This is a genomic window from Alteromonas sp. 5NS40-0096, from assembly GCF_057544385.1.
The window spans coordinates 634388-865073 of the sequence record NZ_BAAJLQ010000002.1 but is presented as its reverse complement, the minus strand read 5'-3'; the positions used below and the strand labels follow the sequence as shown (position 1 = coordinate 865073).

At 45.5% G+C, this 230686-nt stretch carries 197 protein-coding genes (2 of these 197 cut by a window edge); 89 read left to right on the top strand and 108 right to left on the bottom strand.

All coding sequences use genetic code 11. The features are described from left to right. The 11 genes from asnB (AC27G9_RS09690) to AC27G9_RS09640 form a co-directional block, all read right to left on the bottom strand. On the bottom strand, positions 1-1640 hold the 5' portion of the coding sequence (gene asnB / locus AC27G9_RS09690; protein ID WP_487073515.1) for an asparagine synthase (glutamine-hydrolyzing). 244 nt of this gene lie to the left of the window's left edge; the window shows 1640 of its 1884 coding nt (coding positions 1-1640); it begins with the start codon at positions 1638-1640; its stop codon lies beyond the left edge, outside the window. A 185-nt stretch (positions 1641-1825) separates the two neighbouring features. Beyond that, positions 1826-2140, bottom strand: coding sequence for a hypothetical protein (locus AC27G9_RS09685; RefSeq protein WP_487073513.1), 315 nt, complete (start codon positions 2138-2140; stop codon positions 1826-1828). 2 nt (positions 2141-2142) lie between these two features. Then, positions 2143-3720, bottom strand: coding sequence for a GMC oxidoreductase (locus AC27G9_RS09680; protein ID WP_487073511.1), 1578 nt, complete (start codon positions 3718-3720; stop codon positions 2143-2145). Then, positions 3710-5011 (bottom strand): O-antigen ligase family protein, encoded by a 1302-nt coding sequence (locus AC27G9_RS09675; protein ID WP_487073509.1) that lies wholly within the window; start codon positions 5009-5011, stop codon positions 3710-3712. Before AC27G9_RS09675 ends, AC27G9_RS09680 begins: the two co-directional genes overlap by 11 nt. Before the next feature lie 10 nt (positions 5012-5021). Beyond that, a complete protein-coding gene (locus AC27G9_RS09670) occupies positions 5022-5417 on the bottom strand; it encodes a hypothetical protein (protein WP_487073507.1) in 396 nt (131 codons plus the stop codon). Next, positions 5401-6546, bottom strand: a complete 1146-nt coding sequence (locus AC27G9_RS09665; RefSeq protein WP_487073505.1) for a glycosyltransferase — start codon at positions 6544-6546, stop codon at positions 5401-5403. Before AC27G9_RS09665 ends, AC27G9_RS09670 begins: the two co-directional genes overlap by 17 nt. Beyond that, positions 6543-8450, bottom strand: a complete 1908-nt coding sequence (gene asnB / locus AC27G9_RS09660; RefSeq protein ID WP_487073503.1) for an asparagine synthase (glutamine-hydrolyzing) — start codon at positions 8448-8450, stop codon at positions 6543-6545. The genes AC27G9_RS09665 and asnB (AC27G9_RS09660) overlap by 4 nt, the downstream gene beginning before the upstream one ends. Positions 8451-8454: 4 nt before the next feature. Continuing rightward, a complete protein-coding gene (locus AC27G9_RS09655; RefSeq protein ID WP_487073501.1) occupies positions 8455-9264 on the bottom strand; it encodes a glycosyltransferase family 2 protein in 810 nt (269 codons plus the stop codon). A 4-nt stretch (positions 9265-9268) separates the two neighbouring features. Further along, positions 9269-10759 carry an exosortase A gene (gene xrtA / locus AC27G9_RS09650; protein ID WP_487073499.1) on the bottom strand — a complete coding sequence of 497 codons (1491 nt, stop codon included), beginning with the start codon at positions 10757-10759 and terminating at the stop codon, positions 9269-9271. Beyond that, entirely contained in the window at positions 10740-11576 is an 837-nt protein-coding gene (locus tag AC27G9_RS09645) for an XrtA system polysaccharide deacetylase (protein ID WP_487073497.1), read from the bottom strand. The genes xrtA and AC27G9_RS09645 overlap by 20 nt, the downstream gene beginning before the upstream one ends. Positions 11577-11578: 2 nt before the next feature. Then, a complete protein-coding gene (locus tag AC27G9_RS09640; protein ID WP_487073495.1) occupies positions 11579-12991 on the bottom strand; it encodes a TIGR03013 family XrtA/PEP-CTERM system glycosyltransferase in 1413 nt (470 codons plus the stop codon). 175 nt (positions 12992-13166) lie between these two features. On the opposite strand from AC27G9_RS09640, the gene AC27G9_RS09635 reads away from it, so the two are divergent. From AC27G9_RS09635 to AC27G9_RS09620, 4 genes are read left to right on the top strand one after another with little or no spacing between them, the layout of a single operon-like run. Further along, complete coding sequence (locus AC27G9_RS09635; protein WP_487073493.1) at positions 13167-13793, top strand: XrtA/PEP-CTERM system exopolysaccharide export protein; 627 nt, start codon at positions 13167-13169, stop codon at positions 13791-13793. 29 nt (positions 13794-13822) lie between these two features. Next, positions 13823-15394, top strand: coding sequence for an XrtA system polysaccharide chain length determinant (locus AC27G9_RS09630; RefSeq protein WP_487073491.1), 1572 nt, complete (start codon positions 13823-13825; stop codon positions 15392-15394). Beyond that, positions 15395-16321 carry an XrtA-associated tyrosine autokinase gene (locus tag AC27G9_RS09625; protein WP_487073489.1) on the top strand — a complete coding sequence of 309 codons (927 nt, stop codon included), beginning with the start codon at positions 15395-15397 and terminating at the stop codon, positions 16319-16321. It abuts the gene before it with no gap. Continuing rightward, positions 16290-17969: a porin family protein gene (locus AC27G9_RS09620; RefSeq protein ID WP_487073487.1), complete on the top strand. Its 1680-nt coding sequence runs from the start codon at positions 16290-16292 to the stop codon at positions 17967-17969. Before AC27G9_RS09625 ends, AC27G9_RS09620 begins: the two co-directional genes overlap by 32 nt. A 49-nt stretch (positions 17970-18018) precedes the next feature. On the opposite strand, the gene AC27G9_RS09615 is transcribed toward AC27G9_RS09620, so the two are convergent. Then, positions 18019-19086 carry an XrtA/PEP-CTERM system-associated ATPase gene (locus AC27G9_RS09615; RefSeq protein WP_487073485.1) on the bottom strand — a complete coding sequence of 356 codons (1068 nt, stop codon included), beginning with the start codon at positions 19084-19086 and terminating at the stop codon, positions 18019-18021. Positions 19087-19150: 64 nt separating this feature from the next. Further along, the gene (gene hldE, locus AC27G9_RS09610; RefSeq protein WP_487073483.1) at positions 19151-20581 is read right to left on the bottom strand and encodes a bifunctional D-glycero-beta-D-manno-heptose-7-phosphate kinase/D-glycero-beta-D-manno-heptose 1-phosphate adenylyltransferase HldE; all 1431 of its coding nucleotides are present in this window, start codon (positions 20579-20581) and stop codon (positions 19151-19153) included. A 23-nt stretch (positions 20582-20604) separates the two neighbouring features. On the opposite strand from hldE, the gene AC27G9_RS09605 reads away from it, so the two are divergent. Further along, complete coding sequence (locus AC27G9_RS09605; RefSeq protein ID WP_487073481.1) at positions 20605-20958, top strand: GIY-YIG nuclease family protein; 354 nt, start codon at positions 20605-20607, stop codon at positions 20956-20958. On the opposite strand, the gene AC27G9_RS09600 is transcribed toward AC27G9_RS09605, so the two are convergent. Further along, positions 20955-21860, bottom strand: a complete 906-nt coding sequence (locus AC27G9_RS09600) for a DUF350 domain-containing protein (RefSeq protein WP_487073479.1) — start codon at positions 21858-21860, stop codon at positions 20955-20957. The genes AC27G9_RS09605 and AC27G9_RS09600 overlap by 4 nt on opposite strands. A gap of 101 nt (positions 21861-21961) precedes the next feature. On the opposite strand from AC27G9_RS09600, the gene glnE reads away from it, so the two are divergent. Then, a complete protein-coding gene (gene glnE / locus AC27G9_RS09595; RefSeq protein ID WP_487073477.1) occupies positions 21962-24835 on the top strand; it encodes a bifunctional [glutamate--ammonia ligase]-adenylyl-L-tyrosine phosphorylase/[glutamate--ammonia-ligase] adenylyltransferase in 2874 nt (957 codons plus the stop codon). A 45-nt stretch (positions 24836-24880) separates the two neighbouring features. On the opposite strand, the gene AC27G9_RS09590 is transcribed toward glnE, so the two are convergent. From AC27G9_RS09590 to AC27G9_RS09560, 7 genes are all read right to left on the bottom strand, one after another. Next, the gene (locus AC27G9_RS09590) at positions 24881-25501 is read right to left on the bottom strand and encodes a toxin co-regulated pilus biosynthesis Q family protein (protein ID WP_487073475.1); all 621 of its coding nucleotides are present in this window, start codon (positions 25499-25501) and stop codon (positions 24881-24883) included. A 116-nt stretch (positions 25502-25617) separates the two neighbouring features. Beyond that, positions 25618-26547, bottom strand: a complete 930-nt coding sequence (lpxL, locus tag AC27G9_RS09585) for an LpxL/LpxP family Kdo(2)-lipid IV(A) lauroyl/palmitoleoyl acyltransferase (RefSeq protein ID WP_487073473.1) — start codon at positions 26545-26547, stop codon at positions 25618-25620. Between the two features lie 94 nt (positions 26548-26641). Continuing rightward, on the bottom strand, positions 26642-26899 hold the full coding sequence (locus AC27G9_RS09580) for a DUF3081 domain-containing protein (RefSeq protein WP_487073471.1): 258 nt from the start codon (positions 26897-26899) through the stop codon (positions 26642-26644). Positions 26900-26930: 31 nt separating this feature from the next. Next, complete coding sequence (locus AC27G9_RS09575; protein WP_487073469.1) at positions 26931-27500, bottom strand: outer membrane beta-barrel protein; 570 nt, start codon at positions 27498-27500, stop codon at positions 26931-26933. Positions 27501-27509: 9 nt separating this feature from the next. Then, complete coding sequence (locus AC27G9_RS09570; RefSeq protein WP_487073467.1) at positions 27510-28712, bottom strand: hypothetical protein; 1203 nt, start codon at positions 28710-28712, stop codon at positions 27510-27512. After that, positions 28713-29504: an outer membrane lipoprotein-sorting protein gene (locus tag AC27G9_RS09565; protein WP_487073465.1), complete on the bottom strand. Its 792-nt coding sequence runs from the start codon at positions 29502-29504 to the stop codon at positions 28713-28715. It abuts the gene before it with no gap. Beyond that, positions 29488-31803: an efflux RND transporter permease subunit gene (locus AC27G9_RS09560; protein WP_487073463.1), complete on the bottom strand. Its 2316-nt coding sequence runs from the start codon at positions 31801-31803 to the stop codon at positions 29488-29490. Before AC27G9_RS09560 ends, AC27G9_RS09565 begins: the two co-directional genes overlap by 17 nt. A 317-nt stretch (positions 31804-32120) precedes the next feature. Here AC27G9_RS09560 and AC27G9_RS09555 point away from each other — a divergent pair, with 317 nt between their 5' ends. From AC27G9_RS09555 to AC27G9_RS09545, 3 genes are all read left to right on the top strand, one after another. After that, the gene (locus tag AC27G9_RS09555) at positions 32121-34379 is read left to right on the top strand and encodes an acyl-CoA dehydrogenase (protein ID WP_487073461.1); all 2259 of its coding nucleotides are present in this window, start codon (positions 32121-32123) and stop codon (positions 34377-34379) included. A gap of 274 nt (positions 34380-34653) precedes the next feature. Next, positions 34654-36678: a putative bifunctional diguanylate cyclase/phosphodiesterase gene (locus AC27G9_RS09550; RefSeq protein ID WP_487073459.1), complete on the top strand. Its 2025-nt coding sequence runs from the start codon at positions 34654-34656 to the stop codon at positions 36676-36678. A gap of 87 nt (positions 36679-36765) precedes the next feature. Then, positions 36766-37350 carry a thymidine kinase gene (locus tag AC27G9_RS09545; RefSeq protein WP_487073457.1) on the top strand — a complete coding sequence of 195 codons (585 nt, stop codon included), beginning with the start codon at positions 36766-36768 and terminating at the stop codon, positions 37348-37350. A gap of 2 nt (positions 37351-37352) precedes the next feature. Here AC27G9_RS09545 and AC27G9_RS09540 read toward each other — a convergent pair whose 3' ends face one another. Further along, complete coding sequence (locus AC27G9_RS09540) at positions 37353-38264, bottom strand: LysR family transcriptional regulator (protein WP_487073455.1); 912 nt, start codon at positions 38262-38264, stop codon at positions 37353-37355. Positions 38265-38368: 104 nt separating this feature from the next. On the opposite strand from AC27G9_RS09540, the gene AC27G9_RS09535 reads away from it, so the two are divergent. Together AC27G9_RS09535 and AC27G9_RS09530 are read left to right on the top strand one after the other, a co-directional pair. Further along, positions 38369-39589 carry an acyl-CoA dehydrogenase family protein gene (locus AC27G9_RS09535; protein WP_487073453.1) on the top strand — a complete coding sequence of 407 codons (1221 nt, stop codon included), beginning with the start codon at positions 38369-38371 and terminating at the stop codon, positions 39587-39589. Positions 39590-39591: 2 nt separating this feature from the next. Further along, positions 39592-40338, top strand: coding sequence for an SDR family oxidoreductase (locus tag AC27G9_RS09530; protein ID WP_487073451.1), 747 nt, complete (start codon positions 39592-39594; stop codon positions 40336-40338). A gap of 60 nt (positions 40339-40398) precedes the next feature. On the opposite strand, the gene AC27G9_RS09525 is transcribed toward AC27G9_RS09530, so the two are convergent. Then, positions 40399-42147, bottom strand: a complete 1749-nt coding sequence (locus AC27G9_RS09525) for a monovalent cation:proton antiporter-2 (CPA2) family protein (RefSeq protein ID WP_487073449.1) — start codon at positions 42145-42147, stop codon at positions 40399-40401. 397 nt (positions 42148-42544) lie between these two features. Here AC27G9_RS09525 and AC27G9_RS09520 point away from each other — a divergent pair, with 397 nt between their 5' ends. Continuing rightward, on the top strand, positions 42545-43039 hold the full coding sequence (locus AC27G9_RS09520; protein ID WP_487073447.1) for a GAF domain-containing protein: 495 nt from the start codon (positions 42545-42547) through the stop codon (positions 43037-43039). A 34-nt stretch (positions 43040-43073) separates the two neighbouring features. Here the strand turns inward: AC27G9_RS09520 and AC27G9_RS09515 are convergent, their stop codons facing one another. Further along, positions 43074-44102 carry a LacI family DNA-binding transcriptional regulator gene (locus AC27G9_RS09515; RefSeq protein ID WP_487073445.1) on the bottom strand — a complete coding sequence of 343 codons (1029 nt, stop codon included), beginning with the start codon at positions 44100-44102 and terminating at the stop codon, positions 43074-43076. A gap of 214 nt (positions 44103-44316) precedes the next feature. Here AC27G9_RS09515 and AC27G9_RS09510 point away from each other — a divergent pair, with 214 nt between their 5' ends. Further along, positions 44317-46137, top strand: coding sequence for a phosphatase PAP2 family protein (locus AC27G9_RS09510; RefSeq protein WP_487073443.1), 1821 nt, complete (start codon positions 44317-44319; stop codon positions 46135-46137). Between the two features lie 43 nt (positions 46138-46180). Here the strand turns inward: AC27G9_RS09510 and AC27G9_RS09505 are convergent, their stop codons facing one another. Beyond that, entirely contained in the window at positions 46181-48097 is a 1917-nt protein-coding gene (locus AC27G9_RS09505; RefSeq protein WP_487073441.1) for a methyl-accepting chemotaxis protein, read from the bottom strand. Between the two features lie 405 nt (positions 48098-48502). Here AC27G9_RS09505 and AC27G9_RS09500 point away from each other — a divergent pair, with 405 nt between their 5' ends. The 7 genes from AC27G9_RS09500 to AC27G9_RS09470 all read left to right on the top strand — a co-directional run bounded on the left by AC27G9_RS09500 (position 48503) and on the right by AC27G9_RS09470 (position 58084). After that, entirely contained in the window at positions 48503-49531 is a 1029-nt protein-coding gene (locus tag AC27G9_RS09500) for an ABC transporter substrate-binding protein (protein WP_487073439.1), read from the top strand. A 56-nt stretch (positions 49532-49587) separates the two neighbouring features. Then, entirely contained in the window at positions 49588-51444 is a 1857-nt protein-coding gene (locus AC27G9_RS09495) for an ATP-binding protein (RefSeq protein ID WP_487073437.1), read from the top strand. A gap of 122 nt (positions 51445-51566) precedes the next feature. Continuing rightward, entirely contained in the window at positions 51567-52364 is a 798-nt protein-coding gene (locus AC27G9_RS09490; protein ID WP_487073435.1) for an RNA polymerase sigma factor, read from the top strand. Beyond that, positions 52348-52995, top strand: coding sequence for an anti-sigma factor (locus AC27G9_RS09485; RefSeq protein WP_487073433.1), 648 nt, complete (start codon positions 52348-52350; stop codon positions 52993-52995). The genes AC27G9_RS09490 and AC27G9_RS09485 overlap by 17 nt, the downstream gene beginning before the upstream one ends. A 47-nt stretch (positions 52996-53042) precedes the next feature. Continuing rightward, the gene (locus tag AC27G9_RS09480; RefSeq protein ID WP_487073431.1) at positions 53043-54443 is read left to right on the top strand and encodes a peroxidase family protein; all 1401 of its coding nucleotides are present in this window, start codon (positions 53043-53045) and stop codon (positions 54441-54443) included. Position 54444: 1 nt separating this feature from the next. Next, positions 54445-54897: a hypothetical protein gene (locus AC27G9_RS09475; protein ID WP_487073429.1), complete on the top strand. Its 453-nt coding sequence runs from the start codon at positions 54445-54447 to the stop codon at positions 54895-54897. Beyond that, the gene (locus tag AC27G9_RS09470; protein WP_487073427.1) at positions 54872-58084 is read left to right on the top strand and encodes a CHAT domain-containing protein; all 3213 of its coding nucleotides are present in this window, start codon (positions 54872-54874) and stop codon (positions 58082-58084) included. The genes AC27G9_RS09475 and AC27G9_RS09470 overlap by 26 nt, the downstream gene beginning before the upstream one ends. On the opposite strand, the gene AC27G9_RS09465 is transcribed toward AC27G9_RS09470, so the two are convergent. From AC27G9_RS09465 to AC27G9_RS09440, 6 genes are all read right to left on the bottom strand, one after another. Next, a complete protein-coding gene (locus AC27G9_RS09465) occupies positions 58066-59265 on the bottom strand; it encodes a hypothetical protein (protein ID WP_487073425.1) in 1200 nt (399 codons plus the stop codon). The two genes, AC27G9_RS09470 and AC27G9_RS09465, sit on opposite strands and share 19 nt — an antisense overlap. Before the next feature lie 127 nt (positions 59266-59392). After that, positions 59393-60085: a pirin family protein gene (locus AC27G9_RS09460; protein WP_487073423.1), complete on the bottom strand. Its 693-nt coding sequence runs from the start codon at positions 60083-60085 to the stop codon at positions 59393-59395. 153 nt (positions 60086-60238) lie between these two features. Then, a complete protein-coding gene (locus tag AC27G9_RS09455; RefSeq protein ID WP_487073421.1) occupies positions 60239-61342 on the bottom strand; it encodes an NAD(P)-dependent oxidoreductase in 1104 nt (367 codons plus the stop codon). 251 nt (positions 61343-61593) lie between these two features. Then, complete coding sequence (locus tag AC27G9_RS09450; RefSeq protein ID WP_487073419.1) at positions 61594-63012, bottom strand: TolC family protein; 1419 nt, start codon at positions 63010-63012, stop codon at positions 61594-61596. Next, positions 63002-64024, bottom strand: coding sequence for an efflux RND transporter periplasmic adaptor subunit (locus AC27G9_RS09445; RefSeq protein WP_487073417.1), 1023 nt, complete (start codon positions 64022-64024; stop codon positions 63002-63004). The genes AC27G9_RS09450 and AC27G9_RS09445 overlap by 11 nt, the downstream gene beginning before the upstream one ends. Positions 64025-64027: 3 nt before the next feature. Further along, positions 64028-65707 (bottom strand): ABC transporter transmembrane domain-containing protein, encoded by a 1680-nt coding sequence (locus tag AC27G9_RS09440; protein ID WP_487073415.1) that lies wholly within the window; start codon positions 65705-65707, stop codon positions 64028-64030. 134 nt (positions 65708-65841) lie between these two features. Here AC27G9_RS09440 and AC27G9_RS09435 point away from each other — a divergent pair, with 134 nt between their 5' ends. After that, positions 65842-66744: a LysR family transcriptional regulator gene (locus AC27G9_RS09435; RefSeq protein ID WP_487073413.1), complete on the top strand. Its 903-nt coding sequence runs from the start codon at positions 65842-65844 to the stop codon at positions 66742-66744. Between the two features lie 72 nt (positions 66745-66816). Then, positions 66817-67266 (top strand): GNAT family N-acetyltransferase, encoded by a 450-nt coding sequence (locus AC27G9_RS09430; RefSeq protein WP_487073411.1) that lies wholly within the window; start codon positions 66817-66819, stop codon positions 67264-67266. A gap of 39 nt (positions 67267-67305) precedes the next feature. Here AC27G9_RS09430 and AC27G9_RS09425 read toward each other — a convergent pair whose 3' ends face one another. Both AC27G9_RS09425 and AC27G9_RS09420 read right to left on the bottom strand, forming a co-directional pair. Beyond that, on the bottom strand, positions 67306-70464 hold the full coding sequence (locus AC27G9_RS09425) for an efflux RND transporter permease subunit (protein WP_487073409.1): 3159 nt from the start codon (positions 70462-70464) through the stop codon (positions 67306-67308). Beyond that, complete coding sequence (locus AC27G9_RS09420; RefSeq protein WP_487073407.1) at positions 70464-71552, bottom strand: efflux RND transporter periplasmic adaptor subunit; 1089 nt, start codon at positions 71550-71552, stop codon at positions 70464-70466. The genes AC27G9_RS09425 and AC27G9_RS09420 overlap by 1 nt, the downstream gene beginning before the upstream one ends. A 421-nt stretch (positions 71553-71973) precedes the next feature. On the opposite strand from AC27G9_RS09420, the gene AC27G9_RS09415 reads away from it, so the two are divergent. The 4 genes from AC27G9_RS09415 to AC27G9_RS09400 all read left to right on the top strand — a co-directional run bounded on the left by AC27G9_RS09415 (position 71974) and on the right by AC27G9_RS09400 (position 78213). Next, a complete protein-coding gene (locus AC27G9_RS09415) occupies positions 71974-74226 on the top strand; it encodes a putative bifunctional diguanylate cyclase/phosphodiesterase (protein WP_487073405.1) in 2253 nt (750 codons plus the stop codon). 169 nt (positions 74227-74395) lie between these two features. Further along, positions 74396-76420 carry a GAF domain-containing hybrid sensor histidine kinase/response regulator gene (locus tag AC27G9_RS09410; protein ID WP_487073403.1) on the top strand — a complete coding sequence of 675 codons (2025 nt, stop codon included), beginning with the start codon at positions 74396-74398 and terminating at the stop codon, positions 76418-76420. Between the two features lie 167 nt (positions 76421-76587). Next, positions 76588-77361: a hypothetical protein gene (locus AC27G9_RS09405; protein WP_487073401.1), complete on the top strand. Its 774-nt coding sequence runs from the start codon at positions 76588-76590 to the stop codon at positions 77359-77361. 120 nt (positions 77362-77481) lie between these two features. Then, the gene (locus AC27G9_RS09400; protein ID WP_487073399.1) at positions 77482-78213 is read left to right on the top strand and encodes a type 2 periplasmic-binding domain-containing protein; all 732 of its coding nucleotides are present in this window, start codon (positions 77482-77484) and stop codon (positions 78211-78213) included. A gap of 4 nt (positions 78214-78217) precedes the next feature. On the opposite strand, the gene AC27G9_RS09395 is transcribed toward AC27G9_RS09400, so the two are convergent. After that, entirely contained in the window at positions 78218-78700 is a 483-nt protein-coding gene (locus AC27G9_RS09395; protein ID WP_487073397.1) for a WbuC family cupin fold metalloprotein, read from the bottom strand. Between the two features lie 122 nt (positions 78701-78822). On the opposite strand from AC27G9_RS09395, the gene AC27G9_RS09390 reads away from it, so the two are divergent. Then, positions 78823-80001 carry a DUF418 domain-containing protein gene (locus tag AC27G9_RS09390; RefSeq protein ID WP_487073395.1) on the top strand — a complete coding sequence of 393 codons (1179 nt, stop codon included), beginning with the start codon at positions 78823-78825 and terminating at the stop codon, positions 79999-80001. A gap of 24 nt (positions 80002-80025) precedes the next feature. On the opposite strand, the gene AC27G9_RS09385 is transcribed toward AC27G9_RS09390, so the two are convergent. Continuing rightward, positions 80026-80232 (bottom strand): hypothetical protein, encoded by a 207-nt coding sequence (locus AC27G9_RS09385; protein WP_487073393.1) that lies wholly within the window; start codon positions 80230-80232, stop codon positions 80026-80028. A gap of 108 nt (positions 80233-80340) precedes the next feature. Continuing rightward, positions 80341-81198, bottom strand: a complete 858-nt coding sequence (locus tag AC27G9_RS09380; protein ID WP_487073391.1) for a substrate-binding periplasmic protein — start codon at positions 81196-81198, stop codon at positions 80341-80343. Between the two features lie 282 nt (positions 81199-81480). On the opposite strand from AC27G9_RS09380, the gene AC27G9_RS09375 reads away from it, so the two are divergent. Next, entirely contained in the window at positions 81481-84003 is a 2523-nt protein-coding gene (locus tag AC27G9_RS09375) for a bifunctional diguanylate cyclase/phosphodiesterase (RefSeq protein WP_487073389.1), read from the top strand. A 97-nt stretch (positions 84004-84100) separates the two neighbouring features. Here the strand turns inward: AC27G9_RS09375 and AC27G9_RS09370 are convergent, their stop codons facing one another. Further along, positions 84101-85480: an FAD-dependent oxidoreductase gene (locus tag AC27G9_RS09370; protein WP_487073387.1), complete on the bottom strand. Its 1380-nt coding sequence runs from the start codon at positions 85478-85480 to the stop codon at positions 84101-84103. 19 nt (positions 85481-85499) lie between these two features. Then, positions 85500-86657 (bottom strand): aromatic ring-hydroxylating oxygenase subunit alpha, encoded by a 1158-nt coding sequence (locus tag AC27G9_RS09365; protein ID WP_487073385.1) that lies wholly within the window; start codon positions 86655-86657, stop codon positions 85500-85502. Positions 86658-86726: 69 nt separating this feature from the next. Here AC27G9_RS09365 and AC27G9_RS09360 point away from each other — a divergent pair, with 69 nt between their 5' ends. The 4 genes from AC27G9_RS09360 (at position 86727) to AC27G9_RS09345 (ending at position 92455) form a co-directional block, all read left to right on the top strand. Beyond that, positions 86727-87335, top strand: a complete 609-nt coding sequence (locus tag AC27G9_RS09360; protein ID WP_487073383.1) for a TetR/AcrR family transcriptional regulator — start codon at positions 86727-86729, stop codon at positions 87333-87335. A 267-nt stretch (positions 87336-87602) separates the two neighbouring features. Then, complete coding sequence (locus AC27G9_RS09355; RefSeq protein ID WP_487073381.1) at positions 87603-88643, top strand: efflux RND transporter periplasmic adaptor subunit; 1041 nt, start codon at positions 87603-87605, stop codon at positions 88641-88643. Then, positions 88643-91750: an efflux RND transporter permease subunit gene (locus AC27G9_RS09350; RefSeq protein WP_487073379.1), complete on the top strand. Its 3108-nt coding sequence runs from the start codon at positions 88643-88645 to the stop codon at positions 91748-91750. Before AC27G9_RS09355 ends, AC27G9_RS09350 begins: the two co-directional genes overlap by 1 nt. A 60-nt stretch (positions 91751-91810) precedes the next feature. Beyond that, a complete protein-coding gene (locus AC27G9_RS09345) occupies positions 91811-92455 on the top strand; it encodes a hypothetical protein (RefSeq protein WP_487073377.1) in 645 nt (214 codons plus the stop codon). On the opposite strand, the gene AC27G9_RS09340 is transcribed toward AC27G9_RS09345, so the two are convergent. The 6 genes from AC27G9_RS09340 to AC27G9_RS09315 all read right to left on the bottom strand — a co-directional run bounded on the left by AC27G9_RS09340 (position 92452) and on the right by AC27G9_RS09315 (position 98528). Then, the gene (locus AC27G9_RS09340; RefSeq protein WP_487073375.1) at positions 92452-93099 is read right to left on the bottom strand and encodes a lysoplasmalogenase; all 648 of its coding nucleotides are present in this window, start codon (positions 93097-93099) and stop codon (positions 92452-92454) included. The genes AC27G9_RS09345 and AC27G9_RS09340 overlap by 4 nt on opposite strands. 86 nt (positions 93100-93185) lie before the next feature. After that, positions 93186-93548, bottom strand: a complete 363-nt coding sequence (locus tag AC27G9_RS09335) for a DUF6768 family protein (RefSeq protein ID WP_487073373.1) — start codon at positions 93546-93548, stop codon at positions 93186-93188. Between the two features lie 19 nt (positions 93549-93567). Next, positions 93568-94080: an RNA polymerase sigma factor gene (locus tag AC27G9_RS09330; protein ID WP_487073371.1), complete on the bottom strand. Its 513-nt coding sequence runs from the start codon at positions 94078-94080 to the stop codon at positions 93568-93570. A 243-nt stretch (positions 94081-94323) separates the two neighbouring features. Continuing rightward, the gene (locus tag AC27G9_RS09325) at positions 94324-95919 is read right to left on the bottom strand and encodes an ABC-F family ATPase (RefSeq protein WP_487073369.1); all 1596 of its coding nucleotides are present in this window, start codon (positions 95917-95919) and stop codon (positions 94324-94326) included. A gap of 163 nt (positions 95920-96082) precedes the next feature. Beyond that, complete coding sequence (locus tag AC27G9_RS09320; RefSeq protein WP_487073367.1) at positions 96083-96973, bottom strand: alpha/beta fold hydrolase; 891 nt, start codon at positions 96971-96973, stop codon at positions 96083-96085. A gap of 121 nt (positions 96974-97094) precedes the next feature. Then, positions 97095-98528, bottom strand: a complete 1434-nt coding sequence (locus AC27G9_RS09315; protein WP_487073365.1) for an alpha-amylase family protein — start codon at positions 98526-98528, stop codon at positions 97095-97097. A gap of 748 nt (positions 98529-99276) precedes the next feature. Here AC27G9_RS09315 and AC27G9_RS09310 point away from each other — a divergent pair. From AC27G9_RS09310 to AC27G9_RS09300, 3 genes are all read left to right on the top strand, one after another. Further along, a complete protein-coding gene (locus AC27G9_RS09310; protein WP_487073363.1) occupies positions 99277-101205 on the top strand; it encodes an alkaline phosphatase PhoX in 1929 nt (642 codons plus the stop codon). Between the two features lie 74 nt (positions 101206-101279). After that, the gene (locus AC27G9_RS09305) at positions 101280-102992 is read left to right on the top strand and encodes a hypothetical protein (RefSeq protein ID WP_487073361.1); all 1713 of its coding nucleotides are present in this window, start codon (positions 101280-101282) and stop codon (positions 102990-102992) included. After that, complete coding sequence (locus AC27G9_RS09300) at positions 102992-103696, top strand: hypothetical protein (RefSeq protein WP_487073359.1); 705 nt, start codon at positions 102992-102994, stop codon at positions 103694-103696. The genes AC27G9_RS09305 and AC27G9_RS09300 overlap by 1 nt, the downstream gene beginning before the upstream one ends. A gap of 11 nt (positions 103697-103707) precedes the next feature. Here the strand turns inward: AC27G9_RS09300 and AC27G9_RS09295 are convergent, their stop codons facing one another. The 3 genes from AC27G9_RS09295 to AC27G9_RS09285 all read right to left on the bottom strand — a co-directional run bounded on the left by AC27G9_RS09295 (position 103708) and on the right by AC27G9_RS09285 (position 107606). After that, a complete protein-coding gene (locus tag AC27G9_RS09295; protein WP_487073357.1) occupies positions 103708-104487 on the bottom strand; it encodes a transglutaminase-like domain-containing protein in 780 nt (259 codons plus the stop codon). Beyond that, complete coding sequence (locus AC27G9_RS09290; protein WP_487073355.1) at positions 104484-105719, bottom strand: hypothetical protein; 1236 nt, start codon at positions 105717-105719, stop codon at positions 104484-104486. The genes AC27G9_RS09295 and AC27G9_RS09290 overlap by 4 nt, the downstream gene beginning before the upstream one ends. Before the next feature lie 123 nt (positions 105720-105842). Then, a complete protein-coding gene (locus AC27G9_RS09285) occupies positions 105843-107606 on the bottom strand; it encodes a sensor domain-containing diguanylate cyclase (protein WP_487073353.1) in 1764 nt (587 codons plus the stop codon). 289 nt (positions 107607-107895) lie between these two features. On the opposite strand from AC27G9_RS09285, the gene AC27G9_RS09280 reads away from it, so the two are divergent. Together AC27G9_RS09280 and AC27G9_RS09275 are read left to right on the top strand one after the other, a co-directional pair. Then, on the top strand, positions 107896-108300 hold the full coding sequence (locus AC27G9_RS09280) for an ACT domain-containing protein (protein WP_487073351.1): 405 nt from the start codon (positions 107896-107898) through the stop codon (positions 108298-108300). Positions 108301-108316: 16 nt separating this feature from the next. Continuing rightward, a complete protein-coding gene (locus tag AC27G9_RS09275; RefSeq protein ID WP_487073349.1) occupies positions 108317-108835 on the top strand; it encodes a RidA family protein in 519 nt (172 codons plus the stop codon). 43 nt (positions 108836-108878) lie between these two features. Here the strand turns inward: AC27G9_RS09275 and AC27G9_RS09270 are convergent, their stop codons facing one another. Both AC27G9_RS09270 and AC27G9_RS09265 read right to left on the bottom strand, forming a co-directional pair. After that, positions 108879-109940, bottom strand: coding sequence for a M28 family metallopeptidase (locus AC27G9_RS09270; RefSeq protein WP_487073347.1), 1062 nt, complete (start codon positions 109938-109940; stop codon positions 108879-108881). 120 nt (positions 109941-110060) lie between these two features. Beyond that, complete coding sequence (locus AC27G9_RS09265; protein WP_487073345.1) at positions 110061-110762, bottom strand: substrate-binding periplasmic protein; 702 nt, start codon at positions 110760-110762, stop codon at positions 110061-110063. 207 nt (positions 110763-110969) lie between these two features. Between AC27G9_RS09265 and AC27G9_RS09260 the strand changes: the two genes are divergently transcribed. Beyond that, positions 110970-111776 (top strand): DUF4437 domain-containing protein, encoded by an 807-nt coding sequence (locus AC27G9_RS09260; RefSeq protein ID WP_487073343.1) that lies wholly within the window; start codon positions 110970-110972, stop codon positions 111774-111776. 43 nt (positions 111777-111819) lie between these two features. On the opposite strand, the gene AC27G9_RS09255 is transcribed toward AC27G9_RS09260, so the two are convergent. Then, the gene (locus AC27G9_RS09255) at positions 111820-112578 is read right to left on the bottom strand and encodes a class I SAM-dependent methyltransferase (RefSeq protein ID WP_487073341.1); all 759 of its coding nucleotides are present in this window, start codon (positions 112576-112578) and stop codon (positions 111820-111822) included. 352 nt (positions 112579-112930) lie between these two features. Here AC27G9_RS09255 and AC27G9_RS09250 point away from each other — a divergent pair, with 352 nt between their 5' ends. Next, positions 112931-113914 (top strand): hypothetical protein, encoded by a 984-nt coding sequence (locus AC27G9_RS09250; RefSeq protein WP_487073339.1) that lies wholly within the window; start codon positions 112931-112933, stop codon positions 113912-113914. A gap of 30 nt (positions 113915-113944) precedes the next feature. On the opposite strand, the gene AC27G9_RS09245 is transcribed toward AC27G9_RS09250, so the two are convergent. The 5 genes from AC27G9_RS09245 to AC27G9_RS09225 all read right to left on the bottom strand — a co-directional run bounded on the left by AC27G9_RS09245 (position 113945) and on the right by AC27G9_RS09225 (position 119974). Next, positions 113945-114832 (bottom strand): LysR substrate-binding domain-containing protein, encoded by an 888-nt coding sequence (locus AC27G9_RS09245; RefSeq protein ID WP_487073337.1) that lies wholly within the window; start codon positions 114830-114832, stop codon positions 113945-113947. 96 nt (positions 114833-114928) lie between these two features. After that, positions 114929-116230: a serine hydrolase domain-containing protein gene (locus tag AC27G9_RS09240; RefSeq protein ID WP_487073669.1), complete on the bottom strand. Its 1302-nt coding sequence runs from the start codon at positions 116228-116230 to the stop codon at positions 114929-114931. A 90-nt stretch (positions 116231-116320) separates the two neighbouring features. After that, positions 116321-117322, bottom strand: a complete 1002-nt coding sequence (locus AC27G9_RS09235) for a helix-turn-helix domain-containing protein (RefSeq protein WP_487073335.1) — start codon at positions 117320-117322, stop codon at positions 116321-116323. 241 nt (positions 117323-117563) lie between these two features. After that, positions 117564-119180, bottom strand: a complete 1617-nt coding sequence (locus AC27G9_RS09230; RefSeq protein ID WP_487073333.1) for an endonuclease — start codon at positions 119178-119180, stop codon at positions 117564-117566. Between the two features lie 254 nt (positions 119181-119434). Next, positions 119435-119974, bottom strand: a complete 540-nt coding sequence (locus tag AC27G9_RS09225) for a nuclear transport factor 2 family protein (protein ID WP_487073331.1) — start codon at positions 119972-119974, stop codon at positions 119435-119437. A 231-nt stretch (positions 119975-120205) separates the two neighbouring features. On the opposite strand from AC27G9_RS09225, the gene AC27G9_RS09220 reads away from it, so the two are divergent. Both AC27G9_RS09220 and AC27G9_RS09215 read left to right on the top strand, forming a co-directional pair. Then, positions 120206-120637 carry a hypothetical protein gene (locus AC27G9_RS09220; protein ID WP_487073329.1) on the top strand — a complete coding sequence of 144 codons (432 nt, stop codon included), beginning with the start codon at positions 120206-120208 and terminating at the stop codon, positions 120635-120637. A gap of 161 nt (positions 120638-120798) precedes the next feature. Further along, positions 120799-121692: a methyl-accepting chemotaxis protein gene (locus AC27G9_RS09215; RefSeq protein WP_487073327.1), complete on the top strand. Its 894-nt coding sequence runs from the start codon at positions 120799-120801 to the stop codon at positions 121690-121692. A 304-nt stretch (positions 121693-121996) separates the two neighbouring features. Here AC27G9_RS09215 and acuI read toward each other — a convergent pair whose 3' ends face one another. From acuI to AC27G9_RS09175, 8 genes are all read right to left on the bottom strand, one after another. Next, positions 121997-122974 (bottom strand): acrylyl-CoA reductase (NADPH), encoded by a 978-nt coding sequence (gene acuI / locus AC27G9_RS09210; RefSeq protein WP_487073325.1) that lies wholly within the window; start codon positions 122972-122974, stop codon positions 121997-121999. A gap of 45 nt (positions 122975-123019) precedes the next feature. Continuing rightward, positions 123020-123652 carry an acrylate utilization transcriptional regulator AcuR gene (gene acuR / locus AC27G9_RS09205; protein ID WP_487073323.1) on the bottom strand — a complete coding sequence of 211 codons (633 nt, stop codon included), beginning with the start codon at positions 123650-123652 and terminating at the stop codon, positions 123020-123022. A gap of 107 nt (positions 123653-123759) precedes the next feature. Beyond that, entirely contained in the window at positions 123760-124605 is an 846-nt protein-coding gene (locus AC27G9_RS09200) for an enoyl-CoA hydratase/isomerase family protein (protein ID WP_487073321.1), read from the bottom strand. Positions 124606-124721: 116 nt separating this feature from the next. After that, positions 124722-125513: a CmcJ/NvfI family oxidoreductase gene (locus AC27G9_RS09195; protein ID WP_487073319.1), complete on the bottom strand. Its 792-nt coding sequence runs from the start codon at positions 125511-125513 to the stop codon at positions 124722-124724. Between the two features lie 238 nt (positions 125514-125751). Next, a complete protein-coding gene (locus tag AC27G9_RS09190; protein WP_487073317.1) occupies positions 125752-127164 on the bottom strand; it encodes a coniferyl aldehyde dehydrogenase in 1413 nt (470 codons plus the stop codon). Between the two features lie 217 nt (positions 127165-127381). Then, complete coding sequence (locus tag AC27G9_RS09185; protein ID WP_487073315.1) at positions 127382-128335, bottom strand: LysR family transcriptional regulator; 954 nt, start codon at positions 128333-128335, stop codon at positions 127382-127384. 16 nt (positions 128336-128351) lie between these two features. Then, a complete protein-coding gene (locus AC27G9_RS09180) occupies positions 128352-128744 on the bottom strand; it encodes a hypothetical protein (protein WP_487073313.1) in 393 nt (130 codons plus the stop codon). Between the two features lie 8 nt (positions 128745-128752). Beyond that, positions 128753-129217 carry a hypothetical protein gene (locus AC27G9_RS09175; RefSeq protein ID WP_487073311.1) on the bottom strand — a complete coding sequence of 155 codons (465 nt, stop codon included), beginning with the start codon at positions 129215-129217 and terminating at the stop codon, positions 128753-128755. Positions 129218-129443: 226 nt separating this feature from the next. On the opposite strand from AC27G9_RS09175, the gene AC27G9_RS09170 reads away from it, so the two are divergent. Next, entirely contained in the window at positions 129444-129797 is a 354-nt protein-coding gene (locus AC27G9_RS09170) for an energy transducer TonB (protein WP_487073309.1), read from the top strand. On the opposite strand, the gene AC27G9_RS09165 is transcribed toward AC27G9_RS09170, so the two are convergent. Then, a complete protein-coding gene (locus tag AC27G9_RS09165) occupies positions 129758-130546 on the bottom strand; it encodes a helix-turn-helix domain-containing protein (protein WP_487073307.1) in 789 nt (262 codons plus the stop codon). The genes AC27G9_RS09170 and AC27G9_RS09165 overlap by 40 nt on opposite strands. A gap of 2 nt (positions 130547-130548) precedes the next feature. Beyond that, positions 130549-131016, bottom strand: coding sequence for a carboxymuconolactone decarboxylase family protein (locus AC27G9_RS09160; RefSeq protein WP_487073305.1), 468 nt, complete (start codon positions 131014-131016; stop codon positions 130549-130551). Between the two features lie 335 nt (positions 131017-131351). On the opposite strand from AC27G9_RS09160, the gene AC27G9_RS09155 reads away from it, so the two are divergent. Continuing rightward, complete coding sequence (locus AC27G9_RS09155) at positions 131352-131771, top strand: type IV pilin protein (protein WP_487073667.1); 420 nt, start codon at positions 131352-131354, stop codon at positions 131769-131771. Positions 131772-131801: 30 nt separating this feature from the next. On the opposite strand, the gene AC27G9_RS09150 is transcribed toward AC27G9_RS09155, so the two are convergent. From AC27G9_RS09150 to AC27G9_RS09130, 5 genes are all read right to left on the bottom strand, one after another. Beyond that, positions 131802-132707: an alpha/beta fold hydrolase gene (locus AC27G9_RS09150; RefSeq protein WP_487073303.1), complete on the bottom strand. Its 906-nt coding sequence runs from the start codon at positions 132705-132707 to the stop codon at positions 131802-131804. 141 nt (positions 132708-132848) lie between these two features. After that, positions 132849-133640 carry a PhzF family phenazine biosynthesis protein gene (locus AC27G9_RS09145; protein ID WP_487073301.1) on the bottom strand — a complete coding sequence of 264 codons (792 nt, stop codon included), beginning with the start codon at positions 133638-133640 and terminating at the stop codon, positions 132849-132851. 10 nt (positions 133641-133650) lie between these two features. Continuing rightward, positions 133651-134070 (bottom strand): GNAT family N-acetyltransferase, encoded by a 420-nt coding sequence (locus tag AC27G9_RS09140; RefSeq protein ID WP_487073299.1) that lies wholly within the window; start codon positions 134068-134070, stop codon positions 133651-133653. 37 nt (positions 134071-134107) lie between these two features. Continuing rightward, positions 134108-134404, bottom strand: a complete 297-nt coding sequence (locus AC27G9_RS09135; RefSeq protein WP_487073297.1) for a hypothetical protein — start codon at positions 134402-134404, stop codon at positions 134108-134110. 209 nt (positions 134405-134613) lie between these two features. Next, complete coding sequence (locus AC27G9_RS09130) at positions 134614-135741, bottom strand: aldo/keto reductase (RefSeq protein ID WP_487073295.1); 1128 nt, start codon at positions 135739-135741, stop codon at positions 134614-134616. 136 nt (positions 135742-135877) lie between these two features. Here AC27G9_RS09130 and AC27G9_RS09125 point away from each other — a divergent pair, with 136 nt between their 5' ends. After that, a complete protein-coding gene (locus tag AC27G9_RS09125; RefSeq protein WP_487073293.1) occupies positions 135878-136771 on the top strand; it encodes a LysR family transcriptional regulator in 894 nt (297 codons plus the stop codon). 42 nt (positions 136772-136813) lie between these two features. On the opposite strand, the gene AC27G9_RS09120 is transcribed toward AC27G9_RS09125, so the two are convergent. Further along, positions 136814-137938, bottom strand: coding sequence for a peptidase MA family metallohydrolase (locus tag AC27G9_RS09120; protein WP_487073291.1), 1125 nt, complete (start codon positions 137936-137938; stop codon positions 136814-136816). Between the two features lie 265 nt (positions 137939-138203). Between AC27G9_RS09120 and AC27G9_RS09115 the strand changes: the two genes are divergently transcribed. The 10 genes from AC27G9_RS09115 to AC27G9_RS09070 all read left to right on the top strand — a co-directional run bounded on the left by AC27G9_RS09115 (position 138204) and on the right by AC27G9_RS09070 (position 149044). Beyond that, positions 138204-138779: a YceI family protein gene (locus tag AC27G9_RS09115; RefSeq protein WP_487073289.1), complete on the top strand. Its 576-nt coding sequence runs from the start codon at positions 138204-138206 to the stop codon at positions 138777-138779. 197 nt (positions 138780-138976) lie between these two features. Beyond that, positions 138977-140011: a flavin reductase family protein gene (locus AC27G9_RS09110; protein WP_487073287.1), complete on the top strand. Its 1035-nt coding sequence runs from the start codon at positions 138977-138979 to the stop codon at positions 140009-140011. After that, the gene (locus tag AC27G9_RS09105) at positions 140008-141069 is read left to right on the top strand and encodes a fatty acid desaturase family protein (RefSeq protein ID WP_487073285.1); all 1062 of its coding nucleotides are present in this window, start codon (positions 140008-140010) and stop codon (positions 141067-141069) included. The genes AC27G9_RS09110 and AC27G9_RS09105 overlap by 4 nt, the downstream gene beginning before the upstream one ends. Positions 141070-141205: 136 nt before the next feature. Next, complete coding sequence (locus tag AC27G9_RS09100) at positions 141206-142180, top strand: GlxA family transcriptional regulator (protein ID WP_487073283.1); 975 nt, start codon at positions 141206-141208, stop codon at positions 142178-142180. Positions 142181-142320: 140 nt separating this feature from the next. Beyond that, a complete protein-coding gene (locus AC27G9_RS09095) occupies positions 142321-143334 on the top strand; it encodes a helix-turn-helix domain-containing protein (protein ID WP_487073281.1) in 1014 nt (337 codons plus the stop codon). 114 nt (positions 143335-143448) lie between these two features. After that, complete coding sequence (locus AC27G9_RS09090) at positions 143449-144564, top strand: nuclear transport factor 2 family protein (RefSeq protein ID WP_487073279.1); 1116 nt, start codon at positions 143449-143451, stop codon at positions 144562-144564. A 254-nt stretch (positions 144565-144818) separates the two neighbouring features. Next, on the top strand, positions 144819-145796 hold the full coding sequence (locus AC27G9_RS09085; RefSeq protein ID WP_487073277.1) for a DUF1852 domain-containing protein: 978 nt from the start codon (positions 144819-144821) through the stop codon (positions 145794-145796). 20 nt (positions 145797-145816) lie between these two features. Next, complete coding sequence (locus AC27G9_RS09080; RefSeq protein WP_487073275.1) at positions 145817-146851, top strand: methionine synthase; 1035 nt, start codon at positions 145817-145819, stop codon at positions 146849-146851. Between the two features lie 175 nt (positions 146852-147026). After that, positions 147027-148673: a S41 family peptidase gene (locus AC27G9_RS09075; RefSeq protein WP_487073273.1), complete on the top strand. Its 1647-nt coding sequence runs from the start codon at positions 147027-147029 to the stop codon at positions 148671-148673. Next, on the top strand, positions 148673-149044 hold the full coding sequence (locus AC27G9_RS09070; protein WP_487073271.1) for a hypothetical protein: 372 nt from the start codon (positions 148673-148675) through the stop codon (positions 149042-149044). Before AC27G9_RS09075 ends, AC27G9_RS09070 begins: the two co-directional genes overlap by 1 nt. A gap of 55 nt (positions 149045-149099) precedes the next feature. Here AC27G9_RS09070 and AC27G9_RS09065 read toward each other — a convergent pair whose 3' ends face one another. The 3 genes from AC27G9_RS09065 to glyA all read right to left on the bottom strand — a co-directional run bounded on the left by AC27G9_RS09065 (position 149100) and on the right by glyA (position 152183). Further along, positions 149100-150245 (bottom strand): helix-turn-helix transcriptional regulator, encoded by a 1146-nt coding sequence (locus tag AC27G9_RS09065; protein WP_487073269.1) that lies wholly within the window; start codon positions 150243-150245, stop codon positions 149100-149102. Positions 150246-150330: 85 nt separating this feature from the next. Further along, complete coding sequence (locus AC27G9_RS09060) at positions 150331-150741, bottom strand: DUF6326 family protein (RefSeq protein ID WP_487073267.1); 411 nt, start codon at positions 150739-150741, stop codon at positions 150331-150333. Between the two features lie 188 nt (positions 150742-150929). Next, positions 150930-152183, bottom strand: coding sequence for a serine hydroxymethyltransferase (gene glyA / locus AC27G9_RS09055; protein ID WP_487073265.1), 1254 nt, complete (start codon positions 152181-152183; stop codon positions 150930-150932). A gap of 112 nt (positions 152184-152295) precedes the next feature. Between glyA and AC27G9_RS09050 the strand changes: the two genes are divergently transcribed. Further along, entirely contained in the window at positions 152296-153153 is an 858-nt protein-coding gene (locus AC27G9_RS09050) for a LysR family transcriptional regulator (protein WP_487073263.1), read from the top strand. An 81-nt stretch (positions 153154-153234) separates the two neighbouring features. Here the strand turns inward: AC27G9_RS09050 and AC27G9_RS09045 are convergent, their stop codons facing one another. Continuing rightward, a complete protein-coding gene (locus tag AC27G9_RS09045; RefSeq protein ID WP_487073261.1) occupies positions 153235-155475 on the bottom strand; it encodes a xanthine dehydrogenase family protein molybdopterin-binding subunit in 2241 nt (746 codons plus the stop codon). Next, complete coding sequence (locus AC27G9_RS09040) at positions 155475-155945, bottom strand: (2Fe-2S)-binding protein (RefSeq protein ID WP_487073259.1); 471 nt, start codon at positions 155943-155945, stop codon at positions 155475-155477. Before AC27G9_RS09040 ends, AC27G9_RS09045 begins: the two co-directional genes overlap by 1 nt. A gap of 428 nt (positions 155946-156373) precedes the next feature. Here AC27G9_RS09040 and AC27G9_RS09035 point away from each other — a divergent pair, with 428 nt between their 5' ends. After that, entirely contained in the window at positions 156374-157096 is a 723-nt protein-coding gene (locus AC27G9_RS09035; RefSeq protein ID WP_487073257.1) for a hypothetical protein, read from the top strand. A 100-nt stretch (positions 157097-157196) separates the two neighbouring features. Here the strand turns inward: AC27G9_RS09035 and AC27G9_RS09030 are convergent, their stop codons facing one another. The 6 genes from AC27G9_RS09030 to AC27G9_RS09005 all read right to left on the bottom strand — a co-directional run bounded on the left by AC27G9_RS09030 (position 157197) and on the right by AC27G9_RS09005 (position 161614). Further along, the gene (locus tag AC27G9_RS09030) at positions 157197-157709 is read right to left on the bottom strand and encodes a DinB family protein (protein WP_487073255.1); all 513 of its coding nucleotides are present in this window, start codon (positions 157707-157709) and stop codon (positions 157197-157199) included. A gap of 40 nt (positions 157710-157749) precedes the next feature. Next, a complete protein-coding gene (locus AC27G9_RS09025; RefSeq protein WP_487073253.1) occupies positions 157750-158127 on the bottom strand; it encodes a hypothetical protein in 378 nt (125 codons plus the stop codon). Positions 158128-158231: 104 nt separating this feature from the next. Beyond that, on the bottom strand, positions 158232-159206 hold the full coding sequence (locus tag AC27G9_RS09020) for an AraC family transcriptional regulator (RefSeq protein WP_487073251.1): 975 nt from the start codon (positions 159204-159206) through the stop codon (positions 158232-158234). Positions 159207-159288: 82 nt separating this feature from the next. Continuing rightward, entirely contained in the window at positions 159289-159729 is a 441-nt protein-coding gene (locus AC27G9_RS09015; RefSeq protein WP_487073249.1) for an anthrone oxygenase family protein, read from the bottom strand. Then, positions 159722-160558, bottom strand: a complete 837-nt coding sequence (locus tag AC27G9_RS09010; RefSeq protein WP_487073247.1) for an NmrA family NAD(P)-binding protein — start codon at positions 160556-160558, stop codon at positions 159722-159724. Before AC27G9_RS09010 ends, AC27G9_RS09015 begins: the two co-directional genes overlap by 8 nt. A 150-nt stretch (positions 160559-160708) precedes the next feature. Next, positions 160709-161614, bottom strand: coding sequence for a LysR substrate-binding domain-containing protein (locus tag AC27G9_RS09005; RefSeq protein ID WP_487073245.1), 906 nt, complete (start codon positions 161612-161614; stop codon positions 160709-160711). Between the two features lie 143 nt (positions 161615-161757). On the opposite strand from AC27G9_RS09005, the gene AC27G9_RS09000 reads away from it, so the two are divergent. After that, positions 161758-162678, top strand: a complete 921-nt coding sequence (locus tag AC27G9_RS09000) for a pirin family protein (RefSeq protein WP_487073243.1) — start codon at positions 161758-161760, stop codon at positions 162676-162678. After that, positions 162675-162908: a DUF2798 domain-containing protein gene (locus tag AC27G9_RS08995; RefSeq protein ID WP_487073241.1), complete on the top strand. Its 234-nt coding sequence runs from the start codon at positions 162675-162677 to the stop codon at positions 162906-162908. The genes AC27G9_RS09000 and AC27G9_RS08995 overlap by 4 nt, the downstream gene beginning before the upstream one ends. Positions 162909-162926: 18 nt before the next feature. On the opposite strand, the gene AC27G9_RS08990 is transcribed toward AC27G9_RS08995, so the two are convergent. The 3 genes from AC27G9_RS08990 to AC27G9_RS08980 all read right to left on the bottom strand — a co-directional run bounded on the left by AC27G9_RS08990 (position 162927) and on the right by AC27G9_RS08980 (position 166220). After that, the gene (locus AC27G9_RS08990; RefSeq protein WP_487073239.1) at positions 162927-164360 is read right to left on the bottom strand and encodes an alpha/beta hydrolase-fold protein; all 1434 of its coding nucleotides are present in this window, start codon (positions 164358-164360) and stop codon (positions 162927-162929) included. A 120-nt stretch (positions 164361-164480) separates the two neighbouring features. Continuing rightward, positions 164481-165143 (bottom strand): hypothetical protein, encoded by a 663-nt coding sequence (locus AC27G9_RS08985; RefSeq protein WP_487073237.1) that lies wholly within the window; start codon positions 165141-165143, stop codon positions 164481-164483. A 183-nt stretch (positions 165144-165326) separates the two neighbouring features. Next, positions 165327-166220 (bottom strand): dienelactone hydrolase family protein, encoded by an 894-nt coding sequence (locus AC27G9_RS08980; protein ID WP_487073235.1) that lies wholly within the window; start codon positions 166218-166220, stop codon positions 165327-165329. Between the two features lie 259 nt (positions 166221-166479). Between AC27G9_RS08980 and AC27G9_RS08975 the strand changes: the two genes are divergently transcribed. Next, on the top strand, positions 166480-167409 hold the full coding sequence (locus AC27G9_RS08975) for a PaaI family thioesterase (RefSeq protein WP_487073233.1): 930 nt from the start codon (positions 166480-166482) through the stop codon (positions 167407-167409). A 105-nt stretch (positions 167410-167514) separates the two neighbouring features. Here AC27G9_RS08975 and AC27G9_RS08970 read toward each other — a convergent pair whose 3' ends face one another. The 3 genes from AC27G9_RS08970 to AC27G9_RS08960 all read right to left on the bottom strand — a co-directional run bounded on the left by AC27G9_RS08970 (position 167515) and on the right by AC27G9_RS08960 (position 172028). Next, positions 167515-169992, bottom strand: coding sequence for a TonB-dependent receptor (locus AC27G9_RS08970; RefSeq protein WP_487073231.1), 2478 nt, complete (start codon positions 169990-169992; stop codon positions 167515-167517). 263 nt (positions 169993-170255) lie between these two features. Beyond that, positions 170256-170900: a TetR/AcrR family transcriptional regulator gene (locus AC27G9_RS08965; RefSeq protein ID WP_487073229.1), complete on the bottom strand. Its 645-nt coding sequence runs from the start codon at positions 170898-170900 to the stop codon at positions 170256-170258. A 99-nt stretch (positions 170901-170999) separates the two neighbouring features. Next, complete coding sequence (locus AC27G9_RS08960; protein WP_487073227.1) at positions 171000-172028, bottom strand: alpha/beta fold hydrolase; 1029 nt, start codon at positions 172026-172028, stop codon at positions 171000-171002. Positions 172029-172421: 393 nt separating this feature from the next. Between AC27G9_RS08960 and AC27G9_RS08955 the strand changes: the two genes are divergently transcribed. The 3 genes from AC27G9_RS08955 to AC27G9_RS08945 are packed head-to-tail and all read left to right on the top strand — an operon-like array spanning position 172422 to position 176720. Continuing rightward, positions 172422-173189, top strand: a complete 768-nt coding sequence (locus AC27G9_RS08955; protein WP_487073225.1) for an SDR family NAD(P)-dependent oxidoreductase — start codon at positions 172422-172424, stop codon at positions 173187-173189. An 18-nt stretch (positions 173190-173207) separates the two neighbouring features. Continuing rightward, positions 173208-174275: a VOC family protein gene (locus tag AC27G9_RS08950; RefSeq protein WP_487073223.1), complete on the top strand. Its 1068-nt coding sequence runs from the start codon at positions 173208-173210 to the stop codon at positions 174273-174275. A 3-nt stretch (positions 174276-174278) separates the two neighbouring features. Beyond that, entirely contained in the window at positions 174279-176720 is a 2442-nt protein-coding gene (locus AC27G9_RS08945) for a membrane-bound PQQ-dependent dehydrogenase, glucose/quinate/shikimate family (protein ID WP_487073221.1), read from the top strand. Positions 176721-176885: 165 nt separating this feature from the next. Here AC27G9_RS08945 and AC27G9_RS08940 read toward each other — a convergent pair whose 3' ends face one another. Next, a complete protein-coding gene (locus AC27G9_RS08940; RefSeq protein ID WP_487073219.1) occupies positions 176886-177230 on the bottom strand; it encodes a hypothetical protein in 345 nt (114 codons plus the stop codon). Between the two features lie 112 nt (positions 177231-177342). On the opposite strand from AC27G9_RS08940, the gene AC27G9_RS08935 reads away from it, so the two are divergent. From AC27G9_RS08935 to AC27G9_RS08905, 7 genes are all read left to right on the top strand, one after another. Further along, a complete protein-coding gene (locus AC27G9_RS08935; protein ID WP_487073217.1) occupies positions 177343-180444 on the top strand; it encodes a protein kinase domain-containing protein in 3102 nt (1033 codons plus the stop codon). Between the two features lie 94 nt (positions 180445-180538). Further along, positions 180539-181492, top strand: a complete 954-nt coding sequence (locus tag AC27G9_RS08930; protein WP_487073215.1) for an FHA domain-containing protein — start codon at positions 180539-180541, stop codon at positions 181490-181492. Between the two features lie 128 nt (positions 181493-181620). After that, the gene (locus AC27G9_RS08925) at positions 181621-182448 is read left to right on the top strand and encodes a GH25 family lysozyme (RefSeq protein WP_487073213.1); all 828 of its coding nucleotides are present in this window, start codon (positions 181621-181623) and stop codon (positions 182446-182448) included. Between the two features lie 2 nt (positions 182449-182450). Continuing rightward, entirely contained in the window at positions 182451-184181 is a 1731-nt protein-coding gene (locus AC27G9_RS08920; protein ID WP_487073211.1) for an MICOS complex subunit MIC60, read from the top strand. Between the two features lie 308 nt (positions 184182-184489). Further along, positions 184490-185620: an alpha-xenorhabdolysin family binary toxin subunit A gene (locus AC27G9_RS08915; RefSeq protein ID WP_487073209.1), complete on the top strand. Its 1131-nt coding sequence runs from the start codon at positions 184490-184492 to the stop codon at positions 185618-185620. A 158-nt stretch (positions 185621-185778) separates the two neighbouring features. Further along, on the top strand, positions 185779-188190 hold the full coding sequence (locus AC27G9_RS08910) for a hypothetical protein (protein WP_487073207.1): 2412 nt from the start codon (positions 185779-185781) through the stop codon (positions 188188-188190). A 95-nt stretch (positions 188191-188285) separates the two neighbouring features. Next, positions 188286-189149 carry a hypothetical protein gene (locus AC27G9_RS08905; RefSeq protein ID WP_487073205.1) on the top strand — a complete coding sequence of 288 codons (864 nt, stop codon included), beginning with the start codon at positions 188286-188288 and terminating at the stop codon, positions 189147-189149. A gap of 143 nt (positions 189150-189292) precedes the next feature. Here AC27G9_RS08905 and AC27G9_RS08900 read toward each other — a convergent pair whose 3' ends face one another. Beyond that, entirely contained in the window at positions 189293-190162 is an 870-nt protein-coding gene (locus tag AC27G9_RS08900) for a LysR family transcriptional regulator (RefSeq protein WP_487073203.1), read from the bottom strand. A gap of 231 nt (positions 190163-190393) precedes the next feature. On the opposite strand from AC27G9_RS08900, the gene AC27G9_RS08895 reads away from it, so the two are divergent. Genes AC27G9_RS08895 through AC27G9_RS08880 form a run of 4 tightly spaced genes read left to right on the top strand, consistent with a single transcriptional unit; the run spans position 190394 to position 193002 of the window. After that, positions 190394-190864 (top strand): luciferase domain-containing protein, encoded by a 471-nt coding sequence (locus tag AC27G9_RS08895; RefSeq protein WP_487073201.1) that lies wholly within the window; start codon positions 190394-190396, stop codon positions 190862-190864. 13 nt (positions 190865-190877) lie between these two features. After that, on the top strand, positions 190878-191978 hold the full coding sequence (locus AC27G9_RS08890; RefSeq protein WP_487073199.1) for an ABC transporter substrate-binding protein: 1101 nt from the start codon (positions 190878-190880) through the stop codon (positions 191976-191978). A 57-nt stretch (positions 191979-192035) separates the two neighbouring features. Next, on the top strand, positions 192036-192563 hold the full coding sequence (locus tag AC27G9_RS08885; protein WP_487073197.1) for an NADPH-dependent FMN reductase: 528 nt from the start codon (positions 192036-192038) through the stop codon (positions 192561-192563). A gap of 37 nt (positions 192564-192600) precedes the next feature. Next, complete coding sequence (locus AC27G9_RS08880; RefSeq protein WP_487073195.1) at positions 192601-193002, top strand: hypothetical protein; 402 nt, start codon at positions 192601-192603, stop codon at positions 193000-193002. Between the two features lie 96 nt (positions 193003-193098). Here AC27G9_RS08880 and AC27G9_RS08875 read toward each other — a convergent pair whose 3' ends face one another. Continuing rightward, positions 193099-194301, bottom strand: a complete 1203-nt coding sequence (locus AC27G9_RS08875) for an aminotransferase class V-fold PLP-dependent enzyme (RefSeq protein WP_487073193.1) — start codon at positions 194299-194301, stop codon at positions 193099-193101. After that, complete coding sequence (locus tag AC27G9_RS08870; RefSeq protein WP_487073191.1) at positions 194294-195709, bottom strand: phenylacetate--CoA ligase family protein; 1416 nt, start codon at positions 195707-195709, stop codon at positions 194294-194296. Before AC27G9_RS08870 ends, AC27G9_RS08875 begins: the two co-directional genes overlap by 8 nt. Positions 195710-196271: 562 nt before the next feature. Between AC27G9_RS08870 and AC27G9_RS08865 the strand changes: the two genes are divergently transcribed. From AC27G9_RS08865 to AC27G9_RS08855, 3 genes are all read left to right on the top strand, one after another. Continuing rightward, positions 196272-197120: a TrmB family transcriptional regulator gene (locus AC27G9_RS08865; RefSeq protein ID WP_487073189.1), complete on the top strand. Its 849-nt coding sequence runs from the start codon at positions 196272-196274 to the stop codon at positions 197118-197120. Positions 197121-197129: 9 nt separating this feature from the next. Next, the gene (locus AC27G9_RS08860; RefSeq protein WP_487073187.1) at positions 197130-198608 is read left to right on the top strand and encodes a serine hydrolase domain-containing protein; all 1479 of its coding nucleotides are present in this window, start codon (positions 197130-197132) and stop codon (positions 198606-198608) included. Between the two features lie 692 nt (positions 198609-199300). Next, on the top strand, positions 199301-200332 hold the full coding sequence (locus tag AC27G9_RS08855; RefSeq protein WP_487073185.1) for a hypothetical protein: 1032 nt from the start codon (positions 199301-199303) through the stop codon (positions 200330-200332). An 88-nt stretch (positions 200333-200420) separates the two neighbouring features. On the opposite strand, the gene AC27G9_RS08850 is transcribed toward AC27G9_RS08855, so the two are convergent. From AC27G9_RS08850 to AC27G9_RS08835, 4 genes are all read right to left on the bottom strand, one after another. Continuing rightward, a complete protein-coding gene (locus AC27G9_RS08850) occupies positions 200421-201113 on the bottom strand; it encodes a hypothetical protein (protein ID WP_487073183.1) in 693 nt (230 codons plus the stop codon). Then, positions 201110-201994 carry a hypothetical protein gene (locus AC27G9_RS08845; protein ID WP_487073181.1) on the bottom strand — a complete coding sequence of 295 codons (885 nt, stop codon included), beginning with the start codon at positions 201992-201994 and terminating at the stop codon, positions 201110-201112. Before AC27G9_RS08845 ends, AC27G9_RS08850 begins: the two co-directional genes overlap by 4 nt. Before the next feature lie 42 nt (positions 201995-202036). After that, positions 202037-203503: an FAD-binding oxidoreductase gene (locus AC27G9_RS08840; RefSeq protein WP_487073179.1), complete on the bottom strand. Its 1467-nt coding sequence runs from the start codon at positions 203501-203503 to the stop codon at positions 202037-202039. Between the two features lie 148 nt (positions 203504-203651). Next, entirely contained in the window at positions 203652-204806 is a 1155-nt protein-coding gene (locus tag AC27G9_RS08835; RefSeq protein WP_487073177.1) for a hypothetical protein, read from the bottom strand. A gap of 187 nt (positions 204807-204993) precedes the next feature. Between AC27G9_RS08835 and AC27G9_RS08830 the strand changes: the two genes are divergently transcribed. Then, positions 204994-205425 (top strand): hypothetical protein, encoded by a 432-nt coding sequence (locus AC27G9_RS08830; RefSeq protein WP_487073175.1) that lies wholly within the window; start codon positions 204994-204996, stop codon positions 205423-205425. A 29-nt stretch (positions 205426-205454) separates the two neighbouring features. Here AC27G9_RS08830 and AC27G9_RS08825 read toward each other — a convergent pair whose 3' ends face one another. Beyond that, positions 205455-206765 (bottom strand): restriction endonuclease, encoded by a 1311-nt coding sequence (locus AC27G9_RS08825; protein WP_487073173.1) that lies wholly within the window; start codon positions 206763-206765, stop codon positions 205455-205457. Between the two features lie 280 nt (positions 206766-207045). After that, positions 207046-207573, bottom strand: coding sequence for an antirestriction protein ArdA (locus tag AC27G9_RS08820; RefSeq protein WP_487073171.1), 528 nt, complete (start codon positions 207571-207573; stop codon positions 207046-207048). Positions 207574-207840: 267 nt separating this feature from the next. Between AC27G9_RS08820 and AC27G9_RS08815 the strand changes: the two genes are divergently transcribed. From AC27G9_RS08815 to darG, 6 genes are read left to right on the top strand one after another with little or no spacing between them, the layout of a single operon-like run. Beyond that, positions 207841-208056, top strand: a complete 216-nt coding sequence (locus AC27G9_RS08815) for a helix-turn-helix domain-containing protein (RefSeq protein ID WP_487073169.1) — start codon at positions 207841-207843, stop codon at positions 208054-208056. 24 nt (positions 208057-208080) lie between these two features. After that, complete coding sequence (locus AC27G9_RS08810) at positions 208081-211188, top strand: type I restriction endonuclease subunit R (RefSeq protein ID WP_487073167.1); 3108 nt, start codon at positions 208081-208083, stop codon at positions 211186-211188. A gap of 52 nt (positions 211189-211240) precedes the next feature. Further along, positions 211241-212878 (top strand): HsdM family class I SAM-dependent methyltransferase, encoded by a 1638-nt coding sequence (locus tag AC27G9_RS08805; protein ID WP_487073165.1) that lies wholly within the window; start codon positions 211241-211243, stop codon positions 212876-212878. Further along, positions 212875-214119 (top strand): restriction endonuclease subunit S, encoded by a 1245-nt coding sequence (locus tag AC27G9_RS08800; protein ID WP_487073163.1) that lies wholly within the window; start codon positions 212875-212877, stop codon positions 214117-214119. The genes AC27G9_RS08805 and AC27G9_RS08800 overlap by 4 nt, the downstream gene beginning before the upstream one ends. After that, complete coding sequence (darT, locus tag AC27G9_RS08795; protein WP_487073161.1) at positions 214120-214761, top strand: type II toxin-antitoxin system toxin DNA ADP-ribosyl transferase DarT; 642 nt, start codon at positions 214120-214122, stop codon at positions 214759-214761. A gap of 47 nt (positions 214762-214808) precedes the next feature. After that, positions 214809-215858, top strand: coding sequence for a type II toxin-antitoxin system antitoxin DNA ADP-ribosyl glycohydrolase DarG (gene darG / locus AC27G9_RS08790; RefSeq protein WP_487073159.1), 1050 nt, complete (start codon positions 214809-214811; stop codon positions 215856-215858). Between the two features lie 48 nt (positions 215859-215906). Here the strand turns inward: darG and AC27G9_RS08785 are convergent, their stop codons facing one another. From AC27G9_RS08785 to gcvT, 4 genes are all read right to left on the bottom strand, one after another. Further along, positions 215907-216122, bottom strand: a complete 216-nt coding sequence (locus tag AC27G9_RS08785; protein ID WP_487073157.1) for a hypothetical protein — start codon at positions 216120-216122, stop codon at positions 215907-215909. Positions 216123-216420: 298 nt separating this feature from the next. Then, a complete protein-coding gene (gcvP, locus tag AC27G9_RS08780; protein WP_487073155.1) occupies positions 216421-219315 on the bottom strand; it encodes an aminomethyl-transferring glycine dehydrogenase in 2895 nt (964 codons plus the stop codon). A 94-nt stretch (positions 219316-219409) separates the two neighbouring features. After that, complete coding sequence (gene gcvH, locus AC27G9_RS08775) at positions 219410-219799, bottom strand: glycine cleavage system protein GcvH (RefSeq protein ID WP_487073153.1); 390 nt, start codon at positions 219797-219799, stop codon at positions 219410-219412. A gap of 30 nt (positions 219800-219829) precedes the next feature. After that, complete coding sequence (gene gcvT, locus AC27G9_RS08770; RefSeq protein ID WP_487073151.1) at positions 219830-220909, bottom strand: glycine cleavage system aminomethyltransferase GcvT; 1080 nt, start codon at positions 220907-220909, stop codon at positions 219830-219832. 129 nt (positions 220910-221038) lie between these two features. On the opposite strand from gcvT, the gene AC27G9_RS08765 reads away from it, so the two are divergent. Together AC27G9_RS08765 and AC27G9_RS08760 are read left to right on the top strand one after the other, a co-directional pair. Then, the gene (locus tag AC27G9_RS08765; protein WP_487073149.1) at positions 221039-221887 is read left to right on the top strand and encodes a LysR family transcriptional regulator; all 849 of its coding nucleotides are present in this window, start codon (positions 221039-221041) and stop codon (positions 221885-221887) included. Between the two features lie 11 nt (positions 221888-221898). Then, positions 221899-222792: a LysR family transcriptional regulator gene (locus AC27G9_RS08760; RefSeq protein ID WP_487073147.1), complete on the top strand. Its 894-nt coding sequence runs from the start codon at positions 221899-221901 to the stop codon at positions 222790-222792. A 59-nt stretch (positions 222793-222851) separates the two neighbouring features. On the opposite strand, the gene AC27G9_RS08755 is transcribed toward AC27G9_RS08760, so the two are convergent. From AC27G9_RS08755 to AC27G9_RS08735, 5 genes are all read right to left on the bottom strand, one after another. After that, positions 222852-223154 (bottom strand): DUF1330 domain-containing protein, encoded by a 303-nt coding sequence (locus AC27G9_RS08755; protein ID WP_487073145.1) that lies wholly within the window; start codon positions 223152-223154, stop codon positions 222852-222854. 29 nt (positions 223155-223183) lie between these two features. Continuing rightward, positions 223184-223534 carry a putative quinol monooxygenase gene (locus AC27G9_RS08750; protein ID WP_487073143.1) on the bottom strand — a complete coding sequence of 117 codons (351 nt, stop codon included), beginning with the start codon at positions 223532-223534 and terminating at the stop codon, positions 223184-223186. Positions 223535-223756: 222 nt separating this feature from the next. Beyond that, positions 223757-224902, bottom strand: a complete 1146-nt coding sequence (locus AC27G9_RS08745) for a nuclear transport factor 2 family protein (protein WP_487073141.1) — start codon at positions 224900-224902, stop codon at positions 223757-223759. 99 nt (positions 224903-225001) lie between these two features. Beyond that, positions 225002-225871 (bottom strand): AraC family transcriptional regulator, encoded by an 870-nt coding sequence (locus AC27G9_RS08740; RefSeq protein ID WP_487073139.1) that lies wholly within the window; start codon positions 225869-225871, stop codon positions 225002-225004. Positions 225872-225880: 9 nt separating this feature from the next. Further along, positions 225881-226780: a LysR family transcriptional regulator ArgP gene (locus AC27G9_RS08735; RefSeq protein ID WP_487073136.1), complete on the bottom strand. Its 900-nt coding sequence runs from the start codon at positions 226778-226780 to the stop codon at positions 225881-225883. A 95-nt stretch (positions 226781-226875) separates the two neighbouring features. Here AC27G9_RS08735 and AC27G9_RS08730 point away from each other — a divergent pair, with 95 nt between their 5' ends. Beyond that, a complete protein-coding gene (locus AC27G9_RS08730) occupies positions 226876-227472 on the top strand; it encodes a LysE/ArgO family amino acid transporter (protein ID WP_487073134.1) in 597 nt (198 codons plus the stop codon). Positions 227473-227478: 6 nt separating this feature from the next. On the opposite strand, the gene AC27G9_RS08725 is transcribed toward AC27G9_RS08730, so the two are convergent. Beyond that, positions 227479-228345 carry an SDR family oxidoreductase gene (locus AC27G9_RS08725; RefSeq protein ID WP_487073132.1) on the bottom strand — a complete coding sequence of 289 codons (867 nt, stop codon included), beginning with the start codon at positions 228343-228345 and terminating at the stop codon, positions 227479-227481. Between the two features lie 124 nt (positions 228346-228469). On the opposite strand from AC27G9_RS08725, the gene AC27G9_RS08720 reads away from it, so the two are divergent. The 3 genes from AC27G9_RS08720 to AC27G9_RS08710 form a co-directional block, all read left to right on the top strand. Next, positions 228470-229381 carry a LysR family transcriptional regulator gene (locus AC27G9_RS08720; RefSeq protein WP_487073130.1) on the top strand — a complete coding sequence of 304 codons (912 nt, stop codon included), beginning with the start codon at positions 228470-228472 and terminating at the stop codon, positions 229379-229381. A 175-nt stretch (positions 229382-229556) separates the two neighbouring features. Beyond that, positions 229557-230273 (top strand): hypothetical protein, encoded by a 717-nt coding sequence (locus AC27G9_RS08715; protein ID WP_487073128.1) that lies wholly within the window; start codon positions 229557-229559, stop codon positions 230271-230273. Between the two features lie 61 nt (positions 230274-230334). Then, positions 230335-230686 carry the 5' portion of a hypothetical protein gene (locus tag AC27G9_RS08710; RefSeq protein ID WP_487073126.1) on the top strand. Its footprint extends 80 nt past the window's final position, so only the first 352 of its 432 coding nucleotides appear in the window; its start codon is at positions 230335-230337; the stop codon falls past the right edge of the window.

Sequence of the window (230686 nt, the reverse complement as noted above, 5' to 3'; positions counted from 1 at the left end):
GGTAAAATACCTTCCATCATTTTCTTCAATGGGTATTTACCTTCACCTTTGCTAATTTTGTGTTTTGAGGGAATGCTTGCGGCAAACTCCACCAGTCTGTAGTCAAGAAAAGGAACTCTCAGTTCAACCGATGTTGCCATACTCATTCGATCGGCTTTAATTAGCAGGTCATCCACAAGCCAAGTCTTCGTGTCGAAATACAACATTTTACTGAGTTGGTCGTTGCTTTTTGTTTTATCGAACAGCTGCGCTGAAAACGCACCATGGCCACTGCCGGCTTTAGCCGACTCTAGCTCAACTTTAAAATCTTCTCGATAAAGCGCCTCTTTTTGTGCATCGGGATAGGTGGACATACCTTTGTAACGTTGCTCAATAGGCTGTGTTGCCATATTTAAGTATTTGGAAACTTTATGACTTTTACCCAACAACGTGTTTGAAGCACTGGCGAAGAGTTCTGTGCCCTTTTGTCCAACAATGCCGCGATATTTTTCCAACACGTTCATATATTGGTAAAGATCATAGCCAGCAAATATCTCGTCAGAGCCTTCTCCGGATAGAGCAACTGTCACTTTTTCTTTCGCCAACTTTGAAACGAAAAAGAGCGAAATAGCCGCAGCTTCGGTAACGGGTTCATCCATTAAATGAATATATTCGGGTATAAAGTCAGCAAACTGTTGGGGGGTTATTTTTAACTCATGATGATCAGTGCCAAACTTTTCAGCTACCATCCTAGCGTATTGAGTTTCGTCAAAATTCTTGCCAAAGTCATATGCTATCGAAAACGTTTTAAGCGGCTCTTTCACCTTATCGGCAAGCAATCCGACGACTGCGCTAGAATCGATGCCACCACTTAAGAAAATACCCAACGGCACATCACTTCTCAGGCGCAAATCGATAGCACTTTCTAGCAAACGTTTACTTTCTTGTAAGTAATAATCGAATCCTTTGTCTTCGGTGTTATTAAACTTCAAATCCCACCATTGTGTGATCGTCATTTGACGTCCTTTAACAATGGCAAAGTGCCCTGGCATTAGCCTGTTAATGCCCTTGTGTAAGGTTTTTTCACCAGGGATATAACCAAAACTCATGTAGTCATCTATTAATTCGACGTTGAGCTCAGGAAGCGAATTCAAGCCTTTCAATATCGCTTTGGTTTCCGAAGCGAATATAAACTCCTGCTCATCTTGATAATAGTAAACTGGTTTAATTCCTAAACGGTCTCGAGCCAAAAACAATGATTCAGTCTCATTGTCATAAATCGCAATGGCAAACATACCATTGAAACGATTCAAACAGTCTTTACCCCATTCGATGTAAGCACTGAGGATAACTTCGGTATCTGTGCCTGTCTCAAAGACATAGCCTTTCTCTTCTAATTCTGCACGAATTTCAATGTAATTATACACTTCACCGTTGTAGGAAATAACGAAACGCCCTTTAACCTCAACCCTAGGCTGATGTCCTGCTGGAGTCGGATCTAAAATACTTAAACGTAAATGGGCGAGACCACAATGAGTATTATCAGAAACCCAAATTCCGTTGCTGTCCGGACCACGATACGGCATGGTATCTCGCATAGCAGCAAGTCGTTGTTCATCAACCGTATTACTATAGTTTAGCGTTCCTAATATCCCGCACATTTTCAGAAGATCCTATTAACTATATTTGTACTCTATTCCATAAGCAGGCAGAGTCTATTGTTATTGCTAAGTTTTAAGGTAACAGAGGCTGCCCTTTGCCCTCTCAAGTCCTACTCTTTTTTTGCAATCGAGCTTACGAGTATTCCAGCCCATGAGAATTAAAAAAGCCCCTAATTTACAAGTTGCTAAAGCTTTAGAAGTGTAGAAATGCCGGCCGCCTCTGTTTTACTCATCACCACACCTTCAAATTCAAAAATGTCGTCGGTCAAAAAGTCATTTTTTATTTTGCTTTTATAGAAAGAAGGGTCATTGATCCCATTTCCCAAAGAGGCAATAAAGCTCTCTGGCGTTTGCTTAAAATGATTTGTCCAGCTCACGTACAAAGAAGTAAGCATGTCAAGATCATCACTAGTTGATAATGACTCCAGGGAAAAGCATTTTGTAACAGACAAAGAGCTCGCTGCCACTACAGTTTTAAGAAAGCTTCTTCTACTTGTCATCTTTATGCTCCACTCTTTAAAAACTCAGCTAACCGAACAGACAGCGCAGAGATTGTTAGCGTTGGAGGCACATGGCTTCCTGTCGGGAAAATACTAGAGCCAGCTACAAACAAATTGTCTACACCGTGAACCTTGCAGTTTTTATCTACTACTCCATCTTCTGGCGTATCAGACATACGTGTAGTCCCCATATGGTGGTGTCCGAACCCCGTTTGATCCCCAAAAAGTCTGGATGCTCGCTCTTTCAATATTCTCAATCGCCCAAGGGATGTGATTCCCATGTCCCTTGCAAAAATTTCAAGAGACTTCCACATTAACTCTTGATTTCGCTCTGAAACTCTCCAGTCGACTGAAAGTTTGTTTAAGCCCAATTCATCTTTTTTGGATGATAGGTATATCCGATTTTCTCTCTCAGGAATCTGTTCCACCATCATCGGTATTTGATAACCCAGTTTATTTTTTGCACTTTCGAAGATTTTTGTATCGAACTGTTTTCTTGCGATAGCTTCAATTACCATGTCGGCATCGAGAATCAGATTTCCGTAATGAGTAAATAATTCTTCTGGTAATTCACCTCTGGTCAAAGCGTTTTTCATTATGTGAAATGAAGATATGCCATCTGACATACCGAACTCAGTTCCACTAACAACTGGCATTCGGAGATTAATCAATTCTTCATCTTTCAGCGCTTTTTCCGTTAATTCAAAGAAAGCAACTAAGAAACGTTGTCCATCGAAACGACTCATTGAGTCCAGTTTTGAAACATCACTAATAAGATGAGCAGCATTCATAGTAGGATGATCCATAAAATATCGCCCTACGTTATCGTTGCTATTTCCTAATTTGTTATTGTATTTATTGTTGAAAAGCAAAAGCATACGCGCATTTTCCATCCCCCCCATTGAAAGAACAAATCGATCTGCTACCACCCTATGTCTTTTGCCGTTATACGTTGCAAAAGTAGCAGCAACGATACGTTTTTCAGTTTCATCAAACTCTACATCGACGACACTTGCATATTTGTACAAAAATACGTTTTCACTTTCTATAAGAGGTTTCCCATGAGAAGCGAAGAACCGGGTGGGAGGTAATGATGCCTTAGCAATACCAAGACGAGAGAACTTAGCTTCTGTCATCAAGTCGGTCAATCCCATAATTGGTAACCAAACTTCATTTGAATATCCGTCGTCTCCGGTCTGGCAATACTCTGCAGCCTTTAAGTAGTAGGGAGCAATATCATCATATTCGATTGGCCAGCCGCTATGCTCAATCCACGCGCGTTTTTCAAAGTCAATTGGTGAAAAGGGAGAAGTATTGTTAGCCCAATGGTTACTCGCTCCGCCTAAAAAACGAAGTCTTGAAATTTTCGGGTCGGGATAATGTCGAGGAAAACTATCTGCTTCATAGAAGGCTTGAACATTGGCGTCAAACTGCTCTCCTCCGGCATCAAGTAATACTACATCTGAACCTGTTCCATTTAGTTCATTTGCCAAGGTAATTCCCGCAGGCCCGCCCCCCAAAATGCAGATATCTGTTTGAATTACTTGATTTTCGGTAAGTGTGCGCCCATCAATTAGCATTTTGTTCCCTAGTCATCGATTGTTCTGTGAGTTTACTTACTATAGGTATTAAGGCTATCAGCCAAACTGCAATCTCAAAAATTTTATTGTTTGAAAACATACCAGCAATTAAATAGCAAACGAAGCCCAAACACAGCCCTGTCTGAATCAATAACAATTCATTGTCTACATTTGCTTTAGATTTAATCAATCTTCTTACTTGGAGCAAACTCTTGAGCAAAGAAAAACTAATCAAACAATAAAATGTTATTCCAATGATACCATGGTCAGTCAGCATCCCCATCAGAAAGTTATGGGAGGCTCTTCTTTGCAAAACTTGTTCTCCCGCTTTCACTTTTGATAGGTATTCTTGAGGAATATACAACGGACTTAGTATCAGTGTTGTTCGGTGCCCTTGGCCTACTAATGGCTTTTCTTTGAATATCTCATATTGCGCTTTGATTATAACTAATCTTGACGCAGCACTTTTATCTTGAATCTCCCCAAAACTATTTGTTTGCGTTGTTTTAAAACGTTCTATTATTTGCGGGCCCAAAAGTAACCCAAAAGCAACGGCTCCAAGTGTGGCTAATGAGAAAAAGACTTTTTTTACACTCGGTGGCACGAAAAAAATAGCCACTACGCCAGTAAGAACGAGCGACAAAAGTGCACCACGACTCTCCGTCAACATTATGGTATTTAAGATAATTAGTATTGCAAATAGCAGTAAATACTTAATTTTACCTAACTTTATTAAAAGCATATATGAGGAAGCAACGAGTAAAATAGATAGGTGTTGCCCAAGCCCATTTGCAGACTCAACTCCGGGGCCACCTACCCCTTCAAGCCTTCCTCCACCATATGAATATCCCAAGTACCCAAAATATAGTGCTCCCAAGGCATTACAAATAACAAAACCTACAATATCTTCTTTGGTTTTTATGCATTGCTGTATTAAAAGTATCAATATGAAGTATTTGACGACCAACAATACGAAAATTGTGTGATAGGCACTATTTAAAACCCAAAAATATTGAAGTAACAGATACAAAAAGAAAACCAAGTAATATTTTGATTCTTTCGAACTGAGCCAACCCTCTTTTTTCTTAGAGAAGAATACCGCGGCGAGCGTAGCGAGTGCCGCCAAAAAGGACCATCTCAAATCCGGTAATGATTGTCCCCACCACCTGCCAACTGGGTGCGCGTAGAATGCCAAAAGATAAGCGTACAATCCCCATTTTGGATCTTTGCTAAACGCTCGGAATAAACAACCAAAATAAGCGGCAAGAAATGCTATTGCAGTCAATGACAAAGCTAATCCCCTACTTTATCCAAATCCTATCAGCCAATAAATAACCGCTGTTTGTTTCTCTTGCATGAACTTCTATCGTAAGGCCGCGCTCGTGAGCCAACACGGCCAACTCAAACATAGCTTGTCCCTCATTATCCTTGATATCAAACGCAAATGCGTTTCCCGCAGAAATAACATATCCGAAATCACTTGCACTCTTGATATTTATATTACCGTTTATAAAAACTAACCCTAGCCCATCACTATTTAAATATACTTTGGTTGTTTCACCAACAAATTTGCAGTAAGGGGTTGATGTTTGACTTGGCTTACAAATCGAAATAGATGGGTCACCCTTCAAAAAAAATACGCCGCCAAGAGCTAAAAGTACTACCATCAGTGTAGTAAGACTAATCGTTAGTTTCATTTGCTAGTCTCCTTGCCAAATTAATAACTTTTCTGGCATTTTCCTGCCAGATGAACTGCTTGTCTAACACACTCTGCTTAACCGCATTGCGCTTGCAGTCTAAAGTCTTATAGGAAGTTATCGCTGTAGTAAGCGCATCTTTGAATCCCGTCTTATCACCCTTTTCAAAGAAAAGCGCAGTATCATCACTGAGGATTTCCTGAATGTTTGGGGTTTTTGGTGCGACGATCAACGCTCCTACTGCCATATACTCGAACATTTTTAGGGGAGATGCATATGCAGTTACATCTGGCTGTAGCGCAATATCGAAGTCTTTAACAAAATCCAGTACTTTGTCTCGCGTGACAAGTCCTTTAAATTCAACTTTTTCTGAAATACCCAATTCTTCTGCTTGTTTTCGCAAGTCAGGCAAAATATTACCATCGCCCACACAAACTAGTCGCAACGGCAACTCTTTGTGTTCAGCAATTGCCTCTATTGCTTTATCCATGCCATGCCAGGGATGAATGAAGCCGGTAAAACCAATGACAATTTCATTTTTATCCACATTGACGTCATGCTGCATCATTTCATCGATAAACAGCTGTCTGACTCCATTGTGAATGACCGTGATCTTCGACTCGGGAATAGATACTTCACGCATATAGTCTGCTAGTACATCAGTAACTGGCAAACAATGCGTCGCACCCCGCCATGTAATATTCTCAATCCATTTGGCAAACCCTTTTAACGCCAATCCGCTATATTTTCCGCGTTCCTCCACTAACGGAGCATTGATCTCTAACAACAGAGGGACGTTGAACAACTTGGCCGCTAATACACCCGCGGGTTGGTATAGGTTGTAGCGTTCATAAATCACATCTGGCTTAAACTTTAAAATTGCCACAACTAACTTAACGAACACCCAAGCGCTATATGCCAGCTCTAGAATTTCGTAAAGTGCTTTTGGCAACGCCTTTTTTAATTTACTTACAAAACCGCCATCTCCGCCGAAATCTGCATTTTCGTTAACTTGTGGCGCAACAAAGTAAAGTTCATGGCCCAGTTCATCAAAAGCGTTAGTCAACTCTTCAACGTGAACATATTGGCCGTCTTTCGAGGCTATTCTATGGTGATACAGTATTTTCACTTTTTTTGTATTCCAAAGTGTTTTTCTAAAAATGCATTGAAAATAAGAAGCGACCAAATCGTCATACCATGTTCGTGTCCACGCTCATGGTGCTCATCAAGTAGCGCGTGAATTCCTTCGATAGAAAACAAACCCGTATGCGCCAAAGAGCCTTCCGACAATTTAATTTTTAACGACTCTTTTGGGACCTGGCGTAGCCACTCATCAATAGGAGAAGAGAACCCCATTTTGTTGCGCTTTGTAACAAAGTTGGGCAATAGGTGCTTAAACCCGTTAACTAGCAATCTTTTTGTCTGAGTCCAAGAGATATTAAGTGCAGGTGATGCGGCTAGCGCCCGTTCCACCAAGTGATGATCTAAGAACGGGACTCGAACTTCTAGCGAGTTTTTCATACTTGCTCGGTCGACCTTTGTGAGAATACCGCCCGCAAGGTAAGTTTTAAAATCAATTAACTGTATCGCCTTAAGTTTATCTTTACTCTTGCATTGTTGGGCAATGTTGTTGAATAAAGACAAGCTACTGTAGCCATTGAGCTGCGCTTTTAAGCTTGTTGAATAAAGCTCCGCTAGTAAAGATTGCTGGGTAATCGATATCGCATTGTGATAACTGTTTATCGCACTACCCGCTAATGCATTTAACGTGGTTTTTCCTCGTAAAAATTTGGGTGCGGTTTTAAAGTTTGGATAAAATTTTGCTAACAACCCAAAAGCTCGACTTCGAATAAAGCTTGGTAAACAGTGTCGGATTTTCTCCTCAACCCAGAGCATCTTATGGTTGCGATAACCATACAGTAGCTCGTCCGCACCATCTCCTGACAAAGCCACTTTTACATGTTGTGCAGCTACGCCTGACAGAATAAATGTTGGAATAGCAGAGTTATCAGCGAAAGGCTCATCATAGATATCTATTAGTTGATCCATGAAGGTAAGATCATTGATGGACACATTCGTATTTAGATGCTTGAACCCCAACTCTGACGCGAGCTGCTTAGCGTAAAATGACTCATCATATTTTGATAAGTCAAATCCTATGGAAAATGTATTAATAGGACTAACGCTGTGTTTTTGCATTACCGCCGAGATAACAGAGGAATCTATCCCACCAGAAAGGAAGCTCCCCAAAGGTACGTCAGCCACCATTCGCATGGTGATTGCTTCTTCAGTCAGCTTTTCAAAATCTGCAGCGATATCTTCGGCATTAGTGATATCGTCTGAAACAAAATCTTCAATGTTCCAATAACATTCTGGTGATATCTCAAAATCGGTGGAATTAAGATTAATGCAGACGAAGTGTGCCGGAGGTAATTTATATACGTCTTTAAAAATGGTCTTTGGGTCAGCGACATAACCTAATGAAAAAAAGTCTTCAATAGCCTCTGGGTTGAGCTGTTTTTCAATTTCCGGGTGCTGTGTAATGGCTTTTAACTCTGACGCAAAGACAACATCGCCACTAGTCGTCTTCGTCCAATGCAGCGGCTTGACCCCAAGTCTATCTCGCGCGGCAAACAACATATTATTGGCTTTATCAAAAATGACAAAGGCAAACATACCTCGCAATTTTTTTACCGCTGACGAGCCCCATTCCTTCCAAGCGATTAACAATACTTCTGAATCGCAGTGCGTATTGAATTCATGCCCCAGCGACTCCAACTCTTGTTTCAACTGCTGAAAGTTGTATATCTCTCCGTTGTAACTTAACACAACACCATCGCGAACTATCGGTTGATGCCCTTTTTCCACGTCAATAATAGAGAGACGTTGGTGTCCCAGCCCCACATTCTCATCAATGTAGAACCCTTCTCCATCTGGCCCGCGGTGGCGAAGTGACGCGGTCATTGCTCGCAATGCCACCTCGTCAACATTTCCACTCGATATCGGTTTAATCCAAGCTACTACCCCACACACTGGGTTATCTCCTTTGAATTCGCTTGTATAGTCCGTTTAACCCCCAAAAATACTTGTGTTTTTTCATGAGGTAGAAGATACCCGCCAAATGCGAGAAATGAAATTTGTTGAGCTTAAAACCACGGGATAGCTCTTGTGCATCATGAATAACCGACACATCTGGAACATAATGAATTTGATAGCCAGCTTGCCAGACGCGAATACAATAATCGACATCTTCTGGCGAATAAAAGATGTTCTCGTCTAACATGCCTACTTTTTCAACAACGTTTTTGGGTAACATCCAACAGGCTGAGATCGCGTAATCCACCGATAGCGGCTCAGCCACCAAAGATAAATCACTAGGTTTTTGTTCCATTTTTTTCAGGAACAAAAAGCGCTTTGCTTTGCCCCACAATGTAGGAAACTTATCACAGGAAAGTTGGAAATTGCCTGATGCATAAGTGATCTTTGGTACCGCAAGGCCAACGTGCTCGTTCTCGTCGAGATAGTCCATTAGTCTATTTAGTGCTTCAGCGTTAACATAAGCATCCGAGTCCAGTACCAACACATACTTTCCCGATGCTTGTTTGAGCGCTTGATTTCGAGAATACGTAGTCCCGGTGTTTTTACCGAGATTAATTACGTTCAGCGAATCGCCGAACTGTTCGTGAAAGCCATTAATACATGTTAGAGAATCGTCTACTGAGCCGTTTTCAACAACAAAGACCTCCGCCTCTAGTGCCGCACTCTTAATGGTTTCATGAAGCGCACTTAAACATTTCCCAATGTGTTTTTCTGAATTGAAGGATAGAATTACTACCGAAATATCCACGTGTTCACTCACTTTTTTGTTGTTGTAATTGTACAAGTGCTTCGACTAAACGTTCTTTTGGAACGTCTCCAGTAGTAGCAGCATATAATGCTATACCACCAAAGTCATCAAGAGTTAGTTTACTAAATAACTGTAAGCTTTTTACGGCCAGCGGTTTTGACGTAAACTGTCCGCTCACTTTCCACATGTAAACCACATTCACTGATCTACCCATACCATCTTTGAGCTCCAAATATCGGTAGTACAGCTTTTTATCGTCAATTCGGTGCACTCCGGTTTCAGATTTGGCCACTGACCATTTTTCAGGATCGTATGGCCTATTGCTCCAGGTCAGCAGTTCCTTCTCATCTCCCTCAGTCAGATATACAATTTCGTGGAGTATTACGGGTTGACCTTCAATCACAATCTGTGAAGATTTATACAAATCATAGCCAGAGTAGACTGGCTCCCAGTCAAAGAATGGGGTAATTGAATTAGACTTTGTATCTTGAGTATTGGCACTTGACAATGCAGAGGCTTGATAGCTGCTAAACGCAGACATAAACACCGGCCCCAGCCCAATTATCACAACACCGATAAATAGGCGTTTTTTCGGTATTTGTAACTTGAACTCTTCGTCGCCTACCTTGGGTAGTTCTTTTTGATCGTAAAATAGCTTTGAAAACATAATAACTAGCGCAGTCACAAATAAGAAAAATACCCACCCGTAAACAAGATGGTCAAAGCCAACTGCCGCTTCCATATTACTTACATGGCCAATGTAGACCATGATAAAAGCTCTCATTCCATTCGCTACGATAGGAATAATCAAAACACAGACTAAAAATACGAATTGTTTCAGTCTTGAGCGGATTTCTAAATGCGCGATCAACAGGCCAATTGTTACTGTCGAAAACAAGAATCTGATCCCGCTACAGGCTTCAGCTACGTGAAATAGTCCCTCGGGAATCTGTAAATACCAGCCTTCTCTGTAAACAGGAACGCCTGATAAATTGAGCATTACGACTGTTAAATCAGCAGTCACCTCTTGCAATTGGGGAATTAAAAATTCACCGAAAGGCACTGAAAGAATAAAAAAGCACAGCGGGAAGAGTAAATGACGAAGCGTGACAAAGCCAAAAACGCCCCAAATTAAGAATAGAGGCATCGACATCAAGGCAAATTGTTGCAGCGCATTGATCAATGAAAGTTTACCAACAACATAAACCAACACAGTAAATAGCAGACCTGTTAAACCCAGGAAAGCGTCTTGTTTTTTGCGGCGCGCAAGGCTAAACGCGAAACGCTTTCTGTAACCAAGCCACAATGCAATAGGAGCAATAAGAACGGCGTGTTCAAAAGTGGTCGATTCAAACCAAGTGAACACAATACGTTCAAATGTACTGAAATAAGCTATTATCCATAGCGCAGCAAGTAACAAAGATAATATTTGCTGTTTTAGAGTAATAGTAACTTTTTGGAAGGTTTCAGGCGTGTCACTTGATGTAAGCGTCATACATTGTCACCCAGTTAAAATCCTTTAACAGCATTTTGATTTTAGCTTCCATTTTTGAAAGGTTGACGTAGTGCCTGAACTTAGAACGCCAGTTCGCATCTTTGATATAAGGCTGCTCAGGATCTATTTCCCAAGGGTGAAAATAAAAGCTGTAGGGTTCGCTCTCTGATTGCATAAAGTCCATAATGCGTTTCTTGGATAGCCAGTATGGGTAAAGCCTATAAAATCCGCCTCCGCCAATACCTACATTCTTTCCTTTTTTGTGGATAGTTGGAATTGGGATTTCAATAATCCCTTCTTCTCGCTGATATTTAAAGCGAGGCCACTGAGGTACGCCGTATAAATCATGCTCTATGGGGTATGTACTCGAAGAGTATACGAAGCCTTGTTCGGCAAGCACCTCATATACCCATAAGTTTGAGTCGTTGACTGAAAAGCTTGGCGCTCGATAACCTTTAAGCGCTATGCCTCCGACGTCTTCGAGAATTGCTTTACTGTCGTATACATCTTTTTCGAACTGGCTTCGCGACATAGTAGTTGCGCGTTGATGCTCAAGACCATGGCTTGCAAGCTCATGTCCTTCATCAACTATCCGCTTTATAACGTCCGGACAGCGCTTTGCTACCCAGCCTAGGGTAAAAAACGTGGATTTGACATTATGTTCAGCAAACAAGTCTAACAGATGATGCGTATTTTGACCGACGCGTAACTGTTGAGCATCCCAACTCGCTTTGTCGATCACCCCCTCGAAGGCAGAGACTTGAAAATAGTCTTCTACATCGACTGTCATTGCATTTAATCGGCTGTCCAACTTCATTGTTATCGCCCTTTGCCAAATAGCACTATTTCTACTGTTCTTATTAAAATAAGGATATCAAGCAGTAAACTTTGGTGTTTAACGTAATAAAGATCGAACTTTAGTTTCTCCATCGAATCTTCGACACTCGCACCGTACGGATAATTGAGTTGCGCCCAGCCAGCGAGTCCCGGCTTAACATTATGTCTTTGGTTGTAATAAGGCACTTCTTTAATGAGCTGTTCTACAAACTCCGGGCGCTCAGGGCGAGGACCAATGAAAGACATTTCCCCCCTAAATACGTTCAACAGCTGAGGTAATTCGTCAATTCTGTATTTGCGAATAAAATGGCCTATGCGAGTGACACGGTCATCATTTTTAGACGCCCATTTAGCTCCGTCTTTTTCTGCATCAGGTCTCATACTCCGAAACTTAATGATTTTGAAAAGCTTACCATTCAAGCCGACTCGTTCCTGTTTGTAAAAAACAGAAACGCCGGTACGCCTTCCATCATCTAGCCAAATCATAATTCCGGTGATGAGCATGAATGGCCAAACGAAAATGAGAACAAAAAACGCTAGGAATGCATTGATTGAGTAATCTAAAGCGTCTCGTAGATAGTTTTGAGAATGGAACCCGTTTGAATAGATTACCCAACTTGGATACATAAGATTGACGGCAATTTGACCCGTTTCTCGCTCCATAAAATCGAGCAAATCGGTAATTTCGATACCGCGCAATCGGCAATCAAACAAAACATCAATAGGCAATGTACCACGTCTCTGGTCGCAAGCGATAACGATCTCTTCTACTTCGTTCTCAGTGATGAAGTTCCTGAAATTCTCATCGACTTTAACGTGGATTACTTTTTCTTTGCGAATGCCCTCTTCTCGGTTGTCGCCGGGGATTGGAACAAAGCCTAGGAGTTCAAACCCGAGTCTATCAACGTCACGACGCATTCGTTTTTCGATAATCGAAGCTCGCTCACCAGCTCCAAGCACTACTAATCGCACTTTGCCCAAGCCCAAAAGCCCAAGTTTGTTTGTGAAGTAACGGAAGAAAACCAACGAGACAATATTGAGAGAGATAGCAACCGGCAAATAATACGTATGCATGCTCAACTCATTGAAAAGTGCAGACGTTACTACTTCAACGACAAAATAACTGATGCCTAAACTGACGAAGATCCGCCTGATGATTCCTCTGAACGTTTCCCTTAGTTTTGCCTCATAAAGACCAACGGACAAAGAGCAAACCAGTACTGCCAACGTCAGCAACAATATATTGATAGAGAGCTGTTCGAGGCTAGGTTGCGCAATAATTTGTAATTGTACGAGTATAAAACTAGTGATGTAGCCGACGTATGATACGAGTAAGGCTTCTGTCACAACTAGTGCATTTGAGCGCTTGTTTTGTCTATTTTTTGCTACTGCCATAGCTTAGTTATCTGTCCGTTTTTAATAAGATTAATCTCAGCGCAAATATCATATGATAAAAATATCAATTGAGATAGACTAATTGTCAGTTATGACGTTAAATAGCGATATACTTTGGATAATGTTATAACTTAGAAATCAAAGTTTTGGTTTGTAGATCACAGGACTGAGTCTCATGCAAAATGTGCGCACTAAGGTTTTAGCGGCAACGCTATTTGGTTTGATGGCGAGTGGTTGCAGCGTCAATACGCTGCCAGAAGCAACAACAAAATCGTCTTTAACGACAGACGTTAACAATTACCAGTATCTCATTGGCCCAGGTGATAGCCTAACTATTTTTGTTTGGCGTAACCCGGAAATTTCCGGCTCCTTTGTTGTCAGACCAGATGGCAAATTAACCACATCATTGGTTGAGGACATCGACGTTGCGGGTCGCACTCCCACAATGCTGGCGCGAGAGATCGAAGAAGCACTGTCCAAATACATCAATAATCCAAGAGTCACGGTTAGTGTCAACAATTTTGGTGGCCCGCTAAGTGAGCAGGTCCGTGTTATTGGTGAAGCGCTAAATCCCAGTGCCATCAATTATACAGAGCACATGACACTACTCGACCTAATGATAGCTGTGGGTGGATTAACTGAATTCGCTAGCGGCAACAACGCAAAACTCGTTCGAGTAGTTAACGGCCAAAAAGTATCATATGACTTGAGCATCGACGACTTGGTCAGAAAGGGAGATATTTCTAAAAATGTCGATATGCTACCAGGTGATATCGTAATCATCCCTGAAGCTTGGTTCTAAACTCCAAAAACAATTAAAAGAATTAAAACATGCAGGATTTACAGCAAACGCTGATTCAAGTACTCGACTATATTCGTGGTATCTGGATAAAAAAACGTTACGTTATTATCTGCTCTTGGCTGATCTGCCCTATCGGATTTATGTACGTTTCAACGCTGCCAGACGTTTATGAGTCTAAAGCGCAAGTTTTCGTCGATACTCGCTCGGTATTGCAACCGTTATTGAGAGGGCTTGCTATTCAAACTGACCCTCAACAAGAAATCCAGATGATGGCAAAGACGTTACTCAGCAGAAGTAACGTAGAGACTATCGCCAGGGAATCCGATCTCGACATTACGACAAATAGTGAAGACGAGTTTGACACTTTGGTAAGGGATCTTACAAAGTCAATAAGGCTTGGTTCAACTGGTAGAGACAATATATATACCATCAGCTACGAAAACAAAGAGGCGTCTATCGCTCAAACGGTTGTTCAAGAAACATTAGATTTATTCGTAGAAGGATCGTTGGGCAACAATAGGCGAGATACGGATACAGCTGAACGTTTTATAAGTGAACAGATCGGTGAATATGAAACTCGACTGACAGAAGCAGAACAAAGACTAGCTGATTTCAAACGTCAATACAGTGATATCTTGCCATTACAGGGGACGTTTTACGCGAATCTCCAAGCCCTAAACAACAATTTGGAAAAAACTCAGCTCCAAATTAAGCAAACTCAGCAGCAAGTCGAGTCGCTTCGTTCACAGATTTCAAAGCGCTCCAAACCCGCTTCCAACGGTGTTGTTGAGGGTGCTGATACACCTGTATTGAGAACCCGATACGATGAGAGGATAAAGTCTTTAGAGGAACAACTCGACCAACTTCAACTGCGGTTTACTGATTTTCACCCTGACGTAATTGAAACCAAGAGCGTCCTCGAAAATTTAGAGACCGCTCGTCAACGCGAAATAGACGCGTTTTTGACAGCGTCTCCTGATGAAGACTCTGCTCCAATGAGCTCGCTTAACCAGGAAATCTCTTTGGAGATTAGTCGGTTGGAAAGTGATATTGCCTCGTTGAAAGTACAAGAAGAAGACTTTGTAGACAAAATTGCAGAACTAGAAGCCAAAATTGATTTAGTACCACAAGTCGAAGCCGAATCTTCGTCGCTCAATAGAGACTATGACATTACAAAACGGAAGTATGAGGAATTGTTGGCAAGAAGAGAGTCGGCCGATTTAAGCCGCCGTGCAGATGTTACCTCTGAGGACCTACAATTTAGAATAATCGAGCCACCTTTATTGCCTTCAAAGCCTTCAGGGCCGGCACGGATAATCTTTTATACTGCAGTACTAGTCATTGGATTTGGAGCGGGTATCGCAATCGCATTTCTAGTGAGTCAGTTAACGCCAATATTAGTAAGGGCTAAGCAACTTTCTGTGATAACACCCTATCCTGTTTGGGGTGCCGTTAGTCACTTAAATCTCGATGACATTAAAAAGAAAAACAGAAACAGAGTATTGGTATTCGCTCTGTCATCAGGGTGTATCATTGCTATGTATGTTGTATTGATCGCAGCAGAATTGTTAAATGTCAACTTGCTGGAGAGGTTTGTATAAATGAGCAATACAATTGAAAAGGCACTTCAGCGCCAAAAAGAGGCGAAGAAGAAGCTTGAGCAACAGGCAGAAGAGCAAGCTGCGCAGAACGAAATCGAGCAACCGACAGACGACATAGTGGTAAAACCCGAAAGTACGGTTGAGCCACAAGAGCCCAAACCGAGAAAGTCTGCTGCGCCTAATGACAAACCACCCTATGAACTAGACCTGGACTCGTTAGAAGACAAAGGCCATGTTTCTATTCGCTCTAAACGTAGCCAAATTAATGAAGAATACCGTGAGATAAAGCGAAAACTATTGGCGAATGCGTTTGGTCCAATATCAAACACACTCAACAACAGCAATATCATCATGGTCACTAGCGGTCGTCCCTCAGAGGGCAAAACATTTACCGCAACTAACCTCGCTTTAAGTATCGCAGCAGAGCAGGATAAGACCGTACTACTGGTGGATGCAGATGTCCTGAAGCCTAACGTTTTAAATACCCTTCAGTTGGAGAAACGTCCCGGTCTAATGGAATATCTCGTCGGCGATGTGGAAGATGTGGCGGATGTCATCTACCCGACAAATATCGATAAATTAAAAATTATCCCGGCTGGGCGATCACATCATCTGTCTACGGAAATGTTGGCAAGTCAAAAAATGCATGAAACCGTTGATGAGTTTGCTAATCGCTACTCAGACAGAATTGTCATATTTGATACGCCACCACTCATTGGTATCAACGAATCGGCAATACTCGCCAATTTTGCAGGCCAAGCCGTGGTTGTGACAGAAGAGGGCAAGTCAAAATTGTCCGACATCAAACATGCGGTTGAACGATTAAATCCCGATATGGCAATTGGCTTTGTCGTAAATAAATCAGTCAATAACGATGCCGATGGAACTGGGTATTATGGTTACTACTACGCTGAAAGAAACGATTAAAATCAATAAATTAAAATACAAGCGTTCACTTTTATCTGTAGCAGTTTTGTTTGCAGTTGGCCATGTTAGTCATACAAATGCAAACGAGCTCAAAGTGACTGCGGGTGTCAGTACGGACGCAATTTTTCAAACCATAGACAGCAACGACGCAAGCCTTAATCAGTTTGAGGATGTGTCGACGTTTCAGGTTATTCCCACGGTCAATGCAGAATATCGAACGAAAACATTTCAAGGTCGGTGGTCGGGTAAATACAGTTATCTAGATAGAGATTTTGATGATATTGAGAGAAGCGATAGTTTTGGAGAATATCTATACTCCGCTTCATGGTCGCCCTTTGACAGTTTGCTTACGCTTTCGGCTAATGGCGCACTAAACTATCAAAATATTTCGACTAACGGCGCCTTCATCAATGACTTTTTACTCAATGCAGGAGAGCTATCAAAAACCCGCTCGAATCGTTTTTCTGCGACTATGCGCCTCCCGAATACGCCGTGGTTTCAAGCTCAAGGCACTATTTCCTATTCAGATACAGCGGCTGAGGAATCCGAGTTAATTCCAAATGTAAATCTAGATAATGACTCTGTCTCGACGCAGGGTTCTATAGAAAACGCTGCAGATGCAGAAATTTTCTTCTGGCGAATAGATGGGACTTATCAGTCAACCGACAGGAGTCAGGGTAACCTTGGTGATTTTGCATCTCGCTCGGGCGAAGGCAGTTTCAATTGGGTCTTTATTGAAAACTTCGCTTTTAATGTTTCTTTACGTCATGAAGCGAATCAAATTTCAGATAACTCAGACATTTTCTCTGAAGGCAGAGAGTTCAATAGCTACGGCGCTGGTTTGTCCTACCGTCAAAGCGAAAATCGTTTTATCACTTTGACCGTTAACACCAGCGATTCAGAATTTGAAGATTCTGATGCTGAAACCTTTGTTGGCGTGTCGGTGAATTGGGCGTTCTCTCCAAGGACATCTTTTTCTGGAGAATATGGCAAACGTTTTTATGGCGACTCTGGACGAGCTACCTTCAGGCACAATCGTAAAAAATTCAGAAGCCAGGTTTCGTACAATGAAGAAGTGACAAGTTTCTCTAGATTGATTGCGAATCCCGAAAACCTTGGCGTATTTGTTTGTGCTGACGGGAATGTAGCATTGAGTGCGTGTTTTCAACCAAATAGCTTGAATTATGAACTTCAGTCAGGTGAACAGTTTGTTCAATTCTCTACTATCAATACTGATATCAATGATGAAGTTATCATTCGAAAGTCTTTGAATGCACAAGTAGGATATCAAGGCAAACGGGTAAATGTATCCTTGTCTGGACAATATGGATTCAATGAGTCTGTCGAAATTGATCGTCAGCAACGTATCTATAATATTGGAATACAAGCCTCTTACTCTATAGGACGCTATACGACTATTGATGGCAGATTAGACTACGGTGAGACTGCTCAGCGTTCGGCAACGCTTGGCAATGGTGAAAATGACAGCATAGTTGGCAGCCTACAAATCTCTCGAGAATTGGGCCAATCACTTAGCGCTAACCTACAATTTCAATACACTGATAGGGACGGTGATTTAAATGTTGGAGGCGGGCAGCTACTGAGCGATCGCCGCGTTAGTATCGGGCTCACTTACCGCTACGAGTAATTCAGACAAAAAAGCAGGCTCTCGCCTGCTTTTTTCTCATTAACAATGCTTAATCGTTTTCATCTTTCAAGCGGACATACGCTCGATATTTTTTCTTCAATATTTTATCAATGTATTGGGTTAGTTTGATCTTATGGCTAATGGCATCATCTAGCGCATCGACCAGCTCTCCTAGCATAGCCTTGTAGTATTCGGCATCTTTTATTTCGTTACCGCTTGGGGTGTAAGCAGGCTTCACACCGTCCGGCGTATGCGCTCCCTCAACGCCTTCCTCTGAACTGTCAGCTACCGCTGGTGTATCAGGGACGAACATTTCTTCTTTCACTTCATCAATGACGGCAGTTACCGATGCTTCATCGAGTGATTCCAACTCCTCTAAGAAGCCGTAAAGCAACACTCTATCCATCAAGGTATTGATTTTACGGGGTACGCCGCGGGTAAACTTATAAATCGATGAGAAGGCTTCATCAGAGAACAAAGAGGTGCCATTCCATCCCGCTTGGTGCATGCGGTACTCGATGTAAGACTTCATCTCATCTTCTGTTAGCGGAGCCAGATGACACGATGCGACAATACGTTGCCTAAACTGCTCCATATTCGGAGCACGTAAAATCGGTTGTAGTTCTTCTTGCCCCAGTAAGAAACTTTGAAGTAAGGGCTTACCGGCTTGCTGATAATTCGAAAGCATGCGCAGCTCTTCTATCGTTTCTAATGGAAGGTTTTGTGCTTCATCCACTAGCAACAAAGCACGCTTGCCCTGCTTGCTTAAGTCAAACAGAAAGACTTCTAAGTCTTTGAGAATATCCGCTTTGGTTTTACCGGCAACATCCAACTCAAACTTGGCGGCAACCATTTTAACCAGTTCATCTGGGTTGAGTTTTGGTGTGACAATCTGCGCGGCAAAAATATCGTCTTCGATATCCGCCAGCAAACTATTTGCTATTGTCGTTTTGCCGGTACCGATATCTCCAGTGATAACGATAAACCCCTCAGCCTGTGACAGTCCATACTGCAAATAGGACATTGCTCGTTTGTGCCATTTACTTGCGAAGAAAAACGCGGGATCAGGCGTTAGCTGAAAAGGTTTCGAGTTAAGTCCGTAATAACTTTCGTACATGTTTACTGCGCCAATTTTATCTTAGGGTTTAGCTTACCTGAATCTAATGACAGGAGCTATTCAATTAGTCTGTTTGCTTTTCAACAATGCGTTGAATAATACCGGTCGTCGATACACCTTCTTCAAAGTGCAATACACTGACTTTTCCACCGTTGGCCATGACTTCTTTGCCACCCGCGATCTCATCGACTTTGTAATCGCCCCCCTTAACTAACACATCAGGAAGCAACTCGCTAATGAGGCGCTGGGGTGTATCTTCGGCAAATGGCACAACCCAGTCGACGGCGCTTAAGCCAGCGAGTACAGCCATTCTTCGACCTACGGCATTGACTGGACGACCTGGGCCTTTGAGTTTAGTCACAGACTGGTCTGTGTTGACCGCGACAATTAAGCGGTGGCCCAGTTTTTTCGCGGCATCTAAATAAGACACGTGACCTGCATGTAAGATATCAAAACAGCCGTTGGTCATCACGACTGTCTCACCTCTTTTCTTAGCCTGCTCTATTGCCATCTTTAACTGTGATTCACTCATTACGCCACCGTCTAAATGCGGTGTTTGCTCACCCAATGCGAGAGCGAGCTCTGTTGCAGAGACTGTTGATGTGCCCAATTTACCTACTACGACACTCGCTGCAAGGTTGGCGAGAACACAGGCATCGTTTAAAGACATGCCTGTGGCGATACATACCGCCAATGTTGAAACTACCGTATCCCCTGCCCCAGTGACATCGTAGACTTCTTTGGCTTTTGCAGGTAAATGGTAGGTCTCGGCATCGTTTTGGAACAAGGTCATTCCGTGCTCTGAACGCGTCAGCAACAAGGCGTCAAGCGACAATTCTTGGCGCAGGGCTTCAGTCTTAGCACGCAGCTCTTCCTCACCATTGGCTGAACCTTTTACCGCATAAAGCTCGGCAAGGTTTGGGGTGATTAATGTCGCGTTGCAATACTTACCAAAGTCGTTACCTTTGGGGTCAACGACCACGGGCTTACCCAGTTTGTTAGCAGCTTGAATGAGCGCTTGAGTGTCCGACAAACACCCTTTGTTGTAGTCAGACAATACAACCAGATCAGCGTTTGCCAAGTGATGTTCAAAGTGTTCAAGTAACGCAGATTTGTCGACCCCAGCGAAACTTTTCTCAAAATCCATTCTCAGCAGCTGCTGATTTCGACTCATTACACGTAGTTTAGTGATAGTATCAAACCCGTCGACTTTGACGAATTGACACTCCACGCCGAACGAAGACAGTCTTTGCTCGAGAATATTGGCATTGTCGTCGTCACCACATAATCCGATTAGGGTAACGTTTGCCCCGAGTGTCGCGGCATTGATGGCAACGTTCGCAGCGCCACCGGGCCTATCTTCAGTGTCGTTGACATTTACCACAGGTACAGGTGCTTCTGGAGAAATTCGGCCGGTTGCTCCGCTCCAATAGCGGTCGAGCATCAAATCGCCTACGATCAAAATGTTGGCTTGGCTAAAATCGGGTAAATTCATAACGTTAAGGAAGTGTATTCAAATTGACGGCAAGTATAACAGCCAACCACTCAACAACGCCAACCAAGGAAGGCGATTGGTTCGTTTATCTGGTCCAGAATCGATTGGACCAGTTTTATTGTGGCGTCACCAACAACCCAAGCCGGCGAATTCGTCAACACAGAGGGGAATTGGTTGGCGGTGCAAAAGCACTAAAAGGCAAGGCACCATTGCGTTTTGTATTCGTCTACCAAGTCAATTCTAAGTCCATTGCGATGCAAGCTGAATACTGGTTAAAGCAGCAACCACGACGCATTAAAGAACAAGTCAGAACGTCTCAACATACGCTTTTCGAAGAGACGTTCACGGGTAAAAATGTTACCGCTAATTACGCCTAGAAGCCCAACACACCGTTTATTAAAAACGCTAACCCCAGACTGAGTGTCAGCTCAACACAGGCGACACCGACGTTTTCTTGTTGGTCTATCTCTTTGTCTGAGTCCATCCCAAACAATACAATACGTTTGCTAACGCCGACCAATAGGCTCAGTGCTACTGACAGAATAACACTGACAATCAACCACCCCGTGACATTGCTTACATATCCATTGGGGCTGTACGCGAGTATATGGCCAGCGCTCGTCACAATGACTGCGGTGCCAATGAGATGACCCGCGTGTTTGATTGCCAGCGCTAGCTGCCCTTTAGTCAACGCGTCTTGGAAGGAAGAGTTTTGGTTATCTCTGGCATATCGCCATTCATGAATACGGGTCGCAATGATAAGCACTGTCTGTACGACTAAGAACCCAGTAACCACGCCAATGATGGCGTTGACATCGGTACCTTGTACCCACTTCACTGTGCTCGCGAGTATGATTGCACTAGCAATTAAATTTGCCGCATCAGCAATCGCCACACTGTGGTTTCTGGCCAGAACCTGCGCTTGCGTATCCAGTTTGTCTAACACTAACTTATCTTGTGCATATCGTCCGAATTTGACCAGTATTAGCCCTACAATACCAAAGACAGTCATTCCCACTGCGGCCTGCTCTATCCCATGTCCCACATGGCGGCCTGCGACGGCTGAAATGACAATCGTCAACGCCAAGATACTGCTTGCGACACTGATACCGAAAGCAAAATTGTCTTTTACGCCCAGCTCCTCCGTCACACTGTTTTTACTCAACACCCCATTTAACCATTTGATCAATGTAACAAAGGCCATTGCGATACCTACCTCTACCAATAAGTAAAGGTACAGCTGGCTAGGCAAACTATTGAGTTTTACCAACGCATCCATAAATTTGAAGTCCTCGAAGACGTGACTAAAGGCTGGAGCACAATAAAGTCTTGTGCCAGACTAGACGCCAAATAAGTGTAAAAGATTGAATTCCCTCTATTATGCCTGCAGATTCAGTAAAATCTACGATTCAAATACACGGTGAAGGACTTTGGCTTCAGTTACCCGAAACCATCACCCAACACGAACGCGCCCAGCAAGCGCAGTTGGAAATCAGTAATACCTTGGCCTGCAGCCACTATTTGTTCAGGCAATTTACCCAATTCCCAGAACGATTGAACGCGATAATAGAAAACCAATGGCATCTGACATCGCCAGACACGGCTGCGACAGACTGGTTGAGGGAACGCTTGTCTGGTGTGACAAACGAGCAAACGTTGTCATCACTATTGAGAGAGTGTCGGCATTTGTACATGTCGAGTATCGCGTGGCGAGATCTCAATAACCGTTTAGACATTGAGCAGTCTTTGTTAGAAGTCTCGGCATTGGCAGATGCGCTGATCAATGCAGCGTATCATTGGTTGTATGATTCATTGACTCAACGCTATGGCAAACCCATGGGACACATGGGGCCTTTACCTATGCTGATTTTGGGGATGGGTAAACTGGGAGGTAAAGAACTCAACTACTCGTCCGATATTGATTTGATTTTCGCTTACCCCGAAAAAGGAGAGACACAAGGCGGCAGGAAGTCGATTGAAAACCAACAATTTTTTACCAAGCTCGCACAAAAGCTAATCGGCGCGCTCAATACGATTACAATGGATGGTCAAGTTTATCGTGTCGACATGCGCTTGCGTCCATTCGGAGAGAGTGGCCCGCTAGTCGCCTCATTTGCCGCACTTGAAGACTACTATCAAGACCAAGGTCGCCATTGGGAGCGATTTGCAATGGTAAAAGCTCGTGTACTCAACCCCGAGCAGCAATACAGTGAGGAATTAGAAGCCATACTCAAACCCTTTACTTTTCGCCGGTATTTGGACTTCACAACAATCGATGCCCTACGCAATATGAAATCGATGATCGCCAGTGAAACGAGAAGGAAAAAGCTGACCAATAATATCAAGCTGGGTACTGGAGGAATTAGAGAAGTTGAGTTTTTCGCTCAGAGCTTCCAGCTTATCCACGGAGGAAGAGAAGCCAGTCTTCAACATAAGTCACTCAAAACCACACTTGACGCTTTAGCTGACCTGACGATTATTCCCAGCCAAGAGGCGAAAAATCTTTACGACAACTACCTATTTTTGAGGAAGGTAGAGCATACGCTGCAACAGTGGAATGATGAGCAAACACAAACACTCCCCTCTGATACCTACCAGCAAGCTGTCCTGAGCCAGGTTTGTGGATTCGACAGTTATTCCGAACTGTTCCACCATTGCCAACAAGTACATCAGAGTATCAATCGTCAGTTCAGCGCTTTGATCGAAGATACAGTGGATTCGCACGATGAGGATGATTCGCTTTACCAACAATGCGTCGATGCATGGCAACTGGCATTGGAGCACGACGAATTTGTGAATTTATTTGAAGCGCAAAACCACCTGTGTGATTTTGATTCGCTATTTAATCTAGTGAGTGACTTTAAAAAAGGATTGAGTAAGCACCGGATTGGGCAACGAGGAGAAGACACGCTCAACAAATTGATGCCAGAGGTACTTTACACTTTGCTTTGTGAATGCCCCACGCTGGCAAGTAACGTATTACCAAGAGTACTTGGCGTCATTCATGCGGTGACGGGTAGAACCACGTATCTCGACTTGATGTTTGAAAATCCCAATGTACTCAAACAACTCTTTAAGCTGTTGAGTCGAAGCCAATGGATTGGTGATCAAATTCAACGCTTTCCGCTTCTGCTCGACGAACTACTCAATCCAATCTATCTCAATGACCAAGTTGTCTCTGTCGATGAAATAAAATCAGAATATCGGCGCGATCTTCAGCAGAGCATGCTACGAGTTGACCCTGACGATGTCGAAGCCATCATGGATACTTGGCGACAGTTCAAATTGTCCCATCAGCTACGCATTGCGGCTGCCGATATATCCGGCTCTCTACCGATCGCAAAAGTCAGTGATAAATTAACCGTGCTCGCTGAGGTTTTAGTCGAAAACGTGTTGCATCACGCTTGGCAACACTGCGAAGCCAAGTATGGCGTACCCAACCATTTAGACGATAATGCGCTGGGCTTCGCCATTGTTGGCTATGGCAAAGTCGGTGGTTGGGAGCTGGGTTATGGTTCAGACCTTGACCTCGTTTGTATTCACGATGCCCCCAGGAATTCCGTCACGAATGGGAAGAAATCTATCAGTGCTCAGCAATTTTACATCAAACTTGTACAGCGCATGTTGCACCTAATCAGCACTAAAACCTTACTTGGTGAAATGTATGAAGTGGACCTCAGATTGAGGCCATCCGGTAATTCAGGACTGCTGAGCTGCCACATCGATGGGTTTACCAGTTACCAACAAAATGATGCATGGACATGGGAACATCAAGCACTAGTTAGGGCTCGAGTATTGGTTGCAGATGGTCAACTCGCTGATAAGTTCAATACGACCAGACGCCAGATTTTGGCGTTACCTCGAGAGGAGCAAGGGTTGCTCGCGGATGTCAGAGATATGCGCACAAAAATGCGGGAACACCTGCTAAAAGACAGCCAAGGTATCGATTTAAAACAAAGTGAGGGCGGTATTACCGACATCGAGTTCATGGTGCAGTATTGGGTACTGAGGCATGCACAACAATTTAGTGAAATCACAGATTATTCAGATAACTTGAGAATCCTCGAGTGTTTGGCACAGGCCAACATCATTGATTCACAGTCGATGGCGGGTTTGCAAGAGGCCTATTTATCTTTGCGGGAAGCGTATCACCAACTTACCTTAGCAGATGAAAAATATGCGATGGACTCAGACACGTTGAGCCAAATTCGTCATTCAGTTAGAGAGAATTGGCAAAGGTTATTTGCAAGTTAGCGAGACATTCAGCCGAGCACTGCTCGGCGCTACTAAAAAGACTATCTACGAGCGAACGAGATTGCAGTTGCGTTTTAGATAGTCGGTATTTTCATCGGTGACAACAAGTGAGCGCTGCTTAGGGCAAACATAGGTTACCACTTCGCCTTCGAAACTCGAATCAATGGCGCTTGCAATCTTTTTCAATGAACCAACGATGGTGTTGTCCATTTGAAACTGGTGCTTGATCACAAAATCTTGGTCTAAGTCCCAAATTACTTGCATACCTTCTTGTTGAGCATATGAAGAAATGGCTTCTCGCAACGTGTTGCCAGCTTTAAACGTACGGTATTTGTGTTCACCAACCCAACGTGAACTGATGGGTTTAATATCACTCGACATTTTCTCAAGTTGTGAATCAAGGGGTTGGTCTTGTCCAGAAAGCTCAAGGACAAAGTCCCCGACTTCGTCTTTGATAGGATCAGTTGAAGACATGCGAAACTCGCGGTAAAAGTCAGATAAGCCTCTAGACACCGACTTTTCCTCTTGTGCACCTTCAGGTTTCGGCTTAGATTCGTTCTCGATATTAAGATTAATGATAATCCCCGCCACTATGACTAGTGCGAGGGCCATACCTATGTGTTTTGCCCAAAATAACGAACTTGAAAACCCAGTTTGTTGTGCCATTTACTTTACCACGCGTCGTGCTGACGTCTTTTTATTATAGAACAAAATTCGTACAATATTGATGTTAGCACTTAGGTTACGCAGAATTTCTAGCCAATTCAAGCGATAGCACTGTGCTAGTCATAGAGTGACGGGTCCTGTTCATTCGGCCGTGTTTTGAAACGCTTATGCATCCACAAATAGCTCTCAGGCTGCTCTTTAAGCGCTTCGACAATATGAGTATTCAACGTGGTCAATGCCATCTCGTCATCCATGTCACGCAAAGATTCCATCGGCGGGTAGATTTTAATTTTGTAGCCTTTCGTCGTGTACTGAGACGTTATCAACAAAGGAATGGCCTTTGTTCGACGGATAAACATCATCGTTGCAGTTGTTGTCGCCGTTTGTGCTACACCACCGAAAGGTACAAAAATACTTTGTGCGCGCCCGTAGTCCTGATCAGGCAAATACAAACACAGTTCATTTTCGTCAATGGCCGCCAACAAAGCTTTCGCTGCGCGCTTGTGAATCATGTACTTGTTCGACCGTGCACGGCCGTGATACTGGAAATAATCCACAAGTTTATTGTTATGTTTGCGGTAAAACGCAATTGATGGATGGGTGTACCCAAGACCCCGGCAAGCCACCTCTAAATTCATATTGTGAAGCGCCATACCAAACACACCATGCCCTTTTTGCAAGGCGGCCTCTACGTGTTCGAATCCCTCAATTTCAAACATTCGCTTGATCCGCCACGACGGCCACCACCAACCGATAGCCGTCTCAAATAGCGCCATGCCAGTGCGCCTCGCGTTCTCAATCACTAACTGGGCCCGTGCTTCATCTGACAGTTCTGGGAAGGTTAAAGCGATATTGCGTTCGGCAACCTTTGCACGCTTGGGTGCCAATTTGATAATAAGTTTACCTACGCCTGCACCTAACATTCGAATTACAGGTAATGGCAACCAAGTGATAATGTAAAGCAGTCCGGCGCCAAACCAAACTGGCCAATATTTGGGATGAAGAAAAGCGAATGAAAATTTTGGCGGGGTAATACGACTAGACAACGTTGGTTTCCATCAATGACTCTTGCTCCTATTGTACTCTCGTTCACTACAGAAAACACCTTGGAGTCGTCTTACCTCTACAAAGGTGTCGGCGTTAGTAGTGCTTGCCAATGTATTCGAGTTTTTTCTCAAACGCTTCTAAGTGAGCGGCGGATTCATAATCATAGTGATACTGGTTATGGAAACCGAAGCTGAGCTTGACCTGCGCATCTTCAATGTAAACAGTGTAACCGTCAAAATCGGTGTAAGCGATGATCCCTTCAAGACGATATTGCTGCTCATGTTGTTCGCCGTGAGTTCTCACTTTATCGAACACACTCAGTAAAAACTTACTGTCTAATTCATTCTTCATTGAGTTTCATCGCCCTACTCTGTTTGCACCATTAATTGAAATTGTAGCGAAAACCGAGATACGCCGCATTGACACTTAACCCATCTTGGCCGCGTATGTGCTCAGCTTCGATACGAATCATGCTGTTAAGACCCACAAAAAAGTCAAAGCCAAAGCCAACAACGCCGGCAATGCCACCGTCGTCAAAACTGCAAATGGCGTTACCACTTGCGTCCGTTCCGCTAATGTCACCGACTGCACATTGTCCATCGATGGCGAATTCACTACCTTGGACATCAACGTTTAATACGCCCAATCGGTAAAAGAGTTCACCAGTTTGGTTACCAGCTTTACCCAATACCGCCAAAAAGAGTGCGTCGCCCTTTGCACCTTCAACATCGTCCAAATCATCAAACAATTGTTGGTAGCCTGCTTCTACGTACCACTGGCGACTGATTTCATGGCCAAAGGTGAGTTTATAACTCAGGCCATCAACGGAGACTTCACTGTAATCGGCGTCGGTATAACCACCCGTTATTACGCCGTACATTTTTTCTGTGGCTTGAACGCCAATACTTGCTGCGGACAGACAAAACACCGCAGCCAGTTGTTTAAAATTCATGTTGTTATCCTAAAAAAAGTATTCCAGAGAAAAGGTGACGTGATCATCTCTGCGAATGAAAAAGAGCGGCTCTTGTGGATCATCTGCAGTAAAAAAGTAAGCATTCACTGACCAGCGCCAACTATCTCCCATTCGACTTGAAGCCTCAACAAAACCACTTCGAGTATCTGTGTTTTCGAGGTCTTGTACGATACCTACCAGCCATTCAGTGCCATCAATATCATTGAGGACTACACGCGTGCCCACCATGAGGTCATTTTGACCCGTCACAAAAAAGTTATCTTCACGTTCATCGTATTGGTATTCAACTAACATACCGATATCGTAATTACTGCCTAGAACGCCAACGAAGGTGTATTCGGTTCCGGCAACGGCAGCGAAGAAATCTTGGCTTTGGCCTTCGCGATAAATGGTTTCAAGTTTCCAGAGCCAGGCTCCTTCAACCTTTAACACATCTAAACCCGCTTGATTGATCTGCGCATAAAACGGGCGAAGCCCGGTTAATTGGAGACCCGAATCGTCGAAAACTGGCGTGAGTTCTGGCTCTCGAGTGGTACCGCTGAAGTAAGATAAACCCACTTCCCAGTCTTCAATACTATGTTGCCAACGCAACGCAAAATCGATATTGCTATCTTCGTCGGATGATTCGTAGATTGGGTTGTCGACATCTATCGCAAACGGTGGCCGCAACCGACCATCAGCGCCAGCAAACGTGCGCTCACGAAAGAAAGGCAATACAAAACTGCTGAAGGTTCCCCATTCAGTTTCATAGGACATGCTGACCATAGGTTGGCCTAATTTATCTTCACCATCCAAGGCCTCAACGCTGTCAGTTTGGTTGATTATATCAACCAAATGTAAAGACTCAGTTTGGCCCCAGAATACTTTGCCTATGCCCGTTTTAAACTCAAGGTTATCGGTTACATGAACCCACATTAACTCGCGTATGTCGCCATGGGTACGCTCGCTATCTTCTTGATCGAGACGAACAAAAGGTTGAAAAGTCAGCGAATCATCACCGTCATTCCATTCCATATAAACCTGTGGTTGGAAAAATACGGAGCCTTGGCTTCTCACTTGGTTCGCGTAAGCGGGATCTTGGAGAAAGTAACGTTGCTCGATTCCGGCAGAGCCATCAATTTCATAATCGACAGCGTGCACACCATATGCACTTAATCCTGCCGCTGCCACCAAACATAATCGTGAAAACAACTATCGAGCCCTCTTTAAACTATTTTTATTGAAATCGGATGCATCAACGCCCACGTCAAACTCCAAGGTTTCCGTGACCAATTCTGTTGATTTACCCGTCTGCACATTTTCCATGTAACTGACCATTGGACGCCAGTATTTGTTTTTATAAAGTTGATGATCTTCTGTCGTCAGTGTTTTGAGTAATTCATCTTTACGGTCGAAATAGTCAACTCGGTGCACGCGATAGTGTTCCTTGTCGACATACACTTCCTGACGAGAATAGCCGGAAAACTCGTATACGGGTACTTGCTCGACAACATACACATCAACGCCTTCATGAACATCATCACGAAGGTAATTATAGGTAAACTTTTCGATCTCAAATGACGTCATATCTTCAAACGCAAATTCACTTCCAACAAATGGACCAGACTTGTTTTTCGTCGCAATGCGTTTCACACGTTTTAAAGCAGGCAAATAAATCCATTGCTCATCTGCCACTACGGGATGGGAAAAACTGAGGAAAGCTGTACCTTTGATATCGCCAGGAGAGTTAAACACCGTTAGTACTTTATCGCCGTCATCACTTACCTCTAAAGAGGTGATTTTCAGATCGCGATTGACTTCTTTTCCTCTGGCATTGCGCAAAATCATCGTTACCGTCGCTTCTGAGTTGTTCCAACCCAGATCTCGCGCTTTTCGCTCTTTGGCAATGCGCATCCCTTCGGCTTCATCTGCCATGACGATAGGCGACGATAAGCCAAGACCAAACGCTACCGCAAATAGCGATATTTTAGGCAGGTTCAACATGGTTTTGCTCTCCTTTTATCGAGTTATCATCCCTGTCTAACCACATTAAAAATGCAGGGAGAAATAAAAAATCAACGATTAGGGCACCAACAATGATAATCACAGTCAATAAACCCATATCGGAGTTCAAAGCGAAATCAGACAAGGTTAGCACACCAAACCCACACGCCAGAACTACTGTCGTCGTGGCCAATGGCTGGCCAACACCATTGAAGGTCTCCACTATCGCTTCTCGCACAGACCGACCTGGCAACTTGGTTCTTTGGTACTTAGATAGGAAGTGTACCGTGTCATCAACTATGATGCCCAGTGTCATGCTCAGCACAACTGATAACGCCATATTGATTTCGGCTGAAATTACTGCCCACAACCCAAAGCCCAAACCGGCTGGTACTAAATTCGTCAATAAACTCACCATACCAAGCCTTATCGACTTCAATGCAAATACAATGAGCAGTGAAATGAGTACCAGCGCCAACACGGTGCCCCACACCATGCTTTGCATATTGGCTTTTCCAATATGTGCAAACATGAGTGCTGGGCTGGCAGCCTCGAGCCGATAACTCTCCAACAAGGACTTGAACTTCGATTTTGCTCTTGTTTCAAATTCGGTAAATTCTTTACTGCCCAAATTATCCAGCACCGCGACTAAACGAATGGCTGATTTATCAATATCGATTTGATTATTCACATCCAATCCGTAAGGAAGAGACATTTCGTACAAGAGTAAATATTGAGCGGCCAGCGCTTTCGAGTCTGGAATTTTATAAAATGCTTCGTCGTCGTATTGCATGTTCATCCCGAGGCGCTTCATCGTATCGGAAAAGCTCAATACGTGATTAGTCTCTGGTTGTTGCCGTAACCAATCGGCGAATTCATCAATCCTGTTCAACACCTCAGGTTCATTCACACCATTCTCGGTATCGGTGTAAACGACGAAATCAATGTTAGACATCCCGCCAAAGTGCTGCTCGTGAATATTCACCGCTTGGCGAAATACACTTGCATTATCAAAATATTTTACCGCTACATCATTGAGTTGATTATTCATTGCTAAGGTGCAGCTCAGCGCTAGTATCACAACAGACAAAGGCAATATTTTTTTGAAGTTTGTCGCGACAAATTTACCTAACTTGCCGTAAACCGCTGGCGATTTTATACGTATTTTTGCAGCGGGGATGCGAATCAACAATATGGGCAGAACACAAAGCGAAATAAAACACGCTAACATGACACCAATGGCCGTGAGATTGCCCAAATCTGCCAAAATCGGCACCTCAGAAAAGTTGAGCATCAAAAAGCCGATTGCGGTTGTAATACTCGTGATGAGAATAGGCCTTTTGTTGATGGCGAGGCTTTCTTCAAGTGCGCCAGCTTTATCGTCGGTTTTTAATAGATTTTGAAAATAGCCAACGATGATGTGAATGCAATCTGCGACAGCGAGTGTCGTCACCATCACGGGAACATTTACCGTCGCCGTGCTCAAGAATATACCCAACCACCCAGCGATTCCCATCGTGATAATTATCGTCGTCGCAACAACAAACAAGGTTGCCAGCGCTGCCCAGATACTATTGGTCAGCAAACCAATTACCATGGTAATTACCACAAACATCAAGGGTACCAATGTGCTTCCATCTTTTTTGGCAGCGACGGTGAAGGCCTCATTCATTGGTGCCACACCAGTGAGGCGAATATCGTGGTTTGGGTACTTGGCTAAGACCTGTTGCTGTATTTCACGTGCATGCGCCATCACGGTAGCAACATCTTGAGTTTGGTCACCCTCTGGCAACTGCAAAGTAACATCCACAACGGTTGCTCTTCCATCAAACCCAACCAAACGCCCAGCCACTTCTGGCGTATTGGACGCCACCGACTCGATAGTTTGAATGACAGGACTAGAAAGCCCCTCTACTTCATATAGGTTCTCAACAATCAGTTCGTCTTCATCGGCATAGGTGTGCTGATAATTAGCCAGAGACTCAACTCTGAGCGAGAAAGGTATCTGCCAAGCTAAATCTGTCAACTCGGCAACGAGGTTCAAAGTGCTCGCCTGATAAACGTTGGCGTTGCTGGGAACGATAAGGAAAGACACGTTGTCGCTTTTATTAAACGTGTTTTGCATCTCTTCGTACGCCAGTTTTTGCGAGTTGGTGTCTTCAAAAAACACCTTGTAATCACCGCGAAAATATAGCGCTTGGGTGCCAAGTCCTGCAACAACACAAATCAACAAGAACACACTGAACGTCAGCCAGGGCGCCAACAACGGGCGGCGTATCCAGCCGGGCAATGAGTGCATATTAAAGTCCTTCTAACGAATTAACATCAAGAGCGTGTTGACCATTGCAAAACAATTGGATTCAACAAACTGGATACACAATAGCTTATAATAGTTTTGCCTAAAAAAACGTAAAAACATCGCGTAATCAATTTCTTATCCTAACAAAACGATCGCTGTTTACTTTTCACTCACAAATTATCGCGAACAGCGCCAGCCTGACACACAATGATATAAAAAAATCATCTTGTTAACAGTAACTTAACAGTTAGTTTGATCTTTTTGAAATTTAATGTAGTATTAACTCACACAACTGGTCAGATGAGCGGATGAGTATTATGAGTATCAGAACAAGCCTAAAGAAAGTACTACCTCCTATTTCAGTAACAGAGCAAGAAGCTCTTGATGCTGGTGATGTTTGGATTGAATCATCCATCTATCAGGGTAAACCTGACATGGATGCGCTTCGTGCGCTTCCAAAAGCACAACTCAGTGCAGACGAACAAGCCTTCATGGACGGCCCCGTACAACAGCTACTAGAAATGGTAGATGATTTTGAACTGGGTAACGGCAAACACATTCCTCAAGAGATTCTTAACTTCTTGGGTGAAAATCGTTTCTTTTCTATGATCATTCCAAAGAAATTTGGTGGTCTTGAGTTTAGCCCTTACGCCAACTCAACAATCGTATCTACTATTGCAGCGAAAAGCGGCGCGATCGCCGTTACCGTGATGGTACCTAACTCACTCGGTCCGGGTGAATTGCTAATGCACTACGGTACAAAAGAGCAACAAGACTATTGGTTGCCTCGTTTGTCAGTCGGTAAAGATATCCCATGTTTCGCATTGACCAGCCCTGAAGCAGGTTCTGATGCAGGCAGCATCCCTGATGCCGCTATCGTCACAAAGGGCGAGTGGGAAGGCAAAGAAGTTATTGGTCTTTCAGTATCTTGGGACAAGCGTTACATCACACTTGCGCCAATCGCAACGGTACTTGGTCTAGCATTCAAAGTATTCGACCCTGAAGGTCTATTAGGCGGTGAGACTGAGCTAGGTATTACCTGCGCTCTATTACCAAAATCGCACCCTGGCGTTGAACTTGGTAACCGTCACGATCCAATGGGAGTTCGCTTCTACAACGGAACAACCCGCGGTCAAGACGTGTTCATTCCTATGGACTTCATCATCGGTGGTCAAAAGAACATCGGTCGTGGCTGGCAAATGCTAGTGAGCTGCCTAGGTGCAGGTCGCGGTATTTCACTACCAGCTATGGGTACAGCATCAGCACAAAGCTCGCTAAAATCTACGGCTGAGTATTCATTTGTACGCGAGCAATTTGGTTTACCAATCGGTCGCTTCGAAGGTATCCAAGCACCGCTTGCTGACATCGCGGGTAAAACGTTCCTTGTTGAAGCCATGCGCGTATTAACAACAGAAGGACTGGGCCAAGGCCTTAAGCCATCAGTTGTTACTGCTATCGCGAAATATCACATGACCGAAATCGGTCGCGATACCTGTAATTCATCGATGGATGTCTTGGCGGGTAAAGCGATTCAACAAGGTCCGCAAAATACATCGTCAAACATGTACGCGTCACAGCCTATCGGTATTACGGTAGAAGGTGCAAACATCCTAACCCGCAATCTAATGATTTTCGGACAAGGTGCGATGCGTTGTCATCCGTACCTGAAAGAAATGGTAGATTTGATTCACAGCAACGAAAAGAGCGCTGACAAGCAGTTCAACAAGGTGCTGCGTAAAACTATCGGTTTCAGCGTGAAGAATGCGTTCCGTAGCCTAGGTAAGAGTTACTTACCTTTCCTACGCGGTGCTAAAACAACGCTTCCAGAAGTACGCAAGTACGAAAAACGTGTTAACGCCCTATCAGCTAAACTTGCTCCGCTCGCGGATCTATCTTTGGCAGTACTCGGCGGCGACCTGAAGAAAGCAGAATTGCTATCTGCCCGTCTGGGTGATGTGATGAGCTTCCTATACGGCGCGATGGCAGCAATTCGTTTCTATGAAACACGCATTGAAGATCGTCAACAAGCATTGCCATACTTCCAATACGCAATGGAGTATTCACTTGGCCAAGCGGAAAAAGCGATAGTCGCTTTCATTAATAACTTCCCGAACACGCCAACTCGTGGCTTGATGCGCCTTCTTACTAATACCTATGGTAACGGCACTAGCGAGATCAGCGATGATTTGGTTCGTGATTTGGCCATGGCTTCGATGCAAGACAACAGTGCAAAAGCACAGTTGACGCACCTTATCAAGCCAATCGCTGGTGACGGCCATGACATCAACGAACAGGCGTTTAAAGCGAAGCACGCGGTTGCTCATTTACTTGGTAAAGTACAAAAAGCATTGCGTAAAGAGCCTGTTGTTCCTTTCGTTTCACTTGAAAACGCATTGAACAAATTAGCTGAACGCGGCGTGATTACTGCTGACGAAGCAGCAGCGCTTCACGACTACAACGAAAAACGTAAGCTAGCAGTTCGCGTTGACGAGTACACATTCGACTTAGAATTGTGTGACGCAGACGGCAAACCGCTAAGCGCGCAAAAAGTAGAAGCAGCAAAATCAGCGGCTTAACTACAGTTTGTGGAAAGGGCGGTCATTGACCGCCTTTTTTTGTGTCTGTGAAAAGATGCAAACATCGAGAATTTGCTCTACGTTTTAAGAGATGTCGCTAAGCATGTGCCGATTTCATCACGCTTAACAACTGGCAAGCGCAAGGCATTGCGCCACCACAAAGGTACAGCGAATAGTGCCTGACAAAGTCATCCAGTACTATTGTATAACCGGATACATTGCGGTATTTTTTGATTATTGGTTTGAAGTTCAACCTGTGAGATAGCCTCTTTCAATGGAAGCCTCGGAAACACGTGAGAAGCGCGCCAGCGTTGACCACTTACACGAGAACATATACGTCAGCCTGGCGATGACCATCCTGTGCTTTAGCGCATTGGTTTTTAGTTTTGGCCATGAAAGAGGAGAAGATAACAAAGTCATACTGTGGAGTATCATGATGATCATCATGTTATTCCGGCTATTTGACACCTTCTATTGGCAAGCTCGCTTGCAAGGTCGCCAGTACGACCCAGACCCACCGTTGTTCCGATTTATTGTATCAACCACCTGTACCTCGTTGGTTTGGGTCGCCTACATACTGTTGTTCTTTGCTTCTATGTCGACAATTGAACTGGCGACAACACTGATTACCATGTCCTGCATTGCCGTTGGAGCGTCTACTAGCTTGTCTGGTAATCGTTATCTCGCCATGCTCTACATCACCTTGATGGTCATGCCAATTTCTTTGCTCATCGCTTTTGATAACGAAGATGCCTTTAGAGTGGTTGGCTACGTTGGTATTGCCTATTGGGCTATCGCTGCAATTCTTGTCAATCGCTCCTACCGCAATTTCATGCGCATGTTCAAAATGCAGACGAAGGCCGACCAGCTGATTGAAAACATAGATGTTGAAAAAAACCACAACCAATCATTAGCCCTTGCCCTTGACGAGGCAGAAATTGCACTAGAAAAAGCAAAGAGCAACCTCAAGCAGGAAGTCGCTCGACAAACGGATCAAATACATCGCTTATCCAATCGAGACCCGCTGACAGGGCTTATGAACCGAGGCGGCTTTCTTCGCTACTTCTCAAGTTTAATGGAAAATGCGACACATTCGTCGGCGACCTTCAGTGTGTTGTTTATCGATCTTGATGGCTTTAAACGAGTTAACGATACGCTCGGGCATCAGGTTGGCGACCAAGTACTCATTCAAGTCGCGCGCAGATTAGCTCGCTATTGCGAACCGGATCACATTGCCAGATGGGGGGGCGATGAATTTGTTATTGCCCTGCCCTACGCCAATAATGAGACAGCAACTGCGGTAGCCAACGCCTGCCGTAATGGCGTCACTGTGCCTTTGGAAATAGACGATAAACAAATCTCCCTTGATGCCACTATCGGTATTGCGATACGCCCCGATCACGGACAAACCGCCCAAGAGCTAGTTGAAAAAGCTGACCTTGCCATGTACGAACAAAAGCGCAATCAAAGAGGCGCGATTGGCTTGTTTAGCGAAACCATATCGCAACGAGTAAAACACGAACAAACCTTGATGGAAGGGCTTCACAAAGCGATAGCGAGAAATGAGTTGTCGTTGATGTATCAACCCATACTCAGTGCAGATGGCCACCAAATGGTGGCAGTGGAAGCGTTACTGCGGTGGAAGTTCAATGACCAGTTTATTCCGCCCGATGTTTTCATTCCGCTTGCGGAAAAATCGGGGTTAATTCACGATATTGGTACTTGGGTACTACACAGAGCATGCATTGATGCCTCTCAGTGGCAGTTTGACGAAAGCGTCGCGGTATCAGTCAATGTATCAGTTATTCAGCTAATGGATGACGATTTTGTTCGCACGCTTGACAGTGTACTCAATAGTTCAGGTCTTGATCCTAAACGCCTACACTTAGAAATTACCGAGTCTGTATTTGCTGACAACCAAGCCACCGTAATCCATCAAGTCAATGGTATCAAACAGCGAAATGTGCATATTTCAATTGATGACTTTGGCACGGGTTACTCGTCTCTAAGCCAGCTCAACTCGCTGAGTTTTGACACGATTAAAATCGATAGAGCCTTTGTTCAACAATTAGAAGAAGGCAGCGATACGATTATCCGTGCGACCTTGTTTATTGCTAAAGAATTTGGTTGCCTCACCATAGCTGAAGGCATCGAAACCAAAGCCCATTGTGAACGATTACGCGCTATGGGAGTGGATGCATTACAAGGCTATTTTTACGCGAAACCTTTACCCATAGCTGATTTAATGCAGTGGTACATTGAACACAAAAAATTGCCAGCGGCGAATGCTCACCCCTAATTTGGCGTATTAAGTCAGAGCATTCTGGCTTACAATCCCACAGCAATAATCAAAACAAAAAAGCATTAAGACAGGTAAACACTTTTTATGGCTCAGCTCTATTTTTATTACTCCGCCATGAACGCGGGTAAATCGACGTCACTTTTACAATCCGCCTATAACTATCGCGAAAGAGGTATGCATGTCGAAATTTTTACGGCCGCGTTTGACGATAGATATGGCACTGGAAAAGTGACATCGAGAATAGGCTTACAGGCCGACGCGCATCTGTATGCTTCAGGCGATGATTTATTCTCATCAATATCCAACCTAGCCGATGGCCAGAAAATCGATTGTGTATTTATCGACGAAGCACAGTTTTTGTCCAAAGCACAAGTGAAGCAATTAGTCGATGTTGTTGATGAACTCAACATTCCCGTCCTTGCTTATGGTCTGCGCACTGACTTTTTGGGCGAAACCTTTGAAGGTAGTCACTACCTACTCGCTTGGGCCGACAAACTCTCAGAGTTGAAGACGGTTTGCCATTGCGGACGCAAAGCGAGCTTTGTTGTTCGCCTCGATGAAAACGGCAATGCGGTTACCGATGGTGATCAAGTACAAATTGGCGGCAACGACCGCTACGAGTCAATGTGCCGCAAGCATTTTAAAGAACTCGTTTGGCCCCAAAATTGATATCACTGGCCAACTAAACTCAACACTTGTTGTTTAAACCACGCCAGCGCTGGGTCAGCGATAAACTCGGTGTTCCAATACAAGTGGTTGATTACCGCAGGGGCGTCAATAGGTAAATCAGAAATGCCAAGTGACGTTCCTGCGACTAGTTTTAGTGCCATCGTTTTGGGCATAGTCAACACCGACTGCTGAGACACTATCGCATTCATAGCCGCTTGATAAGACTGGCACCTCAGTCCAATCTGGCGTCTTTGCCCAGACGGAGCCAAGGCAATATCTTCAACAGTAGCGCCTTTGGGGCGACTGGAAACCGCAATGTGCCTTGCTGCGAAATAGTGCTTTGCTGTCAGCGCAATATCGGGATGCACCTGTTGCCACCCCACCACACAAAAGTCGTCGGTCATAAAGTGGCAATGTTCGGTATTGTCCGCAACAGGTCGGCTGACATCTAACGCAAAATCAATATCGCCTCGGGCTAACTGAGATACCATGTTTTCGCGATCTAAACTTACACTCGATAAACTGATATGGGGCGCAACAGCCGCTAGGTGGCGACATAATTCGGGCAATACTGAGAGCTCAAGTGACTCTCGCATTGCGATGGTAAAGTGAGCATCACTCACTTTTGAGTCAAAACTCTGCCACGCTTCCAACGCTTTGTGTAGTTGATTCAATGCCAACCTAATCTTGGGTGCTAAGCGCTCGCATGCTGGCGTTGGGACCATCTTTTGGCCTTGACGCACGAAGAGGGGATCGTCGAGGTGCTCACGTAATCGCTTTAGTGCATGGCTAATGGCACTCGGCGTGAGAAACAAACGATTTCCCGCTCGTGTAAGACTTTCCTCTTCGAACAGAACATCGAACACTCTCAATAAGTTGAGATCTAATTGATGAAACGTTGGCAATGCTTTCATTGTGAATCCCATTCAAAACCAAGTGTGAATTTATTTCATTTCATTCATAAGCAATAGCGTACTACACTCATAGTCACTAAGCTAACTATCAAATGAGAATCAATATGGATTTTTCACACTCAGCGTCAACGCAAGCTATGCTCGAAAAACTAAAAGCCTTTATGGACGAGCACGTTTACCCCATAGAGGACGAAGTTTACGCCTTCATGCATGAGCAGAACAATCACGGTAACTGGCGTGAGTGGAAGCTCCATCCAAAAGTGGAAGCACTAAAACCACTTGCTCGTGAAGCGGGTTTGTGGAACTTGTTTCTGCCCGACGACGAATTGGGTAAAGGTTTGAGCTGCCTCGATTATGCTCCTTTGGCAGAACAGACTGGCCGTTGCGCATTTGCACCAGAGGTATTTAATTGTAATGCACCTGACACTGGCAACATGGAAGTACTCTACCACTTTGGCGACGAGTACCAGAAAGCCAAGTGGCTTACACCGCTTTTAGCCGGAGAAATTCGTTCCGTATTTGGCATGACAGAACCTCAAGTCGCTTCCAGTGATGCAACGAATATGGAAGCCACGATCGATATTCAAGCAGATAAAATTGTCATCAATGGTAAAAAGTGGTGGTCTACTGGTTTGGGACATCCCAATGCCAAAATTACCGTTTTCATGGGGCTGTCGAACCCTGAAAATCCAAAGCACTCACAACACAGCATGGTATTGGTCCCGCTGGACACTCCAGGCATTACCATAGAACGTATGCTAACAGCATTCGGCGATTTCGATGCACCGTATGGACACGGCGAAATGCATTTTGACAACGTAGAGGTCCCGCTGGAAAACCTACTCGTAGGCCCGGGGCAAGGTTTTGCTATCGCTCAAGGCCGATTGGGCCCTGGTCGTATCCATCATTGCATGCGAGCAATTGGCATGGCGGAAAAAGCGCTAGAACTAGCGATAAAAAGAGGACTAACACGCCACGCTTTTGGCAAACCTATCATTGAACTAGGCGGCAACAAAGAGCGTTTAGCTGACGCCAGAATGGCCATTGAACAGGCCCGCCTGCTCACCCTACAAGCAGCATGGAAAATTGACAATCTAGGCGTTAAGAATGCCATGGTGGACATCTCAGCGATAAAAGTCGTCGTTCCCAACATGTTGCAATCTGTCGTTGATATGGCCATCCAGATACACGGCGGAGCAGGCATGAGTAATGACTTCCCATTGGCACGTTTTGCAGCAGGTGCACGAGCGTTGCGTTTGGCAGATGGCCCAGACGAAGTGCATCGTGGTATGGTATCTCGACTTGAATTGAAGAAGTATAAATAACAATGGCGAAAACAATAATAATCACTGGCGCTAGTTCAGGTTTGGGCTACGAAATGGCGCGCCAGTTTGCATCAAAGGGTTACAACTTAGCATTATGTGCAAGACGTGTAGAGCGCTTGGAGTCTCTCAAAAAAGACTGCGAGTCGATTAATGCCAATATCAAGGTGAGCATTAAAGCGCTGGACGTTAACGACCACCCACAAGTCTTTGAGGTATTCGAAGCGTTTGCGGAAGAGTTTGGCACCATTGATCGACTCGTTGTCAACGCGGGGATGGGGAAAGGCGCTTCTGTTGGTACTGGTTATTTTGAGGCCAATAAAGAAACGGCTATCACTAATTTCGTCTCAGCCTTGGCTCAGTGCGAAGCGGGTGTCGCCATATTCAGAAGACAAAATCACGGCCACCTCGTCACTATTTCATCGGTTAGTGCGGTGAGAGGCTTCAGACGCGCACTCACTGTGTATGCCGCCACCAAATCGGCGCTAACTACGTTAACCGAAGGGATTCGAATAGATCTCATGAAAACCCCCATCAAAGTGACAACGGTGCATCCGGGGTTTATTCGCAGTGAAATAAACGAAAAAGTCGAAAAAGTCCCCTTTATGGTAGACACTGAAACGGGCTGCCGCGCCATTGTAGACGCAATTGAAAAAGAGAAGGGTTCGGTCTTTGTGCCAAGCTGGCCATGGGCATTGCTGCGCTTTGTGCTCAAAATTGCGCCATTGTCGACGTTGGCAAAAATGAGTTAATTCCAGTGATCATAAAAAAGCGCGGTTGGGTTATTCAAACCACCGCGCTTATCAATCCAACTATGACTTTTGCACTTCCTCTGTAAAGATACGCTTAAGCTCTTCTCGCCTATCTTGGCTAGTCTCCACCATAGTCTCAAATGACATATCATCTTCAATGCTCTGGCGAAGGAAGGTGGTATCATTTTCGTAAAACAAACTCGCCATGCTATCGGTTTGCCCTTCGCTATACCCAACCCCCTTGAGCACTTCTTTCGCCGCTTCCAAAGCAGAGTCAAAGGTCTCTCGAATATAAAAATCAGCGCCCAAATTTGCGAGCTCTCTGGCGTGCACCCTGTCTTTAGCTCGAGCGATAACCGTAATATGACCGAAGTGCTCTTTGACTAACTTGACTAACTTGTTGATGGATTCTTGATCATCCATTGCCGCTAGCACGACCCTACAGTCTTCGATACCTGCTTTACGCAACAGATCTAATCGAGTCGCATCGCCAAAGAACACTTTATTGCCGAACTTGCGGACAAACTCGATATGAGACGCATCGACATCAATAGCCCCAAATCTCGCGTTGTTCGCCGCCAAAAGACGCGCTGATATTTGCCCAAACCTGCCAAATCCTGCAATTAGCACAGTGGGTTCACTGATATCGATATTGCTGTCATACACGGCAGGGCACTGTTTCGAATTAAACTTCATGCTATACAAAATGACTAATGGCGATGTCATTGCCATGGATATACCAACAATCAGGTTAATAAGGCCTGCAGTAGACTCATCAAGTAGCATGCTTGTCGACGCCATCGTCATCACTACAAAAGCGAACTCGCCGCCCTGAGATAACATCAAAGCAACGCGATTCGCGTCTGTCCAACTTTGCTTAGATAGCCGAATGATAGTGCCTATCACCAATGATTTCACAATCACCAAGAGCACGGCGGACGCAATCACTAATACGGGTTCATCAACGAGTAACTGCAAATCTAAATTCATGCCGATTGCAATGAAGAAAAGACCTAGCAATAAGCCTTTGAATGGCTCTATCTCAGTCTCTAATTGATGTTTAAAGGCACTATCGGCAAGTAAGATTCCGGCGATAAATGCCCCCATCCCCATTGAAAAACCAACGTGTTCCATCGTTACTGCGGTGAGCAACACTATCATTAATGATGTGGCTGTCATGACCTCTGTGCTGCCGTAGCGGGAGACAAATCGCAGTAATGGATTGATAAGATACCGACCTACTGCCAGAATCGCTAAAATAGACAAGATACCGACGCCCCAGTGAATTCCCTCTCCAGCCTCACCTGGAGCCAAAGCCGATATCAACACAAGAATAGGGATTACGGCGACATCTTGCATCAGGAGTATCGAAAAGCCTTGTTGCCCTGGCGCCGTTCTCAAAATATTTTGTTCTGTCATTAGCTGAATGGCAAATGCCGTTGAAGAGAGAGCTAACGCCAATCCAACGACAATCGTCTGTGACAAACTGAGGCTAGTTAAACTCAACAAAAACAGGGCAATAAGCGCAGATGTCACCAATAGCTGCCCGCCGCCAGACATCAGTATTTGCCCTCGCATTTGCCACAGCTTTCTGGGCTCGAGTTCCAGGCCGATGACAAACAGCATCAACACGACCCCCATCTCAGCGAAATGCAATATAGTTTCCGGCTCACCGACTAAGTTAGCGACTGAGGGACCAATGACGACCCCTGCCAACAAATATCCAAGAATGGCCCCGAGTTTTAGCTTTTTAAACAGCGGGACAGCAATAATAGTAGCGGCGAGAAAAATAAGAACCGACTCAATCATCAATAACAAAACCTGAGTTCGTGACAGTAGTGGATTAGGGTAGCAAGCAATCAAATCGAGCGCTAGTGGCGACACTGTCGACAAATAATCGACAACCAATCAATCTTAAAAACCTATTAGCGCGATTAATTTTAAACGATTAAACGAAACAAAACCTTGTGTCATATTAGATTCATCGGATGGAACAACAACGAGGAATCCAACCATGAATAAACTATTGAGTACTTTTACCTATAAAAAAGCTGATCGTTCAACACAAACAAAAACCTGTAACTACAGTAATAATTACTACGGAGACCAGGTTTGCAAGCCGACACAAAAAGGCTAATCGAAAAATCGTCAGAACTGTGAATTCTGAGCTACGCTTATCCAGTGGCTCAGAATTTTTCGAACAAATATGGTTGAACTTGATCCTCTCACAGCACTGACTATTACACTCAGTCAACCCAACTTGTCTTCGGCTGAAAAACGCCTCGCAATTTGTAAAACACTCAGTCAAACGGTTCATCGTGCGGACCGGGTTAACCTATGGCAATTCAGCCAAGATCAGCAAGCCATCCACTGTGTAATGCATTATGAAAAACACACACAAATGACGAGCCATGGACAAGTTCTATCACGTAAAGACTACCCCAACTATTTCGATGCCATCATTAAGAGCCAATGGGTTGTAGTCAATCATGCGAGAGAGCACGAGGATACTCGCTGCTTCAACGAGGGCTATTTTGAGCCTAATGATATTTATTCACTGCTGGATTTCGTTTTTCATGGTGAAGGCGAACCGTTGGGCATTATTTGCTGCGAGGCCATTGGTGAACCAACGATATGGTCGGATGCTGATTTGACCGTCATGAAACGTATCGCCAGCATCACGAGCATGTTTTATCACTGAGACACTGGCAGATGTTGAGGAGCGTATTGTCGGGCTAGCGCAATGTTTCGCCGCAGTGTATCTCGTAAGACAAAACCTGTGACTGTGTCTCATTTTGCAGCAGCATTCGCGCCGCCAGCACACCTTTTTGCTCACTACTTTGGCATACCGTCGCCATGTTGGGATGCGTTCGCTTGACTTCGTCGATCCCGTCAAAGCCCGTGATCTTTAACTGCTCAGGCACTTTGATGTTCATGCGCAATGCCAATTGCAACACCTCTAGGGCAATCAGGTCACTCATACAGATAATGGTATCTGGCAAGGGGTGGCTCGTCAGTACCTCTTTCGCCGCCTGAGAACTATACTGCCCGCCGCTTTGAGGGATGTGCCAAATCAAGTCGTTGCTGATAGCAATGCCTTTGTCCTTGATCGCACGCAAGTAGCCATCTAAACGACGGTGTGACACCGAGCGCTCAACGTCGAACAAGGCTTCATCATAAATACGGCATGTTGTGTGAGAATCAATAAGTCTCAAGCCTAAAATGGCGACTTTATCGTCGGACTCTAACGCCTTGTAGGCGATATCATACGCCGCTTGCTCGTTGTCAATGTTAACGGATGGCCTGCCCTCGATATTGAAATCGGCCGTGACTACCGGCTTGTTGACCCGTTTGAGCTCTCCACCCAGTTTTTCATTCTCTGGTGCGCCATAACAAATAAACCCGTCAACAAAATCGCTGATATCTCGGATACTTTTGGCATCACCGGCATAGAGCAAGAGGTGTTTGTTGTGTTGTTGTAGCGTCGAGGACACGCCTTTGATAAACGTACTGGCAACAGGATCACTGACGATGTATTCAATGCTGTCTGCCAATACCAAAGCAATAATATTGGTTTGGCCCTTTCGCAAGCTTTGCGCAGCTTTGTTTGGCCCTTCATATCCAATTTCGGTACATGCCGCTAAAATTTCCTCTCGTTTAGCTGCAGACAATTGATCAGGACGATTAAACGCGTTTGAAATTGTTGCAGTCGATACGCCGAGTTTTTCAGCTACATCTTTGAGTGTGAGTTTTTTGGTATTCATACATCGTTCGTTTTGCAAAGGCACAAATGAAATAGCTTAGCGCTTTGCTGAATTGTTTTTCTATCTCGACCATCATAACAAGCAATTAACACAGCGTCATGAGAGAAGATAAAGTTTTTCTTATTTAGGCCCCATTGACCAGACAAAAAAAACTGAGAGATTATTCACTTAAATATCACTTACATAACAATCCACAAACGCACAGAGAAAAAGTGTGAATCAAGTTCGACGAAACATTGCTAAATCGGTTCGTTACAGTGCAGCAGATTTAGCTTTTCAGCGAGTATACGCCAGCCACAAAAACAATGGCGATGAACACAAATATCGAGACAATGGTCATTTAGTCAGTTTTTCTAAAGGCTTGCCACATGATGTTAAAACGGGTTTGGTGTCAAGTGAACACGACTATCAAGCCTTTTCCCGAGGTATTTTAAGTGGTGACGCCAGAGATTTCATCAATACGCCACTCGGACCCGCTCATTATCTACCAACAACGGGCAACAACGAATGCTGGTATGATGTCAATAACCAGAAGCTCGCCAACTGCGATCCACAAGGCATTGGTTTACGCGCGTGGGAAAGTCAGTCGGCGGGGAAATCTTTTGGTTTACTAGGGCCCGACCCACAATCAATTCCCATGCCCCCAGCCCCCAAGCTAGGCAGTGCTGAGCTCACTGGCGAGTTGGCGGAGCTATATTGCTTTTCATTGCTTCGCGACGTTCCCTTTAGCGACTTATCGGCCATTGTTTCAAACCAACGGGAAATTAATACTCAGTCTCACACGCATTCAGGTATACCAGTGGACGTCATTATTGACGAGTTATGTCAATTAGACTGGTTTAGTAAACGGTGCCTCAAAGGGGTATACCTAGATTCTAATCAACAAGAGCAAGCGCTAAGTTCTGAAGAATTAGACAGGATGCGAAAGGGTCAGCCTCAAGACTATTTATTTAGAGGCCCCAATTACGGCGATGCCGTTGGGCCCGTTGTTTCCCAATTTTTATTGGCAGGCAGCCAAGGAAGTGCCCCCTTCTCCAGCACACTAATGCCGAGTGAAGGCATTATCTGTGACGGTGTAACGCGTCTCGATCAGCGGGTCCCCATTGCACGTGCCAATACCAATTATTTGCAAACATGGGAAGCATGGTTTGATGTTCAACAAGGAGCCGATGTTTCTGGCACAGCTGACTTTATGGGAACAGAATGCCGTTTTGTCACGACACCACGTGACTTGTGCACTCTCGTAAGATACGCGTCAGTTGTCCAAATTTTTGCCCGAGCAGAAAACCTGCTTAGCTGCCACAATGTGGCAAAAGATAGCGGCCTACCTTACCAACAGCAGAATCATATCGATCACCAAGTCGATGCTGTCGTGGGCAGTGCACTCACCCTTCGTTCGTTATTGTGTGACGTCGCAACGAGTGTATACAACGTATTGCAGTACCAGAAGTTTACTATTCATAAAAGGGCGCGACCAGAAGCTTTGGCCGCCAGAATGTTCAAGCAGCTAAACGGTACTTTCAGTGTTAAGCCGTTAAAAATAACATGCGACAAACTGGCCGCCATACTCAATTTAGTAGAAAAAGACAATCACCATAGTACCGGCCGAAAAGGCAGTATTTTGTTATCTCAAGCGTTCCCTGAAGGCTCGCCGATGTCGCCCTCATATGGTAGTTACCACGCCGCAATTGCAGGGGCCTGCGCCACCGTACTGAAAACCTATTTCGATCAATATGCCCCTATTCATTTTGCCGGTGAGCAACTCGCTTTTGTTCCGTCTTCTGATGGCAAGCAGTTAGACACTATAGGTTGCAAATCAATGTCACTAACTGTTGAAGGAGAGCTGAATAAACTGGCTTCTAATATTGCCATGTCTCGAGTTTGGGCGGGAGTCAATTACTACAGTGACGCTATTGAATCATTGAAGCTCGGAGAACAGGTTGCGATTGCCGTAATGCAAGAACGTAAATTGGCTCGACAGGAACGCTTCCATCTCAGTTGCCCACTATTTGATGGCACCACCATTGAGGTGTAATCAAAACCGCTACTTATAAAAAAAGAGGCTACCGCCTCTTTTTTTATTTTTGGAATTGGCGAAGTAGCTGGTCGAGCTGCTCTGCGAGGTCATTTAGCCCTTGAGTTTCTCGTGCCATGGCTTGCACGTTACTCATATTGGTTTGACTATTCGATTTAATCTCGCCCATGTTCTGGTTGATATCAACGATACTCACAGACTGCTGTTCTGTTGCTGTTGCCACCAGACGGTTAACATCAGCAATTTCCTCAAAGTGTTTAGCATTGCCTTGCAGTATGCTATCGGCTTCACCAATCGACTCGGCAGTTTGATTGGATTGGGTAATAATTTGACTGATTTCACCTGTCGCTGACGCAGAGGTTTGCTTCAGTTCTTCCATAATATCTTGCACTTCCTTGGTCGAATCAGCAGTGCGTTTAGCCAAGTTTCGTACTTCTTCTGCCACAACGGCAAAGCCTCTGCCTTGCTCACCCGCACGAGCAGCTTCAATTGCCGCATTAAGCGCCAGTAAATTAGTCTGGTCAGAAATCGCCTCAATATTCGAAAGCACAGTAGCGATAGTATCTGTGTTGTTTGCAAGAGAAGCGATGACGTTCGAGACATCATCAATTTTCGCCGCAAGATTCACGATATCTTGTTTAGACGTATTGATGACATTGCTGATTTCTAAGCGGTTAGAATCTACTTTCGCCGCGATACCCGCTGCCTCGTTAGCGTTCTGCGCCACATCGCTAATCGTTACGCTGACCTCGTGAAGCGTCGAGGAAATATGAGCCGTGTTTTCATCACTTAATCTCACGCTCTCTTGGGTTTTGTCAGCATACTGATTCATATTGGCTGCGACATCTCGCAATCGAGTACTTGACGATGCAACTTGATTGAACAATTCACTGAGTTTACCTATGAATTGATTGTAACCCCGAGCAACCCGATTAGTCTCAGGTAACCCCGATTCGTTCATCCTGAAATTCAAATCTGCATCGCCCTGACCTAACCTTGTGAACACGTCTCCCATAGCGATAATTGGCTTACTAATCGTACCCGCGATAAACCATGCCGCAGCGATAGAGGCGATAATAATGATAATCGTCCACATCACAATTTGGACAGTCGCCGCGTCAAGCGATGCAAAAAGTTCATCCCTTGGGACTTCGGCTATCACATACCAACCAGCATTAGGTATATAACTACTCGCCAACAACTTAGTGCCACCTTCATGAGCCACCTCGACGACATTAAATGCATTTTTCTGCAATAACGCGTTACTGGCCTTATTGTCAAAAAGGCTCGCCAGCGATGCTTTCCTCGACAGTGATTTATTCTTGTGTAGCTGAATCTGTCCTGTGCCATCAACCAAATAGACAAATCCGGTTTGCTCAATTTTGAAGCTCGCCAACATATCGACCACGGAATCGAAAGACTTAGAGGTGCCGGCTAGGCCCATACCATTGAGGTCTTGATAATTAACGTACAAGTCGGTTTTATTGTTCGCCTCTTCTGTGTAAATGCTGACACTGACCGCATTTCCACTGGACCGATAAGCATAAAACCAACTATCGGCTGCGTCGTTTTGCAAGCGTCTCAAAAATCCTAACTGATTCCAATAATCAGCCGTTTCCCGATTAGCAAAAGATGCGCCGCTCAAATTATTGTTTTTCACAATGCGATTCAATTTGCGCAGTAACACTGACTCGCCAGATTTGGGAGACCCGTCGATTAGCCATTGATTGCCATACTCATCTAAAGCAATTTGTTTAGACAACGTGAGCATTACTTCAATATCGTTATTGATACTGGCAGAAATTTGCGACACGATTGCCGGCAATTCTGAGTTCATTACCCGGTTTTGTACGTCTTCCCTCGCTACATACATACTCACCCCACCGATAAGTGCAGAGGTGATGACTACGAACAACGCAAGCGTGATGATTATCTTTTGTTTAATTGATAACTGTGCCATAAGAATTTACACCAAGAACTTCAATAAGCGTCAAAATAACAAAGTACTAATTACTGTTTCGTTACGAACAGCAAAAACTTTAAGATAAATTACTGATATGATTAGAAATCATCCATTTCCAACACCTAGAATCAGAATCATTCCGTCTGATGGCGTTACCAGTAGCATTGATAGGTCGAGCCCTATAGTGCTCAGTTCCATTGACTGAGCAAGCAAAAAACTAACCGAATAGTCAACTTTTCATGACTAATCTAACATACAAAGATTAGCACTTGTTTAAAAAGTTGATGATATTTATCGTCTACCCATAACAGCTTGCAGATTCATCGAATCCCCGTCGTTTTCTGTTGCTAATAAACGGCTTCCGCACTACCATCACAAGATATGGTTTTAACTTAGTGTCTTATGCGCCGTTTTGTTACCGCACTGATATTGATGTTGTTGGCAGAGACCGCCTTCGCCAATCACACCGAATCACACCCACCTGCCGTCAATATTTTAATCCTTGAAACCATGGATAACCCCATTGTGCTGCGCTCGTGCAAAGCCTTTGTGCAAGAGCTCACAAACTTGTTACCCGATCGTCGGCTTAACTTCATTGTCAAAAACGCGCAAGGCAGCTTACCCGCAGCAATGCAAATGCTTGAAACCAGCCTCAGTAACGAAAAACCCGACTTACTGGTATCCGTTGCGACACTGGGTACGAGAGCCGTTTTCAATGCAACCAAGTCTCACGATATCCCGGCGGTGTTTATGGTAGTGAGTGATCCGGTCGCAGAAGGCATCGTTTTGCAAATCGGCGAGACAAGTGAATTTAACATCACTGGTAAAACGCACGTAGTTGAGAGCAAAGTGAAAGTTGATATGCTCAATCGAATCATGACTTCTCGAGCTCATGAGCATGATGTACACAAAATCGCCTTACTTGCATCAGATTACCCTTCCTCTGCAAACGCCGTTGAGAAGCTCGTGGCAGCTGCAGCGCTTGTCCCATCGATAGAGTTTGTTCCCGTTCGATTTCAATACCTGTCTGGTAACGACAATGTCGCTGTCATGCACAACGAAATCATAGCCAGGTTAGATGAGGTTGTAGATGAGGTAGATGGTTACTGGATGCCACCAGGTCCTGCAGCTCACGACGACAAATTGTATCGCTTAGTACAGCAAACCTATCAACTTCCACTGCTGTTTTCAGAGCAAGAAGCAGCAATTAGAGATGGGGCACTTATCGGTGTTTTCACTGATGAAAAAACCATTGGTAGGAATGCCGCCGTACAGGCTCGTCAGATTATAATGGGTGAAGAAGCACGTAATTTACCTATTGAACGCCCGACCAATTTTATTGTCGCTATTAATATCAACACTGCGATATCACTGGGGTTTACTATTCCATCTGATATTCTGGAGTTAGCCAAGGACAACGTTTACCGCTAGTTATGCAGTTAAAGTCAAAACTCCTATTTATTTATATCCCAATTTTAATGAGCGGCATGGCTAGCTTGGGGTATTGGTCGTATACACAAGCGTTTAAAATAGTGAAAGAGCAAGAGTTTAACTTACTTGCGATTTTAACCAGCCAAGTGGTAACGACAAAAATCGAAGACCGCTTTGACTTACTTTCTCGTTCTGGCCTGCAAAACGTCAGCTCATTTGAGGCAGCCTACAAAACTGAGGTGTTCGAAGAGCTCAAATCTTTGGCTGACAATACGTCAAAGGATTACCATATTCTTGACAGTAAAAGTGGCAATCTGATTTTTACAACGTCTCAAGCACAACTCCCATTACTATGGAATCCTCAAGCGAGCTTTATTCAAAACGATTACGAAGTGACAATGGGAACCTTTGCCACTGATATTGACCAAGGGCTATTTGCGAGTGTCATTTTTTCCCCCTGGCGCTGGCAAGTCTATGTTACTGAGTCAGAATCGGCGTTAGAAGCGCCATTAGATAACATTGCCGAGTTCACCTCAATCTCGACGATTGTGGCCTTAATCGTAACCATAGTTCTCATTTGGTTTGCTACACAAAAAATGCTGATTAGCAAAATTTTGAAACTCCAACATACCGCCAGCGAGATTGCCAAAAACAATACTTTCGTACCGAGTCAGTTCAACTCGACAGATGAACTGGGAAGGTTAGCCAAAGACATGGAAGCCATGTCTTTGGCCATCGTCACCAGTTTAGAAAAGGCCAATTTAGCAAGCAAAGCCAAAACTGAATTTTTAGCCACGATGAGCCACGAAATTCGCACGCCATTAAACGGCATTGTGGGCATGGCCAAACTACTCAGAGATAGTCCACTGGACGACGACCAAGTCACTTTAGTGACGAATCTCGTGAAATCTGCCAATACACTAACTTCAGTGATCAACGATGTACTGGATCTGTCGAAAATTGAATCGGGTAATATCGAATTTGAAAGTATCCCCGTCGATTTACACGATTTAGTGTACAGCGTGAATGTCATCTTCAATATGCTGGCTCAGGAAAACAACACTGAGCTGTTGTGCAAAACGGACATTCCTAAAAACAAAATCGTGTTCAGCGATATAGTGCGCATTCGCCAAATATTGATTAACCTAGTGAGCAATGCCGTCAAGTTCACCCATACTGGGCAAGTCAATGTCAAAGTGAAGTTGAAGAACGAACGACCCAGCCCGACTTCAAGTCGACTAAACGCCGACCTGCTAATGATGGTCAGTGACACTGGTATTGGTATTCCCGCTGACAGGCTAGAGGCTATTTTCGAGAGCTTTACCCAATCTGATAACTCAACAACTCGCCAGTATGGCGGGTCGGGATTGGGTCTATCTATCGTGAAGAAGCTTGTCGATTCAATGCAAGGCAAAATTACCGTTGTCAGCACCCCAGGCAGCGGTTCCTCTTTTAAAGTGTCAATTCCTGTTTACTTAGAGCTGAAATCACCAAAGCACTCGCTTACAAAGCCGCAAGGAACGTCAACACCTCAAGCCTCCTCTGCGCGTATCCTTCTGGTTGAAGACAATGACATTAACGCTGTTATCGCTAAGGCATTTTTGTCTCAGCGTGGTCACCAAGTTGACCATGTTCTGAATGGGCAAGAGGCCTTAGACATTGTCCAAACCAATACTTACGACCTAGTACTGATGGATGTCCATATGCCTGTCATGGACGGGACAACCGCCACAGAAAAAATTCGTGAATTGCCGTCTCCCATAGGTGACGTTCCTATCGTTGGTTTAACCGCTGAAGCCTTTGAAGATAGACACAAAGCGTTTATTGCATCGGGTATGAATAGCGTCATTACAAAACCCCTTGATGATGACGCTCTGGCAAGTCAAATTCAGCGTTTTACTCAATCGCGATAACCTGATTCAGTGATACAAAATCAGTCAAAAAACTCGCCATTGCTCAAAGGCTTATTCATTGCGCAAGACCGCGAATTCATTTAGTCTATTAAGCATAATAAAAGTCCATATCTACTAATAATATGATTGAGAGTGAACACGGTAACGCCGTTTCACCCGAAGTGTTGTTGTCAGAAATCGCGTCGGGGAATAAAGGCTACGAGCAAAAACTCGTTTCAAACTATTGGAAAGGGCTCTATTTTGTCCTCAATCGCCAGTCTCAAAATCCGGATTTAGCGGCCGACCTCACTCAGGAAGCCTTACTCGTTGTCATCGTAAAAGCAAGAGCGGGAGAGATCACCACGCCATCTGCTCTGCCTGCCTACATACGTCAAACTGGGGTCAATCTTCTCATCGCTCATTATCGCAAGGAACAGCGCCGCAAAACAGATGATACCGATGACATCGACGTGCAGTTTTCTGATGCTGCTCCGGAACTTGCCCAGCAAATGAATACTGAAAACCTCGCAGCGCTCGTTGACCAAGTATTGCGAGAGTTACCAACAGAGCGAGACAAACAAATTTTAATGCGGTTCTACAAATACGGTGAAGAAAAAGCGGTAATTTGTCAGGCATTAGATTTGTCATCCGATCATTTTGACCGTGTTTTGTTTCGCGCTAGGCAGCGCTTTAAGCAGATTCTTCGCACCAAGCTAAACCTCGATATACAGCAGGTTAGTTTAGCGCATCTGTTGAGCTTTGCGGCGTTATTTGGCACCGCGCAAATTGCTATGGCAGACAGTGAACATATTTTATTCGATGAGATGAGAGATTATGTCGCATCAGTTCACTTGGTAAACAGCGACACTGAAGTATTGCCATCCAGTTTGGCGACGAAAAGCAGTATTTCGCTGAGGAGATTGCATGACACCACCATTTGACAATGATTCGATTGACCGCCAAGCCCAACGCTATTTGCAAGATAAACTAAGCGATAGCGAAAAAGCGGCGTTTGAAGCCTACATTATTGCCAATCCTCACGTCGTAGAACAATTGGAAATCGATGCAGCATTAACATCAGGCTTTAGAGCGTTAAACCCCGTATCTGTGAGACAACGGCTAATGGCATCGCTAAAGGCTTGGCTAACCCCTCAAACTTTAGTCGCGAGTGCATGTACCTTCGCTTTAGGTATCGTGGTTTCTTACGTTATGCCTCTCAATAATGCGGAAAATGGCATAGCCAGTGTATCTAATGTCGTATACCTAGATACGCTTCGTTCATTTGAACCGAGCGATAACGTGATTAATATCGGCAATACCAACCAGCATGAGTTTGTATTCTTTTTGCAAACGGGTCCCCGTCAGAAAGGTCCTTTCGAAGTATCATTATGGCAAAAAGAGACAAATGAAGCTCAACTGAATCTCAGTCACGCACCGCTCACAAACACTGGAGAAGTCGTCGTTACAGTACCTGCGAGTATTCTTCAAGATGGCACTTACACGCTAGATGTGACCGATATCAGTTCTCAATCGAAAACATCTACACAATTTACTGTCGTCAGAGAACAATGATGCACAATGAGCAAGGTTGCTCAAGCCGTCAATCAACAAGGTGCCCAATGAGTGAGTCGACCATGCCAAAACTATCTCGGGGGCTAATGGTCGATCTCGGTGACTTAATGCATTGCGCCGAAGATGCTGGCCTGTCTACCATTCTCTCTGGCTACACCTATCTTGGCCAATTTATTGATCACGACATGACGCGGAGTGAGGGAGCGGATGACCCCGGGCCCGGCCTATGCAAACATGCTGCGATTGGTAACCTAGTGACACCTGAGCTCGACTTGTCCAGTGTATATGCGCCCGGAGGGCTACGACAACAGCAAGCGGCAAACCAAAACACTGGAGAGATGCTACTCGGGCCTATTTCAGGCACTACGCCATTTACCCGGGGTGCCCATGACTTGCCCCGTGACCCAAATGGCTATGCCTTGATCCCGGATGACAGAAATGACGAAAATCTGATCATCGCACAGTTACATGTGCAATTTCTTTGCTTGCATAACGAATACGTAAGGGAACTCAAGGTGAGTACCCCTTTACTCTCACCTGAAGAGGCTTTTTCGCAAGCGAGAAAGCTGTGTCAAAACACTTTTTTACATATAGTCTACGGCGACTTCTTAAAGCAAATGTTGCACCCTGAAGTTTATGCTCTGTATTTTGGCGTTGCTTCTGATACCCCTTTTAGCAATGACGATCTCAATGCATTTAGAGCGATGCCATTTTTTACTGCTGGTAAGACTATCCCCAATGAGTTTCGCATGGCCGCATTTCGTTATGGGCATGGGATGGTCAGAAAAACGTATATTATTAATCACCATTTTGATGACATTAAAATCGACGATTTGCTTCTCTGGACAGGTGAATTTGGACTCTTTGACCACAGTGTATTGCCAAGTCATAAGGTGGTAGATTGGCGAATCTTTTTTGACAAAGATTACAGCCCCAATCAGAGCAGTAAAATCATCATGCCCGCGGTGAGTATCAATCTACCTGATGCGGCACTACCGGGCACTAATTTAGCCAGTCGCAATCTGTTGCGCCACCTCGAAACCCAATTACCTGACGCGAGACAAACCCTAGCGCATATCATTGCACAGCCGATGCCTCATGCTGTAAAAGTTCATCTCAAAAACTTATTTGATAACACTCCCGACTCAATTGTTAATCCCAATATTGGTTTTAAAGAAGACAACTTTCTAAACCTCCCCGTGGGAACCTATTTAGGCATGTTGGATTATATTGCTGGCGGAGAAGCGCTAAAGCGCCACCCTCCGCTGTGGTACTACATATTATGTGAGGCCTATTACGAATATGGTACTCACTTGGGTCCACTTGCAAGTTTCATTATTGCCGAAACCTTCTATCGCCTATTACCTAGCGAACTGGCGTCATTACCAGAAAGCGAAGTAACAAGCATGATAGACCTCATAACAAAAACACAGTCAAAGGAAAATTAGCATGGCAAAGAAAGACAAATATGTTGGCAAGTGGACCTATCTAGACTCGGGTGAAGAGTTACCAGGCTACCCCACGAGGGCGCAACCGGGAGACACATTTAACATTGATATTTGTGTAAAAATGCCCGATTTTAGGGTCTATAAAGTCGTTCACAAAGGTGAACGTGGTGGAAAAAAACGCACCTTAGAAACGGCTTATTTTACCGCCGACAAAAAGGGGTTCCCCTCCAATTTGTTAGACCATGACAATGGCGCAATGTACTTCGTACGCTACATGAAAGTCATGAAAGGGAAACGTCTGATGACCTACGCCGCCAAGCTTCCAAAGAAAATGGCTGAAGTGGATAGCTTTGAAAAGTGCAATACTAAGGGATTAGAAACCAAAAAGGAAAACGCGTACTTCGCGCGTGTTTGGGACTGCAGTAATAATGGAAATGATGGCGACGAGTGTTAACAGTCTGAAGTTAGGCTTTTTGCTGCTGATTGCATGTTTTAGCGCGCGATCAGCAGCTGTTGAAGTATGTGCCGAGCAATGGAAAGATAAACCACTGATTCAGGCTATCTCAATGCCAGCATCAGCAGATTTGGTGCGGATTGAAAGTCGAGGACTCGATGTCATCATCACAGCTGGAGAGCATCAACAAATTACCTTCGACTCTCCGGGTGATTACATTGGCCCAGAATACATCGCCGCTGATTTACTTGAGGTTTCCGGCGTGTCTTTATCTCAGCCACTTTGTGTGTATGCAAAGTACACTGGCACAGTAGTCAACGAATCGACAAATACACTTATCACCATACAACCCACCGCTTCATCCATACAGTCACAAGCGATAACAAACGCCGCCTTTTCTTGGAACGACGACGACCTTGTCAGCCAAAAAACAGCAGCAACTTCACTGACCAACACGCTGTTGGCAACAGACCCCCTACAAGCTGCCGTCAATGACGATTTGTTTATCAGCGCCTTGTATGCAAATTTTCACGTGTCTGATTTTGAAGCGATAAAAGCGATAGTTGACCATTATGCACTTGATACTAACAGTCAATACGCAGCCAATGCCCATTTTATCCATGCTAAAGTTGGTTTGTTGACCGCACAAGCTGGCGACGTCTTGCCCAAACTCCTGCAAATTGAAGAGCAGCAACAATCTTCTCCACTGACCCCAAATCAGCAAGTAGAACTCGCACTGTTGCTGTCCAATGCCTACTTTTCCCTAAATCAACTCGCGGATGGAGAAAAGGCCTTAGAGAATGTTCGAAGTCTTATCGAAGGTACAGGTGTTGACCCCAGGCTAAAGACGGGATACTTCGATAACATGGGCCATCAGCAACTCATTCGCTATTACGAAGGGATGGGGCAAGAGCCGCTGACCGAGCTTCAAACTGGTTTGGACTATCAATACCGTGCATTAGCGTTGACTGCTCAAACGGGTGATGTTGCGAAGAAAATCTCTATCCACGGTAATACGGCCTGGCTTCATCGCTCTGCGGGTATGTATCAAAGTGCTTTACGGCACTATTTAATCGCGCTTAAGTTTTCGGAGGATTATGCCAGAGATATCAATCGCGTTTACTTATACCGCAATATTGCGACTGTGTACTTATCTACTGGTGCGAAAGATAAAGCCAAATCTTATTTAGAAAGTGCCACGGCATTAAGTGAAAACTTATCGCAATACTGGCAAATCAAGCTACAGTGTTTAGCGTCATATTATCATGTTGATCAAGCACCATCACGGCGAGTCTGTATCGAGTCGCTGCGCGAATTGATCACTCAAAAACCCAACAATATCGCGTTAAAAGAAAGCTTACTGGAGGCGCTGTCTGAGGACGGTTTACTGGCACTAAACGCTGGTATCGATAGCGACTCAACGACAAGAGTCGCGCAAATTGAGTACCTGATGGGCCAAATAAAAAGCAATGCGGTAAAGAGTAAGGCACTGCATTACTTAATGGTCAACAAATTTGCTCAGGGCGATTACGCATCTGGATTAGAGCTGTTTCAGCAAGCGCAACAAAAGCTCAAACAAAGCTCACTACCCGTGCTTAAAATAGACTTACTTTCTTCATTGTTTGATACACACTTCCATCGTTATTCATTGCTTGAGAATGACGAGATTGAAACCATACTGCTCGAGTTCATCGCAATAGGGCGCGAATTTAGTATCAATGAACTGGGGCCTTCGTGGAGTCATCGCGTTAATCACTTCTTTACTCAGTACATCGTATCTTTGATTGAACAGAATAAAATTGAGCAGGCATTTGAATGGTATGCCCGATCTCGTATTTTTAGTCACGTGAGAGCTCAGGTCCAAAATGCTTCCCAAATAAGTCACAAGAGCTATCTGACGTCGCTGAGTGAAAATGCCACTGCTTTAGCAGCATCAAATACCCCGACAAATGCGAAAATCAATGTAGACATCGCCAGAGACCTTTTATCATTAAATCAATGGCTACCGGATGATGACCCTCAACTCATTGAAATCGCGAGATTTAACCAACAAAGAATGACCAATTCAGAAGACAATGCGTTCAAACCACCTTCCCTACAAGACGTTCAAAGCCACCTTGCAAATAACGAAGTGATGCTCGCTTACTTTAATGATGGCCAACGTTATTGGTCTTTTGTGATATCGCCCAAATCGCTTGCTGTTGAGCCGCTAGGGGACAACCAAACGGTAAACGCGCTGGTGTCTGGGTTCGTCGGAGACTTGAGCAACCCAAGACGAAACTACCGTGAGCACGCCTCTAGATTAACCCAGCTCACCTTGCCGAAAGCCATCAATTTTGAAGCGACTAGCAAGCTGCGTGTTCTCGCCGAAGGCGCGCTCCATCGATTACCATTCGCGGTTTTACTCACGCCAAATGACTCGCCGTTAATCGATAGCATGACGGTAACCAATACGCGATTTTTAACCGATGAATCGAATGTTGACAGCCACCACTATGATGTTGACTTAAGTATTTTTGCCGCCCCAACGATAACGCCACAATCGACAGGAAATACTTGGGCTTCATCTCTGCCAGATCTGCCTTGGTCTGAATTCGAGGCAACGGAATTAGCCAACGTATTTGGAGATAGCACAATAAAACTCTATACCCATGAGCGAGCGAATCGAGAAAACTTGTCGCACGTCGACACTCGAAACGCCCGTATATTACACATTTCTACCCATCACTTTTTTAGCCCCCAACAACCTGATAATGTGGGTTTTACCCTATCGACCATCGACAATTTAGGCCAGTATGACCCGGGGTTCGTGGGAAAGGAAGAGATTGCCCATTACCGCTTTAACAACGATTTAGTGATGATAAATGGCTGCGGGTCGGCGCTGGGCAACCAGTCTGCTGGCGTTGCCATGTTAGGCGTGTCGAACGCCTTTTTGTCGGCTGGAGCAAACAATGTAGTTTCGACGCTTTGGCCTGTCTCAGACCGAGCATCAGCGACCTTCTCTATTTATTTCTACGAAGCGTTGAAAAGCAACGCCTCTTACGAAGTCGCATTGCAGATGGCACAGGTAAGAATGAAGCGTTCACCGCGATTCAAGCATCCGTTCTATTGGGCCGGATATACACTGAACACGGCACAATTTAATGGTAATGCCGATCGTGTCGATACCTATTCTTTTTCAGATTGAAGTCTAGCTCTTTCCTGACTTCTGGCTTCGGCCATAAATTTTGACTCGCCGGGCACTGTCACTTTGGGTAACACGGCTTCAATATGCGGTCCTATGTATTGCGAAGGAAACGACGCTCTAAACTTGATAAATTTATCCTTGTACTTAAACAGGTACACACTGGTAAACGACTCTTCACCGAGTTCGCTAAAATAAGAGCCGCCAAAGTGGATGCCGTCGAGCATCATATCGCCATGAGGCAGCACTACTTTTTGCGCCTCAGAGAACGCTAAGCCTTCCCATTCTTGTTTCGTAATAACGTACTCAATTTCCTTTTGTACGTTCGCCATTTCATTGTTAAGCAGGGTTTCACTGTCATTCAAATCGACACTGCGTATCGGGTAAACAAACACATCAATTTTGTCGTTAACGTACTCTGGACTTAAATACGTCGCCATCACTCCTAGAAAAGGGTCGAAAAACGCAAACTGCCCTGCATACTCAAACTCAGAAATTGTCTCAGGAAAAACCACATCGTTGGCATAATCAGTAGATTCGAGCACGTTAGCAATCAAAGAGCTGGAAAATACGTTCTCTTGTTGGAAGTCGGCGATGATGTGTGACACCAGACTTGCCGCAAAATCTTTGTCAGCTTTTTCGTGATCACTAAACAAAGAGACGGTATTAATGTGAGGTAACTGATAAGTGAACTGCTTAAGTTTGACATCTCTCCAGTACAATGACACCTCTGCCCTCACTTCAGACTCCGAGGTCATTGGAATCAGTAGCAATGATGCTCCGCTCACAACGGCATTGGTCAAATCACCTGCGGTTTCGTTCAACAAGCTCACCGTCGAAATCGCGACTTTAAACTCAGCATCTTTGTCAGCGAAACTCACGTCATCAAACATATTGGACTGTTCGAATGCCTTCCAATAATAAAGGGTATCTACTGTATTTTCGGAACAGTAGTGCAAAGCCGATTGCGCATCAAAGGATAAGCATTCTTGCCGCAAACGCTGACTTGGGTCGTCATAAAAAACGGAGAGTTCTGGAAATTTAGCTTCAGTATTGGTGTCGTATTCTGCTTGAATGTTGGAGGAAGTCGAAGCACATCCTCCTAGCCAATATGTAAAGAAGAGAATTGACGCTAGCTTCGCTATCGAGAGCTTACGTTGCTCTGTGTTCCATTTTGCAGTCACTGTTTTTATTATCCCAAAATCGCTCTCACATCATAGTGTCTGATCTTAGGCTAAATTGAAAGTGGAATTACGGCATTAAAGGCCCCCAGCATGGTGTTACTGGCATGCTGGAAACCCAAAAGTACTGCTATTGTACCGGCGGTAAATCGAACCAAATCGCCTCTACCGGCGTGTCTGCTTTTATCACGAGGTCTTCTCCGGTCACAGCAATAGCGTCACCGGGCCCCAGACCACCATCATCGGTGACCAAATTGCCTTTCACAATATGTAGATAACCGACACGGGCACCAGGGTTCAATTCGAAATTCTCATTTGAGTCCAACACCAGTCGCGACATATAAGCATCTTGCAGCATCGACAATGTACCATTCTCACCCGTTGGGGTAATCAAGGGAGTAAGCTGGCTAGTCTGCTCGATTTTCTGTTGTCCATATCGAGGCTCACCGCCTTTTTGATTGGGTTGAATCCAGATTTGCAAGAAGTTTACCGATTCCGTTTTCGATGCATTGTACTCTGAATGCGTAATTCCACGGCCGGCGCTCATGATCTGAATGTCCCCTTCAGGGACTATGTATTGATTGCCTCTACTGTCTTTGTGCTCAAGCGCGCCAGACACGACGTAAGAGATGATTTCCATATCCTTGTGTCCATGGGTATCAAACCCTTTTGCCGGTTCGACAATATCATCATTAATCACTCTAAGCGCTGAGACTCCCATGTGATTGGGATCGTAATAGCTGCCAAACGAAAAGCTATGGGCACTTCTCAACCAGCCAAAATCGACCTTACCTCTTTCATTCGCACGTCTAATATATTTCATCACTTACCTCGTAGACTTGATGGATAAGCACATTATAAAAACAATAGAAACGAATAAAATTCCTAATATTCGCCCATTACATTCTATAAATACGAACATAAGACAGAGATGACAGCGCTACCTCTGATTGTTAGCGCTATAACAGAAAGGCATTTAGACAGATAAAAATGGCTTCCAAGCCGCATCAGGTAGCATATGCATACCTTCTGAGAACGAATTTGATTGCTCAAACATATGCTTTACGCCAGCCGCCATCAACGCTAAAGACACATCGAAAGCATTCAAACTGTCACCGTATCCAGCGGTGAGGTTGAACATGGCACCATTGGACAACGCATAAAAGTAATGTGCATTATGTCGATATTCGAAGATTTCCGGCATGAGTTCGTCTATCTTATACTCCGGCAAATCGTCCAGGCGAATTTCGTGACTTACATGGCCAACATTCATCACAAATGCGCCGGTCTTAAGCTGCTTTAACATAGCACTGTCAAGCACATTGGCCACACCTGTCGCTGTGACAACAACATCGGCTTGCCCGATGACGTCGCTTAACGGCGCACAATGCCACCCATCATAAGCGGCTAATAGCGCCCTTGATGGGTCTCTTTCTGCGACAATGACTTGCCCACCGAATGCGCGTGCTGAGAATGCACATCCTTGCCCTACCAAGCCATAACCGAGAATGACAACTTTTTTCTCGTGAAGTGAAAGATGCGTGCGTTCCATGAACGCCTGCCAGGCACTCAACCCTACCATATGCCTATTGTGCAGACCTTCTTTCGCATCCAGGTCGTCCCAATTGAATACGGGGTGCTTTAGCGAGAGTCCATTTAAGGTCGACACGCCTGACCCGGTTCCCTCGAGACTTGCGACGACTCCCTTGTACTCCTCATTCCGGTGGTACAGTGCTCCTAGTTGCGCGCCAAACTCACACAAGTGAGTGGGTTGCCATTCCAAAGCACTTTTTAAAGAGGCGTGCCAATCGGCATTTGACATGTTTTTCCATGCTTTAGCTTGTGCACCGAGCCCCACTAAATACTCGACCACTTCATCTCTTACCGTTGTGGGATTGCAAGTCGTAATAAACAATTGCCCTCCCTGTTTCAGATAGCCCTCATAAAACGCAACCATTTTGATATCGAGGTGCGTACTGATTGCCAATTTTTTATCGCTACAGTCTCCCAACTGTGAAACGACCGCGGCAGTGCGTTGCATGTGTCGCTCATTCCAAGCCAGTTCTTTTAAAAAACTCATGTTTACTCCGATTAAAATCATGATGTCGGCAATGCTTGCCAAGAGAATTGGAAACCCAGCGTCATAGACAAGGGTTCTTTTGCCTCAGAATATTCCGTGCTGAATGTTTTCGGGCGCAGGTTGCAACCGAATATCGTCCTTTGATAGTGCTATAAGGATTTAATCGAAGTCTGGGTGCTGGGTCAAGTTATCGAGTGCATTGCACAAAATGATAAAAGCGAAACGCCTTTAGGCGCCTCGCTTTTGTACAATCACGAGTTTGTTGTCTGAAAGTCCACCAATGCACCAGCAGCAGCCCATACACTCAATTCTTGCTTAAAGAGCTGAACTTGAGCCTGTACTGATGTCAGCTTTGCTTGAATGGCAAGGGCTTCGCGGTTATTGAGTAAAAACAAGTCACTCGCACCAGCTCTAAACCGAACAAATTCTTGCTCGAGAAGTTTATCGGCGATTTCGGCTTGTTGCTGGTTCAGATCTAGCATTTGTTTGCCGTAATTCACCTGTTCTAAGGCCATCGCCATATCTCGTTCGAGTTCGTTCATCAAGTTTGTGAGAGCGAAGTCGAGTTCTCTTATTTTCTCTTGCGCACGCCTTTGCTCAGCCTTAGCTGTACGCTGGCCTAACGGCAGAGAAAAATTCAAACCCACTTTACTTTCAGTCCCGACAAGCGTCTCACTTCCCGCTCCCACATCACGGGCGACTTTGAGCTCTAAATCTAATTGCGGCAGCAATTGGTTTGCCTTAAGGCGCTCATCATTTCGCGCTTTGACACGTTCAGCTTGAAGTGCCTGTACCGCAGGGTGTTGGTACACCATTCTCTTCAGCTCCGCCTCGTTTTGCGAATGAATCGCAAACGGCCACGCTAGCTTTTCACTGTGCTTTGGCACATCTGACACGGGTCGCATTTGACCATTGTTATCTCGCCAATAAAACACCAGCGCTTGTTTAGTCACCGCCAATTCTCGCTCAGCACGTTGCAATGCCAGACGACGACTGAGTAAAGTCGCATTAAACTCCGTCAAACTGATTGCGGCTAAATCACCATTCTCAACGCGAGTTTTAATGCCTTCTAGTCGGTCTTCTGTGGTTGTGACCAAGTCCATTATGACCTGGTATTGCAAATCTGCCTGATACCAATCAAGCAATGCCGATAGGCCTTTATAAAGAGTACTATTGATTTGCGCTGATTCTCTTGCCAACCAATTTTCTCTGGCGGCTAGCGCGTTTTGCAGTGCAGTGCGATATTTGTCAGTTTCACGATTCTGCAATAGGGAAAATGCCACCCCTATGTTGGCCTCACCACCTGACAAAGTGCGCATTTCACCCTCGTATTCGGGGAACTCGCCATCAGAAATACGATATCCACCAAAAATACGCGCATTCATATCAGTCAAACGTTTCTCGACTTTTTGTTCAAGAAACTGGCCATCATAGTAACCACTGGGACGCAATGCTGTCGATTGATACACCACAGGGTCAAAGGCCCCCAGCGCCCGCATTTCTTCCAGTTCTGCCTGTGAGCGTTTAGCTGCGACTTCCTGTAATTTGGGGTGAAACTGTTTAATGGACTGAATTAACGTATCAGTCGTTAGCGTGTCTGATGCTGTTGCAGCAAAAGCACTAACCCCAAGCCAAACTGACGCTATTACAATGGTTGCGCTACTGCGCATTGCGCACCTCCTGGGTTTGCTGCGGTGGGAAGTTGTTTAATTGGCGCCACATTTCATAGCCCAACTTCACTTCTTCGAGTAAGACCCAACCACGAACGCGGCTTCCTAAGCGAACAAAATTTTCATTTGGCCAAGGGTGGTCGGTTTCGTCCGGTTTGATCCAGACGTTAAAACGCCCTCTTTCATCTGCAACCGGTTCAACAAACTGCACGATACCACCAAAGGTTCCAACAGCCGTACCGGGCCATCCGCTGAATTGGAATACAGGCCAACCTTCAAATTGCAACCTAACCTTTCGACCTTGAGTCACTAAAGGCGCGTCTAAACCACTGACTTTAATTACCACCGAGCGTTCTACACCATCAGGAATAAACCACGCGAGTACATCCCCAGGTGTAACAAAAGTCGCATTCCCTGCGGACAAGAGCCGCAATATGGTGCCGTCCTGCGGCGCTACCTTTGTTTGTGTTGATTGGCGAGCCAAAGAAACACTGATTTCACTCACCGCGGCTTCGGTCGAGGCGGCCTTCGCACGCAAGTCTTCTAGTCGAATTTCGACCATCTCAACATCTCGCTGCGATACCAAACCTTGGGCTAACAAACCTCGTTGGCGTTGCAAATTACTTTCGGCTTTTTCCACCGCAGACAGGTTCGCTTGATGACGCTGACGGGTCGCGGCGAGCTGATTTTGTAATCGTTCAACTAACGCTTTATCCGTATCGATTAATGTGACAATGGGATCCCCAGCAGCCACCCGCTGACCTTCACGTACATGCCACGTCTGAATTTGCCCAGCAACTAGAGCCGATATGGCTTGTGTACGGTCTCGGGGATCTAAGGTGTTGACCTCTCCACTACCCTGCGCAGTTTGCACCCAAGGCGTGAAATACAGCACAACCACAGAAAGTACAATAAAGAGTAAAAGTAACCCTGATGCAATGCGATACACTTTAGGAATCTTCATCTCACCCAATGTGGTGATGTTGTCGAGAAAACGCTGCTCAATAGACATCTGTTACGCCTCCTGGCCTTTGGTTTTGCTCAAGTGTGCTTCAATGGCTTTATCGCCGCATTGATACAAGTTCAAAACCTCATCAAAATGCCCAGTTGTTGCCTTGTTGGTAAAATACAATACCGTAAAATCTTGCTTGGTTAACATTTTCAACAAACGATCTCTCATTTGAATGGATAGCGAATCAAAATGCTGATTCAAAATAAGCAGTTTCGGTTTAGCGAGTAATGCCGACGCCAGTTTAAGCAGTAGAAATTCCATCGGTTGCAGTGGCCCGCCCATCGAAGTCAAACGCGTGTCCAGGCCGTCGGGTAGCCTGTCCATAACACCGTCCATTTCAACATCTTCCAAGGCTCGGCTTATGTCGGCAACAGACGCATTGGGCGCAGACATTCTGAAGTACTCCTTGATTGTACAATCGATTATTAGCGACCTGTCTATCGTAGTAATCATCTGTCTAAGTTCGTAAGTGTCATAGTCAGACAGTTCTTTATCTCCTAGACGAATCCAACCTTGCGTCGGTTTTTCATACACTTTAAGCAAGTTGATCATGTTGCGTTGAATCCAACTTTGCTCAGTTTGAACAAAAACTTTGGCGCCTTGCTCAATGTCCAAGTTCATCTTGCATTGTTGGCCCAAATATTCCACTTTCAGGTTTCTGCACTCTAGCGCGCCGTCGGTTTTCTTATCACCGTTGGCCTCATGCAGGGTTTCTTGAGGGATGGCCAAAGCCTTTCCTATTTTGTCAGCCGCGCCATAGAGCTCGTAATACAATTTGAGGTACATTGAAAAGCGCGATAACCCCAAAAATACTGCCGACATAATCAGTTCGGCCGCCACTAACTGACCAATGGATAGTTGCCCTGTTACCACAAGCCAACCTCCCAAACCTAGCAATGCTGCACTCGCCACTGCATACAAAATCAAAAACATAACCGCTTGGGAAAAAGTGTAAACAAAGTGGCCTTTGTGCTTACTGATGTAGTTTGAAATATGAGATTCCGTATTTTTACTCGCATAATCTAGGTGGCGACTAGATTTAAAAAACTCGTGAGCGGACGCAATATCATTCAACCACTTTGCCGTATCGTATTTTGCCGATGACAATTCAATTGCAGTGCGTTTGGCGCGTCCTCCCCAGATTTTCCAGATGAGGTACAAGGTCAATAAGATCACCATGTTAAACGCAAACAACACGGGGTGATAAAAAGAAACCAAGGTAAAGCCTACTAACATTTGCAAGACAAGAGCGAACCCATCCACCATGAGCGAAGGAATATTTTTTTGCAAAATTTGAATATCAAAATAACGCTGAGTGATCGTGGTGTTTCGTCTATCCGAAAAGAAGCTATGAGGCGCCATGATGGTTTTGAGACTGAGATTCGCCGTCAATCTAGCGAATACGCGTCGCTCGTAGTACTCCATTACACGCATGCGCATTGCACTGATGACGCCAGAGAAAAACAAGGTTGAAAACAGCACGACAGCCAAAATTGTTACGGCGCGAACCGATGCAATATTAGCAATGGTATTAACCAGCGTTTGTACCGCAATTGGCACAGCTAGCGTAAACAAGCCGATCGCGACACCATAAACCATTGCTACCCAAAAGAAACCCGCCTCGGGTTTGATGAGCCCAACCAGTAACTTATGGGTTTTCTTTAAATCAATCGTCTTTGCCACCAGTACACTTTCCTTATTCAACAAGGTAGGCAAACTCTACCTCAACTTATATTACGACAAAATCTGATAATAACTGTTTAATACTTCGAAAAAACCTTACTATTATAGTAAAACGTAACCTTGGGTGGTGAACAATGCATCAACTTAATTATCATCATTTATACTACTTTTACGTGACAGCACGAGAAGGTAGCATCGCAAAAGCCGCACAATTACTGCATGTGACACCGCAGACCGTCAGCGGCCAAATTGCTACGTTTGAAGATAACTTGGGTTTCCCCTTGTTCGACAGAAGGGGCAAGCGTCTCTATCTCAATACCCAAGGCAAAATTGCCTATGAATCAGCCGAAAATATTTTTACCAATGGTCAGCACCTAGTTGAAACCCTCTTTGCTAACGAGCACGGTCACACCCACCAATTTAATATTGGTATTACTGACGTCGTTCCCAAGGTCTTAGCCTTTGATTTTGTAAAAGATGTCATGAAAAACGCCACATCCACTCGATTTGTATTTAAAGAGGGAGACTTTGAAACTTTAGTTGGCGACTTAGCAGTAAACAAGTTAGATATGGTCGTTTCGGACCGCCCTATTCTGCCGGGCACTTCAATAAAAGCACTCAGCCATTTTCTAGGCGATACAGGCGTCAGTTTTTTTGCAAAACACAACACGGACTATTTGGCAGCGCATTTTCCTAAGTCACTTGATAAGGCTCCCATGCTGCTTTCCGGCGACAAATCGAGAATGAAAATGACGATTGAAGCTTGGTTTGAGGAAAACCAGATTCGCCCCATGGTGATAGCCGAGTTTGATGATAGTGCCTTATTAAAGCTGTTTGGAGGCGAAGGCTTCGGCATCTTCTGCGCACCATCGAGTATAAAAAAGGACGTAGAAGCCCAATATGACGTAACGTGTGTGGGCAGTACCAACAGTGTAACCGAACGCTATTACGCGATTACTGGCGAGGGCAGAACACAGCACTCAATGGTTAAACAGGTGCTAACGAGTGCAAAGGCCTTGTTCAAAGACCATACTTGAATAGATTTGTTATAACGCACAGCTTCGGGATAGTATTAGCGAAATCTTTCATTATCAAACCGAATTCAAACTATGATCCAATGGCACTGGAAATCCTTTGACAACCTAAGCGCAAAGGAGGTCTATAACATTTTGGCGATAAGACAAGAAGTTTTTGTTGTTGAACAAGATTGCCCCTATCAAGATGCAGACTACCTCGACGACCGCTCTATGCACCTGTTTGCCACAAATGAAGAAAACCAAATCCTAGCTTACCTCCGCGTTGTCGAACCGGGCGTCAAATATCAAGAACCGGCAATTGGACGAGTTTTGACTAGTGACAAAGTGCGTGGCCAAGGTTTCGGTAAATTACTCACTGAAAAAGCCATGGAACATACAGCCCAAACCTACCCAGGCCAAGGTGTGCGCATTTCAGCGCAACAATATCTCACGGCGTTCTATAACAGTTTTGGTTTTGAGGTGGTATCAGCTCCCTATGATGAAGACGGCATTCCGCATATAGAAATGCTTGCTGCGAATTGATAAAAAACCACCCGAAGGTGGTTTTTTTATCATTCTCGACTATTTAGCAATACGATAAACGTTCTCGGCTGAGAGGCTCTTGTCCTCAACCTCCAGTTTGGCTTTAGCAGACGTTTTCGGCTTCCTGCCATCCCTTAACGCTAACAGTGTTGGGGTCAAGATCAACGTCAATACCGTTGCAAATGCCAGCCCACCGGCAACCGCTGTTGCCAACTGCGACCACCACTGTGTAGAGGGGCCACCGATATCGACATTCCTGCCGATGAAATCAATATTGATCTCCGCAACCATCGGCATCAACCCAAGGATTGTGGTTACTGTTGTCATGAGCACCGGACGCAAGCGCTGCGCCCCGGTTCGCAGGATAGCTTCCATCACAGGGAACCCTTCTTTGCGCAATATATTGTACGTATCGATAAGCACGATATTGTTGTTCACCACAATACCCGCTAACGCGATGACACCAATTCCTGACATGACTACGCCGAACGGCTTTTGGAAAATGGCGAGTCCCAAGAATACGCCAACCGTGGAAAACACCACCGCACTCAAAATCAAAAAGGCTTGGTAGAAGCTATTGAACTGCGTGACCAAAATAATAGCCATTACAAACAGCGCAACGAGGAATGCTTTCATCAAAAACGCCTGAGATTCTTCCTGTTCCTCGTTTTGTCCTTTGATAGAAATTTCGACCCGAGGATCAATATTCAATTCAGGTAACTGGCTCTTAAGCGCAGGAAGCGCATCGGAAAGCAATTCTCCCGGTACCATATTGGCTTCAACTTGAAGCACCCTGCGGCTATCGATATGACGAATAATGTCTGTTTTTGGCTGGGGTGTCCGCTCGACAAAATTGCCTACTGGTACCATGCCATTCATGGTTTTCACTCGCAAATCATCCAGTTTACTGATGAAACGCTCATCGGCGGGATACCGTACCAAAATATCTAATTCGTCATCCACATCGTTAGGGCGGTATTCGCCAATTTTCAAACCATTAGTGACAAACTGGACGGTATTCCCCAGCAGCGTCGCATCGGCGCCAAACCTTGCAGCATCGCTGCGGTTTACTCTCAAATTCCATTCGATACCAGGTTTAGGGGCGGTATCCCCGATTGCAGTAAATCGGGGATTGTTGTCCAGTGCCGCACGAATTTTTAACGCCGCATCTGTGAGTAACTCAGGCTCTCTCGATGACAATTGAATCTGTAGGTCTTTACCGGATTGCGGCCCTTCCTGATCCGGTGCCACTTCGATATCTAAGCCCGGTAAGTCGCCTACGCGCTCATTGACTTGGGCAATGACTTCATCAGAATGCCCACGATAATGCCAATCCACTAAGTTCAAGCGCACATAACCAATCTGGTCGTCGCCTCCCGTACGTGCGTATAAGGTTTCGACTTCTTCCATATCAACCAGTCGAGACTCAATATCCTTGATAATGACGTCTTTTTCGTAAATTGACATATCGCCAGTACCACGCACCGTGACATTGACCCCCGAACTGTCGACATGAGGGAAAAACTCTACCCCCAAACCGGAATAGTAATATGCCATGAAAGACACAACCGCTACGGCAATGGCACCACTTAACACCTTCCATGGATGACGAATCGCAGTGGCAAGGGTGCGAACATATTTACCGGTGAATCCTTTTAAGCTCGTGATGTCACCCTCTTCCGCTTGTATCATTTGCTCACGAGTTTCTTTCGATACATAGCGAGGTTTACCAAATACTGTGCCCAGGGTTGGCACGAATATCAGTGCCATGACCAGAGAAGCCGATAACACGGCAATGAGTGTAAACGGTAAGTACTTCATGAACTCACCCATCATACCGGGCCAGAACATCAGTGGCGCAAACGCAGCCAAAGTGGTCGCCGTAGAAGCAATGATAGGCCAAGCCATACGTTGCGCCGCTTTCGCGTAGGCCTGTTTTTTGTCCATGCCTTCGCTCATGCAGCGGTCGGCAAATTCAGTCACGACGATGGCGCCGTCAACCAACATCCCTACCGCCATGATCAAGGAAAACAATACGACCATGTTCATGGTATAGCCAAACATTGAAATAATGAGGATACCAGTCAAAAAAGAACCTGGTATCGATACGCCAACCAATGCAGCTGTTCTTACCCCTAGGATGGCAACAATGACGATAGCGACAAGAATAACAGCGCTGGAAACGTTGTTTTGCAGGTCGTTGAGCATCATAGTTACGTCTTTGGTTTGATCACCGGTGTAAGTCACGATAACGCTATTGGGCCATATTGGTGAGGCTTGCGCTTCAGTGATCAAGGCTTTTACTTTGGCAACGGTCTCTATGATGTTCTCTCCCGGACGCTTTTTCACTTCAAGAGAAACAGAGGGGTTAGTATTAAGACGAGCAAAGGTACTTGGATCTTTGTATGCCCTTCTGACTTGCGCAACGTCTTGGAAGGTAATGACCCTGTCATCAACCACTTTCACAGGCTGCTCCATTACGTCTTTGATGTTCTCAAAGACCGATGGCACTTTAACTGCAAAGCTACCTTTGCCATTGTCTAACGTACCAGCAGGCACCAAGCGATTGTTACTCGATAACAGATTGAGAATATCTGACTGGTCTAACTGATAGGCTTCCATCAACAATGGATCGACGATGATCTCAACAATGTCTTCTTTGTCACCGACCAAATCCACTTCTAAGACTTCTTTGAAGCCTTCTAAGCTATCTTGCAGTTCACGGGCAAGCGTAATCAAAGCACGCTCGGATACGGGACCAGACAACACCACAGTGACAACGGCTTGCTGCCCTGCCATCGTCACTTCGTGAATAGTCGGCTCTTCCGTTTCATCAGGTAACTCTGCACGTGCAACTGTCACCTTGTCTCGAACGTCCGCCAACGCCTCTTTAGAGTCTAATCCCGCGATAAACTCCATGGTGACACTGGCATGTCCTTCACCGGCAGTCGCCGTCATTTCTTTTATACCTTCAATCGAACGTAGTTCCGCCTCCATCGGCTTAACTAACATACGTTCGGCATCTTCAGGTGAAATTCCGTCATGTATCATAGACACGTAGATAAACGGGATGGGAACATCTGGATTCGATTCCTTGGGAATCGTGTTGTATGTCACAGCACCCGCGACAATCAACAGAGTGAAAATCATCAAGATTGTTCGTGTTCGACTAAGTGCCGAGTAGATCATTCCTTCCATTAGTTCGTGCTCGCTTGAGTATCGGCAACAACCTCTACAGTGTCACCTGCTCGGACATAGCCATTCCCTAAAGTGATTACATCAGCTTGCTGACCAAATCCAGCTAACCACACCCCAGTGTTATCGCTTTGTATGATATCAATCGGGACGAACGCCACGCGTTCATCAACGATGGTTTTCACGCCTAAATTGCCAGCTTCATCTAGGGATAACACTGCAGGGGTAACTTTAATGGCCTGCACTTGGCCAAAAGGAATCAGTAACTCCGTACTCATACCGGCCTTGTATTGGCCATCTGAGTTTGCAACCGCCACTTCAACGGGAAAGGTGTTAGTTCCTTCAGTGGAAACGCTAGAGATGTAACGAATACGCCCTTCTATTTGTTCGCCACTAACTACACGACCTTGCGCTGCCTGACCAACACTTAATTTGCCAATTTGCGCTTCGGTGACATCCGCGGTGATGATCAAAGGGTCTAAATCGATCACAGTGGCGATATTGTCTCCCTCTCTCAGTAAATCACCGACTTCAACGTGTCGCTGATTCAGTACACCATCAAAAGGAGCGCGTACCTTGGTATTTTCAAGCATCAAGGACAACGACTTTACCTGTGCTTTAGCACTCGCCAATGCGGCCTTGGCTTGCGCCAATGTCACCTGAGATTGATAGCCTTTTTTACCGAGAGATTCGGCGCCTTCTAATTCCAATTCACGTTGCGCGAGCAACAAGCGTGCTGAAGCAAGTTGTAGCGCAAGATCGTTTGCGTCAATTTCAACGAGTAACTGCCCTTTGGTTACCTGTTGCCCTTCTTCGGCATGCACCGCTAAAACCTGACCTTGAATCTCAGACCTTAACATTGCACTGCGATCTGGCTCTGTACGACCGTATAACGTCATCTGGCGCTCAATCGCATCAGCATACATTCTCGTTACTCGCACTTTCGTAAGTGGCGCCTCGGTTTGTTTTTCTGTAATAGTGTCTTCTTGCGCTTTTAGACTTCCCGACGCTACCCATACTGATAACAAAACAAAAATAATCAACGCCACCCAATATGGCTGTTGTCTCAAGCGAGTGAAAACCCCTGACATATTTCTACTTCCCAAACTAAATTATCGGCATTGTACACTACTCAGTGTAATTTTTATGTCTGAATATGTAACAAAATAAACATTGTGGATTGGCTCGGCGCCCAAATACCGTGAAAAGCAAATAGCGGCGCAGTCTCGGATGCGAATAAACGTTTATTGTCAGCCGAATGAAATTAACCTGACACTAAACAGCTCTTATTGACTAAAGTTAGCTTCGCTAGGTAATTTGATTTTGTACGACAAAATTGAGACACCATAGGTTTAACTTTACGGCAAACTGTATATTTTACCATCAAGCAATACACATGGACTCTTTGTTACCGATGACAAGTCAAAACCGTTGGAATGAACTATGTTTTTACTCGGAAAGTCGATTAGATAAACTTAATCCCAATTTAGGTATCTGCTTTAGGGGCCAGCAATGAAGAAGATCCACTCTCAAAATAGTATCAATATACTCGTGTCTTTGGTCATTGTTGCGGGTTTGTCGATAAGTGCATACGTCTTCTACAAAGGTGTGCAAATTGCCGAATCAACGGAATCCTTGTTGACAGATTCCCTGCCCAACTTAGAATTGCTCAAGTCTTATGAAAACCTATCCCTAGAAGAAGAGCGGATTTACTACGAGTACTACGCAAACGAAAATGACAGCTTGGTGCGATTTAATCTAGTCAGTGTGCAAGAGCAACTCCAAAGCCTGTCTAACCGCATCAATACCCTGTATCGACAATCTGAGTCGTTTGCACTCATCGACCAAGCACATGGCTTTATTACCGAGACGGGTGAAAGTTTTATCGCCAATCTGCAAAGCTCTCAGACTGATTGGGATCTGGCCAGAGAGCAACTCGACATCATTTCGGCAACGCGCCGTGATATCAAAGCCGCATTGGCTCATCAAATCAGTAACCACACAACCACAATCGAACAAAATCAAGAGCAAACACTCACGTCACTTATTCGCATTGAAGTCTTTGCAGTGTTTTATGGTCTATTTACGCTTATTGTCACGCTAGTGGCTGGCAGAATGATTCGCGCTTACTTGCAGGAAATCGGTTTGAGACAACGCCTTTCGTTGTTCCCTCAGCGCAACCCGAATCCAGTAATAAGTATTAATGAAAAGCGGCAAATGCTGTTTATGAACCCAGCTAGTCATAAGCTGGTTGGTAGCGACAAACAGATAAATGATGATATCAGCGACTACTTACCCGCCAATATTGATGATTACATGCGCAAAACTCAGTCTGACAGTCATCACGTCGAGTTCGATTATGAAATTGGCGACACAACTTACGAGTGCCAAATGCATTGGCTACCGGATCAACTTGAATGGGATTTGCATTTAAAAGACATTTCAGCAGAGAAAACGGCTGAGAAACAACTCACTTATCAGGCATACCATAATCCCGACAGCAGTCTGCCCAACATCTATGCGCTTGAACAAGATATCGACGGCTTAATCGAAAAAAACGCAATGTTTGCCCTCGGTATTTTAGAAATACGCGGTTATGCCAGCATGTTCGCGGTGTTTGGGGCCCAAGCAGCCAATCAGATCGTTAATGAACTGGCTTCAACCCTAACAGAAATTAACACCAGTGGTACCCTGCCCAGTTTTGATATTTATCACATCGCTGAATCTCAGTTTGTATTAGTGAGCACCCGATGTGTTAACGCCGATGAAGTGCAATTTCTTGCCAACGGCGTCTCAGCGCGAATAGACCGAATTGCTTTCAGCTGTGAACACCGCTTGAAACTCAATTTTGGTTTCGCCCAGTTCCCACATGATGGCCAAGACTTCCAAACGCTTTTTACTAACACCCGCATGACATTAGATCTCGCAGTGAAAGACGCCAATCACCAAGCTTTGCTGTACTCCAGTGAATTCAAACAACAAATCGAAAAAGAACAAACCTTGTTGGCCGATTTACAACGCGCTGTCGAAATGGGGGAGTTTACACTTAATTTCCAGCCTCAATTGGATATTAACCAAAATAAAGTGGTCGGCGCAGAAGTGTTAATTCGCTGGAAAAACGGTGACAACTGGGTGTCGCCCGCCGATTTCATTCCACTGGCTGAAACTTCTGGGTTAATCGTAAACTTGGGCACTTGGGTGCTCAGAGAAAGCTGTCAATATGCACGCCATCTAATCGATATGGGGCATAAGGACATTGTCATTGCGGTTAATATTTCACCACGTCAGTTCATTCACAAAGGGTTCTACGAGACCGTTGTCGATGCGTTGGAACGCGCGAATCTACCAGCAAAAAATTTGGAGCTTGAAATCACTGAAGGTGTGCTAGTCAATGATGAAATGGCAACAATTGCGAGCTTGAATGAACTGAAGCAACTGGGCGTGAGTTTATCGATAGACGACTTTGGCACTGGCTATTCTTCATTGAGTTACCTCAGCCGCTTCAACATCGACAAGCTCAAAATTGACCAGTCTTTTATCCGAAACATGTTGGAAAGTGAGAGAGATGAGGCAATCGTTAAAACCATCATTGAGTTGGGAAAAAACCTTGGCGTGGTGTTAATAGCGGAAGGCGTAGAGGAGCAAACACACCTTGATAAACTGCGGGATTATCATTGCGAGGAGATTCAAGGTTACTTCTTCTCCAGGCCCATCCCTTTCCCAGATTTATGCGAGTTTCTACGTGACCGAGAACAGCAAAGCTAAACCCTGTACGTTTTTTACTCACTCAAATATTTTGGCTGTTTGCGGTCTCGCGCGTCTGCGAGGCTTGTGCCATACTGTTTATACACTACCAAATGCAACCTGGGCCTGTTACTGGCAGGGAATTGGTACGCAGCGAATTCAGTATTGAAAACAGACATGGACTGACGCATTGAATTTTTGGCGAACATTTCACAATATCGTTTCAGATCAATCACTTCACTATGACGATAAGTCGCGAGCGTTATTGGAGCTCGGGCTAGCGGCATTCGAACTGGATATTGGCATCGTCAGTAAGATTGAAGGTAACGACTACACCATTGTGAACGTGGTTAGCGACGACAACCGCTTTAAAGCTGGCAGTGTGTTCGACCTTCAAAGCACGTTTTGTGAGTCGACTGTGCTTGCGGGAAGAGCGCTCGCTTATCACCACGCCGCGAAAAGTGAACTCAGTGTTCACCCTTGTTATCGCAACACGGGGCTCGAATCCTATATAGGGGCGCCAATAAAAGTCAACGATGCCATCGTGGGTACGATTAACTTTTCTTCCCCTAAGATTTCTCAAGCGTTCTCATTTAAAGATCGAGAAAAAATTGAACACCTGGCTCAGTGGTTTGGCGCAGAACTGGGGAATCGCAAAAAGCTAGAGACGCTTAAACGCAACAACCGTCAATTCGCCAAACTGGAACGGGTCGGTAATATTGGCAGTTGGGAAGTTGACCTAGAAAACAACATTTTAACTTGGAGCGACCAAACACGCGTTATTCATGAAGTCGATGAGCATTTTGTACCACAGGTAGATACTGCGATTAACTTCTACAAAGCGGGCGACAGTCGAGATCGCATTACGAAGGCTGTCGAGCACGGCATTGCCACTGGGCAACCTTGGTATTTGGAATTGCAACTGGTTACGGCGAAAGGCAATGAGATTTGGGTTTCAACCCATGGTGAGGCCGAATACCTAGACGGAAAATGTGTGAGACTATTTGGCACATTTCAAGACGTAACCAAGGACGTAGAACTGCGTCATGCGCTAGAAAAGCAAAAACTCGAGGCCGAGCAATTACTAGAACAACGCAGTAAACTGATGGCCAAAATCAGCCATGAATTGCGCACACCGCTTAACGGAATAACCGGCATGTTATCGACATTAGCCGATGAAAACGACAGTCAGAAACGCAATGAAAAAGTGGCACTCGCAAGGCGTAGTTCTGACACCTTACTTCGACTTATCAATGAAGTACTCGATTACAGTAAGATCAACTATGGCGAACTCAAACTAGAGCCAAGTCACTTTTTGTTAGGAACAGTCTTCGCTGATCTGGTGTCGATGTATAAACCCGTGTGTGACGAACACCTGAATGAAATGGACTTCTCCAGTAATGTTACCGATAACTGCTGGGTCTATTTCGACTCTACTCGCCTGAGTCAGATTGTATCCAACTTACTGAGCAACGCGGTTAAATTTACCGAAAATGGCAAGGTTCGGTTAAAAGTCTCGGCCAAAGCCCACGATGGCAATGTCAACCTTTTGATATCTGTCAGCGACAGTGGTATCGGTATGAACGAGGACACCTTGGCCTCTTTATTCAAACCATTTAATCAAGGTGCGCCCAATATTACCTTGAAATACGGCGGTACTGGGCTTGGCCTGTCCATTGTAAAAGAGCTCATTGACAGAATGGGGGGGCAAATTCACGTCAAAAGCACCCTAGGCAAAGGCACAACCTTTACCGTTGCTCTCACTATACCAAAAGGCTCTCCCGTTGAAGATACCAACGAAGATGAATTGGATATCGATATCGACGCTGGGCACTTGCGGGTACTAGTGGTAGATGACAATGAAATTAATCGCTTGGTGATGGAATCGTATTTGCAGAAATTCAATGTTACCGCACAATTTGCCGTTGACGGCCAAGATGCGGTGTTCAAATGTCAAGAGTCAGAATTCGACCTCATTTTTATGGATTGTATTATGCCCGAGCTTGACGGCTTTGAAGCAACGAAGCAATTGCGAAGAGGCGAAATTATTCGGCCCACGACCATTGTCGCAGCACTAACGGCCAACACATCAGACGCAGACAAAGCGGCTTGTAAAGCGGCTGGAATGAACCTATTTCTGTCAAAACCAGTGAAAACCACCATGGTAAAACACGCATTGTTGCGTGCCATCGATAACAGCACTCAGGTCAAATAGCGTTGGCACACAGTACCTGCTCGCTAGTCTTGTCATTGCTTTACCTATACGGAAAACGGCAGTACTTTTTCATAGACGAATGAATATCAATGTTAAAGTGAGCGCGCCCTTGAGCTTACTCCCAATTCATATAAACTAAACAGGTATCCTCTTTTTCTGGGTGATCTATGAAGTACGTTTTGTTTGTCATCGGTTTGATGGTCACTTGCGCTGCAATCGCCGATCACAATGGCCCAGATGATGAGGCCCCCCATACCATCACGTTTTGCTATGAGAACAAGCAACTCCTCCCCCATTTTGTAGGTAATACCAGTTCTATCCCTGCACACAACCCAGGAGGAGCGATAGACGTAATACAAGCATTGGATAAAGCGCTCCCCAATGTTAGCTTTGAACTTGTTCGTTATCCGTGGAGCCGTTGCTTAAAAGAGTTAGAAACCGGTAATGTGCAGAGTGTGATTGGTCGATTTACCGAAATGCGTGCGGCCTATGCCGCCTATCCACGTACAGTAGATGGTGATATCGACAAAACGAAAGCCTTCTCTAGAACGACAGCTTGTTTTCTCTACCACAAAGACTTTCCCATCGAATGGGATGGCAATAACTTAGTCAAGCCCGACGATATCATATTGTCTGTCACCCGTGGTTATCAAATGGCTGCAGATTTAAAATTGCGTGGATTTGAAGTTTATGAAACAAAGAGCAGTAACCTCGCCCATGATTTACTGTTTAATCACAGAGTCCAAGCCTCGCTAGGCAACTGCAATGAACCCAACTTACCCAAGGACGTCGTCGAGCTCAAACAACCTTATTTTGAAAACTACGGTTTCCTGATGCTTAACAAAGTGTTTGCGGTAAATCATCCCGACATAGCCGATACCATATGGTCTGCTTTAACCCAAATTGACAAAGATGCCCATTACAAAAAATACCAACATTGATTGAAGCGGTTGTACAAAGCCCAGGTTATAAAGTAGACGAAGGTATAAAGGGCATATCGTCAATATTAGCTACACTAATGAGATACGTTGACTCAATGCGCAAATCGAAGGCTATCAATTTTGAAGGGAAAGCTGGCACTTCTACTCATCGCTACTCTGTGTTTTTTCCGCGTTTCATGGGCGGAATCAAACACAGTAAAAGTGTGTACGGGAAAAGCGTACGGTGTATCTTACGATCAACTGATTGACCGGTTTCTAACTCGGGTATTCGCTGACAGCGGATTAAACGCACAAATCATTTATGTCCCTACCAAAAGAGCTGAATTTGCTTTTAAGAATCGCAATTGCGACGCTTTTTTTGCCGGCACGCAAAGTTTTGACAAATTAGTTCAGCGAGACGATATCTTTTTAGTCGACACCGAAACGATTCGGGTCAATTTGGAACTTTACGCTGCCAAACCCCAAGTATCAGGTTTCAGTTTTAATTTGAATCAGCTCAACGATGCGAATACGTCCATTGCGTTTTTCAGCAGTACCGGCATGGACCGTTTTATGACCCAATTCCCTAAAGCAGCTCACGTCCCAATCACTGCCATCGAAGATGGCGTAAAATTGTTAACCAAAGCGCGTGTTGACTATTTCATATTCCCGGTGATTATGTCTTTCAAACACGATGCTTTAGGGCAAATCCCTGAGGACAACAAGGTAGCAACGCTCGCCAATGTCGCCCTGTACATATGGTTAGACAATAGTTACCTCCCCTACAAAATGGCATTGCGTGAAAGTGTGAGTAATGCCAGAGAAAGCTTGCAGTTCAAACCCATTTTTCGCTATGCAATGAATAGTGAATAACCTATCAACTCACGCGAAAACCAAGTTTTAAGTTTTTAAGTGCTTCCAAAAATACGGGGACGTCAAGGTCTGCTTCCTCTGGTGCCCAATCTGCAAATACTTTGTCGGACTCGACTTCATAAGGGCCTTGTTTCACCTCAAAGAAAACCACAGGTTCACGACAAGTGGTGGCGTGCCACTGACCCGGTGGAATCTCTATGCCTCGACACTCTCCCTCTGCCGACAGAACCACCCTATCTGTCAGCACGCCATTATCGTCAAACAGTAAAAAATCTAATTGCCCCGAAACCACAAGAAAACATTCCCACTTATGCGCCTGCGTATGTTTGTGTGGACGAACGTAACTGTCAGGCATCATCGAAATAAACAACCTTTGTACCAAAGATGAGGCATCACGATGTAGGTTCGTATTGGCGCGCCTGCGATTACTGTTTTCGGCACGCCTGTCTATCTCAGCGAAAAACGCCGCATCGAACGGTATTGCCATAGAAAAAACTCCGATTAGCCAAGTCAGATGACAAAAAATACACGACTTTTGTGTCTACATCCCCTTGTTTATGGTATCAACGCTATAACAACAACACGCAATGCAATATGAATGGATTCAACATGACGACAGTGGCTCACGGAAACAGGATTGGCTATCTCGATTTTCTCAGAGGTATCGCCGTACTAGGCTTACTCTTAATGAACATCACCGATATGGGAATGTTCTCCTTCGGCTATGTCTCTCCTGACCCAACACCGATGTCTGACGACATAATTCAAGTAATGCGAATGGGTGTTTTTGACGGCCGATTTCGAAGCCTGTTTTGCCTGTTGTTTGGTATTGGCTTGTATTTGCAATTCGAATCTTTTTCCCGCAACGAGTTAGATGCTCAGGCAGTACTCAAACGTCGTTTGTGGTGGTTACTTGCCATCGGTTTCGTTCACGGCATTCTCATTTGGCCTGGTGATATCCTCACCGCGTATGCGTTATGTGGCTTTTTAGTGATTCGCCACCTTGATTGGAACGCGCAAGACCTGATAAAACGGGGGATCGTGTTCTTTATCATTGGCATCGCATTCGATCTCCTGTTGCTAGCTTCAAGTTGGTCATCAGATACCAGTGGCGCAGAAGATAGCAGCATGTTGTACGAATACGCCGAGTTAATGCCAGAGGGTTACCTCGGATATGTAGTGGAAAATGCTATTTGGGTTGGCTCAATTTTGGCTGTATTTCCCTTTCTTCTGCTGTTTTACGTATCGAGCATTATGTATTTGGGACTTGGCTTGTTCAAGCACGGCCAACTTAAATCAGGATTTGGCAAGTTTGGTATGTGGATGTTACTTGTCAGCACTGCGGTTATCTCAATAACGGACATGTTGCTGTACTTTTTCTCCCCACATATTGCTTACAACGTAAGCGGCTTTTTCGGTTCAATTTCAGGACTAACAATGGCTATGTTGATTTGGCACTGGGTATTGCGCAGTAAAGTGTATTTGCGTAAGACCTTTTTGACTGACGCCATTTTGCGCTGCGGTAGAATGGCTCTAACGATGTATTTGATGCAATCAATAGTCGGTGTCACCCTTTTGCGGTTCATTTATCCTGAGTGGAACCTCACAGCAACCTTACTGGACTTCACCATTTTGGCCCTATGCATGATAGTCGCGCAGCTGTTTATCGCTTACCACTATTTTCAATATTTCACACAAGGGCCGATTGAATTCATGTGGAGAAAATTAGTCAACGCCAAAGCAAACATCGGGAACATAGAAACGTCAGACAATGCCAAACATTCCTGATAAGACTCGGGCGGGAAGAGGTATTCAGTGAATGGTGGGTTTGAGGCTCGCCAGTCTCTGATGTAAGGCAACATAATCACGTAAACTGATAGCGCGTCTCTGTAATTCTCGATTCAACAGGTTAACCATCTTTTGCCACTGCACTTCACAACCTAAAATGAGCTGTGACTCAAGTATCGACATCTGTGCATCAACAGGTAGTAAATCGGTATCTCGGATAATAGTTAGCACTGCAACGTCCCAATGGTCCTAAACTCACATAGAGTGTAGAACGACATGTCGCATCAAACTTTGTTCTAAATCAATAAACGCTATTGATGTGATGATTGGGAAACGAAATTACAACTTCAAAAACAGTGACGAGTCGTCAATCGGCGTATCACTCGGTAGAAACGGATTTTCCAATGTTACGATTCGCTTGTCAGTCCATTGCTTTAAAGGGTATAAGTTTTTGGTCAATGGGTGAGACATCATGTAAGTATCAAACTCACCAGACGCTATCATCGCCTTTAAACCTTCTTCAATGACTGATGCCAGTGCTTCTTGGTCTGCTCTCACGAAAAAGTAAATCGGAAATGGGTAATACAAAATAGTATCGTCATAAACACTCAGGTTTGGTGACTTTCGTTGTGCTTGTTCTAATTCGCCATAAGCCTCAAAGATGGCTCGAGGAAAATAGTCACAGCGGCCTAAACTCACCATTTCAAACATTCTTTTGTACAGAGCGACTGGTGCAACCGCATAATCATTGTGCTCAAGTATTTTAGTATCAGGCCAATGCTCCCCTTGGCACGCTACCCTTTGCTTGAGGGAATCAATGTTCATAGCAGCGAAGTCGCCGACGACGTCTTTGCGTATAATCGATACTCGGTACCCCAGAAGGCCTTTCATTAAGGGAACGCGAATCGCCAAAAAGCGTCGTTCCCTAGCTAATGTGGTCCCAGTCCAATATACATCAATAAAACCGTTCTCTAACAGCTGTAGCATACGGCCTTGACTCAACCCAGAAGCGTCGACAGTTTTGAGTTCAAATGCCTCTATGGAGGCATGCTTCAGCGCAGCTTGCAACAAATCAAAATAATAAGCCTGTGCGACGTCAATCTCAGATTGACGACTGATCACTTTCAATGTTTTGGCGTTGATTGCAGGTGCGAGGAACAAAACCAATACCAGAAATGTTCGCAAGAATAATTTCATACGTGGTCACGAAAACTCAAACTGTGACCAGTATTAAAGAATTAGTAAGGCTTGTCTATCAAGCAACCGATAAGTCATCAATTAAGCTGAAATACGATTGATAAAAACCTATTCAGTTAGACTTTAGTATAGATAATAAGTCTGGTAGATTTGCAAAACGACGGTGTAAACATGAACTCGACTTAGTCCATGTTCATCTCTCGTTCTACCATATTGAGCAGTTAAGGCAGAAAAAGTGTGTCGATAAATAACGATCGCAAACAGTTAACAAAGTCAGCGTTCTTGAAACTTTGTAGTGAGCACAAACTCGAGTTAATCGAGCAACTGCGCGCACTGAATCAAATCGTCAAGGCGGACTTTCTATTTATTGCCACTTTAGGTGACGAAGCCAATACCGCAAAAACCGTCGCAACGCTCGTCGACGGTGAACCTCAAGCAAGCATGACTTACCCGCTATTGAATACACCTTGCGAAACAGTATTCGACAAACACGCTTGCGTTATTCCCTTTGACGTACAAGAAATTTATCCCGATGACGATATGTTAGGAGAATACAGTTTAGAAGGTTATGTTGGCTGCCCGATCACCTTGGAAAATGATCAAACTGTCGCCATTATCGTTGGCTTGTTTCGCAACACGTTAATGGATGTAGAAGAATATAAATCGCTGTTTGAACTCTTCTCTGAGAATATTGCTAATTATATCGAAAGTGCGTTCCACGCTAGCCAGTTGAAGCTTAGAACCGATCTACTCAATGAAGTGTGTGCACTATCAAATGTTGGTGCATGGGAATACGACAAAGTGCAAGACTCCTTGTACTGGTCACCAGAAGTGTACCGAATTTATGGCCTAGTCGAATCCACCGATATTTCGCCAGAAGTTGGCGTAAAGTTCTACCATCCAGAAGATGTTGCGACCATCACCTATTTATTCGAGCGCGCCATGAGTATAGGTGAGGAATATACAATCGAATTGCGAATGATTGACACCGAAGGAAACCATAAATGGGTCAGAACATCGGGCAAGCCCAGATTTGGCCAAGACGGGCAGATTATTGGTGTTTATGGTGCGCTAGAAGATATCACGGCTGAAATACAACGGTTTGAAGAAGAAGCGAAGAAAGCGCGCTCAATTGAGGATATCTTCAACAATTTTAATGACGCTGTAATCATCTGTGATGATGTTGGCGAAATATTACAAGTCAATCAAGCGGCGACGCGGATATTTGGCTATAGCCAAACTGAGTTTTTAGCGATGACTGTCGAAGAGTTAATGCCAGAGCCCTATCGTTCGTCACACAAAGGGTACATGTTGCGCTATCTCAAAACTGGGGAATCCCACATTATGGGAGTCGGCCGACAACTCCCTGCGCTGAGAAAAAATGGTGAAAGCTTCCAAATGGAGCTATCCCTCACAGAGAGTGGCTTGAACACGAAAGCCAAGTTTATCGGCATCGTAAGAGACATCAGTGAGCGTATCCAAGCGCAAGACACTGTATACAAAATGGCCTACACCGACCCACTCACCGGCCTAAAGAATCGAGCATGGTTCGTAAAAACGTTGCAAACTCAACTCGAATCGTTACAGCGTTCTGATGACTATTTGTTTTGCGCTATCATCGATATCGACAAACTGGCTCAATGGAACCATAAGTTCAGTATTACGGCTGGGAATCAAATCGTCCATGACATAGGCCGCTTGCTCGAAACGCGCTGTGCAGAAACCTTTTACTTATTTAAGAATGGCGCAGATTCCTTCATTGTCGTCGCTAAACGCCCTGTCAAAACTGCAGAGCAAGGCGCGCAACTACAACATCAACTTATCAGCGATATCAGTACTGAGCATTCTTTTTCACTTCAAGTTGCACAAGAGCACATCAGCGCTTCAGTTAGCACGGGAAGCGCATTACTAGAGGGTAAGCGTTGTAGTGTAGAGAGCTTATTTTCGACCCTTGAATACGCGGTCAAAAAAGCTAAAGCTTGTGCACCTTATGGTCACTTCTATCTCGACGCTCAAAGCCAAGAGGCTTATGAGAGAAGTCGAAAAATAAAGCATGAAATAGACAGCATTGCCACTTCAGGGAAGGGGCTTCGACTCGTACTTCAACCCCAATTTGATGAGAATGACCAGATTGTTTCATCCGAAGCACTGGTTCGCTGGCAATCCGATGAATTCGGTGCTGTTAGCCCTGCCGAGTTCATCCCTATTGCAGAAGAAAGTAATGCCATCATCAATATTGATGAATGGGTCATCGACAAAGTTTGTGAGCTTCTGTCCGGATTACAGCAAAATGGGGTTAACACAAAAGTGTCAGTCAATGTCAGTGGTAAACACCTACTACATGTTGGCTTTAAAGACTTCCTGATGAAAACCATCAATAAGTGGCAAGTCGAGCCAAGCTGTCTCATGCTCGAGCTCACAGAAACCACGTTAGTCACTGATATAGAAGCCGTTCGCCAACTCATGTTGAACCTGAAAGCCAGTGGCTTCGCCTTCTCTATTGATGACTTTGGCACGGGCTATAGCAGCCTTGCCTATTTACAATCCTTACCGATTGCCGAGCTAAAGATTGATAAGCGATTTGTTGATGGTATCGAGAATGAGGAGAGTGACTCAGCTAAAGGTATCGTCAAACTCATCGTCGACATGGCAAGCGTATTGAAAACCCAAACCGTTGCTGAGGGTGTTGAAACCGAGCAGCAGTCTCAGTACCTCAGAGCCATTGGTTGTGATGCTCTACAAGGTTTTTTGAAGTCGAAACCACTAGAAACTGCAGACTGGCTTGCGGCTTTAAACGCTGGCTAGGGCCAGCAAACACAGGCTCGTTGACGCAGAATATTTAGCGCTATGCATTTAGTCGCTTACCCGTCTACTGCGTTTACGTTTAACGCACTTGGTCTTTTCACCACTCAACTTGACAGGCTGCTTGATAAGACTTGGCTTGACTGATAAAGCTTCCCGTTACCACAAACCCCACTTGCCGTCCCAGTTCGTCGACAAACCTCGCCTTCACGCCGCTGTGCGATTTCGCATCAATTTGCCAATGACCCTCGACGTTTTCTGGGCGATAAAACACCAAAGGGTGAGATTGCGTTTTTACAGAGACAGGCATGACGCCATAATCGAGAGGCGCTTGGCGTCCATTCAACGTCGCCGTTAATGACGTCACTTGTTTATTAAGCGCACCAACAAAAGGCCTGACTTGCGCGTTAAACTCTACACAATCCCCTAAGGCGAAGACATCTTGATGAGAAGTCTGCATCCATTCATTGACGACAATTCCCCGATTGCAATTCAGTCCTGCCGACTTCGCCAGCGTTAAATTGGGGGAAATCCCGACGGCAGTCAATATCACATCGACAGTTAACGAGATACCAGATGATAGGTGAGCCGAGAGCTGATTGTACTCTCGAGTAATGCTATCAACCGATTGGTTGAAAAAGCACTCCACGCCTTCAGAGGCTATAGCTTGGGTCACAATACTTGAGACTTCATCACCTATCTTCGAAGACATAAATCCGGCGTTAGAATCGACGATTGAAACGCGAAACCCAGAACAAGTGAGATCGTTGGCAAATTCAGAACCAATCAAGCCCGCGCCTATAATCAATATCGAACCATTGGGCTTCAAAAGCGTTCTTAGACGAGCATAGTCATCCAAGCTATTCACGTTGACTACACCTGGCAGCTCGATACCGCAAATCGACGGCACTACCGGTCTGGAGCCATTCGCAAGTACCAGCTTGCCATAATTGATGTCTGCACCACTTTTTAATACCACTCGATTTTTGCTGGTATCGACACGCTCTACCGCAGTGTGGGTGAATACAGTCAAGTCAAATTGTCTTGCCATATCCTCAGCACTTGCTTTTGCCATCGCGTTGGCAGATTTTTTCGCTGAAAACCCATTAGAGAGTGAAGGCTTTGCATAGTAAGTGCCATTATCACTAGTGATGAGATAAATGGGTCTAGACTGGGATGTTTCACGTAACGATTTTGCTAAACCATACCCCGCTAGCCCTGTGCCTATGATAACAATCGGATCGCCTATTGAAGCGCCAGTGGCCGGCGGCTGAATCGTCTCCATAGCCATGTTATCGTCGGTTTCGGCAATCGCCTGCATATCAAAATCAGTTTTGCCGACACCGCATTCGGGACAACTCCAGTTATCGGGAATGTCTTCCCATCGCGTCCCCGGTGCTATCCCTTCCTCCGGGCACCCCAGAGCCTCGTCATACACCCAATTACAAATCTGACATTCCCACGTTTTGAACGACGACATCCTCTCCCCCAAACCCGCATTAGGCTTTTTTAATATAGCTATCGATTACCGTGTTAAACGCCGCTAATGCCCACTCATTTCGACCATACTGAATATAAGGCAAAGCCATCTCATCAATTGAGGATTGAATCGATTCTCCCAGTTGCCAGTCTTCATCCAGTGTTTCATTCGTAATGTGATGATTTTTCTGCCAATGTCGCCGCTGTTCGTTATCATCTAAGTTCGCATTAACGGGTATCAAGGTTGTTACCGTGATTTCCGTTTCTTCTGGCCCTTTTGGATTAAACTGAATCCAATCTACGTGCTCTTTTTGAATCAATAGGGCGGCACTAGGCAGTAAATAAAACAGAGTATGGCTACAGTCATGCAGAGATAAGTTCTCAGATTGATGAGTTGGCGTAGGCGACAATGATTTGGTTGGCATCACCACCCGAAAATGTTGGTCAATCTGGTCAATAACGGCGATGTTGTTGTGAAAATAAGGCGCAATTGTGCCTTTGTGAGCGAACGAAAAGTGATAGGTTTCTAAGCCGCCTTCTGCAAATAGTTTCCAATTTCCTTTCCATAATTTGGTCGTGGTTTGGAACACTTTGAGTTCATCGGGCTTTAGCCATGTTAAATGAGCGGCCATTCCCTTGAGGTGGGTTGTCAAATGCGTGTCTGCATTCTCATTATTCTTGAGTCCCGGACACAGCCAAATGAAACCAAATTTTTCGATACAACCTAGTGACAGCAAACCATTTTGTGCTTTATCCAAATTGGGAAAGCACTGCTGTTGACCAGGCACATTGCTCAGCTCGCCATTGGTGGAGTACGACCAAGCATGGTAAGGGCAAACTAATCGTTTACTACACCCCTTCCCATTGACAAGTCGAGCTCCCCGATGCCGACAACTATTGCGCAGGACATGAGCTTTACCGTTTGCATCGCGACTAACAATCAATGAACCGACAGGCGTTTCAACCGACTGATAGCTATTCGCTTCAGGGAGTGAAGAGGAGTGCAATACGATTGTAGGCAGTTTCGCAAAAATGCCGTGGCATTCTTGCTCAAAGCGCTGCTGGTCTTTATATCTATCAATATTGACCCTCGTTTCTTCGCCAACCAACGATGTTGTTTTATTCGCAATGTTTTGTTTTGCACTTTCGATTAAAGCAATTTCGATATCATTGTTCATTTTTTCAACCTTTATCGCAAAGAACTTACCACTCGGTAAGTTTTTACAAGATACTTACCGAGTGGTAAGATGTCAACATCTAATCTAGGAACCAAAGATGTGAAGAAAAATACGCGTGAAGACTTGCTCATGCATGCCGAGGTGTTGTTTTCTAAAAATGGGTTTTACGGCACAAGCATCAATGATATTGCGAAAGAGGTAAAAGTGAGTAAACAAGCCTTGCTTCACCATTTTTCGACTAAAGAAAAAATATATGCAGCCGTACTCGAAAACGCCGCTGAACATTTGAATGAGTTTGTATCAGAGGTGACACGCAAAGAACCAAACGCTAAGGAACAGCTTAGAAGCGTATTCTATGACATGGCTGAAGCCTCCGATAAACGGCTGCGGGTAATTATATTGTTGCTTCGAGAGCTGCTCGACAACCCCGAAAGAGCACCGTCGGCAAACAAATGGTTTTTAAGGCCATTTCTAGATGCATTAACGCAGATTGCAGTACAGGCAACTCAAAAACCTGAACCACAAGCCTTAGCTTTGGTTTATCACTTACTGGGCGCAACACAATATTTCGTGGTGTCACAACCTACCTTGCAGAAGTTGTATTCGAAAGACGAATTTAGACAATTTAAGCTAGCGCATTGCCACCTTATTGAAGATTCACTGAGCAAAGATATCTGATCACGATGCTGCCTAATGGCAGCGCGTGTTAATCTCAAAATATCGTTCTCTCACCGTGTCTGCAAGAAGCAGAGTGATCAACTTGATTCTGGTTTGCGTAATAGCCCGCATTAGATATCTATAAATAGAAACGTGTGTAATTATCGATAAAGACTAAAATCGATACACAGCGTCATTGCTAAGTTCAGCTACATTTATCTTCGGCTAGGCGATGTGATGTAATAAAAACTCACGTATTCATATATTTAACGCGGAGTCCATACTCGAATGAAGTTGCTAGCCACATCAGCCTTATACATGCTCATTGCCATCCTGAGCATCAATACGTCAAACGCGCAGGCTCAATCTAGAGGACGTGGCGGCCCAAAATTGGTTGTATTAGAACCGGTATCGTATTTACATGAATCTAAACGCGTTGAAGCGGTAGGCAGTGCCGAAGCCGTACGCTCAGTGATCATCTTTCCTGCCGTCTCCGACGAAGTAACAGACGTGCGCTTTAAACCAGGCCAGTTCGTTAACAAAGATCAAGTGTTGGTAAAATTGGACGACCGTCGCCAGTCCGCTGCGGTTCAACGAGCGACATTGCAACTTCAAGACGCAGAGCGAAACCTCAAACGCTTGATAGATAGCCGCGCCAGTGGAGCCGTGCCGCAAAGCCAAGTGGATGACGCCAGAACCTTGAGAGATTTGGCGAAAGTGACACTGGATGAGGCGATGACTGAGCTAGAGGACAGGACCATAGTGGCGCCGTTTGACGGCGTTGTCGGGATTACTGATATTGAAATCGGAGACCGTATTACGCCACAAACCGCGATTACGACTATTGATGACAGAAGTCAGCTTTTTATTAATTTTGACGCCCCTGAAGCCGCCGTTGATATTCTGATGAACAACCCTGTCGTGACCTTGTCTCCGTGGTCAAATCGCACTATCAATATCGACGCTACGATTGCGCAAATCGACAGCCGTATCAACGAAACTGACCGTTCGATTCGCGCGCGGGCTTTACTCAACAACGACAAAGACGAATACCGCCCAGGTATGAGCTTCCGTGTAAACCTTTCCCATGAAGGGCCTGAATACGCCGCTGTGCCAGAAGCATCTTTATTGTGGTCAGCGTACGGCGCGTATGTATGGAAAGCCATCGATGGTAAAGCGACTCGCGTAGATGTAGAAGTAAAACAACGCTTGCGCGGAACGATTTTGGTGAGCGGCGAACTCGACCAAGGAGAGTTACTTATCGTTGAAGGTATCCAGCGCTTGAGAGAAGGTCAAGACGTCCGTACAGATATGGCACAGGCAAAATAATGAAATTTCAGCAGCCCCAAACCAACGACTTGCCTTCGCTGTCAATTCGTCGTCCCATTCTGATTATTGTTCTAAATCTATTGATTGCCATTGCTGGCTTTGCGGCCATGAATGGCCTTGAAGTCCGTGAGTTACCCGACGTCGACCGCCCGACTATCACAGTGACCGCACAATACCCCGGGGCTTCGCCTGAAACGGTAGATGCCGAGGTCACCAACCGGCTCGAAGGTGCTGTCGCCCGGGTCAGCGGTGTTAAAAATATCTATGCGCAGAGTGAAGAAAATTCCGCTCGTGTCAGGGTCGAATTTCGCCCGGGAATTAACTTAGAAGACGCGGCAAATGAAACCCGAGAGTCGGTATCTCGCGTACAACGCCAGCTGCCAGAAGACGTAGAGAATCTCGCTATCATTCGCGCCGATAGTGATGCCAGAGCAATTGTCAGTATTGCGGTATCCAGTGAAGTGGTCGATATGGAAACCCTCACACAGCGAGTAGAAACTGACATCGCCCCGATGTTTTTGAGTATTCCTGGTGTCGCCGACGTCAGTCTCAGTGGTGATCGAGAACGCGTACTCAGAGTAGCGGTTGATCCACTGCGTTTGACCAGTTATGGACTATCGATGACAGATGTTGCCGCGGCTCTGCGGCTTGCCCCGTTTGATGTGCCAGCGGGCAGTATTCAATCCAAGGACCAAGCATTAATCGTTCGCGCCGATGCTACCTCTTTGTCTGCTGATGACGTAGCCAACATTGTGCTCCAAGACAACATTCGCATCAGCGATGTAGCTAGCACTTACTTTAGTCCATCAGATGCCATCAGTATGGTTAGATTAGACGGCTCGGCTGTCGTTGGCCTTGGCATTATTCGCCAAGCAAGTTCTAACACGATTGAGATTTCAGATGAAGTGCTCACTATGGTGGAGCGACTCAACCGTCGATTCAGCGATTTAGATATCGTTGTAACCAATGACGACGCTGAGTTTATTCGAGATTCAGTCAGTGAAGTGGTGAGATCACTGAGCTTTACTATCGGTCTGGTGATACTCACGCTATTGCTCTTTATTGGTAGTTGGCGCGCGACGATTGTGCCAGCGTTATCCATCCCTATTTCTCTTGCCGGTGCGCTAGCAATCATATGGGGATTGGGATTTTCTATTAACATTCTGACGTTATTGGCACTCGTACTGGCGACCGGTTTGATTGTTGACGACGCCATTGTAGTCTCTGAAAACATTCAGCGTCGACGAGCTATGGGGTTAGGCCCCAGAGCTGCCGCAGTTATCGGCTCTCGGGAGGTCTTCTTTGCGGTTATCGCGACAACAGCAGTCTTAGCATCGGTGTTCATACCGATAGCGTTTCTTCCCTCCGCGGCGGGGCGACTGTTTAGAGAATTTGGTGGTGTCTTGGCAGGAGCTGTCATCATCTCGTCTTTCGTTGCCCTGTCTATTGTGCCGGCATTGACCGCAAAACTACCGGTGAAAAAAGCCAAAGATAAGCCCAGTTTGTTTGCTGCGACCTTTGGTCGTTTTGGCGTGGCCTGTATGAATGGCTACCAACGCAGTTTGGTTTGGTCATTGAAATACGGCTGGTTCATTCTATTACTCAGTGTGGGCTCGGCAATTGGCGCCTATTTTGTTGCTAACAACATCCAGCAAGAACTGCTACCCAGTGAAGATCGCGGGACCATTAATATTTTTGCTCGAGGGCCAGACGGTGCAGGTATCAACTTTATGGACCGTCAGGCCAAAAAGATGGAGTCGGTGCTCTTACCCTACGTCGAAAACGGTACTATCGACTCCATCTATACCGTCGTAGGCCGTTGGGACCCCAATATCGTATTTATTCAGGCGCCACTGAAACACTGGGACGACCGCGACAAGTCGCTACAAGAAATCGTGGGTGAAATTCGTCCCAAGCTACAGGCTATTCCCGGTGCACCTGCGTCGCCATTTGGTGGCAACAGCTTGAACTTACGTGGCCAAGGCGGTGGTATGGAATTCGCTATCACAGGTGATACTTACAGTCGAATATACGACGCCGCACTGGCTCTGACAGCGAAACTTGAACAAGAGATGCCTGATTTGGGTAGAACTCGGGTGAGCTATGAACCGACCCAACCTCAAATGCGTGTGAACATCGACCGCCAACGGGCACAGGAACTCGGCGTGCCACTAAATGATATCGCCAGTACGTTGAGAGCCGCGGTAAATAGCGACAACATTGCCGATTTGAATGTTGGAGACCAAGCGATACCCATTTTATTGCAAACGAACAACAGAAACGTTCGCGACCCAGCGATGATCACTAACCTGTATGTGAAATCGAATACCGGTACCCTAGTCCCATTATCCAGCTTGGCGTACATCACTGAGGAAGGGGTCGCCGCCGAACTCGAGCGACAAGCACAGCGTCGGGCGATTCAGGTTAGCGTTGACTTACCTGAATCAGTGCCATTAAACGAAGTCGTCGACGAGATTCGTGCTATCGCTGATGATACCCTACCCGACGGTATCGGTATCGTGTTCCTAGGTGAAGCACAAACCTACGAGGAGACGTCAAAACAGGTCATGATGACATACATTTTGGCATTCGTGATCGTACTACTTGTCCTTGCCGCACAGTTCGAAAACATCAACAGTGCTGTGGTTGTCATGTTAACGGTTCCCTTTGGTATAGCCGCGGCAATTTATGCCCTATTCCTCACCGGCACCTCAATCAATGTCTATTCTCAAATCGGCTTAGTTATGTTGATTGGCTTACTCGCCAAAAATGCCATCTTGCTAATAGAATTTGCCGATCAAAAACGAGACCAAGGACAAAGCGTATACGACGCGATTGTCGAAGCGGGCAAGGTGCGATTACGTCCTATCATGATGACCTTGATGTCTACGGTACTTGGCGGCTTGCCGTTAATCTTGTCTACTGGCGCTGGTGCAGAATCGAGAAACGCCATCGGATGGGTGGTATTCGGCGGATTGGGTATCGCGGTGGTATTTACGTTATACCTTACACCTGTTTTGTACTATTGGATGGCGCGATTAACCAAACCAAGAGCTGATGAAGCCATCAGGCTGGAACAAGAATTGGAAGCGGCGGAACAGCAGTAATATACACATAGGCTCGGTTTTTGCTGAGAGACATCATCTCAGCATGATAAACCGAGCCTAATGATGCAAATCGACCAACGTCTCTCACTTTTTGATTACCTTTCTTCCCCAGATAAAGGTAAAAGTGCGCTGTCGAATATCGCCTCTAATTCCACCAGCACTACGATTGAAAACGATATTCAAACACTTTCGAGTCCACTGGCGGATAACGCTGTCAACGAGTTGTTAGATCGCATTGAGTCCGGCGATACCAACATCTCTCTTTCGACAATCGGCAACCTACTTGAGCACAATCGGTCATTGCTCACCGCAGACCTGCAAGACGTTGCCACAAAACTTAACCTGCCCGAGGACATTCGAATCGAGCGCAGTCAGAACGGATGGCAAATCGAACTTAGTGAAAACGAGCAAACCAATGATGCACTAGGTCGACTTCAGGCATATATCGATAAAAGTCAGGCGGTGCAAACTAAGCTTAATCAAGTCAGTCAACTATCAGAAATGTTCGAGCAAGGGCTTACCCGCAATTTCGCTAACGATTTGAAAAGTGCGTCTACCGCCGACGACGATATTGTTGCATTTCTGAGTGAAACGCGACAAATCATACAAGGGAATTCAGGGTTTAATTTATCTGCTAAAGGGCTATTCAGCGACGCCGATGGCGTCGCCAAAACCGAATATGACAAACGAACCGAAGCGAGTTAATTTGCTTTAGCAACCTCGGTGACCGCCAACTCTTGTTTTGCTATGCCTGTTACAATTAAATATTGTGCAAGATAATACGTGACCATTATCAAGAAACTTTCATAAGGCAGTGGCACAACAAACTTGTTAATAGCGATAAGCGAATCGGATAACACGAACACCCCCGCCCCTATCGCGGTCTGGGCCACGCCGTTCGTCCAAACCACTGAACCGCAAGTCATCAACATCAACGTGCTTGTGTAAAACAGTACCAGCCACATCAACTCCCCAGTTGTAGGAACAACGACACCACCTACTAGGCAAAATGTCACTACGATTAACGCTACGGGAAGTCGTTTAGCACGTGCCCAGTTTGGCGATGAAAAAAAGAACACGGCGTAACACAATTGAGCACAGGCGAACGCGAGTAACCCCGCCTGAAAGTTAAAAGAAAACGTCAAGGCTAAAAAGATATCGCCAAGGGATGAGAAGCCAATGGCAGCCAACACCAAAGGTTTTCTTGCCACAGGCTGACGCCACAACCATATGAGTAGAATGAAAATGGGGAGCGCTTTGTGAGCAGGCTGCGCGTCGTAACCTGATAAAGGCAGCAGCGCCAAATAGGAGATGGCAGCGGCCCAAAATACTGTCGTTATCCCTCGCATATCTCACCTTATCATTGTTGTTATTGTATGTATGAGAGTCATCGCGCCTGCCTTGGCGCAAGTCGTTACGAGTTATTGTGCCAGTCTTACACAGATAAATCACCCTTGCGCAATAAGATTAGCCGCAATTCTCGAGACAAATAATTGCGATTGGTTTGCATGAAAATCCAGAGTTTTGTTGCGACTTGGGCGTTAAAACTCAACATGAGACAAACACCCCAAAACACCTCGTGCTCCGGCGCAGCTGTAAAGAATTGATAACCGCAAAAAAACATTACAATACTCAATACGATCGCTATCACGTATCCGATTTTCACCAACCAGCTCAATGGCGTTTCAAACCCCATTTTCATATATCCAGCAAGCGAATTGTCCTCGCTCATGAGGGTGTCTAGTGCTTTGGCTTGCTCGGCAAGGTCGGCTTTCAGTTTCTGTTCAAAATCGTTCATACATACCTCTTTTTTCGGTTTATGACTCGTAATATTGGCGTAAGGTTTCTCTGGCCCTCGCGAGCCTAGATTTGACCGTTCCAACGGGAACCCCAAGCACTAAGGCCGTTTCGTTCACAGATAGTTCGTTCAAGTAAAACAACTCCACTACGTCTCGCTCTTTTGCTTCTAATTGGCGAAGTGAAGGCATCAGGTCCAGAACATCGGTATCGATGTCATTTACAGTCACGTCGGTGGTGGGAGATTCACATACTAACGTCTTTTGAGCGGCCCGTTGCCAATCCAAAATTTCCCAGCGCAACGCTTTATACAACCAGCTCCTGAACAATGAGACGTCTTGAAGCATTACCACTCGCTTATTGATTTTTAACCATACGTTTTGCACCAGGTCCTCTGCGCTTGACGCTTCTCCCGTTCTAGCAATGGCAAAGCGATGCATGGGAACAACAAAATGGCGATATAGCTTTTGCAATGCTCGCTGGTCGCCGGATTTGTAATCCATTACCAATAAATCGATTTCTTCGGGTTTCACAGTAAGTCCATTAAGGCAGAAGTTGCATCAAAAGCACGAGAACTTTCATAATCGCGACTAACAGCGCACGTAACACTGACAGTTCAACCAACATAAAACAGTTTACAATCTCTAAGTAAAACGATAGCACAGCAAGCCTCTTTAGATTCTAGGTGGTTTACTGTAAAGACGAAGCAGGAGCGGAAACGGTTCTTGAAAAAGAAAAAATGGCAGCGAACGCTGCCATTTGGAGGTAATTTAATTTTAATGGTTCGCGGCGCGATGGGCTAAGAACTCATCATAAGTACCCTTGAAGTGCTCGAGCTTGTTGTCATGAATAGCGATAACTTCTGTCGCCAAGGATGAGACGAATTCTCGGTCATGACTAACGAAAATCAATGTACCTTCGTACATCTCAAGTGCCATATTCAATGACTCAATAGACTCCATATCCAAATGGTTTGTTGGTTCGTCCATAATCAAGACATTCGTTTCTTGAAGAATCAATTTCCCAAACAACAAACGGTTTTTCTCACCACCAGAGCAAACACTGACTTTTTTCTTAGAGTCTTCCGCCGAGAACAACATGCGACCCAAGGTACCGCGAATCACTTGGTCATCATCGGTAGGTTTGCGCCACTGGCTCATCCAGTCAAATAGGTTCATATCTACATCGAAGATATCGTTACTGTCTTGAGGGCAATATCCCAACGTCGCATTTTCAGACCAGTTGATCACGCCTTCTAGCGCTTCTAACTCTGCCATAAGACAGCGCAAGAACGTCGTTTTCCCCACACCATTGTCGCCAATCACCGCTAATTTAGCACCGGCTTCTAAAATCAAATTACCGCCACTAAACAGGGTCTCGCCTTCAAACCCATGCCCTACGTTTTCAAGAATGAGCGCCTGACGATGAAGCTTCTTCTGCTGATTAAAGCGGATGAAGGGGTTCACGCGGCTTGAAGGTTTGATGTCGTCGAGCTTAATCTTTTCAAGCTGCTTAGCACGAGATGTCGCCTGTTTGGCTTTCGATGCATTTGCAGAAAATCGAGCAACGAACTTTTGTAATTCAGTAATTTGCGCGGACTTTTTGGCGTTTGCCGCCATCATCGTTTCTCGCGCCTGCGTCGATGCCAGCATGAAGTCATCGTAGTTACCCGGATAGACTCGTAGCTCTCCATAGTCAATATCGGCCATGTGAGTGCACACTGAGTTAAGGAAATGTCTATCGTGCGAGATCACAACCATAGTTGAACTGTATTCATTAAGAATGTTTTCAAGCCACTGAATTGAATCAATGTCCAAGTTATTGGTTGGTTCATCAAGCAACAAAATATCTGGCTCTGAGAATAGCGCTTGAGCTAGTAGTACACGGAGTTTCCAACCGGGTGCTACCTCGCTCATTAAACCGTAGTGCACATCTTGAGAGATACCCGCACCGATTAGGATCTCCCCTGCGCGACTCTCTGCGCTATAGCCGTCCATCTCGGCGAACTGGGATTCAAGTTCAGCAACTTTAATCCCGTCTTCCTCGCTCATTTCAGGCAAGCTGTAAATTCGATCTCTTTCCTGCTTAATTTCCCACAGCTCCTTGTGTCCCATGATAACAGTATCAATCACCGAGTAAGCCTCAAACGCAAACTGGTCCTGATTCAATTTACCCACTCGCTGATTCGGGGTGACTGACACATTGCCTGAAGACGGAGCCAGCGTGCCATCAAGGATTTTCATCAGCGTAGATTTACCGCAACCATTGGCGCCAATCAAACCATAGCGATTGCCGTTGCCAAACTTGACTGAGATATTTTCAAATAGCGGTTTGCTACCAAACTGCATGGTAACATTGGATACTGTAATCATAACTTTTCCGGAAACAATAAGACGGGACAGTGCAGACTCGCGAAGTCTGTACATGGAATACGCGCACTATAAAGCCTGCGCTTAAAAAGTCTACGGTTTAATTCAAAAAAGTCGCCGACAAACACAATGGCAGTGACAACTTTCAGTCACTCATAAATGTAAGCTAGGTGATACCATGGAATTGTAGGATGGCATTTAACACCTGTTCTGGAGCTTCTACTTGGGGGTAATGCCCTATTTCTGGGAGCTTTACAACATCTGGCTTTTCGACTAACTCACAGTAGCGCTCTACCATGTGCTCACCGGATATGGGGTCGACTAGGCCATTGATGAACCTTACCGGGTATGGCGGTGCCACAAGCGCGCCTACCCATCTTTCACGGTACATCACACGTTCTTTGAGATAGCAGATAAGCTTATTAAATCGATAAGCACCACCGTTGTAGTGAATCAAAGACCAAAATTCATCAAGTTCCTGTTCGCTGGGTTGAGTGTTGGGCCCAAAAATAGGTGCGAAACTCTTACCGAATTGTCGTCTGTTTTGTAGTCGAGTCACTAACCAGCCCAAAGGGCTTGCCAATAGTTTCTGGATAAAACGTGGGCGATGAACTTCGGGAAACAAACCTCCGTTGGTTAAGACAACAGAAGTAATATCAAAAGTGTGTGTCTGTTCGTTATGCTGACGCCGTGCCATCAACTCTTGGGTGACGGTATCACCATAGTCATGGGCGACAATACGTGCTTTCTTTATCGATAACTCAGCTAATAATGCCTCAACAATATCGGCTTGCTCCAAAATGGAATAGTCGTGCCGGCTCGGTTTATCCGACCAGCCATAACCAAGCAGATCGAGCGTAATCAACCGATAGTACTTAGCAAGTTCAGGCCAAACTGCACACCAGTCCCAAGAAGAGGTAGGAAAACCGTGAATCAGTACCAACACTTCATTTGATTGCGATTTTGAATCTCGGAAAAATACGCGATGTTGTTGGTACTGAAAATATTCGCCTTGTTGCTTCCAGTCCATCAATGTCATTGTCGTATCGGCAGCCATAATAAGATCACATCGTTAACCAGACACTCACCATACAAGGTTTCTAAACGTATCACCAACAATCTCTCTGCCATGAAAACTAAAAAAGGTGGCAAGTGCCACCTTTTTACAAACCGAGTGCCTACTCCATTAACCACATTCTCGCCGTTCGTCCCGGCAAATAAAACTTATGCCATTGGCTAGAGATGTTTTGCACGTCGTTACTTAACGTGTCGCGGTAATTGCGGTACCACCAAAGGTTATGCTCAGCGGTATTCACCCAAATATCTTGGCCACTTCCGCATTTATTGATACCTACGACCCCGACGTGTTCTCGCTTAAACAGCAAGATGCAGTCGTTGTGATTGATGACCTGCATAGAACGGCCTTGCGTGCCATTGTGAAACGCGAGCATGCCTTTGATATCATCACGCTTGTACAAATCAACCCAACGATTGTCTCCACTTTCGTTGTTGTCTGAATACATCAAAGGCACCCCGCCATCTCGGCCAAGAATATAGGCATTGGCGAGATGTTCGTCGGTTGCATCCATCAGCTGATAGCGAAAGCCATCGTTGAGAGGAATATCATGAGTAATACTAAAGGTAATCGCCTTATCACCCGCAAGTGCTTGCCCATAAGCGCCTGGATCGACAAGTTGATTCATTGAACCACCAAATCCGAGTGCAGAGCGAATTTGTGCAAACAACGGGAAGTCGTATGCAGAGTGCCCAGTATCACTCAGATAAGGCGCGAGAAAATTGTCGTGTTCACTTGTTCCGGCGCCGCCAGTCGTAATGATTTCGCCAAATACATGCACGCCCTGTTTGATTGTAGAATCGAACACACTATTAATGTGGTAATTGTTCATGTGTTTGGCAGCATCAACGCGAAAACCTGTTACACCGAAGTCTTTTAAGACCTGTAAGTACGCTTTTTGTTGTGTAATAACCCAGTTATTGGGGTCCAAGTCAGGCAAACCTGGATCCGGTGCTGCGCCGCATAAACGGTTATATTGCACATCCCCTACATCACTGTAATTGCTGATGCATTTGGGCCCACCTTGATCGAAAGTGCCGTGAAAATCACCGCCACCAAACAAACCAAATGTCACATCGCCAAATAGCGTAATGCCATTGTAATAGTTAATATCGCTGGCGTATTCATTCAGTACTTCTGTCCCTGGATAACTGAGGTCTGAACGCTTCCATGCTTCATTGGCCATGTGGTTAAAAACGATATCCGCATAAGTTTCAACGCCTTTTGCTTTCAACGCCGCAACCATTGCTTTGAAGTCATCCGTATCGCCTAGAGGATTGTCGATGACGCGATAGTCTTGTGGTTGATACCTCGCCCACCACTGATCCCCTGTTGACTTGTAAGCCGGTGACACAAGGACCTTTTTGTATCCTAAATCTGCAATTTCCTGCGCTCTCGTTGCGACGTCATCATACTTCCAATTAAAAGCGTGAAGGATAACGTCTGCGCTGGCTTGACTTGCAGAGAGCGCGGCCATTAAACCAAGTGCTGTCGACACCTGCTTAACCAATGTTCTAGTTGCATTATTGTTTTTCATTTTTATATTCCCTTCCAGGTTAGGGTTGGGCCTGAGCCCACAGGAAACATAAAATTTACATTTAAATTTCAAATTTTAAACATGCTGCATACGTATTCATGTTTATTTGAGTTATAGCTTAGACGTTTTAGTTGTTAGCCGTTATACGAAATCAATGCCGCCACCCTTATATATAAGATAAGCGTTAACTAAAAATCAATTGATAGAGATTAGAAAGAAAATCCAATAAAGACAACACAACCGAAACAAACAATTTTAACAAATGAAAATGACAACAATAAAATTAATAAAAGCAAAAAATAAAATCTTAATAAAAATCTAAAAATATCTTTAATTACTCAATCAATAAAATTAAACAAGAATGATTTTCAATAACAATAAGCTTTAATTTCAATCACTTAAATTTCATTTAACCATCAAATCTATTAAAGATCGTCTAGTAATACGTTTAAGATCGACATAAAAAGATCATAAAAAATTCACTAAAACGACTTTCTTATAATTTTATTTTTTTATCTTTCCAGAAAAATCTGGCACGACCACTTCCTCTATATCAAGCCATACTTAGCATGTAATACAAATGCCATATTGCTGTAAGAAAAAATAATCATTAATGAAATTTAAGCGTCACCATTTTGTAAAAATTAATTTTCAGACTATTGCCGCCTCCGAATAACGATAACGCAGCGTGGAGGCACCTCAATAATGTTCATCGAATATAAGCATAATCTAAAATTAGGAATGAGTGATGTCTATCATGGTTAATAATTCGTTCAAAATGTCAGCAATGGCTATGGCATTGATCTTCGCACTTACAGGCTGTAACGGAGACGATGGTGCAACTGGCCCTGCTGGCCCTCAAGGTGAAGCAGGTGCTGACGGCGCAGCAGGTGCAGATGGAGCTCCTGGCGCAGACGGCGCTCCAGGTGCGCCAGGCGACAGCGGTGTCGTTCAACCGGCAGGCTTGGTGCGTTTAGCGACAGTACCAACGGGGGCAGAAGTCACTGGCGCATTTGTCACTGAATCTGGCGACCTATTCTTCAACTTCCAACACCCTGATGAAGTCAACGACGAAGCAGATGCCCAAGGCAAAGTGCACAACCGTGGCGGCGTTGGCGTTGTCGAAGGTGTCAATATCAACAATATTCCTAAGAACGCTATCTCTACGCCAATTCCTGTTTCAGATGAAGAGCGTGAAACAGTACAAGTAGCTTATGGTGAATACAAAATCCTTGGCCAGTATGGCGATGATTTCGATGGTAACTTGAGCAATGGCTTGGGTCGCGTTGTTGGTGCAAATGGCCTACAAGAGTCATTCTCTATCGCAGAAGGCTGGCCGGACTTCAACGGCTATGTATCAACAGGTGCAAATGAAGGCTACTTGTTCACAAACTGGGAATACTTCCCAGGTGGCATGAGCCGAATGAAACTAGAGAAAGACCCGCAAACTGGTGTTTGGAATGTCGATAACACTGACGTCACTATGCTGGATTTCGGTTTGTATGGCACTGTTGCTAACTGCTTCGGTTCAGTAACACCTTGGAATACGCCGCTAACCTCTGAAGAATGGGGTAACAACGGCGATGCGACATGGTCGTGGAACAACCCCGCTGATACAGACAATGCGTCTCGCGAAGAGCTTGCAAAGTTCATCAACGCCGGAGCAACAGATTCATCTGAAGGTACCATTTACCCAAATACATACCGCTATCACTACATCGTCGAAATCACGGATCCTGCTGGCACAGCAACGCCAGTGAAACGCTTTGCACTTGGTCGCTATGAGCACGAGAACGCGGTAGTCATGCCTGACCAACGCACCGTTTACCTTTCACAAGACAGCACAAACGGCGTGTTCTACAAATTTGTTGCCGACACAGCGGGTGATCTTAGCTCAGGTACATTGTACGCCGCTAAGTTGACTCAAGATGCAGGCAGCACAGAACCCGCAACAACGGGCTTTGATATTCAGTGGATTGAATTAGCCAGTGGTGATGAATCCACTATCGAAGGTTGGATTGCTGATTTCGATAGCGTTGACGGTGATGATTATGTCGACGGCCGCAGCAGCTACATGACTGACGCCGATGCTATCGCTTGGGCGGCAGGTGACGCGACATATGGTACTGCAGATACTCAATCTCAAGCTGCAGTGGATGCCGGCTACGAAGGTGCAGAAACTTACCCGGGTGCGACCACGGCTGGACAAGCAATGGATGACCGAATCGCTTTCCTAGAGTCACGCAAGGCCGCTCGCGCAAAAGGAGCAACCGCAGAATGGCGCAAGTTTGAAGGTATCAACATCAACACGAACCGCGCTCAATCATTGGTTGAAGATGGTGACGCCAACACTACTGCTTATGTTTATTTCGCTATCTCTGATATCGACCGTGGCATGATCGATGGAGTTGGTGATATCCAACTTAATGATCGCGTTAAAGACTGTGGTGGTGTATACCGCATGGCGCTCGAGGATAACTATGATGTCAGCCGAATTGAGCCAGTTATCATGGGTGCAGCAGAGCGTAATGTAGAAGGTATCGAAGAATGTGACGCGAACGGACTGTCACAACCGGACAACGTGGTTGTCCTTGAAGATGGACGCATTCTCATCGGTGAAGATGGCGGTCAAGCTAACAACACCTTGTGGATGTATGACCCTTCTGTAAACGACTAATGTTCGAATAATCAGAAGCAAGGGCCACAGTCGACTGTGGCCCTTATTACGTTGTAATAAGAAAGAGAAAGATCATGGGCCACTTCTACAAAACACTGACTATCGCCACTAGCATTGCATTTATTCTGAGTGCATGCAGCCAAGACACTCGCGAACCAACATCGACGCAAGATGAGGTTACAGCGACATTGAATCAACTGAACGACACCAAAACGATTGATGGCGTAGTTCCCGTCTCAGCCATGACATGGCTCGAATCCGGACAAGTTTACAATAAAGAAGCCCCTATTCCGCCTCAGTGCTACACCAAAACAAACCAAACAAACAACCCTTGTTATGTCTGTCATCAAAGCTACCATGACGATCCTGCTCGTCCAAACAAGCTCAATGATGGCTTCCAACAAGGCAGCTACGCCTTTTCAGATTTGGGCGAAACCAATAGCTGGCGCAATTTGTTTAAAGACCGCACAGAAGCAATTTCTGCCATTTCTGATGCGACAATCCTTGAGTACATTAATCAAGATAATTACACCCCATTTATCGATAAGCTAAAACAGTCTGACTGGTCTGGCGTCATTCCTGAAGTCAAAAATTTACATCTTGGCGCCGCTGCTTTTGATCAACACGGCATGGCGAAGGACGGTTCCGGTTGGGTAGCATTCAACTATAAACCTATGCCCAGTACGTTTTGGCCAACCAATGGCTCAACTGATGATGTAATGATTCGCTTACCCGATGCCTTTCAACAGATCGCCGGCAAATACAGCAAAGATATTTACTACGCCAATCTGGCATTGGTAGAAATGGCCATTGCCGATACCCAACGCACGACCACAATTCCCCTTGATGAAACGGCAATAGGGTATGATGTCAACCAAGACGGTCAGCTTGATCAAAATGTGTATGAAGTCGTCCGCCATAATAACTACTTAGGCGACGCCGCCGCTACGCCTCTTGTATCTATGCTTTACCCAGAAGGCACCGCGTTTTTACATACCGTACGTTATGTAAATACTGACGAGGACGGCAACATTAGTGTGGCCCCTCGTATGAAAGAAGTTCGTTACATGGCAAAGAAAAAGTTTTTGACCATGGGAGAGCTCAAAGGTCGCTATTACCTAGAGCGCAAAGAAAAACACTTTGAAAAACTGCCTTACGTCAATGATTTCGGCGATGAAGGTGTCAGTAATAAACACGGTTGGACGCTTTTAGGTTTTATCGAAGATGCTGATGGCGAGTTGCGCCAACAGAATCATGAAGAACAATTTTTCTGTACCGGGTGCCATAAGAGTATTGGCTCTATTATCGATGAAACGTTTAGTTTCCCTCGTAAAGTCGCGGGGGTAAAAGGCTGGGGTTACATCGATATCAAATCCATTACCGATGTGCCAAACATTGGCGAAGAAGATGGCGAATTTCTTACCTATTTGAAACGCGTTGGTGGTGGCGACGAATTCCGGCAGAACGCGGAAATGTTATCTCGTTGGTTCAATTCAGACGGCAGTGTCAACGAGCAAAAAGTCAAAGCACTGGATAGTATATATCCATTGATTACGCCATCGCGACAACGAGCACTAGACTTAAATAAAGCCTACCTGACAATCGTAAAAGAGCAGAGCTACATCTATGGCAGAGATGCGACACTAGTTGAAGCGTCAAATGTATTAGAAAGTATTGACGAAGCGCAGCCGCCACTACTTCCACAGCACATTCACCAATGGGACATTCGCTTAAATTGGTCGACACGCGGTGGGAATGTCGTTGTATCAAACTCGAGAGCACAGTAATGGCTTTTAGTGTCACTGAGTTTATCGTTGCCAGTGCCTTAATGGGGCTGGCCATCGGCGTCGATGTCGCGCTGGCCACTATGGCTCGGGCGCGTCATTTGCAGGTGACACGAAGCGCTCCTTTTTGGATCGCGGGTGTCAGTGCCACGCACACCCTGTTCCCTATGTTGGGTTACGGTTTAGCGTATATGAGTGTGCAAATCCATCCATTGATGTCTCCGTTTGTCGGCATCGTCGCTTTCGCCTGCATAGCGCTGTTTCTACGCGGCGAGCTTATTGCGTACAGTGGGCCAGACGAAACCGATAATGATAGTAACCACTTACTTGTAACGTCAGCTATTATTTTAGCGGTCAGTTGGGATGCGCTATGGTCTGGCCCAGCCAAATCGGCTCAAGTTATTGGATGGCCAAACAGCGCTGTTTGGAGCTCCTTTTTACTGGTAGGTGTATTAGTGTTCGCGATGGCGGTGGCAAGCTATCAAGGCGCACTGAAATGGAGAAAGTTCGCTGATGAGAATGGGCGCTCGGTTCATTTGAGTTTGTGGGTACAGTACTCCGTAATAGGTTACTTTGGCCTATTAGCGTTAACCAAATATACTCTGAGCCTCTCCATCCCATGGTGGGTTGTTCTAGCAGCTTCAGCGACAGCGGTGGGTTTATTCATGCTGACAGCGAATAGACGAGCAATGCGATTGGCTATCTAAGCCAATCGGCTTCACTCGAGATTACGAAGCGCTTCTATACGTCTGGGCATCAGCAATGCTTGACTCACCATTGCAAAGCCAAACCCTGGATCTTCACGTGTAATTGCGCCTTGGGGGAAATAAAAGGTTTTAGGTGCCGACGAACCGTGTAACGCCGCATCAACAATATGCCATTCATCCTCTAACCACACCTCTGTCCAAGCATGGCCATAAGCACCAACGACACCGTCAAACTCAGTGATAACTGAACCCAAGACTACCCGTGCTGGCAGCCCTTTAGCTCGAGCAAGCGCAGCCACTAACACCGAGTATTCGGTACAGTCGCCGCTCTTATTTTGAGCCGTCAATGACGCAATATTGAAACCGTGGACATACGTTGGTTCAGTAATATAGTCTGCGACGTACCCTTCGATGCGGTTGAGGAAAGAGGCGTCACGGTCCCCCGTTTCAAAATCGTTGATAAACGCTTGAACCGCATCCTCTTCATAATCGATAACAAAACTTGATTGTGTATGAGCAAAGTCAGGTTCTCCGCGGTATTTCGGCTGTTGAGACATCACCACTTTCAACTTGTTTTCGCCCACCACAGTCACGCTAATCTCAGGCCATTTCGCCAATGCGTTTAACATGCCTTCGACGTTGTCTGTTGGTATGATAAAGCTGATTTTATTGGCCAAGGGCAACGAATGCCCATGAGCCAAAGCAATATCAATCTCGTGCATGGCTTTGGTATTGTCTGCCAATACCTGACTGCAAATACACAGTGCCACCAACGCCATCAAGTTTCTCATGGTAGTTTTGGAACGCCTCTTACGTGGACAAGTTCTAGGTTCATTTTCAATGGGCCTTGTTCAAGCAAAGCGCGCTCGATAATACCGTTTTCAGCCACCTTGAAACGCATCTTCACCGGGCCCATATCCACCAGCATATTGACTTGAGGATCGTCGTGTATTTTCGTCATCGTCACTTTCAACGCGGTTACTGGGTCCGCTTCAGAGGACCACATGTAATACTCGGCAGATTCTGCGTCAGATTCCATCAAGGCTTTCGTTTTGATATAGCTACCAAAGCCAGACAGTAACCAACCGTCGTATTGAAGTTCAGACTCAACGGCTTTGCCTTGTAGTTCACCTTGGACAAACCATTTGTCGTCTTTTACTTGAATAGCGAAGTTGGAACCCAAAGTGGAGTTTTCGACCGCGTACTCATTGGCATTAATCAAAGAGCCATCTGGGCTACTCCACGAATTCGATACCGAATCACTACTCGCCATCTCGTTGGCACTAACGGGAATCAAGTAAGACGAATCGTTAACAATTCCTACATCACCATCTTGATCAACCGTGTAAATCTCACGGCTAAAACCTATAGGCATGCCATTGAACGACACTTGATATACAGGTTCGAAAAAGCCAGCTTTATTCTCGTTGTTCTGGAATCCGCTTAAGTAGTTTGTGAAAACAGATTTAAACGTTTCTCTATAGCCTACCTCATTGTGTATGCAGATGTGCAAACCTTGCTCTGTAGTCGCCGACATCCCTTTAACCACACCAATGGTCTTGTTTTTCTCATTTTCTAGTATGTAAAGCCTGTCTTCCAATATGTAGGGTGAATTGCCTATCATTCCGGTATCAAGAGCAAAATTAAACTGATTGTTCAACTTCATCTGATTCACTACAGCGGACTGGTTGACGCCTTCTTGAACAATGGCGTGCAGTGAATTAGCCGTGCCATCGTATTCGGTAAAAGAGTAACATTCGATCGCTGTCCCCGTGCCGATATCAATCGTGTGATACCAATAGGTAGGATCGTCTGTGTTGTGATTTTGCACCTTGCCCGGCAACATTAAATTTAGGCCAAACGCTGCAAAAGGAACGGGGCGACTTTCCCCTAGCTCTTTTTCTTGCACTAATGATTTACTAAACCACTCAGGTAATTGGTTGGGGTCGATAAAATCTGTGGCAAGCGTGGAAAACGAAAGTGAAGACAGCGCAATTGATGCGCTTAGGAATCGATGTTTCATACTTAATCTGTCCTTGAGTGTAGTGGGTACAACGCAGATTACACCCTACTTTTTTGCTTGAGGGTAAATCAAATCAAAACACTTTCCAACTGCCTTTTAGCACTGGCAAGGGTCACGTTGTCGTTAGATAGCCTGAGGTTGCAGCTTAGCGTTGTACACTCTGACTTGGTTTCGGCCACTATTTTTAGCGCTGTACAAGGCTTGGTCTGCGTGAGATATCATCTTTTCGATTTGTAAGCTCGACACTGGCTCATTATCGAATTTCGCGCTATGCGTACCCGCAACGCCTAAACTCGCAGTAATGAAAACCTCTTCGCCCTCGAAACTGAAAATGGGATCACTTTCTACTGCTTTGCGCAGCCTTTCAGCGTAAAACCTAGCTTGCTCTCTGTCGGTATCAGGCAAGAGCAAAATGAATTCCTCTCCGCCCCACCGAGCGCTGATGTCGGTTTTCCTCATCGTTTGATAAATTCGGCTAGCAACTTCTCGAATCACAACATCGCCTTTGGCGTGTCCGAAGGTATCATTGATAACTTTAAACTTATCGATATCAATCAACACTACCGAGACATCGTGATTATATTGAATCATTTCGCTCCATACAGCATCGGCTTTGTCTCTAAAACCTCGGCGGTTTTTCAAAGAGGTTAGCTCGTCCGTACGCGCGTCAAACTCTGCAACTTCCTTGCCCCGCTGTACCATTCTAAAGCGATACGCCAAAACCACGGCGAGTAACAGCGCCTCAACTGCCATTCCCACTTCTATTAACTTAAAGGTTACGTCGTTATACGGCACCAAACCGGCTACCGAAGCCGTAGAAATACAGATACAAATTGCCGCAGTCACTGATGATATAAAGAAGAACTTAGCGAGTTTTACTCTCGCTTTTAACGCTTTGTAACCCAATAGAATAAATAACCAAGCGAAACTGGTATTGAGCAAAAATGCGAGCACCATAGAGAACATCAGGCTGTTAATGGCTGCACCAAGTAACATCCCAACTGGAATACTATTGGCAATCCACATGGTGGCTTTGTCTAATCTCGGCGCATAATCCTTTGTTTTCAGTAACACACGGGCAAAATGCAACCCAAACACGCTGTACGTTACCATCAGCGAGATATCGACCCAGTCTTGAAAATACGGTCCAAAGTCTGGTGTGAAAACGGCGTGAATTTGCCCTGTGTAAGACAAACTATTGGCAACAAAACCAAACAAGTAAGCCGCGTACAAGCCAAATTCGGGTAAACGAATGAGTAGGTAAAGTACGAGATTGTAGATTGCTAACGCGAGCATAATACCGTACAAAATACCGTACTCGTAACCTTGGCGAATATCTCGACCTATCGCGTCTTCAACTTTGGCCAACCGAATCGGAATCGCCATAGGGCCGGCTGATTCAACGCGAAAATAAACCTCAGTTGTGCCCTTTTCGAACACCCAGTCAAAGGCAAAGTAACGGTATTGCATTGGGCGTTGTTCAAATGCCATGGCATCGCCGCCCGACACAACTTGAACCACCGAGCCGTTTTTAACCACAAACGCATCGACGTAATCTAACCAAGGTGTCTCAACTGAAAAACGGTAGGCCTGGTTACTACCCTGAATATTTTGAATAGTGGTTTTCAGCCATACGGGCTTGACACCCAGCCCCAATGAGATGGCGTCACTTGAACTGTCTTTTACCAAACCACTTTGAAACCGTTCCCTGGCTTGGGCGATAGATAAACGCGTACCATCTTCCTGAAAATATTGGAGATCCTTGCCAATCATACTGGCGCGATGGGTTTGAAGCTCAACAATATCGTCGGCATATGCAACGCTGCCAAAACATGAAATGAGGGTAATTAAAAAGGCCAGCCAGAAAGGCATATTACGAATATTCACGTCGAGTACTCAGAACAGATAAATCGGCGGGTAAGATGTTTATTGTTTTTCGTTTTAACATCGTGTTTCGGCTCAATACAGATGGTCTTATTTTAATTGAATGTCCTTATTGGTCTCCCAATACGCAATCCATCGGTATTCGGTTTATTGTCGAGATTATTTGCGGTGTTGGCAACAAAAAACTGTGAAAAATTCGAATAAAAGCCTCTGCATTTTACGATTCATGTGGCAAATTCGACTCGCTGAGTGCTATCGTTTGCGCTATCCAACCCAAGATGGAGTTTACAACGTGAGTGGTGAGACAGACCTCAATACCCTTCTTGCATCTATGCAGCCAACCTTAATCCCTGACGAATATGTTTTCGCAAGCTTTGCGAATGCCCAATACGGTGAATATACGCAGCTATCGCCAATAGCGATGTTTATGGAATCAGAAGGCATGACGCTAGTGATTCCAAAAGACAAAGCAGAAGACCACAACATTGCTTTTGATTCTGTTTTTCGATGCATCACACTCACGGTGCACTCGAGCCTAGACGCCGTTGGTTTAACTGCCGCATTTGCCAATAAACTCAAGGACTACAATATCAGCGCGAATGTGATTGCGGGCTATTATCACGACCATATTTTTGTGCAGCAAGACAAGGCGCAACAAGCGATTGCTGCACTTGCCACTTTTCAAACGTCACAATAAGAGCCGAGGTTTTACGATGAAGATATACCGATTAATTCCGTTACTGTTTTTATTTACTTTGAGCGCACTCGCTTCACCCGACGACAACGCCAAGTCTTTGGGCCTTGTTTTCAAACCTAAACCTCAGCCGAGTGCAACCTTTGTATACGCAGTACGCAGTGGCAACCTACTCTTTATCTCTGGCCATATATCAGTCACACCACAAGGCAAAATCATTAAAGGTAAACTGGGTAAGGATCTCACCACCACTCAGGGCAATGAAGCTGCAAAAATGGCAGGTATTGAAGTACTAGCCACTATTGTCGAACAACTAGGTTCATTGAACGCCGTAGAACGAATAGTCAAAGTGACTGGAATGGTGAATGCCAGCCCGGAATTCACCGAGCACAGCCAAGTTATCAACGGTTTTTCCGACCTAATGGTAGAGGTGTTTGGTGACAAAGGGCAACATGCGCGGGCTGCGGTGGGAATGAGTTCTTTGCCAGCCAACGCTGCGGTGGAAGTCGAAATGATTCTCGAAATCAAACCCCAATAACACTTAGCGCCCCGTGCTCGTTTTACTCACGGGGCTAAGCGTATCAGTTTAAATAGGTATCCGCATTTTCGACAAACTCGGTTAGCACCTTTACGTTTTGTGATAGCTGCTTAGTGAGCCTTCCTGGCATTACAGCTTGGAGTGCATCAACACGGTCAAACTGCGTGTGCCAAATCATGCCCCATTTAAACTCTTTTTTGCGTTCGCAAGCAGAGGATTGTTGCTTATCGTAGCAATTCCAAAGCTCAGGTGTAGTGGTTTGTGAATAGCCATCTTTGCCTTGACGGCCATCAATATCAAAGTTAGTCGCTTCGAGGTACGCAATAGGAACGCCAGCACAAGCAAAGGGTGCATGATCAGACCAACTGCCGGTTACCCCTTCTGGATACTCATCATTGGCCGGGTGCAAAAGGTGCGCTTCAGCGCCAAAGTGTTTAACTGATACCGACCTTAGCGCATCTCTTACCACAGTCTCAGAATTGAAAGTAACATTTGGCACAGATTGACAATCATATGGCGTGGTATGGGCGCTGTGTACATACAATTTATCGCCGCCAATAATCGTATCCAAGTTGATCATGGCAATAGCCTTGTCACGGTCATCAAATTCATGTTTTACATAAGCTTTTGCACCTTGCAAGCCGACCTCTTCTGCACCAAAAGCGATTAACCTTACTGAATACGGTAAAGGCTTTTTTGCAATCTTAGCAGATAAGGCCAATAACGCCGCCATCCCCGAGGCGTTGTCAATCGCGCCGAGTGAACCAAATTTTTCACCGGTTGAATCGTAATGCGCACCGACGATAATAATTTCCGGGCGTTCACCTTTGATATCGATGATTAAATTCTGTGACGTTAAGGTGTTTCCCCGCAACTCGAAATCAAAGGATTGCTTCTCAACATCAAAGCCCAATGATTGCCATTGTTGTTCAATCCATTTCGCCGCGACACGCTCTTTGTCTGAACCGGCGGGCCTTGCCCCAATGCCATTTTCTTCAACGGTGAGAGAGGTAAAGTAGTCCCAAACTGATGGGGCGGACTGTGCGATGACAGACGAGCTAAAAGTGGTTGCTACTAACAACATAGGTGTGACTAACGTTTTCATGCGATTCCAATTGCGAACTGATGTGACTGATTGCACGGTCATTTTATGTTGTGAGAAGTAAAACACAAATGGATCTGAGGCAAAACAACGCGATAGGCCATTTTCAAAGACTAGCAAACACTAATGAAGGTCTGAGGAACTCAAAAATTCATCGACGTCTCTGATTAGCTCTTCTGCCCCAGGGTAGGTTTTAGCCACTTTAAAGTAAAGCTCATATCGAGCAAGAGAAGCATGCTCCACCCCTGAAATATTGAATTTCTCAATCGTTTCTTCTGCAATTTCTTTGTAGCCCAACAGATAGAAATTGCGTTGGGTCATCAATTGGTCGAAACCGTCTTCATGATCGATGGCAAATCGCGTATGCCGACTGCCTCTAGCGAGGTGTTCATAGCGCCCACCGTATGAGTAACTAGAAATCAATATGATATTCTGCCCTTGTAAGGCATCAAATTGCTGGACTGGCGTTGTCCCCTTTCTCCAATAAGCCTCCAGCTTCATGGTAAACAATGGCGTGTTTGAAATGAAAGAGATGTCTTGCTTGATTCTAGACTGTTTGAGACCAGCCCACACATCGACATTACCCGCTTCAATAAACTGGACTAACCTGCGGTGCGGCAGGTGAATGAACTCTATCTCCATATCTATCGCTGACATAATCTCCTTGAAACGTTCAATGAGTTTGCCTTTGGGCTGTCGTTCCTGGTTTTGATAGGCATAGGGAGGTACATCAATAAATGCAATACGCACGGTTTGCTTGGCATCTACCGTCACCGACAAAAGCATTGTCACTAGACACAACAAGACTCTCGACCTTATATACATGATTTACCTTTCATTGGCGCCTACGAACAAAGACAGTAAATCTAAGACTACCACCTCTTTTGACGTGGTCAAAATTCGCACACACCTTTGGCTTTTCACACGAACAAGCGATTATCAATTTTTCCTATATAGAGATTCCACAATTAACGCATTTTAGACTGTTACTCACCGCGCTATCGTTACGTGTTTATCAACATAGGAGTCCACATGAAATTCATCAGTAAAATGGCATTGCTGCTATGCACGTTGAGCATATCCACTTTCGTCGCCTCAAACGACCAACAATCAGCAGTGCAAGTAACGCTATCTGAAGAAGTAAATTGGGGTTATCTCAATCCACTTCGAGGCGATAAAAGCCCAGGCGCTGCGAATTTATGGGGAGACAGAACCCAAGATACCGCCACGGGTATGCTAGTAAGGTTCAAGCAAGGCTTTGCTTCGCCACCGCACATCCACAATATCAGTTATCGCGGTATCGTTATTCTAGGGCAGATGCACAATGCAGATCCCAATGCCGAGTTCCAATGGATGCCGACGGGATCATTTTGGACCCAGCCCGCCGGCGACAATCACATCACAGCGGCCAATGGCGAGCACAATTTGATTTATCTCGAAATCGATCACGGCCCCTACTTGGTCAAGCCCACGCAACAGCAGTTTGACAACGGCGAAGCGCCACTGAATTGGCATATCGATGACATGAATTGGCAAGTTCTCGATAAAGGCATCTCACCGAAGGTCTTCACTTCACGGCTTTGGGGCACGTCATCTGTGGGTGAATCCAATGGCACACTGATAAAACTGCCACCACACTTTAGCGGTGTAGTGACGAATCAAACTGACGATATTAAAGCGGTAGTAATCTCTGGTATGTTGACGCTACCTTCAAAGCAATCACTCACACCTGGCAGTTTTGTTAATATCGATAAAAAGGCATTGCTTGCATTTCACAACGAGCAACCTTCACTGCTTTACATCAGAACAAGCGGTAAGTTTTCACTAAAATCGAAATAAACAAAAAAGCGAGCCTCAGCTCGCTTTTTTATATCAGAAGGTGTTACTCAGGCTTTTTGAATTTTAACGTAAAACGGTCAGTATTACCGCGGACTGATTTTGCGCCAACTTCGTAGCGAAGCTCGTCATCCTCGCGGTAGTGAAGGCGAGAGTAATCGACCAATTCAAAACCCGCATCGAGGATTTCTTTGATGGCTAAAACCGGGTCAATACGGCGGCGATTTGACGGTGTATCGGGTTCCATGTGTCGCTTAGTATGATCAACAACAGCATAGATACCACCTGGCTTTAACGCATCAAAAGCCGCTTTATTCATCGCTTTGCGACCCACTTCATTGAAGTTGTGGTAGTTCCTGAACGTCAACACCATATCTGCGTCGCTAACACCAAGGGAATCTAAGGCCAGAGAATAGAAGCGGTCACCCTCTTCGCGCCACAGCTTTGCATCCTCGGCAACGATATTCATTTTTTCAAATTCATCACCCAAACGCTCTTTGACGCGTCCCGTACCGATCGCTGCGTAATATTCTCCGTGATCTTCCACAACTGGATATAGAATTTTTGTGTACCAGCCACCACCGGGGATCAGTTCGACAACTTTCATATCGCTCTCCAACCCAAAGAACGCTAATGTTTCAAGAGGTCGGCGGTTGCTGTCTCGCTCTTTTTCCGCTTCAGTGCGGATATCAGACGACATGGCTTTTTTAATTTGATCTTCTACATCGTGTTCACCATCGCCATGAGCAAATACTGGGCCCGAAATTAGCGCCAGTGCGGCAATAGAAAGTGTGATTTTTTTCATTTTCTGTCCTGTTCCGAAGAATATTCTTATTGTTCAAAACCCGCAGGGTAAGCGGCTTTAAAGTCGTAGTTTATTTTGAGTGATGCTGACAGCAACGGTTAAAACGCAACTCGAACTGCGATTAGTGACATCTAGAACTCATCTAACAGATGATAAAACACTTACTCTTGGGATTGCAGGTTTTATCCTGCATTTTATCGCTTGCCTATGATGGCTCATCGACAGTGCACAAAAAAGTATGAGTGACGTCGCGACCAATCATTACAAATTTATACAGTTTACTGTGTGACCTGCGCGACGTTTCAGGAGTATGCTGAGTTCAATCAGGAAAACTCACCCTTATGGAGTAGGTATGCGCACAACCGTTCTCATTCCCTTTTTATTACTGAGCCCATTGTTTGCAATGGCGCAAGACTCACAAGTGGAAGATGTGAAAGCAAAATGGGAAACACTCTCAAAAAGTAAAGCAAACGATTATGTTGCCAAAACCCTAAGTGCAACTTCGCTCGACAAACCGTTAGTGAAATGGCTGCTCCAGCAAGATGCAGACCGAATAGAAGACCTTGCCGACGACGGCGTCGATGATTACCCAAAATCAGCGCAGCTATGGTATTTGCGCGGGCGCATTCACGCGATTCAAGCGCAAAATAGTGTATTTTCCGCCTTGTCTCATGCCAAAGATTCCCTAGCCTCGTTCGAAACCGCTGCCACTTTACAACCCAGTGAAATGGTCTATCAGAACGGCTTACTCGGCTTTTATCAAGGCGCCCCAAGTATTGCCGGGGGCGATACGCAAAAAGCGATTACCGTTGCCAAAAAAATGATCGAAATCAACCCGAGAGAGGGCTATTACGCCTTGATTTCTCTGGGTTACAACAAGGCGCTGCCCGACACTGAAATGTGGCTCAATCAAGCCAAAAGTGCCCTTGGCGATATGCCCGAGTTTCCCTATATCGAAGGTATAAACTTTCAGCAAGCAGAGCAATATGACGAAGCGCGACAAGCATTCCAAAACGCCGTCGCATCGCAGCAAAACGATGAAGAGAGCGAAAAGTTTAAAATGCTCGCGCTGTATCAAATAGGTAGAAATGCCGTACTAGAAGGTCAATATTCAGAAGCGTCGCAACAAGCTCTGGAGCGTTATATCTCGGCTTCGCCAGAACAAGAAGACATGCCGGAATTGAGTTGGGCTCGCCTACGCTTGGCGCAAATTCACACCTTTAACAAAAACAAAGCCGAAGCCGAGATCCTTTTGGCCTCGATTGATTCAAACGAAGACGAGCGCTTACAAGACGAAATAAAAACAATGAAAAAGCGCCTGAAGAAAATGAAGTAAAAGCCCTTCATTATCGCTAGTCTAGCTCGGTTAACGGGTATGAGATTTGGCCATAGAGACAAATGCATCAATTTGTTTGTTGGCCAAGTCTCGAGTTCGTCTTGCGATGAATATCTGTTTTTCAATTCCATTTTGGCCAAGGGGCTTCGCGGTAATACCGAATTCAGTCCTGTGCTCCTCCACCAGCCAATCGGGTAAAACAGCAACACCTCGCCCAGCCGCCACCATCTGTAGCATGATTTCAGTTGTCTCAATGGTTTTGTGTCCTCCAACCCCCTGATTCGCTGGCGTAAGAAAATAGTTAAACACGTCAAGGCGACTTTTCTCTACTGGGTAGGTGAGCAATACTTGATCACAGAGATCTTTAGGCTCTACCCATGGTTTCGTTGCTAAATGGTGATTGTCGGGCATTACAAGGACCTGTTGATATTCAAAGACAGGCTCGTAATCCAACCCGTCTTTAAACAGTGGGTCTGGTGTAATTAGGACATCAACTTCACAATTGAACAACGCGGCCAACCCGCCAAATTGGAATTCCTTAAGCACATCCACATCGACATTGGGGTAGGCTTTAAGAAACGGAGCCACTATCTTTAGTAACCACTGGAAACAAGGGTAACACTCCATACCGATTTGCAGTCGTCCCATCTCTCCTTTGGCATGAGCGTCGAGCAATGATTCCATTTGCTCAAACTGTGGTAACACTCGCTTTGCAAAACGCAGTAAATCCTCGCCTGCATCGGTCAGTGAAACACCTCGACCTTGGCGCTCCCAAATTGCCACCTCGTGTCGCGCCTCAATACGCTTCATGCCGTGACTCATTGCGGATTGCGTAATACATAGCTCATCCGCCGCTTTTGTCACTGTGCCATGACGCGCAATGGCCTCAACAATCAATAAGTCGTTTCTGTCCAACATGGCTATGAAATCTATTCATGTAAAAATAGGAAAATATCATTATTTTTCATTATTCGCACTGCAAGATGAACGATTGAGAGTACTTTTTGATTTGGTCTACTTATCGGGCGTTGTGATCAGCGATATTGAGTTATCAACTTTCTCATCTGCGGTTTCGAATTGGTGTAAGAAAGCTTGGGCGATGGGTTTAGCAACCTGGGCAAAATCTGCGAAGCGTTCAGTTTTGGCATTCATGTTCACTGCGATCACCATGCCTTTTTCCACAATCACCATCAACCAGCTTTGTGCACCTCGGGATACACCACCATGATGCGCGACGGTAAGTTTGCCAAAGGGTTCTCCAAAGTCTTGCTCGTAAACTCGCCATCCGATGGCATAGCCTTGCTCATTTTCCTCTCCATTGTTTAAACGCTGTGGTGTCCAAAACTGCTCTCTAATACCAGGCGCAATAAAATTAGAGTCTACGAAACCTAACCCCAACCTCACCAAATCAGACGAGGTTGAGACAAACCCGCCTCCAGCCAGTCTGTGGCTCAAGTCCACTTTACGCCACTCTCTCACCTCTCTTTTTGTTTCATCTTGCCGCCAATAAAAATCAACGATTTCGCTAGCGTCACTCGTCTCACTGTGTCGTTCACTCGTTAGTGTTTGTTGCATATTGAGTGGAGCGAATACATATTGGGTCATTAGTGCTTGAAAACGCTGGCCACCGCGCTCTTGTAACACGGCGCTAAGCAGCACGGTTCCGAAGCTGGAATAACTAAAATCTTCACCTGGTGAGAACAGCATATCGCTTTGGTCAAACAAGGTCACAGCATCGTTCACATCACTATAATGACGGTTTAAGGCGATACTCTGGTACAAACCTAAACGCTCTGTATTCTCTTTGTAGTGAGGCAGTCCTGCCATATGAGACGCTAACTGCCGCGGAGTTATATCACGCCAATTTGGGTTAAGTTCGCCGAGTGCTAGCTCTCCCACTTTTGCATCTAACTCGACTTTGCCGTCTTGTAACATCCGCGCTAACAAGGTTGAGGTCAATGCTTTGGACGTACTGCCTATCCGCAGTTGCGAATTCACCGTCATTGGCCGTTGCTCTTCGATGTCAGCCCAACCTACGGCACCAGCCCAAACCAAGTCGCCATCAACGCCCACTGCCGCGGTGAGGCCCGGAGTATTAATTTTCCACTGATGCAATGCCATTGCTTCTATGGCTTGCTTCCCCGCCTCTTTGTAAAGATCGCGATAGACTTCACTGGCTTTTGGAGATAGTTCAGGGATTGTTAGTGTGCCCCCGGTCAAAAATGGCACTGCACCACGATGCGCATAGAACTGATACACAGGCCTCGTGACATAAAACACCAATAATGCCAACAGTAAAAATAGTAGTAGTAGCACCTTTTTCAAAATAATTCCTCATTGCTAAAGTTGGCAATAAAGTATTGAAAATAGGTTATTTATGTCTTCTCAAAATTGAGAAAAACCTGCTCATTTTTGAAATTGAGCACGATACTGAGTTGGTGTCAGTCCTTTATTGGCCTTGAATACCCGATTGAAAGAAGCAATGGAACTGAACCCTGAATCAAGAGCTAACGTCAGTATGGGCAAATTTTGATGTTCACGACATTTCAGTAATTGACAGACTCGTTCAATCCGATAGCCATTAATAAACTGAGAGAAGTTATCAAACCCAAGCTCTTGATTGATTGTTGCTCGCAGCTGATAGGGCGGTACGTTAAGTACGTCAGCTAAGTCGTCCACTTTTAATTCATGTTGGATAAAGATGCCCTGCTCAAGGGCTTCGATAACTCGAGTGGCCAACTCGCTCTGCACCGCCGGCGACCCATGCGATGAATTAGCGGGTTCATCCTCGAAATTTGCGGTGGTCGTGTTTGCTTGTTTACTCGCATTGCCGAGATACACTCGATTTCCAGCAATAAACACGACAATGGTCATGATCACGGCATGTCCCAGACTGAATGCCGTATTGTCTCTTAGTTCGCTACTGAGTAGTTCCAATACGATCAAAAAACTCATATACACAGACAAACACGCCACACTGACACGTCTGAGTTGGCGAGTTCGCTCTACCAAATCATCGGCGTACCCCTGTATGCTATCGCCAATAATGAATAATAAAACGACTAACCCCACCCAGTGGTTATATTGGTGAAAGGCGCCATTGCCGTTGAAGTAAAGGAAAAACACTGCCAGCCATGTTAACCATACCGTTGAGATTGCCTTCCACACGCTTGGTAGTACCTCCCACAATGTGCATCTGTGTATGTAATACCAGTAGACATTAAGCAACGCATAAGCAGTTAGGTCGGTAAATAAGAGTAGAGGCGGACGCCACCAGCCGTAGTCTTCATTCGCTATCGGCATGGTTAACAGCACATAGGATGCTAAGCAAACCAGCAGCAGTGCTTTCGATAGGGTAACTATAGGTGTTTGGTTCACTCTGGGGACAAAACACAAAAACAATAACACGCCCGCCGCCGCACTTCGCAGTAGGCAATCAAGAACTTGTATTGGTGTTAAAGAGATGATGTGCTCCATTCGTAAAGTGTATGGGACACGCTTGAACAGGTAAACGCTTATTTCACATCAGCCTTGGTTTTTGGATTCACTCGAAAAAGGGGCCATGTGGCCCCTTGTCTTCTTACCCTTTGCGTACGTTAAAAAAAACGCACGCCTTTTGTGCCCGGTTAGCACCACTAATGTGAGTAAATTAGTTGCCCCAAATTGCCGTAGCAAATTCTGGATGGTCAACAAATGGGTTGCGGTTGCCTTGGTAGGTCTGTGCCGCTTCATTTCTGTCGCGCTCTTTTTGGCTTACAGGGTCTTGCTGATGCCAGCGCAATAACAAAGTGACAACCCAAGGTTCGAACGCCTGGTTAGCTGTGCCATTTAGAACGGCGTTACCGTAGGTGGAATTGTTTTCCCAGCCTGCTATTTGATTTTGATAACGCGTTGCCATGTAGAAGTAAGCGCGTGCAATATCGCCCTTAAATTCATCGATTGGCTCGAATACCGTACCTGAATACCCAAGTCCTGAAGCCGCACTCCCTAGCTTTGAACCATTGTTCGAAGTAAACGTTGCGCTACCCACTTCGCCATAAGGGAAACTACTACGACGCGCGTTGACAAAGCCATCTGTCGGGAACACGTGATGCACATCGGTATTCATTGGGTCCACATCACCACCAAACCATGAGCGAGGTAGAGAATGTTCGCGATTGTAGCATCCACCCTCAGCGCGATAGGTGCCACATTGGTCAGTGACGGCAGTGAAGTTATACGAGTCATCACCAGCAGGGTTTTCAGAGTAGATGTCTAAAATACTGCCATCATTCTCGTAGTAGGTATCTCGCTCATTTTGCGAGTAGAAGGTCCACAAGTCGCCATAAGTTCGGGTTGTATGGCCACTGATTATTGAGGCGAGTTCGGTTTTCAAAGCGTAACCGGTAAGGCCCTGGGCACTCGAATAGTACTCACCCAGCTGACCGCCTGTACCACCGCCGTTGTTACCCAAAGTGAAGTTGGTTGACTCAGTTCGACCGAACTGACCGCCAGATGCCACTTGGTTCCCAGCAAAAGTTAAGCTGTAGCTACCACTTCCAAAGCTGCAGCAAATACCGTCACCGTAGCTGTCGTCAATTGTGAAGGTGTAGTCACCATCGCTGAGACACATATCAATATCGTTGGTAGTGTTGCTCGAATAACCACTACCAGACTCAACTGTCGTGCCATTTTGGGTGATACGCCAACTGGTCTCACTGCCATAGTTATCGGTAATCAGTCGCAATGTTCCCTCTGTGCCTGAACACCCATTGCTACCACCTGATGATCCCGAACGAGGAAGGAAATCGTCAACATAAACCAGCTCTTGACCGTCGAAACCCGAGCGGTCGTAAAAACGCAGCCCCACTTCGATTGACGCATTACTGGTCGCTGTAAACGAATGGGTCAACTGTTGCCATTGGCCAGTTTGTGACTCATTCGAGTAACCTTGATAGCCATTGACGTACAGTCTTGCCGACATATTACCTTCGGTATGATACACCCACACACTGAAGTTGTAGGTTTGACCGCTAACCACATCAACTGATTGACGCAAATCAGTGGAGCCTTGGCTCCCTGTGGTCACGTTTACCGCCGCGCTGCGACTCCCCTGACGAACAAACTGGGTCGATGGCGATAGTGAAATTCCACTGTCGATTGTGGTCCATCCCGTAGGGTTGTTCCCAGACCACTGTTCAAAATCACCGTTTGTCACGTTACTTAATGCACTTGGAAGGTAAAGTAACCCACCTACCAAACTTGCTACTTTTATTATTGATTTCATTATTTTTATTGTTCCTTCGCGTTAACCGGGCGCAAAAAGGAACAAGAGCATAAAACGCATTTATGTCTATTACGTTAGTTTTTTATACAATTTTTGCATATGAAATAAGCAACACGTTCTTTTTGATGCATGGCCTGTCCCACTGTGAAAACGCTTACTGTCTTATAGCGTAAGCGGTTGAGGCCAATCGAAATGTTTTGAGGCGCGCACCATCTCTATTGCTTTATTCTGACTATAGACTTGGGCAATGCGTTCTAATCTAAGCTCGCTGCAAACTGATTGAAGAACGCATCGGAGTGATATTGGTCACCAGAAAAATTCTGTACCCGTTTAATCTTACCGTCTTCAATTTGGTACAAAAGCACCCAGTTAATATCGATATTCTGTCCCTCAGTATTGCTGTAGCCCCGATGAGCATCAATCACGTAGGTATCGTTCGCTGCCAAAATCATCACTTCAGCGTTAAAACCAGCTTTCCCTAACAATGCAAAGAACGCCGTAAACTCATCTATGCCTCGTTTAGTGCCAGCTAGCTTGTGTCGGCCCGGAATATGCCACTCCACGTCGTCCGAGACAAATTGTCGCATGCCATCTAGGTCGCCGTTTCCGTATGCAGTAAAAAAGCCTTGAACCACTTTTAACGCTGGGCTGTCTTGAGAGCCCGCGGCAACTGGATTTGCTGGCTTCGGCCATAGTGCCGCTCGATTGATGTCGATACTATCGCTCCCCCCATTATTCGCCTGTGCCAATGTTGCGACGAAAAAGACTATCGCGCCTATTACTAAATGTTTCATCCTACTTTCCCCATTGATTTATGAACAGTGAGGTTAGGATAGCCCAGCTTATTGTTAAAAATTAGACACGATTAACTACAAATATAATTAGGAAAAAACTAACAAACAAAAACAGAATAAAAATTTTGAATAGTTAGCTGCCGAAATCCGGTTTATTGGAAGAACCCTAGTAATGTAGGCGATGGTAGAAAAAATATTCTACAATCTGAAAAACCTGAAAACGGAGAAACTATGCAATTTGAATTCTTTACCTCAGTGATGACGCCGGGTATTGCACTTTTGATTCTATCCACCACCATGAGGCTGGGTAATGTGCGCCTCGCACTTACCGAACTCGCTAAAATCCCTCACTGTGATTTAGAAAACAAATTGAGCTATCAGCTCTTTACCAGCCGCGCCGCGTTTCTTTGTAAAGGCTTGCGTTTACTCAATGTCTCTATGCTATTGCTGATCATCAGTGCGGTGGGCAAATTGATGATTCACGATGTCTCTATGTACGTAGATTATGGCATTAAAGTCATAGACCTTGTTTTCTTTGCGATCTTATTTCTGTCTGTCTACAACTTGTTTAAAGAGTCTCAATTGACCGGTCGCTCTATCATTGCGCACACGGCAGATATTCAGCTCACCCACAGTCAAACCCAACCAAAATCAGATCAGTAGAGAATTGCTCGGGCAATTTTGTCTGACAAATCCCGAATTCTCTGATTAAAATAGTCTACAATTTAGTGTGGCTCGTCACCGGGCACACTAGAAAGTTTTAACATACACAAAGACTTGCGTTAATCTAAGGTCATAGACACAGAGTAAATTGGGGTTACATTATGTTTGGCTGGTTCAATAACGATCAAAACGACGATGGCATGGAAAAAATTAGCCCGCAGGAGCTTCAGACATTGCGGGATAAAGCGCAAAGGCTTGATGACATAATGTCGGGGAACGCGAGTCGACTTGCCCAACAACTTAACGATAGCGCGACTCGTGTTAATGACGCATCGAAGCGCCGAATCAATGAGATTGAAAGTAGTTGCGACATGGTAACGGCATTTGTCGAACACGCAGCGACCATCCAAGCCAAGACGGAAGAAACCGAAACCAGAGCCAGCACCAACGCTAAAATCAGTGCCGACTGCACGCAACAACTTGATGTGTTAACCGAAAACATTATGAGTTCTATGACCTATTTACAGCAGTTTTCTGAAATGCTGGGTAGCCTCGAAGAATCGAGCCAAAAAATTGATCAATTTCTCGAGTCGATCAAAGGCATCGCAGACCAAACCAATCTGCTCGCCCTCAACGCCGCTATCGAAGCCGCACGGGCCGGCGATCACGGCCGCGGATTTGCAGTGGTTGCCGATGAAGTGCGCAGCTTGGCGAATACCTCAAGTGAAAGTGCCGAGCGTATTGAGAATGAGATGAAACGCATAATCGAGATTTCATCCAGCATTATCGAGAAACAAAAAGATGTAAATGATGTGATTGACGGCTGTGCAAACACGGCTCAAGAAACGCAAAATCAACTCAGGGAACTGAGTGACAAAGCCAGTTACAACGTAGAATCTATGCAGGTCACGCTCTCGGAAATCAGCTCTCAAATGCGCGACTCTGATTCTATTAAAATGAGCATGCATCAAATATTAGAAGATACCCGAGCAGCAGTGGAAGGTTCCGGGCAAAATATCCAGTTGAGTGCCGAACTCATCCAAAGCCTCAAGTAAAAAAAGCCCGAGCATTGGCTCGGGCACAACTCAAACAACAAACGTCAACACGTTTAAGCGTTTTTAAAAAGTGAGCATCCTTGCTCATCTTTGAGGAAAATAAAGCACTGTGAAGCGTATTATTCCATCAACCCAACAAATCATCACACAAGGTGCGCTGTAGAACCCGTTAATGCGTCTAGGTGATTCAAGGTTAAAAGAATTCGCTCCAAAAGACTGTGAACAAATGTAATTAAATGCAATTGTGTGCAATCAAAAAAAAACGAACCGATTTCGGTTCGTTTTTTATGGTTTAACCTTGAACTTAAAGTGCGACAACAACCCTCCCCCGCACCTGACCAGCAATCAAACGCTGAGCCGTAGGAATCACTTCATCAAGTGAAATGGGCTCAGAAATTGAATCAAACCACTCAGGCTCAACAAGTTCAGCAAGTCGGTCCCAGGCTTCAATTCGGTCAGCAATTGGTCGCATCACACTGTCAATACCTAACAGTGTCACACCGCGCAAAATAAACGGGGCAACCGTACCAGGTAAATCCATGCCTTGCGCTAGACCACACGCTGCAACGACACCCGAATATTGGGTACTTGCACACGCATTCACGAGTGTATGGCTACCAACAGAATCGACAACCCCAGCCCAGCGCTCTTTGCCTAGTGGCCGTCCTGGCTCGGATAGCGTTGCCCGATCAATAACCTCAGTTGCGCCTAATGCCTTCAAATAACTCGCCTCTTCAACGCGACCGGTTGACGCCACGACTGAAAAACCTAACTTCGCCAGCAGCGCTATCGCAAAACTGCCGACACCGCCATTTGCGCCTGTAACCAGAATCTCCCCTTTGTCGGGGGTAACACCGTGTTTTTCCAAACCAAGCACACACAACATTGCGGTATAGCCAGCAGTGCCAATGCTCATCGCTTGCTGTGCACTAAATGATGACGGTAATGGTATTAGCCATTCACTTTTTAACCGCGCTTTTTGTGCAAGCCCACCACAGTGATTCTCACCCACGCCAAAGCCATTGAGTAGTACTTTGTCACCCGGAGAAAACGCAGCGGATTGGCTGCTTGTCACAGTTCCGACGAGATCAATACCAGGTACCATGGGAAAACGCCTGACCACAGGGGCCTTGCCCGTTATGGCTAGTGCATCTTTGTAATTGATAGTACTGTGCGACACATCAACTTCCACATCACCGTCAGACAACACACTTTCGTCAATTTCACTGACTGTTGCGCGGTAACCTTGTTCATCTTTCTCAATCAAAATACCGTTAAACATAAGATTCTCCAATTTAGACCGATCGTCTACTAAAAGGTAAATTTTTTATCTCGGTAGGCCGGATAAAAATTGATGTACATACTTATCTAATGGCGTAGCGCTTTGCTCTAATTTCGCGCGACTGACAGCGCCTTCCCACCCTGTCCAAAAGAATTCTGCCAATGCTTCACAGTCTGCTTCAGCTGCTATCTGCCCATGTGCTTTGGCCAAGGTTAAACACGTCGCCACCCTAGTTTGCCAAGCGTTGAATATGGCAATTAGCACAGGCCGAAAACTCTCTGGTAATTGATCAACTTCTTGACCTAAATTGCCGACTAAACACCCACGTTTAAATTGAAAACGGGCCATGCCTTGTTTGGCGTCCTCGACAAAATTCACGATTCGCTGCAATGGCGCAGCGTTTTCATCGAGTAACCACAGGTCTAATTTTTTAGCGAAGTAAACTGCGTAACTATCCAGTACGGCCAAACCAAATGCTTCTTTGCTGCTGAAGTAAAAGTAAAATGAGCCCTTGGGCACTCCAACGGTTTTCAAAATCTTATCTATGCCAGAAGACGCAAAGCCATTCTCAGTTAAATGGGCTAAACCACTGCGTATGAGTTCGGCTCGCGTATCTGCGTTTTCCCGTGCCACTTTAGGTGGCCGACCGCGGCGAGGTTTTGAAGATAATGTCGTCATAGCAACAATATAGACCGATCGTCTATTTAATTACAAGTCTCTCGACTATAAAAATGAAAAAGCCCGTAAAAACGGGCTGTGCTCTTTCTCTATTAACAAAGTAACAATTAGTTGATCTCTTGTACCTTCATCACCAAATCGTTCCAATTGCGCTGATTTTCAATATCGTGCTCTAGCCCCTGCTCATCGGCAATAGTAAAGCGCTTTATCGCTGGAGTTTTACTGGTTGCTTGATACAACCAATAGGCTTCCGCTTTCAAAGCATCATCAATCGGTTTATCAATTGACTCGTACACCGCTTGTTTACAAGCATTGATTGACTCGGCAGGAAATTGCGCAATGCGCTGGGCCAGCGCATCAACATAAGGGCCAATTTCATCGGGTTCGAACGCGCGGTTAATCGTTCCCATTTGCTCCGCTTCATCGGCGTCGAAATCCCTAGCACTCAGAATAATCTCGAGTGCTCGACCCAGACCAGTTTGTCGCGCCATTCGAGACGCCCCACCTCCACAAGGAAGAATCCCCATGCCGACTTCCATTTGCATGAATTTGAACTTTCCTCTTGCCGCAAAGCGCATATCGAGTGCTAAGGCGAGTTCGTGACCACCTCCTCTGGCGAAGCCCTCTAATTTAGCAATAGTGGCTTGCGGGACTTTGCTGATCCGTTCGCAAACAGCTTGTAAATCCAATAGTTGAGCTTCGTCACGAGACACCGCCTCTTCCGACATATCTTTTAGCAGCTCAGTATCATAGTGACACACCCAAATTTCTGGGTTAGCCGATTGAAAAACGACTACTTTAGTTTTTCTGTCGCGTTCCAAGCGCATTGCTAAGCTATTGAGATCAGCAAGCATTTCTTGGCCTTGAACGTTGACAGAGCCAAAGTCAAAAGTGACAGTCAAAATGCCACCGTCTTGCTCGGTCGAGAAAGTGGTAAATCCTTCGTATTTCATATCATACTCCCCTTGGGGTTACTGGTCATAAATAGAGGCCTTAGCGCCTCATCGTCTTATCGAACCCACCAACACGTTTTAGTGAAACGGCGTTCGATACGGTTACAAAAATCCGTCTAGTACTTATCTCGATAGCGCACTAACGTGCGAGTTTCGATGCTCTGCCTAGGCACATTCGAAGGCGATTGCCCAATGACATCCAGTGCACTGTGTGCAAGAAACGGCCGACCTTGATTATCGAAAATATTGAAAATGGCGACTTCGTCTGGTTGCATGTGGGACAAGTAGAACCACTCGTGCTGAGGATTGGCGGCAACCCCAAGTATTTGGCCTTTTCGATTGGGGTAAATCAGTTCTATATTCATCCAGTCCGCTGGCGACATAGAACTTGGGCGGATAAAGCCAAGTGGTGAGGTAAAAATTGGTTGGCCGACAGGCCGCCACACATTCACAAATGCATAGTGTCCAGCTCGATAATCGGCGGCTAGCTCTTCGCCGAGTAAATCAATTAAACGCTGTTCCGCGCCGACTTGACTGTAGTCGTTGTGAACATTGCGAGCGGGTTTTCTAATAGCGTTTTGGTCATCTATTCTCACGGTATGGTCAAAAACCATTACCTCGTCAGCTGCAATACTTGACTTAAGTAGAGGCACAATTTGGGCATTGTAAGCCCCATGCCACTGATTGTGTTGATTGAAGTCTGTTACAGAGGAAACATGCTGGCGAAAACAAATACCATCGGCTTCAAAATCCACCTGACAAGTGCGATCTCGCAGGTCATTGACTTCCACTACCGTCGGAACGAGTTCTGGCGACACTAAATTGCCATCGATACCATCCACATCAAACAAAAAGGCCTGTGGCTCATCGCGAATCACGTGGTAGTTAACGGTTGCATTGACGTTCATGTTGCTCTCCCAGACGGTATGTCAAATCACGAGAGCAAGATTAATAGTTTAGATTTTCAAGATAAACTACACAAAAACTGAATCAGAATTCGGATTTTGAATATAATTAGCACAAAAATTAAGAAATTAGTTCACCAAACACTGAGTAGAAAAGCGGGGACAACGCTGGCGTTTATTGTCTAGCAGAAAAAGTAAAGGGAGCGCTAGTCTCCCTTTTCGAGTTTGAGTTGAGGCTCGATTACCTCAACAGAAATTTACGTAATATCGAAAACATGAAATCACGATTTTTCAGAATAAAGCGGTTTTTGGGTAACCAGCTGCTGGAATACAATACAGTTTTTGCCTTTGAAAACGTCAAGAAACCTTCGTAACCGTGGTAGTGACCCATGCCTGAATTCCCCACACCACCGAACGGTGCATCGTCTGCCGCCACATGCATCGCCGAATCATTGATGGCCACGCCACCACTGTGAGTTTGGTGGATTAAGCTGTTAATCAACTGCGTGTTTTTGGACATGATGTACAGCGCCAGTGGTCGCGGTCTAGCATTGATGTGAGCAATGACGTCTTCAATATGGCGATAAGTCATCACTGGCAAGATCGAACCAAAGATTTCTTGTTTGGCAATATCCATGTCTTCTGACATATTCGATACAAGATGAGGGTAAACACGGCGCCCTTGATCTGACTCAATTGCTTTAACAGGGTGCAAACTCGCACCTTTGGCCTTCGCATCTTCCAGAAACCCTAACAACCTATTGTGCTGCCTGTCTGAAACAATATGCGTTTGTGAATTGGAACTTGAGTTATCAATATGATACTCGCGATAGCGCTGAATAAACGTATCGATAAAGTCTTGCTTACGACTTTCGTGAACAAAAACGTAATCCGGAGCGACACAAATCTGGCCAGAATTCACTGATTTCCCAACAATCAAAGCATCAACCGCAATACCCATATCAATAGTATCATCGATGATCGTAGGCGATTTGCCACCGAGCTCTAACGTGATGGGTGTCAGGTTTTTCGCTGCCGCGCCCGCAACCAACTTGCCTACTGTTGAAGACCCAGTAAAAATCAAATGATCGAAGGGTAAAGTTGAGAAAGCGGCGCCAGTCTCGGCTTCACCTTCTATGATTTTGATGTGATCAGATAATCCAGACACTATTTGCTTTAACGCCTGATTCGCATGAGGCGTAAACTCACTCATCTTAATCATCACGCGATTTCCTGCAGCGAGGGCTTGTACCGCCGGGCCCATCGACAAAAACACAGGGAAATTCCAGGGCGTAATCACGCCAACCACACCCAATGGCTGATAATGCACTTTTACTTTAGACGGTAACAGCATTAAACCCGAGTGGCGCTTAGAGGGCTTCATCCATTTTTTCAAATTTTTGATGGCGTAGTTGATGCCAGCAACGCTGGGTAGCAAGTCCGCGACTAAGGTATCAAACTCACTGCGGTAGCCGTAGTCCTGTTTTAGCGCATCGTAGACGAGTTGCTCGTTGTCGAGTATCGCCTGTTTTAGCGTTTTTAATACTGAGATACGCGCTTGATAGCTAGGAGCAGGGTTATCATTATACGCTTGCTTGAGTTCGGTGAAGTCCGCTTGTAATTGGACATCGGTTACGGATTTGCTTTCTGTCATGGTTTGCCTCACTTCGATATACCTAAATCATAAGAGGTAGTACCAGTAATGTCTATGTTGGAAAACATTACGGTAACCGACCCCTATCCATCTAGACTCAGCCACAAATTAATATGAGGCGCACTAAAAGGAATACCGATAGCATAACGACATTCAGCAATTAAAAATAATTATATATTTAACCAATAGTGGTAAAAATAACGAATAACCAACTTCATTACTCTGAGATATGTCGCGTCAATACTTGCAAAAATTTCTTAACGGTCGGGGTATTTACAGATTCTGGGCGAGTCACACAAAAACCCTGCCACAAAAGCGAGTCTGCCATGTCTAACTCAACCAGCTCCCCAGCGGCAATTTCGTCTTCAAACAGTGCTCTTGGCCCACCAGTAAAGTAGTCAGACGCTTTAACTACAGACTTAGAGATTCGATAGTTATCGCACGCAATCTTCAACAGTGTAGGTAGGCCTCGTTGTTCGAGAAAATGTGTCATCGAGGCGTTCAGCGGAGGCCCAATGCCTTTGTATGCTTTTAAGGCATCATAGGGAATCGGCGTCGGATTGGATAGTATTGGGTGGCTGGCACGAACGACAAATACGATAGCGCCTTTATTCACCTCCCTAACGACTAACTCACTGGGTAAGGTCTCTATGTCAAAAGGGCCGATTGCAATATCAATATTGCCGTCAATGACTTCTTGTTTCAGTGCGCTTGGCTCGTCGACCTTAAAAGAAATTTCGACGTCTTGGGTCTCATTTAAAAAGTCCAACAATACCGCTGGAAAGAACAACTGCTCAATAATCGGGCTGACACCGAGATGCAATGAACCGCCTTCTAAATTACTCAATAGTTCAACGTGACGGCACATGGCTTCGAGCTTCGATTGAATCTGCTTACCATGCGAAATGAGGTAACGAGTGACATCAGTAGGCACCATACCTGTACTGTGGCGATGGAACAGTTCAACCTTTAATACGTGCTCTAAACGCGATACTTTTTTACTCAATGTCGGTTGAGACATAAAAAGCACGTCAGCCGCTTTGTTGATACTGCCAGTTTCAGCTATGGTCTTGAGCAAATGAATATCAGAAACATCTAGCATAAGCAGTGGTTGGCAACTTTGTGAATCCCATCTGCCCAATATAGGTGTTTTTGGCGCTGCTTTAAACATGAATGTGGCGACCTAACTAATCGAGTGCATTGCCCTTTGATAGCCAGTCGCAATTCTCTTCTTCTCCGGGCTCTGGTAGTACATGCCCTCCTTCCATGACCCAACTCGCAGGCACCTCTATCACTTGAACGTCCAACTCTTCGTGCTCTATCGCCAATATTCGGCACAAATCGTCGACTAAGCTATTAGCTAACACTTGGTTGATGGCGCCTTCTCTGCCCTTTCTCACCGCGTAAAATAAGTGATATCGCAACGGCTCGGCCAGCGGAAAGTGCTGCCAAAAAATGACATTCACAAACGTTGGGGGCGCCCCGGTGAGCGAACAATGGGTTGTCACAATCTGTTCTGCGACTTGCTGCTGAAGCTCAGCTGACAAATCAGCGCGTGAAGATAGGGTATACAATGGCATAGACACTCCTATCGCAAGTTTGTCGTTATGCTGAAGTGGCCGGTAATTGCTCTCTTCAGCAGCATTTTGATGATTAACCTACACAAAGTACGTTTTCGTCTATTTACCGCTATCCGCGCTAATGAATACGCGGTAAATTGCGACGCTAAATCATCATCCATCACACTCAATATCACTTGGTTTTGATTGCAATTGGTATACGTCATCCATCCGCTGCATATCTCTTTCATTAGTGAGTGCCTCAGTGTATCCGCCGTGCCATTGGGCACATTCAAGGTCAGTGTGGTTGCCGAAGACGGCTGGCCAGCGATGTAAGACTGTCCTCTGGGAATAGCAACCCAAATCAGCATGACTTTTGGGGCACTGTGAAAGTAACGGTGGTAAATCGCATCGATACGTTTCGATAAGGCACTTTTGTCTGTTCGCGAAAAAGCGCCCTGTTGGTACAGACACATCAATCTGACTTTATTCATCGCCACGCTCCTCTGATGATGCTGTCAGATTACGCGCCCAATGGAATTCAGACCAATGAAGACTTTTTGTCAGTGAAACAAAGAAATGGCATAGCAAAGAGCAATGCGGCCTAACCAGACTGCAAAGGCATGAGTAGTCGACCCACGCTTCAAACCATCTATTGACTACAACTGTAATCTCACTTATAAATTACAAGCGTAATCAAAATAACAAAGGAAACTGAACATGAAGATTAGCGCTAACAAACAACTGATAGGTGTCTCTGCTTTCGCCCTGATCACGATGGCACTGTTCGCCTGGTATACGACTATCTCTGAACAAGAAACTGAGATTGTTCCCGTGGCAAGAGTCAACCCGACCTACCCCTCAGCCGCCGTTGAACAAAACCAGGAAGGTGATGTTGTACTGCGTTTCGACATCAAGCCGGATGGCACAACGGCTAACATTAGCGTTATCAACTCTGTGCACAATGGCGTGTTTGATGAGGCGGCAATAACAGCGATGAGCCAGTGGGTTTACACGCCACCAAAAGACTATATTCAAGGCGTTGAGGTTGCCCTCACATTTGCGCTTAATTGAGGCCCGCGAATTTGGGCGGGTGTATGCTGCGCAAATCGACGAAACTCTCTCGTCATATGTGCTTGGTCGCTAAAACCAAACAGCGCAGCGACGTCCGCAAGAGGATGGGATGGATACCTTTTTAAATGGGTAATCGACCGTTTCACGCGGGTGATCTGTTGGAAATGCTTGGGGGACATACCAAGCCACTGTTTGAATTGTCGCTCCAATTGACGTTGGCTCAACGGCAACTCCTGCGAAACATCGGCAAACTGTTTTCCATCACTTAAAGACAAAATGGATTGCGATAGAGAAACCGGTGGTATTTGACCCAAACAATGCTGATCAGCCCATTGAGTGAGCACATCTATGTGTTCCGCAGCATTGCTGGTACGACTCAATCGCTCGTATACCCTGTGCAAACTGAGATACAAGGGGTGTGTGGTAGAGAGCATACTGACGCGGGCTTCCATCTCCCCCAGAATACTGTAGCCAACAGCAGGATAGAAACGAACGCCTGATAAAATAGCGCCGGGCGATAACGACATTACCTGCGCACAGAGACTGTTGGGCAGCACCACAATGCCTTTGGGCACTGCTCGGCCTTGCAATACTATCCCTCCGGTAAAGTTCAATAGCACTCCGCTACCAGCGTCGCTATACAAGGTTTTATGCACGCATTTACTGCCTGTCAGTGCGGCAAACCACATGGCTTGAATACTTCTCTGAGCTCCTTGAACTGGGTGAGTTATTTCAAAATGTAATGACACAATCAATCACGCTTTTTATTCAAAATACCTATCTCAGGTTTAAATGTTTTCGCAATGCGATTCCAACTATTGATAGCGTTAATCGCAATCGTTGCGTTAATTAAGGTAGCAGACCCTAAAAATGCTTCTGTCGTTGCATAAGTGTTGTCATCGATACTCTCCCCCGCCGTTACCAACTCCGCCCAGTTTAACAACACCCTCTCTGTTTCGTTGTAGTAAGGCATAGTGCGCCAGCTGTTCAAACCGACTAATCGAAGAGGCGTTTCCCCCGCTTGTAGCAAGGCATCAGTATGCATATCGACACAAAAAGCGCACTGATTGAGTAGCGACACTCGCAGTTTAATCAACTCCCAGAGCTGCTGGTTCAGTAGATTAGACTGTTCAAACACACAAGCAAGATAAGTCTCTTGTTGCATCAATATTTTCATGGCTTCTGGTGTGTCGGTAAAGTAATTTGCTCGTGTTGTCATCGTTAATCCTCGTAAAAATATAAATCAACGATAACGAGTACTGACTCGAACTTATTGAATATTTTCGACATTTTACCGAATACCTTGTCGCCAACATACATAGGTATTACTGAGTACCTATGGCGCTTTTAAGGGGGGTGATATTGTCGAATAGTTTGTAAAAGTGGCATTCAACCTTCCTACTGTCGTCGCGTCATCACGCAGTGCTAAACAGGTTGATAGGATGAGATGACATGAAACACCAACACAGTGACATAGCGACAAACGTCGAAACTCAATGTAAAACCGACCCAGACACGGAGACCTCTCAATCAGGGTTTACGTTAATCGAGCTTATGATCGTTGTTGCAATTATTGGCATTCTAGCCGCAGTCGGCATGAATACGTATCGCGACTTTGTGCTGCGTTCACAGTTAACCGAGACAGCGTCTCAATTGGGCCAGTTCGCTAGGGCATTCGAGGCTTGGCATCGTGTACACGGCAGATATCCGAATGATAGCCACGTTGTTTTACCACCCGATGCCGTTGGGCTCGCCATAGATCCAACGGTTTGGGCAAAGCGAACGCAGCTTGGCGGGAATTGGAATTGGGAAGGGCCTGATGGCTATTCTTATGCGGGCATTTCGATCGTTGGAGCCTCAGCCCCTGAGCAGGACATTATGCAGCTTGACGCGATTTTAGATGATGGCAATCTGACGAGTGGCAAGTTTCGCAAAACGTCTAACGGCCGCTATACCTTTATCATAGATGAATAAAGGTACGCGGCTGAAATAATCTCTGTGCGCTTACTTGAGCTCGCTCAAAAATGCAGTAATTTGCTCGTTTAACCACTCTGGCTCGTCTGCCATGATGAAATGCTTTGACGTCTTCGCAAATGCCATGTGATTCCATTCTGGCGACAATGCCGTAAATTGACTTTCATAATTCGCTTGGGTTTGTTCATAGCTCACATAGGGCTGCCCTTGTGCTGGTGCTCCAATGGTCAGCGTTGGAATCGCGACGTTAGCCAAGTCCTTTCGAATATCAAATTGCATCAATTCTCCCATCGCACGGCCAGCTGTCATTGGGTCAGACCCCATCATGTCGCCAACAATTTTGTCATGCCACTCGGTATTGTTGGCCATACTTTTCGCTATCATTTTAGGGTCGAAGGCTTGCTCCGCCGCCGGCGCACTATCTCCGCTTGGGCGCTGACCAAATAACGCCCCTAGCGACGGTAAACCATCAACATTGATGGCCGCAACAACAGGCGTATTCTCATCCGTTGCCAACCACAACGACAAAAAGCCGCCAAGAGAGTGTCCTATCACCACACTCCCTTCCAACTGTTGGTTTTTGATGTACTGAGCAATCGCTCGTTTTTGATAGGCTAAAAAGCTACTACCGACTTTTTCAGGTGACGCAGCTGGTACGCCGGCAAATCCAGCCAAATTGAATACGTGAAGTTCGTAATCGTCTTTCAATGCCGCCACTGTTGAATCCCACACTGACGATGAAGAAGACAACCCTGGAATGAGTAATACTGGACGCCCTTCACCAACAACGGTGACATCAAACGCTTCATAGCGAACAGTATCGGCTTGAGTACTGACTGACGTCGACACGGGCTGGGGATCTGCGACAACCACACCAGAGCACACCGTCATGGCCACAAACAAACTTGTCTTTAACAGAGTATTGAGGTTTTTCATCTTTATTCCTTAGCGATTTCGAAAATTTAACGGGTAAAAACAGGATGAAAAAAGATTAAGAAAAACGGTATGAGGAGATAAGTGATGACTCTCATCAATTGTATGTGACAAAAGTCATCAAGGGTTTGCTGGGTGTATTGATCACACTGTGATGGTCCCTTCGAGATAGGGCACCGCAAAACCCGATACTCGCACTCGTGTTGGCGAGACGTCACAGTACAACACACCCGAACGCGAAGAGGCTTGGAGCGCAACTAATTCAACTTTACCTAGGCGTTCTGACCAAAAGGGGGCGAGCCCAGTGTGAATTGATCCCGTCACTGGATCCTCATCGCCGCCATTTGCGGGCCAAAAGTATCGAGAAACAAAGTCGTAGTCTTTCCCTTTGGCAGTGGCGACAACGTCATATGGCGCGAGCTTTTTTAGTACTTCTGGCGTTTGAACTAGTGCGTGAACATCGTCTTCATGTTGATAAACTGCGAAATAAGCTTGACCGTTTCGCAACACTTCTATCGGTGGAATCGATAATCCAGCTACCAGCTCATCTGGTACCTCTTCGAGTACAGATGGCATTCGATTGGGGAAATCCATCTCTATCCTGCCATCACTCGCTTTAGTGACTGTCATTGTGCCAACCGCTTCAGCAACAAACACAATATCCTGTTGTTGTGGGTGTGTTTCAAAGATAACCGATGCTGAAGCCAGCGTTGCATGGCCACAAAAATCGATTTCAGTAATGGGAGAAAACCAGCGGATGGCATAGCTACCATCTTGATTTTGCACCAAGAATGCCGTTTCAGATAAGTTGTTTTCCGTTGCTATTGCCTGCATTAAAGACGGGGCAAGCCAATCTTCCGTCACAATAACAGCCGCAGAGTTACCTTTAAATCGCTCTTGGGTAAAAGCGTCGACAATATTCATTTTTAGTTTCATTTGTACCCTTTCACTTGCCTGAACCAACATACTTACACATGCCATGCCCCATTGCCTGACCATCCCTTACGCGATAACCGAACGTTTCATAAAATGCTTCTTTTCCCGCCGCGGCCAGCAATCCGATAGTGGCATGCTCAGTCGCATTGTCCTCAAGGTACGCTTCGATATGTGCCATTATCTGCTTTCCTAGCCCCTGCCCTTGGTGGCTCTGCCTGACAATGACATCTTGAATGTAAAAATACATTGCGCCGTCCCCTACCACTCTGCCTGTGGCAACTAACCGCTCAGCATCATAAATCGATACCCAAAACAAACTGTTATCAATACTCTTTGCCACCACGGCACGATCGCAGTTTGCCCACCCAACGGCGTGTCGCAATGTGAGAAAGTCATCTATATGTGGCGGACGTTGTCGGATTGTTAGCATACCCTTTCCTATAACAATACTTGCCTGAAAGGGCTTGTCAGTTTCGTTCAATGGCAGGTATGGCGTAGTACGCGTCTGGGTCGGCCTGTTTGAGTGCGTTCAACGCGGCCTTTTTTTGCTTGCGATCTCGTACCGATTCGCCAAATACTTCGTAATGCAATGCTTCGATGAGTTGATTAATCTCATCATCACTGACAACCCCACTCAATCGCATAGCGTGAAGAAAGCCTTCTGTACGGTATTTTTTCTTATCGCTTGGCGTACCAACTTTTGCCAATTCAAATACCTCTCGCAATTGATGTAGCCACGATCCTACTAGCTTTTCCTTGTCCATTGCACCTACCTGAGTTTTTCCAACAAAAGAGTATTAAGGGCTTGAGCAATAAAGTATCAAGCCGTGATAGCAAAATCACTAAAAATTAGAATGACTTGTGTAGAAGCGAGTTAGCAAATTGAATATTGGTATTGGTAGCGATGGATAAATGAAAAAACGCCCGGTTAATACGTGGGCGTTTTACACACTACTTTGCTTTTTGACGCGGGCTAGCGCGAGACAATAGTCGTCCCGGTATGAATGAACTCTTGCATTTCGCTAGTGTGATAATTATAGGGTGACAGCGCTTGCGGCGTACTGACTTGTTCTAATCTCTTCAGGTGTTCGTCGCTCAAATCAAACGCTAAGGCGCTGAGGTTATCTTCCAATTGAGTTAGTTTCCTGGCGCCAATAATCGCAGATGTCACACCCTTGTGCTTAATCATCCAATTTAATGCCACTTGAGAAGGCGACTGCTCTATTTGCTGAGCGATGTCGACTAAGGCTTTCACCACAGCAACGTTCTGTGGACTAGAAAAGTTTGCGACGCTCGGGTCGGTAGTCCAAGTTTGTGTGAGACGCCCGTCACCTTGCAGTTGCCCTTGATCATCTACCGTATATTTACCGGTCAACAAACCGTTTGCCAACGGGCTCCACGCCGTGAAGCCGATATTGAAGTGATCACACATCGGTAAGAATTCATAGTCGGCATGTCGCGCAACTAAGCTGTATTGGTTTTGGATTGCAGCAATGGGGTTTCTGAAGCTTTGCTGCGACAGTACTTGCATTTTAGTGGCGTACCAAACCGGAAAATTCGACAAACCGTAATGCCTAATTTTACCCTGTTGAATCAGAGTCTCAAAGGTAGACAGTACCTCCTCCACTGGTGTAAAGCGGTCCCAATGATGTAAAAAATATAGGTCGATGTAATCGGTTTTTAATCGTTTTAACGACGCATCAACGGCATTGATGATGTGTTTACGTCCGTTGCCGCCACCATTGGGGTCATTGGCGAACTGGTTTTGCGTGCCTTTAGTCGACACGACTAGTCGATCTCGGTTACCCGCTTTATGCATGAACTCACCGAGCCACTCTTCGCTTTGTCCAGCTTGATAGATATTCGACGTATCGAAGAAGTTACCACCAGCCTCAATATAGCGAAGAAAAATTGCCTCTGCTTGTTGCTTGCCACTGGACCACGCTTCTCCCCATACTTCGCCAAAAGTACCAGCGCCATAAGCGATTGGGGACACCTTCAACCCGGTATTGCCAAGCAACCGGTAAGAGGTAAGAGAACGGATTCTCGAATCGTCTTCGACACCGGAACGAAAGGGTAAATCTTCACTTAATGCTGTCATTGAATTTTCCTCAATAATACTGACTCAACTTCTGCGCGTACCGGCAACACCTCGCGCAGGGTAAATTTCAGTGGAAACTATAGTGCGAGAGGAGATACCCTAGAAATGGATAATTTAGACTTGGCATATTGATTTCATGAATATTAATACACTGGATCTGAACCTACTGAAGGTCTTCGCCGCCATTTATGAGCATAGGAATGTCAGCAAAGCCGCAAACAGTATCGGGCTTGCGCAGTCATCAATGAGTAATGCCCTTGCTAGGTTACGCGATCAGCTTGACGACCCGCTATTTCAAAGAGCTACGGGTGGTGTTATACCAACGGTAAGAGCAGATGAGTTGGCTCCGGGCATCCGTTCAATTCTATCCAGCCTAACAGATTTGCTAGAACCCGTTACCTTCAACCCAAATGAAGTCAAAGCCGATGTTACGATTGCCGCTTCTGACAATTTAATTACTCGATTTGCCCCTGCATTGGTTAAGACGCTTTCTGACCAAGCACCTGGACTCACTCTGCATTTCGAGATATTGAACAAGCAGACCCATTTCTCGTCTCTCGATGCCAATGTGTGCCAAATCTTAGTAGGGACATTCACCACTATTCCAGCGCGTTTTTATCGTAAGCCCCTGACTCAGGAGCACTTTGTTTGTATTGCAAGGCAAGGGCATGCTCTGACTCAGCAACCCTTGTCTTTAAAACGTTATGCCGAGTCAACGCATATTCTCATGACACTGAACAAAGATAAGGTAGGAGCCGTCGACAAAACGTTGAAAGCACTGGGCTATGAGAGAAAAATCGCGATGACGTGTGCACAATTTTCGCCATTGATTGAAGTTGTTGCAAATTCAGACTACATAGCAACTATCCCCTCTTCACTGGCTGCATCAGCACAGCGAATGGGGTGTGATGTTTTCCCCTTGCCATTTGACATGCCAGTTTGGGAAACACAAGTTATCATGACACCAAAGTACTACACATCAGAATTGGGGCGATATTTGATGTCAGTATTGCAGTCCCAATTTGGTTAACTCAGCGCCAATAACTCGACTAATCGATCGCTTGCGGCAATGCTATCTTCGAGCCTTTAACCAACGCTTAAATGCATTTTCGACCACATCGCCCGACAGCCCGAGGGCTGCCTCAAGTTGGCTTGGGGTGACCGTATCGCAACCATTTTGCCCCTCGACTAAGAGTAATCTGGTTAGGCCTTTGGGGTGTTGCTCAATCAAATAAGTGACGAAAGCCCAACTCGTCGCATAAAGTTGCCGACGGTAAGTCGAATTCCAATCATGTGATCTTGCCGAAATCATTTGGCCCAACGGTAAAACACCTTTTGACTGTAACAGCCGCTCCCAACCCGATTCGGATTTGCCCTGATATGCCGTTTCTGCATATTCTGCAATGCCCTCGTTTAACCAGCGCGGCATATTGCCGAACCAATGCCTGTTTACGGCGTGCATCGCTTCGTGAGTTGCCGTTCTCAACGACTGTTCTCTTGTCGTTAGCAATACATGGGATTGATTTAAGTGCCCAACATAAAAGCCGGGCGCATTGCCTACACTTGGTGCGAACTTTTGCTTAGTCGCATTATAAGCGCTAGGTTCAGAATGAAAGCGAAGGTCGATAACAACGGGGTGAGCGAGTGAGCTTGGTGTAAAACGAGCCAATGCTTCTCTGGCATAGTGAAACCGACGCTGCAGCTCACCACTAAAGCCAGCAAATGGTATAGCCCCTGAGACATTGAAAACCAAACCTTCCGGTTTTATCACTCCAGCGACTTTCACATTGCTTGCCCAGTTTCCCGCATTGTTTTTGTCACTTAAGTGTCGTGTACCGTCTTCATCAATCCAGGTATAAATGGTCTTTCCACCCTTTTGTGCATTGGGCTTACAGCTTGTAATGAGACGTTGTAGTTCTATCGGTGTATGCCTATGGCTATCCACCTCACTTGTTACGGCTTCTGGATTAAACCCTTTCGTTAGATGCTCTGCTATTTTCTCAGTACTGGGCTGTTTAGGTTTCAACACCGCGTCCGCAGCACTTAGCTCTGCACTTTCGATAGTCTGGGAAAATTCAGTAGACAGACCTGAGTGATAAAGTTGTAGAAACTTATCTTTAAACACGTAGAGAACCAAAACGGTATTTACGCCAAAGACGAGAAAAACTATGGTGAGAAAAGGGGTTGGTTTTGCCATTTCAGCTACATTCCTTGTAGTGCTAACCGAAGCTATCCTTTGGCAAGTTGTAACGCGATTTGGGTTGGGCGTAAAGCATGAGAATTCACACCTAAGTGTTAAAACACACGCTAAAATCCAAAGACCGTCAGTGTAAGAGGCGGTCATCTCGCAAAATGTTCAATCGATAATTTTAATTTTTTAAATCAACAAATTTCACTGTATATAACCAACCCAGTGACGCTATGTTAGCCCACAAACTGAACTATCATTAAAGGGCATATTGATGAAACACCTCATTTTGTGCGTCGCCTTCATCGCGTCGGTTGTGGCCGGCAATTCAAAGGCAATGGAGCTAAAACTCGACAGCGACTTATCGCGGGTGAGTTTTGCTACGATAAAACTTCAATACATTGTCGAGCCAGCCTCGATTTCGGGTTTGACGGGGCAGCTTGATGCTTCAGGCAAAGTCGACGTAAACATTCCCCTTGGGAATATTCAAACAGGCATCGACATTAGAAATCAAAGATTGAACGACTTGTTCTTTAATTCGAAGCTTTACCCCAGTGCCAGCGTATCGGTTCAACTTCCCAAAACCTTGCTGAGCGATGGTCAAGTCCTAAAACAAATGGACTTGGGTGCAAGAGTGCGGTTATTCGGCACTGAAAAAACGCTGACGTTCAAAGTTAATGTTGTGAAAACCGGCGACATCATCGCAGTGTCTACGGTACAGCCTACAATCGTCAGCGGCAGCACATTTGGTATTCCCTCGGCTAATTTGGCGGCATTAGCAAAAACCGTTGGCGGTATTGGCATCTCTGACACCGTGCCTGTGACATTTTCCTTGGTGTTCAAAGCCTGATCTCTATCTAGAGGAGCCAGTCGCGGCTCCTCTCACCAACGTTTCTTTTTTCAAACTTCTGCAAATACTACTTTTTCGAAACTGTTCGCAGCCAAGTCCTCCACGTTAAAAGCACTTGCGATCCTAAAATTTCAGCGTACACTTGTGCGCTTAGTGAGCGTACACTTGTTAGCTGAAATTCAAAGAGGAACAATTTAATGCAAGTGGTTAATTGGTTAACCCATACGTTTTTGCATCACGAGAGAATCGCTGGTTACCTAGAGCCCGTGATGCAAGCATTCAAACCGGCATGGCGCTCGAGCCTGTATCGCGCCCGAGTCATCTCTGTCTTAAACCTTGGCAACAGTATGGTTTCCGTTGCTATTCAAATCCCTAAAAACTGGCCAATACATCAAGCTGGCCAACATATCGCTGTCACGTTAGAGGTTGACGGCCGACTAATTACTCGCACCTTTACTGTGGCATCAAGCCCAGCACTTGCGCGACAACATCAGCAAATTCGCTTGGTGATCAAGCAGTCTTCACTGGGGCAATTCACCCCCAACCTCACCTCAGCACTCAATGGGAAATGGCTCAATTTGTCTGCGCCCAATGGCGAGTTTTTGTGGAATACGAGTGCTGAAAATGTGCTATTGCTCGCCGCGGGAAGTGGTATAACCCCATTTATAGCAATGTTACAGAGCTTGCCTGAATCTACCCAGCAACGCATCACTTTGCTGTATTACGCCAAGCCAGGGCAACACATTCTACGGGAAGAACTGGGCCAAGTGTCCAATACCCTAAAACACTTAAAGGTGGAGTTTTTAAACCGCTCGCAAGACCAAGATGTGCGTTCACATTTGAGTCATTATGACGACCACCTATGGATGGCTTGTGGCCCATCGCCGTTTTATCAAAGCATCATCGAAGAGGCCGACCGCTTGGGAATCTCTGTTGCTAGTGAGCATTTCCTGGCAACACCTACGGTCTCGGTCGAACCCACACAACTAGACGTCACCTATCAGCGTCGCACGTTATCTCTTAGCAATACCCAAACTCTACTCTCTCAACTGCTAGACGCCGGCGAAGCCGTTACCTATGGCTGTGGCATCGGTGTTTGCCACCAATGTAAATGTACAAAGAAAAGCGGTGTTGTCAGAAATATTAAAACGGGTCAACTTTCCGATGCAGGCCAAGCGCTGATTCAACTGTGCATCTCTCAACCTGTAACCCCTTTGGAGCTTGAAGTATGAGCACTGTAGCCAAACCAAACTTTGACTTACTCGCCGAACAACTTGACGCGGTGAAACAAGAAACAATGGCCGAGGTAGGCCAAGCCGACGCCAATTATATTCGCAAAGTGATCATGACTCAGCGATTATTCGAGTGGTCAGGTCGAATCTTGCTAGTGCTTGGATTCGTTAGCCCAATCCTCTGGGTAATCGGCGTATTGAGCTTAGCGATTGGCAAAATCCTCGACAACATGGAAATTGGCCACAATGTGATGCACGGCCAATACGATTGGATGAACGATAGGTTTATCAATTCCAAATCCTATGAATGGGATATCGCATGTGATGGCGACAGCTGGCACCGTACACACAATTATGAGCATCACACCTATACCAATATCATAGGCAAAGACAGAGATTTCGGTTACGGCTTATTGCGTTTATCCAATGATTTTCGTTGGCGAGTAAAAAACCTGTGGCAGTTTGCAACCTACTTGCTGCTGAGTGTGATGTTCCAATGGGGTGTGTCGTACCACGAGCTTGCGGCAGAGCGCGTGTTTTTTGGTAAGAAAAAACAAAATCGCGGCTCTGCGGTTAGCCACAGCGAACTCAAAAAGCGTTTCTTCAGCAAAGGCGCAAGGCAGCTAGTAAAAGACTACGTCTTATTCCCGCTGCTGGCAGGACCATTCTTTTTGTGGGTTTTAGTGGGAAACCTATTGGCTAATTTACTTCGTAACTTATGGACCTCGACGATCATTTTTTGCGGTCACTTCACCGAGCATGCACAGACCTTCTCTGAGGCCGATTGCGAAAACGAGACGCAAGGTATGTGGTATTACCGCCAAGCATTGGGTTCGTCTAACTTGCAAGGCGCAAATTGGTTTCATGTACTAACGGGGCATTTGAGCTTTCAAATAGAGCACCATTTGTTTCCCGATATGCCAGCAAAGCGCTATCGAGAAGTGTCGCCAAAAGTGAAGGCGATATTCGATCAGCACGGGATTTACTACAATACTGGTAGCTTTTTCCGGCAATATGGAACGGTAGTTAAACGCATATTACGTTACTCCTTCCCTTAGCCTAAGTTCAGTGAACATCCCAAGTTCACGGTTAATTCTTTCTATCAAAATGGCAGTTTTGGTTGCATGAATGTCATAACTGCCATCACAATATCCGCGCATACTGAGTTCAGTCACCGCTACTGAGGAATCAATCATGCGTAAAACAATCTGTTTACTGGCTTACGAGGGTGTCGAGTTACTCGATTTATGCGGCCCACAATCCGCTTTTTACGAGGCAACCCTATTTGATGACAGCAGCTACGAACTCATAGCCGTGGGTTTTACGGCACGAGCGGTCAACTGCGAGGCGGGTATGCAAGTCACACCCAATGCCACAATTGACGATATCGAAGACTGCCATACACTGATCATCCCCGGCGGCAAAGGGGCAAGAAGCCCCAATATTACTGAGGCCGACCTCAAGCGACTATCAGGTTTGATGCATAAAGCCGAGCGAGTAGTATCCATTTGTACCGGCGCTTTTTTGATGGCTCGTGCTGGCATACCAGTGGAAACCAAAGTCACGACTCACTGGGCCTTTTTTGACATGTTCCAAAACCAATATCCACAGCTACACCTTGAGGCAGAGAAACTGTTTATTCGAGATGGCAAATATTGGTCATCGGCTGGGGTTACCTCGGGTATTGATTTGTCACTTAGGTTGATTGAACTGGATTTGGGCAGTGAGGCATCTCATCACGTAGCGAAGCACTTGGTGGTTTACGTCAAACGCACGGGTAATCAAAAACAATTCTCTGATTTACTGGATGTGCAAGCCCCAAAGCACAATCGAATCCTCAGCGCGACCGATTGGATAAAGGCAAATATTGGTAGCGACATAACGGTAACTTCATTATCGGCACAACTCCACTTGAGTGAACGCCAATGCCATCGGTTATTTTTGACTGAAACTGGCGTAACACCAGCTCACTATGTAGAGAAGATTCGACTACAAATTGCCAGCGAGTTGCTTGCCACCACAGATAAAAACAGTAAATCGGTTGCTGCCGCCGTGGGCTATAAAACCTATGATGGTTTCCGCCGCGCGTTCGAGCGCCATTTTTCCATCTCGCCTTCAGCTTATCGCAATGCATTCTATTCATCTCATCGCGATGATACGCCGTCCTGAGGTGTTCAGACTACGTTGGCCGCTGATGCACATTTTCAGCGGCCAGCCCGACAAACAAAGAAGAATTTGTGGGTAGGCAATTGACTGTATTTTTGTGATGATAGCGCTAATATCGATTTTGTCATTGGATTCACGCATTTATGCTGGCATTGAGTAGCCAATTTTTATTCTTTTTGAGCGCGCTGGGCGCGTTTAACGGGTTGCTATTGGCAGGCTATCTCTTGGCAACCAAACGATCGCAACTGCGATACTGGTTCCTATCTGCATTGCTCATCATGGTCAGTGTTAGAGTCGGGAAATCCGTATTGTTTTTCTTCTATCCAGAATTGGATAAAACGATCTTACAAGTGGGATTGTCGGCGTGTTTTCTCATCGGCCCCATGACCTTCTTTTACACTCAAAGCACGCTATCCAATGCGGTAAAACTAAGCCGTGGTCAACGCATCCATATCAGCATCTTAGCGGGTTTCGTTGTACTCGTGGGCACAGTGTTTCCCTATACCTCGCATACTGATTTGTGGGTGACATACCTCTACAAAGCGGTAAATTACAATTGGCTCGTTTATCTCGGGTTGTCTTGGTTTACCCTTCACCGAGTGTTTCCCGACAAGGCCTCATTGTTCAGCCGCGACAACATGTTGCTATTGAGCGTAAACGTAGGAGCCAGCGCAATATGGTTGGCGTATTTTACCTCTTCACTGACGTCTTACATTGTAGGCGCCCTATCGTTTTCCTTTATCCTTTACGTCTCCATTGTCATCGTGTTTGTGTTGAAACCCAAGCCGGTTTCTTATCAGTCGAAACAGTTTGACCAAAACACGGTTGAAACGCTCAAAGACAATTTGGAGCGCACTATGCTGGCAGATGAGTATTATTGCCATCCTTTGCTATCCATGCCGCAGGTCGCCAGCAAAATGGGGGTAACAACCGCGCAACTTTCCCAATTGCTCAACGACAGTTTGAACAAATCTTTCACCGTTTATGTCAATGAACTCAGAGTGGAGAAAGCCAAATCCCTATTACAAAACGGTCAACCTATGACAATGGAAGTAGTAGCTGAGCAATGCGGTTACAATTCCATGTCGACCTTTTACAGCGCCTTCAAAAAATACACAGATGTGACGCCAGCCAAATACAGAGCCCAGTGGCAATAGTGCTTTGCACTCCGAATTTATAAATTCGGAGTGCGAAAAGATAGGTTACTAAAAGGATTCTCCCTCGCCTTTTTCATAATTGACATTCCTTATACACATTACGGAACGTACTTTATGAAAATGACAAAGGTTTGGTTAAGCTCACTGCTATTGCTCATTACGAGCAACTGCGCAAACAGCACAGAACAACAAGAAGTCGAAGCGGCACTACAACTCTATATTGATGGCACCAGTTTCAGCCAACCAGACAAAATCAGCGATGCGTTTTATACCGACGCTAACTTATTTTTGAGCCACAAAGAAAAGCCGGTATGGATAGTCCCCGTGCAAGAGTATACTAGCTGGTTTAACAAAGTCGGGAGGAAAACGGGGCGGATAGGAAACATTCTAGCGATAGATATTCAAAACGACATAGCTACTGCCAAAATCGAAATTCTTCACCCTCAGAGCCAGTCTCGCTATATTGATTTATTACTGCTGAAAAAGCTTAATAGTCAATGGAAGATAATCAGTAAAACCGCCACTTCCACAGCCGGCAACAACAGTGGTCAGCGCATCTTATTTATCGTTTCCAACGCCCATTTCCATGGCGACAGCCAGATTCCAGCCGGTGTTAGCTTTGGTGAAATCGTCAATGCATATGACGTATTTACCCAAGCGGGTTACACAGTAGATTTTGTCAGCCCTGAAGGTGGCGCGATACCACTCTCTTATGTCAACACGTCGGAAAAGCTTCACAAACAGTATCTTTATGATACCGATTTCATGTATGCCATTGGTCATACTCATACACCAGCAGACATCGACCCGAGCCAATATGCGGCGGTGCAATACATTGGCGGTAGTAATGCCATGTACGGTGTAGCCAACAATGAAGCTATTCAGCGCATTGCCATGGCAGTGTATGAACAACACAATGGCATCATTTCTTCGGTGTGCCACGGTACAGCGGGTATCGTGCATCTCAAGACCTCTGATGGCAACTATTTGGTCAAAGACAAACGCATTACCGGCTACCCCGATAGTTTTGAAAACCCAGATAAAGCCTATTTCAAAGAGTTTCCCTTTCTGATTCAAAAGACGACCGAAGCCCACGGTGGAAACTTCTATCACTCGCCTCGCAACAACGCTCATGTGGAGGTTGATGGCAGAATTGTGACTGGCCAAAATTTCCTGTCTTCAGCCCCAGTGGCCCTCAAAATCATCGAATTGATCGAAAGCCAAGGCTAGCCCGCATTGATCTTTGGAGTCGGGTTGCCAATTCCGGCTCCATTCCTTTACGAGTGCCCGAGAGCAAGCTCTCACAGCCAACGTCTCCAGATAAATTTTCGTCACATACCATCAATGCATGAATGCGATTCATACTTACATTAAATTAAGTCATTTTAATTCATGATAAAACTGCCGTATAACGGTCTCATAGACATTATTTAGACGTCCAAACGTCTAGAAACCCAATCGCGAAGACGAAATGTGAGACTAACATGACCACGGATTTCACTTTTACAGTATCAAGCATACATTTTGACGAGGACTACCGTCCTTCACAAAACACTCGGATTACGACGAACTTTGCCAATTTGGCGAGAGGCGAAAGGCGTCAAGATAACCTTCGCGACGCCCTGAGAATGATAGATAACCGATTTAATGCGTTGGCGAATTGGGATAATCCCAACGGCGATCGATACGCCATTGAACTCGACATTATCTCGGTAGATATTGACGTTGAAGGTAATGGCGACGCGTTTCCGTCCATCGAGATTTTAAAAACTCACATTATCGACAAACAAACGGGCAAGCGTATCGAAGGCATCGTTGGCAACAACTTCTCATCGTACGTTAGAGATTACGATTTCAGTGTTGTATTGCGTGATCACAATAAAGATCGTAGCCAATTTAGTGTGCCCAACAACTTTGGTGATCTGCACGGCAAATTGTTCCAGTCTTTCGTAAATTCCGACGCGTATCGTGCCAACTTTAAAAAACCGCCGGTAATCTGCTTGAGTGTATCAAATAGCAAAACGTATCATCGCACTGAAAACCAACATCCCGTACTTGGCGTAGAATACCTGCCCAACGAATCATCATTAACCGAGCGTTATTTTCAGAAGATGGGTCTACAGGTGCGCTACTTCATGCCGCCTAACAGCGTGGCGCCTTTTGCCTTTTATTTCTTCGGCGACTTGCTAAATGACTACAGCAACTTAGAACTGGTTAGCACTATTGCCACGATGGAAACCTTTCAGAAAATCTATCGCCCAGAAATCTATAACGCGAACGCAGTCGCTGGGCAGTGCTATCAGCCAAATTTACAACACCGTGACCACTCTGTGACTCAGATAGAGTACGACCGAGAAGAACGCAGTCACCTCGCGGTGAAGCAAGGTAAGTATGTGGAAGAGCATTTTATAAAGCCCTATCAACATGTACTGAACCAATGGTCTGCAAACTACACACATTAATCACTAGGCGACGACATACAATGACTACACTATTACCTACTTCAATTGCTGGTAGCTTGCCCAAACCACAATGGCTGGCTCAACCCGAAGTCCTATGGTCGCCTTGGAAATTGGCGAACGATGAATTACTCGCGGGCAAGCGTGATGCACTGCGATTATCTCTTCAAGATCAAAGCCATGCTGGCATTGATATCATCAGTGATGGCGAACAAACTCGTCAGCATTTTGTCACCACCTTTATTGAGCACCTAGACGGTGTCGATTTTGAAAAACGCAAGACAGTGCGTATTCGCAATCGATACGATGCTGACGTCCCAGTTGTTGTCAGTGACGTCACGCGAGAAAAATCGGTGTTCGTCGACGATGCCAAGTACCTTCGAACACAGACGGATAAACCAATTAAATGGGCATTGCCAGGACCGATGACCATGATAGACACGCTGTACGATGATCATTATAAAAGTCGTGAAAAATTGGCCTGGGAGTTTGCCAAAATTCTCAATCAGGAAGCGAGAGAGCTCGAGGCGGCTGGTGTAGATATCATTCAGTTTGACGAACCCGCGTTTAATGTATTTTTTGATGAAGTGAATGACTGGGGTATCGCCGCACTGGAAAGAGCCATTGAGGGCCTGAAATGCGAAACTGCTGTCCATATCTGTTACGGCTATGGCATCAAAGCCAATACCGATTGGAAGAAAAGCTTGGGTTCAGAATGGCGTCAATACGAAGAGATTTTCCCCAAGCTTCAACAGTCCAACATCGACTTGGTGTCATTGGAATGCCAAAACGCCAAAGTCCCAATGGATCTAATCGAGCTGATCCGAGGTAAAAAGGTCATGGTAGGTGCCATCGACGTGGCGACGCATCACATTGAGACGCCACAAGAAGTCGCCAATACCTTGCGCAAAGCCCTTAACTTCGTCGACGCCGACAAGTTATACCCTTGCACTAATTGCGGCATGGTGCCGTTGCCGCAACACGTGGCGAACGGCAAGCTCCAAGCCCTCAGTGCAGGGGCGCAGATAGTAAGAGACGAGCTACTTGGCCGAGCATAACGAGTCACCACAAAAAATGTGCGAAAATTGAACCTAATCGGTGAACCTAGGCTCTTACCAAATACGTTGAGTGACCTTACTTCCTGTTTTGTTTGTAGTGTAAGATGGTACGACATTATGGCCGCAACAAAAGCGGCCTAGGTAGTCGAGTCGTCTTCGCAAATTGGAATTGCTTATGTTTACCGAATCAAAAAAGTGTTTAGCTGTATCTTTGTCTGTGCTGATTCTATCCGCTTGTGGCGGTGGTGGTGGCGGCGCTTCAAGTTCCCCTTCGACTCAGGGTGGGCAAACGCCTGCACCGACGCCAGCCCCGACTCCTGCGCCCACACCATCAACATCTCAGTGGCAATCAGGCGTATTTCCCGCGGCTAGCGAGTTCATTGCAAAATGCGCAGTCCCTCGCACCACCACCGATATTGACGGCAACCCTTATCCAGATACTCAGGGAAGCCTATTCGATGAACAAATGTGGCTGCGGTCATGGAGTAACGATACTTACCTTTGGTACGACGAGATTGAAGATCAAGACCCAGCCAATTACGCGACGGCTCAAGCGTATTTCGATATTCTGAAAACCAATGAAACTACAGCATCTGGCTCAGAGAAAGATAACTTTCACTTCTTTCAATCGACAGAAGAGTACGAGTCATTTTCACAGTCGGGGTCATCCACAGACTACGGCATCGAATGGGTCTTTTTGCGTTCATCACCACCTAGAAACATCATTGCAGGTGTCGTCCAACCCAACTCGCCAGCCGCATTAGCAGGGATTGAGCGGGGTGATAAGCTTCTACAAATCGACGCTGAAAGCGCCATAGATGGCGGTAACGTCGACTTCTTAAACAGTGCTCTCTTCCCGAGTGAGGAAGGGCAAAGTTATAACTTTTTGGTCGAAAAAGTCGATGGTTCAGAGCTCAACGCCAACCTCACTTCAACGACCACAGTTCAGTCCTTCGTTAACAATGTGCAAGTCGTCGATACTGATGCAGGCAAAGTGGGCTACATGCGTTTTGACGGCTTCCAACGACCAGGACAAGGCCCGCTTATTGATGGATTCCAACAATTTGTTGACGAGAACGTCACCGATTTGGTGTTGGACTTGCGCTACAACGGCGGTGGCCTCATAGCGATGTCGTCACAACTGGCTTACATGATCGCAGGACCTGCACAAACCACAGACCGGGTTTACACACTGACACAATTCAATAGTAAATCTGCCACCACCAATCCAGTCACGGGCGATACAATCCGAGCAACACCGTTTTACAACCGCGAAATTGATTGGGATGCAGGTCAGTTTACCGACAACATTTTACCCAGCTTAAATCTGACTCGAGTATTCGTCATTACCACCGATGGAACCTGTTCTGCCAGTGAGTCTTTAATCAACGGCCTGCGTGGTATCGACGTGGAAGTGATTCAAATTGGCGGCACTACGTGTGGTAAACCTTATGGTTTCTATCCAACGGATAACTGCGGCACTACCTATTTCACTATCCAATTCCAAAGCGTGAACGCCAAAGGCTTTGGCGAATACGCAGAAGGTTTCTCGCCCGTGGCATCTCCGGCTTTTGAAGATCAATTACCGGGTTGTACTGTGGCTGACGACTATACGACAGCCTTAGGCGACCCCAGTGAAGATATGTTTGCCACAGCACTAGAGCGCTTGACTACGGGTAACTGCCCGACGGTTGCAGGCAAGAGTATAGAAGTCAATAACAGAGCGACAAACGACGAGTTTTCGGTGTTTGATACGCGTTTCCGTTCCTTTATTCGAGAAAACGGTATCGATTCCCCTATTGCAGAACCGGGCGCGCAGTAATGAGCAAACCTTTACTCATACTCGCCAGCATTATTGGCCTAAGCGGTTGCCAGTCAACCGCTAGTGAGGCGAAGCCTGCGGTGTTGACGTCAAATAGTGCAGCAAATAGCGCCGCCGTCAAAACAGCGCTGTCTGAGTTGATGTTTGGTAGAGAGGTGAAGGTAGCGGCAACCGCTTTTACCACCAGCGATAAACTGGTGATCGAACGCCAGCCTACCAAATATGATAACGGTGGAATTGTCCGCACAGAGCCAGAAGACGTTTGGACTTTTTCCCTCGTTCAGATTGAAGGCCAATGCTGGCTTCAACGAGAAGATAACGGCCAGCGTATCGCGCTTACTAACGTGACCTGCAAACCTTTAAACAACTAGCCTACGGTACAAATCGAAAATGAATGGCGTAACATGTGTCGAGTGTTGAAGACATTTAAGATGCCTGTTTGCTGTCGGCGACTAAATTGCGGTATGCGGAAGGCGTGTGCCCTACCATTTTTTTAAACGCCGTATTAAATGTTGATTTGGAATTGAACCCTACATCCAACGCGATGTTGATGACCAAATCATTGCTTTCAACTAACGCCCGCTTTGCAGCTTCAATACGGTAGCCGTTCACAAACTGGAAAAAATTAGTATTCAAGTATTGAGACAAGGTTTCGGAAATGTGGTTTTCACTTTCATCAATTGCCAGCGACAAACTGTTTAACGATAAGTTGTCTTCAAGATACAAGCTATCTTGACTCATCGCCAGCTCCAGTTTTTTGCCTATGCGTTCCATTCGCTGCACACTGAGCAGTGCACTGCGCTTTGTTTCAGTGCTCGGTTGGCCCTTCTCGGATGCGCTTAAGACTTTTTGCGCCAGCGCTTTTTGAATAAAGAAGGCTAACGCTATTGCCTCGCATAAGGGCAACAAAACGCCCGTTCCAGCCCAGCGCCCGACCAACGCCCCTAACGCAAATTCAACAGCAAACAATAACCACACTGCGCCCCAAACAAAGAGCACAGACTTAAACCAAGAAAGTGAACGTTGTTCAATTTCAGAGAAACGCTCCATCAACTGCGCGACATGGGTTTTGTGTAGCCTAAATGCCATAGCCAGAAAAGCCAGGGTAAACACGATAAAAATGCTCGTTGCGGTCAAACAAGTCGCTAACGCAATTTTCCACAGTTCAGGGTCGCGCGTTTCTGGTTCTGCTAGTGCCAGTTTTTCCGCCGACGACAGTGTCAACACAAACGGAAGCATCGCAACTATCACCAAGACGGGCCCTGACAACGCGAGCCACCAATATTTTTTCTCCACAGTGGCATTGGGCGACATAGTGGCATGTGCATAAAAAAACAAAGCTGGTCCCAGCAACACACGAAACGGGAATTGGGCTCCCGCCAGCGCCGGCGCGTAAACATAAGCGCCGGAGTAAATAAACAATTCTCCTGCCAGATGTATTGTTAATAGCAACAATAAAGCACCAAGGTATAGCGTTTGTTTTTCCCTAGGACGCTTGAGCACATCCAATAGTGCAAACCCCGTCATACCGAGCATGCAGGAATAAATGATAGTGGGGAAAACTTCGACCATAGTGTGACCAAACATCAGCTGTAACAAACTCGGTCATAATAGGTTGAAACCCCACTTCGCGCCACTGCCTTATCGCCAAGCATGTTTATTCTTGCGCTTCGTTTTTCCAAGTTACGGCGAGATAGATGATGAGTAACCCAGTACACACTTCGAAAAAGCTGAAAAACATATAATGCAATGTGCCGCCCATCGTCACCGTATACGCTTGCACTGATGTAGTAATAATACCGGCGACAATATTGAAGTAACGGTTTAATCCATATCTAAGACATCTAGACAAGACAATCATTATCATGGGGATTTGTAGAATAATCGCGAACATCAACAAAAACTCTTCATTGATGACGATATTTCCCGCGCTCCCCTTCAGAAACGCCTTTAAATATTTCGATAAGTGTAAGGTAAAAACATCGCAGTAGATGTAGTTAACCGTTAAGTAAATCCATAGGATTGACAGTAAATTTTTGCGTTCACCGTTGTATTCAAACATTTTCATTTCACATCTCTATCATTGTTGAAGTGAAATCAAAATGCCCTACAGGCCGCATTCTGTCGTCCAAATGGGCCTATTCGAACGAAATAATTGCGCAACTCACAAAAAAACGCCCAGCCATCATGACTGAGCGCTCTTACTTGGCGTGCAATCTTAGCAGTGACAAGCACCACTAAGCTTGCGAGGGAAAATTAACCGTAGACCGGGAAGCGGTCGCAAAGTGCAGACACTTTTTCTGCCGTCGCCTTGGCAACATCTTCATTTTTAATATCGTCGAGAACGTCGCAGATCCAACCGGCAAGCTCTGCCGACTCTGTCTGCCCAAAACCACGTGACGTGATGGCAGGTGTACCGATGCGAATACCACTGGTGACAAACGGCGATTGAGGATCGTTTGGCACGGTATTTTTGTTCAACGTTATACCCACTTGCTCTAAAGCGTGGTCCGCTTCTTTACCCGTCAACCCTTTATCAATCAGGTCTACTAAGAACAAATGGTTATCTGTTTGACCCGACACTATGTTGTAGCCGCGTTGAATGAATACCCCAGCCATTTCACGGGCGTTTGCTACCACTTGAGTTTGATACTCAGCAAACTCAGGTGATGCCGCTTCTTTCAGTGCTACCGCTTTCGCCGCGATAACGTGCATCAATGGGCCGCCTTGAATACCAGGGAATATCAATGAATTGAATTTTTTCTCTAAGTCAGGGTTAGATTTACACAGGATCAAGCCGCCTCTCGGGCCTCGCAACGTTTTATGTGTCGTTGTTGTGACCACATCAGCATGAGGTACTGGGTTAGGATACAAGCCAGCTGCTACCAAACCTGCAACATGCGCCATATCAACCAGTAAGTAAGCACCAACTTTATCAGCAATCTCGCGGAACTTGCTCCAGTCCATAATGCGCGAGTACGCCGAAAAGCCTGCGACAATTAACTTAGGCTTATGCTCGAGCGCTAGATACAAAATGTGCTCATAGTCGAGCTCGCCTGTTTGCGTATCGATGCCATATTGAACGGCATTGTAAAGCTTGCCAGAGAAATTAGGCTTCGCACCATGGGTCAAATGTCCACCGTGATCAAGACTCAACCCCAATACGGTATCACCGGCGTTGAGCAATGCCATGTACACTGCCGCATTCGCTTGAGAACCAGAGTGAGGCTGTACGTTGGCGTAGTCGGCGTTAAACAAAGCACAAGCGCGATCAATGGCAAGCTGCTCTACAACATCTACGTGTTCGCAACCGCCGTAGTAACGTTTTTGTGGATAGCCTTCAGCATATTTGTTAGTCAACTGGCTGCCTTGGGCTTCCATCACTGCTTTGCTAGTGTAGTTTTCCGAAGCAATCAGCTCTACACACTGCTGCTGTCTGAGGTTTTCTTTGGCAATGGCTTCTGCAACACTCGGGTCGACTTGGTTTAACGTTTTGTTGAGGCTATTCATTATTCTTGCTCCCATTTTTTTACACTTGTGATTGAAGCATAGCGCTGGATTATCTATTATTTAAATTAATAGATATTATTGACCAAATTAAAAAACTTAATAGCCAGTTAGCATGAAGAACTTACCTATTGATGTCTTGCGCTCCTTTGTTACCGTTTGCCAAGTTGAGAGCTTTACCCAAAGTGCACAGCAACTAGGACGAACGCAATCGGCAATCAGCCAACAAATTCGCAAGTTGGAAGACCGTTTTGATCAGCAGTTTTTCGTCAGAAGCGCCAATAGTTTTACCCTGACCGAGCAGGGCAAGCGTTTATACGACTACGCAGTTGAAATTCTTGCACTCAACGACATGGCGATTAAAGAGTTTGACCGTGAAGGGATTACTGGCAGTGTAAAACTGGGGATCCCGAGCGAATTTGCCACGGCCATCATACCCAAAGTGATTCACGAGTTTCGCCAAACCCACCCGCAAATCTCGCTAGAAGTAGTCTGCGCGCTGAGCAAAACCCTGCTCCATGAAGACAGCAAGTTAGAAAGTGATTTCGACTTGATGTTAGTGTTAAAAGAGCCCGTACAACCAGAAGACAGTGACTTCATCAAGAAAGAGCCCCTGATTTGGGTAGGCAGCCCTTTGCATACGCTAAAATCAGTCGACCCGCTTCCCCTCGTATTGGCACCGACACCTTGTATTTATCGAAAGCGTGTAGAGACCAAATTACGCCAACAAAAAATAAATTGGAACACCATTTATACCATTCAAGATTTGTATGGCATCCAGTGTGCTATCGAGGAAGGCATTGGTTTTACCGTACTTGCGAAATCCACCATGCCGACCAGTTTAATTGAACTTAAGAATGACGAACGTTTACCTGAACTGGGAGAGGTCGGTATTTACCTCAAACACATGAAAAAAACACCCAACGAAGCCGCTACGCTACTGGCTGACAAAATCCGCCAGCGCTTTGTTTAAGCCCAGAGACGATATAGACACATAGAAAAACGCCCTGATTAGTTCAGGGCGTTTTGGTTTACATTAGATGGCGTTGCACACTTACGCTTTCGACGTGTCAATCGGCAGGCTGCGATAACGCTTGCCCGATGCCTGATACAAGGCGTTGGCAAGAGCGGGAGCAAAGGGTGCCATTCCCGGTTCGCCAAGGCCGGTAGGCTTAGCACCAGAATCAACAAAGTGCACTTCTACTTCCGGCATATCCGAGATTCGCATCACCGGATAATCGTGGAAGTTACTGTTCACAACCGCACCGTCTTTAAAGTTAATTTCACAGTACTTAGACAGCGAAATACCCATCGCAACAGCACCTTCTTGTTGCGCCGTGGCGCCATCTTTGTTGATGACCTGACCACAATCTACTGCTGAATCCACGCGTACAACTTCAAAGTCATTGCCTTTCATTCGCACATGAACCGCCATCGCGATGTAGGTTTGGAAGCTGTAGTGCACAGCAATACCAATACCCTCGCCCGCTGGCAGCTTTTTACCGAATCCCGATTTCTCGGCAGCTAAAGCCAATACCCCTTTTGAACGCGCTACTTGCTCGGCTTGTTCAGGGTTAGTATTGTTGTCGTAAATACGATTAAGCATAGTTACCGTATCCACCCCGGCTTTTTCAGCCAACTCGTCTGCAAATACACCAAAGCCAAAGCCATAGAAAATAGCGTAGACGGCACGATACCAACCTATACGCGTGTGTGCAGGCGCTAAGCCTGATTCACTGCGCAAGTTAGTGATACCGAATGGGTGATTTTCAATTTCGCTTACCGCATTAGCTGGCGCAAACTGGACACTCGGGTCAAACAAGGTATTGATCGACGGGAAAGCAATGCGGTGTAACCACCCTGTGACATTACCCTCGTTGTCTAATGATGCCTCAATGTGCTGTGCACTGTTTGAATGATAATACCCCGTGCGCATGTCCTCTTCGCGAGTCCATGTTAATTGAATTGGCGTACCCACCGCTTTTGAAATCGCTGCGGCTTCCTGAACGTAATCACATTTGAACTTACGCCCAAAAGCGCCGCCACTGATCATCACATTCACATGTACATTCTTTTTGTCGATACCGAGGAAACCCGATAGCACAGTTTGAATATCGTCTGGGCTTTGCGTCGATGCCCACACCTCACAAAAATCGTCCTGAACCGACACAACACTGGCATTAGGCTCCATAGGTGCATGTACCAAGTGGCCTTCAGTGTACGTGGCCGATACGGTTTGTTTGGCACTAGCAAATGCACCTTCAACGTCACCCCTTTCAGCGATTTTATTCGCTGGCTTTTCGACATTAGTGACCAACTCTTGCATATACACATCCGTGTCATAGCTACCGTGAGGGCCTCTATTCCATTCGACTTTAAGCTTATCTACGCCTTGTTGTGCCGACCATGAGTTGTTAGCCACTACAGCCACACCACCAAGGGAACCAAACGGGACTTTCAAAGGGGCCACTTCAACCACAGCGGTAACACCTGCCACCTTTAAGGCTTCCGTTTTATCAACGGATTTCAGAGTACCGCCCATCACCGGACAGTGAACAATAGCGGCGTATTGCATGCCTGGCACTTTGGTGTCTACGCCATAGGTGCGCTGCCCTTTTATGACTTTTGACACATCGTGACGCGGTAAGTGTGAGCCAATGTAACGAAAATCTGATTTGGCTTTCAGCGGCGGGTTTTCTGGCACTGGCATATCCGCAGCCAGGCTCGCTAGTTCACCATAACCGAGCTTTTCACCATTGGTTTTGTTGATAACAAAATGATTTTCAGCGTAGCAGTTGTCAGCGGATGTACCCCACACTTTGGCGGCCGCAGCAACCAACATGGCTTTTGCCGTCGCACCAGCAACGCGCATAGGTTCATACATAGTACGGATACTCGCTGAACCACCAGTTGCTTGGCTGCCGTATTTATCTTGGTCGCCTTCGGCTTGTTCTACGCGAACATGTTGCCAATCTGCATCCATTTCATCTGCGATTACCGACGGTAACGCCGTACTGATCCCTTGGCCCATTTCGCAGCGGCCACAATAAATCAATACATCGCCGTTTTCATATAGATTAATAAAGGCATTGGGATTAAACGTTGCGCTTTGCGCTTTTCCACTTGGGCTAGCAACAGAAGGCAAAGAAAAGCCAATACACAAGCCACCTGTGCCAAGTGCACTAACTTTTAAAAATTGTCGACGGTCTAGGGTGAGCTCGCTAAGCTGGCTAGCAACGGCTGCCGTTTGCTTTTGGCGCTCTTGCTTTAGTAACTGTTCGATATCTGCGCGCATTATGACACCTCTTTAGCCAATTCATCAGCGGCCATACCAATGGCTTTTTTGATTCGCTTGTAAGTACCACAACGGCAGATATTACCGACCATTGCACTCTCAATTTCTTGCTCTGAAGGTGATGCGTTGTTGTTCAACAGGCTGGCTGCATTCATAATTTGACCAGCTTGGCAGTATCCACACTGTGGCACACCAACCTCTAGCCAGGCCTTTTGCAGCGGATGATCGCCGTCATCAGATAAGCCTTCAATCGTCGTAATGCTGCGCCCAGCCATTGCACCTACCGGGGTCACGCAAGAGCGTACCGCTTGGCCATCAACGTGAACCGTACAAGCACCGCATAATCCTTTACCGCAACCGAATTTAGTGCCTGTAAATTCTAACCTGTCTCGTAAGTACCAGAGTAATGGCATGCTTTCAGGCACGTCAATATCGTGGTCAACCTTATTAATGGTGATCTTTTTATTCATCATCTCTCCGTGGGATCGGTCTTCGAAAACGATTTAGTTAAGTTAGCCCTCAATTGCCATTAAGCCAACTTTATTCAACCCGTTATAATGTAGTTGAGCGCGTCTAAAACCGCTTTGTTTTGCTAAAGTCCCACAATAACCAATACAAATCACGCGCCTTTTGGTTGCGTAAAACGTCAATTTCCCCTGATAAAGAGTTGTCAAAAATCTTTACAATTTATATCGCCATTGACTCTCACCTTAAAAAAAAGCCAATAAAAACAACAGCAAATATTCAAGGCATGTAGCTTGCTTAAAAACCATACAGGGAATTTGTCGATTCATGCTGTACGTCAAATTGATTCACTACACTTAAAAAAAAGAATCGCGAATGCATTGGATATGCCCCGTGTTTCGATGAACAAAAAACAATAATTAAGGACACAACCATGAAATTTGCAAAAGTACATCAGCTTTTTGCCGCCGCATTACTGTTGGCCACATCGAGTGCCAATGCAGGGCTTATCAACTGGACGGATTGGCAAAATCATATCTCTAACGTTTCACCGTCAAATTCTAACTCTTTGGTAACGGGACAGGTGAATACAGGCAGCGGGTTAATTTCCGTAGAGTCTGTCAACAACAACCCTAATGCTTTCGTGCACCTTGGCGGCAATACGCCTAACTACTGGGGCCCAAGTGCGAGCAACCCAACCGTGACAGCATTCACCGTGAATGGCGTAGACGAAGCACCGGTAACATCAGATATGATCGCGTTAAACGCCGGTGGTACTGTGACTATCAACTTTGGCCAACAAGTTACCGATGCCTATATTGGTTTAATCAGCTGGAATGGTCAGTCTTTCAGCCCGGCAACGTTTGACAAAGAAATAGAACTAGTTAGCTCAGGTACAGGCTATTGGGGCTCTGGTAGCGGTGTACTTACCCCAGACAACATGGGCTTTACCAGTGTTGGCGAGTACCACGGCATTATCAAAGTACTTGGCACTTACACCAGCTTCTCATTCACGCATCGCTCAGAATTCTGGCATGGTTTCAGTGTCGGCCTTGGCCCACAAACCACTAGCAGTGTCAGTGCACCAAGTGCTTTTGCACTATTTTCGGCGGTAATGGCCTTTGTGCTGTTCAGAAGAAAGGTCGCTAAGCGCTAATATTGATTTGCGCGCGCTAATTGGGGCGCGCGTATCTATCTTTCTCAACTCGTTCACAATGGCTCTGCTATCAATCTAGTAGCAAGTAGTCTTTCCCAAATTATTGCGCAGATTCGGCTATATCTGCTAGCAAGTCGGTAGTGCCCACATCTACTCCCATTTGATACAACAAGGTCGATACTTGCCCTCGGTGATGGGTTTGATGATTGAAAAAGTGTTGAAGCAGCATGCCTAGATTCTTCGCTTTTGCTTGCCCTTGCGTATTGCGATAACGCAAGGTCTGTTCGCAGATGTCAGGGGTTACCACATCCGTCAATTCCATGATGAGCGTATCGAGCGCGATTCGTTGTTGCTCTAATGCTGGCAGTGTGGCGTGTAGCGTTTGGTTTAGAGATATTGGTGTCGGAAATTGTCCAAGCGGCGTATCTAGCCAAACCAACGAAGGCAAAGTGGCGAAACGCTTAAGCCAAATCAGGTCTCCTACCATAATGTGGTTAAGGGTACCGAGTACCGAACCAAAGAACGCGCCTTGATCAGCCGTTATTTCGGTATGACTCAGTGTTGACGCTTGGCAATACACAGCGCGGTTCATGCGCTGATTATACTGTGCCATCAGGCTAAAGTTGACCAAACTATGCCCCTTCTACCAATGCCTACTCTACGACATACCACTTTATCTCGTATGGGCTCAATGTGGAATACAAACCAATGTGACGAGTATAGGGGCGCAGTGAAATTGTACTGTCTTTTCGATTGGGGATTTGTGCTTCAATACCGTTGATTTGGGCGTAAACATTGTCACCAATGATACTCAAAAACCCCGTATCCATCGCGTGCTCTACAAACCCCAGATTCATGTAAATACGGATGGGTTTGCCATCTCTTATGGCTTGTTTTAGCTGCGCGATGCTGCCAGATATCCGCTCGGCTTTATTATTTTGGTGATACAACACCGTTGGTTGCGCAAGAACACCATTGCTGGCGCTCCACAGCGCAAACAAGCTTGCCAGTATTATCAGTCGCTTTTTCATCAGTACACTCTCTCTTTTCGATACAAAGAGTGTATTCTAGAGCCAATCAGCGCGTTTGATTCAGTGTGTGAATTGCTTTGCAGAGCGTACAAAGAGGCTTTCATTCAAGTGTCACTGGTTTGGTAGGCTTTGCGAATTTCGTTTGGGCTCTTGCCAATGATCTTCTTAAATGCGCGGGAAAAAGCAGCCTCGGATTGATACCCCACTTCCAACGCAATCGCCAGCATAGAGTCTTTAGACAATTGGAGCTTAGAATAGGCCAATGACATTCGCCATTCGGTTAAATACTCCATTGGCGTATTGCCAATCAAACGCTTAAATTGCTGGGCAAAGCTCGTCCTCGACATACCAATGTTTTGTGCTAATTCCTCCAGTGACCAATGGTGATCAGGAGCATCGTGGATCAAAGTTAACGCTTTGCCAATGCGATCGTCTTCGAGTGCGCCTAGCCACCCCATTTTGTCCTCACCAATTTCAATGAGGTGTTGGCGCATTGCCGCGATAACCATAATATCAGCCAATCTGGCGATCACTGCCTCCGCGCCGACACCAACCCCAAGGGTCTCCACTTGAAGTAAGTGACTAATATTATCGACAATACTGTTTGCTGCGCTGTCCTCCTGACGGATAAGAATTTGTGACGGCAATATGCCCAATAGCTTTATCGCTAACGGATGTTGGAACAGTAGTACACCACACACCATGTTGGTTGCGCTACCCTGACCGCCAAACGCTAGCGTTTCGTAGCGCTCAGTTACGGCCTGTATTGGCAATTCGTGAAGTGGTGTAAAGTCCTCGCAAGCGCCATCATTCAGGGTATGGCCCTCGCCTTTTGGGAACAAGATAAAATCGCCAGCGCGCAATTCAATATGCTCGTCACCGATACTAAATTGTGCACTGCCATCAACAACCAAGTGAAACATCATACAGTTGTGCATAGGCGGCATACGCATTGCCCATGGGGTACGCAATGTTGACTGAGTAAAAAAAGCGCTCTCCATGCGTAAACTATCGAGTAATTTTCCAATAGGCTCGTCCTTGATTGGTGTGTTCACTCGATGTTTATAGTCAAAGTTCATGGTGCGTTACCTTTTTTGTTTGTTACGCCACTAGCCTCAAGGTTAGCATGCTTGGTTGGTACTAAAGATCAAAAATGACAAGTTAAGCCAGCGCAAATAAAAACCCCGCCAAGAGTGCACTCCCTGTGCGCAGATGGTTCCACCCTACCCACCGCTTAAGGTAAATACGCCAAACTTCAGCGAGTGCATTGTCGTGGGCGTCTCTGAGTTTATCGTTCAGTGGCACATTAAAAACTGCAGTCACCGCAGTAGTACCGATAAAAAATATGATCCCCGCCCAGGCTTTGGGCCCGACGTGAAAGAAAAAGAAATACAAGCCCGCCACACCCGACACGATAAAACACATCATGAACAAAGGATTGAGGATTTGCTTATTGATGGCCACCATCACTTGTGCGCCATTAGGTTGCTCTGCCAACACCGCCATGATGGTATTACTAAAGATAAAGTACAAACCCACCATAACGATGATAGTCAGTTCAAGTATCGCCTCAACAATGGTCGTAACCGATAAATCAAACACGAGCAGCCCCTTTAAATGCTCTCATGTTGCTCTTTACGAACTCTCTGAAACGCTTTGGCGGACGACCCAAGGCTTGGTCGACACCTTTAGCAATGTATTCATTGCGTCCGTCTAACACTTCCGTAAATAAATACGTCAGCATCTCGATGGCTTTGGGATCAACGCGGTTGTGATTTAATGCAGCCACAAAGCTCTCAAGGGAAATTTGAACAAAGTCGACAGGTGTGGGCAGAAACTCAGAAAAGATATCGGCCAACTGTGAAAAGCTCAGTAACTCAGGGCCGGTGACTTCATAGAGTTGGCCATTGTGTTTACCATCGATAAGCGAAGCCACTACAACATCAGAGATATCATCGACATCAACAAACGGCTCGGTAACATCACCAACAGGTAAGGCAATCGTACCCGCCTCAATGAAGTTGCGAAACATGCCTTCGCTAAAGTTTTGATTAAACCAACTGGCCCTCACCACCGTCCAACTCAAGCCCGATGTTTGTACAATTTCCTCACAAATTTGTGCAGCGGGTTCGCCACGACCAGACAATAAAGTAATGTGTTTTACACCTTTGATTTTAGCCAAAGCGCAAAATCGTGCGATATCTTCTGGGGCCTCGGGAATCGCCAAATCGGGATAGTAAGTAAGGTATACCGCATCTATCCCACGCAATGCTGCTGCCCACGTTTCGGGTGCTCGCCAGTCAAAGTGCACTTCGCCTAAACGGCTTGCGCCTTTCACATTTAAGCCCATCTCGGTGAGCTTGTCGCAAACTCGAGTCCCCGTTTTACCTGTCGCGCCAATCACTAGGTATGTGTCTATTTGGTTTGTCATTGTGCCTTTACTCTAAATTAACTAGGTAAAGGCACTATAACTAAGTCATTGCGAACAATATTTGCTCAGCGTATGGATTTTAATGCACATCGTACCGATATCTGATGTGGTCAGGGCATCAATACAAGGTCTGTTGCTTGCGTAGAACCCCTAGTTTGAGTCAGTCACTTCACGCTTAACGTTGTCGAGCAAGTATTGGCACAACGCTCTCACCGCCGGTGATGAGCTCCTGCGTGATGGCAGTATTAAGCTCAGTTGTGCTTTACCACAATGCCAATGTGGCAGCACCCGAACCAAGCGTTGACGTTTGATTTGCGCCTCACAAATATATGAAGGCAAACTTACAATCCCCATGCCATCAACCGCAGCATCAACCAGAGTACTCATGTCATCACTGCACAAACGCGGGGAATGGGCCACCGCAAACTGCTCTTGCTCTCGTTGCAGCAGCCACTCGCCTTTGCGCACCTGCCAGCCTACCTTCAAGCTTTGATGTTGGGCGAGCTCATTTGGGTGAGTGGGTGTACCCTTGTCTGCCAAATAATCGGGGCTGGCGTAAAGGCACCAAGTAACATTCGCTAGGTGGCGCTGAATGTAACTTGAATCAGGCAAAGGAGAGGCGTGGCCGCGAATCGCCAAATCAATACCTGAGGCAATAAGGTCGACAGATTCATTGGTCACCTGCTGTGCGATATCCACTAACGGGTGGGCGCGAAGAAACTGGCAAAGTAACCCCTGCAGTGTAAACTGGGCAAGACCGACAGAGCAGGTAAGCGAAACACTGCCGCTTAACGTGGCTTTGCGCTGACTGACGGTTGACTCTGCCACCTCAACACCTTCTATCACTGCTACCGCTTTTTGATAAAACGCGTGTCCTATTTCTGTGATTTCAAACTGTCGCGATGTACGTTGAATTAACTTGGTATCTAGCCGCGTTTCTAAGTTGCTGATGTGGCGGCTAATCCGCGATTTGGGGATGTTTAACGCTTCGGCCGCTCTAGAGAAGCCGCCTTTTTCCACAACGTGCACAAAGTAAAAATAATCGTTGAGATCCATCACTGCTATCTAAGCCTGCTGTGTATTTTTAAATTAGATTCGTTCCATATTTAGAACAATACTTTCCAATATCAGCTATTTCAAGTGCCATTGTTCCACTGCTAGTATTTTCATTACGCTAACTCATACCTAAGGACGAGCCAATGACCACTCAACCCCAATTAAATACTGCCCCTCAACGCGCAGCATCTACGCACGTTGAGATTAGCCCCGTCGTCGCCGGCAACCCCTTTACAGTCGGCCACGGCTTTCACGCTAGCGCTTTTCGCCAAGCTGATTTTGCCAACTTGATGGACCCGCTCATCATGGTCGACCACTACACCATGACAAAATCCACCTTTGGAGCTCACCCCCACGCGGGCCTCTCAGCGGTATCACTGTTATTGGAGGACAGCGTTGGTGAGTTTAACAATCGAGATTCACTAGGAAATGACTTTGATTTACATGCTGGCGACTTGTATTGGCTAAAAGCGGGTAGCGGAGCTATTCACGACGAGGCCCCAAAGGCTGGGGCCTCAATCCATGGCCTACAGGTCTTTGTTAATATTCCAGCTAATGAAAAACAAACACCACCCGCATCTCTGCATGTAAAAGCCAAGGACATGCCAATTTTGGTCGACGTTGGTTACCGAGTAAAATTAGCGCTTGGGGAACTCAATGGCATTAAGGGGGCGACTTCGCCATCTGTGCCGTTAACCATTGCCGACGGCGTGCTTTTTGCCAATGGCACCTACGATATAGTTATTCCGGCGGGCCACAACCTTTGGTTAACTAATCTTTCTGGCAACGCAGCACTTTTTACTCAGGGAGAAACCCTTAACTTGGCATCAGGGCAAGCGGTAACGATAAGTAATCGCAGTCACACTAGCATCGACTTGCAGCTACATAACTTACTCGCCAAAGAAACCCAATTTGCCCTATTTATGGGTAAGCCGCTAAACGAAGATTTCGTACAAAAAGGCCCGCTAGTGGCGAGTTCTATCGCACAGATGGAAAAGGTTGAAGCCAACCTCGCAGCCGGATTATTTGGCCAAATCTCACCCGCCAAAACGGTGCTAGCATGATAGCGCCGAAATACGAGTTCCACGTCTTTGCCTTTGTCATGTCGTTTATCATGTCAGGCATGCTGTCACTCGCAATGACGTTGTTTGGCGCATCGACTCTTAGTCATGTTGTACAACTTTGGCCAAGTGCTTGGGCTAAATCGCTGGTTGTCGCTTTTCCTGTCAGTCTATTTGTCGTGCCCTGGGCCAAACGCCTAGTTGCGTCTTGGGTTGCGCGGGCACCACATTAGTCATTTAACGGCAAAGGCTTATTCACACGCCACTTTGGCGTAGGGGTAAGCTTGGCCATAAGCCAATACATCAACACCGCTCTCTTTAAACTGATACGATGGAGCTAAACCTAGAGAGCGAGTATAAAACCTATCGTTACCCTCGGGAAACAAGCGAAAGTCTGCCCAGCCCTGACGTTGACCAATCAAGTTGTTTCCAACTAGATTAAACTGAAATACTGCGCCGCTCTCCGATTGATAGCAACCATCGAATATCAGTAGCTTCGCACGTTCGATGGCAATAGGCTGACGTAAGCGCTCAGCTTCCCGTTCGTATTGTTCGGCGTCACCCGAACCCGTAGCACCCTCGCTTCTCGCCAGCTGCGCCGCCCGTTCGAACTCAGCGATTGCCAGTTCGTTTTGATCATTAAGTGCATACACAGTCGCTAAGTCTCGATGATTAAACGGATAGTTGGGGTAGTGTTTCACATTGACTGTTAACACCGTAATCGCCCCCTCATAGTTGCCTTGCTCAACCAAATAGCTTGCCAACGCATGGTACTGCTCGCCCGTTTGCTTCACCGTGGAGCCAAAACGTTTTTTGATTGCGGCAACAAACTCTAAGAACGATTCGGAGGTAAATTTGCCCCATTTTGCATTGTCGTATACCGCCTCCGCGAACACGTGTTTAAGACCATCGTAAAACACTGTCATCGGGGCTGACATATGACCTTCGCCGTTGTATACCTTAAAGCCAATAAGCGATGACGACGCCTCGCTGCGGGCCAAACCATCGTAAAACTGCTGAGCCATCGGCACCATGCCATCGAGTTCGCCTATGCCAATGTAAACCGGTGTTGATGTTGGCAATTCACTCTCATCCATTTTTGAAAGTTGGTTGAGCACGGCTTGGTTGTGCCACCACATGGACGGTGCCACGATAATGTAAGCTTGGAACGACGGGTTCTCCGCCAACAGCTGGCTGGCCGCAAATAATCCACTGAGCGAATGTCCCATCAATACTCGATAGGGATGTGTACGATAATGCTTATCCACGAATGCCATGACTTCGTGTTCAATGAATTCGGCAAAAGCCTCAGCCCCACCGCTCTGTGGTGAATAATTGATATCTTGGCTCGGCGTGAAATCACGAGTGCGATCAACGCTGGGAATCGCCACAATAATCGACTTGGGTAAACCCGACCATTGCGACTGGATTCTGGTACTTGCTACGGCGTGTTCAATGTTCTGCTCGCCATCTAACAGAATGTGTACGGGGAACGTATCCCTTGATTCTTCATAGCCTTGGGGCACAGAGATCAGGACTTCACGCTTTTCGCCGAGAATCTTCGAATCAATCGTAAAACGCGCAGCAATACTGTACTCCCCGGAAGCTACCGCCTCTTGTGCATGTACGCCATTATGTAACCCCAGCACTACAACTAATCCCAACACCCTGTGTAACCACTTCATATCTCTTCCTCAGTGAAAATTAAAAACGACTTGTTAAGTCGATGGGCGAGGAAAAATAGTTTGGTGCGAGAGTTGAACGGTTGATATTTGTAGGTGGACAACTGAAACGGGTTACCCGTGCTAGATTTCAGTATTTTTGCGCTGTGACATCACCAAGGCAAAGAAGCAGAGCACAATATTAAAAAAGGGAATTTGCAGCGATGATGGCAGGCTATAGATGATAGTAACGGACGGTATCCAAATGACCCAATTAGTGAGTATGGTTCTACCGATTTCTTCCGCTACCGTGGCGAATGACCATTGCTGCTTGAACGTTTGCCAATCGCACTGCACCGCAACAAAGCGGTAAACGATGCTCACCAACGGGCAGCTCAGCAGCGTGCTAAAAACAAACTGATCGACGGCGACTTTCTTTGCCAGCGTGGCCACAGTATTTTCCGTACCAAACCATATCGCTTGGTATTGGTAAAAGACATCAATAATACCCCCCATTAGTGCCCAAACGCCAAACAAGGTAAAGAAGGTTAATACTGAACGTTGGCGATAATGGCCAAGTGCGTATTGCCATACAAACGGCAAGACCGCGCCAAAACACCCTGTTGCAAGCATACTGTAAACCAAGCCTGTGCGCTGTTTAAACTCGGCTAAACCATCAAGCAAGTTATGAGCTAACGGCAGATAGAAATACAAACCCGCGATGGCAAGTGCAAAAAACTGCAAGGCAATGGCTGCTTGTCGTTTGGCGTAAAGGTCTTGTTTAAGGGCGTTTAGGTTAAGTCGCACTGAGGGCCATTCCAAATTCGATGATGACCATAATGTACCACCCTATTTTGGCAATCCTGTTACTTTATTTCGCGAAACCTTTGCCAAAACCACTAGCAAGCAAGTCGGCATTGAGAAGAAAAGTTGGAGGCACCGCCAATTCGCAAAGGCGCGGCGCCCCCGTAAGCTGCTACGAAAAAGGTGTTACGCCAGAGCAGAATTGAACAACGCCAGCATGCGTGCCCACGCTTTCTCGGCTTCTGCCTCGTTGTATACCCTAGAATCTGGTGGGCACCAACCGTGCAACGTACCTTTGTACACCTCAATTTCAGCTGGCGTTCCTGCCGCTTCATAGGCCTTCGCTAAATCACTCTTCACCGTAGGATTGCGCTCGTCATCGTTTTCAGCAATGGCGTGCAGCACATGGGCTTTCGACGTTGGAATGAGCAAGTGCGGACTATCTGGCTTATCAGTTACCATGCCACCACCATGAAAAGACGCCGCCGCACCGACGCGCTCCGGCACCGCACCCGCGGTGCGAACAATCAAAGGCCCGCCCATGCAATAGCCGGCGGTACCGATTTTACGGCTAGTATCTACCGCGGGTTGCTGGTCCAAGAAAGTGATGTAATCACGAGCATCAGACATGCTTGCTGCGTGGTCGAGGTTGCGATACATCGGCATAATTCGAGCTCGTACTGCGGGGTCGCTAAACTGCTCTCCCTCTGCGGTAATCGGCGCTTTTGCGTCGCGATAAAACTGGTTCACCACCAATACCGCATAACCTTCTGCAGCTAGGCGTTTGGCCATGGCTTTAAAGGCAGGTCGCAAACCTCGTATGTCTGGCCACATTAAAACACCTGGATGTTTGCCCTCTTTGGGATGAACAAAGAAAGCGTCTGACACACCATCGGCCATGGTAATGGAAACATCGGACTCGACCAGCTCACCATCAAACAACGCACTGGCGTTAGCAAGGCCGCCATAGCACAAGGTGACAATGGCAGAGAGACTCAGTTTGCTGAAGTCTCGGCGATTGAGGCTCCCACCCTTTCGCTCAAAGTCTTCGTTGTCTTTTTCGGTAAATTCATCACACATGGCTCTCTCCCGCTTGTTGATTAATGGCTTCGATATACTCGCTCACTCAATTCACTACTGTTTCATAGCTGACAAAACAAACACACTTGAATACGACAAATGGTTGGGTTTTAAGGTTATATGCATTTTGCTAAATCGCCAGAAAGCGCATTACACTTTGTTATACAGCTGCCGTTGTTGTTGCCACTTTACAAATCGGACCAGTCGGATAAGCTTGGCTCGCTCTTAGCTAAAATTTCAGATGATGGAAGTAAATCTCATGACGAAAGAACTCAATTATTTAGCTGAATCTCAAGCGTTTGGAAACGCCATTTTACAAGCCAAAGCACTCAACTTGAGTGTTTTGCACGCCACTCGTACACAACTTGTCATGGAGTTGCCCTACAGTACTCAATTGATTGGTAACCCAGATACCGGCACGATTCACGGTGGCGGCATTATTACCTTAATGGACTCCTGCTGTGGTATTGCTGCCAGGAACGCGCTTTCAGCAGAGGAGATCTGCCCAACCTTGGATTTACGCATCGATTACCTGCGCACGCCCAACATTCACGCTCCGGTATACGCCAGAGCAGAGTGTTACCGCATGACCGAGCATATCGTGTTTTTGAAATGCGAGGCGTATCAAGACGAAAAAGTCATTGCCACCTGTACCGCCAATTTCATGCGCCTAGGTAAAAAGATTCCTTTGACTGTGTCACCATCTATGCCAACCCCACAAGAGAATGCCCAAGATGGCACCAATCAATTTGAGCAAGCGTCAGCGGTAAACCTACTAGAACTGGATAGCGATAATCCGCGAGCAGTGATAGAGGCTATTCCCTATGCAAAGTTCATCGGTATGGATTTACACCAGAGCAATGGCAATGACGAGTACACCTTTGTGCTAAGAAGGAAAGACTCCAATCTAGGTAACCCAGTATTTAAAGCGATTCATGGTGGCGTGATTGGTGGCTTTATGCAGCTTTCGGCAGGCATGCACTTGGTGTTTTCATCTTCCAGTTCGCAGCTACCCAAAGTGATTGATTTTTCTCTCGACTATTTACGCGCTGCCATGGATCAAGATACCTACACCAAGTGTACCATTACTCGGAAAGGCTCTAGGGTAGCCAACGTAGATATTGTCGCTTGGCAAACCTCTGAAAACGAGCCAATTGCCACTGCCCGCGCGCATTTTTTGTTGGTGTAAAACAAAAGCCAAGGTCTTTTTCCGCAGCACCTCATGCCAAACTCGTTCCCCCAACTCAATACATATTGAGCTGGGGAAAAGGCTACCATGGGCGCGGTTTCACCATTATTCAAATCGGTAGGTAACGCGCACACCATAGATACGTGGCTCAAGGTAATTTGGCACTCGATATCGGCCGACCAAAGAGTTTTGTACCGCTAACCCCGTAAGCGACGCTTCATCTGATGCATTCTTGACGTAGGCTTCAAACGCCCATATGTCATTGGTGTCACGCAGCGTAATACTGGCATCAGTCTGATGCCAAGAATCGACTAAATCGTTAGGCTCATTGTATAAGCTGGTTTGATACTCGTCCTGCCAGAAGGTTTGCACGCGATACAGTACTTCCCAATCTTCATTAATGGATTGCAGGTATTGTACTCCTAGCTGCAAGCTGGCATCGGGAGAATACACCAGTGGACTCCCTTTGATGTTGACTGGAGGAGAACCGACTGGACTTGCGATATTAGGAACCGTTAAGAAGTCTTCTTTAATTTCTGAATCTAAAAGTGCTAGGTTTACGTTTATTCTCAATCCCTCTATCGGCATCGCGAGTAACTCGACTTCCGCCCCTTTGACATCGGCATCGACATTGGTGTTAAACGTTGTTCCATCACCCAATATGCCACCAACTTGCAGGCCATCATATTGATAGAAAAACGCCGTTACATTAGCTTGAAATGTTCGGTCTGCAAATGTGTTTTTAGTCCCGATTTCCAGTGCAGTAATGTACTCAGGATCGAAGGTCGGAAACGAAGAATCACTGGCTCCAGGGTTGATACCACCGCCTTTGTAACCTCGAGACAAGGTACCAAACAACAAGGTCTCTTCAGTAAAGTCAATGTCGGCCTGATAGCTCAGTCCCAGCTTTCCTGTGAATTCCTCCCACTCGCCCTCGCCGTCTCTAAACGTGCTATCCAAATCAAATTCAGTGGTTAAAAACGAGCCTGGCGTAAAGGGGTATAAGGTAAGTGGCGAAACCGCGCGCGTCACAACACTTTTTTCATCTTCGGTATAGCGTAAGCCCACTGTCGCCTGTAACTTCTCAGACAAATCGTAGTAAGCTTCACCGAATATCGCCCATGACTTAGTGGTTAATTCTGGCGTGTCGAACCTAAAAGTAGCCAATTCATCAGGCAAAGCTTTGAAGGCAGCAATGGCGGTGAGTTCAGGTAAGTAGAATGCGCCAAATGACTCGGCGTCATAGTCCAAATAGAACAGCCCCGCTGTGTAATTGAACGGGCCGTCGGTGTAAGACGCTACCCGTAACTCTTGGCTCCACTGCTTACTACTGGCTTGGTCTGAACGAGCTGTTGAATAACGAGTCGTAGGCTCCGTCCTTCCCTCAGGCAGTAGCAAACTCTGTGGCGCTAACAGCGCATCGGCGCCGTCGGCGAAATCGAAATCAGAGAACGCCTGTGACGAACGATCGTGATATGCCGTCACCGACGTAAACACGTAGTCGCCAACATCATAATTAAACTCAAAAGAGACCAACAAATCATCGGCATTGAAGCGCGGTTGATAGTCGGTGCGAATTTGACGGGGATCGCTAGGGTTTGCTCTAACGGAACCGTCTAAATTCGTATTGTAAAAATCAGGGCGAGTGCCATAACCTAGGGCTAGAAACACGCCGCGCAAAGCGCCATTTGCAAGAGAACCATCTGTAAAACTGGTATTGGGGTATTCATTCCCCAGTGAATCTTCACTACAACCCAATATCGGGTCAGCAGTACACAGATTGCCGACTCGCGCACTGCGGTCACTGTGTTCTTTGAAGTACTGGGCAAACAGCAAACCACTTGCCTTATCGCTGAATTGGAAAGCCGTCGTACTGCGCACAGACCATTGATCGCGACCATCGATGCGATCGAAACCGACATTTGGCGCAACATTTTCTGTGTAGCCATCGCGTTTTACCGTGTTGAAGGCAAAGCGCTGAGATACGCTATCGGATATCGGTAGATTAAGATAACCCGTCGTTCTCAGACCATTGAAGTTCGAAATATCTGTGGTGATAGCCGCTTCAAACACATCTTCAGGACGACGCGTAAGTGTATTCAATACACCCGCTGTTGTATTTCTGCCGTATAAGGTACCTTGAGGCCCGCGCAATACTTCCACTGAAGCCAAATCATAGTATTCGTTTTGAATCGTATTGGCGGTTAAATATACCCCATTAACGTGAACACCTAAGCCGGGATCAGCCGTAGCCGAGACGGCATTATTCCCCACTCCCCGCACACTGAATCCAGTATTGCGAGACACAATCAAGTTAGGCACCGCATACTGTATATCTAACGCATCCTCAATATCCTGATCTTGCAGCATCATTTCGTTAAAAGCGCTAATGGCAATAGGCGTTTCTTGCAAAGTTGTCACCCGCTTTTGTGCAGAAACTTCGATTACCTCAATACCAGAGGTTTCGTCAGCGCGATCTGTATTTGATGACGAGGATGCGACTTCTTGCGCGAGTAGTGACAGTGAGAATGGCAAAGTTAACGCGCCAGCAACAAACAACTTGGGTATTGAAAAGTTTTGCATTAGCAGCTCCGGTGTTTCCTTTATTAAAATTTTAGGCAGTTATTGACGGCCATTTGTTCGCTTTTTCGATTCTTATAGAACAAACCGTCAATAAGGATTAACTTATTGCCATATTGAACAATAGTCAACCAAAAATGTTAACGTGATGTTATTTTGATTCGCAGAGAAAAAAGGAGAAAGGCAGCAGATAGTCAGAACGGGGGATATCTACGACACCGTTCACATAGCAAAAATGGTATGGAAATTTTAATGATACAGAAGTATTAAGACTGCTTGTAAGGTCTTATTTTCAAAGGTTTGAAAGAGCGTTCATAGTTGTTGCGAAGCCCCTCGATACTGCCAATCATCAGGGCCACCGTTAGGTCTTCAACTTTTTGCTTACTGACTTCATGGCGAGTGAGATAATGACCCGCGGCGTAAGGTAACCCCAGTGCAATATCAACACCTATGGTAGCGACCTCCATATCGATATCGAAGTTATCACTGAGAATTTCAGCCATAAACTTCACCGCATATTCACGACCAAAGTCAATGGGATCGCCACTTTCAGCGATACTGGGCTCGGCTGCCAAGCGGTCGATAATCAGGCCCCTTTCATCCATGTACGTCAAATAAGTATTGGTTGTGGTTCTAACCAACTGCTCAAAGGTTTCAACGTTTTTCACGGCAATCACTTGGCGCTTACGCAGCCTTAAATGTTCCCTTTTCAACAGGGTTTTCAATAGCTCAGTCATACTCGGAAAGTATGCATATACTAGGGATTTACTGATACCGGCTTCACGGCCTAAACGCTCCATCGTAATAGCAGACACGCCCTCTTTTGCGACAACCTCAGCGGCATGGTCGAGGATTTGATCCTTTCTCACTTCGGGAGAAAGACGCGTGCGAGTTTTATTAGACGATGACATGAATTGGCACAGCTTTTAATTGAAAATCAATGGCCTGAATATCGTATATCAAGTAGTAAAATGCAAGCTCTACCTGCGCAGAGTCCAACCCAACCTCATTCATGGGCGCAGATAAGTATCCATCACATCAAGTACTTCATCACTGTGAGTAACAAAGGGCGTATGGCTATTGGTATCAATGATATGAGTCTGTAAGCGAGTGGCAAACGCTTGAGTGTTAGCTAAGGCATCAGCAGTAAATGCTTTGTCGTTGGAAGACCAAATCAATAGCGCTGGCGTGTCAACTTTAGTCAATTGATCTGGCCAAAAATCGGCCGATTGAATGTTATCAAAACCAGGGAAGTTTTGACTATAGTAGGCCAACGCCGCCTCTGCTGACTCGCTATTTTGCCAGGCTTCAAAGAAGGCTTGCTTGTATGCCTCTGCGGCTTCGCCTTCACTATAGCTCTGTTCTAGCCCACGCCACAGAAGGTCTGGACCAGACCACCAGAACAACACCTTGAGCCACCAGCTATCAAGTTTACCAATGTATTTTGAAGCGTCACGCTGCGCTTGGCTACTATTGAGCGTGTGCAAAAACGCATTATACTGAGGGGCGTTAATCACCACTAGCTGTTCGATTAACTGGGGCTCGGTTTGCGCCAGCCCCCAAGCTAATACACCACCCCAATCGTGTCCCACCAAGGTTACTGGCTCGCTAGGGGAAACCTTTAACACCAATTGACGAATATCTTCGACTAGGTTGGCAATATTGTAGTCTTGAATATTGTCGGATTTAGCACTGCGACCATACCCTCGTAAATCCGGCGCAATAACGGTGTAGTCATCGGCGAAGTGCTTGAGCAGCGGATACCAAACCTCGGCAATGTGCGGGAAGCCGTGGAGTAACACCATGACTTTTTTATTTGTATTGGTGTGGGCTTGCGGCACTTGTAGGTAATGAAACTCTGTGCCGTTGACGGCAACATAGCGGCTTTCAAAATCAAATGTAGAGACAACGTCATTGTTATCTTCCACTCGAGCGCATGAGGATAAACTCAGTATCATAGACAAGCTAACTACAGCCTTGAGCAAACGCCTTAGGCCTTTGTGCTGCGTAGCACTATGCGTGCGGTTCACTTTACTCATCTGATACCCCTTTTGTAGATTTCCACCCAACAATGTTAATAACTTATTAAACAAAACATTAATAGGCAATATAAATATTGATATTTCGTCAATAAAGACCACCCTCTGAATAGAACAGCATCAAAACAAATAACAAAAAACAAATTAAAACAAATAAAAACAATAATTTAAGCTGCTTAAAAGTAAAACTACAACCCTCTTTAACTCTTCATAATATCGTTGTACATACTTTAAAAAACAATAATACCGAACATCACCAACACACTAAAAATAAGTTAAAGCTGTTGACTACTGAACGGTTAGTACAATATTGTTGACGATGTATTCAATAAGACAGTTATTTAAGTGCCGAACTCAAACGTTAATGGCCAATCATACTCATTAGGAGCTCAGATGAATCTAGGACTAGCTGGCAAGCGTGCAATTGTGACTGGGGGCAGCCGAGGAATCGGTAAAGCGATCATCGATAATTTCATTGAGGAAGACATGCGAGTAGCGACCTGTGCAAGGGGCCAAGCGTCATTTGATAAAAACCATGCACAATGGAAGCACAGTAAATATCCTGTGCTAACCGAAGCCGTCGACGTGACTGATGTCGATAACTACTCAAGTTGGCTTAACTCTGCGATTGAACAACTTGAAGGTCTTGACGTGCTAGTGAGTAATGTCACCACCCGGGTTGATGCGACGGGCCTTGATAAATGGCAACAAACCTTTGAAGTCGATTTACTGCAACATATTCGCACTACCGAAATCGCACTAGATGCACTAAAACAAGGAGAGCGCCCTGCAATTGTGTATGTGGCATCGATCGCTTCAGTTATGAGTGCCAACATGCCCAGCGAGCTGGAGTACGGCACAATGAAAGCCGCTTTGGTTTCGTACGCAGCGCAGATGGCGAATGTCTTGGGCAAGCACAATATTCGCGTGAATGTGGTCTCTCCAGGTCCTATTCATCACGAAGAGGGCTTTTGGGAAATGGTGCGTCAGCGCAACCAAGAGTTGTACAAGCGAGCGAGCTCGGTATCGGTGTTTAATCGTTTGGGAACGGTGACAGAAGTTGCCAATGCGGTAACGTTCTTAGCCAGTGAGGCCGCGTCCAATATAACAGCAGCCAATCTCAGAGTAGATGGTGGCGCAATAAAAACAGTAAATTTCTAACCCTTACGGAGATACCAGATGAAAAAGGTACTGTTAAGAATCGCCGTAGGATTTAGTGCGACATTTGTTGTACTGGCTATTGTGGCCTACGTTCTGCTCTCACCTAAACCATCAACCCGTCCAGAAAACCCATTGGTGACTGGGGTAAACTACATCGGATTAACCGTCAGCGATATTGAGGCAACAACGGTGCTTTACAGTGCTGCTGGCGGTATGCACATAGCAGCTGATGAGTTGAACAATACGCACTTCTTGCAAGGGATTGACCGCCAGGCGCCTCCTGAACTCGACTATCGAAATACGCGTTTATTACGCAGCGCCAATACTCAATTGCTATTAATGGCAACTCAAGCCACGGGTCCCGAGTCACCAACGCCCGTCAATGGCCCCGGAATTGCGCATATCTGCTTTCAGGTTGACCAAGCCACACAGGCGTATCAAACCTTACTGGAAAATGGCAGCACCTCGATTGGTGATCCCGAGATGCAGCAAATTAACCCTAAGAACCCGGTTTACTATGCGTATGTCAATGATCCTGACGGCGTACTCATCGAAGTGGAACATGTCGATGTGGCGGCACTTGCCCTAGATACGCCGCCCAAACACCAGCATCGCATTCGCCAAATATCACTCGCTACACCTAATATGCAACGCCTCATCGATTTTTACTCAGTGCTGTTAGAAGAGCAAAATCCTCGTCGTATTGGTCGCCTAATGCCGCTTTCAGGCGACATGGTAGATGCGGTGTCGGGCCTTGCGGGTAGCGAAATTGAAATGGCGTGGTTCCAAACCCGCAACTTGGAGCTGGAAATCATCCAGTATCATAGCCACCCCACCACAGAAGATGTCTCGCCTAAACCCGCCGATGCCTTGGGGTATAACGTGATCATGTTTGAAGTCGCCGACATCAAACGTGTGGAAGCCGTACTAAGCAGCTTAAACGCCACGATTACACTTGCTCCCACAGACATAGAAGATGGACAAGTCATGTACGCTCGCGACCCAGATAACAACCTACTCGGTTTTCAACAGCTCGATGCCGAATCGCCCTTGTCGGCCCAACGTTTTAAAGATAATGGGATCTAAACTATGTTGACTAAAGTGACCAATATCATTGTTGTTTCGCTACTGATCCTCTGTGCCATTTACCTTACAGGCCTTGGCGGCGTGCTCGTGTACATGGGCGGCAGCGCCTATTATGCGTTTTCCGGTATCGTGTTGTGTGCCGTTGTGTTTTTGTGGTTCAAACGCCGTAATCTAGCACACAAGGTATTTGGTGCCTTCTTTGTATTTACCGTGATATGGGCGGCGTGGGAATCCGGCTTAGACTTTTTCGCCCTGCTCCCTCGCTTGGCCTTCTGGCTGGGGCTAGGCCTATGGTTTCTGTCTCCTTTATCAACAAAACGCTATCAAGAAGAAGCCCGTATTGCTGGGCTAAAGCGCTGGTATGTGACGCCTGCTGTGATGTCAGTGGTGGTACTCACCGTAGCCGCACTGCAAAGCTATGAATTCAATACCCAAGGGACACAGCGCACCGCTGCCATCAATCCCAAAGGCCAAGCGACAGGCTCGGATTGGCATCACTACGGTAACGATGCGGGCGGGTCACGCTTTGCGCCGGTCGACCAAATCAATCGCGATAACGTGCATCAACTCAAAGAAGTGTGGCGCTATCGCACTGGCGTAGAAAGTGATTTTAAAATGACACCACTGAAGGTCGATGATGCCTTATATCTATGTGGTGCGAAAAACATCTTGATGGCGGTGAATGCCGAAACAGGCGAAGAGCAGTGGCGCTATGACCCGCAAGCAGAGCCTTCCGCCAAACACCAATACGCACGTACGTGTCGTGGTATCAGTTATTTCAAGGCACCGGACACCTATACTGGTGAGTGTCCTGAACGCATTGTTACCGCTACGATAGACGCCCGCATGATCGCCGTTGATGCTCACACAGGCAAGCTGTGTTCAAGCTTTGGTGACAATGGCCAAATCAATTTGCGCAAAGGCTTGGGCGAACATTTACCTAACCAATATTATGTAACCTCGCCACCTTTGGTTGCCGATGATGTGTTAGTGGTTGGCGGGTTAGTTAACGACAACCAAGACTTAGGCTTGCCCTCTGGCGTGGTACGCGCGTTTGATGCCATCACAGGCAATTTTGCGTGGGCATGGGATTTGGGTAATCCCGGCTATCACGGCGAGCCGAAAGACGGTGAAACCTACACCAAGGGCACACCCAATGTATGGACCATCATGAGCTATGATCCCGAATTAGACTTGGTGTTCGCACCTACAGGCAATGCCGCACCAGATTACTACGGTGGTGTGCGACGCCCATTTGATGACGAATGGTCTTCATCATTGGTCGCTATTGATGCCAGCAATGGTAGCCCTAAATGGAAGTTTCAAACCGTTTATCACGATGTATGGGATTATGATTTACCCGCGCAGCCCGTGTTGGTGGATGTAGAAAAAGACGGTGAACAAGTGCCTGCAGTAGCCGTTGCCACCAAAATGGGCAGTATCTTTTTGTTAGACCGCCGAAATGGCGAGCCCGTGCATCCAGTGGAAGAACGGCCTGTTGCACAATATGGTGAAGCCACCGAGCGTTTATCGCCAGTGCAGCCGTTCTCGTCGTTACCCAACTTCCACCCCTATCGCCACGAAAAAGACATGTGGGGCTTAACGCCGCTCGACCAATTGGTGTGTCGTATTGAATACAAGATGATGAAGTACGACGGGCTATTTACGCCACCAACCACGGGTGGCAGTTTAGCCGCGCCGGGCAATTTTGGTGGGTTTAACTGGGGCAGCGTATCGGTGGATGCCGACAACGGCTTGTTAGTCGCTGCGCCTATGTTGCTGGCCCACAGGTTACTGCTGGTATCGCCCGAACAAGTAGCCGAAGCTGGCCCCAGAGCCGCGCTGTTATTAGGTAAAGAGCATCCAGCGGTACGCATGGATCCCGAATCGCCTATGCCAGAACCAAGAGAGCCCGACCCTGCGGACCCATACGATCACGTTAGAATCAAATACTATGGTTTGATCATGCCGTTCATGTCCCGCCTTGGCACTAAAGTGCCTTGCTTTGAGCCACCGTGGAGCAAAATCGCCGTCATCGATTTAAACACCAACGAGTTAATGTGGAGCCGCCCACTCGGCAGCATGAAAAACTCTGGCCCATTTAACATTCAGTCAGGTTTAGAAATCAATGTAGGCACCGCAGTGCGCGCTGGTACATTAACAACAAGAGGCGGCCTTACCTTTATTAGTTCCACCATGGATAGCACAGTGAGGGCCTTTGACCTCAGAACGGGTGAAATCAAATGGTCAGAAGCCTTGCCCGGTAACGGTCAAGCTACACCGATGACCTATGTGTCAAACGAATCTGGCAGACAGATGCTAATCGTAACCGTACCCAACCCAAGTTGGCGCTATCCAAGGGACCCGAAAGGTGGCACCTACACTGATTCAAGAAGTAAATCCGATGGCAAAGGCGGGTATGTCATCGCGTATGCGTTGGATTAAAGTAAAATCTCGTCGCTCTCTGAGTATTGAGTTTAGAGAGTGACGAAAAAGGTAATGTAGCCGACACAAGGCTCACTGTGCCAGCTTGCTGATTTTGATTTTTTGATACCAACGACGAGTTTAGGTCTAACATTTATAAATGGGAGTTGAGGATTTGCCGCCCATTCACTTTACAATAATATCACCTGATGTTGTGGTTGAATTTTCCCCACCTCCACTGTGCAATAAATTGCTGGTAACAATCAACTTATAGCTATCTCCATTATCACCGACATGGTGGTGCAGTTTTTTGTAATTGTTGTTGTCAAGTTGCAATGTCGTATTCTGCCAAACTAGAACTACTGAAAAGTCTTTTTCTTGAATATACTTTAACAAGCTAGCTTTAGCTTCAAACTTTATTTCCGTGCCAACAGATTCGGTAATTTGGCCCTTTGGCGTAAACTTAACCCAAGCAGGTAAACCGTCGACCAAATTAGGCGACGCTGACATTTCGATTGTACGGGAAGTCATATTGAGTTCTCTTATTGATTTTTAAGGAAATATTTTACGCTAACAAGCGATAGTTAATTTAAAAAATATTGGTAAATTAATCAACCGAGCGTTGGCTACAACATCTAAGCGTATGTCAGAAGACTTCCCTACAGCACCAGAAACACTGCCTCTAAGCCTTTTTAAAAGGCCTAAAAACGAAAAGACTACCAATCACGAATCACAATGTGGTCGGCGATTTCCTTTCACCATCGACCCGCGTTTTCGATATATAAAGCAACTTGGAAGAGGTGGCGCAGGACTGGTTTATCAAGCCTATGATGAGAAATTGCAGCGTAACGTTGCATTAAAATTTCTTTTGGACTCAAGTGATAACGGTCGCAATAAACTAGTAAGGGAAGCCAGAGCGCAAGCCAATGTAGAACACGCCTACATTTGTCCTATCTATGAAGTTATAGAATCAGAGAGGGGGATTTATCTTGTTATGCAATTCATTGAAGGGCAAAGCCTGACGGAAGCTTGCTCCGACCTCACAATGGAACAAGTGCTTTCACTCTTCAGCAAGGTCGCATTGGGGCTTCAAGCAGCACATCAGCAAGGTGTTATCCACCGAGATTTCAAACCAAGTAACGTCATGGTCGACATGACATCCTCGACATTAACGCCTTTGATAGTGGATTTTGGCTTAGCACAAGCAAAAAAATTCCATACCGGAGAACCTGACTCACCCACTGGCATTGTGGGCACCCAAGGGTTTATTGCTCCCGAACTCATGTCCGGTAGGCAGTGCATCGTTGAACGCCGTGCCGATATTTACGCATTCGGTGCTAGCTTACAATACTGCCTGATAGGCAAACATTTTTATATCAATGATGATAACGATTTGCAGCAGCAACTTTCACAAACCATTTTGCCTAAAGACATACAAATCATACTTGCCAAATGTATGTCTCATAAGCTTACTCAACGCTATGCATCTGCCAAACTAGTAGCAGACGAAATACGGCGTTTTTTGCACGGAGACCCCATAAAAGCTCGTATCGGCAAAGGTTATTGGTTGCAACGTAAACTAAGAAAGCATATCTGGCTTACGATTACTCTTACTGTAGCCGTGTTAGGGATGACAATGATGTATGTCCTTCAGATGTACCAAGCTCATCAACAAGCCTTACGAGAAGAGGTTTTGTTAGACTTTAATAGTCAACTTAAAACGCTAGAGAACGAAGCTCAACTAACCTTCATGTCACCGAGACATAACATCGAGGAAAAGGTTAGACAATGGCAAAGTAATGCTTTGCGCCTAGAAAATGAAATAGCTGAAACGCCACGCAATCTAAAAGGAGCAACCTTATATGCGATTGGAAGAATCTACTTCGTATTGGGCCAGCACGACTTAGCAGCTCGCTATTTTAGCGATTCAATGGAATTAGCCACGGGTAACGATGCGGCTTTTTACCTCGCAATGTCATATGCAAACCTATATCAGCAGGAATTGGACATTTTGCGTAACATTCCCAGTGAGGATATACGAGCTGCCCGTATCGCGGAACTGAATATCAGGCTTAAACTTCCTGCACAGAAATTACTGGACCGCCATATTGATAGCGCTCCCTACAAAACATACATCCAAGCACTGTTGGCCTATTATCAACAAGATACCAAAGCTGCGCTGACTATTATTGAAAACAGTGGAGATTTGCCAAGTTGGTACTATTTGGATGACATATTAGCTGGCGACATTCTGCTAAGCCAAGCGATAGCGATGCACGAACAAGGGATTCAAAATATAAACCTAGATGAGTTAATTTCGCGCTCTCAGGATAAGTTTGAAATCGCCGCTCGTATCGCACCAAGTGACCCTTTTGTATATGAAAAAATGTTGAATCTATTCCGTTTTCAAGTTCAACTCAAAAATCAATTTGGAAAAGTGTTACCCGAGTCTATTGTCGAGCGGGCTGAACATACGTTTCAGCAAGGGATAGCAGTTCACAGTAAAAAAGCCAACCTTTTCCACGTTTATGGCGACTTTACTCATTACTTGGCGATGAACCAGCACTACACAGAAGGGGCACCTGATAAACTACTAGATAAGGCTTCTTCTTTGTTATCCCGAGCATCTTCAATACAACCCAACTTATCGAGAATTTGGTTCTCTTTGGGTAGTTTGTATTCCAGCATTATTCAAAGAGAAAAGGAAAAAGGTACGTTAGACCAAGGACATTTTGATCGAGCGATTAACGCCTTGAACAACGTTCCTCATCCAAACAGAGACTATGCTTACTTCAATGAATTGGCTACCTTATTTCGGTTCAGCGCGATGCAACGCAACATTCGTCAGCAGAGTGCAGAAAGCGAGTTTAATTTAGCCATTAATAACTACCTAAAAGCCAATGCATATTCGCCAGATAACGTTGGCAGTCTTATCAATGCCGCCTCCACACTGCGAAAAAAATCGGAGCAATACCCTGTATTGGAAAGACAAGCTGAATTGCTTAACGCCACAAAATGGTTAAATCAAGTCATAGCGAGAGAACCAAACCACTTTGTCGCCAACTATTACCTAGCGGTAATCGGCGTAGATTTGGTGGAGCTTGCTTTATACCGTGAGTTGGAAAATGATGAATGGTTAACACAAGCAGCTCGCCGACTAGAAAACGTAAAATCTATCAATAGTACTCACCCCTATGTCCGCGATTTGGAACTAAAACTAATGCAATTCCAAGCGGAGATTTCATTTGTTAAATCGGGCCATTGGAATGACCTATTTACTCAAGTACTGGCCGCCCGAAATCGCTTAGTCGAAATGTACCCAGAAAACACCATCGTCACTCGGAACTATATTGGTGCGTTAACCGGCTTTACTGGCTATCGAATTCAGCTTGGCCTGTCTTCCAAGCAATACGCAAATGAGTTGTTAAGCGAAATCAAACGATATCCAGACATTGAACACGCTGAAGCGTATCAGGCGTTAGCGCTTCTTTTTCAACACTGGGGGCAGGGAAATATCAATGAGTTAAACTTGATCGAAAAATACCAACTCAGGGGAAAGCACTCTTACGCACACCAATGGGCATTGGGTATGGTGTTGATTGCCGCGGCGACTGACGTAGCAGAGATAGTCGAGGGAATTAAAATAATCAAAGAAAACAAAGGTATGCTACCCTTTTATCGTGAGTTAATCTTAGATTGGGCTGAGGTGAGAAAAAGCGATATCGCACCGAAAACTTTACATTGAATTGCTTACAGAAATCTCAAAGCAATTACTTTACTGCAATACATGATTTAATTAAGACGGCTTTAGCAAAGGATCGAGTACGTAAGGAGACAAAATGGCATCTATTGAAGGGCTGGACGGCCACAGAATTTACTTAAAGCAACATCATCTGTTTGGTCGATTGGGTAATGCCGTCGATACCTACTTGCAAGATGCTGCAGTATCGCGAATTCACTTTCTGCTAGAGTATCATGAGCAAGACTGGGTACTCATCGATTATAGCCGCAATGGCACTTGGTTGAATGGTCAACGGGTCAGCAAAGGTACTCAAACTTTAATTCGTACAGGTGACAAAATTGCCGTCGGAGAACACCAATCTATTGAGTATGCATTCATTGACAACAGCGCACCAGTAGACATTCTGTGTAAGCGAAGTAACCACGAGAGTCCGATTGTCGAAACCCTAAAACTTCAGGCAGACAACCACCTGCCGAACAGACACAATTGTCAGGTCCGCATAAAACGCGATGCCAATGATTGGGTCGCGGAGCATTTGCATTCGAAACGCGTTTTGCACGATGGCGACTGGATAACCATCGATAAAGAAAACTGGCAGGTTGTGTTAACGGATGTCCCCAGTTGCACTATCGAATTGGGTGGCGAATTACCGACATTAGAGGATTTAACACTGCACTTGCATACCAGTCTCGACGAAGAAACTACCAGTGCTCGTATCGTGAGTCATCTTGGAGAGGTTTCACTGCCAGTGCGCAGCCATCACTACCTATTGCTGCTTCTTGCTCGCCAACGAGCTCTTGATTGTCAAAAAGATTTAGATATTACCGAGCGTGGTTGGGTGTATATGGAACAACTGATGAACATGTTGGGGATGCCAGAAACTCTGATCAACATCCAAATTCACAGGGCCAGAAAACAGTTGGAGTCCGTAATAGATAACCTATTTGACGGCAAACAGTTAGTAGAACGTAGGGCGGGACAAGTTCGCCTTGGTTTCAAAAACATTGCCATCCATAAAGGCGAAAAATTAGAGGCCGAGACTAACTCGTAATACCTACTGTACTTCAGGTGAAATATCCTGAAATACTTCATTAAGTCTTATCTGGGTATAAGGACGTTACCCAACAAACCACTCTGTATAGAAAGCATTTTCACAGAGTAATTAGATAGGACATCACCATGAAAACAGTCATAGTCAAACCCGCATTGATCGCAATTTCGGCAGCCCTGCTAGTCGGTCTGATCGCCAAAACACCGTCTCTCGGCCCCCACCATCAAAAGCGGCCAAACGAATCTGAATTAGATCACCTCGATAGCTTCATTTCACATTCGGCAATAAACGCGAGAGTTACGCATCATAAGGCAACGTTACAGCTCAACAAGACGAAGCAAAAACAACATTATGGCGTCGATATTTCCCACTATCAGGGCGATTTATTAGACGACATCAAGAACAAACCTCGCATCAGTTTTGTGATAGCAAAAGCCAGCGAAGGGATTGACGAGATTGATCCCATGTTTCATAAAAACTGGCCCGGAATCAAAGAGGCCAATCGGATACGTGGCGCATACCACTTTTTTATTGCAAATGATGACCCTGAACTTCAAGCAAAGCACTTTATCAAAACCGTGGGGACATGGGGTAAGGATGATATTCCTCCCATTGTGGACGTAGAGGAAGGCAGCATGTCAACCGATACGAAGCTGCACGTACTACAACGCAATCTACAATATTTTCTTGCGTATGTGGAATTCCACACGAAAAAGCGCCCAATGGTTTACAGCAATAGTGCATTCGCTAAGCGATGGTTAAACAATAGTAGATTTGCTCATTACCCATTATGGCTTGCGGACTATACGCAGGCAAAAAAGCCGGCCATACCGGATATATGGCTATCACAAGGCACGTTAATTTGGCAGCGTTCAGATACCTACAAAATCGACTCCACCGACGTAGATTACGACGTCTTTCACGGTGAACTTCAACAATTGACAGAGGGACGTTAACGATGACTACCTTACTTCCCACTTCGCTTTCCACCAATCGCAACTCGAATTCAAATAGCATTGAAGGCTATCTATATTTAATTCGTTTATTGGCAGTGCTAGCCATCGTATTAATGAGCTTCGTCGGTTTTGAGCAAGCAGCCATGCACGACGTTGTGGCAGCAAATGAAAAGAGTCTTGGCTCGTTATTACTGTTAACTGAGTTAAAACAATTACTATCTGCCATTTCTTCAATCGACATCCCGTTTATTGAAGGTGCAGTGAAAGATATTGTGGTGTCGCTCGATAAAGCAGAAAACTTACTGGTTGTATCCAGCATGCTGACCACATTGCAAATGCTTATATTGAAGCTGAGTTTGCTAAACATTGTGAAATACGCCCTTGTATTTTGCTTAGTCACTTCATTTATTCGGCAATTTCAACGGCTTTCACTAAAAGGGTTACTCGTACTACTGATGCTGTCCCCCGGGCTGGCTATGTACTGTAATGCCATTCATTTTCTCGCAGAGGATATCAGCAAAGTAGTCGAGGGCGACCTGTACACAAAACTTTCAGACTTGACGCACAAGCTCGATAAAGAGAAGAACACCTTGCTTAAGCAGCATCAAGAAAGTCTACAAAAAATCGACAAATCGAATTCGCACCTAAAGTGGTTTCATCGATTGGCCGCCGATATTTCGTATGATTTTGATGATGTAAAGGACTCCGTAACCGGTGACTACCCAGCACTAGTCATGGTGTTACGAGGTGGTGGCAAAGCCATTTTAAAAGAAACGTTGGGTTATGTTAGTAAATTATTCTTTTTGCTGTTCTTACTCCCTATAGGCTACCTATACCTATTTTACGCGATACTGCGCTACGCGTTCCCCGGTATACCCTATGGCCAGGTTCAATTAATGGACAAGATAGAGAAAGAGACTGAGGCGGAAAAACGAAGTCTAATGGCTAACATTCATGTCCATCACAAACTACTGCAAAATCTGAGGAATTGGCTCGCCAACGTTCTTGTAACGCCGATAAGGCACGTCATTAAGAAACGCGAACAACTGCTAGCTCAAGACATAGATTCAGTAAAGCAAAGTATCAAAAACAAGGTAACCGATGCTGAAGCGACGACGAAACGAGAGCTACGCGAAAAAACAAATAGCATCGAAAGCAATTTGCGGAATGATGTGTTGACTATTCAAGGCAAACTACGCAGTGCAATATTGGCTCAAGTTGACAAACTGTATCAGTTTTTAACAACGCAAACTGACGAAATCAAAAACAGCACCAATGCCGCAATTTCCCATCTTGATATGGCGATAAATGATGAGTGTCACCTACTACTAACGCAACTCGAAAATACGATTCAGCAGAATTGCTTGGCTATTAACACAGAAATGCATGCCTTTATCCGTGAAGCTGAAGCGTCCATGCAAAAGCAAATTGACTTAGCCCTGCATTCGGTAGGCCAAGACTTAATCGCTGAGCAGCGACAATTAAAGGGTACTGTTCAAATGAGAGTACGAGACTTAATTCAGCGACTTGAGAACGAGCTGAGAGATAAATTGCAAGAATTGCAGTCACAGGCGTCAAAAACAGACCAAGAGGCATTACAACAGCTGCATGAATCACTGGCTTCCGCTCTTAGTCAGATTAAGCACAAACTGACTGAAACCGAAACGAGCCTGCTACAACATTTGGAGGCACATGCAAAGGATTTGGCACTTCATATACATAATCGAACGTAGTCAAAATCACGTGGCAAACGCGAACCAACTAGAGGCCTAACAAGGCCTCTTTTTTGTTATCCCTCCCCCGTATTCAAAGTCATACAAAAGCTCCTTAACCATTTGTTATTAATAACATTAAGTCGTATTTCAGCACTGGTGAAATATCGTGAAATATTCAATTCACATTGGGTTGATTAGTCTTTATCTGGAGGTCAAAACTTACCGTTAAATTTCAAGTAAAAGGATGTTTAAAGGAAAGCTTGGACCGGAACAAGTGAACTTATTTTTAACTTACTTTAGTCCGATTTTTTGAAAGGAGATCGAACATGACAACGCAACAAAAATTTCAAGCAGGTACAGGATCATTTACTCAAACGAATGCCAAGGGCGACAAAGTCTTTGCGATGAGTTCAACTAGTTGGTTAACACTACAAACCTATTTTAACAACGTCGCTGCATTGCCTGCGTCACTTGAAGCGCTGAAAAAAAAGATGGGGAAAGGTGCGCCGACGGACATGAGTGATTTTCAAAAACTGGTCGACTTATACAGCAAGATGATCGCGCAAAGTTCAAAATTTACGGGTACCCAGTTCCCCACAATCGTCGATTTGTCTGCAGATGTTTATCACTATGCTGAATCTGTGCCTGAATACTATGGAGGCCTCAAGCAGCTAATTTCACAACTCAGTGCTGTACCAGCTCCAACAGGTGAAGCACTCAAGACCATTCAAACCGATCTAATTGCGGTATTGGATCAACTTGCTGCTAACATCAAACCCTTCATCACTAACGCCAATAAGACGAAAACGGAGCTAAACACACTCGTAACAGACTTAGAAGGCTACTTGAGCACTTTGGGTAGCAATGTTCCCGCACCGGACGGTTCTGGCTATTGGAAATACTACCACACGGAATACGGTTCGAACTCCGCACAAGTTAAATCCTTGATACAACAAATTGCGACGCAAACGGCCAACTTGCATCATTACCAAGCGGAGTACAACCACGATGTAATCGTTGCAGCAACCACACCGACTTATGGTTGGTTTTTCCCAGTGGGCACGTTAGCAGCCGCGGTTACAGCCGGTGTATACGGCGCTCGAGCAACTAAAGCAAAACACGAAATCGAGGCTACCAAGGGTCTAATTGCACAATTGAATGAGCAAGAACAGGCTGACTTGAACCTAATGCAGGATTTAAACCTTGTCACTACGCAGGTTCAGCAGGTCAGTAGCGAAGGAAAAGCCGCTGTCGCCATTTTAGAAGGAATGGAAGGCAACTGGACTGCAATCGCATCAGACATAACCAACCTATCTGATCAATTGAAAAATGATTTCCAGGGTACTTGTGGGTTCTTGCTGCAAATTGACTTCAACACGGCAATTAACGATTGGAACAACTTAAAACAGGAAGTTGATGCATATCGGACAAACGCGTTTATCACTGTGAGCAAATAGCCGCCGTATCCACTCGCGCAGAGCTGGCCTTTGGTCTATCCAAACACATTGTAGACAAGGCCAGCCAATAGCGAGACAAAACTAAACAACAAATTGACAGCATTCGCTGGTAGCAGCAACTCGACACAGCGAATCTGAAGGAATAGAAAGGTGTCATCATGACAAACAATCCATCGCATGCCGTAAGTGCGCAACTACCCGAGCCAGCCCAAGGTTGGAAAAGCTACTATTATGACCTGACTCGAACAGGCAATATTCCAAATGCAAGTCGTGTCGATATAGACGATAACAACGCCGTGTTTTACGCCAGTTATTTGGACCTAACACAGGTTCAGCAACAAATTTCTTCAAGTGGTTACAAACCAGCGATTACCACCATTTACGCTGATGTATTAAACATTGATGATGTTGTTGGTTGGGAGCTATCTGACAATCAAGCTTTGATAATTTACGCCCGAGTTGTTTCATTTCAGCCCAAAGCCACTTTTGGTGTTAATTTGACAACTAGCGAAGCCAGTAGCATCGCAAACTTTAGTATCTACGCGGCTAACTGCAAAGGTACGATTCAGGTCACCGCTCAGAGCGATACGGCAGAGATTCATGCCATAACGAGTGCAGATATTAACCCAGGACTGGAGTATCGATTTTCAATAGCAAAAGGCTTGCAATCGAACCCTTTAACTTTGGAGCAAGGGTTCGCCATCAGAATGAATCAGGCACAAAAGGATTACCTGAATAACAGTTTTCTCTACGGTGCTTTGTGCTCAACTGAGTACCCTGCAATTGCAGTTGATATATTAACTTGGGTAAATAGTTGGTCTGGCGCTTCTGCAAGCACCAATGCATCAGATTTGTCTCAGTTGTATTACGCCAGTTCAAACCTCGCGTCTTTGTTCAAAGCACAATTGGTTGCCTGCGCCAGTGGGGAGACTTATGTGCCCAGCTTAAGCAAAGACGTTTACGCGGGTATTGCACAAAAGATGGAAACCGCGCTGAGCAACAGCCAACATGACTATCTTACTGTTTTTTCGGCCGACAAAGCGTCGCAGCAATTCATTCAATCTGCTCAGGCGCTGCAGTCGGTTTACACCAACAATAAAGCGCAAGTACAAGAGCTGCTACAACAAAGTGAAGTCGCATACAACCAAGCCTTTGCAGCGGAACAAGTTGCCAGTACTAATTTCAAACAACAGCAAACCAAAGTTTTGTTGGCTGGCAGTGCCTTAAAAGTGGCAATGGCCAACTACATAGACAAACAGAAAGCAATGGCTGCATTCGATATTGGCAAGGCAATTGTTTCTTTTGCCGTCGGTATTGCAGGCATAGTAACAGGCAATGAAGAAGCGGCACCCGAAGCTGCTGAAGGCGCTGAAGCCGCAAAATCGGTGGTCAGCCTGGCCTCGGAAATGAAGAAACTAAAAAACTTCGCAGAGGGCATGGAAAAGCTATATGAGCTATCTCAATCGGTATACGAGTCCAGTAAAACCCTTGGAGATAATGGCACAGAGATAGATAGTGCCACCTCAGCAAAAGGAGCCCAGTTAAACACAGATGACAGTATCAATAGTATTGCGGCGTGGACAGCGTTTCAAAATCAAGCTGATGCCAATATCGAACCCATTGTTAAATTAGGTCTATCAGAAGCGACCGAGTACCAAGTGACGCTAGATAACATGGTGGTGCTGGGTAAAGCGTTGGCCGCTGCGAAACTCGCAACCATTCAGGCTGCACAAAAAGTGGCAGCGATGAATGTACAACTCGCTTACGCCGATAAAAACACCTCGGTTATTCACGATCTGATTAGTAACTTAAAGGAAGACCAAACAGAGATTTTGCAGCTTCAACAACTGTTTTACCATCAGGCGTTAGATCTGCAAATTGGTTTGTATTCATTCTTAAAATCCTATCAAGCCACTTATTTCTATTGGGCACTACAACCCAGCAACGTGGAAATTCCCTTAGGCAACCTAGGTGACATGATGAGCCACCCACATATTTCTTTGGATATGAGCCTGAGTGAATATCAAGCGTTGACTGGCTTACAGTCTCAGAAAATGCAATTACTGGAAGTGGATATTGAAGATGCTTCGGTAATTCGGTCGTTGCAGAAAAACGGGGAAACGCAATGGAGTATTCCGCTTTCACACCCAAGTTTTGTTGGATTAGACAGGGTTCGCTTCACCGATGTACGTATCTGGTTGATAGGCGACAACCTTTACTCCCCTTCTGTAGAGCAAACCGTCAACATGCAAGTAGAAACGGATGGGCACTACCAGGACAGGTTACATGGCAATCAATACAATTTCAGTAGTGGCGGACTAAACAGCCGTTTGGAGTACTACATAAACAAAGCTGACGTAACAACACACGATATTCAATTGGCACCCAAGGTAACGGGCACCATTGCGATTGACTGTTCAGCAGCACCTGCGCAAGGCAATGACTATTTTATTCCCACACCATTTAGTAATTGGCGTATCAACTTGAATGCATTAGGCAACAAGATTGATTTGAGCAAGGTGCAATCCATCAAAATGCAATTCCAAGGAAGCGCTATCGCGTCTTCATAAACCAATGAACCAAGGGGAGTGAGCTCCCCGGCCAAAACCATTTTGGAAGAATTTATGAGGGTAAATGGAAGCCCTCAATACTTTGGAGTAGGACTATGAAACTCGTTAATACTGATATTTCGCAATTGTTTACCATTCCTCAATCTACTTGGACAGAAGTAAATCAAAGAGTAGGTTTTATCTTGTACGTTGACAAAAAAAATAACACTGGCGGTGACGCGGGAAACTTTATGATCCCATGGCCAACCACCGCGGGCTGGAACCAGTTGCAGGCACTTTGCAATGATTCCCATTTCTTTTTTGGCATTAAGGCAAACAATACCAACAACGTGCCTATCAATGGCACGAAATACTATTGGTCAGAGTGGATCATTGGAACGAATACCCCGACCCTATTGGCGGAATGTAAAAGCTGGACTACCACTGATTTTCAAAACTTAGTTAGCCTTGCCACGCACTTGGCGATTTACGCTAACAATGCCATTTTTAACTTTCAAAATATACAGAAGATGCTAAAAGCCAGTGACAACACTATCACCCCATCGATAGTGACTGATACTAAAAAGGCACTAAGTGCGTTGAAACAGGGAACAACGTCATTAAGTACGGAAGTGAAAGCCGCATTGACTAAGCTTCAAAGCTTCTTGACGGTGAACGAGAAATTTAACCAATTTTTCGTCACAAATGAGTTTCTCATACCGATGATGAATGTCCCGCAATTCCAACCCGGAGCATTCGATAGCTTTGACGCTGCAATGGAAGCCGTTGTTGGCGCTTGGAATGCGTTATCTTGCGACGTCAGTGCCATGGACGACACTAATGTTGATGTTACTTTGCCATTTTTAATGGCACTCGATATCGACAACGCCATAACGGCTTGGACCAATATCGCACAGGAAGCACAAGCGTTTGCGCAAAGTGCAAGCAGCCAAGAGCAATATTGGCAGTATAACGGATAGTACAAGCCACCATCTCCCTTCCCTGCTTCATTTGAGGCAGGGCTTTAAAATGGAAAACCCAAAAAGGCTTTTCGATTCACATGAAAACAGGCTTTATGAGATTGCACAGTTAGCGTAAAACAAGGGTGTGATAGTTCGCTCGGCTATTGTGAAGACAATTGGGTTTTCATTTTCTCCACCGCAAAATCATTGAAAGCTTTTACTTTTGCACTGTTCCTTAAATCTGGGTGGGATAGGATCCACAAATCCCAGTTGTACGATGGATCTGGCGATTTGACTCTGCACAATGCGTTGTCGCTATCACCCAAATAACACGGCAAGACGCCAACACCTAAGCCTTGTTTCACAAAATCATATACTGCCAAAATGTTATTGATAACGGTTCTTGGCGCGCTATCTGGCATGAGTGAAGATGTGAGTTTACTCATCGGTGAATGTTTGAAGTCTTCACTGAGCACTATCCAGCGCAAGTCTTGCTCATCGGTGTCGCGGTGTTCAGTGTGAATATACGGAGCAAATGAAATGGGCGTGATGTTTCTTCCAATCCAATGCTCCGGCGGGTTCGATGTTGGACGAATGGCAATATCGGCATCTCTTTGCGCCAAATCTAATGGCTTGGCTTCCGAGATGATGCGTAGCTCTGTTTCTGGGTATTCGCGTTGAAAGTCAGTTAATAATGGGGTCAGTGTGTAAAGCACAGAGTTAGTTGTGGTGATGGTTAATATGCCTTCTAACCGTAAATCCTTGCCACTCAAACTTCGCTCAATTTCATTCATTCCACTTTGAAGTTGTAGCGCCCGCGCGTAAAAATACTCGCCCTCAATGGTTAAAATGTATTTGTGATTGAGTTTTTCAAATAGCCTGACACCCAGCTTTTTCTCGACCGATTCCACCCGTCTAAACACCGTTGAGTGATGCACATTCATAGATCTGGCTGCCCCCGCAAGTGTTCCTGCTTTGCAGACAGCTAAAAGAAATGGAATATCACTCCAGTCTAATTCGTGTGTTTTCATCGCCAGATTCTGTGACTCATTAAGGTTTACTTCACACTACCACGCTACCACCTGATGTCGATATACGCAAACACACCGCAGCCCACCAAAACTACAGTAAATCATTGTTTTAATTAATATATAACAACCCATCAGCAGCGTATTGCATTTACGCAAACGCCGTTTGCCTCAATCAATAATAGTTGATGCTAGTGTTATCCCCACTTTTGCTAAGTAGTCAGGAGATACCACATGGCAAGTAACCTAAATTTACCAACAAGGCTTGGGGCGAAACCTCGAACGACAAAGCACATTCCCCATGCGCAATTAGATCAACACGGGCCTGATGACGTGATTAGCCAACTGCATGAGTGGGCGTTCTCTTTGCCACGTGTGCAAAACGAACCAAGTTCAATCTCAGTCCCTGGCGCACGTGCGTTAGTCATGCACGACAGCTGCAATTGCAACCACCGCGCCTTCATGGCGGGCAGAGAATTTGCTCACATCCACCCGCATCCCGATAACGGCAGCATGCATGTGATGCTCTCGCCCATTGATGCACAAGAGATTATTGCTAAAGGCTGGGGAGAAGATCATTTCTTAGTCACCTTAGGACACTTTCGCAAAGGGCTAGTTATGGTTTTCTCCCCGCGAAACGAACAAGAACTTGACGCGGTTAAAGCCATTCTTCAGCGCTCATACGAATTTGCTAATTCCCACTAGATCGGAGAACCCAATGAAACCACAATCGAAAATTCATAGATGGCTGCGAAAGTCATTGGCCTTATGCGCGCTGTTCACGCCACTGGCTAATGCCCTAGAAATGGAGACCCGCTCTATGGAGGAGCTTTATGCCGACGCCTTGAAAGAAGGCGGCACCTTTGTATTGAGGGCGGGCGGTGATAAGCCCGATCAAATCGACTACTACTTGGATAAATTTAAAGCTCGGTTCCCCAAATTAACCGTAATCCATTCGGTTGACGTTAGCCTTAACCATGCCCCGCGGTATGACAATGCCCGGGCGGCTGGCGGTGAAACCAACGTGCCCGATGTGATTCAATTTCAAACGCTACATGATTTTGAGTACTACAAAGAGCACGGGCTCATCGAGCCTTACAAACCCAAAAACTGGGACAAGGTTTTTCCCGATCATAAAGATCCCAATGGCTATTGGACCAGCATGTATGGCGTCTCCTTCAGTAACTATGCGAACCCTGAGGTATTGGGTGATATTGAGCCACCTAGAGACGCCATGGATTACTTAAACCCCGCGCTAAAAGGCAAGCTTATCTTAACCTACCCTCACGACGATGATGCCGTGTTGTACCAATTTTGGCATTTGAAGCAACAGTACGGATGGGACTATTTAGAAAAGCTAGTTGCCAATGAACCCAAATGGGTAAGAGGCACGGCATGGCCATATGAGGCAATAAACAAAGGCTGGTATGGCGCAAGCTTTACGACATTTTGGTCATTCGCTCCGTTTCCAAACCAAAAGACGAAGTTTTTATTGCCTGAGCACGACTTTTTCTTAACGTGGTTTCAAACGGCAGCAATTCCAACCCAAGCGAAAAACAAAGCGGCGGCAAAGCTTTACATGAACTGGATGTTATCTGAAGAGATGCAAGGCACGTGGTTACAATTCCCCGTTCGTTACGATATCGAAGCGCCGAATGGCTACAAGTCAGTGCTGCATCACAATACCTCCCCGGGTGATTTTCGACGCTGGATGATGAAACGAGATCTGGTCGAACGATTCAGGCTCCAAATGAGGCAACTCATTGGTGAAGCCGTCGGCCCTACGCCTGTCGATATTGACTACAACGTCAAACCCTAACATTCATCTGGGCACCCTGTGTGCCCTTCCTCTACTTTTTAACCGGACTACCCCATCATGAAAATTATCGCTTTTGCCGCCAGTAACCACAGTGAATCTATCAACAAAGCCTTGGTAACTTGCGCCGCTTCATTGCTCCCGTCAGCGGACATTGAGCTATTGGATTTGAATGACTATGAGATGCCAGTTTATAGTCAGGACAGAGAAAAATCCCTCGGCATTCCCGACGCCGCCACATCATTTTTTACCAAACTGGGCGAAGCCGATGCGTTCATTATTTCGTTTGCAGAACACAACGGCAGTTATACCGCCGCGTATAAAAACCTGTTCGACTGGACATCCCGTATCGACATGAAAGTCTTTCAAGGTAAACCTTCGGTATATCTCTCAACTTCCCCTGGCCCAGGTGGCGCAGCCAGTGTTTTAAGTACTGCAGTTAATTCGGCGCATTTCTTTGCTACAGAGGTAAAAGCATCGCTTTCAGTGCCCAACTTTTATGACAATTTTGACTTAGTCACCAAACAACTGACAAATGCAGAAATCGATGCACAGCTACGTGACGCTGTTAGCTGCTTAGTGAGCTAAAACATGCAAACACCATAAGTTCGAGGGAGATAACACTGTGAGTAAGGCGTTCCCGGCCCATGGCGATTTTTCCTTCACCCGCGTTGGCCGTATTTTAATTTACACGATTTATGGCTCTTGGAATGAAGAGCAAGCAATGCTTTATGTATCTCATCTTAGACAGCAAATCACCGAGAACGGTCTCGCGTCAGGCTGGGGGCGCGTTTTGGATATGGCTAAATACGAGCTATGCAGCTATGACGCGCTAACGGTACTAAAAGCTTTGATTAACGAAGAGTGGAACCTAGGCTGCCGAGCGAGGTATTACTTTAACGTCGCCCCTATCCACAGGCAGCTAATGGAATTCAAGTATGATGACCATTGCCCAAAAATCGTTAGCAGTTATGAAGACGCGTTGAATAGCGCTCAAAAAGCGGTCGCAAAAGCACTGTTGTGCTGATATGTCTCACTTTGACGCAACGTAGGCCGAGACTATATACAATGGCTTACATTACCAATACACCCCGTCGATTCCTGCAAGGTTACCTCTCCTAGCTTACTTAACTGCGCCCACCAACTCCGCTACAGCTTTAAGCGTTTTCTCTACCTCTTCAGGAGAGTTATACATCCAATGTGAAACCCTTACCGACGCAGGCGCATTAAGCGCTTGGTGAAGTGGTTGTGCACAATGGAAGCCAGAGCGAATGCACATGCTGTAACGATCGCTTACGCCTCGCGCTAGAATATGAGGAGAAATACCTGATATGTAAAAACTTAACGGACCACTCAAGTTCGCAGCGCCACCCAATATATGAGCTTCAGGCAATACGTCTTTGATGCAGGAAATCGCCACCTCTGACAGGGCTTTATGATGCTCTTGAACTCGTCCAACACCGACTTCAAGTAACATCAACAATGCTGCCTGTAAGCCCGACACGCTCTCTATTGCGGGTGTGCCAGCCTCAAATTTCCACGGTGCATTTTTCGGCTCAATGTTCCCTCTATCAATCGACTCAATTGTGCCACCACCTTTCAGAGCAAAATCCATTGCTTCAAGAAGTTGCGCTTTTCCATACAACACCCCAACACCCGATGGCGCACCTAGCTTGTGGCCACTAAACACTAAAAAGTCACAATCCCATTCAGTGACATCTATGGGAGTATGAGGCGCCGACTGGGCCGCATCAATGAGTACTTTAGCACCCTTGGAATGGGCGAGTTCACAAACTCGCTTAACATCCAATTCCGCCCCCGTGACATTCGAAACGTGGCACAGACTGACGAGAGCGACTGTATTGTTGACTAAATATTTTTCTAACTCGTCATAGTCGATGTTTCCGCCGCTATCAATTGAGAGCCGATAAACACTGTCTTCGCTCCATGGTAGATAATTTGAATGATGCTCTGCCACACTGCTTATCACTTTGCCTTTGTTGCCAAACGCATTGGCAACTAGGTTAAGCCCTTCGGTACTGTTTCTCAAAAACACAACTTCGTTAGGTTCGCAGCCTATAAAAGCCGCAACGACATCTCGTGTGCCCTCATACGCTTGTGTAGCCCAGTCGCCTAAATAGTGAACCGAGCGGTGAATATTGGCAGTTTTACTGATAAGTACGTCGTTAACTGCATCTATCACGCACTGGGGCTTTAACGAAGTGGCGGCGTTGTCTAGGTATATGAGTGGATCGGATGTAGGTGTTGGCTGCCGAAAAATGGGGAACTGCCCCTTAATGTCTTCTAGTTCTTGTCGGTCAAACATCTAAGCTTCCTGTCTTTTTAACTGATAAAAATTTACCGCTAGATTCCGGCAGAATAAATTTCACTTTCTTTAAAATTGGCTTAGTAGAGAGTGACAACAATGCCTGCAACTCATTTTTCAATTCACTTTCATCGAACTCATCAAGAGCGACGACAGTCACTTTCACTACTTTCTTGGACAATACGTCGATTTTAAAATTGACGATCTCACTTCTGCTGAAAAAACAGTTTTGTATTTGTAATGCGCTAACATCGTTAGCGTTTTCCGTTATTAAACATTCCTGCTCACGACCCAAAATTTTAACCTGCTGGGGGTAGCCACTTGTCTTGTTGATTGAGATGACTTGAGCAATATCACCGATGGCATATCGAATAATAGGCATCGCTAAATTATTTAAATCGGTAACAACGACACGGCCTATCTCACCCTCTTTTACTGGCTGTCCTTCTTTATCCAATACTTCAAGGCAAACCATACTGGCGTATATATCCAAAATATTGGATTGCCTGTCAGCACAACCAATTGAGCCAACTTCGCCAGTGCCATAAACATTGATATACCTCGCATCAAACACAAGCTCAATTCGCTTTATTAGTTCGTCACCGGCCAATCCACCGTATGGCAGCAATGTATGAAGATGTGGAAATGTCATTGCTCGCTGCTCAGCCCGTTTGGCTAACCACAACAAAAAGTGGGGCAGAGCTCGAAGCACCTTAACCTTATTCCCTTTTATGTGATCTAGGTAGCGGTCCAACTGAGGCACCATCGTTTCCCAAGGAGCGGAATCTATAGGGAGCAGCAATTCTCTTTTAAACAACACTTGCCGTTCTATTCGACCTCGAACATTAGATAAAATATCGGAATCAAATATCTTTTTGTTTTTGATCGCCCACCAGGCATAGCTCATCAAAGGCTCGGGGCCCTGGTCCTCAAAACCACACACTACATTGCAAGCACTGGGTGGAATATCTACTGCTTTACAACCAATAGGACTGCCAGTGGCCAGTTTCAGATTTAAATGTTCAGCTGCTCTCAGGTAATCACGCTTGCTAAAATCGACTACTACAGTCATACGCCCGGTCGTTCCCGCCGAAGACAAGTATTGCCATCCCTCTTGATCTTGTTGGTTTGTGACTCTGTCAGGAAAACCCTGACAATAGGTTTGCTTGCTTGAAAGCGAAACATCAAAGAGAGAATCGTTGGGTATTGCAGTTGCCCAATGACTCGTATGCGCTTTGGCCTCACTTAATAAAGACTGGATTTTCTGTTGTTGATGGAAGGCTTTGACTTCATCCTTACTCGCTTGCAAGGCTTTCATGTCTTTGTACAACGTCCAAAACTTGGTTTTGGAAAAGGATTGAAACAATGGCAGCCCTACGTTTGACAATAACGCATTGAAAACTGACATAGCCTTCCCTCCTTAATCGACCGCTAATAGCTTCCACACCAACGGTGTTGGGAGTCAGACCAGTAGCATTAATTAATGAAAGACTAAGATACCACCACTGGCCATGCATAAGTCAACTACTTCTCTTATCGGCCGTGGTCAAAAAAAGAAGTAACAGTCTACGTCCCAAACTCGTATCGCTATTCGCTTGTGACAGCAAAGCGGCGATGACTGCTACTGTTTTTATCGGATGATTCATTAGTTTTTGTTTTACGAAACTGAACATATTAGTCCTTGTTATTCTGTTAGTACACGCAGAAATACTAAACGATATCGTGCTTTTCACGGGTTCTTGTTTCGGCAATTAACCGTTCTCAAATTCGCAACAACCGTTGAAAACTATTGTTTTTTTGAGTCGCTCTGGATGGTAGTAAATTCGGAATCGAGCTGGGCTCAGGCCCATTTAACACGCCTCCCCCATACGCAAATTAACCATGTTAAAAACCGCCTCACAGAGAAATAGTTGACGACGGCTGAAAGGTTCGATTAAATTATTAGTAGCACATACTACTAACAAATAAATATGAACGAACAGATCATTACTCAATTTCAAGAACTGGGCTTCACGCAGCTAGAGAGTGAGATATATCTGTACTTGGTCAAGAATGGCGTAAGTACGGGCTACTCCATTGGTAAAGGCATCAATAAACCCGCAGCGAATGTATACAAGGCTCTGGATACCTTAGGGCAAAAAGGTGGCGTTATTAGCGCGTCGAGCAATAACAAAATGTTCAATGCCGTAGACTGGCGTTTGCTACTCGACAACCACAAGAAACGGTTCGAACAGACCATCGATAAGTTAAATGAACAAATGGAAAGCATTGTTCAGCCCGACATAGACGAACAGGTTTATCAAATTGATAACCGTGCCCAAGTCATTGAAACGTCGCTTAGCATGATCAACAACGCGCACACCATGGTGCTAGCGGATATTGAGCCAGATGCCTTGCCGCTTTTGTCAGAGGCGTTAATCAATGCTGCAAAAAGAGGGGTAGAAGTCAGAGTAAAGCTGTATGAAAACGCAGATTTACCCGGCGTTAATATTTCACTGCGAAGACATGATAGCCCAATTCACAACAAAACTGACGATGTCGCCTTCAGTTTTAGCTGTGATGGTTCTAATTTCATACTCGCCATGTTGGCCAAAAATGGGAAAAACGTGATTCAAGCGTTCCAGAGCCAAAGCGCTTTGATGACCATGACGATGCACACACAAATTTTGTATGGGCAAGTGCTCACCGAACTCAAAGACCTTCTCAAACACAACCAGTTCGAACAAGCCAAAACGGTACTAGAGCAAACCGAACATCTTCACCCGCTTAGCGCCGAGAATGTGGTTTTTCAGCGTTACAAAGCCAGATATAAAATTTAAGGATAAATCGTGAAAAAAGCAGCATTATACTTGTCTCTCGCCGCAACGTTTGTGGCAACGTCAACCCACGCCAATTCATTTGACAAAGTGGATGAGTACGTTCGCAAAAACAAAGACATTATCCAGCTTGACTCAGGCACTGCAGTGGCTGTTATACAAGGTGATGATATTGTTTACGAGGGCTATTTTGGTTATTCCGATATTTTGCAGCAAACCCCTGTCGACCAAAATACGGTGTTTTACATCGCATCTATTACCAAAGCTTTCTATGCACTAAACACCTTATTGCTGGAGCACAACGGCGACATAGATACCAAAACAACGCTGAGTGAAATGTTCCCAGAGCTTTCGTTTCAGGCCGCGCTGCAAAGCGATAAAGTGACAATTACCGATTTACTTCGTCATACCAGCGGCATAGACAATTGGCCTTTGATACAAGTTACGGCATACACAGGGCAATATGACGATGAACTGCTCACACAAATCATCCAAGAATCCTACATTAACGCCAACGCACCGCTAGGCTCATTCGACTACACGAATGTGGGATACAACATTTTGAGTCACTGGATGGATAAAACCTCCGCAACGCCCTGGCAAACTCAACTGGCAGACCATATTTTCAAGCCGCTGAACATGTCGCACACGTCTGCAAGGATTAGCGATGCTGCGAAAAACCAATGGGAGCTGGCAAAGGGATATTCGGTAAAATCCCCGACTCCAAACGAGCCCGTGTACTTAACCAAAACAGACAACAGCATGCACGCCGCTGGTGGCATTATTACAACAGCCAAAGACATGGCTAACTTTGTGCGAATGCAGTTAAACAAAGGCAAGCTCGACGGAAAACAAATCTTGCCAGCATCGGTAATCGAGAAATCTCATCAATCGTTGGTCACTCACACTATGTTTGGCCATGAACAACATTATGGGTGGGGTTGGTTTATCCGCGACATAGATGGCGAGCGACTGCTCGAGCATCGAGGCGGATACGCTGGTGCGAGCACTTATGTGTCTTTTATGCCCGATAAGCAAGTAGGTTTAGTGGTGTTAAGCAACCAAGATAAATGGGGAGGCGATTTGGCTTATGCCCTAGAAGAACTGGTTTACGGCATAGCGTTGAATAAATCAGAAAAGGACATCAACAGCGGTATAGAAAAATACGAGTCGCACGCACAATCTGCCGCGAAGAAGTTTTACCAAAACAAAAGTAAAAAAGCACCGGTAAAGACAACAGCATTAGCCAAGCATTTCGTTGGCGAATTTGTTCACGATACCTTAGGCAGCATCAATGTTAGCGAAACAGAAAAAGGCAGTTTTCACCTACAGTGGGGGAATTTGCAAAGCCCACTGTATAACGGTGATGAACCAAACGAAATCAACGTAGAATTAGTGCCAAGCTCAATCGAAGAGATAGAGTTTTTACATTCGTCAAACAAAAAACGATTTCTAAAATATCGAGATTATTGGTTCAAAAAAGCCGAATAACACCAGTAAGAGCGAACTGCCTTGGTTCGCTCTGTTTTCGGCTACATCAACAAGTAACAACGCGGCGCTGACTCTTGGCAGTGTTCTTTGTTTCACACTATCCACACTGGTTCACCTACAAAACTGTCGTTGAAGACTGTTACTTTCTCAGGTGGATTTGGAGTGGTGGTTAGTATTTTGAATTGTTCATAAAAAGGACAGTGAGAGATTTCTTACTGCACCACCACTTTAATTTATAAAGAACGTCTTACAAAGCGTATGCTCACAACAGAGTTAGTGCTGCTATGAAGCTTAAGTAACTTCTAAGCAGGGTCGAAAACCGTAGACGTCAAACCAATGAATAAGCTGGAAAATTTAGAAAATAGAGACGTGCAATAAGCGATAGTTTTAGGACGAGTTAAATACTCTCTCTCGGTATTCCTAATGGGTATTTAAAAACAAAGGTCTCAAAGAATTGGTCGACTTTCATTGAGACGCGCAGTTCATGATTTAGTTGTCTACCTTTCTGAGAAAAGAATGCATTCAAGCTATGCGCTAGTCATACCGTTATCGAACTTATTATTTTCTAGTAACACTTAGATTTGCATCAGCTAACGACTTAAAAAGCCAGCGTTGACTACTCGAGAGAGTATGACGTTTTGCTTAAATCTGAAAATTGAATTGATAGGGTTTGCTGCTTAAGGAGATGAATTTTGGAAGATATCGAACTATTAAAAAAGGCAATTGATGATTTAAAAAGACAACACAACGATGAACTTTCTGATCTAAAGTTGCGCCTTGAAGAGCAAGAAAAATTAAAGTTGGAGTTATCTGAACGTTTCGAAAAAAGGCATCTTGTCGGCTCAGATATGCAACTTACTCCCGGAGCGAAAGCAATCATTAGTCTAACTCTCCGAAACTCATTAATCGTATGGGGCACTATATTTACTCTGGTTGGTGCAGCTGGTTTCTCCACTTATGTGAAAGGGATTGGTAAGTCAATCCACAATGATATTGAAGATACTGTAAAAGTTGCCGTCGATTCCAAAGTCGATGAATTAAGAGAAGATTGGTCTGGCGTTGTTTCAGATGTTATTGGGTCGGCTTTGATTGAAATTAATGAAGCTAAAAAGGATGTTGAGACAATAGAAACCTTCGGAGATTGGGTTAAAAAGAATGGTAATACTCTGAATGAAATTCAAAAGGCCGAAGCAAATCTGAATAAAGTCATGGACATCGCAAGTAAAAGTAAAGCCGAATGGGGAAAAATAGAGCAGTACTCAGCGCAGATAGAATCTGAGCGGGGCGAATATGTCGCTAAAGCACAAGAACTAGGTGAAACACTTGCTGCAAACGTTATCAACAACCAGGAATTTAAATCGGAAATAGTAAATTCGGTTTCAAACACAATTACAACAACGATACAAGATGCGACGCGCCAGAATACCGAATGGATCCAGTCAATCAATAGCAAACTTTCATGGCATTTGGTTTCCACACCTGTTGATGAATTCAGCCCAGACTGTAATTACAGGCTTGATGTTGATCATAAGGGGAGCACTTATTCCTATCATGCAAGTTACATCCGTCCCAAGACCTTAACTTTTTTCTTTGAAGGTACTCGATACTATCGAATCAATGCCCACAATGTTAAAGCAGACGACTTAAAAACTTACGAATGGTCTACAGGTGTAGCAGTACCCAAAAGAAATGGAGAGCTATATGAACTTTGCTTTGAGACGTGAAGAATGAATTTTTTATAGCAAAGAAGTGGTTGATGCAGTATCTAAGTTTTGTATCCGTAGTGCTGCAAACCTCACCTTCGCAATACGGCTATTCAACCCTTGATGTCCTCTTTCGAATTGAAAAACGAGACAATACCAAGCCAAAGAAACACGCGGTAAGGAGCAATAAAACCTGTATAACCCCAGCACGCTTTGCTTCCTTTTGCGATTTCATAGTCAGCGCAATGACTTGGGCATCTAGTTTTCTAAACTCTAGGTTTTCGGAAGTAGGCGTGTAAGCAACAACATCACCATTTTCATCGACAACGTCGATTATTTCTCCAGTATATTCATAATAAGCAGAAGCGATCTGCTTAGTTAGTGTGACATGTGCTTGTAGGCTTTCATGGCCTGAATTGAGAAACTCACGGTATTCAACAATAAACAGCGGATCAGAAAATTCTGAATACTCTGCCTTTTGTGAGATATCAATCAGCTGGTTGGAGATATTAAACATGTAACCAATGAATAATACGTTCCCTCCAACAGCGAGAGCCAAATAGATTAAATTGTTTCGATTACGGCTAATATTGAAGCAGTATAGTGACGCTACTACAGCCAAAAAACTAAAACACCAAAAGCTAATATCCCTGAATAGACTGAGCCCCCACACAATTTCAGATTGCTTGGGGGATAAGTCCAGCATGTTAATATCTGCAAGATAAGTATTAACTGCGACGAGACTAACTAGAAATAGCGCGGCGCTTATCCCAGTCAGGGTTGTTAAATTCACTTTACTCACGCTTGCTTACTTTCTAAAACTGCCGTTGAATCGCTGATTATCAAAGGCGATGTATCATTAGTTGTCATCTCAAACATCCGCTCCACACCCCGTTTGGTGAATTCTGCTAGCGACGGTAAATCTGCCGTATGAATCCACTTGCCTTGCCCTTTTATCGCAACTTGTTCACCAGCCTCTAACACTCCTTCTTCAAACTTAATGTTTTCGGCGTACACGCCTACATAATTCCTCGATCGAAGTCCGATTTGTTCAAGCGCTTCTTTTCGTTTGGCATTCTCAACATCCGTAAGAAAACCACCACGGTCTCGGTCGTAACTGGATTCATCATGAGCAATATCTTGGTGAATTTTGATCTGGCTGCCTGCAACGCGAACTAAGGCGTAGTGTTCGGAGCACTTAACCACAAAGTCTTCAGCTTCACTCACCTTTTTTATGGTTTCCCATATTGTTTTATTTTCGACATGACTACCGGAACCTTTTACGGTAGTTACTTCCTCTTGTCTCAATGCCCGTGTTTCGTATGCCGCACAGTGCTTTTTAGAAAAGGGCGCAATCAATGGGGTTTGAGTAAGATACAGTTCACCTTGAATTCTGACTACTTGCCCATCGGTACAGGTCTCTAAGCTGCTACGCTCTACTGCTTTGAATGTACGAATAAACTTTCTTGTCCCCCAAAAGTAGGAATAGCCAAAAGCACACGCCCAAAAAGCACCGGCTGTTGCAACAAAGATAATGAAGAAACGACTACCAATTGGTTCCCATATCTCAGCAAACCAATCGAAAGTTTCGGCTAATTGCCACCCCGCCATTGTGACCAAGAAAAACAAGGCAAAACTGCAGAATAAGCCAATGTAATGGCTATGGCTCTCACGTAATTTCATCGTATCTGTAATTCCGTTTGTAGTGGTTTGGAAAATGGCTCGTTATTCACTGCGGCTACCATAATGCTGTTCCCACAATTTATTGCTGAAACGGTTGTTCGGATCGAGCTTTTTCTTTAACTCAAAAAATGCATCGGCTTGTGGGTAAGCGTTGTGGAACTGCTCCGTTGTAGCATGCAGCTGGTAAGGCAAATAATAGGCGCCGCCTTCGGATATGGCCGCATCAATCATTTCACGGCTCCATGCCTGTACTTTTTCTCTATCCTGCTGCGATGTGCCTTGTCGGTAATAAACCACAAAAGCAAATACCTCTTCCCTAGCCCATGCTAGCAGTGAGCCTGTATCAGGTAACGCATGGCGTATTGATACGTTTAACACATTCACATCATGCTTCTGAAAAATGGTAGCCATTTTGGCCGAGAAGCTGTCGAAACGCTCAACAGGCACAAAGTACTCTTTCAATACGTAGGTTTGGTGCTTTCGACTTTTCGGTTCAAGCTCTCGAACATCTAAACTGGCTTCGTGATTACGCCATTGCACGGCATTAGAGGAGTGTTGAATCGGTTCAAACACGTGTTGGCGCATCCATTTTCCAAAGTCACTATCTGCAACGAACTTTGCTGTTTTAGGTTGCCACCAATAGTCTTTGTCTCTAGGAATAAGCCTGTCTTGTACCGTTAGTGGCTTATCGGTTTTAACCCAACTCACACTGCTCACATGGGTATAGTCTGGCGGATAAATATTGCCATTATGAAACACCACATCAGGGTTGTTTTTGATATCGTTTTGAAAAAATACCGCATACTGCGCCAACGTCATGTATTCGGTGTCTCGGCTTATTTTTTCATTGGGCACTAGCTCAAGTGTAGCCTCAGCGATAACACCTAGGCCTCCGTAACCACCAATCACACCATAAAATATTTCGGTATTGCTGGTGGGTGAGGCGCTAACAACACTGCCGTCAGCCAATACGACTTTAATGGATTTAACGGACCGGATTATCGGCCCTTCGCCCATATATCGGCCATGGACATTCACACTCAGAGAGCCGCCAACGGTGAAATTGGAATAGGATTGCATGATTTTTATCGAAAGGTTTTCTGGGTCGATCACTTCTTGAATGTCGCGCCAACGCATACCGCTTTGCACCGTGATTTCTCGGTGCTGTGGATTAAATGAAACCACCTTGTTGAACTGCCGCATATCTAGGTGCAAGTGATCATCCAAAGCGACTTGGCCACCTTGGCTGTAGCGCCCACCACCAATCGAGACTTTGCCGCTTGTTGCAGCAATCGCATTTTGAATATCTTGAATAGATTTGGGCTCAACTACTTCAGCGACGTGAATTGGGTTGAGCTGCGTAATATCATTCACTAGGTATTTATCGTGAGGCGATGGCGCTTCATCCGGCGACAAATCGATGAGTATGTAAGCGGCCAAAAAAACAACAAGCAGCACAAATGCGCCAATAACGCCTAAGATGAATTTTAAAACTACTTTCCCTGTCATTTAATAACTCTCCTGAGTAACATCCTTCTCCTAACTAGCGACTGACCATAACACGCAAGTATCAGCAAAAACAAAAAAGTGGGCGATGTGCCCACTTTTTTAACCTCAAAATCCTTCCTTCAACGCAAATGTGCACTGAAATCTATGACTAGTCGTCCTCTACGCTTTCTAGAATTAATGATTCCAACAAGTCTCTTAGTTTCTCATTGAAGGAGCTGACAAAGCTCGTCTCTCGCTCAGCTTTTTCTGCTTTCACATCAGCGGTTATACTGTCGCGTAAGCTTTCAATTTGTTCAGGTGTAGGCTCATATAATTCGTCTTCCCTCTCCCCTACTTTTGTTTCTATTTCAGATTCTGGCATGACATAGCTATTCTTAAACTCGGCTATTTCCCCTTCAACGAAACTATCTAACTCATAAAATAAATCTCGGGGCGGACCAACCTCGGCCTTGGTGTCTAAACTTTCCAAATAAGCATTCAGCCATTCCGAATAAATAAGCTCATAAGAACTCAAATCTGGATCATCTTCGAAAACACTGTTGTCTAAAGCAAGGATGTCAAAAATCCCATCGATTAGCTCATCTTTATCATATGATGTTGAGACTACAGGTGCACAAACATCCCGATAAGAATAGTTTACGGCCGAAAACTTAAGTACCTCATCTAAAAGACTATCAATGGTTTCGTCATCAGATGACTTAGGTATCACTATAGGAGTAATCTCTGGATATTTTTTCTTCATAAAATTCCACATAAGATCAGCGATTTCTTCTCCGCCAGTCTGACTCTCGCAAAGCAATTCATCGTAACTGGGGTAACGATCTCCTTTTGAATTAGGGACTGGAGAATCAGAGTTCTTTGAAAAATTCGCAGAACCGTAAACGATGTGTTCATTTCGTTGTAAAAATTTAATATGCGATAAGTTTTGAATTAGCAATTCCAGTCTAGCGTTTGTTCCACGCTTATTGTTAATCTCGGTCAGCTTTTTTAATACTGCTTTGACATGATGTGATGTAGCGTCTGAAGTAAAGCTAAATACAAGCCTTGCGTCTCCTGTACACTTTTCGAGGGACTCTTCAACAATTTTGGCAAACCCAGCTTTTATTGTGTAAGTGAACATAGTCATCTTTTCACTGGGCAGTATGTCTAAAACCTCTGAGATCGAAACGTTGCTCGGCTTAAAAAAGACTTCTGTATCAAGCGCACTAACTTTTTTAGATATAAACTCCAGCTCTTCTACAATAGCTTTGTCAGCCTCATAAGCCATTTTCGCGTTGATGTGATGAAAAAAAGACGATCCCATAAATTCCCTTTTATTTTAATGGTTTAACAAGATAAATTTCATTTAACAATAAACGAACCTGTAACTGCAACTATTCCTGAGCTACAGACTTTAATGAACTGATTTATTTAAAATTGTTGTCGACAAGTAACAATAAAAAAATCAAAATTTAGTGTCGTTACAATTACCAAGCACGGAGCTTACGAGAATGGATTCAAGATTCAGCATACCAACAGATAACATCTACAAATTCTACGCACTTTTCGGGCTGGCATTTTGTATTGGCGCACTGACTTTATTCGTATTCACCTACAACTCTCATTTTGATACTGCTAATAGGCTATTCTTGGAATTGGCGAAAATTGAAACCATTAAATCTCCTTCGGCTTTTGACGAAAAGCAAAAGGAGATACTCGAAAAGCAAATTATAACAATTTCTAAAAACAAAGCGTTTTACATGAAAGTAATAAGTGCATTTTTGGGAGTAGGCATCACCATAATGGTTATGGGATTCTTTAGATGGCATTATAAGGTTCAGCGCCAAATAGACAAAATCAACGCACTTAAAATTCAGCAGTTAGAAGCAGAATTGGCAAGGAAAACACACGTCCCTTTTCGCCAAAGGGTGAGCAAAAGTTGAGGCGCGATTAGGGCACTACATGACTTGGGCTAATCAAACAACACCTCTTCGGGCTCTCGTTGTTTTAGCCTATTTGAATACTGCTCATCCATTGAAACCAAGAAAGCATTGAGCGAATCGAACTCTTCGCTATCGTGCAAGAATTGGCTGAGCTCTTCTGCCAAACGTAGGCCATTGATCAATATGATTGGGTAGTTGTCTTCGATAATCTCTTGTTGCACCGCATCAGAAAAGTAGCTCGTTGTAACGTATGCGCCTATCCAACCTCGTTTTAATCTAGCAACCGTTCTTGCGATATGGTTACCGCCAGTAGGTGTAGTCATCGATTCGCACTTCGCTTGCCCTATGACAACCAACTCAACTTTAGAAAAACCATTGCCAAGTTTTACCTTGCCAACGAAATCTTTGCCTCCGTCTCCTGTGCCTTGGGTAATCCAGCCTTTTTGATAAACACCGCCAGACTCTTTATTGATAACACGCTCTGTGGCCCACTCCGCCAGCGCCTCAAACTTGTGCTTTTTTGTGCCATAAAAATCATAAACTTCGTGCAACAGGTCGAAGAGTTTAGAGCCAGCTTCAGGAAGTTGAGTTTCTCTTTTATGGATATGTAACTTAGAGACTCTACGACGAACTGACTTAAGGGCATTGGAGCCTTTCTCCAACCAAGTATTCCAGCTTTTAGGAGCAAGACGATTAGTCTCCTTGACTGAAAAATTGGGTTCGCGTCGCGTGTTCACCCATATCCAGTTGAACACATCATGCTCATTTGCCAAACACAACACGGTAAAATCAAATGCATAGTTGGTAAACGAGCGGCCATTCGTATTGTCCCACTGCGTTACCAACTCAATACTATCAATGACACCAAGCCCCATAAACATTGGGTAGCCTTTGGCTTTACCGTTCACTGTTGCGCGTTTAAAAAACAAGATTGGTGGTGTTTTCTTGCGTTCCTCATAATCATGGGAATGGGCTAAGCGAAATGCTTCGAGCAAGGCTTTGTTACACGGCGCTTGCGCTGGGTCTTTATTAGGATCTTTGTTATCACCAAAATAACGAATATGGCCATTGTCGGTGTTATAAAAATCCTGCCAAGGCGTTTCCGATGTACCTTTTTTGTTTGGACTGGTTGAAATGAGAATTGCGGGGCGAACTTTGCCTGAATCAGATGAGAGTATAGCCGCTGCTGGATTTATCCCTTTTTCGAGCTGCAACCGATTGCTGTTTTCTTTGTGGGTAACATAGTGAAAATTGACATGCTCTTCTTCGATTTGCTTAGTATGACAAGCTGGCTTTTTGTATCTAAGAATTTGACCTATTTGAAGTTTATAGGCATCCATTTACTGCATTCCTTTGCTTTACGTCTAGTAAGGAAAGTGCCAAATATAGATGAGTGAGTCAATAAAATTGAGGTATTTCAGCTTTGTAAGCATAAACAAGATATGCGTTGTGTCGAGCAATTCTATATTCTGGATCTGTTTATCGATTGACGCCACAAACATCTTGAATATCAATACCTTACAGAGTTGCCTAGTGTTTTCTGTCACCATTTTTGCCACCGTTTTGAGGTTTCTCAATTCGATTACGAAAGTCTCACATTTCAATTGTAGTCAGAACGTTTCATAACGTATCAGAAGCGCAGCTAAAAATATGTTGGCCGCCACCGGCTGAGCTTATTGAAAAAATATCGCCATTCATTTCCATGTCCCAGGCCATTTTGTCGTAATCAATATACAGCGATAGATGTGGCGGTATTGTTGTGCTTGATTCAGTAAGTTCTTCTACAAAATCCACCAGCGAGTTGTAGTGCCCGCAGTAGTGTTCTTCTGCGTGTTGTTTGGCTTGTGCAATATCGCCATTGAATTGAGCTAGCAGGTCAGCACCAAAGTCGGGGTATTCCACAATAAGTCGAGCGATCTCGTAAACGTGTTCAGGGCTGTCGAACTCATTGATGTTGTAACCGCCAAAACCTTCGTGATCATGAATAGCGTATTCTTCGGCCCTGTCCACAGGGCTGGTATTTAAAATAGCGTTAATTTCGCTTTGAATTGAGTCTACGGATTGGCTGGCGTCAACCCAGGCTCCATGCAATATTCCGTTGTTGTATGCGGCTAGGTCTGCAATATAAATCTGAGGGGAATTGGTCATCGTCTTTTCCTTAATTCGCTTTTGAGGTCTGTTCGCGCGCTTTTCGCGCCGCACATGCCTCTGGCGACTAGGCCGACTAGGTCTGGATTTTGAGGGGATGCAGTGCCCCTTTTTTGTGGGTTCGCCGTCTATGACGGCTGGGGATAGCCCTTACAGATCAAATCTCAACCTGAAAAATATCATTTGAACTGAAATAATTTCAGTTTTTGAGAAAGTGGTGGTATTTTCATTGCTCATTCTTAGCTTTATGAACTTGTGGGGAATCGAATGATTCGCTGTCATCTAGCTCGCCTCATGGGTGAGCGAAAAATGCGTATATCGGATGTGGTCAGGGAAACCGGGCTAAGCCGCAATACGGTGACATTGCTGTACAAAGAAACGGCACAAAAGGTTGATCTAGAGGCTGTGGATAAGCTCTGTGGTCTATTTACGTGCGACATCCAAGATATATTCGAGCGCGTTCAAGCAGAGCGTTCTGAATAAAAGAGCGGAAAATAAAGGATTTCTATGAAGTTCAATGAAGATTCAAGGGTGAAAATCCCCACCATCCTGCACCTGATGCGCTTGGGTTATGGCTACCTTTCGCTTAAAGACCCAAAGGTTACGTGGGATGAATCCACTAATATCTTCACTGAACTATTCAAAACAAGCATTCAGCGCATCAACCCCTCGTTAAGTGATCTTGAACTTCAGCAGACATATGATGAACTTTCATTGTGCTTAGAGAATGAAGACCTTGGTAAGGCTTTTTATGAAAAGTTGGTTGATCAATCTGGTGCGCGATTGATCGATTTTGATGATTTCGATAATAACGACTTTCATGTGGTTACGGAGCTAACCTACAAAAAAGATGACGAAGAGTTTCGCCCAGACATTATCTTATTGATCAACGGCATACCGCTCGCGTTTATCGAAGTCAAAAAACCCAACAACCGCGACGGCATATTGGCAGAGCACAAGCGCATACAAACTCGCTTTCAAAACAAAAAGTTTCGAAAGTTCGTTAATCTGACTCAGCTGATGGTGTTCTCTAATAATATGGAGTACGACGATAGCTCACCGCAGCCCATCGAAGGCGCGTTTTACGCAACAGCATCTTATCAAAAGCCTGGCTTTAACTATTTTCGCGAAGATCCTGATTTTAAGTTTGCACCATCATTGACTAACGTTAGCGACGAAGAAGAAACCTTTGTACTAAAAGACAACAACTTGCTGAGCATTAAGCAGTCACCAGAGTTTGCGAAAAATAAAAGCGCCGATACCCCTACCAATCGAATCAGTTCTTCGCTGTTTGAGCGTGAACGTTTGGCGTTCATGCTGCGATTCTCCCTGGCCTTCGTAAAAGAACGCAGCGGACTACAAAAACACATAATGCGTTATCCGCAGATATTTGCGACCAAGGCGATAGAGCAGAAGCTAGAAGAGGGTGTTAAAAAAGGTATTATCTGGCATACCCAAGGCAGCGGGAAGACGGCACTGGCCTATTACAACGTAAAGCACCTATCGTACTACTTCCAAAAGAAGCAGGTTATCGCCAAATTCTATTTTATCGTTGATAGGCTAGATCTACTTATTCAAGCGAGTAAGGAGTTTAAATCTAGAGGCTTGGTAGTACACAAGATCGATTCACGAGAAGACTTTGCCAAAGATATTAAGAAAAATACGGCAATCCATAACAACTCAGGTAAAGCCGAAATTACTGTCGTTAATATTCAAAAATTCCAAGACGATCCTAATGTCATTAGAAATCAAGATTACAGCCTAAATATTCAACGAGTATTCTTTTTAGATGAAGTGCACCGTAGTTACAACCCAAAAGGCAGCTTTCTTGCAAACCTGGAGCAAACCGACGTTAATGCAATCAAAATCGGTTTAACGGGGACGCCATTGCTGGGAGAAGAGTACAACTCAAAAACCCTATTTGGCAGCTATATCCATAAATACTATTACAACTCCTCAATTAAAGATGGCTATACCCTGCGCCTGATACGTGAAGAGATCGAAACCAACTACAAACTTAGTCTGAAGAAGACCTTAGAAGAGATTGAGATACTCAAAGGGAATACAGATAAGAAGCAAGTCTATGCGCATTCTAAGTTTGTTGAACCCATGTTGGACTACATCGTTAAAGACTTTGAGAAGGCGCGTATAGCCAATGACGACAATAGCATTGGCGGCATGGTAGTTTGCGATTCTGCGGAGCAAGCCAAAGAGATGTACAAAATTTTTCAGGAGCAATACGCCGAGCAGGAAGCGTTGAATGAGCCAGAGCCTAAATATTTAATGGCGGCCGAACCACCTAAACCCTACGAGACGGGCTACAACGCCAATAAGAAGAAAAACAGTAAGGTAAGCAAGGCTGCGGTTATTCTTCACGATATCGGCACGAAAGAGGAGCGCAAGCAATTAGTAGAAGATTTTAAAGAGGGCAAGATCGACCTGCTATTTGTGTTTAATATGCTACTCACCGGCTTTGATGCTCCACGGCTTAAAAAGCTCTATATAGGCCGTGTGATTAAGGCGCACAACTTGCTGCAGACCCTGACTCGGGTAAATCGCACCTACAAAGACTTCGCTTACGGCTACGTGGTTGATTTTGCAGATATTGAAAAAGAATTTGAAAAGACTAATCAAGATTACTTTAAAGAGCTTCAATCTGAGTTAGGTGATGAGCTTGAACATTACAGTAACTTATTTAAGTCTCAAGAAGAGATTGCACAAGAAATACAGGAAATAAAAGACATACTGTTTCACTTTGATACCAATAATGCTGAAGTCTTCTCTGAACAAATCAGCCAAATTGATTCACGCAGTGAGATACTTAAAATTGCCAAGGCGCTTAACAACGCGAAAAGCTTGTATAACTTGATTCGCCTGTCTGGCGATTACGAGATGTTGGAAAAGCTCGATTTCCAAATGCTTACTGTATTATCGCGCGAAGCCAACAATCGCCTAGCGCTTATCAATACCAAAGAAGCGCTGGAAAACAATGTCGATAGCACCAACTTACTCAATACCGCACTGGAAGACGTTATCTTTGCCTTTACCAAAGTCAAAGAAGAAGAGATGGTATTGGCGGATGAGCTAAAAACCATCCTGCAAAAAACGCGCGAAGGTTTAGGTGGCAATTTCGACCCGCAAGACCCAGAGTTCGTCACACTAAAAGATGAATTAGAGCGCCTGTTTAAAAAGAAGAACCTTACTGAAGTCTCTAAAGAGCAGATGGAAAGTAATATCAAAGCACTTAACGATATCTACAACCAAGCCAAAGAGTTGGAGCGCAGGAACCAGCTATTAAGAGCGAAGTACGATAATGACGAAAAATACGCCCGCCTGCACAAGCGATTGACCGAGAAAGACCCGCTTACTGATAGCGAGAGCAAGCTATTTGAAGCGCTTAGCGGCCTTAAAGCGGCTGTGGATAGCGAAATTCAACAGAATGCCAAAATGTTGGATAACGAAAGTTTCGTAAGTAAGAAGGTGATGCGTTTAGTGATTAATGAAGTAAAAACCAAGCACCATATTGATATTGATGCATCTACCACCAAGCGCATCAACACGCTCCTGGTAAAAGAATATATGAACGAATACTTCGGCCGCTCAGCCGCATACTAATAATCCACTTAACAACCTTGTTAAGCTTAAGACTGATTTAGATTTAGCAAATATGAACCAAATACAATCCTTCGAACAACAAACTAAAACCCTAATTGACGACCTAAAGAGCGTTTGCGCCAACTATGGCCTGGGCAACGACGGCAACGAGTTTAAAATTATTACTCAGGTGTTTTTATATAAATATTTGAATGACAAGTTTGTTTACGAGATAAAGCAACTAGACGAAGGCATTGCCCTGGCAGAAAGCTGGGAAGACGCAGTAGACGCATTGAGTGATGATGAGCACGAAATGCTGATGATGCAGCTAAGCGAAAGCACCGCCTATATCCGAACTGATCAGAGCATATCCTATTTGTTCTCTAGACAGAACGAGCCCAACTTTGCAGAGCTATTTGATACAACCCTTACACAAATTGCAGCAGAGAATAGCGATATCTTCTCGGTACTGACCGATGGCGGCGAAAAGATTGTACTATTTGAAAACCTCAGCCGGTATGTAACCGATAAGCGTGATGAGTTTTGTAAGGCTATCGTTAACAAACTGACGGGTTTTAGTTTTGAAAATATATTTAACGAGAAATTCGACTTCTACGCCACCATCTTTGAATACCTGATTAAGGATTACAACACCAATAGTGGCGGAAAATATGCGGAATATTTTACGCCTCATGCCGTAGCTAAGATTATGGCTCGCTGTTTAGTGCCAGCCAGTAAAAAAGGCGAAGTCAATAATGTGATTTGTTACGATCCATCGGCAGGATCCGGCACGTTGTTGATGAATCTTGCCCACGAAATAGGCGAAGATAAATGCACCATCTATTCGCAGGATATTTCGCAAAAGTCTTCAGGGCTACTGCGCCTAAATCTTATTCTCAACAATCTTGTTCACTCGATACACAATATTATTAAGGGCAATACCATTCTTGACCCCTACCACAAGCAAGAGGGTGGTGAGCTAGAGCAGTTTGACTATATCGTCTCTAATCCGCCCTTCAAGTTGGACTTCTCGGATTACAGTGCCGACTTAGATAGCAAAGAAAACCATGATCGTTTTTTTGCCGGTGTTCCCAAGGTGCCCGCCAAGAAAAAAGAATCCATGGCGATCTATTTGATGTTTCTACAACACATCATCTATTCATTAAAGCCCGATGGTAAAGCTGCAGTAGTCGTGCCGACTGGATTTATCACGGCGCAAAGTGGTATTGATAAAAAGATTCGCCAAAAACTGGTTGATGAAAAGATGCTGGCGGGTGTGGTGAGTATGCCGTCTAATATTTTTGCTAATACCGGCACGAACGTCTCGATTTTGTTTATCGACAAGACCAACAAAGAACAAGTGGTGTTGATTGATGCGTCCAACCTTGGCACTACCATCAAAGAAGGAAAAAACCAGAAAACCATATTAAGCCATGATGAAGAAGAGCAGATTATCAATACCTTCAACTCTAAAGAGGTGGTTGATGATTTGTCGGTGGTAGTGCGCTATGAGGATATAGCGGCAAAAAACTACTCGCTGAGTGCGGGGCAGTATTTTGAGGTGAAAATAGAGTATATGGATATTACTCGAGAAGAGTTTGATACCAAATTGGCAGATTTTAAAAATAATTTGGATGATCTTTTTGCTCAGTCCAAAGGACTGGAGGCAAGTATATTTTCACAGCTTGGTAAATTGGAGCTGAAAAATTGAAATCAAAGAATACTTTAGGCGAGCTCGCTGAATATATCACGGTGGGCTATGTGGGCTCTATGTCCTCAGAGTATGTAGAGGATGGTATTCCTTTTCTTCGCTCATTAAATGTCAACGAATATCGATACAGTCCAAACCAGATAAAATACATATCTAAAGAATTTCATCAAAGGATTAAGAAGTCAGCATTAAAGCCTGGAGATGTAGTGGCCGTTAGGACAGGAAATCCAGGGGTGTCTTGTGTGATTCCAGATGACTTGGAAGATGCGAACTGTTCAGATTTGGTTGTAATTAGGTGCGGCGAGAAACTCGACCCAGATTTTGTCTCATATTACATTAATTCAGTTACACACTCTCATGTAAAAAATCAGCTAGTGGGCGCGATCCAGAAGCATTTCAATATTGGCTCGGCAAAGGAGTTACCTTTTCCTGATTTGGATAAAATCCAGCAGGTTGAAATATCCCAAGTAATCCGTTGTGTGAATCAAAAAATCGAACTCAACAACAAAATCAATGCTGAGCTGGAAGCTATGGCCAAGCTTATCTACGACTATTGGTTTGTGCAGTTCGACTTTCCAGATACTAATGGAAAGCCTTATAAATCATCGGGCGGTAAATTGGTTTATAACGAAGAGTTAAAGCGTGAGATTCCTGAGGGGTGGATATGCGGAAATGTGCTAGAAGTAGCCAATCTTTTGGGCGGGGGTACGCCGAGTAAGAAGAATCCTTCTTTCTGGAGTGGTGATATTCCGTTCTTTACTCCTACAGACTCCAACTCCAATGTTTTTGCATTTTCTACGGAAGATTACATAACTCAAGCAGGGTTGGAGGGAAGCAGCACCAAGCTATTTGATAAGAGAACGGTATTTATCACTGCGCGTGGTTCGGTTGGGCGTTTGGCGTTGAATGCAGTACCCATGGCTATGAATCAATCCTGCTATGCTTTTAAATCGAAGCTTGGCGTTAGTTATTCTTATCTTTTTTTCCTAGTAAAAGAACTAATTCACCACCTTGAAGTAAAAGCTACAGGATCGGTTTTTAACTCGATAGTTTCTAACGATATTGAGTGGACAAAGCTAGCGTTACCGGCAGACTGGAAAATAATCGAAGCGTTTGCTCTTATTGTAGAACCCATGTTTGAGAGAGTTGAGCACGCAACAAAAGAGAGCCTGGAGCTGAGTAACCTGAGAGACTGGCTGCTCCCAATGCTAATGAACGGTCAAGTTACGGTAACAAACTAAATGCCTATACCTGCTAACCCTAAGTTATACCATATCGTCCATATTGATCGATTGGCCTCGATTATTGCGTCGGGAGGTTTACTAAGCGATGCACAAATGGTCGCGCATGCGAACGCCGGTAGCACGATTGGCATGGGCCATATAAAACAGCGGCGCTTGCAGGAGTTAACGCTAGATTCTCACCCTGGTTTGTATGTTGGCCAGTGTGTGCCCTTCTACTTTTGCCCGCGCTCGATTATGTTGTATATCATTTACCGTGCAGATAGTGCCGATTTGGCCTATCGCGGCGGCCAAGGGCCGATTATTCATCTGCAAACCGACTTAAATGCTGTGGTTGCTTGGGCCAATCAAAATCAGCGCCGCTGGGCTTTTACCTTATCGAACGCTGGTTCTTACTTCTTCGAAGATCGCAATAATTTGGCTCAATTGGGCGAATTGAACTGGCCTGCGATTCAAACCAATCAGTGGCAGGCCTGTAAAGATGGTAAGCAGGCGGAATTTTTATTAGAGCAGAGTTTTCCGTGGCACCTTGTTGAAACTATAGGTGTGTATTCACAGCCCATATATCAACAAGTTATGAATGCTTTGGCGACTGCAGCACACAGGCCACCAGTGGCAATTAACCCACAGTGGTACTATTAAATAGTGATGGCTAATATAATGTTAGAAAGAAAGACAGAAGGTCAGCAATGATTACATATACATCCGGCGATATCTTACGAGCTGACGTAGAAGCCATTGTAAATACCGTGAATTGTGTCGGTGTTATGGGGCGTGGTATCGCTTTGCAGTTTAAAAAAGCGTGGCCTGATAACTTTAAACTCTATGCCGCAGCTTGTAAGCAAAATGAAGTGAAACCGGGCAGCATGTTTATTGTCGAAACTGGCCAGCTAGCAAACCCAAAATACATTATTAACTTCCCCACCAAGCGCCATTGGCGTGGGGCCAGTAAAATAGAAGATATCGAGCTTGGCCTAAACGCGTTAGCGCAAGATATCAAACAAAAAGGTATTACCTCCATTGCCATTCCCCCATTAGGTGCAGGTTTGGGTGGTTTAGAGTGGTGTGAAGTGCGACAGCGCATCGAAGTCGCGTTGTGTGATTTAGAGGGTGTAGAGGTTCTAGTATACGAACCTAAAGGTGCGCCAGAAAACGACAAAATGGCCAAGAACAAAAAAGTGCCGAATATGACAGCGGGCCGAGCTGTACTCATTGAATTAATGCGGCGCTACTTAGGTGGATTATTAGACCCTTGTGTGAGCCTATTAGAAGTGCATAAGCTGCTTTATTTTATGCAGGTCACCGGCGAGCCACTAAGGCTAAAATACGAAAAAGCCCCTTATGGCCCGTATGCACAAAACTTGCGCCATGTACTCAATACCATTGAGGGGCATTTTGTTTCTGGTTACGCCGATGGCGGTGATGCACCAGAAAAAGAGCTGCGCCTTGTGCCAGGTGCTGTAGATGATGCGAGCATATTTTTAAAACAACACCCAGATACGCTTGAACGTTTTGGCAAAGTGGCAGACCTTGTTGAAGGCTTTGAGTCGCCTTTTGGTTTGGAGTTGCTAGCGTCTGTTCATTGGGTAATTGAACAAGAGAAAGGCCAAGATTTGGATAGTGTTGTGCAAAAAATCCATTCTTGGAATGAGCGAAAAAAGCAATTCACCCCGAGACAAATTGCTCTTGCGATTAAAACGCTTGATGATAAAAATTGGCTTAGTTTAGCCAGCGCGTGATAAACCTGGATTTTATATAACGTGTGGTGGTGCTAGTTATTCTAGGGGCTATTCGTTGAGGAATAGTCCATGGCTTCGTGCATGTTTTACCATTGCTTGCCACCTTGAATCCAGATACTCCCAAGCATCAACTGGTTTTTTGTAAGTGGCCGGTAGAAAGTCGAGACGGTTTAAGGCTAGTGCTGCAGCAATTCGCTGCCCTGTGCTAGCTGATGTATCACCCGTCTCTATTAGAGATTTTGCTTTAATTTGGGCGTCGTTCATTAGATTGCGGGAGTGGTGACAGATGAGCTAAATATGGCATATCACAGCTGTATGTGCCACCGATTCTGTCACCGCTATGATGCAATCTAGAGGGGTTTTGTGAGTGAGCTTGAAAAGTGAGTTTTAATTAATGTGTTGATTTGTAGGGATATTACTATCTAGTGAACGACTGAGAAAGCCTATTCTATATTTTAAATCTGTTCATTGAAGCATTCAATTCTGATAGCTCAACAGACCAAAAAAACGAGCTCAAGAGAGCTCGTTTTTTCATTTTAAAAGCGTCGTAACTACAAACACCCTACTCTTCCATATAACTCTCAATCGTTGGGCATGAGCAGATGAGGTTACGGTCGCCGTATACATCGTCGATACGGTTAACGCTTGGCCAGAACTTGTTCTTCGCCACTTCTGGTACTGGGTAGGCTGCGGTTTCGCGGCTGTAGCTGCGGTTCCACTCGGCATCACAAATATCCGCTAGGGTGTGTGGTGCGTTGTGTAATGGGTTGTCTGTGGCATCCCACTCGCCGCTTTCTACTTTGGCGATTTCTTCACGAATACCTAGCATGGCATCTACGAAGCGATCTAGTTCGTACTTGGCTTCAGATTCCGTTGGCTCAATCATTAGCGTGCCTGCAACAGGGAAGCTCATGGTTGGCGCGTGGAAGCCGTAGTCGTTCAAACGCTTAGCAATGTCTAACTCGGTCACACCTGATGATTCTTTCAGCGGGCGTAGGTCGATAATACATTCGTGAGCAACACGGTCGTTGCGGCCTTTGTACAATACTTCGAAGTGACCATCTAGGCGCTTAGCAACGTAGTTAGCGTTAAGAATCGCGACTTCAGTCGCACGCTTCAAGCCTTCGCTACCCATCATCTTGATGTACATGTAACTGATTGGCAGAATCGATGCACTACCCCAAGGCGCGGCTGATACTGCGCCTAGGCCTTCACCTGATGTTGCTACATTCACTACGCTGTGGTTAGGTAGGAAAGGTGCCAAGTGTGATTTCACACCGATTGGTCCCATACCTGGGCCACCGCCACCGTGTGGAATACAGAAGGTTTTGTGCAAGTTAAGGTGCGATACGTCAGAGCCGATGAAGCCAGGTGCAGTAATGCCAACCTGTGCGTTCATGTTCGCGCCGTCCATGTAAACCTGGCCGCCGTATTGGTGAACAATGTCACATACTTCACGAATGGTTTCTTCGTAAACACCGTGAGTTGATGGATACGTGATCATCGCACAAGATAGGTTCTCGCCCACTTCCTCGGCTTTCGCTTTTAGGTCGTCTAGGTCAATGTTACCGTTCTTATCACACGCCACTACCACCACGTTCAAGCTAACCATTTGCGCTGACGCTGGGTTAGTACCGTGAGCAGAGCTTGGGATCAAACAGATGTTTCTGTGGCCTTCGCCGCGGCTCTCGTGGTAACGCTGAATCGCCAATAAGCCAGCATATTCACCTTGTGCACCTGAGTTAGGTTGCATCGAAAGCGCGTCGTAACCTGTGATGTTGATAAGCCATTCGCTTAGCTCAGCAATCATCTCTTGGTAACCTTGTGCTTGCTCAAGTGGCGCAAACGGGTGGATTTGGCCAAACTCAGCCCAAGTAACTGGGATCATTTCAGCTGTCGCGTTGAGCTTCATTGTACATGAGCCCAGTGAAATCATTGAGTGGTTAAGCGCTAAGTCTTTGTTCTCAAGTGATTTGATATAACGCAGCATCTCAGTTTCTGAGTGGTACGAGTTAAACACTTCGTGCGTCAGTACCGCGTCAGTACGCACTAGCTCCGCAGGGATAGAATCGCTGCCGTTAGCTGTGATGTTGCTATCCAATGCAGCGATATCAAGGCCATGGCCTTCGCCTAGCAATACGTTGAACAATACGTCTAGGTCTTCACGGGTTGTGGTTTCATCAAACGATACGCCTACCGCGCCTTCAAGGTCAGCACGCAGGTTAATGCCAGCTGCGTATGCACTTGCAAGTACCGCAGCTTTGTCTGCCACTTCTACCGCTAGGGTGTCGAAGTAAGTGCTGTGCTTAATGCTTACGCCTTTTTCAGCCAAGCCTGCTGCTAGAATATCGGCAAAACGGTGAATGCGCTGAGCAATCGTTTTAAGGCCTTGTGGGCCGTGGTATACCGCGTAGAACGATGCCATGTTGGCAAGCAGTACCTGCGCCGTACAAATGTTAGAGTTAGCTTTTTCGCGGCGGATGTGCTGCTCTCGGGTTTGCAATGCCATACGCAATGCTTGCTGGCCACGGGTATCTTTACTTACCCCAATGATACGGCCTGGCAATGAACGCTTGTACTTGTCGCGCGTTGCGAAGAATGCTGCGTGTGGGCCGCCATACCCCATAGGCACACCAAAACGCTGTGCACTACCTAGTGCCACGTCAGCGCCTAGCTCACCCGGCGATTTCAACAGCATCAAGCTCATCAGGTCTGATGCTACTGCCACAATACCTTTGTTCGCTTGAACCGCGGCAATGATATCGGTGAGGTCGCGTACTTCACCGGTAGTGCCAGGGTATTGTAGTAGCGCACCAAATACATCGTGGTCAGCTGCGGTTTCTGCTGGGCCAGTAACGATGCCAAAACCGAACATTTCTGCGCGGGTTTGTACTACGTCTAGTGTTTGTGGGTGCACATCGTCAGCCACAAAGAATAGGTTCGCTTTTTTGTTTTTCGATACGCGCTTGGCCAATGCCATGGCTTCAGCGGCTGCCGTACCTTCGTCGAGCAATGAAGCAGATGCCAGCTCCAGCCCAGTTAAATCTATCGTTACTTGTTGAAAGTTCAGGATCGCCTCTAGTCTCCCCTGAGCTATCTCAGGCTGGTAAGGCGTGTACGCTGTGTACCAGCCTGGGTTTTCCAGAACATTTCGCAAAATAACATTTGGTACGAGCGTATCGTAGTAACCCATACCGATATAGGAGCGATTGATTTTATTTTTATTGGCAACCGCCTTTAACTGAGCCAGAGCCTGGACCTCAGTCGCCCCTTCACCTGTCGTTAAGGGCTTATCCAAAAGAATATTGGCTGGAACTGTTTGAGCAATGAGATCATCCAATGACTCTGCGCCAATTTCGTTTAGCATTGCCTGAATTTCATTCTTACCAGGGCCGATGTGACGGCGAATGAAACTGTCTTTTTGTTCTAATTGTGTGAGAGAGGGAGAATTCGACATAATTTTGTTAAGCATCTGCGTTGGTTAATCAAAAAAGGGGCTGATTAATTCGCCCCTTTTCGTCGGTGTTTTGTTGACGAAAGGGTGTGAACCCTTATTCTTCGTCGATGCTGTTTTGGTAGCCTTCGGCATCCAATAAGCCGTCGACTTCTGAAGCGTCATCGGCTTTGATTTTAAACAGCCATCCGTCACCGAATGCGTCTGAGTTTACAAGCTCAGGAGAATCTTCAAGGTCTTCGTTTACCGCAACCACTTCACCAGTGATTGGCGTGTATACGTCAGACGCCGCTTTTACCGATTCAGCAACAGCAACGTCGTCGCCAGTGCTAACTTGGTCGCCAACATCTGGCAAATCAACAAAAACCATATCGCCTAAAAGCTCTTGGGCGTGCTCAGTAATACCCACGGTAAACACACCATCACCTTCTGGGCGTACCCATTCGTGCGTCGTTGCGTAACGTAAATCGGTTGGGATATTGCTCATTTTATTTTCCTAACTTGTTGTTCGTTGAATTTACAAAACACTTTTGCCGTTGCGGACAAAGCTGGGCTTAACAACACTTACTGTAACCCACTTTTTGCGCATTTCCACTTCTACTGTTTCACCAACACCAGCTGGAACACGCGCAAGCGCAATTGCATGGCCTAAAGTCGGTGAGAACGTACCTGAAGTAATCACGCCTTCGCCATTTTCGGTATTAATTTTTTGACCCGCGCGCAATACGCCTTTGTCGGTCATCACCAAGCCAACAAGCTTGTCGGTGCCATTGGCTTTTTGCTCTTCAAGCACTGCACGGCCCACGAAATCGCGGTCAGCAGGTTCCCACGTAATCGTCCAGCCCATGTTAGCCGCCAATGGAGAAACAGTTTCGTCCATGTCTTGGCCGTACAAGTTCATGCCCGCTTCTAAACGCAGCGTGTCACGTGCACCCAAACCACATGGCGCTACACCGGCGTCCATTAGGCCTTGCCAGAAGTCAGCTGCTTGTGCCGTTGGTACCATAATTTCGTACCCGGCTTCGCCTGTGTAACCTGTTGTTGCGATGAATAGGTCTTCGGCTTGTACACCAAAGAAAGGCTTCATGCCTTCTACCGCTTCTTTTTGTGCGTCGCTGAACAAGGTCGCCGCTTTTGCTTTTGCATTCGGGCCTTGTACGGCAATCATGGCGTACTCTGGGCGCTCAGTGATTTCAACATCAAAGCCTTCTGCTTTTGCACGAAGCCAGTTCATGTCTTTTTCACGGGTCGCTGAGTTCACCACCAAACGGTAGTTGGTGTTGTCAAAGTGATACACGATAAGGTCATCAACCACACCGCCTGCTTCGTTTAACATGCCGCTGTATAGCGCTTTGCCTTTGTCTTTTAGCTTAGCCACGTCGTTGGCTAGCAAATAACGAAGGTAGTCTTGAGCTTGGCTGCCGATCACGTCAACGATAGTCATGTGAGACACGTCGAACATACCCGCGTCTTGGCGAACCGCGTGATGCTCTTCAATTTGTGAACCATAGTTGATTGGCATATCCCAGCCGAAGAAGTCGACCATTTTGGCGCCAGCTTCGATGTGCTTGGCATGTAATGCAGTGGTGTTTGACATTGCAATGACCCTGTCGATGAAAAGTGAAGCCAAGTATATGAAGCTGTTTCTTGTACAACAAATTGGAATTTTTTATCATTACATAAGAATTTTAAATGTATGCAAGCAAATGCATCAGGAATGCAAATCATGAAACAATTGTCTCTCGATAATTTGCGCACCTTTGTCAGCGTAATTGAACAAGGTGGCTACGCTAAAGCCGGCGAATGGTTGGGCCGTTCTCAGCCAGCAATTAGCCTGCAAATTAAAAAGCTCGAAGAACAGTTAGATAAAAAGCTGTTTACCAAAGTCGGCCAGCGCCATTTACCGAGCGTGGACGGCAATTGGCTGTACCCCAAAGCCAAAGAACTGCTTGCGCTAAACGATGATATTTTCAGAAGCATCAACCCTACTCCACTGAGCGGGCGGCTGCGTTTAGGCATTCCCAATGAATTTGCATCAACGCTGCTGCCAGGTTTAATTGGTGAGTTTTCTAAGCGCTACCCCGATGTTTCACTGGAAGTCACATCATCGTTGAGCCGCGATTTATTGCACAAATCCAAACGAGACGAGTTCGATTTAATCTTGGCTTTAGTCGGCCCCCATGAACAAACCGAAGGGGAAGTCATATTAGAAGATGACATGGTGTGGGTGGGCGATAAAGCCAAGCCGTTAGCGGGTGACATGATCCCGCTGGTATTAGCGCCCGACGGCTGTATTTACCGTAGCCGCGTTATCGAGCAGTTAAAACAGCAAACCCGGCCGTGGAAAATCGCTTACACCAATGCTGATTTATCAGGCCTAACGGCCGCCATCACTGAAGGCTTGGGCATTACCGCTTTGGCCAAATCGAGTAAGCCTACCAACTTGCACGTGATGAACGACAGGCGCTTGCCACAGTTGGGTAAAGTAAACATCTGCTTGTTTAACCAAGATACCCAACACCCCAAAATCAGCCGCACCCTAGCCGACTTCTTTGTTAGCCGGCTGCGGAATTAGGGAGAATAGCGATGAACTTTGAACATTTACGTTTGTTTGTCAGGGTAGCCAATACACTTAACATCAGTGCAGCAGGCAAGGAAATGGGGTTATCTCCAGCGGCTGCCAGTGCCAAACTCAACAAGCTAGAAGCATTTTTAGGCGCAAGGTTAATTCACCGTACCACGCGGCAAATATCGCTTACCGAAGACGGCAAATTGTTTTTGCCTCACGCGGAAGAGTTGTTGGCAGGCGCAGAAGTCGCTAAAGCATCGGTAGGCTCAGGAACCATTGAGCCAAAGGGCAAGCTTCGGGTTACCGCACCAGCATCATTTGGCCGCATGCACCTGCTCCCAGCTCTACCTCATTTTTTGAAAAGCCATCCTGGCCTCAATGTCGATTTACGCTTAAGTGACGCCATAGAAGATATGGTAGAAGGTGGCTTTGATATCGCAATTCGTGACGCCGCACTGGCCGACTCCTCCTTAGTTGCGCGTAAACTCGCGCGAGATACACGTATCGCCGTCGCCGCGCCACAATATATTGAGCAGTACGGTGAGCCCACTCACCCAAATGATCTAGCCAATCACGCTTGCGTTAGTTTAGCTGGCGTCGAAAGCTGGGCATTTCAATGTGATCAAGGGATACAACGTATTAAAGTCCCAAATCGTTTGGTGGTGGACAACGGCGAAGCGGTGCGTGATGCCTGTATTGGTGGTATTGGTATTACTATCACCTCTACTTGGTGTTCCTATGAGGCATTGCAAAGTCAACAATTGGTACAAGTGTTAAAAGACTATCCGCTGTATTCTGAATCGGCGCTGTGGGCTGTGTACCCCAGCTCTCGTTTGCTGGCCCCAAAAACGCGGGCATTTATTGACTTCTTTTCGTCATACTTTGGTGAGCACCCGTATTGGGAAGCGTAAATACATAAGTAAAACGCCGAGCAGAAACTCGGCGTTGTAATCAGTTGTTATATATCGGCTTAAGCTAAATCATCTTTCGCTTCAATTAGATAGTGATTACTTACTGAGCCTGCAGTTCTGGCTTTCAAATGTGGCGCGTATTCGGCGTCTTTCATAAAATCCATCGCAGCTTGTTTACTTGGCCATTCGATAATGATTCGAAGTGCTGCGCCTTCGCCCTGCCCTTCTACACGTTCGTGAGTTGCAGTGCGCGCCAAGTATTTACCACCGTATTGTGCAACTAACTTGTTTGCTGGGCCAATGTAATCTGGGATCCACTCTTCGTTGGTCGGCGTAACGTCTAGTACTGAATAGTATGTCATGGGATTTTCCTTGTTAATGGTAGATGGGATTAGCGAGCGAAACCGCCGAACGGCTTCAACATTTTGGGAGCAAGTGCCGCATGTCGAGAAGCGAGCTCCTCTGGTAAATCACCTAAGTGCACCATTCGCGTTGCAGGCGCGGCATCTAACCAACGTTCAGCAAAATTGTCCCAATTGGTAATGTGAATGTGCGCATCTTCAACCGTGGCGAAACGCTCTAATACCAATACGTCACCTTCATCAGACACGAAATATTGATAGTTCAGTGTGCCGCCTTCCTTGCGCGTTTCTGCAACAATTTCCTCAACAATGGTTTTGAAGGTGTCGAGCTGGCCTTCTTTCACTTTGGCTTCAACTATCCAACCAATATGTTCAAACATTGCACTCTCCTAAGTCGTTCAGTTATTCGCTATTAGGCCGTCTGTCGCCATAGATAGGCGAAATCAGACGCGCGGTCACCTCATAGGCAACCGATGAGCACAGTCTACTTATTTAATTTATTTTGATAATTGAGCTAAAAACTAAAATAGTTTTAGATATTTTGGAAAAATAAAAGGCCCGAAAGGGCCTTGGGGAACAACATAACGAGAAAGGGAGGTGAATCAGTTTTCGAAACGGCGCATTACCATGGTTGAGGTATCAGCGGCTTTCATAAAAGCGGCGGTGGCGGGCGCACTCATAAAGCTTGCCATGCTGGCATCGGCATCATCAAAACTTTCCCAATGCACAACAACGCGCCAGTAGTTGTCTTCTGTTAATCCTGACTCGCGGCTGATAAAACCGGGCTGTTTAGTGATGTAAGTGTTTTCCACCCGCGCATCAATTTTTTCAAATGCTTTAGGGTCAATGCCATCTTTGAGTTTAAACGTGGCCACTTCTACGATGTCAGTGTGTGGAAAATTAAATTTGCCATTGTCGTTCTTCCATTCTGACTTCGCCGCGATAGGCTCGATAACATCCCAATGCTCAACAACTTTACCGCCGCTGATGCGGAACAAATCGTAAAATGACACATGCTGGCCTGCGAACTGCCCTTCGCTGATTGCCAACACAAAGTTGCCTTGGCCCAGCACTTTATGGTTTTTGGCGTACGACATATTAATGCCCTGTTTAGCCATAGTTTGCAGCCCTTCAGACAACCCTTTCAAACCGTCGGCAATCGCCGTGTTGTGCTGCAAATATTCTGTGGTGCTGATGTAATCTGGCAATTTATTGTATTGGCCGTTAATCAGCACATCACCAACGAAACTCGCGACCAAGGCTTTGTTCTCTAGGGTTTTATCCAAATCAGTGATGTCGGTGGCACCGTCTAATTGGGTGCGGCCACTGGGGTTAGGTTGGCTCGCTTTTTCCGTCAAGTTATCCCAGTGCTCAACAATTTTGCCATCATCAAAACGAAATACATCAAAGCCCACTTTAGGGCCAAAGAAGTTGTAATCGGTATGGGTAACTACATAGTCACCATCTTGGAAGCTGCGCACTACATTCACTTTCGCGCTGCCCGGTGGCAACATTTTCATCACTTCACCAAAGCCTGCCAGGCCGTCGCCTACTGCTAAGTTGTGCTGGGTATAATGGTTGGGATTCACATAACCGATAGCGCTGGCGTCGCCGCTTTCAATACTGTTTAACAGCGCAACCGCCTTTTGTTGGTTAGTTGGGCTAGTGTTGTTGCTGTCGGCAAGTGCCACTGGTGATGTTGCGCCGAACAGTAAACTTACCGCCGCGGCTTTTAGGTATGATGTCATTGTTCTTTGTCCACAGTGTTGAGAAAACACCATGGTAAACACCCCGTCTAGCTAGCGTGAGGTGACATCCAGCCTAAAAATGGTAAATATCGAACCTTTTTAGTATTTGCGGAACTGTGATGGGGTATCACCTTGGTGCTTTTTAAAGAACTTCACGAAGTTGGTCACTTCATCAAAGCCCAGTTCTTCGGCGATACGTTGAATCGGGTTATCTTCAATCGAAAGCCGCCGCTTGGCTTCTAGCAATACATAATTATCAATAACTTGCTTGGCAGACAGTCCCAATTCTTTACGGCATAACTGGTTGAGTGTTTTATAGGTAATGTGCAATTGCTCGGCATAATCCGATGCGTTTCTGGTGAGAAAGTACTGGCTTTCAATTAAGCGAGAAAAACGAACCAACCTATCACTGTGATGCGTGTATTGGCTTGGGTTATCCGTCGCGTCAGATTGACGAAATGTCATGTGCAGAAGCGCCGCGAACAAGTGGTGAATAATAATGTCGCTGCTATTTGTTGCACGGGTTTCCGTTTCAATTTCATTGATGAGTGTGAAACAGCGTTTTACCGTTGGAGGGCTCAACGAAATCAGCGGGCAATAGTCCCGTTGCAAAGTGGCCGCGCCAAACAAAGGCACTCGAATGTGGCTGTGAACTTGTTCAATGAAATCTCTGGGGAACAACACCATTTTGCCTACCAGCTGGGCAGACAGCGCAAAGGCATGCACCTGATGTTGCTGAATACAAATCACTGTTCCAGGGCCAAACTCATGGTGTTTAAAATCCAAAAAGTGAGTGCCATGGCCTTGCTCGATAAACAGTAAAATATTGAAACCCACGCGATGAGGCTGTTCTGGATCGTGGTCTAAGTCCCCTTTGCGTTCGACCAGATTACGCAAGTCCACGACTTCAATTGGCGAACGGATCCACTCTTGAGGCTGAAACGCAATCTGTGGGATGTCGTGATTCATGGGCAATGCCTACTTTTGATCCATTGCAACGAGATGGGTGGTCGCCACCGATTTTACGTGTTGTCTCAAGGCTTGCAACTGTGGGCTTTCGGATTGCCAGTAGTGCCAATACAAAGGTACATCAACATAGTGCCCTGGCATCAAGTCTACTAGTTCCCCGGTTTTCAGCGCCTCACCCAGTTGCAGTTCTGGCAATAAACCAAAGCCTAACCCCGCAAGCATTGCTTGCTTGAATCCCTCTGATGAAGGACATAAATGAAAGATACTCGGCGACGTTAAACCCTGAGCTTGCAGTAAATCATGTTGCAATTTGTCGTGTTCATCAAACACCAAACAGGGTAAATCGGCTAACTGTTCAACCGTCTGATAATCATGGGTTTTGACAAAGTCTGGGCTGGCAATAACCAAATAGCGCATTGCTCCCAACACCATGACGCCGCCACCATTTACGGGCTGTTCACTTGAGCATACGCAAGCCATTACCTCACCGGCTTTCATTCGTTTTAGTGCGATGGATTGGTCATCAACAACGATATCAAATTGATATTGGCAGGGCGCTTCGTCAGCTGGTAACGCCAATGCCTCTGGTAGCCATGTGGCCAGCGAGTCGGCGTTAGAGGCCAGTTTCACGGTGAGCGGAGCTGGCGTTTCGCCATCATCTAAGGTGGGTAAATCCAGCGCAATTTCTAACTGCCGTACTTGTTGATAGTGGTTTAACAACCGCTTCCCTAGCGGCGTGGGTATGGGCGGTTTACTTCGTATCAATACGGGCTCGCCAAAGCTGGATTCCAACTGATGTAACCGCCTGCTCACTGCCGACTGTGTGATGAATAATGTTTTTGCTGCCCGTTCAAAACCGCCCTCGGTGACAACGGCATGGAGGGCATGAAGCAGTTGATAATCTATCATGAGTTTTACGCATCATAAGCAATAATTATTCATTGGAATAATATTATCACTATCTCTAAGCTAGCGGCCATTGATTTGTAGAAGCGAGAAATACCATGTCCTTTTTTTCTGGCGCTATGCTGGGCCTGAGTTTAATTGTTGCCATTGGGGCGCAGAATATCTGGGTATTAAGCCAGAGTATGGCTGGAGCGAATCGTTTGGCCATTGCGGGTGTCTGTATCTTATGTGATGCCACCCTGATTGTGCTTGGCGTGTATGCTGCCAACGAAATTAAATTGTGGTTACCGGGTATTTTGCCTTGGTTTACCTGGGGCGGTATTGCCATGTTGTGTTACTTGGCGTTTGGCTCATTAAAACGGGCGATTCAAGGTACATCCGGGTTGCATCTCACCGAGACTGTTTCGGTACCTTGGCAACAAACGGCGCTTACCGCACTAGCCATTAGCTTGTTAAACCCCCATGTGTATTTAGATACTGTGTTGTTGCTGGGCAGTATTGGCGCGGTACAGCCCCAACCCATGTTGTTTGCCGCTGGCGCGTGTTTGGCATCTTTGGTGTGGTTCAGCAGCTTGGTGCTGTTTTCACCAAAGCTCAAAACACTGCTCAGCTCGCCAACGCGGTGGCGGGTGTTTGATACCACTATTGCGGTGTTATTGGGCACAGTCGCAGTGCAGCTCTATGCCCATGTGTAAACCCACTTAGTCAGCTTTCACTTGGTTTAAGTGTATTAAACCCAGCGCATTCACCACTTCCTTTTGAACTGGTTCGGCACTGCGGTTCAGGGCATCAGCACCAAACGCTTGGCCAACAACGGTTCGATGATCACGTTGGCCTTTTTCAGTGAGCACTAAGCGCGCTACGGCGTGCGCCACATCCAATGGGTTAGGTGCGCTATCTGATTCGAATACCGACATGAAGTGTTCAAACATCGCACCGGGGATCGCCGCCGTATCGCCGTAACTTTCGGCAATCGCACCGTGCTCAGGTTGTAGCGCACTGCCATACATATTGGTTGGATAAGCACTTGGCTGAATCAATGCGACATCAACGCCTTGTTGAGAAAGTTCGTAACGGTAACTTTCGGTCATGGCTTCTACAGCAAATTTAGTCGCGCCGTATAGGCCAAAGAAGGGAAAGGTCACCCGCCCTAAAATTGAGCCGATGTTAATTACAAGGCCGTTTTGTTGCTTGCGCATACTTGGCAATACGGCTTGCGTCACGCGGTGTACGCCAACCACATTCACGTCGAACAGCTGCTTGACTTGTTCAGCGTCAAACGCTTCAGAAACGCCTGCTGCAGCAATGCCAGCGTTATTGACGAGCACGTCAATTTTGCCCGCCACTGCCAATACCGTTTCAACGCCATTCGCCACCGTTTCGGGGCGCGTTACGTCAATTTCTACGGGTTCTATGCCCTGCTGCTTCAGGGCGGCCATATGTACCGCATTTTTCCCATCTAGGTCACGCATGCCAGCAAAAACTTGGTGGCCATGACGGGCCAATAGCTCCACTGTAGCAAGGCCAAAACCGGATGATGCACCTGTCACTAATATCACTTTAGACATTCTGATTTCCTCATTTTATTGAACGGTTGAAGCGAATCTCCAACACAACGAGGCGAAGTATGTTATGTTCATAAAATTCAAAAAACACAACATCAAGCACACCACTTGTGCGTAAAATGCAAAAATGAAATCACAGTCGACCTTAGAAACGTTTGTATTAGTGGTAAATGAGGGCAGTTTTTCTGCCGTAGCACGCTTGCTCAATACCACGCCTTCAGCGGTGTCGCGGCAAATTGCGCAGTTAGAAAGTGAATTGGATGCCAGGTTGTTTCATCGCACGACTCGCAGCCAAACGTTAACTGAAGCGGGAAATGTGTATTTTCAGTATGCCCAGTCGATCATGGCTGACATGCAATCGGCGAAGGCCGCGGTACAAAAGGTCACCACTCGTCCCTCTGGTAAATTAACCGTCTCAGCGGAGGCGGATTTTGCCAATGTGTTTATCGCGCCGATATTGCCCCAATTTTTAACCCAATACCCAGATATTGATGTGCGCTTGGTGTTAAATAGTAGCCTTGATGACTTGGTTCACAACCGCGTTGATGTAGCCATACGCTTGGGAGCCTTGTCGGATTCTGGCCTGATTGCCAAACCCCTTGGGGTAAGCCAGTCAGTTGTGTGTGCTAGCCCTGCTTACTTAAGGGCAAACGGCGAGCTACAACACCCAAGCGACTTAACCCAACACCAATGTTTGTCATTCAAGTTAGGTCTGGGCAAAGCGGTTTGGTCATTTACTGATAGCGCGCACAACGGGAGTGAAAAACTCGATGTGCCAATTGTACCTCGGCTGCAAGCCAATAGTCTGACACTACTCAAGCATCAAGCGGTGCAAAACCAAGGGCTGATTTTAGTGCCCAAATGGTTGGTCAAGGCCGAATTAGAAAGCAGAGAATTACGCGCTGTTCTCACCGATTACCCTGTGTACCCGGGCGACAACCCCATCAGCGCCGTATTCAATCATCGTCAATTCATGCCCCCAAAACTGCGCTGCTTTCTCGATTTCATCGCCGACTTCGGCGGCCTAAACGCACTGTAACCCCAACCTTCTCTAAAACTTCCCTCACCCAATAGTTTGGGTGAGAGAAATTGCTCATTCTTTGCACACCTCTAGTTAAGCTAGCGAATTCAAACTGCTAGCTACTCAATAACAATAGCTTTTGCAGTTCATACAAAGCCTAACAATGCACCGTTAAACAAAAGCGAATAGAACGATGAGTATCAAAGACATAATTAGTTTCGATCCGATTAATCTGACCAGCATCATTACCACGTTAATGGTACTGGGTATTTTGTTGATGGTGTTCGACAAGCAGTTAAAGCGATTCATGGATAATTTAGAAACCATCCAATTTAACGTCAAAGAGGGCTCAATTTCTCTGACCGCCAAACCCCGTTTAGAGCCTTTAGCCGATGCCACCAGCAACTTTAATGAAAATATTGAAAGCCTAGCGCCAATTGATGAGTTTCGAAAATCAACCTATGCCGACTTGCATCAAACCCTTGAACAGATGGGCGACAATCTCGGCGTGTTGCGCTATGCCGTCAATACCGATGTGAACTATTACAGCGATGACGGCATGCTGAAATACTTGTCCATCGCTTCTGAAAAAGTAAAGTTCATCGCATTTTATGAAGATGAGACATTTAAAGGCGCAATTGAAATTGAGAAGGTCATCGCGGGCATTGCAAATGGGCAGTATCAGTACACAGACTTCGGATTTAAGTTAAGGACGGGTGAGTGGCAATCGTTTCCCGCTTTGATTGCCGAGGATGATGTTTTTATTGCCAAACCAGACATAAAAACACTATACGAACGCCTGTCACAAACTGGGCTATCTGCTATTCCCTTGTTGGAAAACAACAGGCTTGTTGGCTTCCTTGATTACAAATCCATTACCGAACAAATGTATTCACAAGTGAAAGCCTGATTGAGAGCTTCACTTCGCCATTTTTGTTAAATCTATTTGACGTCATTGGAGACACAGCGTTATGGAAAAAAGAGTAATGTGGGATAAATATGGCTGGGCCATGACAATGACAGCCTGGACGATAATTGGATCTGTCATTATCTTTTTGACAGCGCCAGCAGGCAAAACGGGTGCGCTGTTTCTTGTCGCTTATGGCGCGTTCTCGGCGTCCGGTTTTATGGGTTTTCTACTTGGGATACGTGGAGTGAGACCGGATGATAAGCCTACCCACCTGCAGCAAATCGCCGATTGGCTTACAAAGCTGTTACTGGGTGCGGGACTCGTAGAGCTAACCAATATTAGTAAAGCAACATGGCAGTTTTCCAAAAAGTTTGGCGACGTCGTCGACCCACAATTTGGCCCCTACATGGTGT

Coding starts and splice junctions, on each gene's coding strand:
- AC27G9_RS09685 (WP_487073513.1), bottom strand. CDS start 2,140: ATGACAAGTAGAAGAAGCTTTCTTAAAACTGTAGTGGCAGCGAGCTCT.
- AC27G9_RS09680 (WP_487073511.1), bottom strand. CDS start 3,720: ATGCTAATTGATGGGCGCACACTTACCGAAAATCAAGTAATTCAAACA.
- AC27G9_RS09670 (WP_487073507.1), bottom strand. CDS start 5,417: ATGAAACTAACGATTAGTCTTACTACACTGATGGTAGTACTTTTAGCT.
- xrtA (WP_487073499.1), bottom strand. CDS start 10,759: ATGACGCTTACATCAAGTGACACGCCTGAAACCTTCCAAAAAGTTACT.
- AC27G9_RS09645 (WP_487073497.1), bottom strand. CDS start 11,576: ATGAAGTTGGACAGCCGATTAAATGCAATGACAGTCGATGTAGAAGAC.
- AC27G9_RS09640 (WP_487073495.1), bottom strand. CDS start 12,991: ATGGCAGTAGCAAAAAATAGACAAAACAAGCGCTCAAATGCACTAGTT.
- AC27G9_RS09635 (WP_487073493.1), top strand. CDS start 13,167: ATGCAAAATGTGCGCACTAAGGTTTTAGCGGCAACGCTATTTGGTTTG.
- AC27G9_RS09630 (WP_487073491.1), top strand. CDS start 13,823: ATGCAGGATTTACAGCAAACGCTGATTCAAGTACTCGACTATATTCGT.
- AC27G9_RS09625 (WP_487073489.1), top strand. CDS start 15,395: ATGAGCAATACAATTGAAAAGGCACTTCAGCGCCAAAAAGAGGCGAAG.
- AC27G9_RS09620 (WP_487073487.1), top strand. CDS start 16,290: ATGGTTACTACTACGCTGAAAGAAACGATTAAAATCAATAAATTAAAA.
- AC27G9_RS09615 (WP_487073485.1), bottom strand. CDS start 19,086: ATGTACGAAAGTTATTACGGACTTAACTCGAAACCTTTTCAGCTAACG.
- hldE (WP_487073483.1), bottom strand. CDS start 20,581: ATGAATTTACCCGATTTTAGCCAAGCCAACATTTTGATCGTAGGCGAT.
- AC27G9_RS09600 (WP_487073479.1), bottom strand. CDS start 21,860: ATGGATGCGTTGGTAAAACTCAATAGTTTGCCTAGCCAGCTGTACCTT.
- glnE (WP_487073477.1), top strand. CDS start 21,962: ATGCCTGCAGATTCAGTAAAATCTACGATTCAAATACACGGTGAAGGA.
- AC27G9_RS09590 (WP_487073475.1), bottom strand. CDS start 25,501: ATGGCACAACAAACTGGGTTTTCAAGTTCGTTATTTTGGGCAAAACAC.
- AC27G9_RS09580 (WP_487073471.1), bottom strand. CDS start 26,899: ATGAAGAATGAATTAGACAGTAAGTTTTTACTGAGTGTGTTCGATAAA.
- AC27G9_RS09575 (WP_487073469.1), bottom strand. CDS start 27,500: ATGAATTTTAAACAACTGGCTGCGGTGTTTTGTCTGTCCGCAGCAAGT.
- AC27G9_RS09565 (WP_487073465.1), bottom strand. CDS start 29,504: ATGTTGAACCTGCCTAAAATATCGCTATTTGCGGTAGCGTTTGGTCTT.
- AC27G9_RS09560 (WP_487073463.1), bottom strand. CDS start 31,803: ATGCACTCATTGCCCGGCTGGATACGCCGCCCGTTGTTGGCGCCCTGG.
- AC27G9_RS09555 (WP_487073461.1), top strand. CDS start 32,121: ATGAGTATCAGAACAAGCCTAAAGAAAGTACTACCTCCTATTTCAGTA.
- AC27G9_RS09550 (WP_487073459.1), top strand. CDS start 34,654: ATGGAAGCCTCGGAAACACGTGAGAAGCGCGCCAGCGTTGACCACTTA.
- AC27G9_RS09545 (WP_487073457.1), top strand. CDS start 36,766: ATGGCTCAGCTCTATTTTTATTACTCCGCCATGAACGCGGGTAAATCG.
- AC27G9_RS09540 (WP_487073455.1), bottom strand. CDS start 38,264: ATGAAAGCATTGCCAACGTTTCATCAATTAGATCTCAACTTATTGAGA.
- AC27G9_RS09535 (WP_487073453.1), top strand. CDS start 38,369: ATGGATTTTTCACACTCAGCGTCAACGCAAGCTATGCTCGAAAAACTA.
- AC27G9_RS09530 (WP_487073451.1), top strand. CDS start 39,592: ATGGCGAAAACAATAATAATCACTGGCGCTAGTTCAGGTTTGGGCTAC.
- AC27G9_RS09525 (WP_487073449.1), bottom strand. CDS start 42,147: ATGATTGAGTCGGTTCTTATTTTTCTCGCCGCTACTATTATTGCTGTC.
- AC27G9_RS09520 (WP_487073447.1), top strand. CDS start 42,545: ATGGTTGAACTTGATCCTCTCACAGCACTGACTATTACACTCAGTCAA.
- AC27G9_RS09515 (WP_487073445.1), bottom strand. CDS start 44,102: ATGAATACCAAAAAACTCACACTCAAAGATGTAGCTGAAAAACTCGGC.
- AC27G9_RS09505 (WP_487073441.1), bottom strand. CDS start 48,097: ATGGCACAGTTATCAATTAAACAAAAGATAATCATCACGCTTGCGTTG.
- AC27G9_RS09500 (WP_487073439.1), top strand. CDS start 48,503: ATGCGCCGTTTTGTTACCGCACTGATATTGATGTTGTTGGCAGAGACC.
- AC27G9_RS09495 (WP_487073437.1), top strand. CDS start 49,588: ATGGCTAGCTTGGGGTATTGGTCGTATACACAAGCGTTTAAAATAGTG.
- AC27G9_RS09490 (WP_487073435.1), top strand. CDS start 51,567: ATGATTGAGAGTGAACACGGTAACGCCGTTTCACCCGAAGTGTTGTTG.
- AC27G9_RS09485 (WP_487073433.1), top strand. CDS start 52,348: ATGACACCACCATTTGACAATGATTCGATTGACCGCCAAGCCCAACGC.
- AC27G9_RS09480 (WP_487073431.1), top strand. CDS start 53,043: ATGAGTGAGTCGACCATGCCAAAACTATCTCGGGGGCTAATGGTCGAT.
- AC27G9_RS09475 (WP_487073429.1), top strand. CDS start 54,445: ATGGCAAAGAAAGACAAATATGTTGGCAAGTGGACCTATCTAGACTCG.
- AC27G9_RS09470 (WP_487073427.1), top strand. CDS start 54,872: ATGGAAATGATGGCGACGAGTGTTAACAGTCTGAAGTTAGGCTTTTTG.
- AC27G9_RS09460 (WP_487073423.1), bottom strand. CDS start 60,085: ATGAAATATATTAGACGTGCGAATGAAAGAGGTAAGGTCGATTTTGGC.
- AC27G9_RS09455 (WP_487073421.1), bottom strand. CDS start 61,342: ATGAGTTTTTTAAAAGAACTGGCTTGGAATGAGCGACACATGCAACGC.
- AC27G9_RS09450 (WP_487073419.1), bottom strand. CDS start 63,012: ATGCGCAGTAGCGCAACCATTGTAATAGCGTCAGTTTGGCTTGGGGTT.
- AC27G9_RS09445 (WP_487073417.1), bottom strand. CDS start 64,024: ATGTCTATTGAGCAGCGTTTTCTCGACAACATCACCACATTGGGTGAG.
- AC27G9_RS09435 (WP_487073413.1), top strand. CDS start 65,842: ATGCATCAACTTAATTATCATCATTTATACTACTTTTACGTGACAGCA.
- AC27G9_RS09430 (WP_487073411.1), top strand. CDS start 66,817: ATGATCCAATGGCACTGGAAATCCTTTGACAACCTAAGCGCAAAGGAG.
- AC27G9_RS09425 (WP_487073409.1), bottom strand. CDS start 70,464: ATGGAAGGAATGATCTACTCGGCACTTAGTCGAACACGAACAATCTTG.
- AC27G9_RS09420 (WP_487073407.1), bottom strand. CDS start 71,552: ATGTCAGGGGTTTTCACTCGCTTGAGACAACAGCCATATTGGGTGGCG.
- AC27G9_RS09415 (WP_487073405.1), top strand. CDS start 71,974: ATGAAGAAGATCCACTCTCAAAATAGTATCAATATACTCGTGTCTTTG.
- AC27G9_RS09405 (WP_487073401.1), top strand. CDS start 76,588: ATGAAGTACGTTTTGTTTGTCATCGGTTTGATGGTCACTTGCGCTGCA.
- AC27G9_RS09395 (WP_487073397.1), bottom strand. CDS start 78,700: ATGGCAATACCGTTCGATGCGGCGTTTTTCGCTGAGATAGACAGGCGT.
- AC27G9_RS09390 (WP_487073395.1), top strand. CDS start 78,823: ATGACGACAGTGGCTCACGGAAACAGGATTGGCTATCTCGATTTTCTC.
- AC27G9_RS09380 (WP_487073391.1), bottom strand. CDS start 81,198: ATGAAATTATTCTTGCGAACATTTCTGGTATTGGTTTTGTTCCTCGCA.
- AC27G9_RS09370 (WP_487073387.1), bottom strand. CDS start 85,480: ATGTCGTCGTTCAAAACGTGGGAATGTCAGATTTGTAATTGGGTGTAT.
- AC27G9_RS09365 (WP_487073385.1), bottom strand. CDS start 86,657: ATGAACAATGATATCGAAATTGCTTTAATCGAAAGTGCAAAACAAAAC.
- AC27G9_RS09360 (WP_487073383.1), top strand. CDS start 86,727: ATGTCAACATCTAATCTAGGAACCAAAGATGTGAAGAAAAATACGCGT.
- AC27G9_RS09355 (WP_487073381.1), top strand. CDS start 87,603: ATGAAGTTGCTAGCCACATCAGCCTTATACATGCTCATTGCCATCCTG.
- AC27G9_RS09350 (WP_487073379.1), top strand. CDS start 88,643: ATGAAATTTCAGCAGCCCCAAACCAACGACTTGCCTTCGCTGTCAATT.
- AC27G9_RS09345 (WP_487073377.1), top strand. CDS start 91,811: ATGATGCAAATCGACCAACGTCTCTCACTTTTTGATTACCTTTCTTCC.
- AC27G9_RS09340 (WP_487073375.1), bottom strand. CDS start 93,099: ATGCGAGGGATAACGACAGTATTTTGGGCCGCTGCCATCTCCTATTTG.
- AC27G9_RS09335 (WP_487073373.1), bottom strand. CDS start 93,548: ATGAACGATTTTGAACAGAAACTGAAAGCCGACCTTGCCGAGCAAGCC.
- AC27G9_RS09325 (WP_487073369.1), bottom strand. CDS start 95,919: ATGATTACAGTATCCAATGTTACCATGCAGTTTGGTAGCAAACCGCTA.
- AC27G9_RS09320 (WP_487073367.1), bottom strand. CDS start 96,973: ATGGCTGCCGATACGACAATGACATTGATGGACTGGAAGCAACAAGGC.
- AC27G9_RS09315 (WP_487073365.1), bottom strand. CDS start 98,528: ATGAAAAACAATAATGCAACTAGAACATTGGTTAAGCAGGTGTCGACA.
- AC27G9_RS09310 (WP_487073363.1), top strand. CDS start 99,277: ATGTCTATCATGGTTAATAATTCGTTCAAAATGTCAGCAATGGCTATG.
- AC27G9_RS09305 (WP_487073361.1), top strand. CDS start 101,280: ATGGGCCACTTCTACAAAACACTGACTATCGCCACTAGCATTGCATTT.
- AC27G9_RS09300 (WP_487073359.1), top strand. CDS start 102,992: ATGGCTTTTAGTGTCACTGAGTTTATCGTTGCCAGTGCCTTAATGGGG.
- AC27G9_RS09295 (WP_487073357.1), bottom strand. CDS start 104,487: ATGAGAAACTTGATGGCGTTGGTGGCACTGTGTATTTGCAGTCAGGTA.
- AC27G9_RS09290 (WP_487073355.1), bottom strand. CDS start 105,719: ATGAAACATCGATTCCTAAGCGCATCAATTGCGCTGTCTTCACTTTCG.
- AC27G9_RS09275 (WP_487073349.1), top strand. CDS start 108,317: ATGAAGATATACCGATTAATTCCGTTACTGTTTTTATTTACTTTGAGC.
- AC27G9_RS09270 (WP_487073347.1), bottom strand. CDS start 109,940: ATGAAAACGTTAGTCACACCTATGTTGTTAGTAGCAACCACTTTTAGC.
- AC27G9_RS09265 (WP_487073345.1), bottom strand. CDS start 110,762: ATGTATATAAGGTCGAGAGTCTTGTTGTGTCTAGTGACAATGCTTTTG.
- AC27G9_RS09260 (WP_487073343.1), top strand. CDS start 110,970: ATGAAATTCATCAGTAAAATGGCATTGCTGCTATGCACGTTGAGCATA.
- AC27G9_RS09255 (WP_487073341.1), bottom strand. CDS start 112,578: ATGAAAAAAATCACACTTTCTATTGCCGCACTGGCGCTAATTTCGGGC.
- AC27G9_RS09250 (WP_487073339.1), top strand. CDS start 112,931: ATGCGCACAACCGTTCTCATTCCCTTTTTATTACTGAGCCCATTGTTT.
- AC27G9_RS09245 (WP_487073337.1), bottom strand. CDS start 114,832: ATGTTGGACAGAAACGACTTATTGATTGTTGAGGCCATTGCGCGTCAT.
- AC27G9_RS09230 (WP_487073333.1), bottom strand. CDS start 119,180: ATGAAATCAATAATAAAAGTAGCAAGTTTGGTAGGTGGGTTACTTTAC.
- AC27G9_RS09225 (WP_487073331.1), bottom strand. CDS start 119,974: ATGAAACATTTAGTAATAGGCGCGATAGTCTTTTTCGTCGCAACATTG.
- AC27G9_RS09220 (WP_487073329.1), top strand. CDS start 120,206: ATGCAATTTGAATTCTTTACCTCAGTGATGACGCCGGGTATTGCACTT.
- AC27G9_RS09215 (WP_487073327.1), top strand. CDS start 120,799: ATGTTTGGCTGGTTCAATAACGATCAAAACGACGATGGCATGGAAAAA.
- acuI (WP_487073325.1), bottom strand. CDS start 122,974: ATGTTTAACGGTATTTTGATTGAGAAAGATGAACAAGGTTACCGCGCA.
- acuR (WP_487073323.1), bottom strand. CDS start 123,652: ATGACGACATTATCTTCAAAACCTCGCCGCGGTCGGCCACCTAAAGTG.
- AC27G9_RS09200 (WP_487073321.1), bottom strand. CDS start 124,605: ATGAAATACGAAGGATTTACCACTTTCTCGACCGAGCAAGACGGTGGC.
- AC27G9_RS09195 (WP_487073319.1), bottom strand. CDS start 125,513: ATGAACGTCAATGCAACCGTTAACTACCACGTGATTCGCGATGAGCCA.
- AC27G9_RS09190 (WP_487073317.1), bottom strand. CDS start 127,164: ATGACAGAAAGCAAATCCGTAACCGATGTCCAATTACAAGCGGACTTC.
- AC27G9_RS09185 (WP_487073315.1), bottom strand. CDS start 128,335: ATGTTTAAAGCAGCGCCAAAAACACCTATATTGGGCAGATGGGATTCA.
- AC27G9_RS09180 (WP_487073313.1), bottom strand. CDS start 128,744: ATGCCATTGTATACCCTATCTTCACGCGCTGATTTGTCAGCTGAGCTT.
- AC27G9_RS09175 (WP_487073311.1), bottom strand. CDS start 129,217: ATGAATAAAGTCAGATTGATGTGTCTGTACCAACAGGGCGCTTTTTCG.
- AC27G9_RS09170 (WP_487073309.1), top strand. CDS start 129,444: ATGAAGATTAGCGCTAACAAACAACTGATAGGTGTCTCTGCTTTCGCC.
- AC27G9_RS09160 (WP_487073305.1), bottom strand. CDS start 131,016: ATGACAACACGAGCAAATTACTTTACCGACACACCAGAAGCCATGAAA.
- AC27G9_RS09155 (WP_487073667.1), top strand. CDS start 131,352: ATGATCGTTGTTGCAATTATTGGCATTCTAGCCGCAGTCGGCATGAAT.
- AC27G9_RS09150 (WP_487073303.1), bottom strand. CDS start 132,707: ATGAAAAACCTCAATACTCTGTTAAAGACAAGTTTGTTTGTGGCCATG.
- AC27G9_RS09145 (WP_487073301.1), bottom strand. CDS start 133,640: ATGAAACTAAAAATGAATATTGTCGACGCTTTTACCCAAGAGCGATTT.
- AC27G9_RS09140 (WP_487073299.1), bottom strand. CDS start 134,070: ATGCTAACAATCCGACAACGTCCGCCACATATAGATGACTTTCTCACA.
- AC27G9_RS09135 (WP_487073297.1), bottom strand. CDS start 134,404: ATGGACAAGGAAAAGCTAGTAGGATCGTGGCTACATCAATTGCGAGAG.
- AC27G9_RS09130 (WP_487073295.1), bottom strand. CDS start 135,741: ATGACAGCATTAAGTGAAGATTTACCCTTTCGTTCCGGTGTCGAAGAC.
- AC27G9_RS09125 (WP_487073293.1), top strand. CDS start 135,878: ATGAATATTAATACACTGGATCTGAACCTACTGAAGGTCTTCGCCGCC.
- AC27G9_RS09120 (WP_487073291.1), bottom strand. CDS start 137,938: ATGGCAAAACCAACCCCTTTTCTCACCATAGTTTTTCTCGTCTTTGGC.
- AC27G9_RS09115 (WP_487073289.1), top strand. CDS start 138,204: ATGAAACACCTCATTTTGTGCGTCGCCTTCATCGCGTCGGTTGTGGCC.
- AC27G9_RS09110 (WP_487073287.1), top strand. CDS start 138,977: ATGCAAGTGGTTAATTGGTTAACCCATACGTTTTTGCATCACGAGAGA.
- AC27G9_RS09105 (WP_487073285.1), top strand. CDS start 140,008: ATGAGCACTGTAGCCAAACCAAACTTTGACTTACTCGCCGAACAACTT.
- AC27G9_RS09100 (WP_487073283.1), top strand. CDS start 141,206: ATGCGTAAAACAATCTGTTTACTGGCTTACGAGGGTGTCGAGTTACTC.
- AC27G9_RS09095 (WP_487073281.1), top strand. CDS start 142,321: ATGCTGGCATTGAGTAGCCAATTTTTATTCTTTTTGAGCGCGCTGGGC.
- AC27G9_RS09090 (WP_487073279.1), top strand. CDS start 143,449: ATGAAAATGACAAAGGTTTGGTTAAGCTCACTGCTATTGCTCATTACG.
- AC27G9_RS09085 (WP_487073277.1), top strand. CDS start 144,819: ATGACCACGGATTTCACTTTTACAGTATCAAGCATACATTTTGACGAG.
- AC27G9_RS09080 (WP_487073275.1), top strand. CDS start 145,817: ATGACTACACTATTACCTACTTCAATTGCTGGTAGCTTGCCCAAACCA.
- AC27G9_RS09075 (WP_487073273.1), top strand. CDS start 147,027: ATGTTTACCGAATCAAAAAAGTGTTTAGCTGTATCTTTGTCTGTGCTG.
- AC27G9_RS09070 (WP_487073271.1), top strand. CDS start 148,673: ATGAGCAAACCTTTACTCATACTCGCCAGCATTATTGGCCTAAGCGGT.
- AC27G9_RS09065 (WP_487073269.1), bottom strand. CDS start 150,245: ATGGTCGAAGTTTTCCCCACTATCATTTATTCCTGCATGCTCGGTATG.
- AC27G9_RS09060 (WP_487073267.1), bottom strand. CDS start 150,741: ATGAAAATGTTTGAATACAACGGTGAACGCAAAAATTTACTGTCAATC.
- glyA (WP_487073265.1), bottom strand. CDS start 152,183: ATGAATAGCCTCAACAAAACGTTAAACCAAGTCGACCCGAGTGTTGCA.
- AC27G9_RS09050 (WP_487073263.1), top strand. CDS start 152,296: ATGAAGAACTTACCTATTGATGTCTTGCGCTCCTTTGTTACCGTTTGC.
- AC27G9_RS09045 (WP_487073261.1), bottom strand. CDS start 155,475: ATGCGCGCAGATATCGAACAGTTACTAAAGCAAGAGCGCCAAAAGCAA.
- AC27G9_RS09040 (WP_487073259.1), bottom strand. CDS start 155,945: ATGAATAAAAAGATCACCATTAATAAGGTTGACCACGATATTGACGTG.
- AC27G9_RS09035 (WP_487073257.1), top strand. CDS start 156,374: ATGAAATTTGCAAAAGTACATCAGCTTTTTGCCGCCGCATTACTGTTG.
- AC27G9_RS09030 (WP_487073255.1), bottom strand. CDS start 157,709: ATGGCACAGTATAATCAGCGCATGAACCGCGCTGTGTATTGCCAAGCG.
- AC27G9_RS09025 (WP_487073253.1), bottom strand. CDS start 158,127: ATGAAAAAGCGACTGATAATACTGGCAAGCTTGTTTGCGCTGTGGAGC.
- AC27G9_RS09020 (WP_487073251.1), bottom strand. CDS start 159,206: ATGAACTTTGACTATAAACATCGAGTGAACACACCAATCAAGGACGAG.
- AC27G9_RS09010 (WP_487073247.1), bottom strand. CDS start 160,558: ATGACAAACCAAATAGACACATACCTAGTGATTGGCGCGACAGGTAAA.
- AC27G9_RS09005 (WP_487073245.1), bottom strand. CDS start 161,614: ATGGATCTCAACGATTATTTTTACTTTGTGCACGTTGTGGAAAAAGGC.
- AC27G9_RS09000 (WP_487073243.1), top strand. CDS start 161,758: ATGACCACTCAACCCCAATTAAATACTGCCCCTCAACGCGCAGCATCT.
- AC27G9_RS08995 (WP_487073241.1), top strand. CDS start 162,675: ATGATAGCGCCGAAATACGAGTTCCACGTCTTTGCCTTTGTCATGTCG.
- AC27G9_RS08990 (WP_487073239.1), bottom strand. CDS start 164,360: ATGAAGTGGTTACACAGGGTGTTGGGATTAGTTGTAGTGCTGGGGTTA.
- AC27G9_RS08980 (WP_487073235.1), bottom strand. CDS start 166,220: ATGTGTGATGAATTTACCGAAAAAGACAACGAAGACTTTGAGCGAAAG.
- AC27G9_RS08975 (WP_487073233.1), top strand. CDS start 166,480: ATGACGAAAGAACTCAATTATTTAGCTGAATCTCAAGCGTTTGGAAAC.
- AC27G9_RS08970 (WP_487073231.1), bottom strand. CDS start 169,992: ATGCAAAACTTTTCAATACCCAAGTTGTTTGTTGCTGGCGCGTTAACT.
- AC27G9_RS08965 (WP_487073229.1), bottom strand. CDS start 170,900: ATGTCATCGTCTAATAAAACTCGCACGCGTCTTTCTCCCGAAGTGAGA.
- AC27G9_RS08960 (WP_487073227.1), bottom strand. CDS start 172,028: ATGAGTAAAGTGAACCGCACGCATAGTGCTACGCAGCACAAAGGCCTA.
- AC27G9_RS08955 (WP_487073225.1), top strand. CDS start 172,422: ATGAATCTAGGACTAGCTGGCAAGCGTGCAATTGTGACTGGGGGCAGC.
- AC27G9_RS08950 (WP_487073223.1), top strand. CDS start 173,208: ATGAAAAAGGTACTGTTAAGAATCGCCGTAGGATTTAGTGCGACATTT.
- AC27G9_RS08945 (WP_487073221.1), top strand. CDS start 174,279: ATGTTGACTAAAGTGACCAATATCATTGTTGTTTCGCTACTGATCCTC.
- AC27G9_RS08940 (WP_487073219.1), bottom strand. CDS start 177,230: ATGACTTCCCGTACAATCGAAATGTCAGCGTCGCCTAATTTGGTCGAC.
- AC27G9_RS08935 (WP_487073217.1), top strand. CDS start 177,343: ATGTCAGAAGACTTCCCTACAGCACCAGAAACACTGCCTCTAAGCCTT.
- AC27G9_RS08930 (WP_487073215.1), top strand. CDS start 180,539: ATGGCATCTATTGAAGGGCTGGACGGCCACAGAATTTACTTAAAGCAA.
- AC27G9_RS08925 (WP_487073213.1), top strand. CDS start 181,621: ATGAAAACAGTCATAGTCAAACCCGCATTGATCGCAATTTCGGCAGCC.
- AC27G9_RS08920 (WP_487073211.1), top strand. CDS start 182,451: ATGACTACCTTACTTCCCACTTCGCTTTCCACCAATCGCAACTCGAAT.
- AC27G9_RS08915 (WP_487073209.1), top strand. CDS start 184,490: ATGACAACGCAACAAAAATTTCAAGCAGGTACAGGATCATTTACTCAA.
- AC27G9_RS08910 (WP_487073207.1), top strand. CDS start 185,779: ATGACAAACAATCCATCGCATGCCGTAAGTGCGCAACTACCCGAGCCA.
- AC27G9_RS08905 (WP_487073205.1), top strand. CDS start 188,286: ATGAAACTCGTTAATACTGATATTTCGCAATTGTTTACCATTCCTCAA.
- AC27G9_RS08900 (WP_487073203.1), bottom strand. CDS start 190,162: ATGAAAACACACGAATTAGACTGGAGTGATATTCCATTTCTTTTAGCT.
- AC27G9_RS08895 (WP_487073201.1), top strand. CDS start 190,394: ATGGCAAGTAACCTAAATTTACCAACAAGGCTTGGGGCGAAACCTCGA.
- AC27G9_RS08890 (WP_487073199.1), top strand. CDS start 190,878: ATGAAACCACAATCGAAAATTCATAGATGGCTGCGAAAGTCATTGGCC.
- AC27G9_RS08885 (WP_487073197.1), top strand. CDS start 192,036: ATGAAAATTATCGCTTTTGCCGCCAGTAACCACAGTGAATCTATCAAC.
- AC27G9_RS08875 (WP_487073193.1), bottom strand. CDS start 194,301: ATGTTTGACCGACAAGAACTAGAAGACATTAAGGGGCAGTTCCCCATT.
- AC27G9_RS08870 (WP_487073191.1), bottom strand. CDS start 195,709: ATGTCAGTTTTCAATGCGTTATTGTCAAACGTAGGGCTGCCATTGTTT.
- AC27G9_RS08865 (WP_487073189.1), top strand. CDS start 196,272: ATGAACGAACAGATCATTACTCAATTTCAAGAACTGGGCTTCACGCAG.
- AC27G9_RS08845 (WP_487073181.1), bottom strand. CDS start 201,994: ATGAAATTACGTGAGAGCCATAGCCATTACATTGGCTTATTCTGCAGT.
- AC27G9_RS08840 (WP_487073179.1), bottom strand. CDS start 203,503: ATGACAGGGAAAGTAGTTTTAAAATTCATCTTAGGCGTTATTGGCGCA.
- AC27G9_RS08835 (WP_487073177.1), bottom strand. CDS start 204,806: ATGGGATCGTCTTTTTTTCATCACATCAACGCGAAAATGGCTTATGAG.
- AC27G9_RS08830 (WP_487073175.1), top strand. CDS start 204,994: ATGGATTCAAGATTCAGCATACCAACAGATAACATCTACAAATTCTAC.
- AC27G9_RS08825 (WP_487073173.1), bottom strand. CDS start 206,765: ATGGATGCCTATAAACTTCAAATAGGTCAAATTCTTAGATACAAAAAG.
- AC27G9_RS08820 (WP_487073171.1), bottom strand. CDS start 207,573: ATGACCAATTCCCCTCAGATTTATATTGCAGACCTAGCCGCATACAAC.
- AC27G9_RS08815 (WP_487073169.1), top strand. CDS start 207,841: ATGATTCGCTGTCATCTAGCTCGCCTCATGGGTGAGCGAAAAATGCGT.
- AC27G9_RS08810 (WP_487073167.1), top strand. CDS start 208,081: ATGAAGTTCAATGAAGATTCAAGGGTGAAAATCCCCACCATCCTGCAC.
- AC27G9_RS08805 (WP_487073165.1), top strand. CDS start 211,241: ATGAACCAAATACAATCCTTCGAACAACAAACTAAAACCCTAATTGAC.
- darT (WP_487073161.1), top strand. CDS start 214,120: ATGCCTATACCTGCTAACCCTAAGTTATACCATATCGTCCATATTGAT.
- darG (WP_487073159.1), top strand. CDS start 214,809: ATGATTACATATACATCCGGCGATATCTTACGAGCTGACGTAGAAGCC.
- AC27G9_RS08785 (WP_487073157.1), bottom strand. CDS start 216,122: ATGAACGACGCCCAAATTAAAGCAAAATCTCTAATAGAGACGGGTGAT.
- gcvP (WP_487073155.1), bottom strand. CDS start 219,315: ATGTCGAATTCTCCCTCTCTCACACAATTAGAACAAAAAGACAGTTTC.
- gcvH (WP_487073153.1), bottom strand. CDS start 219,799: ATGAGCAATATCCCAACCGATTTACGTTACGCAACGACGCACGAATGG.
- gcvT (WP_487073151.1), bottom strand. CDS start 220,909: ATGTCAAACACCACTGCATTACATGCCAAGCACATCGAAGCTGGCGCC.
- AC27G9_RS08765 (WP_487073149.1), top strand. CDS start 221,039: ATGAAACAATTGTCTCTCGATAATTTGCGCACCTTTGTCAGCGTAATT.
- AC27G9_RS08760 (WP_487073147.1), top strand. CDS start 221,899: ATGAACTTTGAACATTTACGTTTGTTTGTCAGGGTAGCCAATACACTT.
- AC27G9_RS08755 (WP_487073145.1), bottom strand. CDS start 223,154: ATGACATACTATTCAGTACTAGACGTTACGCCGACCAACGAAGAGTGG.
- AC27G9_RS08750 (WP_487073143.1), bottom strand. CDS start 223,534: ATGTTTGAACATATTGGTTGGATAGTTGAAGCCAAAGTGAAAGAAGGC.
- AC27G9_RS08745 (WP_487073141.1), bottom strand. CDS start 224,902: ATGACATCATACCTAAAAGCCGCGGCGGTAAGTTTACTGTTCGGCGCA.
- AC27G9_RS08740 (WP_487073139.1), bottom strand. CDS start 225,871: ATGAATCACGACATCCCACAGATTGCGTTTCAGCCTCAAGAGTGGATC.
- AC27G9_RS08735 (WP_487073136.1), bottom strand. CDS start 226,780: ATGATAGATTATCAACTGCTTCATGCCCTCCATGCCGTTGTCACCGAG.
- AC27G9_RS08730 (WP_487073134.1), top strand. CDS start 226,876: ATGTCCTTTTTTTCTGGCGCTATGCTGGGCCTGAGTTTAATTGTTGCC.
- AC27G9_RS08725 (WP_487073132.1), bottom strand. CDS start 228,345: ATGTCTAAAGTGATATTAGTGACAGGTGCATCATCCGGTTTTGGCCTT.
- AC27G9_RS08720 (WP_487073130.1), top strand. CDS start 228,470: ATGAAATCACAGTCGACCTTAGAAACGTTTGTATTAGTGGTAAATGAG.
- AC27G9_RS08715 (WP_487073128.1), top strand. CDS start 229,557: ATGAGTATCAAAGACATAATTAGTTTCGATCCGATTAATCTGACCAGC.